The organism is Actinoplanes rectilineatus (assembly GCF_000962825.1).
GTDB classification, from domain to species: Bacteria; Actinomycetota; Actinomycetes; order Mycobacteriales; family Micromonosporaceae; genus Actinoplanes; species Actinoplanes rectilineatus.
The window spans coordinates 1-227365 of sequence record NZ_JZKF01000005.1; the positions used below are offsets into that span (position 1 = coordinate 1).

A 227365-nucleotide genomic window follows, 5' to 3' on the forward strand; every position below is an offset into this window, starting at 1 on the left:
CGGGTGGCCCGCGAGGTGGGCTCGGAGGGCAAGCTCGGCGGTCAGGCCCAGGTCAAAGGCGTTTCGGGTACGTGGCGCGACCTCACCGACAACGTCAACCAGCTGGCCTCGACGCTCACCATCCAGCTGCGTGCCATCGCCGAGGTGTCGACCGCGGTGACCCGTGGTGACCTGACCCAGAGCGTCGCGGTCGAGGCGCAGGGCGAGGTGGCCGAGCTCAAGGACAACATCAACCAGATGATCGTGACGCTCCGCGACACCACCAAGACCAACGCGGAGCAGGGCTGGCTCGACTCCAACCTCGCCCGGATAGGAGGTCTGCTCCAGGGGCAGCGGGACGTCGACGAGGTCTGCCGCATGATCATGACCGAGGTGACGCCGCTCGTCGACGCCCAGCTCGGCGCGTTCTTCCTGGTCGACAACGAGGAAGCGGTGATGCGGCTGCGCCTGGCCGCGGCGTACGGCTACGTCGCCCGCGACTACGAGGTGACCTTCGGGCCGGGCGAGGGACTGGTCGGCCAGGCCGCGGTGTCCCGCCGCACGATACGGGTCCGCGCGACCCACGACGGCATACTGACCATGCGTTCCGGGCTGCTCGCGATGCCGCCCAACGACCTGGTGGTGCTGCCGGTGCTGTTCGAGGGCGAGATGCTCGGCGTGATCGAGTTCGCGTCGGTGGCGGCCTTCTCCGGACTGCACCTGACGTTCCTGGAGCGGCTGGTCGCGACGATCGGAGTCGCGCTCAACACCATCCAGGCCAACCGGCGCACCGAGGAGTTGCTGGCACAGTCGCAGCGCCTGGCCCGGGAGATGCAGGACCAGTCGGCGGAGTTGCAGCGCACCAACGCCGAACTGGAGGACAAGGCCAAGCTGCTCAGCGACCAGAAGGCCAACATCGAGCTGAAGAACCGCGAGATCGAGCTGGCCCGGCTCGGCCTGGAGGAGAAGGCGCAGCAGCTGTCGCGGGCCAACACGTACAAGTCCGAGTTCCTGGCCAACATGAGCCACGAGCTGCGGACACCGCTGAACTCCCTGCTGCTGCTGGCCCGGCTGCTGGCCGACAACAGCGACCAGAACCTGACCGGCAAGCAGATCGAGTTCGCCCGGACGATCCACAGTGCGGGTTCCGACCTGCTGTCGTTGATCGACGACATCCTGGACCTGTCGAAGATCGAGGCCGGCCGGATGGACGTGGAGACCGACATCGTCGACTTCGACGGCATCCGCAGCTACGTCGAGCAGGCGTTCGTGCCGCAGGCCGAGGACAAGGGCCTGCGGTTCCGCGTGGACGTGGCGCCGGAGCTGCCCGACTCGATCGTCACCGACCCGCAGCGTCTCCAGCAGATCCTGCGCAACCTGCTCTCCAACGCGGTCAAGTTCACCGACTCCGGCTCGGTGACGCTGAGCATCTTCGCCGCCCGCGCGGACGCCGACCTGGACGTACCGTCGCTGTTGTCGGCCCGGCAGGTGGTCGGGTTCGCGGTCAGTGACACCGGCATCGGCATCTCCGACGAGAAACTGGCGATCATCTTCGAGCCGTTCCAGCAGGCCGACGGCACCACCACCCGCAAGTACGGCGGCACCGGGCTGGGCCTGTCGATCAGCCGGGAGTTCGCCGCGCTGCTCGGCGGCACGATCACGGTCGCCTCGGTCCCGGGGGAGGGCTCGACCTTCACGCTCTACATGCCCGAGGCGCTGGTGCCGGACGCCATTCCGATGCCGGTGCTGCCGCCGGTCCCGGCGAAGGCGATCTCGGTACGCCCGGCGGCCTCGCTGGACATGCCGCTGATGGAGATGCCGTCGCTTGTCACACCCCGGCAGGAGGAGAAACCGGTCTCCACCCCGGCCGGCCGCAAGCTGGACGGCGCCACCGTGCTGATCATCGACGACGACGTGCGTAACGTCTTCGCCCTGACCAGCGCGCTCGAGATGCACGGCCTGAACGTGCTCTACTCCGACAACGGCGTCGACGGGGTCCGCATCCTGGCCGAGCACCCGGAGATCGACATCGTGTTGATGGACGCGATGATGCCGGATCAGGACGGGTACGAGACGACCCGGGGAATCCGGCGCAATCAGCGCTTCCAGGACCTGCCGGTAGTCTTCCTGACGGCGAAGGCGATGCCGGGCGACCGGGAATCGGCCATCGCGGCCGGCGCGAGTGACTACATCACGAAACCCGTCGATCTCGACGAGTTGATCGAGCTGATGGCGCGCTGGGTGAACGCGGAGGGGAAGACGACGCCGGAACGAGGCTGACCCGTCGGAGGGAACCGAGCTGTGGGTGAGGTGAGCGGACGTGGGTGAGCGCGCCAAGGCGCTGCTGGTCGACGACCGGAAGGACAACCTGCTGGCCCTGGAGGCGATCCTCCAGGGGCTGCCGGTGACGGCGGTGGCGGTGGAGAGCGGCGAGGCCGCCCTCAAGCAGCTGCTCACCGACGACTTCGCGGTGATCCTGCTGGACGCGCACATGCCCAACATGGACGGTTTCGAGACCGCCAGCCACATCAAGCGGCGGGAACGGACCCGGCATGTGCCGATCCTGTTCCTGACCGCCGCCGACCGGGACGCACAGCTGGCCCTGCGGGGATACGCGGTCGGCGCCGTCGACTACCTCACCAAGCCGTTCGACCCGTGGGTGCTGCGCGCCAAGGTCTCCATCTTCGTCGAGCTGTGGACCAAGAGTCAGCAGCTCAAGGCGCAGGCCGAGGCGTCCAGGGAGCGTGAGGCGCAGTGGCAGCGGTTGACCGGGACGGTCGACGAGGCGGCCCGGGTGCTGCGGGCCGGTGGCGCGGACGCGGCCGGTGAGGCGCTGGAACTGCTGGAGAAGGAGCGCTGGGGCAGCTGATCCGGCTGTGACCTGGGTCACCGGGGACAACCTTGCCGGGTGAGGAAGCCACTACCGGGACGTGATCACCATGCGGCGGCCGCGATGACGCTCATCGAACCCGAGCTGCGCGCTGCGCTGCGTGCCGAAGCGGCGGCTCACCGGCCGGACCGCGAGGCGATGCTCAACCGGATCACCCGGCAGACCATGCGCACCGCCGCGGTACGGGACCGGCCGGCCCCGCGGCTGAAGATCGCCGGAGCGGCGGTGGCGGTCGCCGCGATCCTCGGCGGTGGCGGCATCGCCCAGTGGTCGCTGGCCGGCGACGGGGAACCCCGTCCGGCGCCCCGCCCGCCGAGCGTGGTCCTCCCGGTCACGCCGTCCCCGGACGTCACGGTGTCGTCCCCGGCGGTGCCGGACGGATCGCCGTCGGCGACATCCCGGCGCAGCAGGAGCCGTCCGCCGGCGTCCGCGGGGCCCACCTCGCCCAGTGCCGTGCCGGACGTGGCCACCACCGAGCGCGGGCCGGTCTGGTCGGACGGTTCGGTCGACGCCGGCGACTCGCAGGGCAGCAGCGTGGTCACCCTGAAGACGACCGAGCGACTCAGCACGCTGGAGGTCACCATCCGGGTGGCACGGACCCCCGAGCTGGTCTCCCGGGGCGGCAGCCGCCAGGTGCCCGGCGCGAGCGTGACCACCGCGGTCACCGAGGAACCGGACGCCCTGGTCTACCGGTTCGTGCTCTCCTCCGGCGACGTCCTGGAACCGGGGACGTACGTCTTCTACGCGCGGTACACGCATGCCGCCGGTGGACGTGACGCCGGTGCGGACGCCTACGCCGCGGTCGCCGGAACGGACGCCGACGGCACGGTCACCGTTGCCGGGGCTTTCGGTTAGAAGTACGTCTTTCCACAGCCGACGCTGCCCACAGGAAGCGGTCGCTGACGGTGTGGCAGCATCGCGCGTATGTTCGGGGCGGCGGAGTGCGGCGCCGGTCTAGGCGGTGCTGCTGATCATCAGGGCGCTGCGCAGACCGGTGATGTCCAGCACCCGCATCAGGAACTCGCCGACGTTCGCCAGGGAGAGCACCGCACCGGCGTGCTGCGCCTTGCGGCTGAGCACCACGAGCGTCCCCAGGCCCTGCGAGTCGCAGAAGGTCACGCCGGACATGTCGAGCACGATGCGCACCGGCGGATCGGGCAACAGATCGTTGACGATCGCGGCGAGCTCGGTGACCGTGAGCACGTCGACTTCCCCGGCGAGCTGGATCACCACCTCGTCCGGGACACGGTGCACCGTGATCGACAGCTCGGGTCGTTCCACACGGATGAGCCTATCCTCTTCAGGGCGAATCGGCCTGTCCGGCACGGTCAGAGCCACCGCGTCGGGGCACCATCCGATGACGTGAACAACCCTCTCGAGACACCTGCCGTACGCCGCTGACAGAATGGGAACCGCTGTGACCACGACATATCCCGCCGCGGATCTTCCGTATCCGGAGGACGCCCCGGTTTCCCAGTCCCTGTTCGACCGCGCCCGGACCATCGTGCCCGGCGGGGTCAATTCACCTGTGCGGGCGTTCCACGCGGTCGGTGGCACCCCCCGATTCATGGTCTCCGGCAGTGGACCGTGGATGACCGACGCGGACGGGCGGCGCTACGTCGACCTGGTCTGCTCCTGGGGCCCGCTGATCCACGGCCACGCCCATCCGGAGATCGTCGGGGCGGTGCAGCGGGCCGCGGCGCTCGGCACCAGCTTCGGCACCCCGACCCAGGGCGAGGTCGACCTGGCCGAGGAGATCGTCCGGCGGACGGCGGTGGACGAGGTCCGGCTGGTCAACTCGGGCACCGAGGCGACGATGACCGCGATCCGCCTGGCCCGCGGCTTCACCGGCCGGTCCAAGATCGTGAAGTTCGCCGGGTGCTACCACGGGCACGTGGACGCCCTGCTCGCCGCGGCCGGTTCCGGCGTGGCGACGCTCGGCCTGCCGGACTCGCCCGGTGTCACCGGCGCGGCCGCCTCCGAGACCATCGTGCTGCCCTACAACGACGCGGCCGCGGTCGAGGCGGCCTTCGCCGCCGAGGGCGACCAGATCGCCGCGATCATCACCGAGGCGGCGCCGGGCAACATGGGCGTGGTCGCGCCCCGCGACGACTTCAACGGCAGCCTCGCCGAGATCGCGCACCGGCACGGTGCCCTGCTGATCGTCGACGAGGTGATGACCGGCTTCCGCGTCTCGGCCGGCGGCTGGGCCGGTCTGCACCCGGTCGACGCCGACCTCTACACCTTCGGCAAGGTGATGGGCGGTGGTCTGCCCGCCGCGGCCTTCGGCGGCCGTCGCGAGATCATGTCGCGGCTGGCGCCGGCCGGACCGGTCTACCAGGCGGGCACGCTCTCCGGGAACCCGCTGGCCTGCGCGGCCGGCCTGGCCTCGCTGCGGCTGGCCGACGAGGGCGTCTACAAGCGGCTGGACGAGCTCTCCGGCACGGTCGGCACGATCGTCGCGGACGCTCTCACCGCCGCCGGGGTGCCGCACCGCCTGTCGTACGCGGGCAACATGTTCTCGGTCTTCTTCACCGAGAACGAGGTCGTCGACTACGAGTCGGCGAAGACCCAGAACGCCGCGGCGTTCAAGGGTTTCTTCCACGCCATGCTGGCCCGCGGTGTCTACCTGCCGCCGAGCGCCTTCGAGTCGTGGTTCGTGTCGACCGCGTTGGATGACGCGGCACTGGAGCAGATCGCCGCAGCCGCACCGCACGCGGCTCGGGCGGCCGCGGAGGAGACGCAGCGGTGAGCGAGCCGACCAAGACCACGGTGCACGTGTTCCGGCACGGTGAGGTGTTCAACCCCACCAAGATCCTTTATGGCCGGTTGCCCGACTTCCACCTCTCCGAGTTGGGCCACCAGATGGCCAAGGCGGCCGCCGGGACGCTCGCCGGCCGGGACGTCACCCACCTGGTGTCGAGCCCGCTCGAGCGCGCCCAGGAGACCGCCGCGCCGTTCGCCGCCGAGCTCAAGCTGGACATCGCGACCGACGTCCGGCTGATCGAGAGCGCGAACTACTTCGAGGGCAAGAAGGTGTCGGCCGGCGACGGCGCGTTCGGCAACCCGCGGCACTGGTGGGTGCTGCGCGACCCGATCACCCCGTCCTGGGGCGAGGCCTACCTGGTGATCGCCCAACGGATGTTCGAGGCGCTCCAGGCCGCCCGGGTCGCCGCCGAGGGCCACGAGGCGGTCTGCGTCTCGCACCAGCTGCCGATCTGGACCCTGCGCCGCTACATCGAGGGCAAGCGCCTCTGGCACGACCCGCGTAAGCGCGAATGCGGCCTGGCCAGCCTCACCTCGTTCCGTTTCGAGGGCTCGAAGGTGGTCGGCATCGACTACTCCGAGCCCGCGGCGCACCTGGTCGCCCTCTCGGCGACCGCCAAGACCGCCAAGGGGGCGTGACATGCGCCGTCTCGTCGCTCTTCCGGTCGCTGTTCTCGTCACCGCCGGCGCCCTGGCCGGCTGCGGCACGGAGAACTGGACGCAGAACTGCACCACCACCAACGGTGTGATCGAGTGCGACGAGGCGGACCGCCCCCAGGTCGACGGTGTCTCCGGCGAACTGCTCGGCGGCGGGACGTACGACGTCGCGTCCGACCGCGGCAAGGTCGTCGTGGTCAACTTCTGGGGTTCGTGGTGCGCGCCGTGCCGCGCCGAGGCGGACGACCTGGAGAAGACGTACCAGGCGACCAAGGAGAAGGGCGTCACGTTCGTCGGGGTGAACACCCGCGACGACCGGGACTCCGCCACGAACTTCGAGCGGGGCCGGGTCACCTACGGCAGCCTGTTCGACCCGGACGGCGCGGTCGCCATCAAGATCGACGCGACCAACAACGCCACGCCGGCCACGCTGGTCCTGGACCGGGAGGGCCGGATCGCGGTCGCGCTGCGCCGGGCCACCACCAACGGTGAGCTCCAGCCCCTCGTGGAACGGGTGGCGGCGGAAGGAAACGGCTGATGGGCGACGCGTTCTACAGCACCGCGCTCAACGGGCCGATGCTGCTCGCGATCGGCGCGGCCGTCGTCGCCGGGCTGGTCAGCATCCTCTCGCCCTGCGTCCTGCCACTGGTCCCGGGCTATCTCTCCTACGTGACCGGCCTGGCCGGCTCCGACCTGGAGACGATGACCGGCACCGGCACCGGCGACGGGAGCCGCCGGCTGGCGGTCAAGGGCCGGGTCCTGCTCGGCAGCAGCCTGTTCGTGCTCGGCTTCGCGGTCGTCTTCACGCTGCTCACCTCGCTGGTGGCGAACATCGGTTTCACCCTGCTGACCCACCGGGACGTCCTGAACACCGTGCTCGGCGTGCTGGTCATCATCCTGGGACTGGGTTACCTGGGCTGGATCCCGGGCTTCCAGCGGGAGGCCCGGTTCAGCAAACTGCCGGCCGCCGGGCTGCTCGGCGCCCCGGTCTTCGGCGCGATCTTCGCGGTCTCCTGGATCCCCTGCGTCGGACCGACCCTGGGCGCGGTCGCCGCCCTGGCCACCACGAGCGGGCAGACCGACCGGGCCGTGATCCTCGCGCTGGCCTTCAGCCTCGGACTGGGCGTGCCGTTCATCCTGTTCGGCCTCTTCTTCCGCCGGCTGCTCGGCGTGTTCACGGCGATCCGCCGCAACAGCCGCTGGGTCACCCGGGTCGGTGGTGCGCTGCTGATCATCATCGGGCTGACCCTGGTCACCGGCCAGTGGAACTACTTCCTGGCCTGGCTGATGACCACCTTCAACTTCGGCGGTGATCTGCTGCTGTGACCGTCGTCGAGGACCGGCCCGCCACCGCCGACGCGCCACCGCCGCGCCGGGTCAACCCCGTCTGGGCACTGCTGCGCAACTCCTGGCGACAGCTCACCAGCATGCGTACGGCCCTGGTACTGCTCTTCCTGCTCGCGGTGGCGGCGGTTCCGGGTTCGATCTTCCCGCAGCGGTCGGTGAACCGGGAGAACGTCTCGGAGTACTTCACCGCGCACCCGAAACTCGCGCCGGTGATCGACCGGCTGGGCGCCTTCGACGTCTACGCGTCACCGTGGTTCGCCGCGATCTACCTGTTGCTGTTCACCTCGCTCATCGGGTGTGTGCTGCCCCGGCTGCGGGATCACGCGCGAGCGCTGCGCAGCGTACCCCCGCAGGCACCGAAGCGGATGGACCGCCTGCCGCACCATGTGGCAGCGAGCCCGCGCCCGGAGGCCCCTGACGCCGCGGCACAGGCCATCGCCCGTGGCCTGCGCCGCAAGATGTTCCGCACCCGGGTCCGCGAGGAGGGCGACGGCAGCTGGACGGTCTCCGCCGAGAAGGGCTACCTCAAGGAGACCGGCAACCTGCTGTTCCACCTCGCCCTGCTGTCCGTGCTGATCGGGGTCGGGTTCGGCCACTGGTACGGCTGGCACGGCAACCGCATCCTGGTGCAGGGCCAGGACCAGGGATTCTGCTCGGCGCTCCCGCAGTTCGACGAGGCGACGCTGGGCCCGCGGCTGACCGCGAGTGATCTGCCGAAGTTCTGTCTCGAGCTGACCGACTTCCAGTCGACGTTCCAGGACAACGGGCAGCCCAAGTCGTTCGGCGCCACCGTCGAGGTGACCGAGGACGGCGGGCCGGCGACCACCCGGACCTTCACGGTCAACGATCCGCTGCGACTCGACGGCGCGAACATCAACCTGATCGGCCAGGGCTACGCGCCGGTGCTGCGCTACACCGACAAGTACGGCGTCGCCCAGACCAAGGTCGTCCCGTTCCTGCCCACCGACCTGATGATGACCAGCGAGGGCGTCGCCCAGTTCCCGGACGCCAACGTGGACCCGGCGACCAACAACCGCGACGACAAGCAGCAGGTCGGCTTCGAGGGCGTGTTCCTGCCGACCGCCGGCACCGACGGCAGTGCGGCGTCGCGGTTCCCGGCCCTCGACGATCCGGTCCTCTACCTCAGCGCCTACCGCGGCGACCTGGGCCTGGACGTCGGCATCCCCGGCTCGGTCTACTCGCTGGACCGCGACCAGATCGACAGCGGCAGACTCCAGAAGATCAGCGGCGACCGTCCCCAGGTGCTGCGACCGGGCCAGAGCTGGACCCTCGACGACGGCGGCAGACTGGAGTTCGTCGAGGTCCGGCGGCTCGCCACGATCTCCCTGCGGCACGACCCGGCGCAGGTGACCATGCTGATCGGTTCGGTGCTGGGGCTGATGGGCCTGATGCTGTCGCTCTCCGTGCACCGGCGCCGGATCTGGTTCCGGGTGCTCCCGGCGGACGACACCGACACCGGCACCGGCGGTAGCGTGGTCGAAGCCGGTGGTCTGCCCCGCACCGACCACGCCGGATTCGGCGACGAATTCGCGGCGCTCACCGAGACGGCGCTCGCCCGCGATCACGATTCTGAGGAAGGGAAGAGCTGATGGCGGAGTGGTCCGACCAGTTGATGGCGCTGACCGTGCTGGCCTACCTGGCGGCCATGGTCTGTTACGCCGGTGAGTACGCGTTCGGTCAGCGCAGCCGGATCGGCAAGGCCGCGGCCCGCCAGCTGGTGGGCGCGGGTGCTCCCGCGGCGCCGGCCGCCGAGGAGAACACCCCCGCCAAACCGTCGAAGGGCGAGTGGGCCGGCCGGGTCGCCGTGGCCCTCAACGTCGTCGGCCTGGCGCTGCACCTGGGCACCGCGGCCACCCGTGGCATCGCCGCCGAGCGGATGCCCTGGGGCAACATGTACGAGTACATCGTCTCCACGACCCTGGTCGGTTCCGCGGTCTGGGTGGGTGTGCTGCTGCGCAAGCCGGTCCTGCGGCACCTCGGGCTGTTCGCGTCGCTGAGCCTGGTCGTGCTGCTCGGTGCGGCCAGCCTGATCGCGTACACCCCGGTCGGCCCGCTGGTCCCGGCGCTCAACTCGTACTGGTTCGTCTTCCACGTGTCGACGGTCATCATCTCGTCGGGCATCTTCCTGATCGGCGCGGTCCCGGCCGCGATGTTCCTGATCAAGAACGGTTACGACGAGGGCAAGCGGTCGTTCCCGTACACGCTGGGCAAGCGGGTGCCGGACGCCGGGATGCTGGAGCGTCTCACCTTCCGCCTGCACGCCTTCGCGTTCCCGCTGTTCACCTTCGGCGCGCTGATCGCCGGGCCGCTGTGGGCCGAGGCGTCCTGGGGGCGGTACTGGGGCTGGGACCCCAAGGAGGTCTGGGCGTTCATCTCCTGGGTCGTCTACGCCGCCTATCTGCATGCCCGGGCGACGCCGAGCGTCAAGCGGACGGTCGCGACGTGGATCGCGCTGCTCGGGTTCGTGACGATGCTGATGAACCTGTTCGGCGTGAACCTGTTCTTCGAGGGGCTGCACTCGTACGCGAACGCGGGCTGAATCGCGTCTCGCGTCTCGCATCCCGTGTCTTGCACTCGCGTCTCGTGACTCGTGACTCGTGGCGAGCGCGAGCCACGGGACACGGGTCAGCAGTCGCCCGCGGCCCAGGTGTCGTACCGGGTCACCCAGTCCAGGCAGAAGCCGCCCTGGACCTGCCGTAGACCCGGTTCGACACCGGTCACCGTGGGCACGTCCTCCCGCCAGAAGCGGGACGCGCCACCACCGGCCGGCCTCAGCTGCACGTTGTCCACGGTCACCCTGGGCAGGTCCAGCCGGGCCGGCTTCTTCGGATCCCCGTGCACCTCGACGTACTGCTCGATGTAGGCGGTCTCGCCGACCGGCAGTTTCTGGCTCGTCAGCAGGTTCCAGCGGTTGTTCCACCAGAGCCAGGCGCTCCACACCCCGCCGCCGTCGGTGTGCACGTCCAGCCAGACCCGGTCGCCGGTCTTCACCGCGTACTGGTCGTAGAACTGCCAGGCGTTGGTGTTGGTGTTGAACGTGTAGACCCGTGGCCGGCCGCCCCCGGACCAGCCGGTTCTCGCCCAGCCCGCCTCCAGCCAGGCGATCCGGCCGCGTTCGATCTCCCGTTTGGCCATGAACCGGGCGGCCACGAAGTCGTAGGTGCCGGTGCGGACGGTGCTGTCCACCACCGAGTACCGCCCGGACACCCCGCCCCACTCGCCGCTGGTGCCCGCGCCGAGGTGGTGGTAGCCGCTGGTGGCGGGTTTGGCCCGGTCGGGCGGTCCGGCCTTCTCCAGGATCGGGCCGGCGGCCCGGCAGGCACCCGGGGTTCCCGGACCGGCCGGACCGGTCGGTGGGCGGGACGACTGGGGTCCGGGGGAGCAGGCCGGCAGTCCCCGGCCGGCGACGGCCGCCGGAACGGCCACGGTCAGGGCGGCTCCCAGACCGGCCAGTGCGAACCACCGAGCCACACGCACGGAGCACCCCTTGTCGATCGGGAGGGCAGTGTCGTCCCTCTCAACGCGAATACCCGATCACCAGTGACGGGACCTGCCAGGGAGGCGGCGGTGGGGCGGTGCCAGACTGGGGTGCATGGCGTCCCGTGGATTCCCCTATGCCGATCTGCAGAGCTTCCTGGCAGCCCTCGAGGAGGCCGGTGAGCTGCGTCGCATCACCGTTCCGGTGGATCCGACGCTGGAGATCAGCGAGGTGGTGACCCGGACCGTGCGGGCCGGCGGGCCGGCGCTGCTCTTCGAGCGCCCGACCCGCGGCGAGATGCCGCTGGTGATCAACCTGTTCGGCACCGAGAAGCGGATGGCGATGGCCCTCGGCGTCGACCGGCTGGACGAGGTCGGCGAGCGGATCGGCGCGCTGGCCAAGCCGGAGCTGCCGGTGGGCTGGTCCGGCATCCGTGAGGGCCTGGCCAAGGTGCTGCAGCTCAAGTCGGTGCCGCCGAAGAAGGTGAAGAGCGCCCCCTGCCAGGAGGTCGTGCTCAAGGGCGACGACGTGGATCTCGGTCTGCTGCCCGGCCTGCAGGTCTGGCCCGGTGACGGCGGCATCTTCCACAACTTCGGTCTGACGCACACCAAGCACCCGGAGACCGGCAAGCGGAACCTGGGCCTCTACCGGCTGCAGCAGCACTCCAAGAACTCCATCGGCATGCACTGGCAGATCCACAAGGACTCCACCGCCCACCACGCGGTGGCCGAACGCCTCGGGCAGCGTCTCCCGGTCGCCATCGCGATCGGCGCCGACCCGGTGGTCACCTACGCCGCGAGCGCCCCGCTGCCGTCCGACATCGACGAATACCTGTTCGCCGGCTTCCTGCGCGGTGAGCGGGTCGAGATGGTGGACTGCCTGACCGTGCCGCTGCAGGTGCCGGCCGAGGCGCAGATCGTGCTGGAGGGCTACATCGAGCCGGGTGAGCGGATGCCGGAGGGCCCGTTCGGGGACCACACCGGTTACTACACGCCGGTCGAGCCGTTCCCGGTGATGCACATCGAGACGATGACGATGCGCAAGAAGCCGATCTACCACTCGATCGTCACGTCGCAGCCGCCGCAGGAGGACCACGGCCTGGGCAAGGCCACCGAGCGGATCTTCCTGCCGCTGGCCAAGATCCTGATCCCGGACATCGTCGACTACGACATGCCGGCCGCCGGCGTCTTCCACAACTGCCTGATCGTCTCCATCCGCAAGCGCTACCCGAAGCACGCGCAGAAAGTGATGAACGCCATCTGGGGCGCCCACCTGATGTCGCTCACCAAGCTGATCGTCGTGGTGGACGAGGACTGCGACGTCCACGACTACAACGAGGTGGCGTTCCGCGCCTTCGGCAACGTCGACTACTCCCGCGACCTGCTGCTGACCGAGGGGCCGGTGGACCACCTGGACCACTCGTCCTACCAGCAGTTCTGGGGCGGGAAAGCGGGTGTCGACGCGACACGCAAGCTGCCGGCCGAGGGCTACACCCGCGGCTGGCCGGAGGAGATGGTGATGTCCCCGGAGGTCAAGAGCCTCGTGGACAAGCGGTGGAAGGAATACGGCATATGACGGCGGTCGTCGAGAAACCCGGCAAGGTCAAGGCGTTCCTGCGGCTGGTGATGATCGAGCACTCGATCTTCGCGTTGCCGTTCGCCTACCTGTCCGCGCTGGTCGCCATCGAACGGGACGGAACCGGACGGCACTGGCTCGACCTGGTGCTGGTCACGATCGCGATGGTGTCCGGGCGGACGTTCGCGATGGCGGCCAACCGGATCCTGGACCGCCGGATCGACGCGCTGAATCCGCGTACCAGGAACCGGGAGCTCGTCACCGGCGCGGTGAGTGTCCGGACGGCCTGGACCGGCGCGATCGTCTCGCTGGTCGTCATGATCCTGGCGGCAGGCCTGCTCAACCCGCTCTGCCTGCTGCTCTCGCCGCTCGCGGTGATCCCGCTGGTGGTCTACCCGTACGCCAAGCGGTTCACGAACTTCCCGCACTACGTGCTGGCGGTGGCGCAGGCGGTCGCCCCGGTGGGCGCCTGGCTGGCGATCACCGGCACCTTCGAGGGCTCCTGGCCCGCCTGGGTGCTCGGCGTCGCCGTGGGCCTGTGGATCGGTGGGTTCGACATCATCTACGCCTGCCAGGACGTGGAGGTGGACCGCGAGATCGGCGTGCATTCCACGCCGGCCCGGTTCGGGGTGGCGACCGCCCTGCACATCTCGACCGGCACGCACGTGCTGGCGTTCGCGCTGTTCGTCTGGTTCGGGCAGCTCGTCGGCCTGGGCTGGCTGTGGTGGATCGGCCTGGCGGTGACCGGCGCCGGCCTGGTCTACCAGCACGTGGTGGTGACCCCCACCGACCTGTCCAAGGTCAACCGGGCGTTCTTCACCGCGAACGGGTTCATCGCCATCGCGCTGTTCGCCTTCGCCCTACTGGATCTGATCCTGCTGTAACCGAATCCACGGCGATCTCCGTCCTATGGCCGTGAGCGAGAGAGAAGCCGAGTTCCGGGAGTTCGCCGGCGCGCGCATGGAAGCCTTGCGCGGGCTGGCGTACCTCACGTGCGGCGACTGGCAGACAGCCGAGGACGCGGTGATGTCCGCCCTGTCGAAGCTGTACGTCAAGTGGAACCGCATCGACAACCATGACGCGTACGCGCGTACCGCCGTGGTCCGGGCGGCCATCGACGAGACCCGCCGCCCGTGGTGGCGGCGGGAACGTGTGCACAGCCACGCGATGCCCGACCAGGTCGTGCCGGACGGCACCGGCCGGGTCGACGATCGTCTGCGCCTGCGGGAGGCGCTGCGCCACCTGCCCGCCCGGCAACGGGCCGTGCTGGTGTTGCGCTTCCTCGAGGGCCTCAGCGTGCAGCAGACCGCCGCCGCGCTGAAATGTCCCGAGGGCACGGTCAAGGTGTACACCTCGCGGGGACTCGCGGCGCTCCGGCAGATGTTCGGTACGGATCTGGAGGCGCGGCATGAAGCGGCTGTCTGACCTGATGGACGACGCGCGGACGGAGGCCCCGCCGATGGGGTTCGACGTGAACGACCTGGTCACGGCCGGCAAACGCCGGCAGATGCGGCGGACCACCGGGTGGGCGCTCGCGGCCGTGGTGGCGGTCGCCACCGCGATCGGGGTTCCGCAGATCGCCACCCGGGCGTCCACCGAGCCGGCGCTCCCGGCGGCGAAACCGAGTCCGACGGCGACGCCCAGTCCCTCGGTGACGCCCGCCACGGCGAAGGTCTTTCCGTCGGCGTTCGTCTTCCGCGGCTACCAGACCGCTGACTTCACCGTCACCGATCCGGACGGGATGGGGCTGTCCGGGTCCGGGGCGTCGATCACCCGGCTCGGCACGACGAAGGCGGAGGCCAGTCTGGAGGTGTACGTTCCCGGCGCCGTGCCGGTCCGGACCGGCACGGCGAAGGTCGTCAAGGCGGCGCCGGTCGGCGGCCGGGAGGCGTACTACCTGCGGGAGGGCGACCGGGAGAGCCTGTACTGGGAGTACGCCGACAACGCCCTCGCCGTGATCAGCGGGTTGGGGGCGGCCGACATGCCGAAGATGACCCGGGCCGAGCAGATGCAGGTGGCGAAGGGGTTCGCGCTCGGCGGCGGGAAGAACCTGCGGGTGCCGTTCCGGGTCGGCTCGGTGCCGCAGGGCTACCAGCTGCAGGCCGTGGGCACCACCAGCGCCTACCTGATGGCGTCGGGGCAGATCCGGGAGATCCTCGACCGTGGCGACCGCAGCCCCGGGATGGGCCCGGTCCGGGAACAGATCCAGCTGAACATCACGGAGTCCAACCCCTACAACGAGCAGTTCCGCGAATGCGACATCGAGGCGCTGACCTGCCGCAAGATGATGGCCGACGACCGGTACATCATCGAGTTCAACGCGGTCGACGTCAGCGTCGAGGAGTTCCGCGCGTTCATCGAGGCGGTCGAGCCCGCCGACCCGGACGACCCGTCCACCTGGACGGATGTGACCGAGGCCTTCCCCGCGTCGGTACAGGTCAGCCTGGAATAGCGGCACACTGGAAGGCATGCGCGAACCCTGGATCGTCGGCGTCTCCGGAGCGTCCGGCACCCCCTATGCCAAGGCGGTGCTGGCCGCTCTGCTGGACGCCGGCGAGTCCGTCGACCTGGTGGTCTCCCGGGCTGCCCGGCTCACCCTGCTGGACGAGACCGGCGCGACGATCCGGGACGCGCACTGGAAGGACGACGTGGCGGCCTGGATCGGCCGGGATCTCGGCGACCTGGCCTACTGGCCGGCCGGGGACCTGGCCGCCGGGCCGTCCAGTGGGTCGTACCCGGCGAAGGGCATGGCGGTCGTTCCGGCGAGCACGGCGTCGTGTGCCGGCATCGCCATCGGCCTGTCCAAGGATCTTCTTCAACGGGCGGCCGAGGTCAACCTCAAGGAGCGGCGGCGTACTGTCGTCGTCCCCCGGGAGACCCCGGTGACCCGTAGTCATCTGGAGCACCTGATCGCGCTTCACGACGCGGGTGCGGTGGTTCTCCCGGCCAGCCCCGGATTCTATGGATCCGGGGCTGACGCTACGGCGCAACAACTAGTCGATTTCGTGGCGGGAAAGGTGATGGACGCTTTGGGCGTACCACACACGCTTTTCCGAAGATGGACCGGTGATCTGGGTGAGGGACGCGGTCAGCGCAATCCGTTGGGCGGGCCGTAGCCCGCACCGGGATTGCTGGGACCGTTGTTGCGCGGCTTGTTGGCCGCGTCGTCCTCGCGCATTTCTTCGATCACGCCGTCGCCCTCGAGGAGGGCACGGACCTCTGACTCACGGAATCGGCGGTGTCCACCGGGAGTCCGGATGCTGCCGATGCGGCCGGCGGCGGCCCATCGCGTGACCGTCTTGGGGTCGACGCGGAATAGGGCAGCCACCTCGCCCGGTGTCAGCAGACGATCTCCAGTGTCCACAACCCCCTCCTCGGTTCGGTTTCTGGAGCGGCCGTGGTCACGGTGAGTGTCGGCTTGCTCGATCGGGACGTAAAGCCATTAGAGCACCGCCCCTGAAGCAAGTCCGTGAAATGCGGAAAAAGCCCCGATTGCGACAGTGGTCATTATCCTGCCCCCCATTCGCCGCTACCGGGCGTGAGTGCAGAGGTGCCACCCGATTAGGGTTTCAACCATGGACTCCATCGACCTCCGGCTGATCGACCTGCTACGGGAGAACGCCCGCTCGTCGTACGCCGAGCTCGCCCGCAAGGTCGGGCTCTCCGCCCCCGCGGTGCACGAGCGAGTGGGTAAGCTCGAAGCCGCCGGGACCGTTCGTGGCTACCGGGCCGACATCGACCATGAGGCGATCGGGCTCGGGGTCACCGCGCTGATCGGCATCATCGAGGACTCCGGCGCCGACACCGACGACGTGCTCGCCGCCTTCCGCGCGATGCCCGAGGTGGAGAGCTGCTACTTCATGGCCGGAGTGGAGTCTTACCAGCTCACCGTGCGGGTGGGCACCATCGCGGAGCTGGAGCAGCTGATCGTGCGGATCAACCGGACGGCCGGTGTCGCATCGACCCGGACCGCGATCGCGCTGTCCACCAAGTGGGAGAACCGCCCACAGCCGGGTCGTGGCTGAGATGACCGACTTCGCCCTGGACCGCTGTGACGAGACCGCCCGCGACTGGGCCCGCGACGCGATCGCCCTGGTCGAAGCGGACGCCAACCGCTCCGCCGACACGCATCTGCTGCCGTTCCCCCTCCCGGTCTCCTGGGGGATCGACCTCTATCTCAAGGACGAGTCCTCACACCCCACCGGTTCACTCAAGCACCGCCTGGCACGATCGCTATTCCTGTACGCACTGTGCAATGGCTGGATCGGGCCACACACGACGATCGTGGAAGCCTCGTCCGGATCGACAGCGGTGAGCGAAGCGTATTTCGCCCGAATGCTGGGATTGTCGTTCACCGCGGTGATGCCCGCCAGTACCTCCCCGGAGAAGATCTCGCTGATCGAGTTCCAGGGTGGCCGGTGCCATCTGGTCGACGATCCGACCATGGTGGTCAGCGAGGCCCGCCGTCTCGCCGCCGACCGGGACGGGCACTTCATGGACCAGTTCACGCACGCCGAACGGGCCACCGACTGGCGGGGCAACAACAACATCGCGGAGTCGATCTTCAGTCAGATGACGTTGGAGCGGCACCCCGTACCCTCGTGGGTCGTCGTCGGCGCCGGAACCGGCGGCACCAGCGCGACCATCGGCCGGTACGCCCGCTACCGCCGGTTCCCCACCAAGCTCTGCGTTGTCGACCCCGAGGGATCGGCCTTCTGGCAGGCTTATGTCGCCGGTGACTGGTCCGTGGTGACCGGCAAGGGCTCCCGCATCGAGGGGATCGGCCGGCCCCGCGTCGAAGCGTCCTTCCAGCCCGCCGTGGTGGACCGGATGATCCACGTACCGGACGCCGCGTCCCTGGCCGCCATGCGCGCCGGCACCGCCGTGCTGGGCCGCCGGCTGGGCGGGTCCACCGGCACCAACCTGTGGGGCGCGTTCGGCCTGATCGCCGAGATGCGCAACGCCGGGCGGACCGGATCGGTGGTGACGCTGATCTGCGACGGCGGCGAGAGGTACGCGGACACCTACTACTCCGACGAGTGGGTGGCCGCGCAGGGCCTGGACCTGACCGCACCCTCCACTGTGATCGACAGGTTCCTCAAGGAAGGCACCTGGGCCGTCTGAACGGGCGCATGATTAGATCCACGATCATGAAAAAGGCTGGGAAGTGGATCGCCGGGCTGAGCGCCACGGCCGTGCTCGTCGCGGGCGCGGCCGTCGCCGCGATCACCTTCTGGCCGGCGGCCGAGAAACCCGCCGAGGCCGTCCCGACCGTGGCGCCGCCCCGGGCACTGACCCCGTTCGAAGAGGCGAAAGCCCTGCTCGAGGCCCAGGCCGCCGGGCTGGAACAGGGCGACGAGAAGACCTGGCTGTCGGCGGTCGACCCCGAACAGCCCAAACTCGTCGCCCGGTACCGCACCCTCTTCCGCAACCTGCAAGGCCTCGGCGTCGGGCACGTGGAGTACCACGCCAGCCCGGAGCCGGAGAGCACCAAAGCCGAACCCGTGGTCTTCGCCCAGCTCGGCTACTGCTTCACCGACGGCCCCTGCCCGGCCTGGCGGGTGACCTTCGACGAGGGGCCGCCCAAGCTCAACCAGACCGTCACGTTCACCCTGCGCAGCGGCCGCTACGTGATCACCGGTCTGGACGAGCCCGACGACCACGTCCTGCCCTGGGAGAGCCGGCAGCTCAGCTTCGCCACCGGCAAACGGGTCGTGGTCGCCGCCGCGAGCAGCCAGAAGAAACACCTGAAGAAGGTGCTGAAAGCCGCCGAGAAGGCCGCCGTGGTCACCGACCGCTACGCGAAGATGATCGGCGGCGTGCCGGCCGGGCGCTACCGGATCTACCTGGCCGACGACGAGGCGTGGAAGACCTGGTACGGCGGCGGCAAGGCGAAATGGGTCGTCGGCTACGCCCGCCCGCTCAACGCGATCGGCCATGACGTGGTCCTGCACACCAGGAAGGTGCTCGACGACGACGTCGACGTGATCGTCCAGCACGAATTGGCCCACGTCGTCACCCTGGGCGGCGTCGGCACCTGGGACACCGCCGACGACCAGTGGCTGCTCGAAGGCATCGCCGAATACATCGGGATGCTGCCGAAGAAGGCGCCGGACACGTACAACCGCTACCGGCTCCAGGCGACGGCGGCGCGCAAGGGACTGCCGAAGTCGATCGCAGTGCCGACCCTCGACGCCGACGCCGACGACCTCACCGTCGACACCCTCTACGCCATGGGGCACTACGCCGCGGCGTGCATGGCGACGAAATACGGCGAAGCGAAACTGATGGACTTCACCGACCAGGTGCTGCGCCAAGGCAGGAAACCCGACGAGGCGTCCCGGTCCGCCTTCGGCAAGCCGTTCGCGGCAGTCGACAAAACCTGCATGAGCTGGATCAGGCAGCGGGTGTGACCCGCCGGCCCAGACCTGGATAGTCCACGACGAAACCCTCGTCGTCGCAGGTCAGGTCGGCGCTGAAAGTCTCACTCGCATACCGCACCCGATTGCCGCCCAGCGGCGTGTAGATCTGGTCGGCCTGCACGACCTCCAGGCTCGGCACGCGGACCCACGCCACACTGAGCCGGTGCGAGACGCCCGGCTCGGCAGTCAGCAGCCCCAGCCGCCGGATCGGCAGACTGTTGGTGACCAGGGAACATCCGAGGTCGGCGTCGAAAGCACCGTAGAGCAGGTCGGGATCCTCGCTGCCGGGCGACGCCGCCCGGGCGTGCCCCGCGGCGACCAGCGCCGCATCCAGGTCACCCTGCTCGGAACCGGTGATCCGCCAACGCCCGGCCGCCAACTCCAGACGCACACCCCGGGCCCAGCCCGCCCCCTCGGTGCGCACATCCAGCCGGGCCGTCGTCCCGTCCCCATCGGTCTGCAACTCGTAATGGCAGGCGTAGGCGACCGGTGCGGCAGCCAGAGCAGTGCCCCGGGCGTACCACCCGGCCCGGGTCTCCAACAGGGCGTGCTCGGCACCGGACACGTCCCGGCGCTCCCAGAACAGCGCGATGGGCAGCGGCATGGGAGTGAAGGTACCCGCCCCACGCGTCTCTCTACCGCGCTTCGCGCACCCGTCCCCCTCCCGGCGATCCCGTCACCCTCTTTCTCTCGTACGCGCAAGGTGGCGCAGCCAAGCGAAAAAGGCGGTCGGCCCGGAAAAAAGCGAGGAGCCCCCGGGTACACACGAGGTGTATCCGAGGGCTCCCTGCACGGTAGGCCGCCCGATCAGCGGCCTGCCGGTCGTTCAGTCAGCACGGCCGCTCAGTCGGCGGCCGGCCGGTTGATCAGTCCGTATGGCCGTCCAGTCGGCGGCCGGCCGGTTGATCAGTAGCTGCGCGCCGGGCGGGACGTGCCGAAACGGCCCTGGGCCGGGCCGTCACGCCGATCGGTGCGAGGACCATCGGTACGACGCTGCCCGGTCGGACGGTCACCGGTCCGCGGCTGACGGTCGCCGAAGGAACGGTCACCGGCCGGACGCTCGGAGCGCCCCCGGTCACCGTAGCCACCGCGGTCGCCACTCGGACGGTCGCCGTAACCGCCACGGTCGCCGCCACTCGGACGGTCACCGTAGCTGCGGCCGCCGCTGGGACGGTCGCCGTAACCACCGCGGTCGCCACTGGGGCGGTCGCTGTAGCCACCACGGTCGCCGCCGGCCGGACGGTCACCGTAGGAACGCTGCGGGCGGTCACCGAAACCACGGTCACCACGGTCGTTGCGGTCACGGTCACCGAACGAACGCTGCGGGCGGTCACCGAACCGGCGCTCGCCACCACCACTGCGCGGACGGTCACCGAACCGGCGCGAACCACCGGAACGCTCCCGGCGCGGCTCCGGCTCCTCGACCACCGGGATGCCACTGGGCTCACGAGCCCCGGTGATCTCGGCCAGACGCTCGTCGCCCAGACGCACCCGAACCTCGTCCGGGGAGACGCCGGCCTTGGTCATCATGGCCTGCGTGGTGCGCCGCTGCTTCGGCAGAACCAGCGTCACCACGGCACCCGACTCACCAGCCCGAGCCGTACGGCCCGCGCGGTGCAGGTAGTCCTTCGGGTCCTTCGGCGGGTCCACGTGCATGACCAGCGAGATGCCGTCGACGTGGATGCCACGGGCGGCCACGTCGGTGGCGACCAGGACGTTCGTCCGGCCTTCCTTGAACTCCGCAAGCGTGCGGGTGCGAACCCGCTGGGTCTTGCCGCCGTGCAGCGCGCCGGCGCGGACGCCGACCGCCGCCAGCTGCTCGACCAGCCGGTCCACGCCCATCTGGGTGCGGGCGAAGACGATCGTCTTGCCGGCCCGGTTCGCGATCCACGAGGTGATCGGGAACTTGTCGGACGGCGGGATCAGCAGCAGGTGGTGATCCATGGTGGACACGCTCGCCTCGGCCGGAGCCGTCGAGTGCGTGACCGGGTCGTGCATGAAACGCTTGACCAGGGTGTCGACGTCACCGTCCAGAGTGGCCGAGAACAGCAGGCGCTGCGCATTCTCCGGCGTCTTGGACAGCAGGTCGGTCACCTCGGGCAGGAAGCCCATGTCGGCCATCTGGTCGGCCTCGTCGAGAACGGTCACCTCGACGTCGTCCAGACGGCAGGCACCGCGCTCGATCAGGTCGGCGAGCCGGCCCGGGGTCGCGACGATGACCTCGACGCCGCGGCGCAGCGCGTCCATCTGACGGTCGTAGGGAACGCCGCCGACAGCGGTCTTCAGGAAGACACCGACGGAACGACCGATCGGCATCAGCGAGTCGGCGACCTGCATCGCCAGCTCACGGGTCGGAACCAGGATCAGAGCCTTGGGGTAGTGCGGGCGAGCCTTGCCACTCAGCGCCGTGCGGGCGAGCACCGGCAGGCCGAAAGCGAGCGTCTTGCCGGAACCGGTCTGGCCACGGCCGAGCACATCGCGCCCCGCGAGGGCGTCGGGCACGGTGGCGGCCTGGATCTCGAACGGGGTGGTGATGCCCTCACGGTTGAGAACGCGCACGATCTCGGAGGGAAGGCCCAGGTCGGCGAAACCGCGAACCGGAGCAGCGGCGGGAGCGTCGGTGCTCTCCGGCGCGGGCAGCTCGGCCTCGCTGGTCTCGTGAACGGACGGGAACGTGCTGGGGTCAGCGAAAGTCGTCAAGAGAACCTCTCTACGGGGGCGCACGCTCGCGAATGACCCGCTGCAGCCCGCTGAGACCGCTCGCTGAAATGCCCGCAAGAACGCCCGTGGCGCGCACCGGATGGGCGCGCCGCATCAATAACTACCATCAGTGTACGGGTGAACGTCTGCGACCCCGACCGCATTCCCGGTGCGTAGTGGGCAGGCTCACCTCGATGCAAAACCTCGCCAGCTTAGATGCTGCCAACCGCGAGGGCAAACATCAGGCATTTCCATGCTGGTGGCGGGGCGTGATGTCGGAAAACCGACGGATCTTGAAAAGGATTCGACGGCGGGCCGGACCGCACCCGCCGTGCTGGCGACTGGACGTCAGTTCGTGAGGTTCTTGACCATCTCGGAGACGGCGTCACCCGCAGTGAACGCGAAGATCAGACTCACCGTGACGAGCAGACCCAGCACCACGAGCATCGCCACGACGACCTTGACGTTGCTGCGGCGCTCCTCGACGGGGGCGGTGTACCAGCCCTGCGCGAGGATGTGCCCGGTCAGCGAACCGGAATTCTCCACCGGGTCCATGGAGACCGGCATCGTGGTGTCGATCGACGGGTAGCCGCCGGTGCCGTAGACCGTGCCACCCAGCTGATGCGCCTGCTGGGACTGCTGGCCGCGCTGCTGCGGAACCATCTGCGTGGGCGGTTCGCCGTTACCGTACGCGGCGGGGCTGGGCATGCCGGAGATCCGAACCGGCTGCGTCAGATCGCCCGCGTTGACGGCCTGCGTCAGATCGCCCGCGTTGACGGCCTGCGTGAGGTCGCCCGCGTTGACGGCCTGCGTGAGGTCGCCCGCGTTGACGGCCTGGGTCAGGTCACCGGCGTGGACGGCCTGGGTCAGGTCACCGATGTTGACCGGCTGGGTCAGGTCGGCGACCGCGTTCGACAGGCCGGCGAGAGAGACCGGCTGTGTCAGATCGGCGTTGTCCGGCGAGACCGGATAACCCGGGTGCGACGTCACGGGGGGTGCTCCGAACGACGTGGGTGGCAGGCCGGAAGACCCGGCACTGGGCGGAAGGGTATAGCTGGGAAGTCCGTTACCCATCATCGGGGGCGACGGAACCGGCGGCGTCGGACCTGGTCCGGGCGGACCGGGGAACGGGCTGGGCACAGGGCCGGGCGGGTACGGCCCAGGGCTGGGCGGCACAGGACTGGGCCCGGGGCCGGGTGGCACAGGGCTCGGCCCGGGACCCGGCGGCACAGGGCTCGGCCCGGGGCCGGGTGGCACCGGGTTCGGTCCCGGTTCGGGTGGCGTGGGGCTGGGCCCGGGGCCGGGCGGAACCGGACTCGGTCCTGGAGCCGGCGGAACCGGGTTCGGACCCGGGCCCGGCGGAACCGGCGACGGGGCCGGCTCCGGTGCGGGAGTCGGGAACGGCGCGGGCGGCTCCGTGAACGGCGCGGGCGGCGGCTTGATCGGCTCAGGGCGGCCGGGTTCCGCCGGCTCAGGGCGGCTGGGCTCTGCCGGCTCAGCGGTCGTGCTCGGCGTAGTCAGCTCGGTGGACTCGGACTCGGACTCCGACTCGTCGATCGGCGAGCGCGCAGAACCGTAGAGAGTCGGCGCGACCGTCAGGCTGCTCGACGCAGGAGCCGTGTTCGGAGTGCTCGGCGTGGCCGATGTGTTCGGAGTGGCCGGGATGCCCGGTTCAGCCGTCGTGTTCGGCGCGGAGGGCTTGCCCGTTCCAGCCGTGGAGCTCAGCGTGGTCGGCCTGTCCGTTCCAGCCGTGGAGCTCAGCGTGGTCGGCCTGTCCTGTGCAACCGTGGAGCTCGGCGTGGTCGGCTCGGGCTTGTCGATCGGCGTGCGCGCGGAACCGTAGACAGTCGGCGTGCTCGGCGCGGCCCCCGACGTCGGCGCCGCACTTCCCGCCCCGTGGAGGGAGCCGGGCACCGAGGCACGGGCAGCACCACTAGTCGGAACAGCGGAGATCGGTCGCGCCGACCCACCAGAGGCGTTCTTGCCCGAACCCGAGAACCAGCTCTCCTGCGCCTTGCCCGCCCCCGAAACCGGCGCAGCCCCACTGACAGGCGCGGCAGAGACAGGAGAAGCAGAGACAGGAGACGCAGAGACCGGCGCGGCCGACACGGGCGCGGCAGAGACCGGTGCTGAGCCCGACACGGCGGAGACAGGTGCGGCGGAGACGGGTGCGGCGGAGACGGGAGCGGCCGGCACGGGAGCGGCGGAAACTGGCGCAGCTGAGACCGGGGCAGCTGAGACCGGCGCCGAGCCCGAAACAGGTGCGGCGGACACGGGCACCGCGGACACCGGCGCTGAGCCGGACGCCGGTACTGCGGAAACCGGGGCGGATCCCGAAACCCTTGCGGGCGGTGCCGAGACCGAAGCCGAGCCGATCACCGGAGGCCCGGAGACGGACGCCGTGCCCGCTGCTGGAGGCCCGGAGACGGACGCCGCGCCCGCTGCCGGGGGGCCGGAGGCGGGGGTTGCACCCGCGGGCGGGCTGGAGACCGGCGCGGAACCGGTGGCTGGTCGGGCCGCGGCCGACCACAGGGCGCCCGGTGCCGGTGGTGGCGGCGGGGAGTAGCCCTCCGCATCGGACACGGGCTGCTGCGCGCCGGACGGCATGCCGGTCTTGCCGTCCCGGCGCGACTGCTGCTCGTCCATGGGTCCTCCCGAACCACCGCCGCCGAAGGTTTCGGACGTCGGGCGTTGTCTTAACCGTGCCACATCAGCCGGCGTCAGCACACCCGGCGTAGGCCCACGAAGGCACCTCCGGGCGTCCTATGGACGGCTTACCGGTTCGGACGGAATTCCCCGACGTCGTACCACTTGATAACGGGATTAATTGTCGTCGGTCTTGTCAACGGACGAAGCGGACGCCTAGGACGCCTTCGCCGCAGCGGACGAAGCCGCAGCTGAGGCGGCTGCCGAGGAGGCCGCAGCCGACGAAGCGGCGGCCGACGATGCCGCAGCCGCCGACGCCGCGGCCGAGGACGCCGCCGCCGAGGACGCCGACGCGGACGGGTTGGCCGCCGCGGACGACTCGCTGGGCTCCGCCGTCGGCTTCGGTTCGGACGACGACTCGCTGGGCTCCGGCGTGGGCGACGAGGACGACGGCGGTGGGTTGGTCGTCTTCGACGGGCTGGGCGACGACGGCGGGTTGGTCGTCTTCGACGGGCTGGGCGAGGCCGGCGGGTTGGTGGTCTTCGACGGGCTCGGCGAGGCCGGCGGCGACGTCGTCTTGGAGGAGGACGGGGACGGCTTCGCCGTGGTCGGCGAGGTGGCCGGTTCGTCCGGGTCGGGCGAGCCGAGCACCGGGTTGTCCGCGACGCCCTCGACCGAGCCGAACACCCGGGTCGCCTGGAAGAGACGGGACCAGCGGACCGGCGTGAGCCGGACGTTGAGGCCGGTGCGCGGGGCCTCGACCATCATGCCGTCACCCGCGTACATCGCGACGTGGTGGATGCCCGTCCAACTGCTGGAGGAGCTGAAGAAGAGAAGGTCACCGGGGAGCAGCGAGTAACGGTCGACCACCTTGTTGCGGGTCTGGTAGTACTGGTCGCGGGAGACGCGGACCAGTGGGAACCCGACGCCGCGATACGCCGCGTACATCAGCCCGGAGCAGTCGAACTCGTCCGGGCCCTCCTCGGACCAGACATACGGGTCGCCGCGCTGGGCCAACGCGTACTGAAGAGCCTGGAGTGCCCGCGGGTCGGCGCTGCGCCCGGCCGTCTCGCCGGCGAGGTATCCGGTGCTGAGCTGCTGGTCGGCCGCGCTGGCACTGGTCTCGGCGGCGGTCAGCTCACCGGCGTGGGTGGTCTCGTATTTCTGGAGATCGGCCTGCTTGGTGGTGATCTGGGTGTTGAGCGTCGTCCACTGCGCGGACAGGTCGGCGTGCAGGCCGGTGGCGGTGACCTGGTCGGCGAGCGCCACCTGGAGGGTGTCCCGGGCGGCCGAGAGATGGCGGGCGGCCGCCTCGTCGGAGAGGCCGTCACCGCGCTGGACGCGGGCCAGGGTGTCCAGGTCGAGCAGGCCGGAGTCGAGGGCGCCGGGCGGCAGCGCGGCGGCGGCCTGGACGGCGGCCGAGGCGGCTGCCGCGGCGTCGGCCTGAGCCTGCCGCAGCGCCTCCTGCGCCTGGGTGACCTTCTGACTGGCGGTGGTCACCTGGGTCTGGGCCAGGTCGCGGTCCTGTCCGATGCGGATGAGCTGGTCACCGAGGACGCTGATCTCGGCGCGGCGTTTCTCGGCCTCCTGGACGACCGGGTTGGTCGACGTGCTGACGGGGCTGACCGTGCTGGTCGTGCTGCTGGACTGGCCGGGAAGCGTGAGCGTGCCGAGCGGTAGCGGGCGGGAGCCGACGTTGGGCACCGAGGTGATGGTGCCGTTGTTGTCCGGGGCGCTGGGGGCGGCCATCGCGGGGATGGGCTGGAACATGGTGGCGATGGCCGCGGCGACCGCCGCCGAGTACGCGATCGGCCGAAGCCATGGGTGTGCAAAGCTCGTCGGCTTGGTCGACCTGGTCGATCTGTGCCGGTATGCCTTGGACATGAGCTCCCCGTCCGCGAGGGCTGTGACCGTCGCTAGTAGTCCCTAAAGGTTCATACCGCAAGAGACGCACCGGTGTCGATCGAAAGAAGTTGAAAGCACGCTGAGAATCTTTCGGCTTCCTGGTGCCGCGGGTTACCCCGGCGCACGTCGCGTGCTGGTTGTCGGAGGGTGCACGTACTCTCGACGGCGAGGTGACGGAAGGGGCGACGGCGAACATGGATGCCGGATTGAAGCGTGAGCTCGAGGCCAAGGTCTATGCGGGCGAGCGACTGACCCGTGAGGACGGCATCGCGCTCTACGCGTCGGACGATCTCGCCTGGCTCGGCCGGCTGGCGCACCACAAGCGCACCGAGATGAACGGTGAGCGGGTGATGTTCAACGTCAACCGCCATCTGAACCTGACGAACGTCTGCTCCGCCAGTTGTGCGTACTGCTCCTTCCAGCGCAAGCCGGGGGAGAAGGACGCCTACACGATGCGCATCGACGAGGCCGTCGCCAAGGCCAAGGAGATGGAGGACGAGCAGCTCACCGAGCTCCACATCGTCAACGGCCTGCACCCGGCGCTGCCCTGGCGTTACTACCCCAAGGTGCTGCGCGAGCTGAAAGCCGCTCTGCCGAACGTGAAGCTGAAGTGCTTCACCGCCACCGAGGTGCAGTGGTTCGAGAAGATCAGCGGCCTGTCGGCGAGCGAGATCCTCGACGAGCTGATGGACGCCGGCCTGGAGTCGCTGACCGGCGGCGGCGCTGAGATCTTCGACTGGGAGGTCCGGCAGCACATCGTCGACCACGCCTGCCACTGGGAGGACTGGTCGCGGATCCACCGGCTGGCCCACGAGAAGGGCATGCGGACCCCGGCGACGATGCTCTACGGCCACATCGAGGAGCCGCGGCACCGGGTCGACCACGTGCTGCGCCTGCGCGAGCTGCAGGACGAGACCGGTGGCTTCGCCGTCTTCATCCCGCTGCGTTACCAGCACGACTTCCACGACTCGGCGGACGGCAAGATCCGCAACCGGATCCAGGAACGCACCACGATGGCCGCTCCGGCCGAGTCGCTCAAGACGTTCGCCGTCTCCCGGCTGCTCTTCGACAACGTGCCGCACGTGAAGTGCTTCTGGGTCATGCACGGCCTGTCGGTCGCCCAGCTCTCGCTGAACTTCGGCGCCGACGACCTGGACGGCTCGGTGGTGGAATACAAGATCACCCACGACGCCGACTCCTACGGCACCCCCGGCACCATGCACCGCGACGACCTGCTGCACCTGATCTGGGACGCGGGCTTCCAGCCGGTCGAGCGCAACACGCGCTACGAGGTCGTCAAGGAGTATGAGGCGGCGCCGAGCCTGGCCGACCGGCGCAGCGAGCCGCAGAAGGTCTGGGCCTGACGGTGACCCGGACGAGCCCACAGAGGAGCGTGCGCGGCCTCCGGCGGGACTCCGGTGGCCGTCTGGCGACCATCGGCGATCTGCTGGGTTCCGCCATGGCCGGGTTCGTGGTCGGTCTCGTCGTGCTGCTGATCTTCGAGGGGATCATGGCGCTGACCGGCTTCGGTCAGTTCGGCGAGTCGAACGGCTGGCTGGCGGTGATCCTCCCGGTCTGGCTGTTCACCGAGGAGTTCCGGGCGGAGGGCTTCGGCGCGCACCGGGTGCTGGTCGCCGGTCTCGCCGGCGGGTTCGGTGTCGCGGCCGGGATGAGCCTGGCCGGTCTGGTCACCATGCTGGCGCCGCCCTTGGTCAGCGGCGCTGTCGGCGCCGTCACCGGTACGGTCGTGTACTGCTTGATCTGGTTCTACGGCCTCCGATGGCTCAGCCATCGGTCCGGCTGAGGGAGAGAAGACGATGAGCCCCGCCTTCAAATACACGCTCGGCCGTTTCGGACTGTTCCTGGCCGCTTTCGTTCTGCTCTGGCCGGTTCCGCTGAACCCCCTGGTCAAGGTCATGGTGGCGTTCGTGGCGTCGGCCGCCCTGTCCTTCCTGCTGCTGCGCCGTTGGCGTGACGAGATGGCCGAGCAGCTCGGTTCGGTCGCGGCCAAGCGCACCGCGGAGAAGCAGCGCCTGCGGTCGGCCCTGGCCGGCGACGAGGACGCGGCCGCCGCCGGTGACCGGGTGGCCGCCGCCGACGCCGTGAAGACCACGGACGCCGTGAAGACCGCCGACCCGGTGAAGAGCCCAGAGCCGGTGCAGGAAACGGAGACGGTGCAGAAGCCCGAGCCCGACGCCAAGGCCGAAACCGAGCCCGACGCCAAGGCCGAGCCCGAGACCGATGCCAAGACTGAGGCCAAGACCGAGATCGAAGCCGAGGCCGAAACCGAGATCGAGGCGGAACCGGTCAAGGTGGAGGCGGAGAAGGGCCGCTCGTAAGGGCGGCACATGACGTACGGGCACTGCCGACGCCCCGGAATTGGGCTAGCGTTCCCCTGACCGCGCCGCAGCGAATTCCGGTGTGAATCCGGAGCTGTCCCGCAACTGTGATCCCTCCGTTCCGTGAGGTCCTAGCCAGGTCGCCTGGGCGCCGGTCGCGATTCAGCGCTCTCGGGGAGGGGCGCCTCGCGGACGGGCGGTTCGTGTCTTCCTCCTGTCGGCGAAGCACCACGTCGCCCGGCCGACAGGAGGATTCGTGAAACGTCTGCTGACTTCGGTGGTCACGGCCGCCGCACTGCTGCTCACCGGTTGTGGCGGGGATGGAGGAGGCGGCACCCCGGCCGCGGACCGGTCGGGCGCCGCGGCGGCGTACCCGGTGACGGTGGGGGGTGTGACCCTCACCGCCCAGCCGGAGAAGGTGGTCTCGCTCAGTCCGACCGCCACCGAGATGCTCTTCGCGATCGGTGCCGGACCGCAGGTGACGGCGGTCGACGATCAGTCGAACTTCCCGGCGGAGGCGCCGCGGTCCGATCTGTCCGGTTACAAGCCGAACGCCGAGGCGATCGCGGCGACGGACCCGGACCTGGTCGTGATCGCCAACGACAGCGACAACATCGTCGCGCAGCTGGGCAGGCTGGCGATCCCGGTGCATCTGGTTCCGGCGGCTGCGTCGCTCGACGACACCTACCATGAGATCCGGGAGTTGGGTGCGCTGACCGGCCACACCGCGGACGCGGAGAAGGTGACCGGGGAGATGGCCACCCGGATCGACGAGATCGTGGCGTCGGTGCCGGCCCGGAGCACGCCGTTGAGCTACTACTACGAGATCAGCGCCGATTTCTACTCGGCGACGTCGAAGACCTTCATCGGCTCGGTGTTCAGCCGGTTCGGGATGACCAATGTGGCCGATGCCGCCGATCCGGACGGCACCAGCGGCGGCTATCCGCAGCTGTCGCAGGAGGCCCTGGTGAAGGCGAACCCGGACACCGTCTTCCTGGCCGACACCAAGTGCTGTCAGCAGTCCGCCGCGACGGTGGCGGCCCGGCCCGGCTGGTCGTCGATCGCCGCGGTCAGGAACGGTCAGATCCACGCCCTCGACGACGACATCGCCTCGCGGTGGGGGCCCCGCACGGTCGATCTGGTCCAGGCGGTCGCCGACGCGGTGCGCAAGGCCCCCGCGTGATCTCGCCGGCCGGTCGTGGCCCGGCCGGCCGTAAACCGGGCAGTCGCCAACCGGCCGACCGTGATCCGGGCAGCCGTAAACCGGCCGGCCTGCGACCGGTCTGGCTCGCCGCCGCCGTGCTGTCCCTGCTGGCAGCGGTGATCGCGGGACTAGCCCTGGGCTCGGTCCGGCTGCCGCCCGCCGGCGTCGCCGTGGAACTGCTGGACCTGCTTCCCGGCGTACACCTGAACAGTGGTCTCAGTGAGCGTGAGGCGGCGATCCTGACCGAGCTCCGCCTGCCGCGCGTGGTGCTGGGGCTGCTGGTCGGCGCGATGCTGGCGCTGGCCGGTGCGGCCTACCAGGGCGCTTTTCGCAATCCGCTCGCCGATCCGCACCTGCTCGGAGTGGCCGCGGGCGCCGGCCTCGGGGTGACCGCGATGATCGTGCTGGGTGCGGAGGTGACGGCGCAGGGCGCGGTGCCGGCGGCGGCCTTCGCCGGTGCACTGTGCGCGGTGGCGCTGACCTGGCTGCTCGGTGCGGCCGGGGGACGGGACCGGTCACCGGCCGCGTTGATCCTGGCCGGGGTGGCGGTGTCGTCGTTCCTGTCCGCGGTGCAGACCTACCTGCTGCAGCGGCACGTCGACTCGCTGCAGCAGGTGTACTCGTGGCTGCTCGGCCGGCTCGGCACCGCGGGCTGGCGGGACGTGCTCGTGGTGCTGCCCTACGCGCTGGTCACCGCGGTGATCGTGCTGTCCCGCCGCCGTGAGCTGGACGTGCTGACCGTCGGCGACGCGGAGGCGCGGAGTCTGGGACTGCACCCGCAGCGCAGCCGCTATCTGCTGATCATCGCGGCGTCACTGGGCACCGCGGCGGCCGTCTCGGTGTCCGGTCTGATCGGCTTCGTCGGGATCATCGTGCCGCACACCATCCGGCTGCTGACCGGTCCCAGTTACCGCTCGCTGCTGCCGCTGTCGTTGCTGTTCGGGGCGGCGTTCCTGGTCCTGACCGACCTGCTGGCCCGGACCGCGGGCGGGGCGGCGGAGATCCCGATCGGGGTGGTGACCGCGTTTCTGGGTGCGCCGTTCTTCATCCTGGTGCTGCGCACCAGCAGAGCGGTGCAGACATGATCAAAACCGAGGCGCTGACGGTACGCCTGGACGGCACCCCCGTGGTCCAGGACGTGGATCTCGACGTCGCCGAGGGCGAATGGGTGACCGTGATCGGACCGAACGGCGCGGGCAAGTCCACGGCGTTGCGGGCGATCGGCGGGCTCCTGCCCTTCTCCGGCACGGTCCGGCTGAACGGCGTGCCGGTGGACCGGATGCACCGGCGGGACCGGGCCCGCGCCGTCGCCACGGTCGTCCAGTCGCCGGTGGTGCCGCCCGGGATGCTGGTCTTCGACTATGTGCTGCTGGGGCGTACCCCCTATATCGCCCCGCTGGGCCGTGAGTCGGAGGCCGACCTGGCCGTCGCCGACGAGGTCCTCGCCGCGCTCGACCTGGCACCGTTCGCCGGGCGGCGGCTGGAGACCCTGTCCGGCGGGGAACGCCAGCGCGTCTTCCTGGCCCGTGCCCTGGCCCAGGGTGCCGGGATCCTGCTGCTGGACGAGCCGACCAGTGCCCTGGACATCGGCCACCAGCAGGAGGTTCTGGAACTCGTCGACCGGCTGCGCACCGAGCGGGGCCTGACCGTGCTGGCGACCATGCACGACCTGACCACCGCCGGCGAGTACGCCGACCGCATGCTCCTGCTGGCAGCCGGCCGTGTGGTGGCCGCGGGCCGTCCCGCCCAGGTGCTGACCGAGGAGATCCTGGCCGAGCACTATCGGGTCAAGGTTCGGGTGATCGCCGGCGACCACGGCCCGCTGGTACTCCCGATTCGCACCTGATCGGCAACCGTTTCGCACTTGTCCCGGGCGGAAACCGCCCGACTCGGAGGGTATGACCGACGAGATGGTGGTCCAGCTCGCGCTCCAGTCCATGAACATCGCGGCGAAGATGGCGGCGCCCGTCCTGCTGACCGCCCTCGGCGTGGGCTTCGTGATCTCGCTGTTCCAGTCGGTCACGCAGATCCAGGAGGCGACCCTCTCGTTCGTCCCCAAGGCGATCGCGATCGGCGCGGTGCTGCTGTTCGCCGGCAACTGGATGCTGCACGAGATGATGACCTTCACCGAGCAGATGTTCGACAAGATCCCGTCGCTGCTGAGCTGACGTCCTACTTGGCCAGTATGGCGAAGGTGCCGCCCTGCGGGTCCTCGATCACCGCGTACCGGCCGACCGCGATCGTGGTCGGCGGGTGGAGCACGTGGCCGCCGAGGGCGGAGGCGTGTTCGGCCGCCGCGTCGCAGTCGCCGACCGCGAAGTAGACCAGCCAGTGCGGTGGCATGTCGTCCGGCCAGGCACTGCCGATCATCAGCTGCATGCCGGCCACCTGGATGTGGTTGCGTTCGCAGATCACGTAGGGCAGGCCGCCGACGTGGGTGTCCTGGAACGTCCAGCCGAACACCGCGCCGTAGAACGCCTTCGCGCCCTCCAGGTCCCGGGTGTTCAGCTCGTTCCAGGTCAGCGCGCCGGGCAGGTCGAACACCTCGGCCCCGCGCATCATCCCGGCCTCCCAGACGCTGAACGGCGCGCCGGCCGGGTCCAGGAACGCGCCCATGCGTCCCTGATCCACCACGTCGAACGGGGCGACCAGCACCTTGCCGGTGCTGGCCTCGACCCGGGCGGCGACCGTGTCGGCGTCGGCCGCCGCGAAATAGGTGCTCCAGGCGGTCTGCTGGCCCTCGCCGAAGAGTGGCCCGGCCCCGGCCACCGGCAGCCCGTTGAGCAGGAAGGTGGTGTAACCCCCGAACTCGTCGCCGGACACGTCGGCGGTCCAGCCGAACAACGCGGTGTAGAAACGGGCCGCGTCACCGAGGTCGGCGGTGGCCAGATCCACCCAGTTGGGAACTCCAGGCGTCGGATGGGTCATGCGTGGCATCGTCGCATTTACATGCCACCACCCGGATAAAAGTGTCAGAGTTCTAGCCGAACCGGCGACCTTCGTCACGGCGGTACGCCCAGAGGGCGATCAGACCGAACAGGACCGTCCAGCCGACCAGGCTCAGCGCGGAATCCAGGTCCGGGCGGTACTCGCCGACCGTCGCCCACATCAGCCGCACCGCGCCGCCGGTCGGCAGGTAGGGGGCGATGACCTCGACGAACTTCGGCGCGCCGCCGGGCGGGGCCATCAGACCGCCGCCGAACGCCAACGGCAGGAACAGCACCTGGGCCACCACGATCGCGGCCTTCTGCGGCAGCCAGTAGCCGATCGCCAGCCCCATCAGGATGAACGGCACCGAGATGACCGCGGTGACCAGGATCGCGAGCAGGAACGTCAGCGGGGCGATGGAGGCCTCGGTGAAGAGCGCGGCGATCAGCACCACCGGTGCCAGCGCGATCGCCATCATCACCAGGCCGGACAGCAGGCGGCCGGTGAACCGGGGTGCGGCGCCGGCGGGCAGGGTCCGCACGTAGGGGTCCCACGGCTGGGCGCGGTCCTCGGAGACACCGATGCCGTACTGGAAGAGGTTGGTGCTCATCACCGCGAAGGTGATCATCGATGCGGTTGCGTAGGTGGCGGCCACCGGGTCGTGCCGGGTGAACGGGACGACGAAGGCCAGCATCGACGCGGCCGGCCAGAACGCGCTGCCGATCACCGCGATCGGGATCCGGAACACTTCGAGGAGCTGGAAACGGGCGTGGGTCAGGGCGAGCATCAGTCTCTCCCGGCGGTCAGGGCCAGGAAGGCCTCTTCCAGCGAGGTCGGACGGACCTCCAGGTCGTGGAATGTGACGTCCTTCGCCACCAGGTCCCGGACCAGTTGGTCGGCATCCGGGGTGTAGAGGTGCCGACGATTCCCGGCAAGCTCCGTGCGCACCAGATTTTCAAGATCCGGCAGGGGTACGTCCGAAGTCAGGCTGACCCGGCGCATCCCGACCAGTCCGCGAACCGACTCGACGCTGTCGTCCGCGAGGACGCGGCCCTGGGCGAGCACCACCACCCGCCGGGCCAGCGCCTCGATCTCCTCCAGGTAGTGGCTGGTCAGCACGACCGTGCCACCCTCGGCGTGGAACTCGCGGACGCCCGCCCAGAGTGAGCGCCGCGCCTCCACGTCCAGACCGGTCGTCGGCTCGTCCAGGAAGACGATCTCCGGTCGCCCGGCGAACGCGAGCGCCACCGCGAGGCGGCGTTTCTGCCCGCCGGAGAGCCCGCCGGTCTGCCGCCGGATCAGGTCGGTCAGCCCGAAGCGGTCCAGCAGCACGTTGCGGGGGAGGGGGTCGGGGAAGTGGGCGCGTACAAAATCGACCACCTCACCCACCCGCAGCCCCGCCGGAAGCCCGGTCTCCTGCGGGGTGACGCCGAGCCGGCGACGACTGGCCGGGTCGCGCGGGTCCCCACCGCACAGCAGGGCCCGCCCGGAGGTCGGCCGCCGGGTGCCGGTCAGCAGGCTGACCAGGGTGCTCTTGCCGGCGCCGTTCGGGCCGAGCAGCCCGACCAGCTCGCCGGCCCGTACCTCGAGGTCGACCTCGTCGAGGGCGAGGGTGTCGCCGTAGCGCCGGGTCAGGCGCTCGGCGCTTGCATGGATCATGGCTCCTCCGGAGGGGTGATCAGCGTGCGCAGGGCGGTGACGTAGTCCTCGAAGGCGCGGCGTCCGCGCCGGGTGAGATGGATCAGGGTGGCCGGGGTGCGCCCGTGATGCGTCTTGGTGACCTCCACGTATCCGGCCTCCTCGAGTTTTCGCAGGTGAACCGAGAGGTTTCCGGCCGTCATCCGGAGGATCTCCTGCAGCCGGGGGAAGGCGATCCGGTCCTCGGTGTTGAGTTTGGAGAGTGCCGAGATCACCCGGAGCCGGGCCTGTGCGTGGATGACGGGGTCGAGATCGGGAAGGGTTTCGTCGCTCATCGCAGCCGGAGCCACCCGATCAGCCCGGCGACCAGCAGGCCGCCGCCACCGGCGATCGAGATGATCAGTGCGTGCCATCCGGGTCCGGCCAGGACGCCGATCACGTTGACGCCGCTGATCCACGCGCCGAGCGTGAACATGTTGGTGTCGTTGAAGATCGCGGCGCCGGCCATGAAGATCGCGCCGACCAGCGCGACCATGCCGCCGCCCCAGAGGATGCCGATGTAGAGCTCGGGCACCACGGCGCTGAGACGGGCGAAGACGATGGACATCCCGGCGAAGCCGGCGGACCACGCGAAGCCGTACATCGTGCCCTGCCGTGCGGTGGGCCCGGAGACCTGCCGCGACGACCGGGTGCCGACCACGGCGCTGGTGGCGCCGGCCGCCGCGATCAGCGTGACGAACACGGCGGACGGCAGCCAGCCGGGCATGTCGACGAGGATCCGGCCGTCCGGCCCGAAGCGCAGGAAGAACAGCATCGAACCGATCAGCCAGGTCACGCCCCACGGCCAGAACATCAGGCGCGGGTCGGGGGTGAGCTCGCGCTCGAGATTGGCCTGCTCCGCCTCGATCAGGCGCAGCGCCTCGGCGGGGTCCTCGAAGGACTGGTCGTCCTCGGTCGATGTCATGCCAACTACTTTACGGCACAAAGTCAAAGAAGTTTGTATCGCAAACCTGACTAGTCTGAGCCGCATGATGATCTTGCGTGCCGCGCGGGCCGCCGAACTCCCCGCGACTCTGGCGTTCTGGCAGGTGGCGGCCGAGAACGACAGCCGGCCGGCGGACACCTCCGCCGCGATCGAGGCCCTGCACCGCCGCGACCCCGGCGCGCTGATCGTCGCGGTCGACGGCGACGAGATCATCGGCACGGTCATCGCCGGATGGGACGGTTGGCGCTGCCACCTCTACCGCCTGGCGGTCGCCCCCTCACGGCGCCGCGAGGGCATCGGCGGCAGGCTGATTGCCGCGGCCGAAGACCGATTCAGATCCTTCGGGGGTACGCGCAGCGACGCCATGGTCCTGGACGCCAACCAGCGCGCCCACGGGATCTGGGCGGCGCACGGCTACAGCCCACAGCCTGAATGGTCCCGCTGGGTGAAGGCGCTCCCCGCGCCGGAAACGCCCCGCTGACCGTGGTTATCCACAGCCTGCGGGACAGGCTGTGGATAACCCGGATGAGCGGTGGTGGCCTAGCTCTCCAGCGCGGCGATCGCGGTCCGCACCTGGGCGATCGGATCCGGGCCCAGCGGCCGCAGCACGATCGTGCTGACGTGCGCATCGGCGAGCTGTCGCACCTTCGCCGGCAGCTCGCCGGCCGCCCCGATCAGCGAGAACAACTCCTCCGGCTGCTTGCCCAGCCACGCCGCCTGACCGGCGACCAGCTCACCGGTGTACTTCTCGATCCGCGACGCGTCGTCGTCCACATAGAGGTACGTGAACACGATCAGCTGGTGGTCGTCGCCGGCGCCACCCCGGCGGATGTGCTCCAGGGACGCGGCCAGCTCGGCCGGCCCGTTGCCCTCGGCGATGATCGTGCCGTCGGCGATCCGTCCGGAGAGCTCCAGCGAACGCGGCTTCACCACACCGGTCACGATGGGCGGCTGCACGGTCGGCGGATGCACCAGGCGTACCCCGTCGATGTGCACCTCGCGGCCGTCGAGAATGACCTCGTCCCCGCGGAGCAGGCCGCGGACCGCCAGGACCGTCTCCTCCAGCATCGCCAGCTTCGATTTCGCCTCGACACCGACCTGACGCATCCACTCCGGCACACCATGACCGATCCCGGCCACGATCCGGCCGGGGTGGACCCGGGCCAGATTGGCGATCTCCATGGCGAACAGGGCCGGATTGCGCAGCGGCGCCGGGGCGATACCGATGCCGACAGTGATCCGGCTGGTGGCGGCCAGGGCCAGGGCGGCCGAGCTGATACCGCCGGTCCAGCCCAGATCCTCCACCAGCCACAACTCGTCGGCGCCGGCCTCCTCCACGGCGGCGGCGAAGGCGGGCAGGTCCTCGGGGGCACGGTCGCGGTCGAAAATCACTCCGATACGGGGCATCATGCGAGCCTAAGCGGATCCGGCAAAGGCTTCGAGTGCATGACCGAAAGCCGCGTCACCGCACGGGTGAGGACGACGTACAGCCGGTGCAGGCCCTTCGGCTCGGCGGCCACGATGTCCGCGGGCTCGTGGACGACGACATGGTCGTACTCCAGACCCTTGACCATGGTCGCGGGCACCACCATGACGCGCGCCGCGGTCTCGACCTCATCGGGCGTCGCGTGCTCGATCCCGGCGGCGGTGAGCTTCGCGCGCAGACGGTCGACCGCGTCGTCCGCGGCGATCACCGCCACCGAACCCTCGTGCCCCAGCGCGGCGGTCACCTCGTCGATCGTCCGGGCGTCCAGATCGGCGGGATCCGGCACCTCGACCACGTCGAGATCACCGTCGCGGCGCAGCGAGACGGCCTCCGGAACGTTCACCCCGAGTGCCGGCAACAGGCGATTGGCGAGAGCGACGACCTTCTCGGGTACGCGGAAACCGACGGTCAACGGCACCACCGGCGCATCCGGCTTACCCAGGTGGACCAGGATGTCCCGCCAGTCGGTGGCGGCCCACGGGGCGGTGCCCTGCGCCAGGTCCCCGAGCAGCGTGATCGACCCGTGCTCGCTGCGCCGGGCGATCACCCGGGCCTGCATGGGCGACAGGTCCTGCGCCTCGTCGACGACCACGTGACCGAAACTGTTCTCCCGCTCGAGCAGCCCGGCGGCCTCGTCGACGAGCAGCAGGTCACCGGTGCTGAACTTCGCCGACTTGACCGTCCTGGGCGGCTTGACCCAGCGGATCGTCTCCTGCTCCTCCGCGGTCAGCAGGTCACCGGCGATCGACGGATCGGTGAGCAGCGACACCACCAGCGACTCCGGGGTGACGGCCGGCCAGCTGGCCTCGAGGAACTCCGCCACCGGCTTGATCCTGCTCATCCTGCGCAGCCACGGTTCGCCGGGCGAGTTGCCGGTGCGGTACTCCGACTGGCGCTGCAACAGGCCCACCACACGGGCGCGGACCCGCTCGCGGCCGACGGCGTAGGGCAGGCCTTCCCGGCGGGCCTCGTCGACGATCCGCCGTAGCGGCTCCACGTCGATCCGCCACCGGTACGAACCGTCGGACACCATGATCGGCTCGACGGGTCTGGCCAGCCGCCCCCACAGTGCCTGGTGGAGCACCTGCGCCATGCGTACGTCATGTTTGAGGGCAGCGACCTCGGGCGGGTCGACCACCTTGACCGGCGCCCGGCCGATCAGATCCTCCAGCGTGGACTGCTGCACCTCGACCTCGCCGAGGGTCGGCAGGACCGCGGAGATGTAGGAGAGGAACGCGCCGTTCGGCCCGACGATCAGCACCCCGGACCGTCGCAGCCGTTCCCGGTGCAGGTAGAGCAGGAAGGCGGCCCGGTGCAGGCCGACCGCGGTCTTGCCGGTGCCGGGGGCGCCCTGGACGCAGATCGAGTCGCCCAGCTCGGCCCGGACCAGCTCGTCCTGTTCCGGCTGGATGGTGGCGACGATGTCGCGCATCGGTCCGACACGCGGCCGTTCGATCTCGGCGGTCAGGATGCGGCTGCTGGTGCCGAGTTCCTCACCCCGGTCCAGGTGCTCGTCCTCGAAGCTGGTCAGTTCCCCTTTGACGAACCCGAACCGGCGCCGCGTGCTCACCCCCTGCGGGTCACGGACGCTGGCCCGGTAGAACGACCGCGACAGCGGCGCCCGCCAGTCCAGCACCATCGGTTCCCCGGCGTCGTCGGTGACGTGCCGGCGCCCCACGTGGTACGCGCTCTCGTCGATGTCGAGCCGTCCGAAGAACAGTGGCGTGTCCGGGTCGTCGGCGAGTTCCTTGACCCGGCGGGCCATGTGCCGGCCGAGCTGTTCGGCGGTGTACGCGTCCCCGGCCACCTTGTCACCGGTGGAGAAGAGTGACTGTGCGCGGTCCCGCATCCGCCGCAGCGCGTCCCGCGACTCGGTCAGGTGGGTGCGTTCGGTGCTGAGTTCGAGGTCCAGGTCAGAATCGGGCACAAAGCACCCCAGAAGTATCAGATCCGGAGCTTCCGCGTTTCCCCAAGGCGTGTCGGCCGCCGAGTGGCGCGGAGACGCCCGCTGCGGTGCATGCTCACCACGGCCGTCAAGCGACCAGTCAGCCTAGTCACCTCTCATCCCTCCTTCCACCGTTTTTCAGTCCACAGGATGGCGTTCCCCGTCTAGCCATCGACACCTGCGAGTGCTTTTCCTTGCCTGCGGACTGTCTGCTCTGCGTTGAATGGCGCGCACAGAAGCGGATGAGCTGCCGCTTCCGGGTGACGTCGTATCTCGACGTTAATAATTTTGTTAACCTGAGCGGAGCATGGCGAGTTGGGCTGCTGGGAGATCTTCCTGACCGACGAGGTCACGGAGTTCTTAGACGGACTGAACGATCACGACGAGGCCAGTCACTGGCTCGTCAACCAGGCGATCCTGGTTCTCGAACGAAACGGTCCCGGTCAGGGGCGTCCATTGGTGGACAGACTCACGGGTTCCAACATTTCCAATCTGAAAGAGTTGAGGCCGCCGTCGGCGGGGCGGACGGAGGTCAGGATCCTGTTCGTCTTCGACCCGTGGAGGTCTGCGGTGTTGTTGGTGGCAGGGGACAAATCCGGGCAATGGAGCCGGTGGTACCGCAACGCGATACCGGAGGCGGAACGGCGGTACGCCGTCTACCTGGAAGAGCGGCGGAAGGAGATGCGTGATGGGTTTTAAGCGGTGGCGGGATACCGATCACCTGGCTCGGGCGATCGAGGGTGCCGGCGGGCCGGAGGCCTTCGAGCAGGGCGTCAAGCAGATGCTCGACGAAGCGCGCGGATGGCGGCTGGCGGAGATGCGTAAGCGGCGTGGGATGACGCAGGAGCAGGTGGCGGCCCAGATGGGTGTCTCGGTGGCACGGGTCTCGCAGATCGAGTCCGGCTCGGTCTCCACTCAGGATGTGCTGGCGCGTTACGTCGCCGCGCTCGGCGGGACGCTGGTGCTGGTGGCGGATTTCGGGGACGAGCAGCTCAAGGTGGCCTGAGCGGTCGGCTCGCCGGCACCTGACCGAGAATGGGGGCATGGCTGAGCAGGGGAGTGGGCGGTCAAATGTCTGGGTCACCGATGCGCGGACCATGCGAGCCCTCGCGCACCCCGTCCGGGTCGAGATCGTCGATCACCTGATCGCCTCGGGGGCGACGATGTCCGCGACCGAGTGCGCCGAGCTTGTCGGGCTGTCGCCGAGTGCGGCCAGCTACCACCTTCGTGAGCTGGCCAAGTATGGGCTGGTCGAGCACGCGCCGGGGCGCGGGGACGGGCGCGAGCGGCTGTGGCGCGGTGTCGGCAACAGTCTGTACATCGCCGGCGACACCGATCAGCCGGAGTCGGTCGCGGCGGAGCGGGCGCTGATCGACCTCAACCTGTCGCGGAACAACGCGCGGATCACCGCCTACGTGGAGCAGCAGTCGGAGGAACCGAAGGAGTGGCGGGACGCCGCCGGCATCCAGGCCCACCAGCTGCTGCTCACTGCCGAGGAGCTTCAGGAGATCACCGAGCAGGTGCGGGCGGTGCTCGAGCCCTATCGGGTACGCGAACGGCAGGCCGAGGCGCCGGAGGGGGCGCGGGCGGTCTTCGCGTACTTCGCGGCGGTCCCCAAGGTGTAGCCGGGCCTTGCGTTCCGCAGATGTGAAGGATTATTTTCGAAGTATGTCCTTCATATCTGCGGATCCCGCGTGCACGGAAACCCCGCAGACCTCCCGCTGGCCGGACGTCTACCTGGTTGCGGGCGGCCGGGCGATCACGGTCTGCGGCGACTTCCTGGCGGCGACCACCCTCGCCCTCGTGCTGCAGGAGTCCGGGCACGGCGGCCTGGCCGTCTCCGGCCTGATGCTCGCGGCCGGCCTTCCGCTGGCCGTGCTCGCGCCGCTGGCCGGACGGCTGGTGGACCGGGCGGACAGCCGTACCCTGCTGATCCTGATGGGTCTCGCCCAGGCCGCGGTGAGCCTGGTCCTGGCCTTCACCACCCACCCGGTCCTGATCATCGTGCTGGTGGCGCTGCTGGCCTGCGGGCTGACCGTCACCCAGCCGACGCTGCAGGCGCTGGTGCCGCGCATGGTCACCCCGGACGACCTGGCCCGGGCCAGCGGCATCATCCAGACGTCCGGCCAGGTCGGCATGCTGATCGCCCCGGCGCTGGCCGGGATCCTGGTCGGCCTGACCGGTCCGCGGGTGCCGCTGCTGATCGACGCGGCCAGCTACCTCGCACTGATCGCCATCGGTCTGCTGCTGCGCACCCGGCGGAGCCGTCCGGAGCGGGCGGCGACCGGTGGTGTCGTCGCCTTCCGCCTCTGGGACGATCGGGTGCTCACCGCGATCACCGTCGCCGTCGCGGCCGTCGTCGCCGGGGTGGGCGCGATCAACGTGTTCGACGTGTTCTTCATCCGCGAGACGCTCGGCGCGTCGAGCATCGTCTACGGGTTCGTCGCCGCCTCCTGGACGGTCGGCATGGTGGCCGGCAGCCTGGCCGTGGGCCGTTTCGCGCCGCACCGGTTCACCGGCCGGATGGTGCTCGCCATGCTCGCGCTCTGCTGCGTGGCTGTCGTCGCCGGTTCGGCGGTCGGCAGCGCGGGCTGGCTGATCCCGCTGTGGGTGCTCGGCGGCTTCGGCAACGGCATCGTCAATGTCTGCTGCTCGATGCTGATCGCGGCCCGGGTGCCGTCCGCCGCCCACGGCCGGGCCTTCTCGGTCTTCAGCGCGACGATCCAGACGGCGGGCATGGCCGGCCTGTTCGCGGCGGGCCCCCTGGTCGAGGCCTTCGACCCCCGCCTGCTGGTCGCCGCAGCCGGCCTTGCGGGCCTCGTCGCGGCCGCAGCCTGCCTGCCCCTGGTGCGACATTCACCACCCCCCAACGCTCCCCACGCGCGCTCCTGATCGAGGCGGGGATAGCGTCGGGGGATGAGCGACAGCGTTCGTCGGCCGCGGGTCGGGCACATCCAGTTTCTCAACTGTCTTCCGATCTACTGGGGTTTGATGCGCTCGGGCGCTCTGCTCGACGTCGACCTGCACAAGGACACGCCGGACCGGCTCAGTGCGGCCCTGGTCGCCGGGGATCTGGACATCGGGCCGATCACGCTCGTCGAATATCTGCGGCATGCCGACGAGTTGTTGCTGCTGCCGGATCTGGCGGTGGGCAGTGACGGTCCGGTGCTGTCGGTCAACCTGGTGTCGACGCGGCCGCCGGAGGAGCTGGACGGGCGCCCGGTGGCGCTCGGTTCCACGTCGCGGACCGGGGTGCTGCTGGCGCAGCTGCTGCTGGCCGAGCGGTACGGGGTCGAGCCGGAGTACTTCCGGTGCCCGCCGGATCTGACCGCGATGCTGCTGGAGGCGGACGCCGGTGTGCTGATCGGCGACCCGGCTCTGCGGGCCATGTACGAGGCCCCCGAGCAGGGGTTGCAGGTGATCGACCTGGCGGAGGCGTGGAAGGAGTGGACCGGCCTGCCAATGGTGTTCGCGGTGTGGGCGGTCCGTAAGGACTTCGCGGCTGCGCATCCGGGCCGGGTCAAGGACGTGCACGAGGCGTTCCAGCGGTCGAAGGAGTTGTGTCTCGGCGAGCTGGACGAGGTCGCCGAGGCGGCGGCCCGCTGGGAGCCGTTCGACGCGGCGACGCTGGCGAACTATTTCCGGGTGCTCGACTTCTCGCTCGGGGAGCGGCAGGTCGCCGGGGTCCGGGAGTTCGCCCGTCGTGCGGCGCTTCGCGGCGAAGTGCCGGCTCTGTCCGCTGATGGTCCCGCATTTGCCGATGTGTAAAACCGCAGGTTGATCTCTTCCTGTGAGGGAGCTTAATATCCTCGGACTTCCCGGTCGTCAATACGCGACCGTATCGTCCGAAAAACGGGGATCATGCGACTGCGCGCTCTGTTCAGCCGTCTCGCTCTGCCTGTCGTGGCATCCGGTCTGGCCGTCACCGGCCTGACCCTGCCCGCGCAGGCAGAGGAACCGTCCGAGCTGGAACTTCCCTACGCCGCCCTGCTCACGCCGGAAACGGTCACCGTGATCAACGGGCAGTCCAAGACCGTCAAGGTCGAGGTGTACAACGTCAGCTCGGTGGCCGCGAAGAACGTCGTCGTGACGTTCGGCGCCGCGGGCAAACCGGTGGACGCGGACCTCGGGTTCACGCCGCCGGAGGGCTGCTCGGCCACCTCCTGCACGATCGACAACCTGAAGGTGAACGGCCGCCGCACCCTCAGCTTCACGCTGAAGCCGTCCGGCGCCGAGGGCGCTCCGGTGGCCGCGTTGCCGATCGCGGTCTCGGTCGGTGGCAACCTGACCGACGAGGTCGAGATGGGTGTCGTGCGGACCGCCAAGGGCGGCGTGGACATCGAGGTCGACGCGATCAAGGACATCACCCTCGGACGCGGTAGGACCGCCGACGTTCCGGTGATCGTCCGCAACACCGGTGACAAGCCGGTCAAGGCCCTCGGCCTGGTCGTCTACTCGGTGGAGGGTGTGGAACCGGTCCTCAAGTACCGCAACTGCATGCGGGACGAGGAGTTCGGCGCGTACGTCTGTGTCGTCAACGAGCCGCTGGAGGCGGGCGGCGTCTTCACCCTGCCGTCGGCGACGCCGCTGAGGGTCGCGGTCGGCAAGGACACCCCGGGACCGTTCGAGTACCCGGTGTACGTCGCCGCGGTCGGTCTCACCGACGAGTTCGTCTTCGACTTCGCGAAGGACACCGCGAACGCGGCCGGTGCGGAGCTGAAGCTGGAGGCGGCCGCCTCGTCCTTCGATGACCTGGATGATCTTCCGGCCGACGTCGAGGACCTGAACCCGGACGACAACACGGCCTTCTTCGCGGTGTCGGTGCCGAAGTCGTCGGCGGACAGCGCGGCGATCGGCGGCGTCTTCGCGGGCGCGCCGGGCGAGAGCCGGAAGGTCAAGGTGGGCGTGGTCAACAACGGGCCGACCGCGACCCTGCCACTGTCCATGGACATGCTGCAGTACGTGCGGGTCACGGTGCCGGACGGGGTGGACCTGACGGCTGTCGACGAGCGGTGCCTGCCGGGTACGTCACCGGAGAACATCGACGTGGACGTGGACCTGACGACCGGCGTGATCGAGGCGCGGGACTTCGTCTGCCTGGTCCTGGATTCGCTCACCCCGGACAAGAAGGTGCTGTTCACCTTCGAGGGCGACCTGAACGAGGAGGGCACCACCGCGGGCTTCGTCAAGGTCAACGGTGGTCCGCAGGACTCGAAGCACGGCAACGACAAGGCCGCGCTGACCGTGAAGCTGAACGCGGGCGGCAGCGGCGGCGGTGGCCTCCCGGTCACCGGTGCGAACGCCGGCGCGGTCGCCGGCGGTGGCGCGCTGCTGCTGGTGGCGGGCTTCCTCGCGTACCGGATGGCACGCCGCCGCAAATTCGTCACAGTGGCCGAATAACAAACGAACACAGAGAGTGCCCGGCAGCAGAGCTGCCGGGCACTCTCTGTGAAGGGATCACGTCCGCTGATCTTGGGACGCCACGCTCTTCGGCGTCCCAAGATCAGCTCCCGGGCGTGATCCCCGCCGAGCGAAGCGAGGTAAAGCCAGCACAGCTCAGCTCAGGATCTGATCGAGTGCGGCCAGGTCGGCCACGGTGAGCTGCCACGAACCGGCCGCTGCGTTGGCCTGGACCTGCTCGGCTGTGGTCGCCCCGGCGATCACGCTGGTCACCGCCGGGCGGGCGGCCAGCCCGGCGATCGCCACGTCGAGCAGGCTGTGCCCGCGGTCCCGGCCGAACGCGGTGAGCGCCTCGATGGTGTCCCAGTCGGCGCCGTCGAGCCAGCGCTGGTAGCGGTCCAGCGAGAGCCGGGTGCCGGCCGCCGGGCGTTCGCCCCGGCGGTACTTTCCGGTGAGCAGCCCGGAGTCGAGCGGGAAGAACGGCAGCAGGCCCAGGCCGAACTGCTCGCAGGCCGGCACCACCTCGGTCTCCGCCCCGCGCTGCAGCAGGCTGTACTGGTTCTGCGCGCTGACGAAACGGGTGAGGCTGCCGGTGCGGGCGGTCCAGTCGGCGTCGGCGATCTGCCAGCCGGAGAAGTTCGAGTTGCCGAGGTACCGCACCTTGCCGGAGCGGACCAGGTCGTCGAGGGCGGCGAGCGTCTCCTCGATCGGGGTGGCCGGGTCGGGCTCGTGCATCTGGTAGAGGTCGATGTGATCGGTCTCCAGGCGGCGCAGCGACGCCTCGACCGCCCGCACGATGTACCTCCGGGAGCCGCGGGCGCCGAAGTCCCGCCCGTTCAGGCCCTCCATGTCCATGCCGAACTTGGTGGCCAGCACGACCTCGTCCCGGCGGCCCTTCAGGGCGTGACCGAGCAGTGCTTCGGAGCTGCCGTGCGGGGTGCCGTAGATGTCGGCGGTGTCGAACAGTGTGATGCCGGCGTCGAATGCGGCGTCGACCACCTCCCGGGTGCCGTCCTCGTCGAGTTTGCGGCCGAAGTTGTTGCAGCCGATCCCGACCACCGACACCACCAGGCCGGAGTCGCCCAGGCGGCGGTAGCTCATCTCACTCATGTGCCGACCCTATGCCGGGCCGGCCGGGCATCCGCCGCCGAATCCGAATATCACTCGATGCGATATGAGGGGCACTCTCCGGAGGAATCTTCGGGTACGCTCACTCACCGCCGCGTCCATCGTGGACTCGCCCACGATCGGTTCACGATGGACGCGGCCCACCGAGTTCGCGATAGGCCGACCGCAACGCGTCGACCAGCGGGATGTGCCGGACCCGGATCGGCGGCGGCTCCAGTGCCCGCAGCAGCAGTTCCGGCGGCGTCGATCCGCGGGCCGGGCGTTCCCGCAGCCGGCCCAGGCTGATCCCGGGGGCGTAGAAGTCGGCCAGCCGGGCGTCCAGCGGCTGCTCCTCGACGGCCAGCGGATCCGGTGTCTCGTCCGGCTCGGCGGTGCCGCGCAGGATGTCGAGCAGTTCCGCACGGTCGCGCCCGCGCCAGGCCAGCACCAGGAACGGGTCGTCGTCGAACGCCTCGGCCAGCACGTACAACGCGGCCGACCCGTGTTTGCACGGCACGCCCCAGTCCGGGCAGGAACAGTCGATGTCCAGCCGTGCGGGGAACAGCGGCAGGCCAAGGTCGGCGCAGAGTTCGACGATCTCCCGGGGCATCTCGCCGGCCAGCAGCGCCGCGCGGTACAACGCCCGGGCGGCCAGCGCCTCGGTCAGCTCGTCCCACTGCCCGTCGTCGTACGCGGTGACCCGGATCGTCACCCGGTACGGCTGGGGGCGCGACCCCTGCACCCGGGCGGTCACCTCGCCCGGCCGCAGCGCGAAGTCCATCACCTGGCCCTTGCGGGCGTACGCCCGTCCGCGGCTCAGCCGTCCCGGGTCGCAGATCTCCTCGAGCACGTCGACGAACCGCCGTGACCACCACTGCTCGCCGATCTTGCCGCGCTTGGAACGGACCGCGAGGCCGCCGTTCACCTCGATCGGGCGCCCGTATTCGTGGAAGGCCATCAGCGCACCGCCGCCGGGTCGAGGGAGAACAGTTCGCGCAGTTGGTCGGTGTTCAGGTCGGTGATCCAGTCCTCGCCGGTGCCGACCACCGACGAGGCGAGCGCCTTCTTCCGCTCGATCATCTGGTCGATCTTCTCCTCCAGCGTGCCGGTGCAGATGAACTTGCGGACCTGCACGTTGCGGGACTGCCCGATCCGGAACGCCCGGTCGGTCGCCTGGTCCTCGACCGCCGGGTTCCACCAGCGGTCGAAGTGCACCACGTGGTTGGCCGCGGTCAGGTTGAGGCCGGTGCCGGCCGCCTTGAGCGAGAGCAGGAACAGCATCGGTTCGTCGTCGTTCTGGAAGCGTTCGACCAGGGCGTCGCGGCGGTCCTTGCTCAGGCCGCCGTGCAGCCAGAGCACCGGCCGGTCGGTGTGCGCGGCGAGGTAGGGCTGCAGCAGCGAGCCCCACTCGGCGTACTGGGTGAAGATCAGCGCCTTGTCCCCGTCGTCGATGATCTCGTCGGCCAGTTCCTCCAGCCGGGCCAGCTTGCCGGACCGCCCGGGCAGCCGGGAACCGTCCTTGAGCAGGTGTGCCGGGTGGTTGCAGGCCTGTTTGAGCTTCATCATCGCGGCCAGCACGGTGCCGCGCCGCTGGATGCCCTCGGTGCTCTCGATCTCGGCCATCATGTCCTCGACCACGGCCTGATAGAGGGTGGCCTGCTCGGGGGTGAGCGAGCACCACACCTTCATCTCGTTCTTCTCCGGCAGGTCCGAGATGATGCTCTTGTCGGTCTTGAGACGGCGCAGCACGAACGGACCGGTCGCCCGCTTGAGCGCCGCGGTCGCGTCGGCATCCTGGTTGACCTCGATCGGCTCCTGGAACCGCCGCCGGAACCGCTTCGCCGGACCGAGCAGCCCGGGATTGCAGAAATCCATGATGGACCAGAGTTCGGCCAGGTGGTTCTCCACCGGAGTGCCGGTCAGGGCCAGACGCGTGCCGGCCGGGATGGCGCGGACCGCCTGGGACTGCCGGGTGCCGCTGTTCTTGATCGCCTGCGCCTCGTCGCAGACCAGCCGGCTCCAGGTGACCGTCCGGAGCGCGGCGAGGTCACGCAGCGCCGTGCCGTAGGTGGTCAGCACCAGGTCGGCCTCGGCCACCGCAGCGTCGAACTCACTCCCGCGCAGCCGGGTGCCGCCGTGATGCACGTAGACGCGCAGTCCCGGCGCGAACCGGGCGGCCTCCTTCTGCCAGTTGCTGACCAGCGACATCGGGCAGACCAGCAGCGTCCGGCGTCCCTCGGCGCGCTCGGTGAGCAGCAGCGACAGTGTCTGCGCGGTCTTGCCCAGGCCCATGTCGTCGGCGAGGATCCCGCCCAGTCCCAGCCTGCTCAGGAAGGAGAGCCAGGACAGACCCCTCTCCTGGTACGGCCGGAGCACGCCCTGGAATCCGTCGGGGGTGGGCATCGGGGTGAGCCGCTCCGCGGCCTGCCCGGAGATCAGATCACCGAGCGCGCCGTCCGCGTCCACCTCGACGAGCGGCAGGTCCTCGTCACCGCCGTCGACGACCTGTTGCAGCACCTCGGCGGCGGTCAGTTCGCCCTCGCGGCGCCGGCTGACCGCTTTCAGCGCCGCCTTGAGCTGACGGTCGTCCAACTCCACCCACTGGCCCCGGACCCGGACCAGTGGCACCTTGAGCCGGGCCAGTTCGGCCAGTTCCTCGGCGTTCACCACGCCGTCGCCGATCACCAGGTCGAGCCGGAACTCGACGAGCTGCTGCAGGCCGAAACCGGATTCGGCGGCCGCCCGCGACGACGAGGTCTTCGTCTTGGTCCGGGTGGTGAGCTTCAGCCCGACACCCTTGCGCCCGGCCCAGGACGGCAGTTGCACCCCGAAACCGGCGGCCTGCAGCAGCGGCGCGACCTGCCGCAAGAAGTCGTACGCCTCGCCGGTCGTCAGCGTCATCCCGTCGGGGCGCTGTTCCAGCAGGGCGGTGTGCAGCACCGGGAACAGCCGGTTGGCGCGGCCCAGACCGGCCAGCAGAACCTCGTCGGCGCGCCGGGGCAGGCCGGGGAAGCCCTCGCCGGCCCAGAGGTCGGCGGCGGGCAGGTAGAGACTCGGGTCGTCGGCGGACTGGAGGGCGAACTCGAGGAGCCAGTCGTCCTCGCCCGGCTCCGGCTCGATCAGCCGGAAACTGACCCGGATCGGGCCGTTGGCCTCGTTCGCCGAGCGCATCCAGCCGTCCAGGGCCTGGCGCAGCTCGCGGACCTCGGGCTCGGACGCACCGGGCAGGGCCGGGTCCTCGGCGGTCAGCGCGGACACCCAGCGGTCGTTGAGCCGGCCTTTCGGCCCGGGGCGGGGACCGGCCAGCAGCCGTTCCGGCAGGAGACTCCGGGCCGCACCGTCGAGCAGCGCGTCCAGGGCGTCGCGGGTGGTCCGTCCGGCCGGGTGGCCCTCGGCGGAGTCCACCGCCCGGGTCACCGGCGGCATGCCGGTCGCGAAGTCCCGGAAGGTCACCGCGTCCGCGCCGGTGAGCACCGGACGCCACCGCCCGGCCGGGATCCGGTCCTCGACGACCAGCTGGGGGAGCATCCGGCCGCGGCGGGCCAGGTCGTACGCGTATCCGGCGAGCAGGGTCAAATAGCGCAGCGAGGCGCCGGCGGTCCACGGGCCGTCCGGTTCGGGGTCGGCGAGCCGGGTGAGGGCGTCCATGGCGGCGGGCCCGGCCAGCGACAGCGACGGCACGGTCCAGTCGGTCAGCTTGATCGACCGGGTGGCCTGTTCGATTCCGGTCTCCGGCGACGGCTGGGGGCCACGGGACGTGCCGGGTACCCGTACCACCGAGGATCCTGCCGTGAAGCCGGCGGCGGCCGCACCCAGCGCGCCCACCAGCGCGGTCGCCTCCGCCGCGAACGGGTGCGGCCGGGTTCTGGCCCGGGAGGACGTGGTCGGTGGTTGCGAGGAGTCCTCGGCCCAGAGAACCAGCCGGCCCGGACGTCCCGCGCCCGGCACCCAGCCGCCGTTGACGACGAACACGCGCACCCCCTCGTGAATTCGCGTCGACACTAACCGCGTGTCCACGTGTGACCGGTGACGCTCGCCGCTGACGTGTCCGTGGGGGTGGACGTACGCTTCGGTGGTGACCGCGAACCCGGAGATCGACAGCATCCTGCAGCGCGGCGCCGACGGCGGACGGATCACCGCCGAGGAGGCGCTGCTGCTCTACACGCAGGCACCGTTCCACGCGCTGGGCGAGGCAGCCGACGCGGTCCGCCGACGACGTCATCCGGACGGCATCGTCACGTACCTGATCGACCGGAACATCAACTACACCAACGTCTGCGTCACGGCGTGCAAGTTCTGCGCCTTCTTCCGGGCGCCCAAGCACAAAGAGGGCTGGGTTCACCCGACCGAGGAGATCCTGCGCCGGGCCGGCGAGGCGGTCGAGCTGAACGCGACCCAGGTGATGCTGCAGGGCGGGCACCACCCGGAGTTCGGGGTGGAGTACTACGAGGAGCTGTTCTCCTCGGTCAAGCAGGCCTACCCGCAGCTGGCGATCCACTCGATCGGGCCCAGCGAGATCCTGCACATGGCGAAGGTGTCCCAGGTCTCCATCGAGGAGGCGGTGATCCGGATCAAGGCGGCCGGGCTGGACTCGATCGCCGGCGCCGGCGCCGAGATGCTCCCCGAGCGCCCGCGCAAGGCCATCGCCCCGCTCAAGGAGAGCGGCGAGCGGTGGCTCGAGGTGATGGCGATCGCGCACCGCAACGGCCTCTCGTCGACCGCGACGATGATGATGGGTACGGGTGAGACGAACGCGGAGCGTATCGAGCACATCCGCATGATCCGTGACGTGCAGGACCTCGCGGTTGCGAACGGTTACCGGGACGACGCCGTGGAGCAGTCGCACGACGTCGGTGGTTTCCGGGCCTTCATCCCGTGGACGTACCAGCCGGAGAACAACCACCTGAAGGGCCGCACCCAGGCGACCACGATGGAGTACCTCCGGTTCATCGCGGTCTCCCGGCTGTTCTTCGACAACGTCGCGCACCTGCAGGCGTCCTGGCTGACCACCGGCAAGGACATCGGTCAGCTCGCGCTGCACATGGGTGTCGACGACCTGGGCTCGATCATGCTGGAGGAGAACGTGATCTCCTCGGCCGGCGCCCGGCACCGGTCGAACCTGCAGGAGCTGATCTCGATGATCCGCACCGCGGACCGGATCCCCGCCTGGCGCGACACGTGGTACCGCCACCTGGCCGTCCACCACACCGCGGCGGACGACCCGACGGACGACCGGGTCGTCTCGCACTTCTCGTCCATCGCGCTCCCCGGCGGCGGCGCGGGGCGGACCCGGCTACCTCTGGTCGAGGCGTCCTAGACCCCCGGTTGGGGGGTGTTGGTCGACCGTTCGGCCAGGTTCGGGTCAACGGATTGTTGAGGGTGGGTTGCTCCTTCGTAACGAGCCGGTCTGTTGGCTGTACCGAGCCGTTGGCGCTGGTTACGTTGCCTGCGTAAGGAAGTGGAAACACTCTCATGCGTCGCCAGCCGCTAATCGCGTCGGTGACGGGCAGTCGGACCCGACCGATGGCGGTCGTATATATAACGCACAAGGAACGGGCGGGATGGGCGACCATCCCGCCCGTTCTGTTATCCGGGCCTGGCATTCTTGCGGGCGTGACACGCGCAGATCTGGACAAGCAGCCGCACGAGGTCGCCGAGATGTTCGACGGCGTGGCGAAGCGCTACGACCTCACCAACACCGTTCTCTCCTTCGGTCAGGACCGCGGCTGGCGCCGGGCCACCCGTGCCGCGCTCGGCCTGCGGCCGGGGGAGCGGGTTCTGGACGTCGGCGCGGGCACCGGCGTCTCCACCGAGGAGCTGGGCCGTTCCGGGGCGTTCGCGGTCGGCGCCGACCTGTCGGTCGGGATGCTGCAGGCGGGCCGGCACACCCGCCCCGAGGTGCCGCTCCTGGCCGGTGACGCTCTGCGTCTGCCGTTCGCCGACGCGACCTTCGACGCGGTGACGATCTCCTTCGCTCTGCGTAATGTCGTGGACACGACGGCTGCGTTGCGTGAGCTCGGCCGCGTCACCCGGCCGGGTGGCCGTCTGGTGGTCTGCGAGTTCAGCCACCCGACGAACACGCCGTTCCGGACCGTCTATCTGCAATACCTGATGCGTTCGCTGCCGGCCGTCGCGCGCAGCGTCTCCAGCAATCCGGATGCGTACGTCTACCTGGCGGAATCCATCCGGGCCTGGCCGGACCAGCAGGGCCTGTCCTCGAAGATCATGGATTCCGGGCCGTGGGACCGGGTCGGCTGGCGCAACCTGACCGGGGGAATCGTCGCGTTGCATCGGGCCACTAGGGTATAAATCCGGCATTCGGCGTACGCGGTGTCGAACCTGTTGTTAGCTCGATGTCATGACGAAAATCGGGCAGATCTCCGACACCGGGTTCGACGCCGACATCGACATCGCGATCGACGACGACGAGGGTGAGCGCCACGCGACCGAGCTCACCACCCGCCTGCGGATGGTCGCGGCGCAGGATCCGACGCTGGCCCAGGACCTCGTCGAGGAGCTGATCGTGGCACTCGATCGGGCGATGGGGGGCACCATCCGGGACCACCTGGAAGGGCCCGCACTCGGCGTGGCGGAGAGGGTTTTGCGCGGCTGTGACCAGCCATCTTAGTGACGGAGAAACATTTAGGGGAACCTGAACGCAAAGATCGTCGATTGTCGGCCTACACTCCGATCGAGGCATGCTTGTGAACTAATTCACGAGCCTCGCGCGAGTGGGAGGTTGGACCGTGAGCGACCACGGCGGAGTTTCGATCATCGCCGACGAGGCGGATGTGATCGTGGTCGGAGCGGGCCCCGGCGGCTCGGCCGCGGCCTACCACCTCGCCCGGCACGGCGTGCGCGTTCTGCTTCTCGAGAAGACCGAGTTCCCGCGCGAGAAGGTGTGCGGTGACGGCCTCACGCCCCGCGCGGTGCGCCAGCTCATCCGGATGGGTGTCGACACCTCCGAGAAGGCCGGCTGGCTGCACAACCGTGGTCTGCGCGTGATCGGTGGCGGCGTCCGCCTCGAGCTGGACTGGCCCGATCTGGCCAGCTTCCCCAACTACGGCCTGGTCCGCACCAGGATGGACTTCGACGACATGCTGGCCCGCCGCGCGGTCGAGGCCGGTGCCCTGCTGCGCACCGGGATCACCGTGACCGGCCCGGTCCTCGACGCCGACGACCGGGTGATCGGCGTGCAGGCCAAGGGGCCGGACCGTGAGCCGGTCGAGTTCCGCGCGCCCCTGGTGATCGCCGCCGACGGCGTGTCCGGCAAGTTCCCGCTCGCCCTCGGCCTGGCCAAACGCGACGACCGTCCACTCGGCGTGGCGGTCCGGCGCTACTACCGCTCGACGGTCCGCGCCGAGGACCCGTACATGGAGTCCTGGCTGGAGCTGCGCAGCGCGCAGGACCCGGAGCGTCTCCTTCCGGGTTACGGCTGGATCTTCGCCCTGGGCGACGGCCGGGTGAACGTCGGCCTCGGCATCCTGAACTCGTCCGACGCGTTCGGCAAGACCAACTACCGCAACCTGCTGACCGACTGGCTGGCCGGCACGCCGGACGACTGGGGCCTGAACGACGAGGCGAACGCGGAGGGCCCGACGCTGGGGGCCGCGCTGCCGATGGGCTTCAACCGGGTGCCGCACTACACCCGTGGTGTGCTGCTGGTCGGCGACTCCGGTGGCATGGTCAACCCGATGAACGGCGAGGGCATCGCGTACGCGATGGAGTCCGGCGAGCTGGCCGCCGAGGTGGCGGTGCAGGCGCTGGCCCGGCCCGAGGGGCCCGAGCGGGAGCGTGCGCTGCACGCCTACCCGGCGGAGCTCAAGCAGCGCTTCGGTGGTTACTACCGGATCGGCGGGGTCTTCGTGAAGTTGATCGGCAACCCGCAGATCATGCGGATGGCCACGAAGTACGGCCTGCCGCAGCCGCTGCTCATGAAGTTCGTCCTCAAACTCCTGGCCAACCTGACCGACCCCCGGGACGGCGACGCCATGGATCGCATCATCAACAGCCTCGTCCGAGTGGCCCCCTCGGTATAGCGACAAAACGGGCACCCCGAGCAAAGGACTGCAAAAGCGTAGAAACTAGTGTGAAACGACTAACGTCGTACGGGAGTGAACATGACGATCAACCCTTATGTCCCGATCGTCGGGTTGCTGATCCTCGGCGCGCTCTTCGCGTTGTTCTCGGTGTCGATCGCGCCCGTCGTGGGTCCCAAGCGGTTCAACCGAGCCAAGCTGGACGCGTACGAGTGCGGCATCGAGCCCGCCCCCCAGCCGATCGGCGGGGGCCGGTTTCCGGTGAAGTTCTACCTGACCGCGATGCTCTTCATCATCTTCGACATCGAGACGATCTTCCTCTATCCGTGGGCCGTCCACTTCAGCGCGCTCGGCCTGTTCGGGTTCGTGGAGATGGTCCTCTTCATCGTCACCGTCTTCATCGCCTACGCGTACGTGTGGCGGCGCGGCGGCCTCAACTGGGACTGATAACCATGGGAATCGAAGAGAAGCTGCCGAGCGGCATCCTCCTCACCTCGGTGGAGAAGCTGTCCAACTGGGCCCGCAAGTCGTCGTTCTGGGGCGCCACCTTCGGCCTCGCCTGTTGCGCCATCGAGATGATGGCGGCCGGCGGCCCTCACTACGACCTGGGGCGCTGGGGGATGGAGGTGTTCCGGGCCTCACCCCGCCAGGCGGATCTGATGATCGTGGCGGGACGGGTCAGTCAGAAGATGGCCCCGGTCGTCCGGCAGATCTACGACCAGATGCCGGAACCCCGCTCGGTGATCTCGATGGGGGTCTGCGCCTCGTCCGGCGGCATGTTCAACAACTACGCGATCGTCCAGGGCGTCGACCACATCGTCCCGGTCGACGTCTATCTGCCGGGCTGTCCACCTCGACCCGAGATGCTCATCGACGCGATCCTCAAGATGCGCGAGAAGGTGATGGCGCAACCACTCGGGCCCAACGGCCGCAAGATGCTGGAGGCCAGGGTCGCCGCGGGTGATGTTCCCGTCGTCGCGCCCGGAGCCATGCCCTCGTCCTACCGCGTCGACAAGGTGCGTCGTGCGGAATGGACACAGGCCGTCAAGGAGGGCCGTGAGGAGCAATTGCGGATCGAGAACTGGATGAAGTTGCAGCCACATTTGCGGGAGGGGGGCAGATGAGCATTCAATCCGGCACCGAGAGTGGCGTTCCCGTCACCGCATCGGCGGGTGCGAATATCGGCGCGCCCGCACAGACACCACCCAGCCCCGAGAAGGGCATGTTCGGCGTCAAGGGCACCGGCGACGTCTCCGGTTTCGGTCGCCTCGTCCGCCCCCGACCTGCTGTTTTTGACAGCCCGCGGCCTTACGGCGGATATTTCGACGACGTCTATGACGCGTTGGAGGAAGCATATCCGGCCCTCTCCGAATCCATCGAGAAAGTGGTCGTGGATAGGGCGGAACTCACACTCCACCTCAGGCCCGAAACAATCACGGATGTCTGTCAGGTAATGCGCGACGACGAGTCGTTGCGGTTCGAGCTCTGCTCGTCGGTCGACGCGGTGGACTACCTGGGAACCGACGAGCGCAGATTCCACGTGTCCTATCAATTGACTTCGATGACGTACCGCCGGCGGGTGCGTCTCGAGGTGGCCGTCGCGGACGGCGTCGCGATCCCCAGCGTCACCGGCGTCTACCCCACGTCGGACTGGCAGGAGCGCGAGATCTACGACATGTTCGGCGTCGTCTTCGCCGGGCACCCCAATCTCACCCGGATCCTGATGCCGGACGACTGGGAGGGCCACCCCCAGCGCAAGGACTACCCACTCGGCGGCGTTCCCGTGGAATACAAGGGTGCCGAGATCCCGCCGCCCGACCAGCGGAGGGTCTACCAGTGACGACATCGGAATACGCCAGCACGCGCGAGACGACCGAGGGGCGGGTCTTCACCGTCACCGGCGGGGACTGGGACGACCTCACGGCGAGCGTCGACCCGCTGAGCAACGAGAAGATCGTCGTGAACATGGGGCCGCAGCACCCGTCCACCCACGGAGTGCTCCGGCTGGTCCTGGAACTCGAGGGCGAGACGGTCACCGAGGTCCGCCCGGTGATCGGTTACCTGCACACCGGCATCGAGAAGAACCTCGAATACCGCAACTGGACGCAGGGCGTCACCTTCGTGACCCGGATGGACTACCTCTCCAACATGTTCAACGAGGTGGGCTACTGCCTCGCGGTGGAGAAGCTGCTCGGCATCACCGACCAGATCACCGACCGGGCCACCACGATCCGGGTCATGTTCATGGAGCTGCAGCGGATCGCCTCGCACCTGGTCTGGCTGGCCACCACCGGCATGGAGCTCGGCGCGATCTCGATGATGCTGTACGGCTTCCGCGAGCGCGAGTACATCCTCGACATCTTCGAGGAGACCTCCGGCCTGCGGATGAACAACGGCTACATCCGTCCCGGCGGCCTCTCGCAGGACGTGCCGGAGTCCGCGATCCGCAAGATCCGGGACTTCCTCGCGTACATGCCGAAGAAGCTCAAGGAATACGAGGCGATGCTCTCCGGCCAGATCATCTGGCAGCAGCGCACCCAGGGCGTCGCCGTCCTGGACGTCACCGGTTGCCTGTCGCTGGGCATCACCGGCCCGGTGCTGCGCTCGGCCGGCCTGCCCTGGGACCTGCGCAAGACGATGCCGTACTGCGGTTACGAGAACTACGAGTTCGACGTGCCGACGGCGACCACCGCCGACGTGTGGGGGCGGTACCTGGTCCGGATCGCCGAGATCCGCGAGTCGCTCAAGATCGTTGAGCAGGCACTCGACCGTCTCCAGCCGGGACCGATCTGGATCGCCGACAAGAAGATCGCCTGGCCGTCGCAGCTCGCGCTCGGCTTGGACGGACTCGGCAACTCCCTCGAACACGTCGCCAAGATCATGGGGCAGTCGATGGAGTCGCTCATCCACCACTTCAAGCTCGTGACCGAGGGCTTCCGAGTTCCGCCTGGTCAAGTCTATGTCGGGATCGAGCATCCGCGTGGCGAACTCGGCGTACACGCGGTCTCGGACGGCGGCACCCACCCGTACCGGGTGCACTACCGCGACCCGAGCTTCGTCAACCTTCAGGCCATCCCCGCGATGGCCGAGGGGGCGCTGCTCGCCGACGTGATCGCCGGCGGCGCCTCCCTGGACCCCGTGATGGGTGGGTGTGACCGCTGATGACGACGGTGGAATTCTCTCCGGCGGCCGCGCCGCTCGCCGAGCGGCTGCTCGAGCCGGCGACCGAGATCCTGGCCCGCTACCCGGCCGGCCGGGAACGTTCGGCCCTGCTCCCGCTGCTGCACCTGGTGCAGACCGAGGAGGGCTACGTCACCCCGGCCGGTGTGGCATTCTGCGCCGACATCCTGGGCGTCAACAAGGCCCAGGTCGGCGCGGTGGCGACCTTCTACACCATGTACAAGCGCAAGCCGACCGGCGAATACCTGGTCAGCGTCTGCACCAACACCCTGTGCAACGTGATGGGCGGTCAGGAGGTCTACGACGGCCTGGCCGAGCACCTCGGCATCGGCAACAACGAGACCACGGCCGACGGCCGGATCACGCTGGAGCACGCCGAATGCCTGGCGGCCTGCGACTACGCCCCGGTGGTGACGGTCAACTACGACTTCACCGTCGACCAGGCCACGCCCGCCTCGGCGGTCGAACTGGTCGACAGCCTGACCCGAGGGGAACGTCCGGTGCCGGCCCGGGGCGCCCGGATCTGCTCGCTGCGCGACATGGCGTTCCAGCTGGCCGGCTTCGCCGATCCGCGGGAGGGCGCGGTCGGCGACGGGGTGGCCGGCGCTCCGACGCTGCGCGGCGTGACGCTGGCCCAGCAGCACGGCATCGCGGTGGCGGACTTCGACCCGGAGACCCCGATCACCAGGACCAAACCGGCCCGCGAGGGCGCGCCGGACGCGGTCGTCACGCCTGCGGAGAAGGCCGGTGTGGCCACCAACGAGCCGGCCGGCGACGGCAAACCGGCCGGTGACAGCACCCGCGGCGAACGGATCGTCAGCCAGCGCACCGCCGAGCACAAGCAGATCGTCCCCGGCAGCACCACTCCCGGTGGCAAGAAGAAGGAGGAGGAGAAATGACCCAGCCACGGCCGGAAGTCCTCCAGAAGCTCACCCCGGTCCTGACCAAGCGCTGGCTCTCGCCGGACGCCTGGCAGATCGGCGTCTACGAACGACTCGACGGTTACCAGGCGCTGCGCAAGGCACTGGACGTGCACCCGGACGACCTGATTCAACTGATCAAGGACTCCGGCCTGCGCGGCCGCGGTGGCGCGGGCTTCCCGACCGGCCTGAAGTGGGGCTTCATCCCGCAGGGCGACGGCAAGCCGCACTACCTGGTGATCAATGCGGACGAGGGCGAGCCGGGAACCTGCAAGGACCTGCCGCTGATGACGTACGACCCGCACTCGCTGGTGGAGGGCGCGATCATCGCCTCCTACGCGATCCGGGCGAGCCGGGCGTTCATCTACATCCGCGGTGAGGCGGTGCACGCCGCACGCCGGCTGCGCAACGCGGTCAAGGAGGCGTACGCGGCGGGCTACCTCGGCGAGAACATCCTCGGCACCGGGTTCGACCTGGAACTCGTCGTGCACAGCGGCGCCGGGGCGTACATCTGCGGTGAGGAGACCGCGCTGCTCGACTCGCTGGAGGGTTACCGCGGCCAGCCTCGGCTGCGCCCGCCCTTCCCGGCCATCGCCGGCCTGTACGCGAGCCCGACCGTGGTCAACAACGTCGGGACCATCGCCAGCGTGCCGTACATCGTGCTGGGTGGTGCGGACTGGTGGAAGAGCATGGGCACCGAGAAATCGGCCGGCCCGATGATCTACTCGCTCTCCGGCCGGGTCGTGAACCCGGGTCAATACGAATGCGGCCTCGGCATCACCCTGCGGGAACTGCTCGAACTGGCCGGTGGCATGCAACCGGGCCACCAGCTGAAGTTCTGGACACCGGGCGGCTCGTCGACGCCGATGCTGACCGCCGAGCACATCGACACCGCGATGGACTTCGAGGGCGTCGCGGCGGCCGGATCGATCCTCGGCACCACGGCCATGCAGATCTTCTCGGACCAGGACTGCCCGGTCTACAACACGTGGCGGTGGCTGGAGTTCTACCACCACGAGTCGTGCGGCAAGTGCACCCCGTGCCGGGAGGGCAACTACTGGATGGTCCGCACCTACCGGCGGATCCTCGCCGGCCAGGGCACCTACGCCGACCTGGACACCCTGCAGGACACCGCGGACAACATCTTCGGGCGCGCGTTCTGCGGTCTCGGCGACGGCGCGGCCACCCCGGTGGTCTCCACGCTCAAGTGGTTCCGGCAGGACTACCTCGGCTACATCGAGGGCAGGACCGCCCCGCGGCTGTCCGAGAAGAGCCTGGTGGGGGCCCACTGATGACAGATGTAGCCAAGAAGGCCGACACCGTCACGCTCACCATCGACGGCGTCGAGGTGCAGGCCGCGAAGGGTGAGCTGGTCATCCGGGTCGCCGAGCGGATGGGCATCGCCATCCCGCGGTTCTGCGACCACCCGCTGCTCGCCCCGGCCGGCGCCTGCCGCCAGTGCCTCGTCGAGGTGGAGGGCCAGCGCAAACCGATCGCCTCCTGCACCCAGACGGTGGCCGAGGGCATGGTGGTCAAGACCCAGCGCAGTTCGGCGGTGGCCGAGAAGGCCCAGGCCGGCATCATGGAACTGCTGCTGATCAACCACCCGCTGGACTGCCCGACCTGCGACAAGGGCGGCGAGTGCCCGTTGCAGAACCAGGCGATGAGCAGCGGACGCGCCGAGTCCCGCTTCCAGGAGAAGAAGCGGGAATACGAGAAGCCGATCCACATCTCCAGCCAGGTGCTGCTGGACCGCGAACGCTGCGTGCTCTGCCAGCGCTGCACCCGGTTCTCCGAGGAGATCGCCGGCGACAAGTTCATCGACCTGATGGACCGTTCCTCCGGCGAGCAGATCAACGTCTATCGGGACGACTTCTTCGGCGGCGACGGCACCGGCGACGGCCAGGTCGGCGAGGGCGAGGGGGACGTCCCGTTCAACTCGTACTTCTCCGGCAACACCATCCAGATCTGCCCGGTGGGCGCGCTCACCGGCGAGCAGTACCGGTTCCGGGCCCGCCCGTTCGACCTGGTCTCCACGCCGAGCGCCTGCGAGCACTGCGCGGCCGGCTGCTCGCAGCGCACCGACCACCGCCGCGGCAAGGTGCTGCGCCGGCTGGCCGGTGACGACCCGGCCGTCAACGAGGAGTGGAACTGCGACAAGGGCCGGTGGGGATTCCGGTACGCCACCGCCACCGACCGGATCATGACACCGCTGATCCGGGTGAAGGGCGAACTGCGCGAGGCGTCCTGGAGTGAGGCCCTGCTCGCGGCGGCCGAGGGCCTGCGGGCCGCACGGTCGCGCGGCGTGGGCGTGCTGCCCGGTGGGCGGCTCACCGTCGAGGACGCGTACGCGTACGCGAAGTTCACCCGGATCGTGCTCGGCTCCAACGACGTCGACTTCCGGTCCCGCCCGATCCGGGCCACCGGCTCGACGCTGACCAGCACCGAGGAGGCCGACTTCCTGGCCGCCATGGTCGCCGGGTCGACCGGCGTGACGTACGACGACGTGGAGAACGCGCCGTCCACGGTGATCGTCGGACTGGAACCGGAGGAGGAGTGCCCGATCCTCTTCCTGCGACTGCGTAAGGGGCACCGCCGCGGGTCGCTCCGGGTCACGGCGCTCACGGCGTACGCATCGAGGGGCTGGGAGAAACTCGGCGCGAGTGTCGTCGCGGCCGTGCCCGGCAGTGAGGCCCGGCTCCTGAACACCGATCCGGCGGTCGCCGGCGCGCTGAGCACGCCCGGCGCCCTGCTGATCGTCGGCGAACGCCTGGCCACCGTGCCGGGTGGTCTCTCCGCGGCGGCCGCGCTGGCCACCCGCACCGGCGCCCGGCTGGTGTGGGTGCCGCGCCGGGCCGGTGACCGCGGCGCACTCGAGACCGGTTGCCTGCCCAACCTGCTGCCCGGCGGCCGTCCGGTGACCGACACCGCGGCCCGCGCCGAGTTGTCGCTGGCCTGGCGGCTCGACCCGGGTGTGCTGAGCGGTACGCCCGGCCGGGACACCGACGCGATCCTGACGGCGGCGGCCGACGGCACGCTCGGCGGCCTGCTGGTCGGCGGCGTGGATCCGGCGGACCTGTCCGATCCTGCGCTGGCCGAGGCCGCGCTGGACGCGGCGCCGTTCGTGGTCAGCCTGGAGATGCGGCAGAGCGCGGTGACCCGGCGGGCCGACGTGGTCCTGCCGGTGGCGCCGTCCGTCGAGAAGGCCGGCGCCTACATGGACTGGGAGGGGCGGCTGCGCTCCTTCGGCGCGGTCCTGAAGAGCACGGCGATGACCGACGGCCGGGTGCTGGAGGCCATCGCGGCGCTGCTCGACGTCACCCTGAACACCGGTGACGTGCAGGCGATCCGGCGGGAGCTGGGCGGCGTGCCGTCCGGTGGCGCGGGACGCCCGGCGCACCCCGAGGTGCATCCGGTCGAGGCGCCGGAACCGGGTGACCGGGAGGCGGTCCTCGCCACCTGGCACCAGCTGATCGATCTGGGTTCGCTGCTCGACGGCGACGAGATCCTGGGCGGTACCGCCCGCCCGCCGGTCGCCCGGATCGGCAAGGAGCTGGCCGAGGAGCTGGGCCTGAGCGACGGCGACCTGGTCACGGTGAGCACCGACCGGGGTGGCGTCACGCTGCCGGCCGCGATCGGCGACCTGCCGCCGCGGGTGGTCTGGCTGCCGACGAACTCGCCGGGCTCGACGGTCCGGCGCAGTCTCGGCGTCACCGCCGGGAGCGTGGTCCGCCTGACGGCCGGGGTTCCGGGTCCGATCCTCGCCGAGGGGGTGCTCTGATGACCGATGGTGTGATTCTGGCGGCGCATGCGGTCGATCCGTCGCTGGAGACGTTCGAGAACGACCTCTGGTGGATCTCGCTGATCAAGCTGCTCGGCCTGTTCGTGCTGCTTCTGCTCCTGACGCTGTTCACGATCAACTACGAGCGCAAGGTCGTGGCCCGGATGGCGGTCCGGCCGGGCCCCAACCAGGTCGGCCCCAAGGGCTGGTTGCAGAGCCTCACCGACGGCCTCAAGCTGCCGTTCAAGGAGGAGATCATCCCGAAGACCGCCGACAAGGTGGTCTACTTCATCGCTCCGGTGATCTCGGCGACCGTGGCGTTCACCGCGTTCGCGGTGATCCCGTTCGGCGGCGTGGTGAACATGTTCGGTCACCAGACCGCGCTGCAGCTCACCGACGTGCCGGTCTCGGTGCTGGTGCTGCTCGCCTGCTCGTCGATGGCGGTGTACGGCGTGGTGCTTGCCGGCTGGGCCAGCGGCTCGACGTATCCGCTGCTCGGTGGTCTGCGGTCGAGTGCGCAGATGATCTCGTACGAGGTCGCGATGGGTCTGTCCATCGTGGCGGTGTTCATGACCGCGGGCACGATGAGCACCTCGCAGATCGTCAAGGCGCAGGCGCACGGCGAGCCGGTGGAGATGTTCGGGGTGACGGTGACGACCCCCGGCTGGTACGCCGTGCAGCTCCTGCCGAGTTTCCTGATCTACCTGATCGCGGCGGTCGGCGAGACCAACCGGGCGCCGTTCGACCTGCCGGAGGCGGAGTCGGAGCTGGTCGGCGGCTTCCACACGGAGTACTCGTCGTTCAAGTTCGCGCTCTTCTTCCTGGCCGAGTACATCAACATGATCACCGTCTCGGCGTTCTGCACGACGCTGTTCCTGGGCGGCTGGCGGGCCCCGTGGCCGATCACCGCGGTCTGGGAGGGTGCCAACTCCGGGTACTGGGCGCTGCTCTGGTTCTTCGGCAAGGTGCTGATCCTGCTCTTCGGCTTCATCTGGCTGCGGGCCACGCTGCCCCGGATGCGCTACGACCAGTTCATGCGCTTCGGCTGGAAGGTGCTGATCCCGATCAACCTGATCTGGATCCTCGCCCTGGCCTTCATCAAGGTGGTCCGTAGCGGTGCCCTCTCCGACGAGGCCCGGTGGATCACGACCGGGGTCATCTCGGTGACCGTCCTGGCGTTGGCCTGGGGCTGGCCGGCCAAGAAGAAACCACGGCAGCTGTCGATCGAGGAACAGCTGGCCCACCGTCCGCCGGGCAGTTTCCCGGTTCCCCCGATGGACCTCCAGGTCCCGCCGAGCCCACGTGCCCGCCGAGCCGTGGCCGAACGGGCCCCGGCGACCGTCGGCGGCGACTCCGAATCGAAGGAGGTGTGACGTGGGCACCGTGACCGGCTCCTTCAAGGGCTTCGGCGTGACCTTCGCGCACATGTTCCGCAAGGTGATCACGACCGACTATCCGTTCTCCCCACCCAAGCCGGCGCCGCGCTACCACGGGCGGCACATCCTGAACCGGCATCCGGACGGTCTGGAGAAGTGCATCGGCTGCGAGCTGTGCGCCTGGGCCTGCCCGGCCGACGCGATCTACGTCGAGGGTGGCGACAACACCGACGAGCAGCGGTTCTCGCCCGGTGAGCGGTACGCGAAGATCTACCAGATCAACTACGCCCGGTGCATCTTCTGCGGGCTCTGCATCGAGGCCTGTCCGACCCGCTCGCTCACCATGAGCAACGAGTACGAGCTGGCCCGGGACAACCGCCAGGATCTGATCTTCACGAAGAACGAGCTGCTGGCGCCGCTGCTGCCGGGCATGGAGCAGCCGCCCCACCCGATGCGCCTCGGTGAGACCGACAAGGACTACTACGTCGGTGCGCTCACCAACCCGGGCACCTCGATCGGCGCCGAACGGGCGCCCCTCGTCCAGGAGGGCCCGGAATGAGCGATGTGTCCACCGGTGAACAGGTCGCGTTCTGGATCCTCGGTTCGCTCGCGGTGATCGGGGCGCTCGGCATGGTGCTGGCCCGCAACGCGGTGCACTCCGCACTCTGGCTGGTCCTCACCATGCTCAATCTGGGCTTCCTCTATGTGATCAACGCGGCGCCGTTCCTCGGGTTCGTGCAGATCATCGTCTACACCGGCGCGATCATGATGCTTTTCCTGTTCGTGCTGATGCTCGTCGGCCGGGACGCCTCGGACTCGCTGATCGAGACGTTGCGCGGCCAGCGGCTCGCCGCGGTGGTGCTCGGCATCGCCTTCGCCGGGCTGGTCGCCACCGGTCTGGCCCGCTCGCTGGGCGGGGTACCGTCGGCCGGCCTGGACGCGGCGAACGCGAACGGCAACGTCCAGGGCCTGGCCTCGCTGCTGTTCACCCGGTACGTCTTCGCCTTCGAGGTGACCTCCGCGCTGCTCATCACGGCCGCCGTCGGCGCGATGATCCTGGCGCACGTGGAGCGGCCCCAGGAGGAGAAGCTCGATCAGGTCACGCTGATGCGCCGGCGGTTCCGCCCGGGCAACCACCCGGCGCCGAAGGCCGGCCCCGGCGTGTACGCCAACACCATGTCGGTGGCCGCGCCCGCCCGCCTACCGGACGGCAACGGCGCCGAGCGCAGCCTCTCGCCGATCCTGCCGGTACGCGAGCTGACGGCCTCCGAGGCGGCGCCGAAGGGAACCGAGAAGTGACTCCCTACTACTACCTGGTGCTGGCGGCCGTCCTGTTCACCATCGGCGCCGCCGGGGTGCTGGTCCGCCGCAACGCCATCGTGCTGTTCATGTGCATCGAGCTGATGCTCAACGCCGCGAACCTGTCGCTGGTCACCTTCAGCCGGATCAACGGCGGCCTGGACGGCCAGATCATCTCGTTCTTCGTGATGGTCGTCGCGGCCGCCGAGGTCGTGGTCGGCCTGGCCATCATCATGTCGATCTTCCGTACGCGGCGCTCGGCGAGCGTCGACGACGCCAACCTCCTCAAGTACTGAAGGGGCCTCCTGTGGAACAGACAGTGGAGTACGCCCCGGCGACGGGGGTGTTGAGCGGGATCTGGCTGCTGGTCGCGATTCCGCTGGCCAGCGCCGCGATCCTGCTGCTGCTCGGCAAGCGGGCCGACCGGTGGGGACACTGGCTCGGCGTGGTCGCGGTGGCGAGTTCGTTCGTCATCGGGCTGGTCTCCTTCTCGGCTCTGGCCGGCCTGGAGGACGGTGCGCGCTCGGCCGAGCTGAGTCTCTGGGACTTCATCGTGGTCGGCGGTTTGAACGTCGACTTCGGACTGCTCCTGGACCCGCTCTCCGGTGTTTTCGTCCTGCTGATCACGGGCGTCGGCTCGTTGATCCACCTGTACGCCGTCGGTTACATGGCGCACGACCCGGGGCGCCGGAAGTTCTTCGCCTACTTCAACCTCTTCGTCGCGGCGATGTTGCTGCTGGTGCTGGGCAACAACTACGTGATGCTGTACTTCGGCTGGGAGGGCGTCGGTCTGGCGTCGTACCTGCTGATCTCGTTCTGGTACACCAAGCCGTCGGCGGCCACCGCCGGTAAGAAGGCGTTCCTGATGAACCGGGTCGGCGACGCCGGCCTGGCCATCGGCATCTTCCTGATGTTCACCGAGTTGGGCAGCACGCAGTACGCCGACGTCTTCAACGGGGTCTCCTCGCTGGCCGCCGGCACGATCTTGGTCATGGGGCTGCTGCTTCTGCTCGGCGCATGCGGCAAGTCCGGCCAGTTCCCGCTGCAGGCGTGGCTGCCGGACGCGATGGAGGGCCCGACCCCGGTCTCCGCCCTGATCCACGCGGCGACCATGGTCACCGCCGGCGTCTACCTGGTGGCCCGGTCCAACCCGATCTTCTCGGCGAACACCACGCTGCAGCTGGTCGTGGTGAGTGTCGGCGCGCTGACCCTGCTGATCGGCTGTGTCATCGGCTCCGCCAAGGACGACATCAAGCGGATCCTCGCCTGGTCGACGGTGAGTCAGATCGGCTACATGTTCCTCGGTGTCGGGCTCGGTGGGGCGGCGTACGCGCTGGCTATCGTGCACCTGCTGGCGCACGGCTTCTTCAAGGCCAACATGTTCCTCGGCGCCGGCTCGGTCATGCACGGGATGCGCGACCAGGTCGACATCCGGCGGTTCGGTGCGCTGTCGAAGCACATGCGGATCACTTGGATCACGTTCGCCACCGGCTGGCTGGCGATCATCGGCATCCCGCCGCTGTCCGGCTTCTTCTCCAAGGAGCCGATCATCGCGGCCGCGTTCGAGCGCGAGGTGACCTGGGAGGCCTGGACGTTCGGGCTGGCCGCGCTGATCGGTGCCGGCCTGACCGCGTTCTACATGACCCGGCTCTTCGTGCTGACGTTCCACGGCCCGGCCCGCTGGACCGACGACATCGAGCATCCGCACGAGTCGCCGGCGATCATGACGATTCCGCTGATCCTGCTGGCGGCCGGCTCGATCGGTGCCGGCTGGCTGATGAGCACCTCGGTGCCGGACTGGCTCAACCCGGTCTTCGGCGAGACCGCCGAGGAGGCCGCGCACGGCGTGCTCTCGCACACCGTGATCACCATCCTGTCCCTGCTGGTGACGGTGCTCGGCGCGGGCCTGGCCTGGGCACTCTTCCGCAACGGCACGGCCACCGAGCCGCAGCCGGCCGGGGCGCTGGTCACCGCGGCACGGAAGAACCTGTACACCGACGCCTTCAACGAGGCGGTCTTCGAGAAGCCCGGCATCTACCTGACACGGGCACTGGTGTTCCTGGACAACCGTGGCATCGACGGAGTGGTCAACGGCCTGGCGGCCGCCGTCGGTGGTGGGTCCGGCAGGCTGCGCCGGCTCCAGACCGGTTTCGTCCGCTCGTACGCGACGTCGATGCTCACCGGGGCCGTCCTGGTGGTCGGCGCCTTCCTCGCGATCCAGTTGGGGTGGCTCGCATGAGCGACTTTCCGTTCCTGAGCGTTCTGACGCTGCTGCCCTTGGTCGGGGCGCTGGCGGTGGCCTTCATCCCGCGGGCCAGAGCCGAACTGGCCAAGCTGGTGGCCCTCGGCTGGTCGCTGGTCGTGCTGGTGCTCAGCGTCTTCATGTGGGTCGCGTTCAGCATCGACGGCGACCGCTTCCAGTTCCACGAGTCGTACCCGTGGATCCCGGCGTGGGGTGTCAGCTTCACCTTCGCCGCGGACGGCATCGCGCTCGTCATGCTGATGCTGATCGCGATCCTGTTCCCGGTCGTCATCCTGGCGTCCTGGCACGACGTCGACCAGAGCACCCGGTCGGCACCGGCCTACTTCGCGCTGCTGCTGTCCTTCGAGTTCACGATGATCGGGGTCTTCGCCGCGGCGGACGTCTTCCTGTTCTACGTGTTCTTCGAGATCATGCTGATCCCGATGTACTTCATCATCGGATCGTTCGGCTCCGGCCAGAAGCAGTACGCCGCGGTGAAGTTCTTCCTCTACAGCCTGGTCGGCGGCCTGTTCATGCTGGCGTCGGTGATCGGTCTGTGGGTGGTCGCCGGTCACACCTTCGACTTCGCCGAGCTGGCCGGGGCCGCCGCGACGCTGGACACCGAGACGGCCCGCTGGCTGTTCCTCGGCTTCTTCGTCGCGTTCGCCATCAAGGCGCCGTTCTTCCCGTTCCACACCTGGCTGCCGGACTCCGGTGGCGCCGCTCCGGCGGGGGCCGCCGCGCTGCTCGTCGGTGTGATGGACAAGGTCGGCACCTTCGGCATCCTGCGGTACTGCCTCTCGCTCTTCCCGGAGGCGTCCCGCTGGTTCGCGCCGGCCGCGCTGGTGCTGGCGGTCATCGGCATCATCTACGCGGCCCTGCTCGCGATCGGCCAGAACGACCTGAAGCGCCTGGTGTCGTACACGTCGATCGCGCACTTCGGTTTCATCGGTATCGGTATCTTCGCCTTCACCACGCAGGCCGGTACCGGTGCGGTGCTCTACATGGTCAACCACGGGCTGGCCACCGGGCTGCTCTTCATCGTGGTCGGCATGCTCGTCGCGCGCCGGGGATCGTCGCTGGTCAGCGACTTCGGTGGGGCGGGCAGGCTGGTGCCGGTGCTGGCCGGGGTGCTGTTCTTCGCCGGCCTGGCCTCCCTCGCGCTGCCCGGGACCGCGCCGTTCGTCAGCGAGTTCCTGGTGCTGATCGGCACGTTCAGCACCCACAAGGGGTACGCCGTGGTGGCCACCCTGGGCATCGTCCTGGCCGCCGCGTACGTGCTGTGGATGATCCAGCGGACCACGCAGGGCACCCTCAACCCGGCGCTGACCGAGGTCCCGGCGATGAGCAAGGACCTCACGCTGCGCGAGAAGGCTGTGGTGGCCCCGCTGATCGCCCTGCTCCTGGTGCTCGGCTTCTATCCGAAACCGGTCACCGACGTGATCAACCCGGCGGTCCAGGCGACTCTGCAGGACGTCGGCACGACCGACCCGGTCCCGACCGTGGCAGATGGAAAGGCGGGTCGCTGACCATGGGAGAAGTACAACTGCCCCCGATCGACTACGGCGCACTCTCGCCCATGTTGATCCTCTTTGCGGCGGCGTGTCTCGGGATCCTGACCGAGGTGGTCGTCCCACGCCGGCTGCGCAACGGCGTCCAGCTCGGCCTGGCCATGATCGCCGTGGTGGCCGCGCTGGTGATGGTGGTGATCGAGCGGAACACCCGGACGATCACCATCGGCGGTGCGGTCGCGGTGGACGGGCCGACCCTGTTCCTGCAGGGCGCGATCCTGGTGCTCGGCGCGGTGTCACTGATGCTGATCGGTGAACGCTCGATCGAGAAGGGCGGCGCGTTCGTGGCCCAGGCCGCGGTCACCGTCGGTTCCCAGCAGGACCAGCAGCAGGCCGCCGGCCGTCCGGGCGCCACCGAGGTGTACCCGCTGAGCGTCTTCGCGCTCGGCGGGATGCTCCTCTTCGTCGCCGCGAACGACCTGCTCACCATGTTCGTCGCGCTCGAGGTCTTCTCGCTGCCGCTCTACCTGCTCTGTGCGCTGGCCCGGCGCCGCCGGCTGCTCAGCCAGGAGGCCGCCCTCAAGTACTTCCTGCTCGGCTCGTACGCCTCGGCGTTCTTCCTGTTCGGGGTGGCCTTCGTCTACGGCTTCGCGGGCGGGATCCAGCTGGACGTGGTGCACGAGGCGGTCGCCGACCCGCAGCGCCCGCAGATCCTGCTCTACGCCGGCCTGGCCCTGGTCGCGATCGGCCTGCTGTTCAAGGCGGCGCTGGCGCCCTTCCACGTGTGGACGCCGGACGTCTACCAGGGCGCCCCGACGCCGATCACCGCGTTCATGGCGGCCTGCACCAAGGTCGCCGCGTTCGGGGCGCTGCTGCGCATCCTGTACGTCGCCTTCGACGGGGTGCGCTGGGACTTCCAGCCGGTCCTCGGGGTGATCGCGGTGCTCACCATGTTCGTCGGCGCGGTGCTGGCGGTCACCCAGACCGACCTGAAGCGGCTGCTGGCGTACTCGTCGATCGCGAACGCCGGGTATCTGATGGTCGGTGTGCTGGCGCTCAACGAGGAGGGCCTGAGCGGGACGATGTTCTACCTCGTCGCGTACGGGTTCTCGGTGCTCGCCGCGTTCGCGATCATCAGCCTGGTGCGGGACGCCGACGGTGAGGCCACCCACCTGTCCCGGTGGGCCGGGATCGGCCGGAAGAGTCCACTGCTCGCCGGCGTCTTCACCTTCATCCTGCTGACCTTCGCCGGTATCCCGATGACCAGCGGGTTCACCAGCAAGTTCGCGGTGTTCGGCGCGGCGGTCGAGGGCGGGCAGACCTGGCTGGTCATCTTCGGCGTGATCTCCAGCATGTTGCTGGCGTTCCCGTACCTGCGGGTGGTCGTGCTGATGTGGCTGTCCGAGCCGGGCGAGTCCACGCCGGCCGTCTCGATCCCGGGTTTCCTCACCTCGGCGGTGCTGGGTCTGGGCGTGCTCGTGACGGTGGCGCTGGGTGTGGTCCCGTCGCCGCTGATCGACCTCACGCGAGAAGCGTCACAGTTCGTGCGCTGACCGTAACGGATCATCGACGGGCCCCGGTGTCACACCGGGGCCCGTCGCTGTCATGGAACGTCGATCGCCCGTCCATCGTCCGTCGATCGGCCTGCACTCTGATGACGTGCATGTCCGATCTGATCCTTCGCCTGTCCGTCGGTGAGGTCCTCGACTCCTACCGCACCTGTGAGTTCGCCACCCTGACGAGGAGCGGCGCGCCGGTCGCCTGGCCGACCACCGGCATCGTGGCCGAGGACGGCACCTTCCTGCTGACCACCTCGATCGGCCTGCCGCAGAAGGCGTTCAACGTGCGCCGCGATCCCCGGGTGGCGCTGCTCTTCTCCGACCCGCTGGGCAGCGGCCTGGCGAACCCCGAGCAGATCCTGGTCCGCGGCGAGGCGAGCTGCCCGGACGAGATCCGGGCCGCGCCGTCCGGCGACCTGGCCCGGCTCTGGGCCCGGCTGATGGAACGCCAGCCCAGTTCGCAGGCGTACCTGGACTGGCCGGCGACGAAGTTCACCGACTTCTACTTCATGCGCCTGGTGATCACGGTGACGCCGACCGAGATAGTCAACCGGCCGTTGCCCGAGTTTGATCACTCGGCCCCGCGGCCGCACCTGCTGGGCGCCGACGTGCTGGCGGGCTATCCGAGCGTGGTGCTGACCGCTGTGGACGAATCCGGGGCGCCGGTGCTGCACCGGACCACGGTGACCGCTGAGGACGGTGGATTCCGGGTCGTCGTGCCGGCGAACCTGCCGGTGGCCGCGGGCCCGGCCGGTCTGCTGGTGCACACCCACGACGAGAAACTCGCCAAGCTGCACAGCGCGAGCGTGCGGGGCACGTTGACCGCCGACGAGCGGGGCTGGCTGCTGGTCCCGGAGCGCCTGGTCGAGCCGGGTGGGCGGCGGGGCGCCGGTGCCCTGGAGACCGTCCGGACGCTCCGGGGCTTCCGCGCCGCCACCCGGCGCTACCTCGACAAGCGCGGCTGGGACCGGCCGGAGATTCCGTGGCGGGACTACCGCGCGATCCGGGCCACGGTCCGCAAAAGCTGACCTTGTCCCCCGCCACCCTGGGACTGAAACGGTGAGAGCGGTATGGCATCGTGAGAAGCGTGGTGAGCACCGGTGATCTGACGCTGTCGTCGCTGGGCCTCGACGTCGATCCCGTGATGGACGCGTCGGTGTCGGCGACGCTGGTCGCCGTCGAGGAGGCGCTGAGGGGCTACGTGTCCAGCGCCGACCCGTTGGTGGCCGAGGCCGCACGCCATCTCGCGGACGCCGGGGGCAAACGTTTCCGCCCGCTGCTGGTCGCACTCGGTGCGCAGTTCGGTGACCCCGGGTCGCCGAACATCGTGGCCGCGGCCAACGTGGTGGAGCTGACCCACCTGGCGACGCTCTACCACGACGACGTCATGGACGAGGCGGCCGTGCGGCGGGGCGCGCCCAGCGCCAACTCCCGCTGGGGCAACTCGGTGGCGATCCTGGTCGGTGACTACCTCTTCGCGCAGGCCGCGAGCCTGGCGGCCACCCTGGGCACCGAGGCGGTGCACCTGCAGGCGCAGACCTTCGCGCGCCTGGTGCACGGCCAGATCGCCGAGACGGTCGGCCCGCGTGACGCCGATCCGATCGAGCACCACCTGCACGTCATCGCGGAGAAGACCGCGTCGCTGATCGCGACCGCGGCCCGGTTCGGCGGCCTGTTCTCCGGTGCGAGCCGGGAGCACGTCGAGGCCCTGGCGGGTTACGGCGAGACGATCGGCATCGCGTTCCAGCTCTCCGACGATCTGCTGGACATCGCCTCCGAGTCGGTCCAGTCGGGCAAGACACCCGGCACCGACCTGCGTGAGGGCGTGCCCACCCTGCCGGTGCTCTACGCGCTGGCCGGCGACGACACCGACGCCTCCGCGGTCCGGCTGCGCGAGCTGCTGTCGGCCGGCCCGATCACCGACGACGCCCTGCACGCCGAGGCGCTGACGCTGCTGCGCGAGTCGGCGGCGATGAAGAAGGCGCGGGAGACCGTCCGGGGTTACGCCGAGGAGGCCCGGGCGCGGCTCGAGCCGCTCCCCGAGGGCGAGCCGAAACGTGCGATGCGGGCGCTCTGCGACTTCATCGCCGACCGGACCAGCTGATCAATTCGGGACGTGCCGGCTGAGTAATCTGCTGCCGGCCAGCATCAGCGCGGCTGCGGTCACCATCGCGCCCGCAGCGGTCACCCACATCGCGGGATAACCGGCGGTCTCGGCGACCGCGCCCAGGCTGAGCGGACCGATGCAGCCTCCGGCGTACACCCCGGTCTGGGTTATCGAGGTGGCGGCGGCCGGCGCCCGGGGATGCAGCCGGACCACCGCGAAGTTCATCAGGCCCGGCCAGGACCAGCCGAAACCGAAGCCGAGGGCGACGCCGAGCAGCAGGCTTGTCTCGCCGGGTACGGCGAGCAGGAGCAGTCCGGCGGCTCCGGTCGCGAGCAGTCCGGCGATCACTCCGACCTGCCGTCCGGGCCGAAGGTCGGCCTGCCAGCCGCCGGCGATGCGGGCCAGCCCGCAGATCGCGCCGCCCAGGGTGAGTGCCAGGCCGGCCGGCCCGGGTGCGATGCCACGCTCCACTGCGGACGAGACGACGAACGTGCCCAGGGCGTTGGCGGAGGCGGCTGCGAGGGTGGCGGCGATGCCGAGGACCACCAGGGCACCGGTGGCCTGACCCGCCTCCCGGGCCTTGCGGGGCAACCGTGGTTCGCGGGGGACCAGCGGCACGGCTGCGGCGGCCAGCACACCGGCCAGGACGAAGGCCCAGCGCCATCCGACGGTCAGGCCCAGCACGGGTACGGCCGCGCCGGCCAACAGCGTGCAGATCGGGATGGCGGCCTGTTTGATGCCGAAGGTCAGCCCCTGGCGGCGAACCGGGACGTGACGGGACAGGCTGGTGTTGCTGGCGAGTTGTCCCATCGCGTTGGCGCCGGCGCCCAGCGCCAGGATCGCCAGCAGGCTCCAGAACGACTGCGCCACCGCGGCGACCGTGATCAGCGCTCCGGCGGCGAGACCGACCCCCAGTCGAGAGACACGTGTCGATCCGTAACGTTCGACGAGGGCGCCGGCGGGCACCGAAGCCAGGGCGCTGACTCCGAAGTAGGCGGAAACGATGAGTCCGAGCCCGGCGGGGGAGAAATCGAGTTCGTCGCCGATCTGTACGGCGAGCCCGCCGACAAGGAAGACGGGTATCGAAACAGCGGTGGTGGTGGTAAGTGCGCCGATCGTGGCGCGAACCGCATTCGTGCTGGTGGAAGCGGTTCCGTTCGGCGATGTTCCGAGGTCTTGCATCCCACGCAGACTAAGTCATCGTTCCGGTGTCCGGCTGCGGACAGTTCCAATGATCACACCGCGTGTAGAAATCGATCGTGATCCACATGCTTTTGGCATTCCGTCGACGAACGTTTCTTCATATGGTGTAAGTCCCTGGCCACGGAGGTAGCTGTGCGTGACCCCCTAGCGGAGCCGTCAGATCTCATCCGGAGCGTGTCGCGTGCCCTGCGCGTGCTGGAATCGGTCGGCCGGGCTCCGCGTGGACTCACCGTGAAACAGATCGCCCGCCGGTGCGAGTTGACCGTCGCGACGACCTATCACCTCGTGCGAACACTCGCCTACGAGGGATACGTGATCCGTCGTGAGGACGGCACGTACATCGTCGGATTGGAGATCGCCGATCGATATCGGGAGCTGGTCTCGGCGTTCCGCGGGCCGCCCGCCGTCGGTGAGGCGCTGCGCCGGGCCGCGCTGGACAGCGGATACAGCCACTACCTGGGGCGATTCGTGGGTGGGCGGATCGCTGTCACGGCCTCGGCCGAGGGTGCCCGCTCGCCGTTCCTGGACGACGTGGCCCCCGGCTTCGACGAGGGCGGCCACGCCACCGCGCTCGGCAAGGCGCTGCTGGCCACCCTCACCCCCGACCAGCGCTCGCGCTACCTGCGCGACTATGGAATGCGGGCGTTCACCCCGGCGACCCTGACCACGCCCGAGGCGCTGGAGGCCGACCTGGCCGCCGGTGAACGCCGCGGGATGCAGATCGAGATGGGGCAGTTCCGGCAGGGACTCGCCTCCGCCTCGGTGGTCGTGGTGGCCGATCGCGACATGGAACGCCGCCTCGTGATGGCCTGTTCGATGCCGGCCGCCGAGATGCTGACCTCGGCCCGCGTGGTCCGCGCCAAGCTCACCGCCGCCGCACGGAACGTGGCCGAGGCGCTGTCCGGAGGGGAGTCCGCAACCGCCTGAACGGGTGGTAGCGCTCCGGATTGAGGCCGCCACGTTTCGACGTGGAGGTTTAAGAGTTCGTTGAACCTTCGTGTCTGTCGCCGCGTACCAGAGACCGGGAAGCGTGAGCCGGCGGGAGGCGGATCTGATGCGATGCGAGGACGGGCACGATGACGCCGCCTACGTCCTCGGCGCGCTGTCGCCGGCGGAGCGTGCCGCGTACGAACGTCACCTGGCCACCTGCTCGTTCTGCCGGGAGGCGGTCGCCGATCTGTCCCGGGTTCCGGACATGCTCGACCGGCTCGAGGCCGACGAGTTCGCCCGGTGGCTCGACCCCGATCATGCGGTCGAGCCGGAGCGGCCCCGTAAGCCGCAGGGCCGGGTCAAGACCTTCTCGGTCCGGCTGCTGAGCACCGCGGCCTCCATCGTGCTGATCCTCGTCCTCGGCGGCGGGGTGTTCGCGTGGTGGTGGATGGGGCAGCAGGCGCCGGCCGAGCCGGTGTTCGGCCCGGCCGTCGCGATGTCCTCGATCGAGTCGACGTCGCCGATCGCGGCCACCATCCAGCTCGCCGGCAGCGAGTCGGGCACCAAGGTGCGGATGCAGTGCGAGTACAGCGTCACCGCCGAGCCCTACAACTTCAAGCTGATCGCGTACGGGCCGGACGGCGAGAAGGAGCAGCTCGGCTCGTGGCTGGCCCGTCCGGGCGCCGAGTTCAGCATGGACGGTGGCACCCGGTTCACGCAGGGCGCGCTGGCCCGGTTCGAGCTGGTCCGGCTGGACAACACGAAGATGCTCGTCCTCGACGTGAAGTGATTTCTCCCGCGGGGTGAGGCCTCAGTTCAGCTGAGGCCTCAGCTCACTGGGAGCGAAGGGCGGCGGCGGCCGACCCGTCGGCGGTGGCGGCCGTCGCGGCGGCCGCCGCACGATCCCTCGCCCCGGACCGGGCACGTCGGATGCCGTCCACGGTGAAGACGATCAGAGCCACCCAGACCAGGCTGAAACCGGCGATGCGGGCCGGCGGCATCGGCTCGTGGTAGACCAGCACACCGACGGCGAGCTGGAGGATCGGCGCCACGTACTGCAGGATGCCGAGACCGGCCAGCGGCACCCGGTTGGCCGCCGAGGCGAACAGCAGCAACGGGATCGCGGTGAGCACGCCGCTGACCACCATCAGCGCGGTGTGCGTCGCGGACACGTGCCCGACGGAGGCGCCACCGGACAGGTTCAGCCAGGTCAGGTACGCCAGGGCCGGCACCGCCAGCACGGCGGACTCGACGAACAGCCCCTCGCTCGGCGGCAGCGACAGTCGCTTCTTGATCAGTCCGTAGCAGCCGAACGACGCGGCAAGCGTGAGGGCGATGTACGGCAGGCGCCCGTAGTCGACGGCCAGGACCGCCACCGCCAGAGCACCGGTGCCGACCGCGGTCCACTGCAGTGCGGTCAGGCGTTCCCGCATCACGAAGACGCCGAGCAGGACCACGAACAGCGGCGTGATGAAGTAGCCCAGGGCCGCCTCGACGACCCGTGACGAGTTGACGCCGTAGATGTAGGTGCCCCAGTTCACCGCGATCAACACCGCGGCCAGGGTGACCCCGCCCAGCAGGCGTGGGGTGCGCACGATGCGGCGCAGGAAACGCCAGTTGCGCATCGCGGTGAGCAGCACCGCCACGAAGAGCACCGACCAGAGGACCCGGTGCGCGAGGATCTCCAGCGCGGGCGACGGTCGGAGCAGCTTGAAGTAGATCGGGAAGAAGCCCCAGATCAGGTACGCGGTGAGGCCGTACAGATATCCACGACGCTCGTCACTCATGCCCCCACCGTAAGGGGCGGAGGGCGGTTCGGGGCTTGCTCTTATGGGTTACGTCACGAGGCCAATCGCCGTCAGGTGGCACCATCGGCGGCGCCACCTGACGGTCCGGTGCCGGATCAGTCGTCGCCGTCCGGGACCAGCGCGTTGAGGATCCAGCTCACGACACCGACGATCAGCGCGCCGAGGATCGCCTCGGGCCAGAACCCGTCGACGTGGAAGCCGAGGTCGAACTGGCCGGCGATCCAGCTGGTCAGCTGGAAGAGCAGGCCGTTGACGACGAGCGCGATCAGGCCGAGGGTGAGAACGTAGAGGCCGCAGCCGAGGGTCTTGATGATCGGTCGCAGAACCGCGTTGACCACCCCGAAGATCACGGCGACGCCGAGAAGCGTGCCGACCTTACCGGCGGTCGAGTCGCCGGTGAGCCGGATGCCGTCGATCAGCAGGGTGGTGATCCACAGTGAGACGGCGGTGATCACCAGCCGGATGAGGATGCCCATGGCGTGCGATGGTGTCACGGTAGTGCCACCTGCGGCGACAACACTCCGCGATCTTCATATGACTGTCGTGAAACAATCCGGAGGATCTGCACTAACGGTGCATATCGCAGGTATGCAGTTATCGGGCAGCCGGCCGGTCCACCGGACCGATCAGGACTTTCTCGACAGAGGTCGGGCTGAGGGCCACCCAGCGCACCGAACGCCGCCCGATCACCGCGACCATCCCGGACGTGATGCGGGTCAGGAGCGATGCCGTCCCACCCAGGCGGAGCCGGTCGCCGAGCAGGACCGCCTCGTTCTCCCGTAACGGCTGCAGAAGAAGGAGGTCGGACTCCGCCGCGGCGTGGAGATCCGCGGCGCCGACCGCCTCCCGGACGGTCAGGACGGTCTGCCAACCGGTGATCGGTGGCGCCGCCCGGCCGGTGTCCTGAACGATCAGAATCGGTCGCAGGGCGGAACCGGGGGTGATCGTGAACGCGCGCTCCGGCGGCGACAGGACGAGGGAGCCCGGAGTGGTCGCCGTGCCCAGGACGAACGGCTCCCACCGAGCCGGCCGGTCGGTCCGGACCAGGACCCGGGCACCGACCGCCAGCGCGCGGAACACCAGCAGCTGCGCGCAGGCGATCCCGCCCACCAGCAGCACCCGGGTCGGCACCGGCCGGAAGACCTCGGCGAGCGCGGGCCGCCCGTGCCGGTTGCGCCCCACCACCAGCCCGGCGTCCGGTCTGGACACTTCGGCGACGCCGATCCGCGAGCCGGCCCCGGCGACGACCCGGAACCGTGCTCCGGCGCCGTCCGCTCCGGGGCTGAACCCGAGCGGCAGGGTGGCGGCGAACCCCTGCCGGTGCGAGCCGTCCCAGCGCACCGTCTCGACCCGTTCGGCGAGCCGCTGAGCTGCGGATTCGAGCATCCCGACGGTCGGCGCCGCGATCCGGACGAGAGCCTCGGCGCCGGTGGTGAGCGAGACCGTCGTCGTGACCGACGGCAGACTCAGCGCCTGAGCTTGCACCTCGGCGTCGGCGGCCCGGCACCGGAACGTCGCGTGCACCGATTTGCCCAGATGGAGATGCGTCCAGGTCTCCCGCCCGGCCGCGGGGAAATCGTCGACCCGGGCCAGCTCGGCGAGTGTCCGGAGCAGCCCGGCCTCGTCCAGCGGCCGGGCGCCTGCGTGCCGGGACAGGCGGCGCAGCAGGCCGAGCAGGAAACGATGCGCCTCCTGCTCGGAACGATCGTTCGTCCGGACGACCCGGATCGCCAGCACCGCGCGGTGGTGGAACGGCACCCCGCCGCCGGTCAGCCGCCGATAGGAGTCACCGGCGGGACCACGTCCGGACAGCGGCGACGGGCCCGGCACGCCGGTCAGCACCAGTTGCGTCGTGACCAGCGGCCGCTCGCCGGGCGGTGCCAGCGCGTCGAGTCCGGGACAAGGGCCGTCCAACTCCACCAGCGCGGTCAGGCCCTCCGGTCCGGCCAGCAATGCGACCGTGCCGGCCGGCAGCTCCGCGGTGATCACGGTGGTGCCGGGCGCCACCAGCCGCAGCAGACCGGCCGGCTCCCGGATCATGGTCCGGCGCCGCCGGAGCAGGAACGACACCAGGCCGGTGAGGCGCGGACCGCCCGGAGCGAGGGCCAGGCCCGCCATGGACACCCCCACCATGAGGGCCAGAACCACGCGACCGGGTGGGAGGCCGACGAGCAGCAGCGCGACAACCGCCTCCAGGGTCACCAGCTGTTTTACGCGTACGCCGAAAAGCACTCCCGCCCCGGCCCGTGCCGCGCGGGTCCCCGCCATGGTCATCGCCACCGCCGTCCGGAAGTCGCCGTCGCCATTCACGGTGCGGCGCTCCACGGCTGTCCACAATGGCGGCAGAACGCGGGAAGTTATCCACAGAAGCGAAATCGGGCCGTCCGTCCGGCCGTCCGCGCCACTACCGTTGGTTCCGCAATAGTGATCGATCGCTTACGCAGAGTTCTCCGCGGGTGGAGATTTCTCGGCGTAATGGCCATCGTCGATACCGTTGATGGCCGCCGTGTGGAGGGGAAGGGCCGGGATGGCGCAGACACAGGCCGAGGCCGCGGTGATGGCGAGCACCGCGGCGAGATTCGATCAGGTCAACACCTCGCTGCAGGGCATGCTCACCACCCTGATGGCCGAGTTGTCGGTGCTGAACGGCGCCTGGCGAGGTCTCGGCGCGGCCGCGTTCGAGCAGGTCAAGACGGACTACGCGGCCGACCTGCGGAGTCTGGGCAACGCGCTGGCCGAGACCGCCGAGGCGATCCGCGCGTCCGGTGCGGGCTACGCGATGTCCGATTCCGAGGCGGCGGCCCGGCTGACGCGGTCCGGCGACGTCCGCCGGCTCCCGCTCTGAGCCCGGCCGGATCGACGGGAGGGTTCGTGATGAACGACGGGCTTCTGCGGGTCGACTTCGGTGCGCTGCACCAGGCCGGCGCCGACATCGAGAAGGCACTCACCGTCCTGCGGTCCCAGCTCGACCAGCTGGAGCGGGACGCTGCGCCGCTGGTGGCGACCTGGTCGGGGGAGGCGCGGGAGGCGTTCACGCGCCGCCAGGAGCGGTGGCGGGTGGCGTCCGCGGACTTGCAGACGATCCTCCGACGTATCAAGATCGCGGTGGACGAGTCGGCCGCGGATTACCTGCAAACCGAACGGACGGCTACGCAACGGTTCCAATGATGATGGCCTACGACTTGACGGACACATGGTTCGACCTGTTTTGTGGGGCCATGGGTCGCCCGATCGCGTAATGGCCCGGCCACTTTGTGCGGCTACTATCGGTTGTTGTTCGATCGCGCCGGGCAATCGCCGGGTGTCTGCGACGTCTGTTCCGAACCGGCCCGACAGGGTTGTTTGTCCGGCTCTGCTGTTAGCATGCCGCCGCCCATTGTGATTGCGGCCTGACCTTGTAGGTTATACGCGTTGACTTGGCTCGTTCGCACGCGTGGGGAGAGGTGACCGTGTCCGAGTGGGAACCGGCTACGGACGCCGAGGTCGCGATGCGCGATGCGTTGCGCACGGACGACCAGGAGTCCTACTTCCGCATTCTCGCCGGTGTCGATCTCCTGCTACCGGTGTCGGAGGACGCGCTCGCGGGTCTGGCGCCACTGGGCTGGGGGACGTGGAGCACCGGCGGTCGCACGCACGTGCTGGCGTTCACGTCACAGGCGGCACTGCGTTCCTGCCTCTCCGACTACAGCGGCACCGCTCGTCGTGTGCCCTACTCGGAGCTCGCCACCACCTGGCCCAACCTCGAGTGGTGGCTGGCGGTGAACCCCGGTCTGCCCGTCGAGGGCTACCTTCCGGCGTGGTTCGTCGCCCAGCTGGCCCGCGGTGACCTGCGTATGCCGACCCGTGGCCCGGGACGTGAGGCCCAGGGCGGCTCCAAGATCCAAGAGCTGGGCGCGGCCGCTCTCGCCGCGAGCCGGCATCCCGACCAGGCCGTGGCCGGTGGCCCGACCTACGACCCGGCGATCACCGGCACCGGCATCCAGGTTCCGGCCGGGGTGGCACCGCAGTCTGCTTCGATGGGCGCGTCGGCCGCTCCCACAGCGCCACCGGTTTCCGCGGCGCCACCGGTTCCCGCAGCGTCGTCAGGTCCCGCAGTGCCGGCCGGTTTCCCGGCGCCGTCCGGTTTCGCCGGCGCCGCCGCCAACGGCTACCCGGGCGGTGCCGCTCCGCAGGGCTTCCCGCCGAACGGTCCCGGCAGCCCGGCTCCGAACGGTCGTGCGCAGAGCCCGGCGCCCAGCCCGGCTCCGAACGGCTTCTCGTCCAGCGCTCCGGCCAGCCCGGTTCCAGGCGGTTTCCCGCAAAGTGTCCCCGCCGGCCCGGTTCCAGGCGGGTTCCCGCAGAGTGCCCCCGCCGGCCCGGTTCCAGGTGGTTTCCCACAGGGTTCGCCCGGCAGCCCGGCTCCGGGTGGGTTCTCGCAGAGCGCGCCCAGCAGCCCGGTCCCGGGTGGTCCGTCGGCGCTGGCCGCGAACGCTCCGGCACCGGTGGCTCCGGCCTACGGCTCCGGTTATGCCCCTGGTCAGCAGCTCCCCACCGGGCCCGGCGGCCTGCCGATGCGGACACCCTCGGGCACGTCGCAGAGTGACGCGCCGGCCCGTTCCCACCCGGGTGACGTGACCACGGCGCTTCCGATCCGTCCCCCGGCGGGCGACGCGGCCGCTTCGCCGACGCTTCCCCGCGACTTCCCGGCCGGTCCGGCTGCCGCTCCCGGTTTCCCGGGTTCCGGTCCGGCCGCTCCGGGCTTCCCCGGATCCGCTCCGGGCTTCCCCGGGGCTGCTCCTACGACTCCCGGGTTCCCGGGTTCCGACCCGGCTTCGGCTGCTCCGGCTTCGAGTGTTCCGGCGTCTGCGGCGCCCGCCTCCGGCACGCCGGGTGCGCCCCGGCCCGGAGCCGGCATGGCCACCCCCGGGTGGGAGAAGCCGGGCATGCCGTTCAGCCCCGAGCAGGATCCGCGCGGTCCACTGCAGGATCTGAACGCGCCGCTGCCGGTCCGCACCCCGATGGCGAACACCCCGCCGCGCCCGGAACACGTCGCGCCCTACGACCCGACCGAGGCCCAGGTCGACCCGCGCTGGGCCGCGCACACCGGTGGTGCTCCCGCCTCTGCTCCCGGCGTCGGCGCAGGTCAGGGCCTCGCGGCTCCCTCTGCTCCGCCACTGGCCGCTCAGCAGTCCGCGCAGCCTCTGGCCGCTCAGCAGACTCCGGCGGGTGCGCCGTCCGGTTTCGGCGGTTCCGGTTTCCAGGCTCAGCCGCCCGGTCACGGGGCTCAGCCTCCGGCGTTCGGTTCTCCGGCGCCCGGGTTCGATCGTCAGGCCGCGACTCCCTCGCCCGGATTCGATCGTCAGGCCGCGCCTGCCGCTTCTTCCGGCGCTGCTCCGGCCGGACAGTCCTCCGGTGGTGGTCTCGGCGCCGCGCTGCCGCGTCGCCAGCCGGGTCAGAACGCCTCGTCCGGACAGTTCTCCAGCATGGCCGGCTTCGTCGTGCCGGGCAGTGCCGGCAACGCCGCCCCTCCCGCACCCGCGTTCCCGCAGGGCCCGGCCTCACCGCAGGCCCTGGCAGCGCAGAGTTCGCCGGCTCCCGGCGGCGGTTCCCCGGGCTTCGGTGGCGATGCCGGCAACGGTCTTCCGCGCCGGCAGGTGACGTCGCCGTCCGAGCAGCCCGGTTCGATGGCCGCGGCCGCCCAGGCGTTGAACAGCCGTCCGCCCGCGATCGACTCCGGCCTGCCCCAGCGCGAGTCCGGTCAGGGGTTCGGCCCGTCGGGCCCGGCGCCCTCGCTCCAGGCCCACGCCGGCGAGCAGGCTCTGGCCACCCGGCCCGGTCTGGTCCCGCCGGTCATCCCCGGCTCACCGTCGGCCGGTGACTTCGGGACTCCGGGGATGTCGAACACCCCCGGATACGCCCCGGTCACCTCGGCGCCCGGCTACGGTCCGGCCAGCTCGTACGGTTCGCCCGCCCCCGCGGCGCCGGCGGCCTTCGCGCCTCCGGCCCCGATCGCGCCGCCGGTTCCGCCGGTGGCCGTGCCGGGACCCGCGGTCGGCATGCCACCCCAGGGCAGTCCGGCTGCTGCGTACGCGGCTCCGGCGGCCAACGCCTTCGCCACGCAGGTGCTGCCGATCGCGTCCAGCGGCTACGGCGCTCCGTCCGCCGCGTCCAACCTCGGCATCGCCGGGTCGGCGACCGGCGGGCCGCAGCAGCAGGGCGGCCCGGTGGAGGAGTTCGCCCCGGCCAATGACGTCGAGCGGGACCTGCAGGATGCCGCGGACACCGGCAACACCGACCTGTTCCTCTCCACGCTGCTGCTGGCGAACGTTCTCGTCCCGGTCGCGAGCCACTCCCGCCCGGGCAGCGCGCCGGGCGAGTCGGGCTTCGCGTTCCAGCCCGAGGAGGTCGGCGGCGAGCGGTACCTCATCGTCTTCACCAGCAAGGACCGGCTCTCCGAGCACTACAACGAGCCGACCCGCACGGTGGGTGTCCGGTTCTACGAGCTGATCCGCAACTGGCCGGATCCGGCCTGGTCGTTCGCGGTGAACCCGGGCACCCGGGTCGGTGCGAAGTACCCCGGGGCCCAGATAATCGCTCTGGCGAACTGGGCCACCGAGGCCGGTCTGGGTGCGGAGCCGTCCGACGCTCCGATCGCCGACGACCTGACCGCGCCGGTTCCGGTGCCGCAGCCGGCCAGCGACGAGGCCCAGCAGGCCACCGTGATGCAGAAGACCATCGCCGCCGAGCAGGTCGATTACTACCTCGAGCGGGGGTACGACCGGGTGGCCGGTTTCGTGCACCGCGCCTCCGAGGTGGAGCACCTGCGGACCCCGGCGGAGTTGTTCGCGGCGCTCGGCCTGCACTACGAGACGTCGCCGTTCCAGGCGGACGCCAAGGAGGCGTTCGTGCTGCGCTGGCCGGCGTACCGGCCGAGCCTGTACCGCATTCCCTACGGTGGCCAGAACGAGCAGGCGCTGCGGGCGATGGACGGCTGGGTCATCGAGCGCGCCCCGTTCCGGGGCAACGGCTTCGCGTCCGGTGACGGCCGGGACGTGATCGCCGAGTTCAAGGTGGACAGTGTCCGCCTGCCGCACGGCGCCCAGCTGTGGCGTATCGACGCGGCCGGCGACGAGCGCATGCTGGCGATCTTCGACGCCGACGGTCCGAAGTGGCGCCGGGTCGGTGAGCAGTGATGCGTGCCGGCCGTGCGGTGTCCGGCCCGATCCGTGGTCAGCGGCGGCGGCAGGTGTGGGCGGCGATGCGTGACGGCGGTTCGTGGTCCGAGGCGGCAGTGGTGCGTGACGGTGGTTTCCTGGCCGGTCCGCGGTCTGACGAGTGGTGCCGGGTGGGTGGGCAGTGATGCGTGACGGTTATGTGGTGACCTGGCAGGGCCGTGACTACGACGCCGCGCCCGACGGCGACAAGGTCCGGATCTTCTCGGCCACGGCCGAGGAGGGCTTCCAGGAGGTCAAGCCGGGGCGTTACGTCCGGGTGCTGTCTCCTGAGGAGTATGACGAGGTCGCCTACATCCGGACTCTGTGCACCTGGCGGGGGGAGCCGTTCGTGGTGCTCGCCGAGGCGGACAGCTGGCTGCGTCTGGAGTACACCGGTGGCCGTGCCCCGGTCGCCCAGCGTCTCGGTCTGGAGGAGTTCGACTACGGCGTCTACCAGGGATGGGCCCCGGCGCACGAGGTCCGCGACCTGTACGAGCACCGCGTCTGACGTACGGCTGAAGGCCATGCGGCCGGAGAGGCTCGGCCGCATGAGGCGAGGTGTCCGGCAGACGCCTGAAGTAAGACGTGCAGCGAGAACACGTAGTAAGACGTGCAGTGTGTGAAGGGCTCCCCGCCACCGGCGGGGAGCCCTTCGACCGTTCTGCGATGTTTCCGGCGACCGAGGAGGAGAGAGAAAGGGGTTTGGTCGCCGGGCGTGCGCGGGACGGCCGACGAGCGCCGTCCTCCCGGTGAGGTAGGGGTCACGCCGGGTGGGACGACGGTCGTTCCGGTGTCGCGGCCGGCGCAGGTGGGGACGCGTCGCCGGCCGGTGACCGGTGCCCGGCGGTTCGGACGCGGGCGTCCGGCCGGGCGGGGGAGTGGTCGGGTCATCTCTTCCGAAGTGATTACGGTAAGTGATGAATGGGAGCGTTACCATCGCACCCGTCGGGAAGAATAGGCCGGTGGTCGCCGGTTGGCTAGATCAATTAAAGATCACTTAAGGTAGTCGAGACCTAAGTGGGGGTCTTGAGCCACCGCAGGATCTCGCCGGTCACCACATCGGGCGCCTCCTGATGCAGGAAGTGACCGGTGTCCGGGATCAGCCGCCACTCGTACGGCGCGGTGACGTAACGCCCGGAGCCCTGCGCGGTCCGCGGCAGCACCGCGGTGTCCAACGCGCCGTGCAACTGCAGCGTCGGTGTGCTCAGTGGTTTCTGCATCAGCTTGACGAACCGGTATCCCTGCAGGCGGAGCGCGCTGCGGGCCACCCACCGGTACGCCTCCAGGGCGCAGAACGACGCCTGCGGGATCTGCATCGCCTGCCGGCAGCGCATCGAGTAGTCCGCGAACTCCTCGGTCGCCGCCCAGCGCGGGCTGCTCCAGTGTGTCATCAGCTCGCCGACCATGGCGGCGTCGTCGCGGGTCAGCACGTGCTCGAAGCGCGGCACCTGGAAGCGGAGGATGGCCGACGAGGCGGCGAACTGGCCGCGCGGGTCGGCGAACAGGGCGGCGCGCAGGCGCAGCGGGTGGGCGGCGCCGAGCACCACGAGCCGGTTGACCAGCTTGGGGTGGAACGAGGCGGCCGCCCAACCGATCATGCCGCCGGCCCCGGCACCGACCACGGTCGCCGATCGTTCGCCGAGAGCGCGGATCAGTCCGGTGACATCAGCGGCCATCGTGTATCCGTCGTACCCCCGAGGAGGTTTGTCGCTCGCGCCGTAACCGCGCAGATCGATGGCCGCCGCCCGGAAGCCCGCGTCCGCAACGCGGACCATGATGTCGTGCCAGGCCCACCAGAATTCCGGGAAGCCGTGCAGGAAGAGCACCAGCGGCCCGGTGCCGACCTCCGCGACGTGGAACCGGCTGCCGTTGGCGCCGACGAAGCGGTGACTCCACGGCCCTTCCGTGAGTACGACCGATTCGTCCATGCGATCAGCCTAGGCGCAGCAGTCTCGGGTGAGGACGCGCAGTGGCGAAGAGGAACCTGGTCGTGATCATTGGATCGTCGCGGAGTCCGTCATCGCCATCAGGATGCCCGGACCGCAGTAGATCCGGATCATCGTGGTCGCGAGCTGAACGCGGACCCGGTCGCCCTTGACCAGTTCGGTGCCGTCGGTGGCGTAGAGCGCGTACCGGGTGCCGTCGTCGGCGATCAGGCCGTAGCACGGACCTTTACCCCCCTGGGTGACCATGCCGGCCACCCAGCCGGTCGTGGGGAGGTTGTCGGTGGGTTCCCGGGGCGGCTTCGCGGTCCCGGCGCCGGAGGGCTGGATCGTCGACGGGGACGGCTCCGAAGGCAGGACCGTCGAAGGGGACGGAGGGGACGCCGGGGAGAGGCCGGACGATGACGGGGCGACGGCGGACGGCGCTGGAGAGGCCGACGAGCCGGGACCGGTCGTGGCACATCCCGCGACGATCGCTCCGGCCGCCATGGCGACACCGATCCGAACCGTGACTTGCTCGCGCATCAGCCAATCCTTCCCTCGAAATCCCTTGAGAGTGGGACGAATCGCGACGTTCATCGGTTCCCGTCATGAGGAAACAGAGGCGGAGACAGCACGACGCCCGGGGAGTAGGGCCCCGGGCGTCGCACCATCAACAATGGATCAGAGACGGCGACGGTGGATCAGGAGACCGCCACCGTCATCGCCGTGCCGAGCTGGCTCAGCACCGCGATCTTGACGCCGACCGCCGGCAGCTTGACGCCGTGGTTCGGCAGCTCGTCGTAGAAGTACTTGTCCTTGTCGTTGAAGACCGGGTCACCGAGCTGCGGCTTGATGACCGACTTCGCCCCGTTCAGGTGCAGCGTCATCCCGTCGGTCGGGTAGAGGCTGAACGGCGCGTCGTAGACCTGGACACGAGAACGCCACGGAACGCCGGTCGGGTTGATCAGCGGCTTCGGGTGCGCGTCGATGTAGAGGTTGCGTCCCGAACCCGGGTGCTCGTTCGTGTTGTTGTCGACCTGCGAGGTGTCCCAGTACGAGATCAGCAGCCCCGTCTGGTAGTTGTAGTGCTCCACCCAGTCCGGCTTGGTGGCGACCCACCCGAAGTTGTACGGGCCGGTCTGCAGGTACTTGTCGTACGAGGTGTAGCTCCGGTAACCCGCGATGTAGTAGTGCGGGTAGGTGTCGGTCGCGGTCGCGCCGACGATCGAGAACCCGTCGGCGGTCCAGGTCGAGGTGCCCTCGGCACCGTCGGTCGTGGCGACACCGTCGGCGGTAACGGTCAGCTCGTCACCGAAGAAGCCGCCCTCGGAGACACCACCGTCGGTCACGTAGTGCAGGCGGAAGTCGATGTCCTGACCCGCGTACGCGTCCAGCGGCACCTCGATGTCGACCCAGGCACCGTCGCTGGAGCCGCTGATCGCCGGGCTGCCGCTGCCGTCCTTGATGAACGGCTGACCGGCGGCCGTGCCGTCCAGTCGGGTCCAGCTCGTGCCACCGTCGGTGGACGCCTCGAAGTACAGGTAGTCGTAGTCGATCTCGATGCCGTACCGGCCCTTGAGCGTGACGCCCGCGGTGGACTTGCCGGTCAGGTCGATCGACGTGGACAGCGAGACGTTCAGGTCGTCGGCGTTGCCGGAGTAGAACTGCTTGCTGCCGGCGTACGGCGCACCCAGGTCGCGGGTGACCTGCTTGTCCGGCAGGTTCACCACCAGGGCCTGCTGCTTCTTGGTGTTGTACTCCTCCGGACCGAGGTTGACGACCTTCTTGGCGCCCGCCTTGACGGATTCGTAGTTCAGCCAGCCGAGCTGCAGCTTGTTCCAGGCGCCCAGGTCGCCCGGCCGGGTGCCGATGCCCTGGTCCTTCGCCGCGCTGAGCCGGCTCTGCGCCATCAGCGTCCAGTGTTCGCTGTTGTTGTCGCCGAGGCCGCTGGTGTCGTAGTCGTCGGGCAGGCCGAGGTCGTGGCCGTACTCGTGGACGAAGACGCTCAGGCCGCCGTTCTCCGGCTGGATGGTGTAGTCACCGATCCAGATGCCGGTGCCGCCGATCTGGGTGCCGCCGAGCAGGTTGCCCGTCGGGCCGGTGCGGCCGTTGTCGGTGGCGTACGCGTACCACCGGTGGCTCCAGATCGCGTCCTCACCCTGGTTCGGGTCGCCGTCGGCCTGGTCGCCACCGGCGTGCACGATCTGGAAGTGGTCGATGTAGCCGTCCGGCTCGTTGAAGTCGCCGTCACCGTCGAAGTCGTACCGGTCGTACTGGTCGAACGACTTCATGTCGGCCGCGATCTCGGCGTCGGTCAGGCCGCGCGCCTTCTGGTCGGCGACCCACTGGTTGGCGGCGTCGCGGACCAGCGCCCAGGTGTTCTGGCAGGTGCTGCTCGCGCAGACGGCCGGGTCGTCGCCGTTGGCGTCGGTCGCGACGTCGTTGGAGCGCCCGTAGCGGGCCTCGTTGTACTGGACCTTGACCCAGTCGGTGACCTCGCCGTCGACGCTGTAACGCCCGGAGGACTGCGTCTCGTAGTAGGTCTTGACCGACTCGGTGTCCTTGCCGGTGCCGAAGTACAGCTTCCGGAAGTAGTCCGCGTTGTAGTCCTTCTGCCAGATGGTCGAGTTGTCGACCTTCCGGTCCGGCTCCGGGATCGCGTTGACCGCGGGGCCCTCGAACGTGGACGGTCCCGCAATGGTCGGGTTGGTGTCCTTGTCCGGGAAGTCCGGGTGCCGTTCGTTGCCGAACTCGGTCAGGATCACGAAGATCCGGTCGGTGCTCTGCCGTTCGAGCTCGACGTACTGGTTCTTTCCGGGGTGGCCGAAACCGCCCTTGCCGTAGGTCTTGCCGAGGTTGACGACCTTGCTGCCGTTCCTCGTCTCGACCTTGGACTTGCCGCTGACAACCTCGGCAACGGCCTGCTCGCGCAGGGCGCGGCGCTTGTCCTCGAGGGGGTTCGGCAGGTCATCGACCGGTGCTTGTTCCGCGGCCTGCCCGGCCGGAGAAGGGTCCACCGGCGGCGCGGCCTGGGCCACTGCCGGAACCATGGCTCCGACACTGGTCACGACCGCGGCGCCGAGTAGTCCCACGACCACCTTGCGCACTACGTTTACCTCCGTTTTTTCGGCCGGGCGCTGGGTGGCAGCGGTCCGGCGTCAAACGGCCCCGTGGTTCGGGACTGAAGGTGAACGTATGCAAACGCCTTGATGTGCGCGAGGGTGGATCAAGATTGATGAACAACAGTTACCTGATATGGACGAAGCATAATGCAAGAACTGGCATTTAGGACTAAAGCCCGGCGACACATGGGCGTCGCCAGGCTTTATATACCGACGTCAGTCTTCGGACTTGGTGGATTTCATACCGGTGGAGATCAGGTCCATCACGGCCGAGTCCTGTAGCGTCGTCACGTCGCCGAGTGAACGGTTCTCCGCGACGTCCCGCAGCAACCGGCGCATGATCTTGCCGGACCGGGTCTTCGGCAGCTCCGGCACCAGCATGATCTGCCGCGGCTTCGCGATCGGTCCGAGCGTCTTCGCCACGTGGTTGCGCAGATCCTTGATCAGCGCCTCGCCCGCGTCGCCCGCGGTGTCCACGTTGCCGCGCGGGATGGTGAACGCGACGATCGCCTGACCGGTCGTCGGGTCGGTCGCGCCGACCACCGCCGCCTCGGCCACCGACGGGTGGGACACCAGCGCCGACTCCACCTCGGTGGTGGAGATGTTGTGCCCGGAGATCAGCATGACGTCGTCGACCCGGCCGAGCAGCCAGAGCGCGCCGTCCTCGTCCTTCTTCGCGCCGTCCCCGGCAAAGTAGATCCACTCGTCTCCCTGGCCGGCCCCGGCGCCGAACCGCGACCAGTAGGTGTCCAGGAAGCGCTGGTCGTCACCCCAGATGGTGCGCAGCATCGACGGCCACGGGTCGCGCAGCACCAGGAAGCCGCCACCGCCGTCCGGCACCGACTGCGCCTGGTCGTCGACCACGTCGGCGCTGATGCCGGGCAGCGGGGTCATCGCCGAGCCGGGCTTGGTGGCGGTCACCCCGGGCAGCGGCGAGATCATGATCGAACCGGTCTCGGTCTGCCACCAGGTGTCCACGATCGGCGCGCGTTCCCGGCCGATGTTCTCCCGGTACCACATCCAGGCCTCGGGGTTGATCGGCTCGCCGACGCTGCCCAGGATCCGCAGTGAGGACAGGTCGTACCCGGCCGGGATGTCGTCGCCCCACTTCATCATGGTGCGGATCAGCGTCGGGGCGGTGTACAGGATGGACACCTTGTACTTGTCGACCAGCTGCCAGAACCGCCCGCGATCCGGGGTGTCCGGCGTTCCCTCGTACATCACCTGGGTGGCGCCGTTGGAGAGCGGCCCGTAGACGATGTAGGAATGGCCGGTCACCCAGCCGATGTCGGCGGTGCACCAGTAGACGTCGGTCGCAGGCTTCAGGTCGAAGACCGCGTGGTGCGTGTAGGAGGTCTGCGTCAGGTATCCGCCGGTGGTGTGCAGGATGCCCTTGGGCTTACCGGTGGTGCCCGAGGTGTAGAGGATGAACAGCGGGTGCTCGGCGTCGAACGGCTGCGCCTTGTGCTCCGGGCTCGCCTGCTCGACGGTCTCGTGCCACCACTTGTCCTTCCCGGTCCACGCGACCTCCTGGCCGGTGCGGCGGACCACCAGCACGTGCTCGATGCTGGCGCAGCGGGCCACCGCCTCGTCCACGGTCGGCTTGAGCGCCGACGGCTTGCCGCGCCGGTAACCACCGTCCGCGGTGATCACCACCTTGGCGTCGGCGTCCTGGATCCGGGTGGACAGTGCCTCCACCGAGAAACCGCCGAACACCACGCTGTGCGTGGCGCCGATCCGGGCGCAGGCGAGCATCGCCACCGCCGCCTCCGGGATCATCGGCAGGTAGATCGCGACCCGGTCGCCCGCGACGACACCGAGGTCGGTCAGGGTGTTGGCGGCCTGCGAGACCAGCTTCAACAATTCGGTGTACGTGACCGCGCGGGTGTCCCCGGGCTCGCCCTCCCAGTGGATCGCCACCTTGTCGCCGTGTCCCGCCTCGACGTGCCGGTCGACGCAGTTGTACGCGACGTTGAGCTCGCCGCCGACGAACCACTTGGCGAACGGGGGGTGGGACCAGTCGAGGACCTGGTCCCAGGGCTTCGACCAGCTGAGGCGCTCGGCCTGGCGCGCCCAGTAGCCGAGCCGGTCGGATGTGGCCTCGTCGTATGCCTCGGCCGTGACGTTGGCGTCCGCCGCGATGTTCGCGGGCGGCGGGAACTGCCGCGTCTCCGAGGACAGATTCGCCAGGGTCTCGCTCATGAGGGCGGCTCCTTGCCGTGAACCGGGAATGCCTGTGACCGGGGTCTCTCTTGATTGCACACTAGTTGCGCCGGGCGATTCGGCGAAGGGTTGCGCACCAGGCCGCGCCCGATGGCCCCGTTCGCGCGCCAACCGGCGGCAAACTGCTCACTACTGCGCGAATCTTGCCAGTTGCGATCTCATTTGTGCACCCCGTGTTTCCTGCGCTTTACCGGATACGGTGTGCACGTGGATCCCCTAGCTCCCCTGCTCGCCCTGGCCGACGTCGCGCCCGCCCTCACCGGCGCCCGGGAATCGGTGGACGCGGCGATGCGGCACCGCGCGCTGCGCCGCAACGGCGGCCAGGTCGCGGCCGAAGCGAGCCTGCGCGCCGCGGTCGCCAGCGCCGCCCTGGAGGGCAGCCGTTACGACCTCGACGAGGTGCGCTCCGGCACGGTCACCGACCCGGTCGTGCAGGGCTCGCTGCGCGTCGCCGAGGCGCTCGGCGGGCTGGTCGACCTCTGGCCCCGCGCGCCCCGGCAGGTCCTCGCGAAACTGCACGTCCTCGCCGCCCGCGGGGTGGTGCACGACCACGACCTGGGCCGGCTGATCTCCGGCGCGGACCGGGTGGACGCCCTGACCCGCATCGTCGCCGGCAACGACACCACCCCGCCGCTGCTGCTCGCCGCCGTCGTGCACGCCGAACTGCTGACGCTGCGGCCGTTCGCGGGGCCGTCCGGCGTGGTGGCCCGGGCCGCGGCCCGGCTCACCCTGATCAACCGGGGACTCGATCCGCGCGGTCTGATCGCGGCCGAGGTGGGCCACCTCGAGCGCGAGCCGGAGTACGTGGGAGCGTCCGGCGCGTACGCCACCGGGACACCCGACGGGGTCCGTTCGTGGCTGCGGCACTACGCCTCGGCGGTGACCGCGGCCGCCGGTGACGCAGTGGTCATCAGCGATGGAGTATTGGCCGCGACCTGAGACGGAGCATACTTTCCGGGTGGGTGGAGACTGGATTCGTCCGTACGCGCCCGGCACCGGGCGGTGGATCGTCATCATCTGGGAGGCGGCCGCGCTCGGCCTGCTGACCTGGGCCACCATCCGGCAGTTCGACCTGGCCGGCCATGCGGTCCGGGCGGTCGCCGGGATGCTCGCCGCGGTCTGGGTGGTCGGCGCCTGGCGGATCGTCGAGCACGGGGTCTACCTCAGCTCGCACGGCGTCCTCATCCGCGGGCTGGTGCGCTCCCGGACCATGCGATGGCCCGAGGTGGCCGGCGTCCACCTGCACGAGGCCACCCACCGGGTCGGCCCGTGGACGATCCAGAGTGGCCTGACGGTGCTGCTCGAACGGGTCGGCGGCGGGACGGTGAACACCGAGCTGTGGGCGCAGGGGATCGATTTCCACTCCCGGCCCACGGTGTTCCGGGCGGTGTACCACGAGATCCGCAACCGTCATCTGGCCGCGCGGCACCGGTAGCACCGAGAGAGTTAAGAGCCGGCGTCCCCGCAGGGGCGCCGGCTGTGCGCGTCCGGACCGGGTTATCAGGCGTGCACCTGAGTCGTCGTCGACAGTCCCGTGCCTCTCGGCAGAGGTCCCGCCGCGACGTGCCTGCCGTGGCTGATCGCGCGTGGGTTCCCGGTGGCCGTGCACGGAGCCCGATTCGCGTCGAGCTTCCGTGTCTCCTTTCTACGCCCGTTCGCCCGTGATCGCCAGGTCCCAGCGGGGCAAATCTGGCGTACCCCTATTACTCAGACCAATGCCATTCGTCCTGGTCGAAGCCTTACAGCAGGGCGGCCGGACGAGGGCGGGACCGCCGGTGCCGCCCGTACAGCGCGAAGCCGATCGCGACACCCACACCCACGCCGAGCGCCGCGGCGACCGGAACCGCGGGCCGATCCCGCAGACGCCGGCCGAGCGGCACCGGATGCCGGAACTCGAGAACCGGCCAGGACCGCTCCTGCGCGACCCGGCGCAGCGTCCGGTCCGGGTTCACCGCGCTGGGATGGCCGACCGCCTCCAGCAACGGCAGGTCACTGCTGGAATCCGAGTAGGCGAAGCATGTACTGAGGTCGTAGTCGCGGGACTCGGCCAGCTCACGCACCCCGACCACCTTCGCCGGACCGGCCGCGTAGAACTCGACCGCGCCGCTGTAACGGCCGTCGACGATCGACATCCGGGTGGCGATCACGTCGGTGATGCCGAGCAGCGCGCCGATCGGACGGACCATCTCGTCCCCCGACGCCGAGACGAGCACGACATCGCGGCCGGCCGCCTGGTGCTCGGCGATCAGTGCGGCGGCTTCCGCGTACACATAAGGGTTGATCAGGTCGTTGAGGGTCTCGGCGACGATCTGCTGCACCTGCTCGACACGCCAGCCCTTGCAGAGGGCCGCGAGATAGTCGCGCGTGCGTGCCATCGCCTGCTCGTCGGTGCCACCGCCCAGCCGGAACATCAATTGGGCATAAGCGGACTTGACCACGTCCCGGCGGCTGATCAGGCCATCACGGTAGAACGGCCGTCCGAAGGCCAGAGCACTGGACTTGGCGATGACGGTCTTGTCTAGGTCGAAAAAGGCGGCGCTGAGGCCCACGGGCCGAAAGTGTAGCCGCAAGTGGCGCAGAACGGTCGTCCCGGCTGTCCGGCGTGGCCGATGATGACGCGCTGTGAAAGCGGTCAGACGGGCGAAGAACGACGTCGCAGGCTACATTCGGTACTCGACGACGAGGCGGGCTCTGAGGCAAACTTGTGTTTGCGGCGGGAATGTCGCCGCCTCTCGTGACCCGATCCACCGTTTCATCGGTGATGAGCGCTCGGTGATCGCGCCCCCCGCGATGACCGGGTTGATTCGGCTCGACCCCCCCGGAGCCGAATCCCAGGACGGCCCCCGTCTCCCCCGACGGGGGTCGTTCCCTCTCAGGAACCGGTGGCCTGCTGCGACGGCTCCGCCTCGCGCGCCGGTGCATCGGCGTCGATCAGGCCGAAGAAATCGGACAGGCCGGTCACGGCAAGCACCCGCCGGAACGTTTCGCTCGGATTGAGCACCACGAACGGGATTCCCTTGTCGGTCGCCGCGCGATAGCCCTCGAGCAGGGCACCGAGACCCGTCGAATCGATGAAGGACGCATCGCGCAGGTCGACCTGGACGCGCGACGGCGACCATTCGTCGACCGCGTCCTGAATGCCCAGCGCCACCTCGTCGGTGTTCGAGTAATCGATCTCCCCGAGCACGGTGACGGTGACCGCGCCGTTGTCGGCAAGCGAGGTCTGGATCGAGTAATCCATGCCAACTCCATCGGTCCGTGTCCGGACCAACATACCCAACGCGACATGTCTCATACGCGTCGGCCGGAGACCGGCCGTTAACAGATTCCCGCGATGTCCGGCGGTTTTCCACAGGTGACGGCGTTGTCCACAGGCAGAGGCGACGACGATTGCCGGCCGGTGCCGGGTCCGGCGAGGGTGACTGGCGAAACCGCCCGTCCTCGCTGGAGGCCAGTGATGCCCACCCCGCGCCGCGCCCTCGTCCTGACCGCCGACCCCGACCTGCTCGACGACCTGCTCCGGCTCGCCGCGGCGGGCGGCACCGAGGTCGACGTCGCCCCGGATCCGCTGGCGGCGCTCGGCCACTACGCGAAGGCGACCCTGGTGGTGATCGGCGCCGACCAGGCCGCGGCCTGCCTGCGCACCCGGCTGCCACGCCGCGAGGGAGTGATCATGATCGGTCACGAGCACATGATGAACGAGTCCTCGTGGGAGCTCGCCGCGCTGATCGGCGCGGAACGCGTGGCGGTGCTGCCGACCGCCGAGCCGTGGGTGGTCGACCAGTTCGCGAAACGGCCCGACACCGCCACCGTCTCCCGAACCTGCGCGGTCGTCGGCGGCCGTGGCGGAGCCGGCGCCAGCATCCTCGCCGCCGGCCTGGCCACCACCGCGGTACGCGCCGGCCACCGGACCCTCCTGGTCGACGGCGACCCGCTCGGCGGCGGCCTCGACCTGCTCCTCGGCTGGGAGAAGACCGCCGGGCTGCGCTGGCCGGCCCTGGTCGGCTCGGACGGCCGGATCGACCCGCCCGACCTGCTCGGCGCCCTGCCCCGGCAGGGCGACCTGGTGCTCCTCTCGTTCGACCGGGGCGAACTGCCGGGGGTGCCGGTCGAGGCGATGGCGGCCAGCCTCGACGCCGCCCGCCGCGGACGCGACGTGATCGTCGCCGACCTGCCCCGGCGGCTCGACGACGCGGCGGTGCTCGCCCTGCAGACGGCCGACCGCGCGCTGCTGGTCGTCCCGGCGGAGCTGCGGGCCGCGGCGGCCGCGGCCCGGACCGCGTCGGCCCTCGCACTGCACTGCGCGAACGTGGCCGTCGTGGTCCGTGGCCCGGCCCCGGGCAAGCTGCGGCCGCGCGAGATCGCCCAGTCACTCGGGCTGCCCCTGGCCGGGACGTTGCGCCCCGACCCGGCGCTCTGCGTGGGGATCGAGAGCGGCGCCCCACCGGCGGCCGGAGGACGCGGACCGCTCGCCGAACTGTGCCGTCATCTGATCGACGATCTGATGCGGACCGGCGCGGAGGTGCCCGCGTGAGCACCCCGCCGATCGTGCACCGGGTGCGCCGGCAGTTCGCGGAGGACGGCTCGGCGGCCACCCCGGCCGCGGTGGTCAGCGCGGTCCGGCGGCAAACCGGGGTGCTCGGCGACACGGCCGTGCTGCGGCTCGCCGACCAGGTCCGCGACGAACTCATCGGCGCCGGTCCGCTGGCGCCGCTGCTGTGCGATCCGTCCGTCACCGACGTACTGGTCAACGGGGTGCAGGTCTGGGTGGACCGGGGTGCGGGACTGCAACGGGCGGCGGTACGCCTGGGCGGCCCCGACGACGTACGCCGCCTCGCCCAGCGCCTCGTCGCCGCGTGCGGCCGGCGTCTCGACGACGGCCAACCCTTCGCCGACGCGCGCCTGCCGGACGGCACCCGCCTGCACGCGGTGCTCCCACCGGTGGCGACCCACGGGCCCTACCTGTCGCTGCGGACGTTCCGGCAGCGCCCGTTCAGCCTCGGTGACCTGGTCGAGAACGGCGCGGTGCCGCCGACCGCCGGCCCGGTGCTGGCCGCGGTGGTGGCGGCGCGTCTGGCGTACCTGGTGGTGGGCGGGACCGGCAGCGGCAAGACGACACTGCTGTCGACACTGCTCGGCCTGGTCCCGTCGACCGAGCGGATCGTGCTGGTGGAGGACGCGGCCGAGCTGCGGCCGGTGCACCCGCACGTGGTGACGTTGCAGGCACGGACGGCCAATGTGGAGGGTGCGGGCGCGATCGGGCTGACCGGCCTGGTCCGGCAGGCGCTGCGGATGCGACCGGACCGGCTGGTGATCGGGGAGTGCCGCGGCGGGGAGATCTCCGACCTGCTGGGCGCCCTGAACACCGGTCACGAGGGCGGTGCGGGCACCCTGCACGCCAACACGCCCGAGGACGTCCCGGCCCGGCTGGAGGCGCTCGGGCTGCTCGGCGGGCTGCCCCGGGCCGCGTTGCACGCCCAGGTGCTGGCCGCGCTGCAGGTGGTGCTGCACGTCCGCCGGACCGGGCACGGCCGGGTGCTGGAGTCGATCGGCGTGTTCCGGCCGTCGGGCGAGGAACGGCTGATGGCGGTCGTGCCGGCCTGGCAGCGGGAGTACGGGGCCGGCCCGGCGGCGTCCGCGCTGGCCCGGTTGCTGCTGTCCCGCGGTGTCGCGGTGCCGGCCGTCCTGAAACCGCCGCCGGGTGCCGGGCGGCCGGCATGACCTGGCTGGTGGTGGCGGCGTTGCTGCTCGTCGTGGTGGTGCTGGCCGTCCCGTCGCGCCGGGCGCGGGAACGCCTGGCCGGCCGGCGACCGGCGATCCGGTTCGACGTGCCGCGGATACGAGCCGGCTGGATCGTCGCCGGACCGCCCTGGCGTGCGGCGCTGGGGACGGCCGGTGTCGCGGCGGGACCGGCACTGCTGGCGGGCGGGCCGGTCGGCGCGCTGGTCGCGGCCACCTATGCGGCGCTGGCCGGCCGGGCGTGGGCGCGCCGGGCCGAGCACCGTCGCCGGGCGGCGCAGCGGGCCGGATCGCTCGACGCGTTGTGTGCCCTGGTGGCCGATCTGCGAGCCGGCATACCCCCGTCCGTGGTCGCGGACGGGGGCGGGATCCACCGGGACGCCCGGCTGAACCGGCTGACCACGGCGGTGTGGAGGCTCGCCGATCAGACCGGCGCGCCCGCCGCGGATCTGCTGGAACGGATCGAGGCGGATGCCCGGGCCGAGGACCGGGCGGCGGCGAGCGCCGCTGCTCAGGCGGCCGGGACGCAGGCGACCGCGGCGATGCTCGCGGTGCTGCCGGTGGGCGGGATCGGACTGGGATATCTGATCGGGGCGGATCCGGTGCACGTTCTGCTGCGGACGCCGCTCGGGGCGGGCTGCACGGTGCTGGCCGTGCTGCTGCAGTGCTGCGGCCTCGGCTGGTCGGAGTGGATCGCGCAGGGGGCGGGCCGGTGAGCGCCGGTTGCGACGCGGCCGCCCTGTTGCGGGAGGGCGGCCCGGTGCGGGTTCCGATGCGGGAGTGCTGCGTGGCGGCGCTGCTCGGCGTGACGGCTGTGGTGGGCGGCTGCCCGGCGATGCGATCCGAGGCGGCGCTGCCGGGATCCGAACGGCCGCCGGCGTCCGGGGAGCGGCGCGAGCTCGAGGTGCCCACGTGAGCGCGGCGCTGCTGGTGGTGGCCGCGTTCGTGCTGGCCGTGCCGTGGGCGGGACATCGGGTGGGCGGCGGCGCGGTCCGGCGGCTCCGGCTGATCCGCCCGGAGCCGGCGTCGACGGCCGGGACCGGGCGCCGGACCCGGGTGCTGCTGTCGGTGCTGATCGGGCTCTCGATCGCGGGTGTGGTGGGGAGCCTGTGGGGCGTACCCCTGGGAGTCCTGGCTGGTGTCGGGGCGGAACGTCTGCTCCGGGGCCGGGAGACCGCCCCGGGCCGGCAGGAACGCCGGCAGGCGCTCGCCGATCTCCCGCTCGGCGCCGATCTGCTGGCCGCGGCCCTGCGCTCCGGCACCCCGGTGGACCGGGCGACGGACGCGGTGGCCGAGGCGCTGGACGGGCCGCTCGGTGATCGCCTGCACCGGACCGCGCGGTCGCTGCGGCTCGGCGCCGAACCGGACGAGGCCTGGGCGCACCTGACCGGTGTGCCGGGTACGGACCGGCTGATCACGGCGGCGGTCCGGTCCAGCAGCAGCGGCGGTGCACTGGCCGGTGCGCTGGAACGTCTGGCCGGTGACCTGCGCGCCGACCGGGTCGCCGCGACGGAGGCCGCGGCGCAGCGGGCCGGTGTGCTGATCGTGTTGCCGCTCGGACTGTGTTTCCTGCCGGCCTTCATGCTCGCCGGCCTGGTCCCGGTCCTGATCTCGGTGCTCGCCGGCGTCTTCTGACGCCGGGACCCGCTCGAACTCCGGTGCGGCATCCACGCGCGCACCGACCATGGAGGAGGTTCATGTGTACACACTCATCGCCAACTACCGGCGGCTGCGGACCGAGGCGTCCGACACGGGGATGAGCACCGTCGAGTACGCGCTCGGCACCGTGGCCGCTGGCGCCCTGGCCACCGTCCTGTTCCGGGTGGTGACCGGTGGCGACGTGACGGCGGCCATCACCGCGATCGTCCTGCGGGCGCTGAAGTGATCGGGCGCCGGCGGCCCGGCCGGGACCGGGGTGCGTTCACCGTCGAGCTCGCGGCCGGGCTGCCGGCGCTCCTGCTGCTGATGCTGGCCGGCATGACGGCGATGTCCGCGATGAGCACCCGGATGCAGTGTCTCGACGCGGCCCGGGAGGTGGCGCTGGCCGTCGCCCGGGGTGAGCCGTCGTCGACCGCGGCCCGGTTCGCGCCGCCGGGTGCGGACGTCCGGACCGACGTCGGCCGGGACACGGTGACGGTCGAGGTGACCGCCCGGGTCCGGCTGGTGGGCGCCGAACTCCCCACCGTCACGGTACGCGGCAGCGCGGTCGCCGCCCGGGAACCGGACGAGGTGGCGGCGTGAGCGGGACTGTGACCGCCGACCGCGGGGCCGCGTCGGTCCTGGTGCTGGCCGTCGGGCTCACCGTGCTGCTGCTCGGGGTGGCGGGCGCGACCGTCGGATCCGCGCGGACCGCCCGGCACCAGGCCCGTAACGCCGCCGATCTGGGTGCCCTGGCCGGTGCCGTGCACGCCGTCGAGGGCGAGGCCGTGGCCTGCGCGGTCGCCGGCCGTTACGTCCGGGCGAACGGCGCGCGGATGACCTCGTGCACGGTCGGCGGACTGGAGATCGTGGTGCGGGCCGAGGTGCCGGTGGCCGGCCGCTGGCTCGCCACCGCGGCGGCCCGTGCCGGGCCGGTCAGCGCTCCGATCCGGACGTGACGGCGGCGGCTACTTCTGGGACGGGATCGCGGGCTGGTCCGCGAGGGCGGCGAGCACCACGTCGAGCACCCGGACCGCGCCCGCCTTGTCCAGCGGGTTGTTCCCGTTGCCGCACTTCGGCGACTGCACGCACGACGGGCATCCCGTCTCGCACCCGCACGACGAGATCGCCTCCCGGGTGGCCCGCAGCCATTCCGCGGCCACCCCGTAGGCGCGCTCGGCGAACCCGGCACCACCCGGATGCCCGTCGTAGACGAACACGGTCGGCGCCTCGGTGTCCGGGTGGTTCGCCGTGGACAGCCCGCCGATGTCCCACCGGTCGCAGGTCGCCATCAGCGGCAGCAGACCGATCCCGGCGTGCTCGGCGGCGTGCAGGGCGCCCGGGAGGTCGGCCGGTTCGACACCCGCCGCGACCAGGGCGTCCGGTGACACGGTGAACCACACCGCGACCGTGCGCAGCTCGCGGACCGGCAGATCCAGCGGACGGGTGTCGATGATCTCGCCGGAGCCGATCCGGCGGCGCTGATAGGACACGACCTGGCCGGTCACGTCGACCTCGCCGAGGAACAGGCCGACCGGGCCGGCGTCCACGTACGAGCGGACGTCCACCACCGACACGTTGGTGACGTCGCGGGCGTGCGTGGTCCAGTCCGGCTCCTCCGGGTGGACCAGCGCGATGCCGTCCTCCAGGTCGAGGTCGTCCACCACGTACGAGACGCCCTGGTGCAGGTAGACCGCCCCGGAGTGCAACATCATGTGCGACGAGCCGGGGTCGACCGTGCCGAGCAGGCGACCGGTCGCCTGCTCCACCACGGCCACCGGGCTGCCGCCGGTGCCGCGCAGGTCCACGTCGGGACGGCCGCGGTGCGTCCAGTAGAACCCGGACGGCCGGCGTCGCAGCACCCCCTGCTCGACCAGTCCGAGTGCCGCGGCGACGGCCGTCTCGCCGCCGAAGAGTTCCAGATCGGCCGGGGTCAGGGGTGCCTCCGACGCGGCGCAGCACAGTTGCGGGCCGAGCACGTACGGGTTCTGCGGATCCAGCACGGTCGCCTCGACCGGGTGGCCGAAGACCGCCTCCGGATGGTGCACGAGGTACGTGTCCAGCGGGTCGTCCCGGGCGATCAGGACCGCAAGCGCCTCGCCGCCGGCCCGCCCGGCCCGGCCCGCCTGCTGCCACAGTGACGCCCGGGTCCCCGGGTAGCCGCAGATCAGTACCGCGTCCAGGCCGACCAGGTCGACGCCGAGTTCGAGGGCGTTCGTCGACGCCAGCCCGAGCAGTTCCCCGGAGAGCAGGGACCGTTCGATCTTGCGCCGGTCCTCCCGCAGGTAGCCGGCCCGGTAGGCCGCCACCCGGTCGCCGAGTCCGGGCACCGCCTCGTCCAGGGCGCGGCGGGTCAGCGTGGCGACCACCTCGGCGCCGCGCCGGGACCGGATGAACGCCAGGGTGCGGGTGCCGGCCACCACCGCGTCGGCGAGCAGGTCGGACGTCTCGCGTAGCGCGGAGCGCCGGATCGGCGGGAGTTCGACCTCGAAGTCGGTGTCCGGGTCGGTGGACGACGCGGGTGGCAGCAGCGGCGGCTCCCACAGGGCGAACGTCACCGGCCCGCGCGGCGATGTGTCCTCTGTCACTGCCCGGACGGGCAGGCCGGTCAGCCGGGCGGCGGTGCCGGCCGGGTCGCCCGAGGTGGCCGAGGCCAGCACGAAGGTGGGCGAACTGCCGTACCGGCTGGCGACCCGGCGCAACCGGCGCAGGACGTGCGCCACGTGCGAGCCGAACACGCCCCGGTAGGTGTGGCACTCGTCGATCACCACGTAGCTGAGCCGCCGCAGGAAGACACCCCAGCGCGCGTGGCCCGGCAGCAGCGCGTGGTGCAGCATGTCCGGGTTGGTGAGCAGGAACCGCGAATGCTGGCGGATCCAGTCGCGTTCCTCCCGCGGGGTGTCCCCGTCGTAGGTGGCGGGCCGCACGTCGTCGAGCCCGAGGCGGGCGATGCCGCGCAACTGGTCGGCTGCCAGAGCTTTGGTAGGTGACAGATACAGCACCGTCGCCTTAGGGTCCCTGGCGAGCGCGCTGAGAGCGGGCAACTGGTATCCGAGGGATTTGCCCGACGCGGTGCCGGTGGCCAGCACGACGTGTGTGCCCTCCCAGGCGAGGGAGGCGGCGGCCGCCTGATGCTGCCATGGTTCGGCGATGCCCTGTGTGACGAATGCGTCGCGGACGGTGGGTTCGGTCCATGTCGGCCACGACGCCGTCCGCCCGGCCCGGGCGGGGATCCGTTCGACATGCGTGATGGGCGACACCGCCGCAGCGGTTCCGCGGGCCTGCAGCCGATGCAGCAGCTCAGCAGGACCGAAGGCGGTGGAGGTCACGCCTTGCACTGTGACACCGGTATGCCCTGAACCTCAAACGGGTAGGACGGTGGGTGCCATGCGTCGCGCGGTCGCGGTCGGTGGTTAGATTTCGCGGGGGAGATCAGGGAGGAGGACCGATGGAGCTGTCGCTGGCGACGCGGACCGTCGCGGAGCACACTGTGCTCGAGGTCGGTGGCGAGGTGGATGTTTACACCGCTCCCCGGTTGCGTGAGCGGTTGATCGAGCTGGTCGATGCCGGTGCCCGCGATGTGGTCGTCGATCTGGAGCGGGTCGAGTTCCTCGACTCGACCGGGCTCGGCGTGCTGGTCGGCGCCCTGAAGCGGCTGCGGACCGCGCACGGCACCTTCGGTCTGGTGTGCGCCAAGGAGCCGTTGTTGAAGATCTTCCGGATCACCGCGCTGGACCAGGTCTTCCCGATCTTCCCGACGGTCGAGGCTGCCACCGAACGCGACGGCAGCGGTCCCGCTTCGTGATGGCCACGGTTCGGCTCTCCTTCTCGCCGGCACCGGTGCATGTGCGCACCGCCCGGCTGGTCGGCGTCGCCGTGGCCCGCCGGGCCGGGGTCGCCGAGGAGCTGCTCGACGAGGTCCGGCTCGCGATCGGCGAGGCGTGCACGCGTGCGGTCACCCTGCACCGGCAGTACCACCTGTCCGAGCTGGTCACGGTGGAGATGTCCGACTCGGACTCGTACACCGTCCGGGTCATCGACCACGCCCCGATCGAGGCGAGCGTGGGTCTGACCAAGCTGCCGCCGGACGAACTGGCCGACGAGTCGCTGACCGACGACGCGCTCACCACCGGCGTGGGTTTCGCCCTGCTCGCCGGGTTCGTCGACGACCTGCAGGTGCGCCCGGTGGAGGACGGCCCGGGCACCGAGGTCCGGATGGTCTGGCCGGTCGGCCGCCGCTGATCTCCCGATCCCCGATGCGGTGATCCGCCGGGGATTCACCCTGTCACCACCACGCCCGACGAACAGGATGGACTCGTCGGGCGATCAACTGTGGGCTATGCCCGTCTGCCGTCGGTCTCTAACACAACGGCAAACATCACCGCGACACGGCTGGTGGCACGTGTGACGATCACCACGTGGGGCCGCTACAGTACGCGAGTCATCAGCTACTGCTGGTTCCCCGCTCCTCGGGGAACGCGCCCGGGGTCTCGTCCACCGTCCGGGCGCCATCGGTGTACAGGAGGCATGGATGCCCGGAAACGCGACAACCCTGGCCGCTGAAGGCGGTGGAGCGTCCCTGAGCGGGGACAACATCTCATTCGTGATCATCGCGATCGTCTTCGCCCTGGTCGCTCTCGGCTTCGCCGCGATGTTCGTCCAATCCGTGCTGCGCACCGAGCGCGGCACGCAGAAGATGCAGGAGATCGCGGGCGCCGTGCAGGAGGGCGCCTCGGCCTACCTGTTCCGGCAGTTCAAAACGTTGGCCGTCTTCGTGGTCATCGCGGTGGTGCTGCTGTTCCTGCTTCCCGTGCACGCGACCGAGAACGAGGTCTGGGTACGGATCGGGCGCTCGCTGTTCTTCATCGTCGGTGCGATCTTCAGTTCGTTCATCGGCGGCGCGGGCATGGCGCTGGCCACCCGGGCCAACGTGCGGGTCGCCGCGGCGGCCGGCACGGACGGCGGCCGCGAGAAGGCGATGGGCATCGCGTTCCGCACCGGCGGCGTCGTCGGTTTCCTCACCGTCGGCCTCGGCCTGTTCGGTGGCGCGCTGGTCGTGCTGATCTTCAGCAGCGACGCGCCGACCGTCCTGGAGGGCTTCGGCTTCGGCGCCGCCCTGCTGGCCATGTTCATGCGGGTCGGCGGCGGCATCTTCACCAAGGCCGCGGACGTCGGCGCCGACCTGGTCGGCAAGGTCGAGCAGGGCATCCCGGAGGACGACCCGCGCAACGCCGCGACCATCGCCGACAACGTGGGCGACAACGTCGGCGACTGTGCCGGCATGGCCGCCGACCTGTTCGAGTCGTACGCGGTCACCCTGGTCGCCGCCCTGATCCTGGGGCACGCCGCGTTCGGCCAGGACGGCCTGGTCTTCCCGCTGATCATCTCGACGGTCGGTGTGCTGATCGCGATCGTCGGCGTCTTCATCACCCGGCTGCGGTCCACCGACCGCAACGGCCTGACCGCGATCAACCGGGCGTTCTACATCTCGGCCGCGCTCTCCGCGATCATCGTGGCGGTGGTCAGCTTCCTGTACCTGCCGTCCACGTTCAACGGATTCAACGACGACCGGATCGAGCAGCAGGTCATCGACAGCGGCCAGGACCCGCGCTGGGTCGCGGTCGGCGCCGTGGTGATCGGCATCGTGCTGGCCGCCGCGATCCAGGCGCTGACCGGCTACTTCACCGAGACCGAGAAGCGTCCGGTGCAGGACATCGGCAAGTCGTCGCAGACCGGCGCGGCCACCGTGGTGCTGGCCGGCATCAGCGTCGGCCTCGAGTCCGCGGTCTACTCGGCGCTGCTGATCGGCGCCGGCGTCTACGGCGCGTTCCTGCTCGGCGGCACGTCACTGACCCTGTCGCTGTTCGCGGTGGCGCTGGCCGGCACCGGCCTGCTCACCACGGTCGGCGTGATCGTGGCGATGGACACGTTCGGACCGATCTCGGACAACGCGCAGGGCATCGCGGAGATGTCCGGCGACGTGGACGAGCGCGGCGCGCAGATCCTGACCGAATTGGATGCGGTCGGCAACACCACCAAGGCGATCACCAAGGGCATCGCGATCGCGACGGCCGTGCTGGCGGCGACGGCGCTGTTCGGGTCGTACACCAACAGCCTGGCCAGCGCGCTCGCCGACGCCGACGTCCCGGACGTGGGCGGCGAGATCCTCGCCCAGCTCAACATCTCCAACCCGCGCAGCCTGGTCGGCCTGCTGATCGGCGCGGCGGTGGTGTTCCTCTTCTCCGGTCTGGCGATCAACGCGGTGTCCCGTTCGGCGGGCGCGGTGGTGATGGAGGTCCGGCGTCAGTTCCGCGAGTTCCCGGGGATCATGGACGGCACCCAGCGTCCGGAGTACGGCCGCGTGGTCGACATCTGCACCCGGGACGCGCAGCGTGAGCTGCTCACCCCCGGTCTGCTGGCGATCACCGCCCCGATCGCTGTCGGTTTCGGTCTCGGCCCGGGGGCGCTCGCGGCCTACCTGGCCGGTGCGATCGGTGCCGGCACGCTGATGGCGGTGTTCCTGGCCAACTCCGGTGGCGCCTGGGACAACGCCAAGAAGCTGGTGGAGGACGGGGCGTACGGCGGCAAGGGTTCCGAGGCGCACGCCGCCACGGTGATCGGCGACACGGTCGGCGACCCGTTCAAGGACACCGCCGGCCCGGCCATCAACCCGCTGCTCAAGGTGATGAACCTGGTCTCGCTGCTGATCGCCCCGGCGGTGGTCGCCTGGAGTTACGGCCCGGACGCGAACACCGGCCTGCGGATCGGCGTCGCCGTCCTGGCGGTGGCGATCGTCTCCGCCGCGGTGATCTGGAGCAAGCGCAAGCCGGTCGCCCTGGGCGAGGACCCGTCGGCGGCCACCGCGGCCGGTGCCGCGGACACCGCCAAGGCGGCGCAGGACGCCCGTGAGACGAAGGCCTCCCGGGTGAAGGACAACGTCGGTTAAAACGCCCGGCGTGACGAAGGGCACCCGGCGAAATACCGGGTGCCCTTCCGGTATGACTCGATCGAGGCGTGTGGAGTTCACGACCATCGTCGTACGCTGCTCCCATGCGCGCGGTCCGACCGATCTCCCTGGCACTCGCCCTCGTGCTCGTGATGCCGCTGGCGGCTTGTTCCGGCCAGCACGGACCCCAGGCGTGGGCCGCGTTGGTCTGCACCGCGCTGAGTCCGTGGCGGAGCGAGATCGACAGCCTGTCAAGCCGAACCCAGCAGCAGATGACCGCGGAGACCTCGCCCAGTCAGGCGAAGGAGAACCTGTCCCGGCTCTTCGGGGGCGCCGCGACCGCGAGCGAGAAGGCACGGTCCGACGTGCAGCGTGCCGGTGTCCCGGATGTGGACGACGGACCGGCCATCGCGGAGGGTTTCCTCGGCTCGCTGGCCGGCATCCGGGACGCCTACGACCACGCCAGGACCGGCATCGAGTCGCTCGCGACGCGCCCGACCGCGACCTTCTACGACCAGGTCGGCAAGGTCGTCGACCAGCTCACCGCGGACTACGAGAAGAGCAGCCTGGACATCGCCGGCCTGGAGTCGGTGGAGCTCCGGGAGGCCTTCGACGAGCTGCCCGAGTGTCAGTGATCGTTGCACTGTCATGAGCGAGACCGGCTGGCCGCTGATACCGCGGGAGGTGCTGCCACCCGCGGTGGAGCCGCCGTCGGCCGAGCCGGCGCGGCGCAGCGCTCCCCGGGAGCCGGGCGGGCACCAACTGCCGATGTTCGGTGCGGACAGTTCCGAGCCGTCGCCCGCTGATCTGGCCGGTCTGCTGGCCGGTCCCGGCCGTCTGGACCGGATGGGCGGGACCGCGCGGGTCACGGTCCGCGTCGATGCCGCCTGGCGGGTGCACGCGGTGGTCGCCGAACTGGTCATGCGCGGCCTCACCGCCACCTGGGCTCCGGTTTCCGGGGTACGCGACGACGGGCCCCCCGTCGGGGCAGAGGTGATCGGCGAGTCGATCAACCAGGAGGGCGAGGGGGAACCCGGTGGCACGGGCGCCGGAACGGTTCCCGAGGAGCCGCCGCGCCCGCTGTTCGACGTGCGTACGGCGTACTCCAGGAGGTTGAACGGTCTTGCCCGGGCCTGGCCCGCGGCGGCCGCCCAGCTCTTCCTCAGTGGCCCGCGTCTGCGGCTCTGGGCGGCGGCCGCGGGTGGTCCCCGGGCCGGCGGCTGGTCCCTGGGCCTGGACCCGGAACAGGATCCGCGGCCGGTGGACGCCGCGCTGGTCCGGGCCGGTCTCGCCGGGCGGGTGTCGGACGACGGCCGCTGGTATCTGATCAACGGCCGGCGACGGGTGCGACGGCTCGCTGAGCTGGTCGGAGACCGGCCCTCGACGGCGCCCGAGGAGTTCTGGCCGGGCAGCGCACCTGCGTGATCTTCCGGGATTGTGTCCGACACGACACTGTCTTCCCGGTGTACGGTGGCGCGGTTGGACGCAAGCGGTGGCCGGGCCGTTACCATCCGACTGCGGGGTTACCCGGGAATGTGGGCTCGTCCGGCGCGTTACGTTGAACGTCCGTGCTCAGCCGGGCGAGTCGGAGAAGCGCCTGTGGATCTCGAAAAAAGTGGGAGTGCCGTGCCGAGTGACACCAGGACGACGCGTCTGGTCATCGTCGAATCTCCGTCGAAGGCCAAGACGATCGCCGGTTACCTGGGCCCCGACTATCTGGTCGAGGCCTCCATCGGCCATGTCCGTGACCTGCCGAGAAACGCCGACGAGGTCCCCGAGAAATACAAGGGTGAGCCGTGGGCGCGTCTCGGTGTGGACGTCGACAACGGCTTCCACGCCCTCTACGTGGTCTCCGAGCAGCGCAAGCAGCAGGTCGCCCGGCTGAAGAAACTGGCCCGCGAGGTCGACGAGATCCTGCTCGCCACCGATGAGGACCGTGAGGGCGAGGCCATCGCCTGGCACCTCGTCGAGACGATCCGGCCCAAGGTCCCGGTCAAGCGGATGGTCTTCCACGAGATCACCAAGCCGGCGATCCAGGCCGCGGTGGCGAACCCGCGTGAGATCGACCGTTCCCTGGTGGACGCCCAGGAGGCCCGCCGCATCCTCGACCGGCTGTACGGCTACGAGGTCAGCCCGGTCCTGTGGAAGAAGGTGATGCCCCGGCTCTCCGCGGGCCGGGTCCAGTCCGTCGCCACCCGGATCGTGGTCGAGCGTGAGCGTCAGCGGATGGCGTTCCGCACCGCTGAGTACTGGGACATCCTGGCCCACCTGTCCGTGCAGGGACAGTCCGAGGGCGCCCGCGCCTTCGCGGCGACCCTGATCGCGTTGAACGGTGACCGGATCGCCACCGGTAAGGACTTCGAGCCGACGACCGGGCAGCTCAAGCCGGGTTCCGGCGCGGTGCAGCTGGACGGCGACGGTGCCCGGGGCCTGGCCGCCCGGCTGGAGAACCAGTCGTTCACGGTCACCCGGGTCGAGGAGAAGCCCTACCGCCGCCGGCCGTACCCGCCGTTCATCACCTCGACGCTGCAGCAGGAAGCAGCGCGCAAGATGCGGTTCTCCTCGAAGCAGACGATGAGCGTGGCCCAGAGTCTGTACGAGAAGGGCTTCATCACCTACATGCGTACGGACTCGGTGAACCTCTCCGAGACCGCGCTGGCCGCCGCCCGCCGTCAGATCGCCGAGCTGTACGGCCCGGGCAGCGTTCCGCCGCAGCCGCGCCGTTACACCACCAAGGCGAAGAACGCGCAGGAGGCCCACGAGGCGATCCGGCCTGCCGGTGACAACTTCCGGACCCCGGGTGAGGTCGCCAACGAGCTGCGCGGCGACGAGTTCAAGCTCTACGAGCTGATCTGGCGCCGGACCGTGGCGTCGCAGATGACCGACGCGGTCGGCAACTCGATCAGTGTCCGGATCCGGGCCGTCTCCACCGCGGGCGAGGAGGCCGACTTCGGCGCCTCCGGCAAGACCATCACCGACCCCGGCTTCCTGCGCGCCTACGTGGAGTCCTCGGACGACGAGAACGCCGAGGCCGAGGACGCCGAGCGCCGGCTGCCCAACCTGGTCAAGGACCAGCCGCTGACCGCGGACGACCTGGCCGCCAACGAGCACCACACCTCGCCGCCGGCCCGCTACACCGAGGCCTCACTGGTCAAGGCGCTGGAGGAGCTGGGCATCGGCCGGCCCTCCACCTACTCCTCGATCATGCAGACCATCCAGGACCGGGGCTATGTGGAGAAGCGCGGTCAGGCGCTGATCCCCTCGTTCCTGGCGTTCGCGGTGATCGGCCTGCTGGAGGGGCACTACCCCCGGCTCGTCGACTACAACTTCACCGCGTCGATGGAGGGCCAGCTCGACGACATCGCCGCCGGCGACCACACCCAGCTGGACTTCCTGACCTCCTTCTACTTCGGCAGCCGGACGCCGGGCGCGGACGACGCCATCACCCGGGCCGGCGGCCTGAAGAAGATGGTCACCGAGAACCTCAGCGAGATCGACGCCCGCTCGGTCAACTCGATCCCGCTCTTCGCCGACGAGCAGGGCCGCCGGATCGTGGTCCGGGTCGGCAAGTACGGGCCGTACCTGCAGCGTGAGGTGCCGGACGCCGACGAGGACACGCCCGGCGACCGTGCCTCCATCCCGGAGGGTGTCGCGCCGGACGAGCTGACCCCGGAGAAGGTCGACGAGCTGTTCCTCGGCGGTGGCGGCGAGCGCAGCCTGGGCGACGACCCGGCGACCGGCGAGCCGGTGCAGCTCAAGTCCGGCCGTTTCGGGCCGTATGTGCAGAGTGGTGAGCGCAAGGCGTCGCTGCTCAAGAATCAGAAGCCGGACGACGTGACCCTGGAGGAGGCGCTGCGCCTGCTCCTGCTGCCGCGGACGATCGGCAAGGACGCCGACGGCAACGAGATCGTGGCGAACAACGGTCGCTTCGGGCCGTACGTGAAGCGGGGTTCCGACTTCCGGTCGCTGGCCGGTGAGGAGCAGCTCTTCACGGTGACGCTCGAGGAGGCGCTGGCGCTGCTGGCCGCGCCGAAGACCCGGCAGGCGCGCGCTGCCAAGCCGCCGCTGCGGGAGCTCGGCAACGACCCGGTCACCGAGAGGCCGCTGGTCATCAAGGACGGCCGGTTCGGGTCGTATGTGACCGACGGGGAGTACAACGCGACCCTGCGCAGCGGGATGACCCCGGAGGACCTGACGCTCGAGCAGGCCTCCGAGATGATCGCCGACAAGCGGGCCAAGGGCCCGGCGCCGAAGAAGCGGGTGGCCAAGAAGGCGGCGCCCAAGGCCGCGGCGGACGGTGCGGCCCCGGCCAAGAAGACGGCCGCCAAGCGGACCACGGCGGCGAAGAAGACCACGGCGGCCAAGACGACGACCGCGGCGAAGAAGACGACGGCCGCCAAGAAGGCCGCCCCGGCCAAGCGGGCGGCCCCCCGCAAGGCCGCCGCGGCGACCGAGTGACGGGCTATTCGCCGAGCACGCGGTTCAGGTAGGCATTGGCGAAGATCCGGGACGGGTCGAACCTGTCCCGGATCGCCAGGAAATCGTCGAACCTCGGATACACCGGGCGCAGCGACGCGGCGTTGCGGTAGTGCAGCTTGCCCCAGTGCGGACGTCCGCCCTGCGCCGCGCACAGTTCCTCGACGGCCCGGAAGTACGGCTCGTACTCGGTGCCGAGGTACTGGTGCACGGCGATGTAGGCGGACTCGCGGTCGTACCCGTGCGACATCCACAGGTCGTCCGGGCCGGTGAACCGCACCTCGACCGGGAACTGCACCCGGAACGGCAGACGGTCGAACAGGGCCGGGAACGCGCCGAGCACCTCGGGCAGGGCGGCGCGCGGGATCTCGTACTCCATCTCGGTGAAACGCACCCGGCGGGACGTGCAGAAGACCCCGGCCGACGGCCCGGTGTACGCCCGCGCGCTCAGCGCCCGGGCCGCGATGCCGTTGAGCGCCGGAACCGTGCGGGGCATCCGCTGGCCCACCTTGCAGACGCCCTGCCAGACGGTGTTGGACAGGAACTCGTCGTCCAGCCAGCCGCGGAACCTCGAGAGCGGCCGGTCGTCGACGTCCACCCGGTTGTTGCGTTTGAGCTGCCCGCGGTCGGTGTACGGGTACCAGAAGAACTCGATGTGGTCGTTGCCCGGGATCCACTCGTCGAGCCCGGCCAGCATCTCGGTGAGCAGCATCGGCCGTTCGTCGGCGTGCAGGGTGAACGCCGGCACACACCGCAGGGTGACCTCGGTGATGATGCCGAGCGCCCCGAGGCCGACGCCGATCGCCTTCAGTTCGGGGGCGTCGGCCGTGAACCGTTCGATCTTGCCGAGGCCGGTGACCAGGGTGACGGCCTCGACGCAGGAGGCGATCGTGCCGTGGCCGAGGCCGGTGCCGTGGGTGCCGGTGGCGATCGCCCCGGCGACGGTCTGCGCGTCGATGTCGCCCAGGTTCGGCATCGCCAGGCCGTGTCCGTGCAGCACGGTGTTGAGTGTTCGCAGCGTCATCCCGGCCTGGACGGTCACCAGTGGGCCGTCGATCGACACGAACCGGTTCATCCGGTGCAGCACCATGCGCTGGTCGTCGGCGACCGCGATGTCGGTGAAGGAGTGCCCGCTGCCGACCACCTTGACCCGCCGGCCGGCCGCCGCGGTCTCGGTGACCGTGGCGGCGATCTCGTCGGCGGAGGCGGGAGTGAGTACGTCGGCGACCGATTCCTGGTTGGTTCCCCAGTTGGTCCAGTGGCGGGCGTAGACAGGGTTAGTCATTCTGGCCTTTGTCCTCCGTCCGAGCGGACAGACGCCCACGGCGTCCCGTCGATGCGCCTCGCTCGTTGATCCGAGTAACGTTCGATTTATCACTGCTGAGAGGGAGTGGCGACGCGTGTCGACACCAACCGTCAGCACCGGACCGCTGAGGCGGGTGCCGGTGCAGGGCAGAAGCGTTGCCCGGGTTCAACGCATGCTCGACGCCTGCGCCGAGCTGGTGGACGAGGTCGGTTATGAGGGCCTGACCACTACTTTGCTGGCTGAGCGGGCCGAGGTCGCCATCGGCTCGGTCTATCAGTTCTTCCCCGACAAGAGGGCCATCGTGCAGGCCCTCGCGCTGCGCAACATGGATGCGTACCTGCAGAGCCTCTCCGACCGGTTCGCGAACGAGACGTTCGCCCATTGGTGGGACGCGGTGGACGCGGCGATCGACGGTTACATCCACATGCACCGCAGCGTGCCGGGTTTCCGGACGCTGCACTTCGGTGACGTGGTGGACCTGCACCTGCTCGACTCCGACCGGGACAACAACGCGGTCATCGCCGAGCGTCTGGCGGAGCTGCTGATCGAGCAGTTCCAGTTGATGGACCGGACCCGGCTGCGGTTCGCGCTGCAGATCTCGGTCGAGGCGGCGGACGCGCTGATCAAGCTGGCGTTCCGGCGTGACTCCAGTGGCGACGAGGCGGTGCTGACCGAGGCCAAGGCGCTCATAAGGGAATACCTGCACCGGCATGTGAACGCCTGAGCGGTCACCCCAGGAACGCACGGCCTTCTCCTCGGTACGTGGGGGCCGGCGTCGCTGTCTCGCCGTCGACGAGTTGGACCTCGTTGACGTGCTCGCACAGCTCGCCGGCCTTGGCGTGGCGGAACCACACCCGGTCGCCGGGGACGAGCTGGTCGGCGACCGCGCCGACCAGGGGGGTCTGCACCTCGCCGGGGCCTTCGTCGGGTTTGTAGCGGAGCCCGTCCGGAAGGTAGGGCACCGGGTGCCGGTCCGGGGCGGCGGGTCCGGAGGCGATCCAGCCGCCGCCCAGTACCGTGGCGATCCGCGGGCCGGGCCGGCGGACCACGGACAGGGCGAAGAAGGCCGCCGGGGTGGGACGCCAGCTCCGGTACGCGTCGAAGATCGCCGGCCCGTACAGGCCGGATCCGGCGGTGACCTCGGTGACGGACGGGTCGGCGCTGGTCGCCGCGATGCTGCCGGTGCCGCCGCCGTTCACGTACTCCAGGTCGGCGTGTTCCCGGACGGCGCGGACCGCCGCGGCACGCCGCTGGAGCAGTTCGGGCATCGCGCGGCTCTGCATCACGCGGATGGCGCGGGCCCGCAGGGCACGTCCGGGCGGATCGTCGCCCACTCCGGCGATGTGGGCCTCGTAGGACATCAGGCCGACCAGGGCGAATCCGTCGCGGCCGGCCAGTTCGCGGGCCAGCGTGCCGGCCTGCGCTGCCGAGTGGACGGGCGAGCGCCGGACGCCGATGTGCAGCCCGGCGGGTCGCCAGGAGGCGTCGAGGTCCATGCAGAGGCGGATGGTGGCACGGTCGTGCGGTGGCACGATCCGGTCCACCAGGTCGAGGTGCCCGGGGTGGTCCACCATGATCGAGATGGCGGCGGCCAGGTCCGGGTCGCCGGCCAGTTCGCGCAGGGCGGCCCGGTCGGCTGTCGGGTAGGCGACCAGCACGTCGTCGGTGACGCCGGTGCGGACCAGCCAGATCGCCTCCGGCAGCGTGTACGCCATCACGCCGTGCCAGCCGGGGCGGGCCAGGACGCGTTCCAGCAGGGCGCGGCAGCGGACGGATTTGCTGGCCACCCGGATCGGTTTGCCGGCGGCGCGTTCCGCCAGCCGGTCGGCGTTGTCGTCGAAGGCGGCCAGGTCGACCACGGCGACGGGGGTCTCGAGGTGGTCGGTGGCCGTACCGAGTCGCCGGCGCAGAGCGGTGCGGTCAGTGAGCACACGCGCACCGTAACGTTTCTCCGGATTATGCGAAAGACATTCATCTCTGTGCCACTCGAACGTGGTCGGGCCGTGCCGGACGGTGCGGCCGGTTACAGTGCTCCGAGCAGTGACCACGGGAGGTAAGGGCCATCAACACGGAAACGCGCCAGGAACCCGGGCCCGTCGACCTCTCCGGTGCGGCGGCGCTGCGCTCCGTGCTGCGCCGACGCGGCTTCCGCCGACTCTGGCTGGTGCTCGCCGCCGCGTCCTTCGGCGACTGGATCGGCATCCTCGCCACCGGCCTGTTCGCCTCGGCCCAGTTCGACAACCCGGCCGCCCAGGGCGCCGCGTTCGGCGGCACGATCGTCGTGCGCCTGCTGCCCGCGCTGCTGCTCGGGCCGATCGCCGGCGTCTTCGCCGACCGGTTCGACCGCCGCTACACGATGGTCATCGTCGACCTGCTGCGGTTCGTCATCTACGGCTCTATCCCGCTGGTCCCGCTCCTCGGCGGCAGCCCCGGCCTGACCGTGGCCTGGGCGACCATCGCCACCTTCATCGGCGAGGCGATCACGCTGATCTGGATCCCGGCCAAGGAGGCCGCGGTCCCCAACCTCATCCCGAAATCGCAGATCGAGGTCTCCAACCAGCTCACCCTGGTCACCACGTACGGAATCACGCCGATCCTGGCCGCCCTGCTGCTCTCCGCCCTGACCGCCGGCATCCAGCAGTCCGGTGCGTCCCTGCCGGACTGGGCACAGCCGGTGCAGATCGCCCTCTACATCAACGCGCTCTCCCGGCTGGCCACCGCCATCGTGGTGTTCTTCGGCATCAAGGAGATCAGCGGCCGCAGCGCCGACCGGGAGAAGGCCGCCGAACAGTCGATGTCCTCCCAGTTCATGGAGGGCTGGAAGTACATCGGCAGCACCCCGCTGGTCCGCGGCCTGGTGCTGGGCATCTTCGGCGCGTTCGCGGCCGGCGGCGTGGTGATCGGCGCGGCCCGCACCTACGCGGTCTCGCTCGGCGCCGGTGAAGCCGCCTTCTACCTGCTCTTCGGCACCATCTTCATGGGCCTGGCCCTCGGCATCGGCCTCGGCCCGATGATCGTCAAGGAACTCTCCCGGCGACGCTGGTTCGGCATGAGCATCGTGCTGGCCAGCGGCGCGGTGATGTTCATGGGACTCGCCTTCCACCTGTCGATGGCCCTGGTCGGCGCGCTGCTGGTCGGCGCGGGCGCGGGCATGGCGTTCCTCGGCGGCACCACCCTGCTCTACGGCGAGATCGACGACGCGCTGCGCGGCCGCACCTTCGCCGTGGTGCAGATCGGCGTCCGGATGGTCCTGATGCTGGCCATCACCCTGGCCGGCTTCCTGGTCGGCCTGGGCAGCTCACGCCGGGTGCAGCTCGGGCCGGTCGGCTTCGACGTCTCCTCCACCCGCGTCCTGCTGCTGGTCGCCGGCGCGATCGGCATCTGGGTCGGGATCAGCTCCTTCCGCCAGATGGACGACAAGCGGGGCGTCCCCGTGCTGGCCGACCTGTGGGGATCGCTGCGCGGCCGCCCGCTCGCACCGGCCGAGTCGTTCGTCCGCTCCGGGGTCTTCGTGGTCTTCGAGGGCGGCGAGGGGGCCGGCAAATCGACCCAGGTGACCCGGCTCGCCGCGACGCTTCGCGAATCCGGGCACAACGTGGTGGTCACCCGCGAGCCCGGGGCCACCGATCTGGGGGTACGCATCCGCGAGCTGGTCCTGGACAAGGCGGAGTCGCCGTCCCCGCGGGCCGAGGCGTTGCTGTACGCCGCCGACCGCGCCCACCACGTCGCCACCGTCGTGCGCCCGGCCCTGTCCGACGGCGCGGTCGTGATCAGCGACCGGTATGTGGACTCGTCGTTGGCGTACCAGGGGGCCGGCCGGACCCTGCCGGTTCAGGAGATCTCCTGGCTCTCCTCGTGGGCCACCGGCGGCCTCAAACCCGACCTGGTCGTGCTGCTCGACGTCGACCCGGGGGTGGGACTGGGCCGGGTCGACGCCCGCGGTGAGGAGGCCGACCGGCTGGAGAGCGAGGCCCGCACCTTCCACGAGCGGGTGCGATACGCGTTCCTCGACCTGGCCGCCGCCGACCCGAAGCGGTACCTCGTGCTGGACGCCGCCCGCCCGGTCGAGGAGATCTCCACCGCCGTCACCGAGCGGCTGTCCGAGTTGCTGGCACCGGTGCCGGCCTCGTGAAACGTGTCTAGCGAAACAGTCGTAGCGGGACGGCGGCTGCCATCGCCGCCATCCCGGCGTCGTTCGGGTGCAGGTGGTCGCCGCTGTCGTACGCCGCCCGCAACCGGAGCGGATCGGACGGGTCACGGACCGCCGCGTCGAAGTCGATCACCCCGTCGTAGGTTCCGGAGCTGCGGATCCACCGGTTGAGCGTGGACCGTTTCCGCTCATTCTCCGGGGAGTGGAAGCCGAGTGTGTCGTCCTTGAACGGCAGGACGGTCGCGCCGTACGCCCGGATCCCGGCCTGGTGCGCCCGCTCGACGAGCTGCTGGTGCCCACCGATCAGATCGTCGGCGGAGACCACCTCGTCCGGCGGGGCCGACGTCCCCGGATGACCGAGATCGTTCACTCCGAGCAGCACCACGAGATGCTCCGCCCCGGGCTGGGCCAGCACGTCCCGGTCGAAGCGGCGCAGCGCGCTCTGCCCGAAGTAGGCGGCGTACGCCTCGGCGCCGCTCCCGGCCGGCGGGTTCGGGTCGTGCAGCAGCCGGTTGCCGGACACCCCGACGTTGGCGATGCCGAACCGGCCCACGAGCCGGGCGCTGAGCAGGTCCGGCCAGCGATGATCGGCGTTGACCTCGGTGTCCGCCCCGTTGGTGATCGAGTCGCCGAGGGTCACGATCGCGCTCCCGGCGGCGTGCACGCTGACGCCGGACAGGAAGAGGTACTGGCCGATCGTGCTCACCGGGGTGATCCGGCGGTCCGCGGTGACGTTGCCGGCCGCGATCATGTTGTCCCGGAAGGCGAACGCGGCCAAGGTGGTGACCGGTGTCCGTTCCGGCAGGTAGACGCTGATCACCAGGTCGGCGTGCGCCTCGGTCGGGAGCGGGACCGGATCGCTGACCAGGGGCGCCCCGGCCGGGATGGTGACGGAGGACCGGCCGCCGAACGTGACCCGGTGATCGGTTCCGGGCACCGTGTCGGTGCTCGCTCCGCCTCCGGACCGCAGTGCCACGTGCACCTCGCCGACGCGCAGCGGCATGACACCGAACTCGTTGGTCAGCCGGATCCGCAGCCGGTCGCCGCCGATGCTGGTGTGCGTCACCTGCCGGACGGTGCGGTCGGTCAGCACCAGCGGCTCGCCGGGTGGGACGGTGGTCGGCACGGCGGCCCAGGTGGCCACCCATCCGGCGGGTTTCGCCCCGGTCGTCGGGAAGGCGGCCGCGGCGGTCGCGCCCGCGGTCAGGGCCAGGATGTCACGACGGGTCGGCACGGTCGCAACATAGATCGCCGTCCATCAATGCGTCAAGGCGGGTCAGCCCTTCCAGAGCGACAGCATCATCGCCTCGACGGCGATCCGCGGCTTCACGTTCTGCTCGATCGCCTGCCGGCAGGCGACGATCGCCTCGAGGCGGCGCAGGGTGCTCTCCGGCGTCCACTTGCGGGCCGCGGCCGCCGACTGGTCGGCCACGTCCTGATGCACCACCGCCACCGGCGCACCCATCGTGGTGACCAGCGTGTCGCGATAGAAACCGGCCAGGTCGACGAGCGCCCGGTCGAGGGCGTCCCGCTGGGCACGGGTGGTCCGCGACTTCTGCCGTTTCTCCAGCTCCTTGATCTGCCCGGCGGCACCGCGCATCGCACCCGCGGCGCCCCGGCCGGTGCCGCCCGCACCGAGCGCCTGCTCCAGGGCGGCCCGCTCGGAGGCGTCGTTCTCGGCGAAGGTGGTCGCCGCCTCCGCCTCGGCCGCCTCGATCAGCGCGGCGGCGGCGTCGAAGCAGGCACCCACCCCGGTCAGCCGGCGCGGCACCGACAGCACCGCCTCCCGCCGGGTCCGGGCCGTCGGGTCGGCGGCCAGCAGGCGGGCCTGCGCCACGTTGCCCTGCGACGCCGCGGCCGCCCACGAGGCGGTCTCCGGCTCGATCCCGTCCCGGCCGGTCAGCGCGCGGGCGACCGCCTCGGCCGGCGCCTGGCGCAGCGCCACGACCCGGCACCGGGAGCGGATGGTGACCGAGATGTCATCCGGATGGGTGGACGGCGTGCAGAGCAGGAACACCGTCCGCGGCGGCGGCTCCTCGATCGCCTTCAGCAGGGCGTTGCCGGCCGCCTCGGTGAGCCGGTCGGCGTCCTCGATCACCACCACCTGCCAGCGCCCGCCGGACGGCGCGGTCGCCGCCCGCAGCACCAGCGCCCGCATCTCGTGCACGCTGATCGACAGGCCCTCGGGTGCGACGAACCGGACGTCCGCGTGGGTCTTGCCCATGGTCGTGTGGCATCCGTGGCACTCGCCGCACCCGGTGCCGTCCCGCTCGCACTCCAGTGCGGCCGCGAACGCCCGCGCCGTCTCGGAACGCCCGGAGCCCGGCGGCCCGGTGAAGATCCAGGCATGCGTCATCCCGCCGGCGCCCGGATCGCCGCCCACCACCCGGGCCGCCGCGGCGGCGGCCCGCCGCAGGATCCCGACCGGCTCGTCCTGACCCACCAGCTCTGCGAAGACGCCTTGCCCAGCCACGTCACGATGGTATTGCCCCGGGCCGCGTGATGCCTCGCCCCGGTTGGCCCGTTACGCAAAGTGACTTATGGTAGTTGCTCATTTGACAGTGAGTGATTACTGCCGAAGTTATCCACAAGGGATTTCTGGCTGTAGCGAGACCGTCACCCGAACCGGTACGGTCTGAACCCCGGAATGCGATGACGGCATGACGCCTGGTGATGTGGTGACGTGGTGAGGAGCCATGGATGGGCCGCGAGATCGACGAGGCCTGGATCGACGAGGCGATCGACCGCTATCGGCGCATCGAGGGTCTGCGCGCCGAGTTCGACCACGCCGTCGCCGCCCACTCCGTGTCGGTGCACTCGCCGGACCGTTCGATCGAGGTCGTCGTCACCGCTGCGGGAGACATTGTGGACGTGAGACTGCACGGTGAGCTGCGCGACCGCGACCCGGCGCGATTCGCGGGCGAGATCCGTGCCGCGGTCGCCGCCGCCTCCGAGGCGGCCCGCTGGGCACGCGAGAAATTGCACGGTGAGGTTTTCGGATCGTTCCGTTCCCTGGAGGGGCACTGAGGTGGATCGACTCGCCGATCAGATCGATCATGCCGCGAACACACTGGCCATCATGGACCGCAAGGTGCCCAACCTCGGCCCCGGTGCCGCCGCCTTCGCCGCCGACGACGCCGGCCGTCCCGGACGGATCGGCCGCGCCCTCTACGCCGGCTGGACCGCCGTGCTCGCCGCCCGCGCCCGGGAGGCCGCCGACGCCTCCGAACGGCTGAGCGAGATGGCCCGATCCGTCCGCTCCGGCGCCCGGCACTACGCGGACACCGACGAGACGGTACGCCGACGGTTCCAGCGAGGGCTGTGATGGACCGGCTGGACCACCTGCTGGACGCGGCCGGCCCGCTCCTCGGCCGGGTCGACGGGGTGCTGTCCACGATCGGCGCCCCGGAGGGCCACGACGTGTGGGCCCAGCTGCGCCGGGTCCGCCTGCTGCCGGGGGACGCGGTCCGCGCGGTGGGCGCGCTGAGCCCCGACCCGATCCTGGACTCGGTGGCCGAACTCCGCGCGGACGCCCGGGCCTACGCGGACCTCGCCGACACGCTGCCGCAGGCGGGCGCGTGGACGGGTGAGGCCGCGGAGGCCTACGAGAAAGCCCGCCGGGCCACGGCCGGGCACCTCAACGGCGGCCCGGACAGTCTCGGCCGGCGCATGGAGGCGACGGCCGACCTCGCCGACGCACTGATCGCCTGGATGGTGCGGGCCCGTGCCGCGGTGGCCGCTGCCCTGGCCGGAGCGCTGGTCTCCACCGAGGCGCTGACCCTCACCGCGACGGGTGAATCCGTGCCGGCGGACGAGGCGCGGGCGGCGGCGGCGATCGGCGCGGTGTTGCTGCGGACGGTCGCCGACAGTTACGACCGGGCGGAGGGCCTCCTGGACGACACGGTGCCGCTGCAGACGCCGAACCTGGTGTGAGGGCCCGCTCCGGGTGCTGGGTTCATCTGTCGTTCCGGACACCGGATCTGGTGTGAGGCGTCAGCTCCGGGGTGAGGTGCCCGACCCACGACTCACCGCGGGCGGCGGGCTGGTCGCACTGCGGCACGTCACAGGTCACTGTCCTCTCCCGAGAGTCCGGAGCCGGTAATACCCCTTGATCCGGTCGGCGGTCACGGCCGTCCCGGGCAGGTGGCGAAGCTGGGCGGGGTGCTGCGCGTCGCCGATCTCGATCACCTCGTAGTACGGCGGGCCGTCGAAGTCCGCGACGACATCGCCCAGCTCGTTGACGACGTAGTCGAGCCGCAGACCGGCGGCCGGTCCGTCGACGCACACCGCGCCGGACGGGCTGAGGTCGAGCCGGGGCGTGTGGACGAGTCGATCCAGGCTGAACTCGGCCGTGATCTCGTCGTCGGTGGCGCTGTCCGGCACGGTCGCCGTCACGCCGTCGGGAAGGAGCAACAACCGGCGGCCCGAGCTGCCGGGCTGCCCCACCACACCACGGCGTTCCGTCATCGGAACAGCCTTTCAACTCCGGCCGCGTCTGTCATCACCGTTCGACCCGTCCCGACCGCATCGGATCGGCGGGGAGACGGCGGTCGGCCGGGACCGAGCGAAATGCCGGGTGGGGTGGCCCCCGCCACCCCACCCGGCTGCCTCACGGGCCGGAGGCGCCTGTTCGCCGGAGTCGGCTTCCGGTCCTGGTGGAGGACGGGGTCAGGGCTCGGTGCGGCGGCGACGGGTGCCGGCCAGCAGGGCCACGACACCGCCCACGATCAGGCCCGCCCCGGTCAGGAACAGGGGAGCGGTGCCGGGGCCGGTGACCGGGAGTCCGGCGGCCGGCGCGCCGGTTCCGGTTCCGGATCCGGAACCGGCGCCTGCGTCGGAGCCGGTGGCGGGGGCGCCGGTCAGGCCGGGTGCGGCGTTCGTCTCGGGGGCCACCGCGGCTGCTTCGAGGACCCCGATGCCCAGGTCGGCCACCACAGTGGACGACTGTCCGGTGCCGCGTGCCACCGAGAGGTGGATCGCGGTGGCCTTGGCCGCTGCCGCCTTGCCCTTGGTCGCCTGGCGGACGTCACCCAGCGCGATGCGCAGAACGGCTCCCTCCACACCGGACCCATCGGGAGTGCTGGATCGGTTGGGGGTGCTCTCCGGGCCGGCCAGGCGGGGGAGACTCTCCAGGGTCGGCACCGGCAGCGGGGCAGCCGGCGACACCTCGCCCTCGTCGCCGGAGGGCGCGGCCGACTCGGTGAGGGGCGAAAGATCATTACTCAGGGGTACGTCTACGTGATCACCGGCAGTGGTGAGACGCGCCGGACGACCCTCCCGGGTGGTCACCTCCAGCGTGGCAGGCTGGTAGGCGACCCGTGTCCCCGCGGTGGTGGACATCGTCACGCGCAGGACGGGCGGTTTCAGGAGGCGGAGGCGTACCGCACCGTCGACCAGGGTGATCCGGCCGCCGGTGACCGTCGCGGTGGCCTCCGAGGACAGGTCACCGCCGGAGGCGCGCAGGGCGGTCCCGCTGATCGCGGCCAGTTTCTCCGGGGCGCGGACCAGGGAGGCGCTGCCGCCGCCGGCCAGGGTCACCCGGCTCAGCGCGGCCTGCGCGCTGGACACCTCGCCGGTGCTCGTGCCGCAGGCCAGGCCGTCGCGCCAGCGGGCGTGGGCGCCGATCGTGCCGGCGCCGACGCGGAGGGGGCCGAAGCGGCGTTCACCGGTACGGCGTTCGGTCGCCTTCCGGTGGCTGGGCGGGGCCTGTTGCGTGACGGTCTCGCCGTTCGCCGAACGCCCGTCGGCCTTGCCGTTGAGGACCCGGGCGGCGCCGGCCGAGGCGACTGGATTGTCGGCGATCATGACGCTCCGGACGTCGCCCAGCCCGATGTCCCCGAGCGGCTCGGCTGATCCGGCGGATCCGCCGGCTGGCGTCCGCTCGCCGGCTGGCGTCCGCTCGCCGGCGGGGGAACGCTTGTCGGATGGCGAACGGTCGGCGGGGCCGCCGGCTTCGGGGGAGGGGCTCGACCGGCTGGCCGAGGGCTCGACGCTGTCGTCCGGGCCCGCGCTCTCCGCCACCGGATCGGGCCGCTCCGCGCCATCATCCGAGAGCACGTCGGGACCTTCCGACGGAACCAGGGTCATGGGTGGCTCGTACGATGAATCAGTTTTCGGATCTTTCAAGATCTCGCCGCTCTCTTCCGGGCCGGGAGACGCCCGGGTCCCGGCCGGAGACGCTGTGGCGCGACCGGCGTCGAGTTTGTTGATGCGGAGCACCTCGGCGCCCGACTGTGCGGCGTAATGCAGGGCCCGCCCGCACGGCAGGGGCGCGGCGGCGGCGGGCAGCGGCGTGGTGAGCGTGCTCGCGAAGCCCAGCGCGACGAGACTGGCGGCCACCGACCTGGCGGGTGTCATGGCGGTTCCCTTCGACAGGAGTGCCGCTTGCGACGGCGACATGTATCGCCGCCGACGGCGACATGAGTGCCGCCGATGGCGACGGGACGTGCCGCAGAGGGCGACGGGATCGCCGGTTGCGACGGCGACGGAAGTGCGTCTTCGGACCTGCCAACGAGGGTCGATAGGGCCGGTTGCGCGACATCAATGCGACAACCCGCGCGGGTAGTTCAAAACCGGCATTTGGTGCGGCTTGTCGGCCGTCGTAGGGTTGATCGCATGGGCATGCTGTGCGCGGTCAGCTTCAACCGGTACGGCCGCCTCTACTACCTCGATCCGAACGGGTTCACGCCGGCGGTGGGCGACCGCGTGCTGGTGCCGACCGACGACGGTCCGGAGGTGGCGGAGTGCGTCTGGGCGCCGCAATGGGTCGACGAGGAGACCTCCGGGTTTCCCAAGGTCGCCGGTCTGGCGGACGACAAGGATGTGCGCCGCGACGAGGTGCTGCGCAAACGTAAAGCCGAGGCGAAGGTCGCCGCCAAGAAACTGATCAAGGCCCACGAGCTGCCGATGAAGGTCGTCGCCGTCGACCACGTGCTGGACCAGACCGGCGGCGGTGGTTCACGGACGACGATCTACTTCACCGCGCCGCACCGGGTCGACTTCCGGTCCCTGGTGCGTGACCTGGGGGCGACCCTGCACTGCCGGGTCGAGCTGCGCCAGCTCTCGGCCCGGGACTCGGCCCGGGTGCAGGGCGGCATCGGCTCCTGCGGGCGCGACCTGTGCTGCGCCACGTTCCTCACCGACTTCGAGCCGGTCACCATCCGGATGGCCAAGGACCAGGATCTGCCGCTCAACCCGCTGCGGATCTCCGGCGCGTGCGGGCGGTTGATGTGCTGCCTCAAGTACGAGCACCCGCTGTACCAGTCGTTCCAGGCGTCGGCGCCGGCCGTCGGCAGCCGGGTCACGACGCCCGAGGGTGACGGCCGCGTCGTCGCGCACAGCGTGCCGAAGGACTCGGTCGTGGTCCGCCTGGACGCGGACGGCTCCCGCTGCTCGTGCAGCCGTGCCTCGGTCTGCGGTCCGCGGCAGGCCCACGACGCCCGCTACCCCGACCCGGCCCAGGAGCAGGCCTAGGAAACCGTGATCGGATCCTCGATCCGGTGAACGGTCAGTGGTGTCTCCGGGCGCAGCCACGGCGTGTGCGGCTCGCCGTCCGGGTCGGCCGACCACTTCTTGCACACCCGTTCGACGCCGACCGGGTGGATGGTGAGCGTGCCGTCGGCGGTGATGTGCATCCGCAGGAAGCTCTTGCCGTCCTCGATGCCCTGACCGGCGAACAGCTCGTTGTGGTTGACGTCGAACCGGCTCGCCACCAGCAGGTAGAGCGCCAGCAGCTGGGTCGACAGCACCGCGATCACCGGGCCGTAGACGACGGCCGCCACGACCAGCGGGCCGGGCCACTCCCAGTCCTTGAACGGCAGCTGCAGCCACACCCAGGCGCCGGCACCCGCCAGGGCGAGCTGCAGCAGGCCGTGGGCGATTCCCAGCAGCCAGTGCCGGGCGTGTTTCGCCGACGCGGCCCCCGGCGGCTTCGCGAACAGCACCGTGCCGGCCATCACCACCCCGACCATGATCAGCAGCGGGATGCTGAAGAGCCGCTGGATGTTGATCGACGGGCTGTCGGCCTGCGCGCCGAGCGTCTGCACCTGCTCCATGACGACGGTTGCGCCGGCCATCGCCAGCATCGTCAGCGTCTGGATGATGCCGAGCATGGTGGCGAACCCGGCGTTGCGCCGCGGCAGCCGGTGGAACACGCCCCAGCTCCAGCGCCGTGACGTGCGGGCGTCCGGGAACCGTGCCTGCAACTGGTAGTCGCGGCTGCGGCTCCGGCTGCGGGTGAGCGTCTCCTTCGGCGGCACGGTCAGCTTCCCCGGCAGGGTCTCGGTGCCCAGCAGGTAGGCCCCGCCGCCACCGCAGGTGATCAACTCCCGGTCGGGTCCGGAGTAGCGCGCGTAGTGGTGCAGGTCGCCGGAGACCAGCACCCGCACCTCGGCCCGGGTCGGCGCCAGAATGGTCCGGATGAAGTAGTCGACCGCGTCGTACGCCTCCGGCTTGTCGACCGCCTTCACCCAGGTCGGCGACGGTGTCATCAGCATGATCCGGTCGTCCGGGCCGACCTCCCGCGCCGCCCTCTCGAAATACAGCAGCTGCGGGTCGTCGATGTACGCGCCGAACTGCTCGTCGACCGCGAACAGCCACCAGTTCCCCGGCAGCTTCACCGCGAAGTACGAGCGCCGCTGTTCGGTCCGCCATCCACCGATGTGACCGTCCTTGCGACGGGCGAACAGGCGCAGGAACGCGGTCAGACCGTCGTACCAGTCGTGGTTTCCGGGCAGGGCGAACAGCGTAGGCCGCGGCACCCCGGCCGGCGCCTCGGGCAGGGCCGCCCGGTACGGCCCCTTCATCCGGTTCTCGTAGCCGTCACCGTTCGCCAGCGGATAGACCTGATCGCCACCCATCAGCAGCAGCCGGCCACGCGGCAGCCGCTCGCCGTCGACGTCCAGCTCGGGCTGGGCCAGCAGGTAGGCGATCGAATAGGTGGCGTCGAACCCGTCACCCAGGTCCGCCACGTAGTCCAGCCAGAGATCGCCGTCCGCCGTGGTGGAGTGATCGAAGAAGTCGCCGTCCAAAGCGTGCTGAAGTTCCCGTTTATCCAGGTACGCCCCGAAGAAGATCGCCAGAAGCGCGCGGAGGCCGGTGCTGAGCAGCAGCAGCGGCGCCAGCCAGCCGACCCGCTCCTTCGGCGTGAACCCCAGCTCCTGGGGATCCATGCTCCGCGGCCGATCCGGAACGGTCTGCTCCGCCGGCCGTGACTGCCGGGGAACGATCGGCTTCGTTTGATCCTGGTTCACCTGAGCCACAGTAGCCACGAGGTATGACTGCTGCCGTACCCGCGTGAGAGCTTCGGGGTCTATGCCGTAGGATGAGTCCTCGTTGCCGCCTTAGCTCAGTCGGCTAGAGCGACGCACTCGTAATGCGTAGGTCGACGGTTCGATTCCGTCAGGCGGCTCAGCGAGAAACCCCAGGTCACATGGCCTGGGGTTTTTTCATGGGGAGGTCGGCATGGGTGTGCTGTACGACTATTTCCGGGCGCCCGCCCTCGACGAGGTGCGCCGCCTCCTGGACGACACCGAGGGCGAGTCGCCGCTGGGGACCTTCGACGGTCTCGATCTGAAGTCCCTCGAGCCCAGCGTGGTCGTCGGGCAGTTGATCGCCGCCGTGCTCGACCAGGAGTGGACCATGAGCCTGGTCGCCGACCGGCTGATCTGGCCGATGAGCGCCGAGACCGACCCGGAGTATGACGGCCCCTGGGTGACCGTTCTCGGCGACCACGCCCGCGACGTCCTGGCCGGCATCCCCGCCGACCGGGTGCCGGCCCTGGCCACCCAGTGGGCCACTGCCGAGGAGTTCCACGGCCATGGGGACCCGTCGTTCCTGGCGACGGTGATCCCCGAGCTGTCCGCGCTGGCTTCGCGGGCCCGCGAAGCCGGCGAATCCCTCTACTGCTGGTCCTCCCTCTGACTCCTCAGCGGGCGACCAGCACCGCCCCGGGCAGGACACCATCGCTGCCGGGCAGGTCCATCCGGGCCTCCACGGTGAAACCGGCCTCCACCAGCCAACCGGCCACCCGCTCCGGTGGTCGGTGGAAGACGTGCAGGTTCATCGGGTGGCCGCCGTAGCCCTCCGACTTGAAGCGCACCTGGTCGCCGACGAAGAAGCCGACCATCAGCGGCGCGCCGGCCCGCAGCACCCGCCGGAACTCGCCGAGCGCCACCCGGGCCGCGTCGTCGGGCACGTGGATCAGGGACCACCAGGCCAGCAGGCCGCCCACCGCGTCGTCCGGCAGATCCAGATCGGTCATCGACCCGACTGAGAACCGCAGCCCGGGATGGTCGCGCCGGGCTGCGGCGAGCATGCCGGGGGAGAGGTCGATGCCGAAGACGTCCAGGCCCAGCCCGGCCAGGAATCCGGTGATCCGCCCGGTGCCGCAGCCGACGTCCGCCACCGGGCCGTCGCCGGAGCGCCGGACGAGGTCGGCGAAGAGGTTCAGCAGGGCCTGGTCGTACGGCGAGTCCTCGAGGTGGCCCCGCAGCATGTCGGCGTAGCTGTCCGCCACCGTGTCGTAAGAGGTCCGTGTGTCCTGCAGCCAACCGTCCACAGTCATGACTCGGAACACTAGACATGTTTCGTGGTCAGGGTGCGAAGCCCGTCCGCGTGGTGATTTCGGGCGCGCTGGACGCCCCAATTCACCACACCCGTGGTGGTGTGGTGATTACGGGCGCGCTGGACGCCCCAAGTCACCACACCCCTGGTGGTGTGGTGATTATGGGCGCGCTGGACGCCCGAAGTCACCACACCCGTGGTGGTGTGGTGATTACGGGCGCGCTGGACGCCCGAAGTCACCACGCTGTTGTGGGTGTGGTGAATTCGGGCGTGCTGAGCACCCGAAATCACCACGGAGGCAGACCCTGACTGCGAAAGGTGACTAGCGAGGCTCGCGGATCACCGTGCTGATCGACGTGGACAGGATCAGCAGGACGGCCACGGCGAGGAGGCCTTTCAGCACGGTCACGTGGTCGCCGAGCAGGCCGATCAGGGGCGGCCCGCCGAGGAACGCCAGATATCCGATAGAGGCCACCACGCTCACCCGGGCCGGGGCGCGGGACGGCTCGTCCGCCGCGGCGCTCATCCCGACCGGGAAGCCGAGGGAGGCACCCAGACCCCAGAGCAGCACCCCGGCGTACGCCACCGCGACGTGCGTGCCGAACACGAAGAGCAGCAGCCCGGCGAGACCGCTCACCGCGAGTGCCCGCAGCACCGGCACCCGGCCGTAGCGGTCCAGCAGCGCCGGACCCCACCAGCGGCCGACGGTCATCGCCGCCAGGAACGTCGCGAACGCGAGGGTGCCCACCGCGGCCGGCGCATCGTAGTCGTCGATCAGCGCCACGCTGATCCAGTCGATGCCCGCGCCCTCGGTGAACGCGAACGCCAGCACGAACACCCCGATGAGCAGGGTGCGGGGTTCCGTCCAGGCGGCCATCGGTGACGATCCGGCCGACGACGATGACGGGGAGTCGTCCGGCAGGTAGTCACGGACCGCGACCAGCACGGCGATCACCGCGACCGCCACGCAGACGCTCACGTGCACCCCGATGGAGATCCCGGCGGCGACGGCGCCCGCCCCGATCAGCGCACCGGCCACGGTGCCGATGCTGTACCCGGCGTGGAACCTCGGCATGATCGCCCGGCCGATGCGCCTCTCCACGATGGTGCCCTGGACGTTCATCGCGACGTCCCAGGCACCGGTCGCGAACCCGTACACATAGAGGGAGACGACCACCGGGACGACGCCGGACCGGTAGCCGAGCGCGACGCCGCCCAGACCGAGGCCGAGCACCACGGCGGTCACCATGACCGTGCGGCGGGATCCGAACCGGCCCACGATCGGCCCGGCCAGCGGCAGCGAGGTGACCGAGCCGGCGGCGCTGGCCAGCAGTACCAGCCCCAGCTGGGAGGGGGTGAGGCCGAGGGCGTCACGGATCTGCGGGATGCGCGCGGCGAAGCTCGCCATCGCGACGCCGAGGAAGATGAAGGTCAGATAGACCGCTCGGGTGGGTACCCGCAGAGCGGTCGCCGTCGCGCTGTTCAATGCGTCAGCCCCGTGGAGATGGATACGATTCGCGTTCAACCTAACTAAACTTCAGACATGCGGCACGCGCCGGAATGGGATGTGGCGGTGGTCGGTGCCGGGCCCGCCGGCCTGTCGGCGGCGCACGCTGCGGCGTCGGCGGGCGCCCGGGTGATCGTGCTGGAGCGCGCCGAGCATCCGCGTTACAAGACCTGCGGCGGCGGGCTGCTCGGCGTCTCGCTGCGGATGAGTGCCGCGACTCTCGCCGTGCCGGCCCGGGACGTGATCACCGCGGTCACCTTCACCCACGACGGGCGCCGGGCGTTCACCCGCCGCTCACCGGGCGATCCGGTGGTGACCATGGTCCGGCGGGACGACTTCGATCACGCCTGGATGCGGTCGGTGGTCGAGGTGGGTGCGACCGTCCGGCAGAACGCGGTGGTCCGGGCCGTTTCGCAGGATGGGGGTACGCCTACCGTCAGCCTGGCCACCGGTGAGGCGGTGACGGCCTCCGTGGTGATCGGCGCGGACGGTTCGGCCGGGGTGACCGCCCGGCACGTCGGTGTCGCCTTCGAGCAGCAGGATCTCGGGCTGGAGGTGGAGCTTGCGGCGTCCCCGGGTGACCGGTCCCGCTGGCGTGGCCGCCTGTTGCTGGACTGGGGGCCGGTTCCCGGCTCGTACGGCTGGGTGTTCCCCAAGGACGACCAGCTCACCGTCGGCGTGATCATGGAGCGTGGCCGTGGTGACCAGACCAAGCGTTACCTGCGGGAGTTCCTCGCCCGGCTGGGTCTCGACGACCGTCCGGTGCTGCGGGACTCGGGGCACCTGACCCGTTGCCGCCGACCGGATTCGCCGGTGCGCCGGGGCCGGGTTCTGGTGGCCGGCGACGCGGCCGGTCTGCTCGAGCCGTGGACCAGGGAGGGCATCAGTTTCGCCCTGCGCTCCGGGACGTGGGCCGGAACGGTCGCGGCCGGCGGTGGTGACCTCAGCGAGTACGACCGTCTGGTCGCGGACGGCCTGGCTCCGGAGATGGCGGCCGGCCGTCGCCTGCTGGGGCTCTTCCACCGGTATCCGGGGCTGGTGCACGCGGCGTTCGCGAGCCCGCCGGGCTGGCGGGCGTTCACCGGGTTCTGCCGTGGTGACCTGACCATGGCCCGGGTGACGGGTCACCGGGTCGCCGGCCGGGTGGTGGGCCTGCTCGGCGGCCGGACGCAGGCGGGGTTGCGGCCGGCCGCCGGCTGAGGGGCCCGATCACGACGGGGTGGCCGGCGGTGCTGACGTGCCGGCCGGTGGTGGAGTTCAGGAGCGGACCTGCCAGGGCGCCCACTGCATCGGGGAGGCGAACCCGCCGCGGCGGGCATCGCGGGCGTCGGCGGCGGGAAGGAGGCCTTCCCGGCTCGACTTCACCCCGGCGCCGATCAGTTTCGTCTCGAACCAGGAGCCGCCGACGCCGCGGCGGACGCGTTCCCAGAGACCACCCTCGACCACCGCGGCGCTGTGCGCGTGCAGCCTCTCCACCAGCCGGGCGGGCTGCTCGTCACAGTCGTCGCAGGCGCAGGCAGGAAGGGGTTCCTCCCACCACCGCCCGAGTCGCAGGACCAGGCCGGGGTCGGTGAAGTGGATCGCCACCGGCGCTGCCGTGGGTGTACGAGGAATGAGCCGGACCGTTCGCACGAGCGCGTCATCGAGCCCGAGCGCCTCTTTCGTCTCCCGCCGTTCCACCAGGTAACGGGAGGTCAGGTCGTCCAGCAGGGTTTCGGCTGCCTCGTGCAGTGAGCCGAAGCAACCGGTGTCGGTGGCGTGTGTGTACCCGTCCACCTCTGCAGTATGCCGCGCTCGGCCCGCGACACCCACACGCTCTGGGATAAGCGGTGTCATTCGAAACCGAAATCCCCGGCCTTGACCCCCGCGACGAACGCCTCCCACTCGGCCCGGCTGAACGCCAGTGGTGCGCCGCCGACGTTCTTGGAATCCCGGATCAGGAATTGATCCCCGATTCGTGCAACTTCCACGCATGTGCCATTGGCACAGTGTCTGCTCCGGCGCCAGCGGACTCTCTCCGTCGATCCGATCATGTGTGAATGCACCTCCGTGACGGTTCGAATCCACGGTAAATGACCGGACTGATCGTGGGCATGAATGAAAAAGAAAGGACGCCGCTTATAACCTCATATGTGAGGTATGCGACGTCTGTTCGGTGGTAAATGTATTTAATTGTGAGTGTTGTGTACCAACCCGCTCCGCGCATACGGCCGAAAGCGCGGAGCGGGTGGTCGACGACTCAGAAGCGGAACTCGCCCGCCGTCACGCCCTCGACGAACGCCTCCCACTCATCCCGGGTGAAGGAGAGTGCCGCGACCTCGGGGTTCTTGCTGTCGCGGACCAGGTAACGGTCGTCGACCCGGGCGACCTCTACACAGGTCGACGTACCGCAGCGGCTGCTCTTGCGCCACGCGGGCACGTTCATCTCTTCCATGGTGGACCTTCCACGGTTCTTGCCGTGTCGCCCGTGACAGGGCTCGCGGCCTTGGGTTATGTGTTTTCTCGAGGGGATCCCTCGAGTATTGCTATCTGTCGCCGGATGAATTCGATCGTGTCTTTTTCATCCGAGACCTCGTGCCAGACCTTGTCGTAGCGAGCGCGGTGTTTCGCGGTCGTCTCGCGGTCTTCGATCATTTCGTCACCCAGCCCGGTTTCCCGGTAAAGCACCTCGCCCTCGCTCATGACGAGCAGGTCGAAGCTGGCATTGTTGGTCACCGGAGCGTCGATCGAGAACGGCACCATCCGGACCTTGATGAGTCCGTCCTCGACATTCTTCTTCAGGTCGTGCAGCTGCTCGGCGAAGATCTCCGGGCCGCCGATCGTGCGGCGGAGCACCGATTCGTCGAGCAGCAGCATGATCTGCGCCCGATCGGTCCGGGTCAGCAGCGCCTCGCGCCGGCGTGCGCGGGCCTCGACTCGTCGCTGCCGGGTCTCGACGCTGAGCTCGTCCTCGTAGCGCTGCATCAGTGCGGTGGCGTAGCCGGGCGTCTGCAGCGGCCCGGGAACGTAGTAGATCGAGTAGGACCGGATCTCGCGGGCCTCGTGCTCGTACTCGATCAGTTTGCGGAGCGGGTCGGAGAGGGTCTCCCGTGATTCGGGCGTCTGGTACCACGCCTGACGCTGGCGGGTGCGGGCGATCCGGGCGTCCGCGATCAGGGCGGTCACCACCGCCCGGTCCTTGATCCCGAGGTACGTCAGCAGCGGCTTGAGATCGTTCGGCGAGATGCTGACGTCGCCGTTCTCGATCCTGATCACCTTGCTGAGCGACCACTCCATCTCCTCGGCGACCTGGTTCTGAGTCAGCGATGCCTGCTCCCGCGCTTCACGCAGCGCGAGGCGCACGCGTCGGCGCGCGATCGTAGGCGAGTCACCCTCAGCCATGAGTCCTTCATCGTCGAAGTGGGTGGCGACGTTCCGTACCGTCCAGCTCTCCCGCTGCCACCTCGCTGCATGCCACTTGGCAGTCAGCGAGGTCGCGGAAAATGCTAGTACTGTCCTATCAGAACGAAGCGTGCCGTGCGGGGTTTTGATCGAATTCGGATGTCACCCGAGAGAGTCGGCAAAGTCGCAGGTCAAGCTGCTGCGAGTCCATAGCCCCACGGAGAGCGTCCGGTGTCCTCCATCGCGCGGCGCAGAGCCCGGCTCACCTGATTGAAGACCCGCGCGTCGGCGGAGGAATACAGCACCACCGCCGTGTTGCGGTACTGCGCGTGGAGCTCCCAGTGGCGTGGCTCGCGCCAGACGGCGACCACCACCGGCGCGGTCACGGCGAGGAAGCCGGCCACGTACATCGTGGGGTCGGGGATCAGGGTCCAGCCGGCGATGGCGGCGAAGACGGTGAGGACGACGAGAGCCGGCGCGAACGGGCGGACCCGCGGTGGCGCCTGGACCAGACCGACATGACGGAGATCGGGAACGAGGAAAGTGATCGACGTCGAACTCGTGCGCCAGATGAATTGATCATCGACGACGGTGGCATCGGGCCCGCGATAGTAGGTTCGTGTGCGCATGGCGAACTCCTCTTCGCTGTGCCTTGCGAGGAGGAGAGAAGCGGGCCATCATTGGCGCGGGAGACGCATCTCCGCCTCGCTGTGCAACAAGATTGCAGAGCTGTCGAGATGACAATGGCCGCAGAGATGACAACGGCACCCGTTTGCCGCCGGGTGCCGTTGTTTGACTCTCCCTCCAACTCCGCCCTTTTGTTGCTCTACTGGTAGTAGAGCACGCCATCCCGCAGTCCGCCACCACTCAGAATGCCATGTTGCAGATTGCGTACAAGCTGCTCAGGGGCTCTGTGGTTGGCCATCGGACGGGGCCGCGGAGTTTCAGTGTCTCCGGGGCCGGGTAGGCCACAACCGTCGATGTCGGAGGGAACCTGCATAGCAGCAGGTGGGAAGGGCGGCAGCTGGATGGAGAGCCGATTGAACATCGCGGGTCAGGCGGTGCAACCGATTCTGGTGATGTTCCCCTTGGGCCTCTTCGCGATGGCCGCAATGTTCGATATAGCCGACTTGATGGGGGGTCCTAGCATCCTTGGCGCACTGGCCTACTGGAATGTGATCGCGGGCCTCTTCATCGGGGTGATGGCGATACTCGCCGGAGCCGTCGACGTGATGTTCATGCGAATGCCCGAACAGCGCCGGCTCGGCGTTCTTCGTGGATTGCTGAGCATGGGCGTATTGGTGATCTTCGCGGTGATCGCGATGCTGCGGGTGCACACGCCCGAGCGGGTGGTCGGCGGGGGCCTGCTCATGGTCGAACTGCTCGCGCTGACCATGGCCGGTTTCGGTGCCTGGTTCATCGGGCGGCTGGCAGTCGGTCGCGCCCCGGCGTTTGCGCGGGCCGCCACCGGGAACCGGACGTACTGACGGCGCAAGCCGCGGCGATCCGGAGGGGGCACGGGCGATGACCGTATCGATCAAGGGGAAGCGTGTGGCTTTCCTGGCGACCGACGGGGTGGAAGAGGTCGAGTACATCGAGCCGCGTAAGGCCGTGGAGAAGGCGGGCGGCACCGCGGAACTCGTCTCGATCAAGGACGGCGAGATCCAGGCGATGAACCACATGGACCCCGGGAACGCGTACCGGGTGGAACGGTCGGTGCGGGAGGCGGATCCGGCGGACTACGACGCGCTGGTGCTGCCGGGCGGCGTCGCGAACCCGGACTTCCTGCGGATGGACGCGGACGCGGTCCGGTTCGTACGGGCCTTCGTCAGCGCCGGCAAGCCGGTGGCCGCGATCTGTCACGCGCCCTGGACGCTCGTCGAGGCGGGCGTGGTCGACGGCCGGACGCTCACCAGCTGGCCGAGTCTGCGGACCGACCTGGTGAACGCGGGAGCGACCTGGGTCGACGAGGAGGTCTTCGTCGACGGCACGTTGATCACGAGTCGGAAACCTGACGATGTGCCGGCGTTCTGCGCGGCGCTGATCGATTCCGTCGCAGGTCAGCAAACGGCCTGAGTGAGCCAGCGGCGATTCGGTCCATTTCGGTTGACCGATCGGCCATGCTCTTCGTCCGCGGGGCTGATACTCTGCCCCGGGACTGGCGAGCGACGAGTGATCGCGTGAAGACTTTCCGAAGCGGCTCGACGCCGCGCCAGACGTACTGAGCTTGAAAAGACACGACCGCCCGGGTTGCCGATCGACCCGGGCGGTCGTCTTTTTCGCTTCTGTGAAGGTCAGGATCGCTGGGCGGCGTCGGCGGCCCACTTCTCGTCGGCGGCCTTCTTCAAGGCCATGCCGTCCTTGCCGTCGTATCGGACCAGACTGGGCAGCGCCGCAGCCAGCGCCACCGCACCGGCCACGCAGAGCACGCCGCCCACCCAGATCGAGCCGCCGATGCCCAGGCTCGTCCGGGCCATCGCGCCGGACCGCAACTGCCCCAGCAGCGGCCCCGTCGTGTACGAGAGCATCTCGATGCCGGCCAGCCGCCCGCGCAGATGATCGGGAATGGTCTGATTCCAGATGATCATGCGGAAGATGCCGGAGATCATGTCGGCGGCGCCCGCGAACGCCAGGCAGAGCAGGGTCAGCCAGAGAGTGCCGGAGAGGCCGACACCGATGATCCCGACACCCCAGAACGCCGACGCGATCAGCACCATCAGGCCGTGCCGGTGCACCCGGGACGTCCAGCCGGAACCGAACGTGGCCAGCAGCGAACCGACCGCGGGCGCGGCGTACAACAGGCCGAGCACCTGCGGACCGCCGAGCTTGGTGGCCAGGAACGGGTAGAGCGCGGACGGCATGCCGAAGAACATCGCGTTGATGTCGACCAGGTAGGTGCCGAGCAACTCGGGACGGGACCGCGCGTACCTCAGGCCGGTGACCACACTGCTCAACGACGGGCGGTCGGCGGCCGGCGGCGGCGGGACCGCCTTCACCAGGGTCAGGCAGATCAGCGAGACGGCGTACGTGCACAGGTCGAACGCGTACACCCAGGCCAGGTCGAAGCTGGCCACCAGGACACCGGCCAGCGGCATGCCCAGGAGCTGGGCGAACTGCATGCCCAACGACTGAAGGGCCATGGTGGCCGGCAACTCCTCCGGCTTCACCAGCCGCGGGACCATCGCCTCCAGCGCCGGCCGTTGCAGACCGGCGACCGCGGCGGTCAGGAACGCGGCGACGTAGAGCAGCCACAGATGGGGGGTGTCCGACAGCGAGTTGAACAACAGCAGCCCGGCGATGGCGGCGAGAGCGGCCTCCGAACCGCGGACCAGCAGCCGGCGGTCGATGTAGTCGGCCAGCGCCCCACCGACGAACGCCATGATCAGCAGCGGCGCCAGTTCGCAGACCCCGATCAGGCCCACCATCAGCGGGTCGTCGGTCAGCTGCGCCACCTGGAAGGGGATGGTGACGTAACTGATGAACGAGCCGAACGCCGTCACCACGCCGCCGGTGAAGACGAGCCGGAAGTCCCGGGAGGTGCGGAGCGGAGTCAGATCCAGGCCGAGACGGCGCTTGCCAGATGTCACGTGGTGACATCCTGCCTGAGCTTCTTACTTCAGGATCAACTGCCCGTGCTCCCGGAACGCCGCCAGGTCGGCCAGTGCCTCCTCGATGATCAGCGAGTGTCCCGAGGGCAGGGCGTCAGGCGCGAAGAAGCCGGCGTCGACACTCTCGTCGGTCACCCGGACCAGCTCACCCTCCCAGCTGTGCACCACGAAGGTCATCAGGATCTGCTGGTACGTGTGGCCGTACTCGTTGGTGTAGGTGTGCGCGGTGTGGAACACGTACGGCGTCAGGGACGTGGCCCGCAGACCGGTCTCCTCCCAGAGCTCGCGGACCGCGCACTGCTCGAGACTCTCCCCGAGCTCCATCGCCCCGGCCGGGATCGCCCAGCGGTGATTGTCCGACCGCTGGATCAGCAGCAGGCGACCCTGCTCGTCGAGGACCACCGTCCGGGCCCCGACGAAGAAGATCGTGTCGGTGTCGCCGACGCTCGCCCGCACCCGCCCGAGGTAAGACTCCGCCCACGTCAGTGCCACCCTGCCACCCGCTTCCAAGAAACGATTCCGTACGGGGCGAGCCTAGTCACGCCGACTTCTTGGCGGCCTTCGCGGCGGGTGTGGTCTTCTTGGCAGTCGTCTTCTTGGCGGCTGTCTTCTTGGCGGTCGTCGTCGTCTTCTTCGCCGCGGCCGTGGTGCTCTTGGCGGCGGTCGTGGTGCTCGTCGTGGCCTCGGCGGCGGGAGCGGCCTTCTTCCGTGCCGCCGAAGGCGCGGCCGCGGATGCCTTTTTCGCGGGTGGGGGCGCGTCACGCGTACCCGATGAGGGGTCTTCGCCACGCGCCTGGCGTGCGCGTTCGACGGAGGCCTTGAGCGCCGCCATGAGGTCGATCGCCGCGGGCGCGGCCTCCTCGGTCTCCTCCGGTTGGACCACCTCGCGGCCCTCGACCTTGGCGTCGATGACCTCCTGGAGCGCGGCCCGGTAGTCGTCGGTGAAGTCCTCGGGCTTGAAGGTGCCGGCCATCGAGTCGATCAGTGAGCTGGCCATCGCGAGTTCGGCCGGGCGGGTCTCGATGTCGTCGTCGAGGAAGCCGAACTCCGGGGCGCGCACCTCGTCGGGCCACATCATCGTGTTGAGGACCAGTACGTCGTCGCGGACCCGCAGGCTGGCGAGCTGCTCTCGCTGCCGGATCGCGATCTTGACGATGGCCACCCGGTCGGCGTCGCGCAGCGCGTCGCGGAGCAGGACGTAGGGCTTCGCGGCCTGGCCCTCGGGCTCGAGGTAGTAGGACTTGGCGAACAGGATCGGGTCGATCTGTTCGGCCGGAACGAATTCCAGAACGTCGATGGCGCGGGAGGTGCTCAACGGCAGGTCGGCGAAGTCGTCGTCCGTTAAAATCACCATTTCTCCACCGCCGATGTCATATCCCTTGGCGATATCGTCATAACTGACCACGGCCCCGTCCACCGAGCAGGTCCGCTGGTATTTGATCCGGCCGCCGTCGGTGCGATGCACCTGGTGGAAGCGGATGTCCTTTTCCTCCGTCGCTGAATACAACTTGACGGCGATCGATACGAGACCGAAGGATACGGCACCCTTCCAGATTGCGCGCATGATCGACTCCTCACGGTGTCCGGACCCCTGATCAGGATGGCATCACTGAGACAGCTGCGTAAGGTGAATGGATCTGCTTATGGTGATCGGGTGACGGGACCACCCCTCTCCCCGATGCTCGCCACCGCGGGCCCGCTGCCGGGCGGGTCCGACTGGAGCTACGAGTTCAAGTGGGACGGGGTCCGAGTCCTCGCGCTGTTCGGCGGCGGACCGCCCGACCTGTTCGCCCGCTCCGGCGCCACGGTCACCGCCGCCTACCCGGAGATCATCGGCCTGCACCTGCCGGAGGGCACCCTGCTCGACGGCGAGATGGTGGTCTTCGATGAGAACGGGCGCCCCTCGTTCCCCCTGCTGGCCGAGCGGATGCACGTCCGGGACCGCACCCGGGCGAGCCGGCTGGCAGCCACCGTGCCGGCCACCTACCTGGCCTTCGACCTGCTGTATCTCGACGGCATCGACTACACCGGCCTGCCCTACCTGGCCCGGCGCGAGCGCCTCGAGGAACTCGGCATGGCCGGCCCGAACTGGATGGTGCCGCCGTCGTTCGGCGACGGCGTGGCCACCGCGACCGCCGCCCGGGAGAACCAGCTCGAAGGCGTGATGGCCAAGCGGTCCGACTCGGTCTACCTGCCCGGACGCCGGTCCGCCGACTGGATCAAGGTGAAGTTCGAGCACACCGGCGACTACGTGATCGGCGGCTGGCGACCCGGCGCGCGCAAACTCGGCGGCCTGCTGGTCGGCGTGCCCACCCCGGCCGGCCTGGCCTTCCGGGGACGGGTCGGCGGCGGCATCGGCGCGGCCGCGGAACGCGACCTGCTGGCCCGGCTGGCACCGCTCGCCGCGGGCGAGTCGCCGTTCGTGCCGGGCGCGGTGCCCCGCGACGACTCCCGCGGGGTGCACTGGGTCCGCCCGGAACTGGTCGCCGAGATCCGCTACGGCAACGAGACCCCCGACCACCGCCTGCGGTTCCCCCGCTTCCTGCGGCTCCGCGACGACAAACCGGCCCGGGAGTGTGGCGATGGCCCCCCATGACCGCATGCTGGTGACGATCGAGGACCACGACGTCGAGCTCTCCAACCTCGACAAGATCATGTTCCCGGCGACCGGATTCACCAAGGGCGAGGTGATCGACTACTACACGCGGGTCGCCCCGGTCATGCTGCCGCACCTGCGCGGCCGGCCCGCCACCCGGATCCGCTTCCCGCACGGTGTCGAGGGCGCACACTTCTTCGAGAAGAACAGGCCGGGGGGTACGCCTGGATGGGTGCACCTGGCGACCCTGCCGGTGCCCGGCTCCACCCGGCGACGCGAGACGATCGACTTCGTGGTCGTCGACGACCTGCCCACCCTGGTCTGGCTGGCCAACCTGGCGGCGATCGAACTGCACACTCCGCAGTGGCGTCTCGGCGCCGACCCGGACCTGATGGTCGTCGACCTCGACCCGGGTGAACCGGCCGGCCTGCGGGAATGCTGCGCGGTGGCGGTCCTGATGCGCGACCGCCTGGACGTGGACGGGATAGCCGCCTTCCCGAAGACCTCCGGCCGCAAGGGCATGCAACTGTGCTGCCCGATCTCCGGCACCCAGGACTCGGTGGTGGTGTCCGGATACGCCCGCCGGGTCGCCGAGGAACTGTCCCGGATGGTCCCCGGCTCGATCACCGCGAACATGGCCCGCCGGCTGCGCCCCGGAAAGATCTTCATCGACTGGAGTCAGAACGCGGCGGCGAAGACGACGGTCACGCCGTACTCGCTGCGCGCGGGCGCGACACCCACCGCGTCGACCCCGATGACCTGGGACGAGGTGGCCGCGATGGCCACCGGCGACGCCGAGGCCCGCCAGTTCGGCGCGGGCGAGGTCCTGGAGCGGGTCGGGGGACACGGCGATCTGCTCTCCGAGTTGTTCCGCCCCGGGCCGGCCGTCCCGCATTGACATCGGCCGTCGACAGCGTCGATCCGGTGTCGTATCGTTCCCCGGCAGCCACATTCACGGGGAGCCACATTGGACATTCTGCGTACCGTTGCCACCGCGACCCTCGCCACCGCATTGCTCTTCGGTGCCGGCTCGCCCGCCTTCGCCGCTGACGAGGACACGTCCGGGCCGTACGTCTCGATCGAGCTGGAACCGCTGATCCCCGGCGGGGCCTACGACTTCTCCGCATGGGTGACCGACGAGTCCGCCGTCGACCGGGTCGAGTGGTGGATCGACGGCAAGCTGCGGTCGACGGCCGCATCCTTCCGGTACACCTTCACCGGGGCCAGCCGGACCGTCGACGTGCTCTTCAACGCCTGGGACAGCGTCGGCAACCTGACCACGTACACCGGCGAGATGGAGCTGGACACTCAGGCGCCCGAGGTCGAATGGGTCACGCCGCGCAACGGCGCGATCATCCCCGGCGGCAACCTGACCAGCACGATCATCGCCGTGGACGACGTCAGCGGCGAGGTCGGCGCCGGCATGAAGGGCGGCAGCCGGGTCGAGCCGGGCACCGAGTTCACGTCCCGCACCGCGGCCGGCCCGGAAGGCAAGCGGCAGGTGGTCTGGACGGTCTGGGACGAGGTCGGCAACACCACCGTCGCCCGGCGCACGGTGACCGTGGACCGGACCGCCCCCAAGGTGGCGTTCAGCAAGGCGCCGAAGAACAAGGCGAAGGTCAAGGGCAAGGTGGCGATCACCGCCTCGGCGAGCGACAAGAACGGCGTTGCGAAGGTGCAGCTGCTGGTCAACGGCAAGGCGGTCGCGACCGACACCAAGGCGGCGTACAAGTTCACTCTGAACACCGCCAAGTACGGCAAGACGATCAAGGTGCAGCTGCGGGCGTACGACAAGGCCGGCAACCTGCGGAAGACGACCACCCGGACCTGGACGAAGAAGAAGTAGCCCATGATGGCCGCCCGGACCTCCGGGCGGCCATCGGTGACCGGCGATCGACAGCGTCGATCCGGTGGCGTATCGTTTGCGGGGCCCGCAGGGGCCATTCACGGGGAGTACCTCTTGCGCATGCTTCGCAGCGCCGTGGTCACGGCGCTCTCCACCTCTCTGATCCTCACCGCGGGCACACCCGCCCTCGCCGACGACACCTCGGCTCCGGTCGTCACCTCCACCGGCTTGACCGAGGGCCAGTGGGTCGGGCAGGCCCGCAGGATCTACCCGATCTATCACGACGATGTGGCCGTCGAGAAGGTCAACGTCCTGCTCGACGGGACGCTGTGGCGCTCATACACCGGAAATGCCGGCCGGGCCGGCATCAGCTTCACCCCGCCGGACTCCTACAACGACCATGCGGTGGAGGTGACCGTCCAAGCCGTCGACGCCGCGGGGAATAAGGGGCAGGCCACCACCCTGGTGAACGTCGACACCGAGAGGCCGGCGGCGACACTCCCGGCCCAGGACAGCGTCCTGCACGGCCCCGTCGAGCTCACCCCGGTCGACGTCTCCAGCGACACCGCCGAGCTTCAGCTCAGCGTCGACGGGCAGGTGGTCGCCACAGCGGTCGCCGCACCCTGGACCCTCGCCTGGGACACCAGCGTCATCACCCGGCCGGGCGCCACGGTGAACCTGCGCGTCAAGGACCGGGCCGGTAACCTCACCGCCACGAGCCGGTTCTACACGTTCGACAACGTCGGCCCGCGGATCACCACGAGCATCCCCTCCGTCGTCACCGCCGAGGGGATCGAGCTCACCGCCGCCCTGCAGGACACCGACGGGTCGGGGCGCATCGAATGGTGGGTGGACGGGGTGCTGCGCTCGACCGCGTACACCTACTACCACCCGGGCTGGGGCAGGAAGAACCGGACCGCCACCGTGGAGATCCGGGCCTGGGACCGCCTCGGCAACCGGTCGACGCTCACCGCGAAGGTCCGCGTCGACGTCAGCGGTCCCGTCGTCACCTGGGTGTCGCCGGCGAACAACGCTCTGATCCGCGGCCGCAAGGTCACCAGCACGGTCCGGGTGTCCGACCCGACTGCGATGACCACCGCCACCCTGGTGCCGGGTAACACCCGCCTCGTCTGCACGACGTGCACCCTGACGACGGACACGCTGCAGGAGGGCCGCAACGAGCTGACCTGGTACACCTGGGACGGCCTGATCAACTCGACCATGGTCACCCGGACCGTGATCGTGGACAACACGAAGGCGAAGCTGGCGTTCGCCAAGGCCCCCAAGAACAAGGCGAAAATCAAGGGCAAGGTCGCGATCACCGCGTCGGCCAGTGACAAGAACGGCATCGCCAAGGTCCAGCTGCTGGTCAACGGCAAGGTCGTCGCGACCGACACCAAGGCGGCGTACAAGTTCACGCTGAACACCGCCAAATACGGCAAGACGATCAAGGTCCAACTGCGGGCGTACGACAAAGCAGGCAACGTGACCACGACGACCACCCGGACCTGGAGGCGCTGACCATGCCCGCACTCCTGATCGACTTCCGGCACGCACCGGGCGCCTGGGCGTTCAAGATGACCGCGCCGCGCCTGCTCGTCGACGGCGTGGAACACCCGGTGAGCGGCTGGGGACCGCGCAACGTCAACCTGGGCCCGGGAACGCACCGCGTCGAGGTCTTCGTGCCGTACGTGCTGCCGCGTAAGGCGGGCCGGGTCACCCGTGACGTGGTGCTCCCCGACGAGGGCCTGCAACTGGAGTACATGGCGCCGACGATCACCTTCGCGAAGGGGAAACTCGGCCCGCGCGGCGAGCAGGTCTCGACCGGCTACCGTCCCCTCCAGATCTTCAACGTCATCTTCCTGGTCTTCGCCGTGATCTACCTGGCCGCAAGGTACGCGAGCTGACCGTGCCGATCATCGTCGTCGAGCGGGTCAGGCCCGGGCGGCCAGGAAAGTATCGATGGCGGCCTGCTCGTCCGGGGTGAAAGCGGCCCGGGGGAGCAGGTTGCGGACGGGACCGTGCCGCAGCACCCACACGCTGCGGCGCGCGGTGATCGAGGTGAGGGCGGTCCAGCCGAGGTGGGTGTCGCTGCCGGCCGCGGTGATACGGATGCCCAGGTCGGTCAGTGTGAAACTGACCGGGCCGGTGTTGAGCGAGCGCTGGCCCTGCCAGCCGAGCAGGGCGTAGATCTCCGGTATGGCGAGGATCGCGGCGCAGGCCAGCAGCACTTTGACGATTCGCGAGTCGAAGTCGGATGCCAGGCCGAGCAGGACGACCAGCGGCACCAGGATGCCGACGGCGATCCGGCCCGCGATGACCCGGCGGCCGAGCGCCTGCACCGCCATCCGCCGGAACGAACGGTAGTCGAATCGATACTCCCCCATGATGTTCACGCCCGGGAGTATGGCACCGGCCGCACTGCAGTTGATCATCTACAGTGCAGCCGATGGCAGAGGTCTCAGTCGATCTGGGGGAGGGGCGGACCGAGGACGTCGTCGGCGTCGACGATCGTGTAGGCGTAGCCCTGCTCGGCCAGGAAACGCTGACGGTGCGCGGCGTACTCGGTGTCGATCGTGTCGCGGGAGACCACCGAGTAGAAGTGCGCCTGCCGCCCGTCGCCCTTGGGGCGCAGCACCCGGCCGAGACGCTGGGCCTCCTCCTGCCGGGAACCGAACGTGCCGGACACCTGGATCGCCACCGCCGCCTCCGGCAGGTCGATGGAGAAGTTGCCGACCTTCGACAGGACCAGGGTGCGCAGCGAACCGTCCCGGAACGCGTCGAACAGGCGCTCGCGTTCCTTGTTCGTGGTGGAACCCTGCACGATCGGGGCGTCCAGGAACTCGCCCAGTTCGTGCAGCTGGTCGAGGAAACCGCCGATGACCAGCACCTGCTCGTTCGGGTGCTTGTCGACGAGGGCCTTGACCACCGGGAGTTTGGTGCGGGCGGTGGCCGCGGCCCGGTAGCGTTCCTCGGCTTCGGTCACCGCGTACGCCATCCGCTCCGCCTCGGTGAGGGTGACCCGCACCTCGACGCACTCGGCCGGGGCGATCCAGCCCTGGGACTCGATGTCCTTCCACGGGGCGTCGTAGCGTTTCGGGCCGATCAGCGAGAACACGTCGCCTTCGCGGCCGTCCTCGCGGACCAGGGTGGCGGTGAGGCCGAGCCGGCGGCGGGCCTGCAGGTCGGCGGTGAACCGGAAGATCGGGGCCGGCAGCAGGTGCACCTCGTCGTAGACGACCAGGCCCCAGTCGCGGGCACCGAACAGGTCCAGGTGGGTGAAGGCGCCGCCGCGGCGGGACGTGAGCACCTGGTACGTCGCGATGGTGACCGGCCGGATCTCCTTGCGCTCACCGCTGTACTCGCCGATCTCCTCCTCGGTGAGGGTGGTGCGGGCCAGCAGTTCGCGTTTCCACTGCCGGCCGGCGACCGTGTTGGTCACCAGGATCAGGGTGGTCGCCGAGGCCTGGGCCATCGCGGCCGCGCCGACGAGCGTCTTGCCCGCGCCGCACGGCAGCACCACGACACCGGAACCGCCCGCCCAGAAACCGTCGACCGCCTCCTGCTGGTAGGACCGCAGGGTCCAGCCGTCCTCCTTCAACGCGATGGCGTGCGCTTCGCCGTCGACGTACCCCGCGAGGTCCTCGGCCGGCCAGCCGAGCTTGAGCAGGGCCTGCTTGAGGCGCCCGCGTTCGGAGGCGTGCACCGCGATGGTCTCGTCGTCGAGGCGGGCGCCGAGCATGCCGGCCATCTTCTTCGACTTGGCCACCTCGATCAGCACGATCTTGTCGAGCCCGCGCAGGACCAGGCCGTGCACCGGGTCGTTCAGCAGCTGCAGCCGGCCGTAGCGGTCCATCGTCTCGGCCACGTCGACCAGCAGCGCGTGCGGGACCGGATAACGCGAGAACTTGATCAGCGCGTCGACCACGCTCTCGGCGTCGTGGCCGGCCGCCCGGCTGTTCCAGAGCCCCAGCGGGGTCAGCCGATAGGTGTGCACGTGCTCGGGGGACCGCTCCAGCTCCGCGAACGGGGCGATCGCCATCCGGCACGCCTGCGCGTCCGGGTGGTCGACCTCGAGGAGAAGGGTCTTGTCCGACTGCACGATCAGTGGTCCGCCGCTCACCCGTGAAACCTTCCGCAGAGCCGAAAACCGACCCTCCAGTCTGACACGAAAATCAGGGTGCAACATTCCGGTGGACTCACACGTGTAACTCATGCGGGGGCGGTGCCGGGTCGTGGCTCAGCGGGGGTGCACGACCCGGCACCCCGCGTTCACTTTCCTAGCTCGGCGAGCAGGTCGTGCGTCAGGAGCGACGTCGACAGGGCGACCGTCGGAGGCTCCCCGAGACCCTCCTCGGCGCGGCCGGCCATGACGGGGATCATCGCCTCCGGCCCGGAAGCCGCCAATTCCCTCATCTCGTCGAGCGCGTGATCGGTGACGGAGGCACTGACCGGGTCGTCGAGCAGACGGCGGAATCCGTCCACCAGCAGGGCCGTCTCGATGGCGATGAGGATCCGGTACAGGTCGTGGGCGTCCTTGTCGTTGAGACGATGCGGCGTTCCGAGGCGTTCGGTGATCTTGTGGATCTTGGAGACCAGAAGTGCGGCCGGTCCCGCGACTCTGGCCTCGTAGACGCGGGGATCCGTGCGATCGAGTGCACTGATGCATTCGGTCGTGTTGTCGACGACAGCCGCTTCGAGGCCGCGAGCGCGCCGCATGGCCCGGCGATCGTGCGGAGGGAGACGGGCACCTCGGGCCGACGGGCCTCCGGGGCCGGCGAGCGCGTCGGGAACCATCAGATCCACGGGGATGCCTGCGGCGTTGACCCAGGAACCGGGTTGTCCGTGCCGGGGATCGGGCAGGAAGCCACCCGCTCGCATGGCCGCATCCACGCGGGGATCCTCGCTCAGGAGGCGGGGATCTATCGCCAGGTCGCTGTCCTTGGTCGCTTCGGCGAGTGCGACCCGCGCGCTGCCGGTCCTGAGGTACACGGCCTGGGCCCCGATGACGATGACAGCGCTGCGGTGCTCGTTCAGAGCCTCCAACGCATCCAGCATCGCGCCGCGTGCCTGGACGAGCAGATCCTGCGGCTGGTGTCGCTCAGATACGCCAGGATCGTTCATTGGCTGTCATCCAATCCAGGAGTTGTTCTGCCTCTTGGGGGTTGCGTCCCGGACCTGTCATGAGATCGGCGGTCACCTGTGCGGGCGCAGCGATGCGGAGCCGGCTGGTGCTGGTGAGGCTGCGCAGGAACGGGACGTCCGTGTCGGGTTCGGCGAGCATCACGTTGGCGCCGGCGTCCGCCGGCCGGAGCCCCCATCGGGCGGCGGCCGTTCCGGCGTCAGCGGTGTGGATCATGGCGGCCCGGGCGGGGGCGTAGGACGCCCACTCGGCGGCCGCGATCGTCCCGCTCATCGCGTAGGTCTCCACGCTGTTCTCGGCGACACGTGCCAGCAGGTCGTCCAGACCGCGGGGCGCTATCCAGCGTGTGACCCGTCCGGAGCGGGTGAAGCCGTAGTCCTCACTCCATCGGCGCAGGACCGCGTCCCATCGCGGAATGACGACCTTCCCCTGGCCGGTGCGCTCGGCCAGTCCCTCCCTCTCCAGGAAGTCGACGACCCGGTAGACCGAGCCGGTGGAGACCTGAGCCGTCTGGATCAGATCGCGGATGGACCAGTCCCTCGCGAAGTCGGTGATGGCGCGGACCACTCGTGCGGCAGGCGCGCCTTTGAGGGTGCCGCGGGGCCGGCCGGGTCCCCGCCACGGGTCCCCGTCGGCCCCGCGATCGGCGATGAACAGGCCGGGTGAGGCGGTTTCGAGGCGGAGGTTCCCGGTGGTGTCGACGAAGGAGATGCCGTTCTCGATGAGGCGTCTGCGGACCTGCGGGGACAGGTATCGGGCGGCCAGCACACCATGCGCCCTGCTCATCGAGCCGGCATGTGCGTCGAGCTGCGCAGCGACATGGGTGACGTCCCGGCCCTCGACGGTGGTCCTGGCTTCGATGACCAGGGTGACGGCGTTGCCGTCCGGTGCGGTGACCGTGAGAAGCAGGTCCGGCCCCGAACCGGATGTCGTCGTCTGCAGGGACCACGTCGCGGGGAGTCGCTCGGTGAGGATGGCTGAGGCTCGGCGGAGGACTTCGGTCTCGTTGCGGGGTGGTTCGGTGGCTGGGTCCATGCCGGGCCGTCCTGGAGATGAGACAGGCTTGCAAAACGCGCGGTGTCTCGATTATTCCTCTGTTCCGCTGACGACGGAAACCCTTATTAACCCGAACGGGGTACCCGTCGTCAGCGGCAGAGCTACTCCTCGGTGACGGCTGCGGTGATGCGGTGCAGGGCGAAAGTGTGCAGGCTCTCGCCGCGTTCGTCCTCGGCCCGCAGGTAGCCCGCGCTCAGCGAGACCGGCCGGACCAGCCGGGACAGGGTGGCGCCGTGCGAATCCACGTACCCCACCCAGACCCGGACCTTGTCACGCACCGCCTGCTGGAGCACCGCCATAGCCTGCGAATGCTGCTGCACCGCGGTGAGACCGGGTACCGCCTGGCCCTGGGCGGCGCGCACGGTGACCGGGGCCCGCCGCGCGGCGCGGGTGGCGACGTCGCCGCGGCGCAACTGTTCGACCACCCCGGCCAGGCGGGGTCCGGCCAGCGTCGGGGGGCCTCCGGGGTCGGCGATTCTGGGTGTACGCGCCGGAGCACGTCGCGCCTTGGGCCGGGTCAGGACGGTCGCCCCGCCGGCGTCCTCGGCGACCGGGGCGTAACCGGCCTCCCGGAGCGCGCCCAGCAGGCGGGCCACCGGCCGGGGGCTGACCAGCACGGTCGGCGCGATCCGGTGCAGGTCGACGGTGAGCAGGCGTTTGTCGCCGAGCACCTCGGCGAGCAGCGCCTCGTCGTCGCTGCGCAGGTAGGAGCCGGCCGATCCGCTGCGCAGGCCACCGTGTTTGCGGGCGGTGTCGTCGATCAGGTAGGTCAGGGTCTGCGGCACCGGGGTGCGGGACCGCCGCCGGAACAGGGTGTGCAGGTCGTCGGCGCGGTAGCCGACGTCCAGGGCCCGGCGCAGGCTGGCCGGGGTGACCCGGAAGACGCTGGCGCCGCCGGCCGACTCGGGTTCGGCGATCACGTCCAGTTCGGCCCCGAGTTCCGGTTCCGGCGGACCGGGCACGACCACGCTCAGGTCGGCCTGGACCAGGACGTGGTCGACTGGTTCGGGCAGCAGGGCGTCCAGGGCACGGACCGCGTCGGCGGGCGCGTCCTGCGGGTGCACCCCCAACGGGTCACCCTCGTCCGGTTCCGGATCGGCCAGGAGCAGCCGGGCGTACGACGTGAGCGCCCCCAACCCGGTGATCCCGAGCAGGGCCGCGCCGGTCAGCGCGTCCCGGTGGGCGCCTTCGCGTCCGCGGGCCCGGCGCGGCGCCTGCCAGTTGAGCAGGGCGAGCAGGTCCTCGGCGGTCGGGGCGGCGCCCGGTGCCAGGTCGGCGAGGGCGGTCAGCGCCTCCCGCCGGGCCTGGGGTGCCCCGGCCCGTTCGGCGTCCGGGGCGAGCGCGTTGATCGGCCGGTCCCGTTCGTCGCGCCGCCCGATCAGGCCGGTCTGCCGGGTCATCATCAGCCACGTCCGGGCCAGGCTGGTCCAGCGGTGCGCCGCGCCGGCCGCCCGCCACATGTCGTACGCGCTGGTGGGCAGGAACACCTCCTGCGCGGTGCCGGTCCGTCCGTTGGAGGGCACCTCGGATTCGCCGAGCATGCCGGTCGCGTACGCCACCTCGACCAGCAGGGCGGTGCCGGACTCGTCCAGGCCGGTGGCCCGGGTCAGCCGTTTCAGGTCGCGGACACCGAGGCCGCCGGTTCGCAGCACCGGGCCGGGTTCGGCGGCCAGGGCCTCCAGCAGGGCTTCGGTGGCGCGTACCGCCTCCATGGTCTGTCCGGCGCCGGCCGAGTCGGCGGCCTTGGTGTCGCGCATCGGGGCGTCCGGCATCGGCGCGTACGGGCGCAGCACGCCGATCGGCCCGGTGTCGCGGCGCAGCAGCATCCCGATCTCGCGGGGCAGTTCGACCAGTTCGCCGTCCGGCCGGGGTGCCCGGCCGGCCTCGGTGACCGGGACCAGGATGTGCTGGTCGACGAGCCAGCGGACCGGTTCGGCCATCGCCTCCCGGTTGAGTGCCCCGATCGGGGGACCGGCGGCGAGCCGGTCCAGGACGGCCCGGGCGCCGGGCGGGGCGGACAGCACCGTGCGGCGCAGTTTGGCCCGGTCGGCGCAGAGGGCCGCGGTCCGGGCGTCCAGGAAGTCCGCGGGACGCCCGAGGCCGGCCGGGTACGGCGAGGTGACCTCGTCGACCGTGCCGACCACGTGCAGGCCCTCGGGTGCGCCGTAGAGCAGGAACCGGCTGCGCAGCCGGTCGATCGCCGCGCGGACGTCGTCGCCGGCCACGCCGGTGGCCAGTTCGAGGATCGCGTCGACGGAGGTGAGCGCGGTGTCGGCGGCCCGGCTGAGGCGGGCCGCGTCCAGGATCAGGAGGGTGAACTCGTCCAGCGCGTCCAGGCAGCGGGAGACCGAGTTGCGGGACTGTGCGCGTACCGCGAGCGCCGAGATGTCAGCGGGTACCGGAACGACCAGGTCCGGGCGCAACTGGATGAGCGCGCCCAGCGCCTCGTCGGGGAGCGACCGTAGTTGATCGGCGAATGTGGTGGCCATCGTCTTCAACGCTAACGTTCATGGGACGATGGTGGTGGGTCCGGGCGTGGCCGGACCTCGATCAGAGGAGGACCGAACGTGGCGTCGAAGGCCCAGAAGACTCAGCCGGCCAAGGGCGGGCAGCCCGCAGCCCCGGCTCACACGGTTTCCGAGCTGGTGTCCGACCGTGCCGCCGCCCCGTCGCCCTTCGGTGACGACCAGACCTTCCCCCTGCCGGTGGACTCGCTGCGGTACCGGGCGACGATGGCTCAGGGCGACTGAATCGCCGCGATGCCGGGTGCGGTCGGTTTCGACCTGGACATGACCCTCATCGACTCCCGGCCGGGGATCCGTGAGGCGTATCGCGCGTTGACCGCGCGGACCGGTGTGCACGTCGACGCCGACCTCGCCGTGTCCCGGCTCGGTCCGCCGTTGCGGACCGAGCTGGGGTACTGGTTCCCCGCCGAGGAGATCGAACAGACGGTCGTCACCTATCGCGCGCTCTACGAGGTGCACGCGATCACCCCGTCCGTGCCGACCGCCGGCGCCGTGGAGGCGCTCGCGGCGGTGCGTGCAGCCGGTCTGCGGACCGTGGTGGTGACCTCGAAACTGGGCCGTCTGGCCCGCCTGCACCTCGACCACCTGGGCATGCCCGTGGATGAGCTGGCCGGTGACCTGTTCGCTGAGGGCAAGGCGTCCGCGCTGGTGGAGCACGGTGTGCGCTGGTACGTGGGTGATCACGTGGCGGACATGGTGGCGGCCCGGACGGCCGGGATCCCGGGCATCGGGGTGGCTACCGGACCGTGTTCCGAGGCGGATCTCCGCGCTGCCGGTGCCGCTCACGTGCTCGAAGATCTCAGCGTGTTCCCAGCACTACTGGCTGAGATAACAGTTGGGTCCTGACGCCTCTCTGGATAGCCTTGCCGTGAGCAGTTGTGTCCATTGAGTGAAGTTGAGGTCAGCGGTGCCCACGGGTCGAGTGAAGTGGTACGACGCTACGAAGGGGTTCGGATTCGTCACCAGTGATGAGGGTGGCGATGTCTTCCTGCCCAAGGGTGCGCTGCCCGCGGGGGTCACTGAGCTGAAAACGGGACAGCGGATCGAGTTCGGCGTCGTGGACAGTCGCAAGGGCGCGCAGGCGCTCGGCGTCAAGCTTCTGGACGCCCCGCCGTCACTGGCCGAGCTGCGCCGGCGTCCGGCCGACGAGCTCGCCAGCATGATCGAAGACATGATCAAGGTGTTGGAGAGTCAGGTGCAGCCCTCGTTGCAGCGGGGCCGGCACCCGGACAAGAAGACCGCACAGAAGATCGCTCAGCTGGTGCACGCCGTCGCCCGGGAGTTCGAGGTCTAGAGGAACGGCTTCACCGCTGGTGTCAGGCCCGCCGCTGCCGCACGCCCGAGCAGGGCGTCGGCGGCGGCGAGTCCGTCTCTGCCCAGGTCGAGGGTGAACTCGTTGACGTAGAGCTCGATGTGCTGCTTCACCACGGTGGGCTCCATCTCCTGCGCGTTGGCGAGGATGAAGTCCTGGCTGGCGGCCGGGTCGAGCCAGCCCTGGCGCAGCGACTCGCGGATCCACTCGGTGGCCTGCGCCGGGTCGACGACGCCCTTGCGGGCGAGGATCGCACCGAGCGGGATCGGCAGGCCGGTGTCGTGCTCCCACCACTCGCCCAGGTCGGCCAGGGCGTGCAGGCCATGACGCTGGTACGTGAAACGGGCCTCGTGGATGACCAGGCCGGCGTCGAACGTCCCGTCGGCGACACCCGGCATGATCTGGTGGAACGGAACCACCTCGATGCGGGCCGGCGGCTGGTCCGAGGCCCAGAGACGGAACAGCAGGTAGGCGGTCGTGCGGTCGCCGGGCACGGCCACCGTCGCGCCGGTCAGGTCGCGTTGTTCCCGGGCAAGCACCAGCGGGCCACAGCCGCGGCCCAGTGCGCCGCCGCAGGGCAGCAGGTCGTAGTCGCCGAGTAGCCAGGGCAGTGCCGCGTAACTCACCTTGACCAGGTCGAACGCGCCACTCTCGGCGGCCGTGTTGGTGACGTCGACGTCGGCGAACGTGAGGTCGACCGGCGGCGCGCCGGGCACCAGCCCGTGGATCAGGGCGTGGAAAACGAAGGTGTCGTTGGGGCACGGCGAGACCGCCAGGGAGAGCGTCACACCCGTCACGCTAGTCCCGCGAACGCGGGAACGCTCGCGGCAGCGGATGTCTGGCTCCCCACATTGGCATCATTCCAGTTCAAAAATATTTACGGATCCCTCTGGCTTGCGCGGGTCCGATGTTCCTACACTCCGTTTTGTTGGATCATGTGATCGACCAAGGGGGTGTTGCCGTGGCACGTTCGCTGGTCGCGGGCGTCCTGGTGCTCGGCCTCGTCGGAGGGCTACCCACGCCCGCCGAGGCCGCGGTGACCTGGACGCCGGCCTACGCACTGGAGGGTTCCTGCGTCACGCTGCAGACCTCCACCGGGTACGTCGTGAAGGACAGCGTCGGATACGGGTTCTCGAGCAGCGCGACGAGCGCCGAGAAGTTCCGGTTCGAGGCCACCCAGCTCGGCCGATACCAGATCCGGGACTCGACCGGAGCGCCGATCTATCAGAGCGTGCTCGGCTGGATCTGGGCCGGTGCGGACTACGGCGACCGCGCCGACTGGACGGTCAGCACCGCCGACGGCGGTTACAAGCTGGTATCCACCGCGACCGGCCAGCAGATGGGCACCTACCTGGGCGGGCTCGGCGCCGGCAGCTCCACCTTCACGCTGGGCGCGACGACCGGCTGCGCCGCGATCCCGGACATCACCACCGGCGTCAGCGGCACCCCCGCCGCCGGGGTGGACGCCGACGGCGAACTGGTCGGATGGATCGACGCCCACGCGCACGTCACCGCCGCGGAGGCGTTCGGCGGATCACTGCACTGCGGTGACGCGTACGCGCCCGGCGGCGCACCGGTCGCGCTCAAGGGCTGCGCCTCGCACGGCACCCTCGGCTGGGGTGCCCTGCTCGAGGCGATCATCGCCGGCACCGACCCGATCGCCTCGGCCGAGGACGGCTGGCCCACCTTCGGCGACTGGCCGCAGAACGACACGCTGCTGCACGAGGCGTCCTACTTCCGCAGCCTGGAGCGGGCCTGGCAGTCCGGCCAGCGGGTGCTCAACGTGCTGCTGGTGGCGAACCGGGTGATCTGCGAGCTCACCCCGGAGCACACCTCCTGCGACGAGATGGACCAGATCCGGGCGCAGGCCACCTACCTGGCGAAGATGCAGGACTACGTCGACGCCCGCAGTGGCGGACCGGGCAAGGGCTGGTTCCGGCTGGCCACCACGCCCGAGCAGGTCCGGCAGATCGCCGCGCAGGGCAAACTTGCGGTCACCATCGGGGTGGAGAACTCCGAGATCTTCGGCTGCCGCGAGATCAACGACGTGCCGCAGTGCACCACCGCGGACATCGACGCCGGACTCGACGAGCTGGAGAGCCTCGGCGTCAGCGGGTTGTACCCGGTGCACAAGTTCGACAACGCGCTCGGCGGCACCCGCTTCGACGAGGGCGTCACCGGCGCCGCGATCAACGTCGGGCAGCTGCTGTCCAGCGGCCACTGGTGGCAGGCGACCAGCTGCACCGGACCGTCCGACAACGAACAGCCACTGGTCAGCGACGACCTCGCGCGTCTGCTGGAGCTGGGCGTCGCGCTGCCGGCCGGCACCATCCTGCCGGTCTACCCGAGCGGCCCGATCTGCAACGTCCGCGGGCTGACGGCGCTCGGTACGTACCTCATCGAAGAAATGATCGAGCGCGGCATGATCATCCACATCGACCACATGGGGGTGAAGACCGCGACCGCGGTCCTCGACCTCGCCGAGCGGGCCGGATATCCCGGCGTCACCTCGGTGCACAGCTGGTCCGATCCGACGATCGTGAACCGCGTCCTCGGCCTCGGTGGTTTCGTCGCGAGCTACGCGTTCGCGGCGACCGACGACGGCCAGGAGACGCCGACCTTCCTGGACGAGTGGCGGGCGCACCAGGCGCTCACCAACGCCTCGAAGATCACCGGGTACGGGGTCGGCACCGACGTGAACGGGCTGGGCCCCCAGGCCGCCCCCCGCCTGAATGCCGGGTCCAGCCCGCTCACCTATCCGTTCACCGCCACCAACGGCACCACCGTCGCCAAGCAGGTCTACGGCACCCGCACCTTCGACCTGAACACCGACGGGGTCGCCCAGTACGGCCTCTACGCCGACTGGATCACCGACCTGATCGGCCAGTCCGGCTCCGACGCCACCGTGCTCCGCAAACAGCTGCTCAGCGGCGCTGAGGCCTACACGGTGATGTGGGAGCGGGCCAGGGCATGACCGCCCGCACCGAGCGGCGACCGGCATGACCACGGTCGCCGCCACGCCGGTCCGCCGCCGTTGGATGACCGCCTACGGCCTGGCCATGGTCGGGGTGGCGGCGGGCTGGTTCGGGCCGATCCAGATCCTGCTCCCGGAACAGGCGGCCCGGCTGGCCGGCGACGGCGGCAAGGAGGCGCTGCTCGCCCTGGTCACGGCGTGGGGCGCGGCGGCCTCGATGGTCGCGAACCCGCTGTGGGGCGTGCTCTCCGACCGGATCCGGTCCCGCCGGCTGCCGATCTTCGTGGCCGGAACCGTGGTCGGGGTGTCCGGCCTGCTGGTCCTGGCGTCCGCCGGGTCCACCGCGACGATGGTGACCGGCTGGATCCTGGTGCAGGCCGGGCTGAACGGTCCGATGGCCGCGCTCGCCGCGATGATCGGCGACGTGGTGCCGGAGCGGCAGCGCGGCACGGTGGGCTCGCTGTTCGGGGTCGCCCAGATCGTCGGTGTGGTGCTCGGCACCGCGGTGGCCGTGGCGGTCGGCCAGGGCACGATCGGCTACATCGCGGTGGCGATCGCGGTCCCGGCACTGGGCGCGGCCTTGCTGGTCATCCACCGAGACGTACCGATGAAAGCGGACAGAGTCTCATGGAAATGGACGCGGCCGAGCGCGCCGTTCGCCTGGGCCTGGCTGATCCGGTTCCTGCTCAACCTGGTCAACGCGCTGGTCCTGGTCTACCTCTTCTACTACCTGTCGGACCGGGTCGGCGTGACCGACGCCGCGCTCTGGGTGCTGATCCTGACCGTCGTCAACGTGCTCTTCGCCGGGATCGTCGGCGCGATCGGCGGCGTCCTCTCGGACCGCTGGGAACGCCGGCGGATCTTCGTGGCGGTGGCCGCCGTGACCCTGGCCGCCGGGACCGCGATGCTGGCCCTGGTCCCGGTCGTCTGGGTGGCGATCGGCGCATCGGCGCTGGTCGGTGCGGGGTGGGGCGCGTACATCGCGGTCGACATGGCGGTGATCACCCAGGTGCTGCCGGACGCCGAGACCCGGGCCACCATGCTCGGCGTCGCCAACATCGCCGGCACCCTGCCGCAGCTGCTCGCCCCGGTGCTGGCCGCGCCGATCGTCACCGGTCCCGGCGACTACCGCACCCTCTACCTCGTCACCGCGGCCATCGCCCTGCTGGCCCTGGCCGTGCTTCCCCGACTGAGAGCTCTGCGCTGAAAGGAACCACCGTGTATCCCCAGTTCCCCCCGGGTTTCCGGTTCGGCATGTCGACCTCGGCGTTCCAGATCGAGGGTGCGGCCGACGTCAACGGGAAGGGCCCGAGCATCTGGGACACCTTCACCGCGCGGCCCGGCGTGGTGCGGCACGGCCAGGACGCCCGGGTCGCCACCGACCACTATCACCGGTACGCCGACGACGTCGCCCTGATCGCCGCCGCCGGTGTGCACGACTACCGGTTCTCGTTCTCCTGGACCCGGGTGCTCGCCGACCCGGGCTTCTACGACCGGCTCGTCGACGCGATCCTCGGTGCCGGACTACGGCCGGTGCCCACGATCTACCACTGGGACCTGCCGCAGGAACTGGAGGACGCGGGCGGCTGGATGAACCGGGACACCGCGTACCGGCTGGCCGACTACGCCGGCACGCTCGTGCTGCGCCTCGGCGACCGGGTCCGCGACTGGATCACCATGAACGAGATGAACGTGCACACCCTCTACGGGTACGCGCTCACCGACCACGCCCCGGCCCGCGGCCTCGGGCTGGGCGCGCTGCCGTCCGCCCACCACCAGCTGCTCGCCCACGGGCTGGCGGTGCAGGTGCTGCGGACGCACGGCGCGGGGACGGTCGGAGTGGCGAGCCAGCACTTCCCGGTGTCGGCGGCGACCGAGGACCCGGCCGACGTCGCGGCGGCCGCGATCTTCTCGGACCTGACCAACTGGACGTTCTCCGATCCGATCCTGCTCGGCGCGTACCCCAACGAGATGATCGAAGCGGGCGTGGGGACGTCCGGGGCGCAACTCGACCGGGACCTGGACCTGATCAAGGCGCGGCTGGACTTCTACGGGGTCAACTTCTACGAGCCGACGATGATCGAGGCGCCCCGGGCCGGCAAGGACTACAGCGGCGTGCTCGAGGTGGACATCCCGGACGGGCTGCCGTTCTCACCGGTGCCGGTGGAGAGCGCGGAGCGTACCGACTTCGGCTGGGCGATCGTACCGACGGCGCTGACCGAGATCCTGATGACGCTCAAGGACCGTTATCCCGCACTGCCGCCCGTGATCGTCACCGAGAACGGCGCCTCGTTCCGCGACGACCAGCGCCGCATCTCCTATCTGGACTCCCATCTGCGGGCGGTGGCCGACGCCGTCGAGCAGGGCGTCCGGGTGGACGGCTACTACGTCTGGTCGGCGCTCGACAACTTCGAGTGGGCCGCCGGTTACGACGAGCGGTTCGGGCTGATCCACGTCGACTACGCGACGCTGGAGCGCACCCCGAAGGAGTCCTACCACTGGTACCGCGACTTGATCGCGGCTCAGCGGCGCAGCTGATCGACGAACTGGCCGGCGAGGCGGGACAGCCGCTCGGCGCGTCCCTCCTCCGCCCAGCCGTCCACCAGGCTGAGCAGGGAACTGCCCTCGACCAGGATGATGAAGTCGTCGATCACCGCGTCGTCGTCCACCCCGGCCCGCAGTTCACCGAGCTCCCGCGCCTCGTGCAGGCAGGTGATCAGGTGGACTCTTATCGCCCGGTGCGAGTCCCGGCGTGACTCGGCCAGCCGCGGATGCGACAGGGCCGCCCCGGCGAACGCGACGTTGACGTGGGCGTCGGCGGCCCGCTCGGCGTCGAGCGGCAGCACCGAATCGAGGGCGGCGCGCAACGCCTCCAACCCGAACAGGTCACCGCCCAGCTGGAAGGCCCGCTCGACGATCCGGTCGTAGACCGCCTTCTGCGCGGCGACCAGTATGTCGTCCTTGCCGCCCAGGAAATGCGCCAGCACACTCAGCGAACAGCCGGCCTCGTCGGCGATGGCGCGGGTGGTGGTGCCCTCCACGCCCCGGGCCCGGACCACCCGCCAGGCGGCTGCGAGAAGCTCCGCCCGTCGCAGCTCGTGGTCCACCAGTCTGGGCACTCCGTCAGCTTAGACAGCACGACCGGACACTCTCGGCGACGCCGGTCGTACCGGTCGTGGATCACACCGCGGGGCGTACCCCGGCGGGGGTCACCGACAGATCCCGCAGGCGACGGGCCAGCGGCAGGGTCAGCACCACCGCGACCACCGGGATCAGGAACGCGATCTGCAGCCCGACCGGCTCGGACAGCGCCCCCAGCAGGACCGCGCCCATCAGTGCGCCGCCGTAGTTGAAGAGGTTCACCTTGGCGATCACCTCGTCGCTGCTCTGCGCCGCGGCCTCGCCGGCCACGCTGAACGCCAGCGGCACCAGCACACCCACGCCGATGCCGGCGATGGCGAAACCGGTGATGGCCGCGCCGACCGACGGCAGCGCGGTCACCACGGCACAGCCGACCCCGGAGACGATCAGCGAGCCGACGGCCACCGCCACCCGTCCGGTCCGCGGCATCACGTGGTCGGCGACCAGGCGGCTGGCCAGCACGGTCGCCTGGTAGGCGGCGTAACCGAGCGGCGCCACCGAGGCCGCCGCGGCGAGCGAGTCGTGCAGATACACCGAACTCCAGGCGCTCACCGCGGAATCCACCAGGAACGCCGTGAAGATCAGCATGCCGCAGACCAGCACCACCGGCCGGACCGCGCGACCGCCGCCGGCGTGCACCACACTCGAACGTTCGGTGCGTCCCGGCTCGAAGAAACGGCCCCCGGCCAGACCCACCAGCAGCGCGAACACCGCCGCCGTGCCGACCGCGACGCTCGCCCCGGCGCCGCTGGCCAGCACACCGGACATCAGCAGCGCGGCGGCGATGGCGGCGGCGGTGTAGGCGGCGAACAGGCGGCTCATCACGCTGCGCCCGAGGTGGGCCTGGACCAGCACACCCTGCATGCTCAGCGAGGCGTCGACCGCGCCCAGGCCGACACCGTAGACCAGCATGATCGTGATGAAGACGGCGTTCGGGGAGCCGACCGTGGTGCCGGCCAGACTGACCGCGACCAGGATCAGGCCGGTGACCAGCGCATACCTGCTGCCGTGCCGGGCGGCGATCCGGTCGGCGAGCACCGAGCCGCCCGCCGCGGCGACACAGACCAGCAGCAGGATCGCCGAGACGATCGCGTCGGTCAGGCCCTGACGGTCCTTGAACGCGGGCAGGGCGGTGACGACGGCCGCGTAGCCGAGGCCCTGTGCCGCGTATCCGGCGCCGATCAGGCGGGCCCGTGCGGCGGCCGTCATGGCGGTCCCGCTCACGTCTGGCATCGGGCCTCGCTTCGGTGTCGGTGGCGTTGACACTGGCCGATGTACGACCTGTCAGCGCAGCATGCCGCCCTCGATCGACAACAGCAATGCCCTCCCTGTTACCGAATGGAATTTCTGAGGTCCCGCAGGGCGGGGACGGTCGCCCGCAGGGCCGCGAAGGCGTCGGCGAGGCGCCAGGCGGCACGGTCGCGCGGGCCGATCGGGTTGGAGATCGTGCGCAGCTCGGCGAACGGGACACCGAACGCGGCGGCGGCGGTGGCCACCCCGTAACCCTCCATCGCCTCGGCCACCGCGTCCGGGAAACGCGACTCCAGGGCGGTGGTCGTCGCGGCGGTGCCGGTGACCGTGCTCAGGGTCAGGATCTCGCCGGCGCGGGCGGCGGGCAGGGCCTCCCGCAGCGACTCGACCAGGAGCGGGTCGCACTCCAGGACGCTGCTGCCGAAGCCCAGATCCTCGACCGGCAGGAAACCGTCGGGTGTCTCCGCGCCCAGGTCGGCGGCGATGCTGCGGGTGGCGAGCACGGTCGCGCCGACCGGTGCGCGGCCGGTGAAGCCACCGGCGATGCCCGCGCTGATCACCGCGGCGTAGCGGCCCTGCGCCAGCAACCGGGCGGTGCCGGCGGCCGCGGCGGCCGGTCCGACGCCGACGGCCTCGACGACCAGGTGCGGGTCACCGCGCAGGGCGTCGGCCTCGGCGGTCACCGCGGTCACGACCAAGATCTCGTACGCGTTCACGGGTCCTCGTTCTTCGCAGGATCGCCGTTTCGCGCCCCGGAACTCGCGGAGGACGGCCGATAGACGTGGTATCCGGGCGGTGCGACCGGCGGCTCGGGCTGTTTCGGCTGCTCGTCGGCGATGAGGGTCTCCGCGGGCTCCGGCCGTTTTGTCGGAAGTTCTGTGGATGGCCGGTCCTTGCGGCGCCCCTGCCACCACTTCGACTTCGGCGCCTCGACCGCCCGCTCCGGGGAAGGCGCCTCGACCTTTCGCTCGGGGGAAGGCGCCTCGATCTTTCGCTCCGGGGAAGGAGCCCGTCGCTGCGACGGGGGAGCGGGAGCGTCCGGCCGCGGATCGCCCGGCACGCCTGCGCCGGCCGTCGCGCCCGTGCCGGACCCCTCCGGGCCCGAGGTGAGAGCAGGCGGATCGCCTCTTTCGGCCGGCGGCTTTTCGGCAGCGCGTACCTCGGAAAGGTCTTCGAAGATCGCCCGGCCGGCCAGACGCTCGTTGCGCAACCGGGTCGCCGACCACCCGGCGCGCGCCGCGGCAAGCACCGCGAGCAGCGCGCCGAGCGCGAGCCCCCAGCGTCCGGCGAGCGGGATCAGACCGAGGCCGCCGCCGGCCACCCAGGCCAGCATGAGAGCCGTCTCGGAGTGGGCGAAAGCGGTCGCACGCTGCGTCTCGGGCACCCGCTCCTGGATGCTCGCGTCGACTGCCAGCTTGGCGATGCCGCTGAAGATCGCGGTGAACAGCGCCAGCACCGTGACGGTCACCAGGTTCAGGAAGACGGTGGTGAGCACGGCCAGCCCAGCGGTGATCACCAGGCCGCTGAACTGCAGTGCCAGCGGTCGCCGGATGCGCAGGCCGGTGCCGGCGGCGGTGGACAGGAAGGTGCCGATCGCCAGGGCCGCACCGACCACCCCGACCGCGACGCTGGGGCTGACCTCGGCGCCCAGGATTGTCGTGTCGAGTTGCCCGCCCATGATCGAAAAAGTCAGGAAGAGCAGCAGGAATCCGTAGAGCAGACGCAGGCTGCTGCTGCCGATCAGGGTGGCCATCACCAGTGGCCGGGCGAGAGGCCGCTCGGCGGCCTGACCGGTTCGGAACACCGCGCGCCAGAGCCGTGGCATCTCCTCCGGTGGATCGGAGTCGGCCCGCGGCGGCAGGCGCAGCGACACCACCACCCCGACCATGAAGATCACCGTGGCGACGCGCAGCGGCCACTGTGGCCCGAACTTGAACGCGAGCAGCCCGATCGGTGCCACCAGGATGCCGGCGAACGTGCCGTAGACGCTGGCCCGGGCGCCCACCTGGGACAGTCCGACGCCCTCGGGCAACAGCCGGGGCACCGCCGCCGAACGGGCCACCCCGTAGGCCCGGGAGAGCGCCAGCACGCCGAACGCCGCCGGATATAGCCCCCATCCGAGCAGGTTGTCGGCCATCACGTAGGCCAGGAAGGCCCGGCCCAGCATGGTGGTGGCCAGCGCGTAGCGGCGGCCGTGCCGGAAGTGGTCGAGCAGCGGGCCGACCACCGGCGCCAGGAGCGCGAACGGCACCATCGTGATGAGCAGGTAGAGCGCCACCTTGCTGCGCGCCTCACCCAGCGGGACGCTGAAGATCGTCCCGGCCAGACCGATGGCGATCAGTGCGTCACCGGCGCACGAGACGGCGTGCAGATCGAAGAGCCGGATCATCCCGACCTCGTTGGCGGCACCCCGGGCCCGGGCCGAGCCGACCTGGCGGGTGGCCCACGCGCTGCCGCGCACCGAACCACGCACCAGCAGGCGAACGGCCTTCACGCCGGTGCCGACGGTGCGTCCGAGTGTGGGGAGCAGCGGCATGGGAACCATCCTGACTGATGCGGGCACCCCGCGTCGCGTTCCGCGCCCGTCCATGTGTGCCTCGATCGCCCGCTCGATGCGGTATATGGGGAGTCGTTGCGGCTCACCCGGCCCGGTAGGCAACAATGGGCGGGTGACCTCCAGGACCACTACCCGCGCCGTCCGACTCGACCAGGTCTGTGCCGATGCCGTCGGAGTGGCCCGGGGTGCCATCACCGAAGTGGACCCGGCTGACGTCGGTGACCACCTGGAAGCGGTTCCCGAGGGGGATCGCACCGTTACGCATTTCTTCGAGAGCTTCCTCGCCGGATACCAGGGCTGGCGCTGGGCGGTGACGGTGACGCGGGTGCCCCGCAGCCGGCACGTCACCGTCTGCGAGACCGTCCTGCTGCCCGGACCGGACGCACTGCTCGCCCCCGGCTGGGTGCCGTGGAACGAGCGGGTGCAGCCCGGTGACCTGGGCGTCGGCGACCTCATGCCGACCGCGCCCGACGACGACCGTCTGACGCCGGGCTACGTGCTCAGCGACGACGCCGCCGTCGAGGAGGTCTCCTGGGAGCTCGGCCTCGGCCGGTCCCGGGTGATGTCCCAGGAGGGCCGGATGGAGACCGCCCAGCGGTGGTATGACGGCGAGGCCGGCCCGGAGGCGGCGATCTCCACCGCCGCGCCGCGCAACGCCCGCTGCGGCACCTGTGGCTTCTACCTTCCGCTGGCCGGGGCGATGCGCCCGATGTTCGGTGTCTGCGGCAACCTCTACGCGCCCGACGACGGCCGCGCGGTCAGCGCCGACCACGGTTGCGGAGCGCACTCCGAGGCGCTGCTGAGCACACCGGAACCGCAGCCCGTCGACGAGCTCCCCACGGTGTACGACGACAGCGAGGTCGAGTCGGTGGCGGTCAGCCGCGGACACGGCTCGGTGGAGTCGGGCGAGCCGGCCGAGGATTACGGCCACAGCTAAGGGTTGTCGACGCGGAACTCCGGGTGCGAGAGCGCCCGGCGCTGCTTGCGGTTCCGGTCGTGCAGCACCATGCTCAGCGTGCCCGGGATGCCCCACACCAGGCCCGCGAACGCGACCTCCACCCACTGCTGCGGCGCACCGGTCAGCAGCAGGACGGCGAGCGCGACGGCGAACGCGGCGTCGCCGGCCAGCGCGAACGGGACCATCGGCGGGTCCAGTGGTTCGGGGCGTGGTTTCGTCCCGGTCACCACGGCAAGCGCCGGCAACGGGGCACCGGTTTTCGTGGCGGGAGACAGGTCACTCACTCCGCCAGAGTACGGCCCTCACGGAAGGTATAGCCGGAGCAGGTGAGAGTTGTAACATCGCAGCGCTTTGCTGTGGTCAAGTGCGTCTGAAAACATGCGCGCGTGTCAACTTCCACCACTTCGGCGAAGAACGGCTTCGACCGATATTTCGAGATAACCGCACGAGGGTCCACCCTCAGCCGTGAGATTCGCGGCGGATTCGTCACCTTCTTCACGATGGCCTACATCGTGGTTCTCAACCCGCTGATCCTGTCCGGTGGCGCGGACGAGACCGGCGCCCACCTGCCGATCGCCGCCCTGGCCGCCGGAACGGCGCTGGTCGCCGGCGTGATGACCATCCTGATGGGCGTGGTCGCCCGCTTCCCCCTCGCCCTGGCCGCGGGCCTGGGTGTGAACGCGCTGGTGGCGTACGAGATCGCCCCGCAGATGACCTGGGCCGACGCGATGGGCCTGGTCGTCATCGAGGGTGTGCTGATCGCCATCCTGGTGCTCACCGGTCTGCGGACCGCGGTCTTCAAGGCCGTCCCGACCCAGCTGAAGACCGCGATCGGCGTCGGCATCGGCCTGTTCCTGATGATCATCGGGCTGGTGGACGCCGGGTTCGTGCACCGGATCCCGGACGCCGCGAACACCACCGTGCCGGTCGAGCTGGGCCTCGGCGGCAAGCTGGTGAGCTGGCCGGCCCTGGTCTTCGTGATCGGCCTGATCCTCACGCTGGTGCTCTTCGTCCGCAAGGTCAGGGGCGCCATCCTGATCGGCATCCTCGGCACGACCGTGCTGGCCATCGTGGTGGAGGCGATCGCCGGCGCCGGTTCGGTGGTGACCAACCCGCACGGCTGGTCGCTGAACGTGCCGACGCTGCCCGAGCAGATCATCGACACCCCGGACCTGTCCCTGCTCGGTCAGTTCAATGTGCTCGACTCGTGGTCGCGGGCCGGCTGGCTGGTCGTCCTGATGTTCGTCTTCACCCTGCTGGTGGCGGACTTCTTCGACACCATGGGCACGATGGTCGCGGTCGGGCAGGAGGGCGAACTGCTCGACGAGGAGGGCATGCCGCCGAAGACCAAGGAGATCCTCCTGGTCGACTCGATCGCGGCGGCCGCCGGCGGTGCGGCGAGCGTGTCGAGCAACACGGCGTACGTGGAGAGCGCGTCGGGTGTGGGCGAGGGTGCGCGTACCGGCGTGGCCAACCTGGTGACCGGTGCCCTGTTCCTGCTGGCGATGTTCTTCGCCCCGCTGGTCAAGGTGGTGCCGTTCGAGGCGGCGTCGACCGCACTGGTGGTCGTCGGCTTCCTGATGATGACCGCGGTCCGGCAGATCGACTGGTCGGACTACACCATCGCGGTGCCGGCCTTCCTGACCGTGACGCTGATGCCGTTCACGTACTCGATCTCCAACGGGATCGGGGCGGGGATCATCTCGTACGTGATCCTCAAGGCCGCCACCGGCAAGGCCCGTGAGGTGCACCCCATCCTGTACGGGGTCGCCGTCCTGTTCGTCCTCTACTTCGCCAGGGGTCCGCTGGAGACCTGGATTCTCTGAGGTCGTGGCTGATGGTCACCGTCGCCGGCACGGACTACCGTGCCCGGTGACGGTGGTCATACGTCGAAAACGAGTCGTTAGCCATGCTCATTAGCTAGGCTAACGAGAGTGATGGAGCGGGTGATGACGACGGAGCGGGAGACAGCGGAACAACCGCTGGCCAAGTCGCTGCGGGATGCGATCACCCGGCTCAACCGGCGAGTCCGCCAAGCCCGCCCGGTCGGCGACCTGACGTTCAGTCAACTCTCCGCGCTCACCAGCCTCCAGCTGGCGGGCGCGCTGACTCCGCGTGAGCTCGCCGACGTGGAACGGGTCCAGCCGCCGACGATGACCAAAATCGTCGGCAAACTGGAGGAACGCGGGCTGGTGGCGCGTACGCCGCACCCCACCGACGGCCGCCAGGTGATCCTGGCCGCCACCGATGAGGGCCGCGCGGTCTACGCCCAATATGAGCAGGCGCGCAATCACTGGCTGTCGCAACAGCTGGAGCGCCTGACCCCCGAAGAACGGGAGACCCTGGCGCACGCCGCGGAGATTCTGCAGCGCGTCGCCCGCGGCTGAGAGTTCGCAGCCCGGTCGCACCGCTTCGTCACACGACGATGACGCGTACGACCACAAGGGGGCGCAAACCGCGTGCGGGCAGTCCTGAACAGCACACTGATCTCACTCCGCGTACCGAACTACCGGCTCTTCACCGTCGGCCAGCTGGTCAAGCTGGTCGGTGTCTGGATGATGTTCACCGCCCAGGACTGGCTGGTGCTGGAACTCTCCGGCGACTCCCCGGCCGCCCTCGGCGCGGTGACCGCGTTCCAGTTCGTCCCGGTCATGGCCCTCACCCTGTGGAGCGGGCGCCTCGCCGACCGGTACGACAAGCGCAAACTGCTGATCGGGGCCAACGCCGTCTTCGCGGTCACCGCGGTCGTCTTCGCCCTCCTGGTGGCGTCCGGCGTGGTCGTACTCTGGCACGTCTTCCTGTTCGCGTTGCTGTTCGGCATCGCGAACGCGGTGGAGACGCCGGTCCGCCAGTCGTTCGTCTCCGAACTGGTGGAGATGCGCCTGCTGCCCAACGCGCTCGCCCTCTCCGCGGCCACCTTCAACATGGCCCGGATCGGCGGGCCCGCCCTGGCCGGCGTGCTGCTGTCGCTGATCTCGACACCGGGCGTCTTCCTGCTCTCCACGGCACTGGCGATCGCCCCGGTGTTCACCTACATCCGGATGCGCCCCGCCGACCTCTACCGCACCGAACGCAAGAACCGCGGCGACGCCCGGGTGATCGACGGCCTGCGCTACGTCGGCAAACGCCAGGACCTGCTCCTGCCGATCGGCCTGATGGCCGTGGTCGGCATGATCGGCTTCAACTTCCCGGTCACCCTGGCCGCCCTTGCGAAGATCAACTTCAACGCCGGACCGTCCTCGTTCGGCCTGCTCACCACCGCCCTCGCCATCGGCGCCCTCGGCGGAGCCCTGGCCGGCAGCGGGCGTCGCGCACGGCCCAGCGCGTACCCGGTGATCGGCGCGGCTCTGCTCTTCGGCCTCTTCGAGGTGGCCGTCGGCTTCGCCCCGAACTTCATCGTCGCCGCGATACTGCTGGTCCCCACCGGCTTCTTCTCGATCTACCTGGCCCAAGGCGCCAACCACCGGGTGCAGATGGGGGTCTCCGCGGAGTTCCGCGGACGGGTGATGGCCCTCTACGTCCTGGTCTTCCTCGGCACCACCCCGATCGGCGCATCCCTCGCCGGCTGGTGGGGCGAACGGTTCGGCGTGCCGTCGAGCATCTGGGCGGCCGGCCTGGTCAGTTTCGCCGCCGCGGTGGGTGCCCTGATCTGGCAGCTCAAGGCCAGCGGCGACCGGTTGGAGATCCGGGTGCGTCCGCGCCCGGCAGTGCGTCTGATTCAGGTGTACGCGGAAAGCACCCCGCCCGCGGCCCCCCAGGATTCCGCGGCTCCCACTGGCTCGCCCCTGTCCGCTGTGGCCGCCCCGGCTGCTTCGGTCGTTCCGGCCGATTCCGGCGCTGTCCCGTCCCTCGCCCCCGCGGCCGGCCCCATTCCGGCGCCGTCCCCCGGCCCGGATCGTGGGGTGCGCCGGGGACACGCGGAGGCACTCGCGCGCCCTGAGAGCGCCGCCAGAGTCTGATCTCCGACGTTGGCAGGTTTCGTCAACCAAACGGGTATTCCGGCCTGCCCGCTGAGGGCCTAGCGTCAGAACGTGGCGATCGCGCACATTGCTGTGCTCTCGGCGGCGCTCTCAGCGCTGCTCGTATTGCCGTGCGCCGCAGCGGTCCTCAGCGGCGACTCCCGCGACCTACGCAGGTTCCTGAGTCGCCGCGCCGCTGCCCGCGCCGCCGCGGCCCGTGACTCGGCTGCTCGTCCGCTCCATCCCGGCTCTTCCGCTTCCCGTGCTCTCCCGCAGGCGTCAAGGCCGCCGTCGGCATCACCGCCGCCGGTTCCTGATGTGGTGTCCCCGTCGCGCGACCCCGGCTCGGCGTCTCCACAATCCGGTCCCGGCTCGGCGTCTCCCCAGTCCGGTCCCGGCTCGGCGTGTCCACAGCCAGGCTCTTGTCCGGCGTGTCATCAGGCCGGCTCCGGCCCGGCGTCTTCGCCGTCCGGCCGCTCGGCCGGTTCGATGTCCGGTCGTCTGCGCCCGCTGCGGTCCGCCGGCCATTCCCGTGCCTCGGAGCACACGGCCCACCCTCATCACAGCAGCGGCGAACCGCATCACAGCGGCGGGAGTCCTCACGGCGGCAGTAGCACCAGCGGCGGCAGCGGTGGCCGCAACAACGACGACGAGGGCAGCGGCGATAATGGAACGGGAAGCGCGGGTGGTGTCGATGGTGTCGGCGCTCCCATTCCCCGGGGCCCCGTGGGCAGCCGGCCCGGCGACCATCACAGCCGCCGGGAGTGCCGCGACCTGCGCCGCCTGGACCGCGCCTTCCGCGGCCCGGAGATGACCCAGCGTCTGAACGCGTTGGGTGCCCCTTCGATCGAACAGTTGGCCTTCGACCTGCGCCGCCTGGACCGCGAGCGACGAAAGGGCCCGGCCCGCTACTCGGAGGTGTGGCTGGCGGCGGTTCTGAGCGCCTACGACATCCGCCTGCAACTGGCATGCCGCCGTCTGGGAGTCCCCGAGAAGCTGCAGCCCCTCCAGGGCGCCGACCGCGAACAGGAACGCGACCGCATAGAGATCTGCCTGGCAGAGGCCGGCCTGATCCTGCGCTCCCCGCGAACCCCCTGACCCCGGCCGTCGTTCACGGCTGTTCGGGAAGCGAAATTCAGCCGCTGGCGACGGCTCGGGTCATCCGGCCGTCGCTCGCGGTTGTTTTCGGCTCGCAGACGAACCACAGCCGACGGCCGGGGCGGCCGGAGTGCCACCGAACCCGTTCCGATCTCGGCGGCGGCCCCGGGAGGCCGCGAGTGACTCGACGGCGCCGACGCACGAGATGACTCGGCTGCTGCGGCGACGGGGACTCGCGTGACGTGGTGCGGCGGTGACTCGCGCTAAGCGGTGACCGGGCCGTATCCGGCTATCGGGACGTGAACGCCGGCCTCGCTGTGGAGCAGGGTGAAGGACGTTACCGGCCACGACGGGCCCGTGTAGCCCTGCAAGCTGCGCAACAGCGGGCGGCTGAAACGGTACGAAACCGTCAGGTGTGGGGTGAACGGGCGTTCGTCCAGGGGGAAGCCCGCCTCGCTCAGGGCCGTGTGAATCCCGGTTCGGAAGGTTGCCAGGGCTGGGACGTCGCCGGCCACGCCCGCCCACACGGCGTCGCGGAAGTTGCCGCCTTCGGCCAGGTGCAGGGTCAGGTCGGCCGGTGGGGGCACCTCGTCCAGGGCCCGCGTCACCTCGCCGAACCGGTCGGCCGGGACGTCACCGAGGAAGGCCAGGGTGATGTGCCACTTCTCCGGCGCGGTGTACCGGACGCCGGAGGGCAGCCGTTTGCGCAGGTGGGAGCGGGCTTCCTCACAGGGGAGGACGGCCACGAAGAGGCTGCTCAGCGGGGTTCCACGAAGTGATGAGGCCGGTGGAACCAGGTCAGGACGACTCGCGGGCGGCCGGGCCGCCCCCGAAGAGCACGTCGTCCCAGCTGGGGAGGCGCTTGCGCGGCTTGCCCTCGTCGCCGCCCTCGGTGGTTGCCGTGGCCGCGTTGGACTGGCCGACCGTGCGCCGGGGGCGCAGCACCGCGAGCGACGGCACGGCCGGGACCTCTTTGGGGAGGTCGGCGTCGTCGTCGAACGCGGAGCCGGAGCCGCCGCCGAGTAGGGCCGCGGCGCCGCCGGCGACCGGGCGGCGGGTGGCCGGCTCGAGGCCGCGGCCGCCGCCGTTGTTCTCGAGGGGGCGGTCCAGGGAGGCGAGCAGGGCGTCGCGGCCGGCGCGGATCGGGTCGCGGCCGAGGCCCGGGCGGGACGGGGCCGCCGGGTCGGCGGTGGGCAGGCCGTGGCCGCCGCGGCTGGGTTCGGCGCTGCGGGCCGGACCGGGCAGGCCGTGGCCGCCGCGTTCCGGGGCCGGGTCCTGGCCGAGGATCTGGGTGGGGCGTTCGGCGCACAGGTATTGCGCCATGTCGTCGTGCGGTGACACGGCCTGGCGGCTCTTGTCGAGGTCCCAGATGGCCTGGGCGGTGGCTTTGCCGGACGGCCAGGTGGCGACGATGCGCCAGGTGCCGTCCTCGCGCCGGAACGCGTCCCAGGAGATCTTCTCGGTGTCGATGCCGTGCTGGGCGAGGCGGCTGTCGACCACCTCGGCGAGCGGCTGACCGGAGTCGGAACTCTTCAGCCGGGTGCGGCGGGCGTGCTGGGCCAGCATGGCGCGTTCCTGCAGCACCGGGCCGGCGTAGCGGAGCACCCGGTCGACCGGCACACCCGCGACGCGGGCGACGTCCTCGGCGGACTCGCCGGAGCGGATGCGGGCCTGGATGTCGCGCGGGGAGAGGGCAGGCGCATGATCGGGGGCGATGACGGCGAGTGCCGTGCCGGCCGGGGCGGGACCCTCGTGGAGGGCTCCGGAGATCCGGTCGTCGATGGGGAGCGCCAGTAGTCGGCCGACCTCGTCGGCGAGCACCAGAGCCTGACCGTCCTCGGAGAGGGCGACGAAGCGTACCGGCCGCATGCGTTGCCTCCGTCCCGTCGCGTTGGCCTGTGCTCCCGAGAGTCAGTCACCCGGGCGCGTTTCGGAACACGGTACGCGCCTTGGTCACCCGATGGGGGTAAGCCACGCCGCCGAACTCCCTGACCAGCGACGATGATCTTCAGGTTCTAGTTCCGTGACCGCAGACCATTTAAACCCAACAACCCTGTTCAGGGGTACGGGTAAACGTCGGCGTTCCGCAATGACCCGGGTCACTCGACCGTTGCGCTGGGTGGGCGAACCGACCGTAAGGGCAGGTGGGGACGGGCGTCACCGCGTACACCGGAGAAAGCCGGAAGAGGGCCGCGAAGAGCGGCCCCCACCGGTTCTCAGAGACGCTCGGCGACGTGATCGATGCAGGCGGTGAGCGCCGCGACGTCGGACGGCTCGATCGTGGGGTAGAGCGCGATCCGCAACTGGTTGCGGCCGAGTTTGCGGTAGGGCTCGGTGTCGACGATGTCGTTGGCCCGCAGGATCCGGGCGATCCGGGCCGCGTCCAGGCGGTCGTCGAAGTCGATGGTGGCGACCGCCGACGAGCGCAGCGCCGGGTCGGTGACGAACGGTGTGGCGAACGTGGACCGGTCGGCCCAGCCGTAGATCGCGGCGGCGCTCTCCGAGCTGCGCTTGACGGCCCAGGCGAGACCACCCTGCGAGTTCATCCAGTCCACCTGCTCGGCGGCGAGGAAGACCGTGGCCAGGGCGGGCGTGTTGTACGTCTGGTCGAGCCGGGACTGTTCGATCGCGGTCACCAGATCGAGGAACTGCGGGATGTACCGCCCGGTGGCCTTGACCGCGAAGGCCCGCTCGATCGCGGCCGGCGACATCACGGCCAGCCAGAGACCGCCGTCGGAGCCGAGCGCCTTCTGCGGGGCCAGGTAGTAGACGTCGGTCTGGGAGACGTCCACGTCGAGGCTGCCGCCGCCGGAGGTGGCGTCGGTGAGCAGCAGCGCACCCTCGTCGGCGCCCTTGACCCGGCGGACCGGGACGGCCACGCCGGTGGACGTCTCGCTCTGCACGGTGGCGTAGACGTCCACGCCGGCCTCGGCCCGCAGGTAGGACGCCTGGCCGCCGGGGGCCTGGTGCACGGTGGGCCGGTCGAGGAACGGCGCGTCGGTGACCGCCTTGACGAACTTGGCGCCGAACTCGCCGAACTCGGCGAACTGCGCCTTGTTGCGGATCAGGCCGAAGGTGGCGACCTCCCAGAACGCGCTGGTGCCGCCGTTGGCCAGGACGACCTCGTAGCCGTCCGGGACGGCGAAGAACTCGGCGAGGCCGCGCCGCAGACGGGCGACCTGCTCCTTCACCGTGGCCTGGCGGTGTGAGGTGCCCATGAACGTGCGGGACACCGCGGAGAGCGCTTCGACGCCTTCCGGCCGGACCTTGCTCGGGCCGGAGCCGAACCGGCCGTCCACTGGTTTGATCGCGTCGGGGATCCGGATGTCGTCCACGGTCACACATTATGCGTGAGCTGAACCCAGCCTTCGACCTCCTGCGGCTTGCGCGGTTCCGGTCCCACATAGTGGAGTCCGGGGCGCAGGATCCGGCCGAGGCGTTTCTGTTCGAGGACGTGCGCGCTCCAGCCGGCCACCCGGGCACAGCTGAACATCGAGGTGAACATGTGCGACGGCACCTCGGCGAAGTCGAGCACCACCGCGGACCAGAACTCCACGTTCGTGAACAGGTCCTGGTCGGGCCGGCGTTCCCGCAGCTCGGCGAGTGCGGCTGCCTCCAGTGCCTCGGCCACCTCGAACCGCGGCGCGCCCAGGTCCTTGGCGATCCGGCGCAGCACGCGGGCCCGCGGGTCCTCGGCCCGGTAGACCCGGTGACCGAAACCCATCAGCCGCTCGCCGCGGTCCAGCACGTCACGGACGTAACCGGTGGCGTCGCCGCTGCGCTCCACCGCCTCGATCATCTGCAGCACCCGGGTGGGGGCGCCGCCGTGCAGCGGGCCGGAGAGCGCGCCGATGCCGGCCGCGATGCAGGCAGCCGCGTCGGCGCCGGTGGAGGCGACCAGCCGGGTGGTGAAGGTGGAGGCGTTCAGGCCGTGTTCGGCGGCCGCGATGAAGTAGGCGTCGACCGCCTTGACGTGCCGCGGGTCCGGTTCGCCACGCCAGCGGCGCATGAACCGTTCCACGATGGTCTCGGCCTTGTCGATGTCCTTCTGCGGCACGGCCGGCAGGCCCAGCCCGCGGGCCGCCTGCGCGACGAAGGAGAGCGCGGTGACCGACACCCGGGCCAGGTCGGAGCGGGCCTGCTCGTCGTTGATGTCGAGCAGCTGGGACAGCCCCCAGTAGGGCGCCAGCATGGTGACCGCGGACTGCACGTCGACCCGGATGTCACCGGAGTGCACCGGCACCGGGAACGGCTCGGCCGGCGGCAGACCGGGGCCGAACCGGCCGTCGACCAGCAGGCCCCAGACGTTGCCGAAGGAGACCTGTCCGATCAGGTCCTCGATGTCGACGCCGCGGTAGCGCAGCGAGGTGCCGGACTCGTCGAGCTCGGCGATCTCGGTCTCGAACGCGACGACGCCGTCCAGGCCGGGCTTGAAGTCGGACACGGCGCTCCCTGGGATACCGAACTGCGGTGAGTGATTCATCTTGCCCGGCGGGTGACGGCATGGTCGACCCGTGGCGATTGTGCTCTCGGTGACACCCATCCTGGTTCACCGACGAGATCCTGTCGGGCGACTTACCGTCGTCGCAGCCGAAAGATTGGGAGTCCCGTGGAACCTCCGTCACCCGCCGGCATGCGGCGCGACTATGCCGAGTGGCCGCCGCTGCTGGAATCCGGGCTGGCCGCGGACTGGACCAGCCAGTTCGCCGCGTGGTTCGCCGACGCGTCGGCCTTCGGCCTGCCGGAGCCCAACGCGATGATCGTGGCGACCGCGGACGCGGGGGCGCGTCCCTCCGCGCGGACGGTCCTCCTCAAGGGGTACGACGTACGCGGTTTCGTCTTTTTCACGAACTACGAGTCCCGCAAGGGCGGCGAGCTGGCCGCGAACCCGTACGCGAGCCTGGTCTTCCCGTGGTTTCCGATGCAGCGCCAGGTGATCGTGGCCGGCCGGGTCGAGCGGGTCGCCCGCACCGAGACCGAGGAGTACTTCGCGTCCCGTCCGCACGGCTCGCAGCTCGGCGCCTGGGCCAGTCCGCAGTCGCGGGTGCTGCCCGGACCGGAGGCGCTGGAGGGCGGGCTGACGGCGGCCGCCGAGCGGTTCGCCGCCGGCCCGGTCCCGGCGCCGCCGCACTGGGGTGGGTTCCGGGTGGTCCCGGAGACGGTGGAGTTCTGGCAGGGCCGCAGTAGCCGCCTGCACGACCGGCTGAGGTTCCGCCGTCTTCACCCGGACGCCGAGCGATGGCTCGTGGAGAGGCTCGCTCCGTGAGCTTCCGCTCTCCCGGCTGGATGATCGACGTCCGGCCGCTGCGGGTGCCGACGTTCCGGCGTACCTGGGTCGGCAACGCGGCGTCCTACTTCGGTTTCCAATTCACCGCGGTCGCCGTGCCGGTGCAGATGTACGCCGTCACCGGTTCCACCACCTGGGTCGGCCTGCTGGGCGTGGCGGGCCTGGTCCCGCTGCTCGTCTTCGGGCTGTGGGGCGGTGCGATCGCCGACGTGGTGGACCGCCGCAGGCTGCTGCTCGCCGGTTCGCTGCTGACCTGGGTGATCACCGTCGGACTGCTGGTCCAGGCGCTGCTCGGGGTCCGCAGCGGGCACCTGCTGTTGGCGCTGACCGCCGTGCAGGCGGCCGGTTTCGCGATCAGTTCCCCGGCCCGGCAGGCGATCGTCCCGCGGATCGTGCCGGCCGAGCAGGTCCCGGCGGCCAACACGCTGAACTTCACCGCGAGTACGGCCGGCGGTGTGCTCGGACCGCTCGCGGCCGGCGTGATCATGGGGATCTGGAGCACGGACACCGGCGTGGACGTGGCGTACGCCGTCGACGCGCTGCTGTTCACGGTCACCTTCTGGGCGACGTGGCGGCTGCCGGCCCTTCCACCGGCCGAGCACGCCGAGGGCGAGGAACGTCCGACGGCCGGGCTGCGCGGCATCGCCGAGGGTCTGCGGTTCCTGGTCACCCAGCCGGTGCTGCTGCTCTCCTTCGCGATCGACCTGATCGCGATGATCTTCGCGATGCCGCGGGCCCTGTTCCCGGCGGTGGCCGAGCAGCAGTTCGGTGACGGCGCGGCGGTCGGCTGGCTGTACAGCGCCATCGCGATCGGCTCGATGCTCGGCGGCCTGACCTCGGGCTGGATCGGCCGGGTCCGGCGGCAGGGCGTGGCGCTGATCGTGGCGGTGGTCGGCTGGGGCGTGGCGATCGGGCTTGCCGGCCTGGCCACCCACCTGTGGCTGATGGTGCTGCTGCTCGCGGTGGCCGGCGCCGCCGACCTGGTCAGCTCGGTCTACCGGCAGTCGATCATGCAGACGTTCGCGCCGGACCGGCTCCGCGGCCGGCTGCAGGGTGTGTTCACCGTGGTGGTGGCCGGTGGGCCACGGCTGGGTGACCTGCGGGCCGGCGCCACCGCCGACCTGACCGGGGTGACCGGGTCCTGGGCGGGCGGCGGGTTCGTCGCGGCGGGTCTCGCGGTGGTGCTGGCCGCGAGTTCGCCGGCGCTGATCCGATACCGGCCCGTCCAGGAGGCCGCCGCGGACCGATAGTGTCGCGGTATGAGCGCAGAGGAAGTCGCGAAGTCCGGGGCCCAGTGGACCATCGAGGCGGACGGGCACCGTGCCGTCCTCGCCGAGGTCGGCGGCACGCTTCGCGCCTATTCGGTGAACGGGGTCGACCTGGTCGACGGCTTCTCCACGGACGAGATCTCGCCGGGATCGGCCGGCCAGATCCTCGCGCCCTGGCCGAACCGCATCCGGGACGGGCAGTACACGTTCGAGGAGAAGGCGTACCAGCTCGCCCTGACCGAGCCGGCCCGGCACAACGCCATCCACGGCCTGGTCAACTGGGCACGGTGGCACGCGGTGGAGCAGAGCGCCGACGCCGTCACCCTGGAGTTCCAGCTGCCCGCGCAGATCGGCTACCCGTGGTCGCTGACCCTGCGGACCCGCTGGTCGGTGTCGGCCGACGGCCTGCGCAGCGAGCAGGAGGTCGTCAACACCTCGGAGACGAACGCGCCGTGGGGTTTCTCGGTGCACCCGTACCTCCAGCTGCCCGGCGTCTCGGTGGACGACACCGTGCTGCACGTGCCGGCGAAGACCCGGATCCAGGCCGACAGTCGGCTGCTGCCGATCGGGGCCGTCAAGGTGACCGGCACCGAGTTCGACTTCTCCGAGGCGCGCCGGATCGGTGACCTGGTCCTGGACACCACGTTCGGCGACATCGACTTCGACGCGGACGGGATCACCTCGGTGACCCTGGCCGATCCGTCGTCGGACACCAGGCTGGTGCTCTGGGCCGACGACAAGTTCAAGTACTGGCAGGTCTTCTCCGGTGACACCCTGCACGGCGACCGGTTCCGCCGGTCCGTCGCGGTCGAGCCGATGACCTGCCCGCCGGACGCGTACCGCACCGGCCGCGACCTGATCGTGCTGGAGCCCGGCCGGCCCTGGACGACCGCGTGGGGGATCCGCTCCTGATGGAGTTCGACGAGGTGATCCGCCGGCGGCGGATGGTCCGTGGGTACGACCCGGACCGTCCGGTGCCGGCGGAGCTGGTCGACAAGATCGTCCGGCACGGTCTGCGGGCCCCGTCCGCGGGTTTCTCGCAGGGCTGGAGTTTCCTGGTGCTCACCGAGCCCGCCGACCGGGACCTGTTCTGGTCCGTCACGGCGGCCGAGGACGGTGCTGCGGGCGGCTGGCTCCGGCGGATGCGGACCGCGCCGCTGATCATCGTGGCCTTCTCGAACAAATCGGTCTATCTGGACCGTTACGCCGAGTCTGATAAAGGCTGGACGGATCGGGACGAGTCACGCTGGCCCGTGCCGTACTGGGACATCGACGCCGGTTTCGCCTCGTTGCTCATGCACCTGACCGCGGTCAACGAGGGCCTCGGATCCTGCTTCTTCGGGCTGCCGGCCGACCGTCTCGACGCCGTCGAGCAGGCATTCGGCGTCCCGGCGGAGTTCACGCCGATCGGTGTTCTGACGGTCGGCTACCGCGGTGACGACAAGAGGTCACCATCACTCAAGCGTGGCCACCGGCCGGTCGAGGATGTGGTGCATCATGGCCGATGGACTTCGGTCGGCGAGGTCTGAGCGGTGCGCGGCTACGCTGGCATGCGACACCTGACTAGGGAGAGGGGCAGCCGCCGTGATCTTCAAAGCGGTCCGGGACGGAGCCCCGTACCCCGCCCACAACACGACGCTGAAATCCTGGGCGGAGATTCCACCCCGGCCGATCAGGCTCGCTGACCTGATCACCACCAAGCGTGAGCTGGCGCTGGACAAGCTGCTCGCCGAGGACTCGACGTTCTACGGCGACCTGTTCCCGCACGTCGTGGAGTACCGCGGGGCGCTCTACCTGGAGGACGGTCTGCACCGCGCGCTCCGTGCCGCGTTGCAGCAGCGGAACCAGATTCACGCTCGTGTACTCATCGTGGATGACTGATTACCCATTAGCCTGCATGGATGGGTGTCCGACCGCTTGACCTGCTGGATCTTGACGGACTGTTGAGTGACGAGGAGCGCGAGGTTCGCGCTCTGGCCCGCCGGGTGGCCGACGAGCACGTCCGCCCGGGCGTCGCCGAATGGTACGAGAACGGCTCCGCCCCGATCCGCGACCTGGCCGCCGCGTTCGGCAAGGCCGGACTGTTCGGCATGCATCTGACCGGCCACGGCCTCGCCGGATCCTCGTCGGTCGCACTGGGGCTGGCCTGCATGGAACTGGAGGCGGCGGACTCCGGCGTCCGCTCGCTGGTCTCCGTCCAGGGTTCCCTGGTGATGTACGCGATCTGGCGCTACGGCTCCGAGGAGCAGAAGGACCGCTGGCTCCCCGAACTGGCGGCCGGCCGGGAGATCGGCTGCTTCGGCCTGGCCGAGCCGGATCACGGCTCCGACCCGACGGGCATGTCCACCCGGGCCCGCCAGGAGGGCGGCGACTGGATCCTGGACGGCGTCAAGACCTGGATCCTCAACGCGGCGATCGCCGACGTGTCGATCGTCTGGGCCAAGGCGGAGAAGGGCGTGACCGGTTTTGTGGTCCCGGCCGGCACTCCCGGCCTGCGGACCCGGGACATGGGATCCAAGATGTCGCTGCGGGCCTCCAGCACCGGCGAGATCCTTCTCGACGGGGTACGCCTGCCGGAGAGTGCCCGGCTGCCCGGCGCCCGCAGCCTGATGGCGCCGCTGTCGTGTCTCACCGAGGCCCGGCTGAGCATCATCTGGGGTGTGCTCGGCGCGGCCCGGGACTGCCTGGACGCCACGCTCGACTATGCGGCGTCGCGCGAGCAGTTCGGCCGGCCGATCTCCGGTTTCCAGCTCACCCAGGCCAAACTCGCCGACATGGCGGTCGAGCTGCAGAAGGGCTTCCTGCTGGCGCTGCACCTGGGCCGGTTGCGGGACGGTCAGGACCGGCCGCTGCGCCCGGAGCAGATCAGCGTCGGCAAGCTGAACAACGTGCGGGAGGCGCTGAGGATCGCCCGCCAGTGCCGGACGATCCTCGGCGGCAACGGCATCCTGCGCGACTATCCGGTGATGCGGCACGCCGGCAATCTGGAGAGCGTGCTGACGTACGAGGGGACGTCCGAGATCCACCAGTTGTCGATCGGGCAGAAATTGACCGGACTGAACGCATTCGCGCGGTAGCGGATGCGGACTGTCGTACCCACTCCTTACCGTATGGGCATGGCCAACTCACCGGACGGCGAGGACGAACCGACGCGGGCGTTCCCGCCGGCGCCTCCTGAGGACACTGTCGTTCCCGTGGAGGAACGACCCGAGCACAAGCCGAGCGGCTTCGCCCGGGTGCTCATCTTCATCGGCTTCGTCTTCGCACTGATCGTGCTCTCCTGCTTCGGCCTGCGGGCGATCAACGTGCTGCCCACCTTCGACAACCCGTTCGAGGACCAGACCACCGACCGCAGCCAGCCGGTGCTCCTGCAGTCCATGCGGGACCTGCACCGGTACGTCGCGGCCGACGGCACGTTCCAGGTCATCGTCGACCTCCAGGAGAACAAGGAGAACATCCCCGACTTCCTGGTCAATCGGCGCACGCTGTTCGTCGGATCGGGCACGGTGGAGACGTATGTCGACTTCAGCTCGCTCGCGGACGAGGCGATGGTGATCGACGAGGAGAAGAAGACGATCACGCTGACCCTGCCGGCGCCGGAGCAGTCCGCCGCCGCGCTGGACATGGAACGCAGCTATGTGGTCGCTGAGGAACGCGGTCTGTTCAACCGGATCGGCGACGCGTTCCGCAACGACGCGGGCAAGCAGCAGCAGGTCTATCAGCAGGCCCAGCAGCGGATCACCGAGGCGGCCCGGGCCAGTGGGCTGGACGAGCGGGCCAGGGAGAACACCCAGCGGATGCTGGAGAGCCTCTTCGCCCGTCTCGGCTACACCACGGTCACGGTGTCGTTCGCCAGTCCCTGACCGGCCCCGACGTCCACGCGCCTGAACTCATCTCCGAGTTCAGGCGCGTGCCGTCTCCGCTCCACCCAGAGCAGTGCCGCTCGCGGTTGGGGGTGTGGTGTTTTCGGGCGCTGTGGGCGTCCGAAGTCTCCACGCGGTTGGGGGTGTGGTGATTTCGGGCGCTGTGGGCGCCCAAAGTCTCCACGCGGTTGGGGGTGTGGTGTTTTCGGGCGCTGTGGGCGCCCAAAGTCTCCACGCGGTTGGGGGTGTGGGGATTTCGGGCGCTGTGGGCGCCCGAAGTCTCCACGCTGCTGGGGGTGTGGTGATTTCGGGCGGCTGGTGCGCCTGAAATCACCACGGGAGGGGCGGGTCACTCGTTGGGCATCAGGGCCCAGAGGACCAGGTAGGCGATGAACTGCGGGCCCGGCAGCAGGCAGGACAGGACGAAGAGGATCCGGACGACTCCGGCCGAGAGTCCGAAGCGCCGCGCCAGGCCGGCGCAGACGCCGGCGATCATGCGGTTGTCGCGGGGGCGGGTGAGGGTGCTGCTCGTGATGGTGCGGGACACGATCATCCACTCCTTCAGCTGTGGCTGCGGCTCTCTGCCGCGGCCACTTCGACGGTATGTCCCGGGTACCTGTCCCGCCCTCGGTCCCCAGGTGGATACCGGCGGTCAAGCTCCCGTAAGGGTGACCCGTACCCGCTTGACGCCCGCTGTTAACCTGGACCCGATTTCGGGCCGGTGAGCAGTCCCCGGGTGGGTGACGAGGAGAAAATCCGTGACGTTGGCCCTCCTCTACGCCCCCGGCGGCGCCGCCTCGGGTGGCACCCTCGGTCTCGCCGACGACCTGACCGCCGCGCTGCGGTCGGCCGGCGCCGTGGAGATCGACCGGGTGGCCGCCGGCGGCGACCTGACCGGACACCTGCGTGAGCTCGCGCGGCGGGCCCGGGACACCGGCCGGCCGCTGCTGATCTGCCCGGACAATCTGGTGGCGCACGCCAGCCTGCTGTGGACGCTCGCCACCGATCCGGCCGGGCGCAGCAGCGTCCTGGTCGCGCCGGACACCACCGGCGACCTCAAGGAGGACCGTGGCCGGGTGGTGGCCGCGGAGCCGGGCACCGGCACGGTCCGGTTCCTCGGCGCCATGTGCATCGCCCCCGCCGACCTGCCGCTGCTGGAGAAGGTCGCGGACCGGCCCGACCTGTTGCCCGCCCTGATCGACGCCGGCCTGGTCCCGGTGGCCACCCGGATTCGGCTGCTGCACGCCGAGCAGGTCGGCACCGAGGCCGAGCTGGCCGCCGCCCGTGCTGCGGTGGACGCGGTCGACGAGGACAAGGCCCTGCTGCGGCTGGCCGTCAAGGAACAGGACGACTTCTTCACGACGTACGCGGTGAGCAGCTGGTCGCCGATCGTCACCAAGGCGGCCGCCCGGTTGCGTCTGAGCCCGACCGGGGTGACCGCGCTGTCGGTGCTGTTCGCCGTCGCCGCGGCGCTGTCGTTCTGGCAGGCGTCGCGGGTCGCGATGATCGCCGGCGGGATCCTGCTCTACCTGGGTTTCGTGCTCGACTGTGTGGACGGGCAGCTGGCCCGGTACACCCGGCGGTTCGACGCGTTCGGCGGCTGGCTGGACACGATGGCCGACCGTGCGAAGGAGTACGCGGTCTACGCGGGCCTGGCGGCCGGTGCCGAGCGGATCGGCCTGCCCTACGCGTGGCCGCTGGCGATCGCCGCGATCACTCTGCAGACCGCCCGGCATATGACCGACACGTGGTACGGCGCGCTGCACGACGAGGCCGCCGCCCGCCCGTCGGCGCAGCCGGCCGGTGGCGGGGTGGGCGCCCGTCTCACCGCCGCCTCGGTGAAGGCGCAGAGCCAGCGCGGCTCGCTGATCTACTGGGCGAAGCGGATCGTGGTCTTCCCGATCGGTGAGCGCTGGGCGCTGATCTCGGTGCTTGCGGCGGTCTCCAACGGCCGGGTGGTGCTCGGCGCGGTCGTCGGGATCGGGCTGTTCGCGGCGGCGTACACGCTGGGTCTGCGCTCGTTGCGGGCGCTCTCCATGCGGGTCGGCGTGCTGAACACGGTCGACACCATGCGGCACCGTGACGACGGCCCGCTGGCCCGGTCGGTGCTGAGCCGGATCGGTCTGCGCGCCCCGGTGGTGTGGGCAGCCCTGTTCGCGGTCTTCGCGGTGGCGACCGTGGCCCTGATGCTGGTCGGCGACGCAGCGGCTCAGTGGCCGGTGCTCGCGCTGACCGTGGTTCCGGTGGTGCTGGCCGCCGCGGCGGCCCGTCAGCGGCACGACGGCCCGCTGGACTGGCTGGTGCCGTCCGCGCTGCGGGCCGCCGAATACCTGACGGTGGTCGCGGTGGGCGTCTACGGTTCGGTGCCGACGGCCGTCACCTTCCTGCTGCTGTTCACGCTGACCCTGCGGCACTACGACCTGACGGCCCGGATGGAGAAGGGCGCTCCGGTCGGGGCCGGCGGTGCCGTGATGGGCTGGGAGGGGCGCGTTCTGGTCCTTCTGGTGGCGGCCCTCTGTGGGTACGCGACGGTGGGCGTGCTGGGAATCGTGGCGCTGGTCGGTGGCGTTTTCGCGTATGAGACGGTCGCCGATTGGCGGGCTTCCCGGGCGCGGTGACCGGCGGCTGTTCCGGTCTGCGGCACATGCCGCGAATTGGCGCGTCCCGTGTCGGGAAAATGACAATCGTGCCTTCCGTGTGGTGGGCGGTCGCGAGCTTGGCAGCGGTACCTCGGCCGGAAACGCGCGAAGGCGACACAATCGATTTGTCAGCCTCGACGGGCACGTCCACTTTTATCGTGTCAGAACCCCTCGGGTGCTGGGTCGATCCGGGACGAGCGAACGTGAAAGCGGACGAAACGGCACGGGGTCTTTACGCGTACCCCTGATGGGAATGGCTCTTTTGTGCCTGCACCGGGAAAACCGTCATGACAGCATCCGAGCCCATAAAGGGTTTATTTCGGAAAAGTGCCTTCCGGCTGTGAACGTGCACACCCGACCACCCGAAACCATCCGTCAGTGATTGATTGATCACAATGCGCGATTGGACCTTTCGGGTGATGGCTAAAGCATCGACGGCTCTCGCAGAGTTATGACCCGATCGCGGCCCGTCGCGGGAGTGGTCGGATTCCGAGCACACCAGGAGAACGCCCAGGATTCGCCGCGGGAGGTTGACGGTGTCCACCGTCGCGCTCAAGGACGTCACGAAGATCTGGCCGGACGGGACCTACGCCGTCGACCACCTCACGCTCGACGTGCAGGACGGCGAGTTCATGGTGCTCCTCGGCCCGTCCGGCTGCGGCAAGTCGACGGTGCTGCGCATGATCGCCGGGCTGGAGGACCCGACCGAGGGCGATATCCTGCTCAACGGCGATCCGGTCCTCGACCTGGCGCCCCGCGACCGCAGCATCGCCATGGTGTTTCAGGACTTCGCGCTCTATCCGCACATGACCGTGGCGGAGAACATCGGCTTCCCGCTCAAGCTCACCGGCGTCGACCCCGGCCCCCGCCAGGACCGGGTCGGCTCGGTCGCCGGCGCCCTCGGCATCGGCGAGGTGCTGGGCCGCAAACCCGCCCAACTCTCCGGCGGGCAGCGCCAGCGGGTCGCCATGGGCCGCGCGATAGTGCGCCGGCCGGGTATCTTCCTGATGGACGAGCCGCTCTCCAACCTGGACAGCGGTCTGCGCGCCGAGCTGCGGGCCGAGATCACCGGCATGACCCGTGAGCTGGGCGTCACCACCATGTATGTCACCCACGACCAGGCCGAGGCGCTCACCATGGCGGACCGAGTGGCGATCATGCGCAGAGGCGTGCTGCAGGACGTCGGCACGCCCACCGAGGTCTACCGCGCGCCGGCCACGCTCTACGTCGCGGCGTTCCTCGGCTCGCCCCGGATGAACCTGCTCGAGGCGTCCGTCTACGTCCACCTGGATCAGTACATCGCGCTGGCCTTCGGCGAGCAGGCGCTCTATCTGCCGTGGAACGATCCGCGGGCCCGGGCGGTGGCGCGCTACCACGGTGAGCGGATCGTCGTCGGCATCCGGGCCGAGGCGCTGGTCCCGGTGACCCCGGAGACGCCCGGACACGTCCTCCGCGGCCACATCAGGTACCTCGAGCACCACGGGCACGAATCGCTGGCGTACCTGGACGTCGGCGCCACCGCGATCGTGGTGGACGAGATGAGCGCACCGGCGCCGGCCACGGCCGCCGGCGGGGCGCTCAGGCGGCTCGGCGGGCGGCTGCAACGGCTGACCCGCCCGGGGCCGGACGAACAACCGGGCACGGAGGCCCGCGCGACCCGCGCGAGCATCCTCAACGACCTGGGACGGCACCATCGCAGACCGGCGGAGTTGGCGGTGCGGCTCGCGCCGTACCCGGCCGTCTCCCCGGGGCATCCGCTCGCCGTCGCGGTGCGGATGGACGCGATCCACTTCTTCGACGAGACGGGTGATCGAATCGATGTCGGCCGGCGATGAGAACAGTGCGGCGCGCCACTTCCGGGCGGGATCACCGATGGCTTCTGCCACCGGCCGGCCACAGCGCGTAGGCTGCACGACGGTGGAGGAGAGGATCAGCCCGCGGGTGCGTTCGGCTGCCGATGGGCAGTCGCGGTCCGACGGTGCCTCCCTCCGGGTGGGATCGGTGCTTCTGGACCGGCCGTTCGGGCAGACCGACATCACGGTGCTCCGGCACGCGGTGACCCGGGCGCTCACCCACGTGGCACTCGACAGCGACCGGGTGCACGGCTACGTCCTGTCGATCAACGAGATCATCACGAACGTGGTGCTGCACGCCGGCGGCACCGGCCGTCTGGTGCTGCGGGTCGAGGACGACTCGGTGTGGTGTGTGGTGACCGACTCCGGCGCGGGCATCCCCGGCGACCGTCTCGAGGAGCCGCAGGCCCCCGATGGACTGGACATCGGTGGTCGCGGACTGTGGTTGACGCACCAACTGTGCGACGAGGTGACGACCGCGACAGGGCCCATCGGTACCTCGATCGGATTGCGGATGGCTCTTGAAGCCGTGCCTGATTCCTCGAGAAACAGCAGGTCGGCCGACCGGTAAACAGTCGGGAAAATGTGAACCCGCCCTTCCGCACTCACCGGTCTTGGGGTCCGGCTACATTGGGCGCGTGCTCGGACTTCCATCTCAGGTGACCGCGTGTCTCTTCGATCTCGACGGCGTGCTGACGCAGACCGCGCTGGTGCACGGTGCCGCGTGGAAACAAACGTTCGACTCGTTCCTGGAATCGTGGTCGGAACGTCATGACCAGCCGTTCGTCCCCTTCGATGCGGGCGTCGACTATCACCGATACGTCGACGGCCGGCAGCGGGCCGACGGTGTCCGCAGCTTCCTCGCCTCACGGGACATCACCCTGCCCGAGGGCGATCCGGACGACGGCCCCGACCAGGAGACCGTCAACGGCGTGGGCAACCGTAAGAACCTGCTCGTGCTGCAGAAGATCAAAGAAGGCGCCGTCGAGGTCTACCCCGGATCGGTGGAGTACCTGAAGGCCGCCAAGGCCGCCGGTCTCCGCCGCGCGGTGGTCTCCGCGAGCGCCAACTGCAAGGACGTCCTGGAGGCCGCCGGCATCGCCGACCTCCTGGAGGTCCGCGTGGACGGTGTCGTCGCCCGCGAGCTCGGCCTCCCCGGCAAGCCCGCCCCCGACACCTTCCTGCTCGCCGCGAAGCAACTCGGCATTCCTCCGGAGAACTGCGCGGTGTATGAGGATGCCCAGGCCGGAGTCGCCGCCGGGAAGGCGGGCGGGTTCGGCATCGTGATCGGGGTGGACCGGGTGGGCCAGGCCGAGGCGCTGCGTGAGCACGGCGCCGACGTGGTCGTCACCGACCTCTCCGAGCTTTCGTAATCTTTCTCAAGACCTCCTCTTTCAGTAACGAGAGGCACGATCGTGATCCGTGAACGGGCCTACCCCGTCGACCCATGGCACATCCGGGAAACCCGGCTCGACCTGGACCTGTTGGCCCAGTCGGAGTCGGTGTTCGCTCTCTCGAACGGCCATATCGGGATACGCGGGAACCTGGACGAGGGCGAGCCGCACGGCCTCCCCGGCAGCTACCTGAACTCGTTCTACGAGCTTCGCCCGCTGCCGCACGCCGAAGCCGGGTACGGCTTCCCGGAGTCCGGCCAGACGATGGTGAACGTCACCAACGCCAAGCTGATGCGGCTGCTCGTCAACGACGAGCCGTTCGACGTCCGCTACGGCGAGCTGCGCTCCCACGAGCGCTGCCTGGACATGCGGGCCGGCACCCTGGAACGGGTCGTCGAGTGGGTGTCCCCGTCGGGTCAGGGCGTGCGGGTGCGTACCGTGCGCCTGGTCTCGTTCACCCAGCGCGCGGTCGTCGCCTTCCTCTACGAGGTCGAGCCGCTGGACACCTCCGCCCGGCTGATCCTGCAGTCCGAGCTGGTGGCGAACGAGCAGCTGCCGCCGATGAGCAAGGATCCGCGGGTGGCCGCGGTGCTGGACCGCCCGCTGCAGGCCGAGGAGATGCTCGAGCAGCCGACCGGTGGCATCCTGCTGCACCGGACCAAGGCCAGCGACCTGCGGATGGCCGCGGCCATGGAGCACTCGGTGGAGACGCCGGGCCGGCACGCCATCACCACCGAGGGGCACCCGGACTGGCTGCGCACCACGGTGGCCTGCCGCCTGGAGCCCGGCCAGAAACTGCGCGTCGTCAAGATCGCGGCGTACGGCTGGTCCAGCATGCGCTCCCTGCCCGCCCTGCGTGACCAGGTGGGTGCGGCCCTGGCCAGCGCCCGGCTGGACGGCTGGGACGGTCTGGTGCAGCAGCAGCGCGAATACCTGGACGCGTTCTGGGACCACTCGGACGTCAAGGTCGAGGGTGACCCCGAGGTGCAGCAGGCGGTCCGCTTCGGCCTGTTCCACACGCTGCAGGCCGGTGCCCGGGCGGAGAAGCGCCCGATCGGCTCCAAGGGACTGACCGGCCCCGGGTACGACGGCCACACCTTCTGGGACGCCGAGACGTTCGTCCTGCCGGCCCTGACCTACACCCAGCCCGCCGCGGCGGCGGACGTGCTGCGCTGGCGGCACTCGACGCTGGACCTGGCCCGGGAGCGGGCGCAGACCCTGGGTCTGCAGGGCGCCGCCTTCCCGTGGCGGACCATCCGCGGCCAGGAGTGCTCCGGGTACTGGCCGGCCGGCACCGCCGGTTTCCACATCGGCGCCGACATCGCCGACGCGGTCCGCCGGTACGTGCAGGCCACCGGCGACTACGACTTCGAGCGTGAGGTCGGCCTGGAACTGCTGGTGGAGACCGCCCGGCTGTGGCGCTCGCTGGGTCACCACGACCGGCACGGGCGGTTCCACATCGACGGTGTCACCGGGCCGGACGAGTACACGGCCGTGGTGAACGACAACATCTACACCAACCTGATGGCGCAGCAGAACCTGATGACCGCGGTCGAGGCCTGCAAGCGGCACCCGGACCTGGCGCGCAAGCTGGGTGTGGACGACGAGGAGACGGCGTCGTGGCGGGACGCGGCGGCGGCCGTGCACATCCCGTACGACAAGGAACTCGGCGTCCACCAGCAGTGCGAGGGCTTCACCCGGCTCTCGGAGTGGGACTTCGACGGCACCCCGCCGGAGGCGTACCCGCTGCTGCTGAACTTCCCGTACTTCGACCTGTACCGCAAGCAGGTGATCAAGCAGGCCGACCTGGTCATGGCGATGTACATCCGCGGTGACGCGTTCACGCCGGAGGAGAAGGCGCGCAACTTCGCCTACTACGACGCGCGGACCGTCCGGGACTCGTCGCTGTCGGCCTGCGTGCAGGCGGTGCTGGCGGCCGAGACCGGGCACCTGGAGCTGGCGCACGACTATCTGGGCGAGGCCGCCCTGATGGACCTGCACGACCTGCACCAGAACGCCCGGGACGGCGTGCACGTGGCGTCGCTGGCCGGGTCGTGGATCGCGCTGGTCGCCGGTCTCGGCGGCATGCGTGACTTCAACGGTCAGCTGTCGTTCGCGCCGCGCCTGCCCAGCCGGATCAACAACCTGGAGTTCTCGCTGCTCTGGCACGGTCTGCGGCTGCGGGTGAACGTCACCGCGGAGGAGGTCACCTACTCCCTGCGCAACGGCGGCGGCTCGGCTCGGCTGACGCTGCACCACCACGGCAAGGAGATCGAGGTCACCCAGGTCCGCCCGGTGACGATGGCGATCCCGCCGGCCCTGCCGGTCGGCCCCGCGCCGGTTCAGCCGGCCGGACGGGCCCCGGTGCGCCGCGCGGTGCACTGACCCCGTACCACGAGAAAGCCCCCGTTCCTCGCCGGCAGCGAGGGACGGGGGCTTTTCGGTGGGTCTGTCAGAGCATCGAGACGTGCACGTGGTCGGTGTGGTCGCTGACCCCGTGGTACTGCTTCCAGCCGCTGGCCGGGAACCAGATCTGCTTGTACCAGATCACGTAGTAGATGCCGAGTGCGTCGGCGTTGCGGACCAGGAAGGCCGTCAGGTCGTTGCCGTACTTCATCATCTTGTCGTTGTGCGCCGACGAGAATCCGCTCTTCTGCAGCGACCAGTCGCAGGCCCGGCCCTTCGGGTGCTCGAACGGGCCACCGGTGCGGTGACATCCGACGAACAGGTCGAAGCCGGCCTTCTTGGTCTCCTTGTACATGTTGAGCGTGCGTTTCGTGATGCAGCCGCTCGTGGTCGGGTCGTCCTGGTTGCAGCTCTCCGCGGAGAAGCCGCCCTGGGCGTTGCGGGGTGCCGCCTTGGCCGTCGCCGATTTCGCGGCGACGAAGCCGTCGGTGATGGTGCTGTTGATCCCGGTGCCACCGCCGAGGAGCGTCAGCTGCTTCTCGGCCGCTTCCTTCTGCTTCTTCTGAACGGCGAGCTGTTCCTGCTCGTTCTTGAGCTCGGCGTCCAGCGCGGTCTTCTTCGCGGTGATCTCTTCGAGGGCGTCGTTGAGCTCACTCAGCTTGCTGTCGTGCAGCCGGTTGATCTCCTCCAGGGAGACCGCCTTGCTCAGGAAATCGTTCGACGTGTCCGCGCTGAGCAGGAAGCCCAGGGCGCTCACGTCGCCGGTCATGTACTGCTGTTTCGCGATCGAGTTGACCTCGGGAATGAGGACGTCCCGGCGTGCCTCGGCGGCTTTGATGCCGGAGGCGAGTTCCTTCTGGTTCTTGACGGACTTGGCCACGGCTGCCTTGGCGGAGACGTAACGCCGGTTCGTCGACTCCAGCACGGTCGACAGGTTGGCGTCCTCGTCCTCCTCTTCGGCCGTGGTGCTGCCGCCGGGTGCCGCGGAAGCCGGGGCCACGGGGCCCACGAACATCGCGGTCGCCATCAGCGGCGCCAGGGCGAGTGTCAGCCACCGGCGGGGACGTGCGGTCATCAACATTCCTTCCTTGTCACCGCCGACCGGGTTAGCTGACGGGTTCGGGACGGAAGCGATCCCTACCGCCGTTGTCAGGCGGATTCACCCCAGTGACCTGGGTCCCCGGCTCGCCTGGGAGGCGATTGGGCGGCGGCCTGCCGGCAACTCGGGGGCGGTGCCGTCCTGGCAGGACCGGCGCCGAGTTTACCTGAGATATCGCCGTGGATCAGGCTCTGAGAACGGCGAAATGCGTTACCTCACAATGACTTTCGGTAATCGAATCACCTCATGTCGTCACCCCATTGCGGTGCGTACGAGATCTGTCGATCCTTGGCCCGAGTGGGTATGGTCGGACGCGGTTCCCGTATGGGAGCCGCCGCCTAATCGCCACCCCCCGGCGAACCGGGGAACCATTTTCCTCGGGGTGAATCCGCGCCAGCGGTAGGGATTTCCTTCGTCCCGAACCCGTCAGCTAACCCGGTCGGCGGCCGACGGAAGGAATTACCTGTGCAGCAACCGACTGCGCGGCGATTCGCCCCGATCACGGCGTTACTGGTCGCCGTGTGCGGGCTGGTGTTCGCCGCGTCCCCGGCCTCTGCGGCCCCGGGCGACTCCGGCGACGACGGCGAGGGCGGATCCAAGTCGCTGATCGAGCAACTGGAGGACGCCTCCAGCGGCTACGTCAAGGCCAAGGCCGACCTGAAGAAGTCCAAGGAACAGCAGGTCAAGCTGACCGCCGAGGTCAAGCGCCTGGACACCGAACTCGGTCCGAAGCAGGCGGTGCTCGACGAGATCGCCCGGCAGGCCTACACGAACGGCCGGCTCGGACCGCTGACCGCCCTGATCGGTGCCAGCTCGACCGGCGGATTCGTCGACCGGGCGGAATCGCTCGCCACCGTGGCCTCGAAGCAGAACCAGGCGATCGAGGACCTCAAGACGACCCGCGACACCCAGGCCAAGGCCAAGACCGCGATCGACGCCGCCGTGCGTGACCAGGCGAAGCAGGTCAACGTCATGGCCAAGAAGAAGGTCCAGGCGGAGACCGCGCTGAAGAAGGCCAACCAGGGCGCCGACGCCTCGTCGAGCAGCGACGGCGGCAGCGGTGACAGTGCCACGGCGGATCCGGCGCCCAGCGGATCCGGCAGTGGGTGCACCGAGGACGACCCGACCACCGGTGGTTGCCTCACCCCGCGCACCCTGCACGCTCTGAAGCAGGCGAAGAGCGACGGTTTCACCAGGTACACCAAGTGCTTCCGCGAGCAGAACAGCGGTGAGCACCCCAAGGGCCGGGCCTGTGACTTCTCCGCCGAGAAGGGCACCTTCGGCGGCGACGCCACCGGTGCCGACAAGACCTACGGCAACAACCTGGCGAACTACTTCATCAAGAACGCCGAGGCCCTCGACGTGCTCTACGTCATCTGGTACCGGCGGATCTGGCTGCCGAGCAGCGGCTGGAAGTCGTACAGCGGGGCCGGTGGCGATCCCTCGAGCGACCACACGAACCACGTGCATCTCTCGGTGAACTGACCGACCGGCCCCACGGCGAGGCCTTCGTGCGCTACTTGCGCATGAAGGCCTCGTACTCTTTCATCACGTCGTCGGTGGCGCCGTCCGCCCGGATCTGGCCGGACTCGAGCCAGATGCACCGGTCGCAGGTGTCCCGGATCGACTGCTCGCTGTGGCTGACCAGGAAGACCGTGCCGGCCTCGGCGCGCAGCTCACGGACCCGCTGCTCGCTGCGGCGGCGGAACTTCGCGTCACCGGTGGCCAGCGCCTCGTCGATGAGCAGCACGTCGTGCTGCTTCGCCGCGGCGATCGAGAACCGCAGCCGGGCGCCCATGCCGGAGGAGTACGTCCGCATCGGCAGCGAGGCGAAGTCGCCGCGCTCGTTGATGCCGGAGAACTCGATGATGCCGTCCTTCTTGGCCTTCACCTCGGCGGGTGACATGCCCATGGCCAGGCAACCCAGTTCGACGTTGCGCTCGCCGGGCAGCTCGTTCATCAGGGCGGCGTTCACACCGAGCAGCGACGGCTGGCCGGAGGCGTAGATCGAGCCGCGGGCCACCGGCAGCAGGCCGGCCACCGCGCGCAGCAGGGTCGACTTGCCCGAGCCGTTGCTGCCGATCAGGCCGATCGCCTCACCCCGGTACGCCACGAAGGTCACCCCCTTGACGGCGTGCACCTCCCGGACGTTGGCGGGGGAGGAGCCGGTCACCAGTCGCTTGAAGCTGGCCAGCGGGCTGCCGCTGCCCGCGGCGGCGGAGCTGTTGACCTTGTAGATGACGTGTGCGTCGTCAGCGACGACGGTGGGGATCCGATTGTCAGCCACGGCCGTAGCCCTTCTCTCCGCGCCAGAAGTACACGTAACCGCCGAGCCCGACGACGACGCTCCAGATGGTCGCGCCGATCCAGAGGCTGGTGGGGGTGCCGGCCAGCGGCACGTCCTCCATCAGCGAGTGACGCATCAGCTCGATGAAGATCAGCATCGGGTTCGACTCGATCAGGGTGAGCATCCAGCCGTCGATCTTGTCGTTCTCGGTGAACATGGTCACCGGGTAGAGCACGGCCGAGCCGTACATCCAGAAGCGCATGATGAACGGGATCAGCTGCTTGACGTCGCGAAGCTTCGAGCCGAAGCGCGCGCCGGCCAGGGCCAGGCCGGTGTTGAACACCGACTGCAGGAGCAGCAGCGGCACCACCAGCAGCCACTGCCACGTGATCGGCTCACCGGTCAGCAGCACGATGGCCATCAGCACGCCCAGTGCCACGATGAAGTTGCGGATCTCGACCAGGGCCACCGACAGCGGCAGGCTGGCCCGGGGGAAGTGCAGCGCCCGGATCATGCCCAGGTTGCCGGTGATCGCGTTGATCCCGGACTGCACGATCGACTGGGTGAACTGGAAGACGAAGACCCCGATGCACAGGTACGCGGGGAAGTTGTCGACATTCTTGCTGGTGCCGATGATCACGCCGAAGATCACGTAGTAGACCGCGGCGTTGAAGATCGGTGTGAGGACCTGCCACACGGCGCCGAGCTTGGTGCTGCCCAGTGATGAGGTCATCTTGGCGCTGGCGTGCGCCCCGATGAAGTGCCGGTAGGACCACAGCTGGCGCGTGTACTCCGGGAGGCTGGGGAGCCGTCCCGACGCGGTGAGGCCGTTGCGCCGGGCGAGCTCCTTGAGGGAGATCCCAGCGCCGGCCTCGGCGACCGCCGTCTCTGGCATGGAGTGGTGCTCCGATCTCGTCGGCTCCGTTGACTTGCGCGAGAACACAGCAAGCAGCATGGCAGGATCCCGCAGGCGTCGATGGAACGGGTTCGTATCGACGTGCAGTGACGTTAGCCGACCGAACGGCGGAACGCAACCGTTACGTCGTAGCGGTATAGTCGACGGGTGGCGACAGTCAAACGCGCACCAGCCGGAGCCGCGGTGCTCCGAGGCGACATCACCGTCGCGATCCGCAACGCGGTCATGAACGAGCTCGCGGAGGTCGGCTACGGTCGATTGTCCATCGAGGCCGTGGCTCGCCGCGCGGGGGTCGGCAAAACCGCTATCTACCGGCGCTGGAGCAACAAGCTCGAGATGGTCATGGAGATCATCTCGGACGTTGCCGAGCGCAAGGTGCCGCTACCGGACACCGGGAGCTTCGCGGGTGATCTGGAGTTGCTCATGATGATCGTGAGCAAGGCGCTCCAGCACCGGATCGCGTCGCAGATCATCCCGGACCTGATGGCCGAGGCGGCACGCAATCCGCAGATCTCCGAAACCCTGCAGCGGGCCTTGCGCACCCACCAGCAGGCGGTCGGGGAGAAGCTGGTCGGCCAGGCGATCCACCGGGGTGAGCTGCCCGAGGGGACCGACGCCGACCTCGCCGTGGACCTGATCCTCGGCCCGCTGTACTGGCGTCTCGCGGTGGCCCGGGAGCCGTTGAGTGACGACCATCTCGAAAAGCTCACCGCGGCCGTCACGGCGGCTCTGAGGGCGTCGTAGCGGCACCCGGATCGCACCGGGGGAAACCGTGGCGGCCGGCGTCCGCCCGCCGAAGGAGAAGTCCGACACCGTCCCACCACGGAGCCGGAGCAGATGACTTCTCCTTGTGACCACCGCGTCGACGCCACCGTCCTGGACGCCTCCTCGATCCTGGCCATCGTCCTGGGCCGCTCGGCCGGCGCCATGGCGGTGCCGCTGGACGGGCGTCCCCGGGTGTCGGCCGGGGCGCCCCTGGTCGGTGCCTGGCGCAGCCCGGACGGCACGGTCCGCCTGGAACTGCGCACCGACGGCACGTACGCCGGCGGGGTGGCCGGACGCCGTCAGCCGGCCCGGGGGACCTACCAGCTGGACGGCGGCTCGGTGGTGCTCCGCGACGGCGCCTCCGGGCTGCAGACCGCGGTGATCGTGCACGACGGCGAACTGGAGATGGCCGGCCACCGGTTGCTGCCGGTCTGAGAAACCGGCTTCCACCACCGGCCCGCGGCCGGGATGCTGTTCATCGTGATCGATTGGTTGAACAGCCCGGCCGTGGTGGCGTTCGGAGTGCCGACCTCCTGGGCCGAGGTGCTCGGCTTCGCCACCGGCCTGCTCACCGTCGGCCTGCTGGTGCGGCAGCACATCCTCAACTGGCCGCTCGGCGTCCTCAACGTCCTGCTGCTGATGGTCGTCTTCTGGACCGCCGGCCTCTACGCCGACGCCGGCCTGCAGATCGTCTACATCGTCCTCGGCCTGTACGGCTGGTGGGCCTGGCTGTTCGGCGGGCAGGACCGCACCCGCCTGGTGGTCCGCGTCACCAGCCGGGCCGAGTGGCTCGGCCTGGCGGTGGCCGGAGCGGTGCTGACCGGCGGCCTCTGCCTCTTCCTCGACCGGCTGACCGGCTCCACGGTCCCGTTCGCCGACGCGCTCACCACCGCGTTGTCACTGCTCGCCACCTACGGACAGACCCGCAAGCTGCTGGAGAACTGGTGGATCTGGATCACCGCGGATCTGATCTACATCCCGCTCTACGGTTACAAGGGCCTGTGGCTGACCGCGATCCTCTACGTCGCGTTCCTGGTCCTGTGCATGCTGGGCCTGCGGTCCTGGCGGAGGGCGCTGCGATGAGATTCGGTCACGGACTGGTCATCGGCAAGTTCTACCCGCCGCACGCCGGGCACCACGCGCTGATCGAGGCCGCGGCGGCCGCCTGCGAGCGGGTCACCGTGGTGGTCGCCCCGGCCTCCACCGAGAGCATCCCGCTCGGCCTGCGGCTGAGCTGGCTGCGCGAGGCGCACGGGCCGTCGGTCCGGTTCGTCGGCGTGCACGACGACCACCCGATCGACTACGCCGACCCGGCCGTCTGGGATCTGCACGTGGCGGTGTTCCGGCGGGCGGCCGGCACCGACCGCTTCGACGCGGTGTTCTCCTCCGAGGAGTACGGCGCCGAACTGGCCCGCCGTTTCCACGCCGAGCCGGTCCTGGTCGACCAGGACCGGCTGCGGATGCCGGTCTCCGGAACGGCGGTCCGGGCCGACCCGGTCGCGCACTGGCACCTGCTCGGTCCCGGCCCGCGCGCCTGGTTCACCCGCCGGGTGATCGTGGTGGGCGCCGAGTCGACCGGCACCACCACCATGGCCCGGGCGCTGGCCCGGCACTACCGGCTGCGCGGCGGGATCTGGGCGGGCACCCGCTGGGTGCCCGAGTTCGGCCGTGAGCTGACCGAACGCAAACTGGCCGCGCTGCGCCGGGACCGGCCGGCGGCCACCGCCTTCGACGTGACCTGGGACCGGGACGACTTCGTGACGGTCGCGACGCGGCAGTGCGCGGCCGAGGACGCCGCGGCCCGGGACGGCTCACCGGTGCTGTTCGGCGACACCGACGCGTTCGCCACCACGGTCTGGGAGGAGCGCTACCTGGGCGACACGTCGCCGGCGGTCGCGGCGCTGGCCCGCCCGGCCGACCTGCGCCTGCTCACCGACGTCGCCGGGGTGCCCTTCGTCGACGACGGCCTGCGCGACGGTGAGCACCTGCGGGAGTGGATGACCGGACGCTTCCGCGACCTGCTGACGGCCGGTTCCGGGCCGTTCGTCGAGCTCACCGGTGGGTACGCGGACCGCCTGCGTACCGCGATCGCGGCGGTGGACCGGATGCTCGCCGCGGGCTGGGACCTGACGCCGCCGAAGCTCCCTAAGGAACGGCCGGCCCCGGCCGATCGGTAGGACGTATCGAGGGGGTGACCATGCGGCTCACGACGGCCGGCACGGCTCTGGCGGTGATCTCGCTCACCCTCGGCGGCTGTGGTGCGCTGGGGCTCGACACGCACGACCCCGGTACGGCCACCGGCACACCACGACCCGGCGGTCAGTGGATCGACGTGCGGAACGGGACCGCGCCGCTGGCGAGCGCGACTCCGATGACCGGGCCCAGCTGGCGGGAGTCGCCGTATCCCACGCTCAGCCTCCCGGCGCCGTCACCGGGCTGTACCAAGACGTTCACGCGTACCGAGGAGGTGCTCATCCCGATCGAGGTGACGCCGGGTGCGGGTTCGCTGAAGGTCGAGTGGCCGCGGCAGTACGACTCGGCGTACCGGGTGGTCGCGGTGCCGCAGCAGCTGGTCTCCGGTGCGCAACCGGTGCCGCCCTGGCAGAGCGTCCCGGCCACGACGGCGTGCACGGTCAGCACCACCATCACCGGGCTGGTGCCGGGCGCGCCGTACATCGTCTGGCTGGACGCCCCGGGCACCGGGTACGAAGTGGACGGAACCCGCCACCTCTACACCGGACGCTCCGGGATCGTCACGCCCAGCTGACTCCGGCCTTCTCCACGGTCAGCACCTCGAGTCCGTCCGGCCCGATCCGGTACTTGGTCATGCTGGTCAGGGCCGGTCCGTAGACGTGCACGCTGACCGCCGGCCGGATCGAGTTGTTGATGATCCGGTGGATGTGGTGCCCGCCGAACCGTCGTCCGGCGCCCTCGCCGAGTTCCCGCGAGACGATCCGGGGCGTGCCGCCGGCGGTGGAGACGGTGTCCTCGGTCAGCGTGCCGCCGAAGATGTGGAACGCGCCGGCGGAGCCGCCGTGGTCGTGGATCTCGGTGCCCTGGCCGGGCAGCCAGGTGAGCAGCCAGACCTCGTGGTCGTCGGCGGCGGCGAGGCGGTGGTACCAGCGGTCCACCGGATTGAACCGGGGTGCCACCGGCCACTCGTGGGCGGCGTCCGCGTACTCCCGGGCGATGGCGAGGTGGTCGAGTCGGACTCCGGTGGCGGACATGCGAACCTCCAGCTGTGCATATAAAACCTATAGACCCGATAGGTTTTACCACACGAACGGCCGCCGTGGGCCGCGAATCGCGGAGACGGGATGGTCGTCACCGACTACCCTGAAAGAGGCTTGTCGAGCTTTGCCTCTTTCGGGAACTGGTGCGAAAAACTGCGATCCGCAACCGCTATGCCACGCTCTGTGGTCGAAAGCGGCCGATGTGTCACCGGATCGGCCGACCCCTTCCGCCCATACGGCGAAAATTGCAGCTCAGACGGTCCCTGCCTAATCCAGGACGCTATATGGTGAGCGTCGCCGCCGGATACGGCAGCGCGACGGCCGTGGAACTCCCGGCCGGTGCTTCCGAACCGGTCGGCGCCACCGACAGTCGATCAACGAGGACGGACACGTGTCGAAATCGCATCGCGGTCTGCTCGCCGCCGGCCTCGCCGCCGTCATGATCGGCGCGATCGGTGTGGCGTCCTCGACCCTCAACGCGGTCGCCGACCAGATCCCCGGTCTCACCGGCGAGACGACCGCCACCCCGGTCGCCGCGGCACCGGTGCTCAAGCCGCCGACCAACCTGCCGTGGGGCGAGCGCCCCGCACGTCTGCGCACCGGGCAGGACGGCGCCAGCAGCAAGTCGCTCAAGGCCGCCGGGTTCAGCGCCGCCGCCCCGGACGACGTCGACGTCCCCGCCGACGGTGACGAGGCGCCCAAGGGCCGGACCTCCCGGACGACGTACCTCAAGTCGGAGGAGACCGACGTCGTGCCGCCGGAGCCGGCGCCGACCGGCACGTCCAGCGGCACGAGCAGCCGTCCGACGGTGAACTTCCTGTACAACGTCGGGTCTCAGGCCGCCGAGGCCGACGGCGTCTACGCGAACCTGACGATCAGCAAGCCCGACCTGGCCCGCACCGACTACCACACCCTCGCCGAGGTGGCCGTGCAGTCCGCCGACGGTGCCCAGATCGTCGAGGTCGGCTGGAACGTGGACCGGGTCGTCAACGGCGACGCCGACCCGCACCTGTTCGTCTACCACTGGATCGACCGGCAGACCACCTGCTACAACGGCTGCGGCTTCGTGCAGTACAGCAAGAACGTCACGCCCGGCGACACCCTCGTGCAGGACACCACCAAGCGCTTCGGCATCCAGTACTTCGGCGGTGCCTGGTGGATCGCGTACGACACCGAGTGGGTGGGGTACTTCCCGGGCAAGCTGTGGAACAACACCTTCACCAAGAGCGGCCTGGTCCAGGTCTTCGGAGAGGTCGCCGCGTCCACGCCCCGCCCGTGCACCGAGATGGGCAACGGCAAGGCGGCCGACGACACCACCTCCGCCAAGGTCGGCAGTGTGGCCTATCTGAACGGCCCGCCCGTGGAGCTCAGCGTCCGCACCACCAGCGACTGGTACGAGGTCTCGAAACTGAGCAGCCGCACGTTCCGCTACGGCGGGCCCGGAGCCTGCTGAAACAAGCGTTCCCCGGACGCCCGGTCACCCTTCGGTGGTGCCGGGCGTCCGTCTTTCCGTGAATCTCCGGGACACCGGTGAACCGATCCTCATGCCAGGATGTACATCCGGGTGGCCGGGCGGAACCCGAGAGGAGCCGGCGCCGATGAAGCGACGGGTCAATCCCGACGAGCAACTGATGACCGCGCTCTACACAGAGCACTACGCCGTTCTGATCAACTTCGTCTCGCGGTACGTCTCCGACCGGCACAAGGCGGAGGACCTCGTCCAGGAGACGTTGTTGCGCGCCTGGAAGCACATCGACCATCTGGATCCCGAGCCGGGCCGGACCAGGTCGTACCTGCTCACCATCGCCCGCAACGTGACGACCAACGCCTGGCGGGCGGAACAACGCCGTCCACGCCTGGTCGCCGATGAGAACGCGGTCAATTCAGCGCCGTCGGCAGACAATGTGGATCAGATGGTGGAAGGCTGGCTGGTGGCGGAGGCGATGGAGCGCCTCTCCCCGGAACACAAGGCCGTCATCCAGGCGATGTACTACGAGGGGCAGAGCGTGGCCGACGCGGCGCGGAAACTGTCGGTGCCCGAGGGCACGGTGAAGTCCCGTGCCTACTACGCGGTTCGTGCCCTGCGCACCGTCTTCGAGGAGATGGGGATGCTGCGATGAGCGACCTCGACGAGCACGGCGCGCTGCATCGCCTGCTCGGTGGCTATCTGCTCGGCGGCCTGGACGAGAGCGACACCGACCGGCTCGACGAGCACCTGCGGGACTGCGCCGACTGCCGGGCCGAACTCGACCGGCTCGCGCCCGTACCCGAAATGCTGCAGAGCCTGCCGGACGCGCGGCACCTGGCCGGCGGCGCACCGCTCGCGGTCGCGCCGACCGCCCGCCCCAGCCCGCAGAACATCGAGACCCTGCTGAGCCGGATGCGGGCGGAGAAGACCAGGGAGACCCGGGTGAGCCGGGTCCGGTGGCTGGCCGCCGCCGCGGTCGTCCTGATCGCGGCCGCCGCGGTCGGCTTCGGGATCTTCACCAACCGGGGCACACCGACCGAACCGGTGGCCGGGCCCAGCGGCAACCCGATCTCGGCGACCTTCGAGGCCGGACCGGGCAGCCAGCTCACCGGCGACGCGGTCCTCACCGCGAAGGGCTGGGGCGTCGCGGTCGCCCTGGAGGTCGACCACATGAGCGGCGACGGACCGTTCCTCTGCCTGGTCAAGGGCAAGGACGGCAAGACCGAGCAGGCGGCCGTCTGGGGTGACACCCCGAACGGCAGCGCCGAGGTCACCGGCGCCAGCTCGCTGCAGGCCGGCGACGTGGCCGAGATCGTGATAACCGACAGTGGCGGCGCGGTGCTCGGCACCGCCCGCGTCACCTGACGGTCGATTCCACTTGCGGGGGTGGGTTGAATGAGGGGCATGCGTCCTGATCTCAGCCTGCCCCCGAAGCTTCGTTCCGGCGACCGCGTCGCGGTCCTCTCACCCGCTTTCGCCGCGCCGGTGCTCTTTCCCGAGGTGTACGAACTGGGCCTGCGCCGGATCCGCGACGAACTCGGCCTGATCCCGGTGGAGTACCCCACCACCCGCAAGCACTCCTCCCCACAGGACCGGGCCGCCGACCTGACCGCGGCCTACGCCGACCCGGACATCCGGGCGGTGTTCGCCACCATCGGTGGCGCCGACCAGATCACCGTGTTGCCGCACCTCGACCCCGAGCCGTTCCAGGCCGACCCCAAGCCGTTCTTCGGGTACTCCGACAACACCAACCTGCTCAACTGGCTCTGGAACCACGGCGTTGCGGGCTACCACGGCGGTTCGACCATGGTGCACCTCGGCCGGGGCGCCGGGATCACCCCGGAACATCTGACCTCGCTGCGGGCCGCGCTCTTCGACGGCGGTGACCTGGAGATCACCCCGGTGGCCGAGTTCGGCGACGAGGAGCTGAGCTGGGAGGACCCCCGGTCGCTGACCGAGTCCGCGCCGATGCACCCGAGCCCCGGCTGGGAGTGGCACGGGCCGCAACGGGTGGTCACCGCGCCGACCTGGGGCGGCAGCCTGGAGATCACCCACTGGAACCTGGCGGCGAACCGGTGGATCCGGCCGTCCGCCGACTACGCCGGTTGTGTGCTGCTGCTGGAGACGTCGGAGGAGATGCCGTCCGCGTCCCAGGTGCACCGGATGCTGGTGGCCTTCGGCGAGCGCGGTCTGCTGGAGCAGTTCCCGGTGGTGCTTGTCGGTGCCGCCAAGGGCAGCCACTTCGCCGACTCGAAGTCGCAGGAGGAGCGGGCGAAGTACCGCTCGGACCAGCGGGACGCGGTGCTGCGGGCGCTGGCCGTCTACAACCCGGAGGCGACGGTGGTCTTCGGGGTGGACTTCGGGCACACCGACCCGCAGTGGGTGCTGCCGTACGGCGGCCGGGTCACCGTCGACGCCGTTGCGAAACGGATCGTGGCGCACTTCTGAGCTCCTGGGCGTGCACGTACGTGCACGCCATTCGTAGTGGGAACGTACGTGCACATTCGACGTGATGTGCACGTACGTGCGCATGCGCGACGATGTGCACGAACGTGCACAAGGAGGTGGCGATGCGGATCTCGAACGCCCACGACCTCGGTCTCCACATCCGGGAGCGTCGCCGGCTCGCCGGCCTCAGCCAGGAGCGGCTGGCGACCCGGGCCGGAGTGAGCCGGCGCTGGCTCGCCGCCTTCGAGGCCGGCAAACCCACCGCCGAGGCCGGCCTGATGTTCCGCGTCACCGCCGCCCTGGACCTGTACGTCGACGTCCAGCCCGAGCCGCCCCGCGACCTCGACCTCGACGAATACCTGAAGCGATTCGACGGTCCTCGATGACCACCGAGCTGACGGTGCTGATCACCGGGAGGGTCGCCGGCGTGCTCACCCGGGGGCGGCAGGGCCGGTTGTCATTCACGTACGACGAGGGATATCGCACCTCACCGGCCGCGTTGCCGCTCTCCCTGTCGATGCCACTCGCGGTGGCCGGTCACGAGGGCGCGGTCGTCCGTGCCTTTCGGCGACCTGGCCCGGCGGCTGCCGGACGCGTTCCGGACCGTCGCGCGGGATCCCACGGTCGCCGTGCTCGGGTCGCCGTTGCCGGAGCGACTCGCCGACCGGGTGGCGGTGCACGCCGCGCGCTGTCGTGAGGTTCTGGAGGAGACATGATCAGAGCGGCTCGGGCCGACGACCTCGTGGTGCTGCAGGAGATCGAGGTGGCGGCGGGACGGGCGTTCGCCGCGATCGGGATGGACGCGGTGGCCCGTGACGAGCCGCTCTCCCTCGACGAACTGTCGGAGTACCAGCGGGACGGGCGGGCCTGGGTGGCCGTGGACGCGGCGGATCGGCCGGTGGCGTACGCGATCGCGAAGTGGGTCGACGGCCTGGTGCATGTCGAGCAGGTCTCCACCCACCCGGATCATGCCGGTCACCGGATCGGCGCCGCCCTGATCGATCGGATCGCCGGCTGGGCACGGGAGCACGGTTCGGCGGCGCTGACGCTGACCACGTTCGCCGATGTCGCCTGGAACGCGCCCTACTACGAGCGGCTGGGTTTCCGGCGGCTGGCCGACGACGAGTCGACCCCTGGTCTGCGGGCGATCAGGGCCGAGGAGAACGCGCACGGGCTGGACCGATGGCCCCGTCTGGTGATGCGACGTGAGATCTAGACCGGTGGCTGTTCGCCTAAGGTGAGAGGCATGCGCGCTGCCGTTTTCAACGAGCCGGGTCCCGCTTCCACCGTCTTCCAGATCGTCGATCGTGACCTGCCGTTGACCGGCGCCGGGGAGGTGCGGGTCCGCATCGTGCTCTCCGCGGTGAACCCGACCGACACCGGGACGAGGGCCGGGCGGGGCGTGCCAGACGGGGTGGCGCCACCGCGCGTGCCGAACCAGGACGGTGTCGGCGTGGTGGACGCGATCGGTGAGGGCGTGACGGATCTGGAGCCGGGCGACCGGGTCTGGGTGTGGGACGCCGGGTTCGGCCGGGCGGACGGCACCGCCCAGGAATACGTCGTGCTGCCCCGCCGCCAGGTGGTGTGGATGCCGGACGACGTCGACCTGACCGTCGGCGCCGGGCTGGGGATCCCCGCGTTGACCGCGCACCGCTGCCTGACCGTGGCCGCCGACGGTCCGCAGCGGCTCGGGCCGGGCGCGCTCGACGGCCGGACGGTGCTGGTCGCCGGCGGTGCGGGTGCGGTCGGCAACGCCGCGATCCAGCTGGCCAAGTGGTCCGGGGCGACGGTGCTCGCCACGGTCTCGTCGAAGGAGAAGGCCGATCTGGCGCTGTCGGCCGGCGCCGACGCGGTGATCAATTATCGGGACGAGGACGTGGCCGCCCGGATCCGCGAGCTCAGCGAGACCGGGCCGCACCTGGTCGTCGAGGTGGACACCGCCAATCTGGATCTCGACCTGGACGTGATCGCGCCGGGCGGGCACATCGCGATCTACGTGGCCGGCCGGTTCAGCGTGCCCAGTTTCAAGGCGATGATGAAGAACGCCACCCTGAATTTCGTGCTGACCTACACCACCACACGGCAGGAGAAGGCCAACGCGGTGGCGGCGGTCGCCGAGGCGGTCAACGCGGGTGCTTTCCGGGTGGGGGAGGAGGCCGGCCTGCCGATCATCCGGTTCCCGCTGGACCGGATCGCCGAGGCGCACGAGGCGGTGGAGAACCACGCGGTCGGCAAGGTCGTCGTCGAGGTGACCGCGGCCTGAGTCCTGCTCCGGGCCGGAGCGGGTCAGCGTGCCGGCGGGGTCATTCCGGGTCGGAGCGGTTCAGCAGGTGGATACCGGTGGCGTACCGGAGCAGGTCGGCGTCGGTGATCGGGAACGCCGCGTCGACGGTCACCTCGAGCGTGGCCTGCCAGTCGGTGACGTCGATCGCGAGGGTCACGCCGGCGGCGTCGCGGGTGAGGGCGGCGTCGTACCCGTTGACCTTCTGGTCGACGCCGGTGAGGGTCTGCCGTTTCCGCAGGATCGTGCGCAGGACCGTGGTCCCGGACGCTGTCCGGAACGTCATCCGGGAGGCGGTGACGGTGTCGGTCTGGAGTCCGGCGGGGGTGAGGTCGAGCCGGAACGGCGGTTGCACCGCGATCGACGCCGCGGTCATCGCGTCGGCGAGCGCCACCACGTCCTTCGGTTTGTACGTGTCGTCGGTCTCCAGCAGGATCCAGGTGCCCGCCGACTCCTGCCAGGTGAGCGTGAGCCGTTTCGCCGGTTTGGTGTTGACAGTCCGCAACGTCCCTTTGTGCCCGCGAACGGTCATGTCCCGTGTGGTCGCCTCCCCGGTGAACACCGGCGCCGAGTCCGCGACGGTGATCGTCACGTCCGCCTCGTCGTAGTCGGTGGTCTCGAAGAACCCGATCAGGTCGCCGTCGACCATGGTGGCGACCGGGGTCTTGCGATCGGCGGTCTGCGGCAGCGTGAAGGGGAAGACCGGCGCCGTCCAGCCCGCGACGAGGGTGTCGGCGGCCGGGACCGGGGCCGGGGTGTCGGTGTTCGTCACCGCGAACGGAACGCCGATGGCCAGCGCCGCCACGGCGGCGGCCGCCCACCCGGTGACCACCCGGCGCCGGTGGTAGCGGTGCGACCGGTCGTGTACCGATCCGAGCAGGCCGGATTCGGAGGGCGCCCGGTCGGCGGCGGTGTGCATCGACTCTGCGAGCAACCGGTCCAGGTCATCCATCGCGGCGCACCCCTCCCTCACTCATCATGGTCCGCATCTTGGCGAGCGCCCGCGCCGCCTGGGAGCGGACCGTGGATTCGCCGCAGCCCAGCAGTGTCGCGATCTGGTCGTCCGGCAGGTCGCAGTAGAACCGCAGGACGAGTACGGCCCGCTGGGACCGGGGCAGGCCGGTCAGGAGCTGCCACATCTGGTCGCGGGCCAGTACGCGCTGCTGCGGCTCGTCGTATCCGGGCGGCTCGGGCACCTCGGCGAGGATCGCCTCGCGGGAGGCCCGCCGCCGGCGCCAGGACAGGAACTGACGGACGATCGCGGTGCGGACGTACGCCTCCGGACTGTCCATCTTGGTGATCTTGTCCCAGCGCCGGTGCATCCGGGCGAGGACCTCCTGAACGAGGTCCTCGGCGAGGTACGCGTCGCCGGACAGCACGTACGCGAACCGCAGCAACGCCCGCCCGCGGCCGTGCACGAAGTCGTCAAAATCGGTCATGAAGGGGGGAGCGAAACCTCAGCAGGTCTGGAAGACGTACGAACCGGAGCCCTTGGTGCTGACGTCGACGTCGCGCAGGACGATCGAGAGCGTGCTGCCGTGTGCCTTGCACGCCTTGGTGAAGCCCTCCTGAGAGTACTCGATCACCAGCACCTTGTTACCGTACGTAGCGGTATAGGCGTCGCATTCGTCCCAGGCGCCGCACTCCTCGGCGACCGCGAAGTCGAAGCCGATCTTCTTGGCGTTCGCGGTGGTCAGTTCGGCCAGGTTCTTCTGCCCCGAGGCGAGACCCTTGGTGTGGGCACGATCGGACAGCAACGTGGCGAATTCGATGGCCTGCGCCTGGGTCAGCAGGTTCTGCGACCGGGTGTACGAGTCCAGGTTGTCGAACTCGACGGCCTGGAAACCGCTGGTCTTGCAGCCGTCGATCCACGGTCCGACGACCGTCATCAGTGCGGTGCGCTTCGCGGCGGTCGAGATGTCGAACATCAGCTCGTTCCAGTCCTCGTCGATCACGAGGGCGCCGTTCTTGTCGCGCAGCAGCAGGTCGGCGTGGTTGGTCTTCCACCACGACTCGTCGCCGGGCTGGGCCTGGAAGGCGTTGACGTAGCAGACGTTGTAGAGGCCGGCGGCCGGCGAGGCCTCGCGGTCGCGGCTGACCACGGTCACGCCGCTGGGCGGGGTGTAGGCGCCGCCGATCTGGTAGTCGAAGCCGGCGTTGCCGGTCGGAGCCGTCCAGGTGCCGGTGGCGCTGGTGGGTGTGGTCGCCGCCGGCGAAGCGGTGGTCTTCGTGGGCGTGGCGGACTTCGACGCCGACGGTGTGGCCGACGCGCTCTTGGTCGCGGTCGGCTTGGCCGTCGTGGGCTTGACCGTGGTGGGCTTGGCGGTGCTGGGCTTGACCGTCGCCGACTTGGACGGCTTCGGGGAGGCCGCCGGCCTGGTGTAGGCCGAAGCGGTGCCGATCCCGGCGGCGAGAGCGACGGCGGTGGCGGCCGCCACCGCCGCACCTATCAACATCTTCTTGCGCTTCGACGCCATGACTGCAGCTCCTCGGGGGTGCGGGACAACTCCACCCGATGAACGCGGTGAGCCGCTGCGTCTGCTGCCGCCGATCAGTGATTATTTTCGGTCACTGGCCGAGAGCAGAGCGTCAGCGACCCGTTCGACCCCACGGCCGTCGACCGCTGCCCATCCACGCCCGGCGAGATCGGTCCGAGCCGCCGGGTCGGTGAGGAGTTCCCGCAGCACGTCAGCCGCTCGGGGATCGAAGTCACCGAGACGGCCGATCCCCGCGGCGAAGCCGCGCGCGACCGTCCGTTCGTACCCCGGAATCTGGTTGTCGACCACCCAGAGCAACGCCGCCGCCCGGCCCAGGCACAGCAGTTCCCAGGTCGACGTGCCGCTCGCACTGATCACCAGATCGGCGTCGACGAGCAGTTCGGGCAGGTGGTCGGTGGGGTCGATGATCTCGAAGCGCTGACCCGGACCGGCCCGGACCGCGAGCAGTTCGGCGCGCAGGCTCTCGTCAGCGGCGATCACGGTCGCGTGGAACGGTGCCGCGACCTCGGTGAGCAGCCGCGCCACCTGCGGCGCGGCCCGGAAGGCGTCGGTTCCGCCGAAGAAAGCGACAATCCTGGGGGTACGCGTCGCGGCATGCACCGGCTGCCTCCGAGGCCGGAGGTGGCGCACCGATGAACGTAACAGTGCGTAGTCGAGACCGGCGAGTCGGACGTCACCGTGGTCGAGCACCGCGTCGAGGTTCTGATCGACGTAGATGTCCGCGCTCTGCCCCCGCGGGTCACCGTCCACGATGGCCAGCGTCGGCAGCCCGGCCGCCCGGACCGCCACGCTCTGCTCCGGCGACAGCGTGTACGAGTCGATCACCAGGGCGTCCAGTCCGAGACGCCGGGTCGCCGCTACCAGGCCGACCGCGTCGAAGGGCGCCGGATGCCAGGCCAGTCCCCGCTGCCGCAACTGTGCCTCGGCCCAGGCGAGCCCGCCCAGGTCGGCGAGGAAGTGCACGTCCGCACCGCGGGCGGTCAGCTCCTCGGCCAGTGCCACACAGCGGATCAGGTGCCCGACTCCGGTCCTCGTCCCGGCGTCACACCGGATCCCGATGACCGTCATGCCTGCTCGAGTTCCTTCTGCCGGACGTGCGAGTTGACCGAGACCAGCTCGGGCCGGCCGTCGAGCCATCCGGCCATCGTGGTGATCGCGACCGGCGCGTCCCCGAAGTGGCCGACGACTGCCTCGATCAGCTTCCAGTCGTCCTCGGTGTCCAGCGTGAGCCGCAGGTGGGACAGGTCCGGCTGCGCGGTCAGGCCGATCACGTCGAAGTCCGCCGGGTGCGAGTAGACGTACGACGTCACATGCGTGCGGTGGTGGTCGTACGCCAGCTTGTCGATCTCCTTGAGCACCGACGCCCGGACCACCTCGACGTCCAGCCCGCGCGGCAGGGTCCGGGTGATCGAGGTGGTCAGGTAGTCCACCCCGGCCGCCTCGAAGACCCGGGTGGCCCGTTCGACCAGTCGCGGGTCGAGCAGCGGGCAGTCCGCGGTGAACCGCAGCACGGTGTCCGCCTGGTGCGTCTCGAGCACCCCGAGGAACCGGGTCAGCACGTCGTCGACCGGTCCGCGGTGGCAGGTCACGCCGATCCGCGCGCACTCGGCGACCACGGCGTCGTCATCGGGTTCGGTGGTGGTCGCGACGACCAGGTCGTCGAGGACGCCACTGTCCCGGGCGGCGCGGACCACCCGGTCGAGAACGGTCCGTCCGGCGAGGTGGCGCAGCACCTTGCCGGGCAGCCGGGAGGAGCCCATCCGGGCCTGAACGATGCCGAGGGTGGTCATGGCGACTGTCCTTTGTCGGTGGAACCGGAGGTGGAGTTCCGGAGGCGGTTGCGGGCCTTGCGGGCGATGACCAGCCCGGCTTTGGCCGCGCGATAGCCGAGGGATCCGCTGAACGCGGCGATCTGGGTCTTGGCGCGGCCGAGTTCGGCATCGCGCTTCTCCAGTTCGGTCTCGAAGAAGAGGTTGCGGGCCTCCGCGTCGGCGAGACGCCGGCGCAGGGCGGCCAGTTGTTCCGCATGGTCGCGCCGGACGTCCGGGCCGGGTGCGGCCGGCGTCTCCGGCGGGGTCTCCGCCAGGCCGGCGGCACCGGCCAGGACGGCGATCATCCGGGACACGTCGGTGACACCGGGCCAGGGATGCGTGTATCCGCCGGTCAGCAGGGTGTGGGCGAACCGGGTCAGGGCGTCCGGCCGGTCCGGCGCGGACGGGTCCAGCGGGGCGAACGTGTCGCCGTCGACCACCACGTTCTCCGCGATGGCCTGCGGCAGGACGGTCATCCACCGGGCCAGCAGCCGGCGCAGGCCGGGCAGGTCGTGGTCGACCGCGGCGCCGAGCAGCAACTCCTCGAGCAGGCGGCCGGTGGGCAGCGGGCCGTTCAGGGACGCGTCGCCGCGGATCACCCGGCGCAGCCAGACACCGTCCGGACTGCCCGCGACCTCGGTGATCGTTTCCGGACCGGGCGCGGCGAGCACCGGCGGCAGGACGAGCGCCTGCGCCGGGCGCGGCGCGAGGTGGGCCACGGCCAGCCAGGCGGGGGCGAACTCGGCGCCGACCCCCCGGCGCACGGCCGCGGCGGTCAACCGGCGGGGGTCGCTCAGGACCTCTCTCGCGGTGTACGCCGTGGCGACCGCCGACGCTGCCGAGGCGGCCAGCGCGTCCAGCGGTCCGTAGCGCAGCGTCTCCGGGGTGACCAGCAGCGTCGGCTGTCCGGGCAGTGGCCAGACGGCGGCCAGGCCGGCGACCGGCAGGCCCTCCGCACCGAGGGCGGCGGCGAGACGGTCCGGCCGTCCGGGCGCGGTGGCGAACTCGCCGAGCGGGCGCCACTCGCCGTCCCGGGCCACGGTCGGGCTGCCGGGGTCGACGAGACGGTGCACGCCCAGTTCGTTCTCCACGGTCAGCAGCAGGGTGCCGCCGGGGCGCAGGGTGCGTTTGAGGGCGCGTACCGACTCGGGCCAGTCGAGTTGCGGGCCCTCCGGGGTGCAGAGCCGTCCGGTGCCGTCGAACGCGATCACGGTGTCGAACCGCTCGGTCTCGGTCAGCTTGGCGAGGCTGCCGCAGAGCACGCGAACACCGCGTGCGGCGAGCGCCTCGGCGTCCGGCTGCGAGCGCAGCAGGCAGGTGACCTCACGGTTCTCGGCGAGGGCGTCGACCAGTGCGTCGTCGTGCGGCCCGGCGACCAGGATCCGGGTGTGTGCCGGGAGCCGCCCGGCGAGGTGCCGGTGGACGGGTCCGCCGGCGGGCGGGCGCTGCTCGGTGAACTCCGGCATCTCCCCGCCGATCATCTGGATCATGCGGCGGCCCGCTCCTCGGTCGTGACGTTCTTCCAGCCCAGGACCGCGCGCAGTTCGGCGGGCGAGGCGAGACGCCCGGCGCCCAGTTCGTCCATGGCGGTGGCCCGGGCATGTTCCGGGTCGGGCGCGACGCCGTGCAGCTCCGGCCACTCCCGGCGGATCCGGGCCGCGGTCGGCTCGTTCTCGCCGTGCAGGTACATCGGGTCGCCGTACACGGCCGGTTTGCACCCGGCCGCCACCCCGTAGAAGACCGCGCTGCTCAGCCGGTTGGACGCCACCCGCTTGTGGCGGCGCAGCTCGGCCAGCTGCTTGTGCAGGAACCGCTCGTCGGTCCGCTCCCGCATGTACCCGCGGTAGCCGTGGCAGATCACCCGGCCGGCCCGCTCGTACGCGGCCCTGATCCTGGCGTTCTGGAACTCCTGCCAGTACAGGCAGAAGGTGATCGGCCCCGGCTCGGTCGCGGTGATCTCGTCGATCAGCCGCTGGTGATCGCCGGTGACGTGCTGCCCCTCCCAGCCGTGGAAGGGGTACCAGAGGGTGCCGTCGCGGACCTCGGTGAGACCGGCGGTGCCCGGGATGGACTCCACCAGGTACAGGAACGGTGCCCCGATCACGGTGGCTTCCGGGCGTCCCATCGACCAGGCCCGGCGGCGGGTCCGCTCGGACCAGACGAAGATCGGCAGGCCGGGCGCGTACGGGGTCCCCGCGCCCAGCCCGTCCACCACGTTCCAGCCGTGCTGCAGGTATCCGTCGATCCGCGGTGGGCGCGACGGGTCGAGCCCGCAGTACTCGGCGAGGACGTGGGCGTGGCCGTAGAAGTGGTTCCCGTGGTGCACTCTGGTTCAGCTCCCGAGAATGCCGCGCAGTGTCTCCACCACACGGTTCTGGTCGGTGTCGCTGAGGTCGGCGAAGAGCGGGAGGGACAGCTGCTCGGCGTAGAAGGACTCGGCCACCGGACACATGCCCCGCCGGTAACCCAGATCCTCGAAGACCGGGTGCCAGTACACCGGGATGTAGTTGATCTGCACCCCGATCCCGGCGGCCCGCAGCCGGTCGTACACCTCGCGGCGGCGACCGTCGAGGATGCGTACCGGATAGAGGTGCCGCATCGGGTCGGCCTCCGCCCGCTGCGCCGGCAGGCGCAGGCCGGGCACGCCGGCCAGCAGCTCGTCGTAACGCGCCGACAGGTACGCGCGGCGCGCCTTGAACCGGCCCAGCCGGCGCAGCTGCGCGCTGCCCAGGGCGGCGAGCACGTCCGGCAGCCGGTAGTTGAGACCGAACTCGTGCACCTCGTAGAACCAGCCGCCCTCGTCGGTGCGGCGCAGCTTCGCCGGGTCGCGGGTCACGCCCACGGTCCGGAACGTGCGCAGGCGCTCGACGAGTTCCGGCCGGGTCGACGCGACCGCGCCGCCCTCGCCGGTGGTGAGGTTCTTGGTCGGGAAGAACGAGAACGTGGTCAGGTCGGCGAGGGTGCCGACCGGGCGACCGCGCCAGGTCGAGCCGATCGAGTGTGCGGCGTCGCCGAGCAGCAGCGCGCCGGCGCTCTCGGAGATCTTGCGCAGCCGGTCGTAGTCGGCCGGGACACCGGCGTAGTCGACCGCGGCCACGACCCTGGTCCGGCTGGTCACGGCCGCCTCGGCGGCGGCCGGGTCCAGGTTGGCGGTGTCCTGCTCGACGTCGGCGAACACCACCTTCGCGCCCAGCATGGCGGCGCTGGAGGCGGTGGCCACGAACGTCATCGGGGTGGTGACGACCTCGTCGCCGGTGGTGACGCCGGCTGCGGCGTACGCCGCGTGCAGCGCCGTGGTGCCGTTGGTGACCGTCACGCACGGCGCGCCGGCCACCTGCTCCAGGTCCGCCTCGAAGTCGGCGACCCGCGGACCGGTGGTCAGCCAGTCGCTGCCCAGGGCGGCGACGACCGCCTCCACGTCCGAGCCGTCGATGGACTGACGTCCGTAGGGCAGCATCACTTCTCCGCGAGGAGGGCGCGCATGTCGTCGACCGAGAGCCACAGGTCGTTGTTGTCCGAGCGGTAGTTGAAGCCGTCGGCGACCGGTTCGCCACCCGCGGGCGACTCGTAACCCCAGCTCGCGGCGACCGGCTGGACCACGTAGCGGTCCGGGAAGCGCAGCGTGCGGCGGCTGTCGTCAGCGGCGATCATCTCTTCGTGCAGCTTCTCGCCCGGGCGCATGCCGATCTCGTGCGTGGCGGCGTCCGGTGCGACGGCCTCGACCAGGTCGGTGACCCGCATGCTGGGGATCCGCGGCACGTAGAGCTCGCCGCCGCGCATCGCGTCGAACGAGTCGACGACGAACTCGACCGCCTGGTCCAGCGTGATCCAGAAGCGGGTCATCCGCTTGTCGGTGATCGGAAGGCTCTTGCCCTCGGCGGCCAGCTTGCGGAAGAACGGGACGACCGAGCCGCGGCTGCCCATCACGTTGCCGTAGCGGACCACCGCGAGGCGGGTGGGGTGCGTGGCGGCGTAGTGGTTGCCGGCGATCACGATCTTGTCGGCGGCGAGCTTGGTGGCGCCGTACAGGTTGATCGGGCTGGACGCCTTGTCGGTGGAGAGGGCGACGACCTTCTTCACCTCGGCCGTGATGGCGGCGTCGATGACGTTCTGGGTGCCGTTGATGTTGGTGGCGACGAACTCCGAGGGGTTGTACTCGGCGGTGTCGACCTGCTTGAGGGCGGCGGCGTGGACGACGTGGTCGATGCCGTGCATGGCGCGGGCCAGGCGGTCGCGGTCGCGGATGTCGCCGATGAAGAACCGCAGGCGCGGGTCGTCGCCGAACATCTGCCGAACCTCGTACTGCTTCAGCTCGTCACGCGAGAACACGACGATGCGCTGCGGGTCCAGGTTGTCGAGGGCGTACCTCAGGAAGGCCTTGCCGAAGGAACCGGTGGAGCCGGTGACAAGGATCGAGGAGCCGGCGATTTCAGACACGTGTTTTCTCCGGGGGATCAGCGATAGGCCGGTACGAGCCGGAAGCATAACCACCGGAACAGCAATTTCCGGAAGAGCGGAGAAACGCCAATGTCAGTTCATTTTCAGTTCAGCCGCTCTTGGTCGTGACGACCGGGGAGCTGCGGGAAAGTAGACTCCTCTTGCTACCCCCCGACTGGAGTTACCCTGTGTCTGAGCTGCAGAAACTGCGTGACGCGTTCCGTTCCGCACTCGATCTTCCGGCGGACGCTCCCGTGGACGACCTGCGCTACCAGGACAACGAGAAGTGGGATTCCCTCGCTCACATGTCGTTGGTCGCGGCTATCGAAGATGAATTCTCGGTAATGATCGATACCGACGATGTCATCAATATGTCCAGTTTCACCGAGGCCGTGCGAATCCTCGGTAAATACGGGGTGGACGTCAAGTGAGTGTCGCGCTGGTGACCGGGGCGTCGCGCGGCATCGGCCTGGCCACCGCGCACCGCCTCGCCGAGCAGGGCCACGACCTGGTCCTGCACGGTCACGGCGAGACCGGCGTGGCCGAGGCCGCGTCGACCCTGGCCGGCAAGTTCGGTGTCAGCGTCCACCACGCGGCCGGGGACATCGCCGACCCGGCGACCAGCAAGGCACTGGTCCGGCTGGCGTTCGAGAACTTCAAACGGCTGGACGCCCTGGTGGTCAACGCCGGGACACACGCCGCCGGGATGCTCGGGATGACCGCCGACGCGACCGTCGACCGGTTGTTCGCGGTCAACGCGGCCGGCGCCGCGCACACCCTGCAGAACGCGGTCCGGCTGCTGGCCCGCGCCGAGAACCCGGCGGTCGTGCTGACCGCCTCGATCACCGGCACGCACGGCGTCGCCGGCCAGGCCGTCTACGCCGCGTCCAAGGCCGCGGTGATCGGGCTGACCAAGGCCGCGGCCAAGGAACTCGGCCCGCGCGGGATCCGGGTGAACGCCGTGGCACCCGGGTTCATCGCCACCGACATGCTGGACACCCTGGACGAGGCCGGCCGGCAGGAGCGGATCGCGGATACCGCGCTCGGCCGGCTCGGCACCGCCGGGGACGTCGCCGACGTGATCGCCTTCCTGCTTTCCGACCAGGCCCGTTTCGTCACCGGACAGGTGATCGGGGTCGACGGGGGACTCGTACTGTGAATCTGCTCCACCCGGATGCCCGCGTCGTGGACGCGGAGACCGGCGAGGAACTGACGCCCGCGTTGATCGACTCGGTGGTTCTGGGCGATCGACCGGTGGTCTTCCTGCCGATGCACACCACGGTGCGGTCGGTCGCCACCTACCTGGCGGCGCTGCGGGCCGGCAAGCCGGTCGTGCTGCTCGACCCGGACACCGGCCACACCGACCTGATCCACCGGTACACCACCGACGAGGTGCACCCCGACCTGGCGCTGCTGCTCACCACGAGCGGCTCCACCGGCAACCCCAAACTGGTCCGGCTGTCCCGTTCGGCGGTGCTGGCCAACGCCGAACAGGTCGCGGAGAGCCTCGGCGTCACCGCCGACGACGTGGCGATCACCACGCTGCCGCTCTTCTACTCGTACGGGCTGTCGGTGCTGCACTCGCACCTGCTGCGCGGCGCGACGGTGGTGCTGGAACGCACCGGGATCATGCAGCGGGACTTCTGGACCGCGGTGAACGAGCACGGCGTCACCTCGATGGCGTTCGTCCCGTACCAGTACGAGATGCTGCGCCGCCTGCGCTTCGACCCGGCGAAGTACCCGACGGTCCGCAACCTCACCCAGGCCGGCGGCCGGCTGCGCGCCGAGCGGGTCACCGAGTTCGCCGAGAAGATGGCGGCCGCCGGTGGCCGGTTCTTCGTGATGTACGGCCAGACCGAGGCCGCGCCCCGGATGGCCACCGTGCCGCCGGAGCGCCTCGCCGAGAAGTCCGGCTCGGTCGGCCTGCCGATGCCCGGTGCGACCTTCACCATCGAGGACGACGAGGTCGTCTATCGCGGGCCCAACGTCATGATGGGGTACGCGGAGACCGGCGCCGATCTGGCCCGCGGCGACGAGCAGGGCGGCGTCCTGCACACCGGTGACCTGGGACGGCTCGACGACGAGGGTTACCTGTTCATCACCGGCCGGCTCAAGCGGATGGGCAAGGTGTTCGGCGTCCGGATCAACCTGGACGACGTGGAGAAGCACTTCCCGGTCGCGGCCGTGGCCGGCGACGACAAGCTGCACGTCTTCGCCGAGGGCATCGACCCGGACGAGGCCCGCGCGCTCCGCACCAAGATCGCCGAGTGGCTGGGCAGCCACTACACCGGCGTGGACGTGCGCAGCATCGAGGCCCTGCCGCTGCTGCCCAACGGCAAGACGGACTATCGGGCGCTGGAGGCGTCGTTGTGAGTGTCTTCACCCTGTCCCAGGCCGCGAAGGAAGAGGTCCTGCTCAAGGAACTCGCCGGCCTGACCGCGCACCACCGGGCGAACTGCGAGCCGTACGACCGGATCCTGTCCGCGTCCGGTTTCACCGAGGCCGCCTCGATCGCGGATCTGCCGTGGCTGCCGGTCCGGCTGTTCAAGACCCTGGAACTCAAGAGCATCCCGGACGACGAGGTCTTCAAGACCCTGACGTCCAGCGGCACCACCGGGGACGTCAGCAGGATCTACCTGGACAAGGCGGCCGCGGCCGAGCAGCAGCGGCGGCTCGCCGCCACGGTGCAGACCGTGCTCGGCCCGAAGCGCCTGCCGATGATCCTGGTCGACACCAGGGCGATGCTGAAGGACCGCACGTCGTTCAGCGCCCGCGGTGCCGGCGTGCTCGGCATGTCCACCTTCGGCCGCGACCACGTGTGGGCGCTCGACATGGAGGGCGAGGTCGACCTGACCGCCCTGCGCGGCTTCCTGGAGAAGCACGGCGACCGGCCGTTCCTGATCTTCGGCTTCACCTTCCTGGTCTGGCTGCACCTCTACGAGGTGGCACTCCGGCACGGGCTGGACCTGAGCAACGGCATCCTGATCCACTCCGGCGGCTGGAAGAAGCTGATCGACCAGGCGGTGTCGCCGGACGAGTTCCGCGCCCGGCTGGCCAGTGTCGGCCTGACGAAGGTGCACAACTACTACGGCATGGTCGAGCAGATCGGCACGATCTTCCTGGAGGGACCGTCCGGCGGCTCGCTGTACTGCCCGGACTTCGCGGACGTGGTGGTTCGCGATCCGCAGACCTGGGCGGAGCTTCCGCCCGGCAAGCCGGGTCTCCTGGAGGTGATCAGCACGCTGCCCACGTCGTACCCGGGGCATGTGCTGCTCACCGAGGACCTGGGCGTGGTGCACGGGATCGACGACGGCGACTGGCCCGGCAAGCGGTTCTCGGTGCTCGGCCGGCTGCCCCGCGCCGAGGCCCGGGGCTGCTCCGACACGTACCGGGAGGCGGCGTGATCTTCCGATTCGGTGCCGACGGAGATCTGACGGCACCCTCCGATGACCGGCTGAGCGTCGGCGACCCGCGGGTGGTCGACTTCCTGGCCGCACTGGCCCGCAAGCTGCTCGCCCCGGCGGTCGCCCGGCGGCACCCGGAGCTGGGCTCGCTCGGGTACTTCCTGCGTCCCGCCGAACTGAACCGGGCCGTGGAGAAGATGCGGCGCGACGACGCGCTGGTCTTCCCCCGGGGCAACGTGTTCCACCTGCCACCGGCCAACGTGGACACCATCTTCGTCTACTCCTGGGCGATCTCCGCGCTGGCCGGCAACCACAACGTGGTCCGGATCTCGTCCCGGTCGGCCGGTGCCGCCGAGGTCATCCTGGACGCGATGAACGCGGTGAAGGCCGACCCGGTGATCGGGCGGACCCAGCGCATGGTCACGTACGGGCGGGACGACGCCGTCACCGCGAGTCTCAGCAAGTGGTGCGACCTGCGGGTCGTCTGGGGTGGCGACGCCGCCGTGGACGCGATCCGCAAGCACCCGCTGCGGCCCTCGGCCCGTGACCTGACCTTCCCGGACCGGACCTCCTGGGCGGTGCTCTCGGTGCCCGGCTGGCGGGCAGCCGACCCGGCCGCACGGCGCACCGCGGTGGTCGGGTTCGCGAACGACGCGTACTGGTTCGACCAGGCCGCCTGCTCCTCGCCGCGGACCGTGTTCCTGGTCGGCGGTCGGGCGGGCGACGCCGACGGGGTCCGCACCGAGTTCCTGGACCTGCTGCTCGACGTGGTCGACCAGCGGGGCTGGACGGTGGACGCGGCGATGGCGGTGGAGAAGCGGGTCAACGCGTACGGGCTGGCCGCCACGGGGGCGGCCCGCACGCTGGACTTCCCGGACAACCGGATCACCGCGGTCACCCTGGCCGGCCCGGGCACCGCACCGCGGCGCTGGATCGGCGCGGGCGCGTTCCCGTTCGCCGAGGTCCCGTCGCTGCGCGACCTGGTCCCGGCGATGAACCGGCAGGACCAGACGGTGAGCCACTTCGGCTTCACCCCGGCCGAACTGCGGGACTTCGCCACCGAGCTGGGCGGGCGTGGCGTCGACCGGATCGTGCCGTTCGGTTCCGCGCTGACCTTCGGCGCGCTCTGGGACGGGTACGACCTGCCCGCCGAGTTCACCCGGCTCACCACGCTGCAGATGTGATGACGGCCGCCGGCCCGGCGACGTACCGGCTCAACGAGTGGGCCTTCGCGCCGGGCGAGGCGTCCGGGGCGGCCCGGTGACCATCCACCGGATCCGATGATGGTCGGGTTAACCCTACTGCCGTTCGGGCGGCTCGCGGGATCACGGAAGGGGCCCCGATTGCCTAGCGTCGACGACATGACGACGACCTTCGCCGGTGGCACGGTGAGCACCCGCCCGATCGGCCGCTACCTGCGCCAACTGGGTATCGACACCCAGTACTCGCTGCTGGGCCTGCCCCTTGCCGTTCTCACGCTGCCGTTGTGCATCGCCGGCTTCGCCGTCGGCGTCAGCACCACGATCATCTGGATCGGCCTGCCGATCCTCGTCGGAACCCTCTTCATGGCCCGGGGCTTCGCGCTCCTGGAGCGTTACCGGATCGGCGCGGTGCTGCGGCGGCCGATCCCGCACCCCGCCTACCGGTCCACGGCCGGCAAGAGTTTCATGGGCAAGCTCGTGTCGCCGCTCGCCGACGGTCAGGCCTGGCTGGACCTGCTGCACGGCCTGATCCGGCTGGTGCCCAGCCTGTTCGCCTTCGTGGTCACGGTGGTCTGGTGGGCGGTCGCCCTCGCCGGACTGGCGACCCCGTTCTACGACTGGGCGCTGCCGCACCCGCCGGAGAACGTGGAGTTGGCCGAGCTGCTCGGTTTCGGGGACACCACGTTCGCCCGGATCACGCTCAACGTGCTGGTCGGCCTGATCTTCGCGGCGACGCTCTGCCCGGTGGTCCGGGGCGCCGCCCTGGTCGAGGCGTTGTTCGCCCGGGCACTGCTCAGCGGCGTCGGCGAACTCCGGCAGCAGGTCGCCGACGCGAACGCGGCCCGCACCGTCGCCCAGGAGCAGCGGACCGCCGCGGTCAGCGCCGAGGCGGTCGCCCTGCGCAAACTGGAACGCGACATCCACGACGGTCCGCAGCAGCGCCTGGTCCGGCTCGCCATGGACCTGGGCCGTGCCGAGCAGCAGTTCGGCACCGACCCGGACGCGGCCCGGGCGACCGTGGCCGAGGCGATCGCCCAGACCCGGGAGACCCTCGACGAACTGCGCGCCCTGTCCCGTGGCATCGCCCCGCCGATCCTGGTCGACCGCGGCCTGCAGGCGGCACTGACCGCACTGGCCGGGCGCTGCACGGTCCCGGTCGATCTGGACGCGCCGCTGGGCGAGCGGCTCGACCCGGCCGTCGAGTCGGCCGCCTACTTCGTGGTGGCCGAGGCGCTGACCAACGTGGCGAAGCACAGCCGGGCCAGTGAGGTCCAGGTCAGCGTGCAGCGGATCGAGACCGGCCTGGTGGTGACCGTCGCCGACGACGGTGTCGGCGGGGCGAGCCTGGCCAAGGGGCACGGGCTGGCCGGCCTGGACGACCGGGTCCGCGCCACCGGCGGTGTGCTCGCGGTCGACAGTCCGGAAGGTGACGGAACCCGTCTCACCGCGGCACTGCCCCTGTGACGGTGCAGCAGGTCTGACAGCATGACCGCATGCGTGTGGTGATTGCCGACGATGCGGTGTTGTTGCGAGAGGGCCTTGTCCGGCTCGTCGAGGAGAACGGCCACACCGTGGTGGCGGCCGTCGGCGACGGGCCGTCCCTCGTCGCGGCGATCAAGGAACACCGTCCGGACGTCTCGATCGTGGACGTCCGGATGCCGCCGTCCCACACCGACGAGGGCCTGCGCGCCTCGGTCGAGGCCCGGGCGGCGGTGCCGGGCACCCCGATCCTGGTCCTCTCCCAGTACGTCGAGGTCTCCTACGCCGCCGACCTGCTGGCAGACCGCCGGGGCGCGATCGGCTACCTGCTGAAGGACCGGGTCGCGATGGTCGCCGACTTCCTGGACGGCCTGCACCGGGTCGCCGAGGGCGGCACGGTTCTCGATCCCGAGGTGGTCGGCCAGTTGCTGGTCCGGCGGCGCCGCGACGACCCGCTGCGCGGCCTGACCCCGCGCGAGCGTGAGGTGCTCGAACTGATGGCCGAGGGCATGTCGAACGGCGCGATCGCCCGCAAGATGGTGGTCACCGACGGCGCCGTGGAGAAGCACGTCCGCAACATCTTCACCAAGCTCGGACTGCACCAGGACGAGGAGCAGCACCGCCGGGTGCTGGCCGTCCTGGCCTACCTCCAGTCCTGAGATCGCCGCGGCGGCGTACCCGCTAAGCGGCGAGAGCTTGCGACAGGGAGTGACCCAGGGCGGCGGCGCCCAGGCCGGCCAGCACGCTCAGGAGGACGTAGGCGGTCGCGGCCGCCGGCGCACCCCGACGGGCCAGGGTGAGGGTGTCCCAACCGAACGTGGAATACGTGGTGAGGGCGCCGCAGAAACCGGTGCCGAGCAGTGCGACCAGCGTAGGCGGCAGATGCAGGCCGAGGACCAGGCCGAGGATGAACGAGCCGGCCACGTTGACGGTGAGGGTGGCCCACGGGAAATCCGGGCCGAAGCGTTTCCGCATGGCCTGGTCGGTGAGGTAGCGGACCGGTGCGCCGATCGCCGCCCCGACGATCACCATGAGAGGGGTCATGGGGTGCCGATCCGGGCGACGGCGCTGCCGGCGGCGACCGCGAGGATCGCGCCCACCAGCGTCGCCGCCAGATAGAGCAGGGCGGTCCGCGGTGAAGCCTGGTAGACCTCGACGGTCGCGGTGGAGAACGTGGTGTAACCGCCCAGGACACCGGTGCCGAGCAGCGGGCGCAACAGGCGGTCCTGCGGGCGCAGACGCGGCAGCAGGGTGTAGAGCACGCCGATCAGGAAACAGCCGGAGACGTTGATCAGCCACGTCGTCCAGACCGAACCGGGCCCGGCGGACGCGATCGCGTAGCGGGCCAGGGCGCCGAGCGCGCCACCGGCGGCGACGGCCACCAGAACGGGCCGGTCCACGTCGAGTCTCATCACCGAAGACGGTAACCGGCGATCGGGGGGACGTGGCGGCGTCCCCCCGATCGGCTCGGGGGCACACTCCTCGCGGAGATGCTCACCGTCCACTGTAGGCGAAGATCTTGATCGGCCCTCAGGGGCCCCCGGGGCCGAGTTCACAGCACTTCCCGGGCCCTTCGGTGGCGGCTTCGATGCCCCGCAACGCCACGCCGGGAGCGCGTTCGACCAGGACCGGGGACCACGACTCCTGGGTCCCGGCGCCGATCAGACGGCAGTCCCGGATCACCGCGTTCCGGTAGGTGAGCACGCTGACCAGGCCGTCCACCTCGCTGCGACCCCACCCGGCGACACGGACCGCGTAGCGGGGGCCGGACCAGCGGACGCAGACGTCGCTGATCTCGATGTTCGCGCCGACCAGGCCGGCCGACGACGAGACGAACCGGTCGGTGTTGTCGCCGGGCAGCAGGCGGAAGCCCATCTCGACGTCGCGCAGGCAACCGCCGGAGACCCGGACGTCGTGCACCGAGCTGAGGTAGAACCCCTCGACCGCGTCGCGGACCCGCAGGCCGGAGATGGTCAGGTCGTGCGGGTGGTACGTCTGGCCGGTGATCGACGAGACGTCCGCCCCGGCCGCGCCCCAGTGCACCGCGACACCGGTGTAGCCGCCGGTCACCGATACGTCGTGCAGGGCCGTCCCGCGGACCGCGCCCATCACGCCGATCGCGTTGGCGGTCCGCAGCTCGCCGTGGTCGACGTGCACCCGGCGGATGTCCACGTCACTGATCCAGGTGACCGGGCCGGCGTAGAGGTACTCGCCGACGGTCAGGCCGGTGCCGCGGTCGCCGCCGTGCTCGCCCGGGTCGGACGGTGCCGGCCGCAGTCCGAGATCGCTGATCGAGACGCCGGAGCCGAGAACGTGCAGCACCGGATGACCGGTCCGCCCCCGGGCCACCAGCCAGGTCTCCCCGGCAGAGGCGCCCCGGACGGTCCAGCCGCCCGGCACTCGCAGACCGTCCGCGAGCTCGTGCCGGCCCGGCGCCAACTCCAGCTTGCCGGGTGGCACGGTGTCGAACAGGTCCTGCAGGATCCGGTGGTTCGCCACCGGGTCGGTCCCGAGTGCCGGGCGGTGATTCATGGATTCCCTTACGTCAGGCGCCAGGACAGGGTGGGCTGCGGCTCCGCCGAGCCGAGGAGCACCGGGCCGGCCGCCGGTTCGGCGAGCCGGACGGCGAGACCGTCCGCCTCCCGGTCGACCGTCACGGCCACCGGTTCACCGGTGACCAGGTCGGCGGCGAGCACGCCGACGACCTCACCGGCTCGCTGTGGCATGGCGCGAACCGCCACCCGGCGGGCCGCCCGGGTCATCTTGAAGACCGCCCGGGCCGGTTTCTGCCGGGTCAGCCGGTTGCGCGGGGTGATCGGCAGCGGGGGAGCGGCCGGCACGCCGACCGTGACCAGCCGGTGCGTGCCGGAGCTGCCCGGCTGGACGACGGTGAAGTCGCAGCCGGAGTAGCCGTCCGGTCCGGCCGCGGCGGCGGGTTCGGTCCGGTCCCGTACGGTGATGCCGTTGAACCGCAGGCCGATCGGCGCGCGGGCGGAGAGCCGGCCGCTCGCCCAGTCCGGGACCGGGGTCTCGGCGATCTCCACGATCAGCATGCCGTCGGCGTCCAGTTCGCCGGCCTCCAGGTCGAACGAGACCGTGGCGTTCGCGCTCGCCGCACCTCGCCAGCCCTGCCGGCGGGCGAGCACCGCACCACCGCGGATCCTGCCCTGGGCCCGGACGGCGACCGCCCGGGGCAGCTCGGGCGCGAACCGGGACGGCCGCAGCCGGTCCGCCCACCAGCGGGTGGCCAGCTCGTCCAGTCCGATCGCGACGGAGACCCGGGCCGGGGCGCCGGTGCCGTGCACCTTGACCGCGACCGCGCCGTAGTCGCCGGTGACCCGCCCGACGATCCCGTTGCCCCGGACCACCTGGTCGAGGATCGTGATCGCCGGGTTGGACCCGCTGGTCAGGTTCAGCGGGAGGGCGGCCGGTACGGACGGCTCGTCGAAGTCGGTCCGGAACCAGGAGCCGACGCTCATGAGAGGTCGGACCGGGTCAGCAGCGGCTCACGGCGGGTCCACATCCGCTCGACCGTGTCGAACAGCGGGTCGGCGTCGCTCTCGATGTGCCGGAACGTCGCCCGCATCGTCTTGAGCAGGGTGTTCACCGGCCACACCTCCCACTGCGGGATCTGCGGGGTGACCACGTCCGAGCCACTGCGGTACAGCCACAGCCAGAGCCGGGCGCGCTGCACCTGCTCCTCGGTGACCAGCGTGGCACCCTCACGGATCGCCTTGATGCTCTCGTCGAGGGTCTTGAAGTAGCCCTCGGTCGAGTCCACCACGGTCGACAGCCCGCACGAACTCCACTCCGACCAGCCGGCCTGGATCACCGGGATGCCGTACGCCGGGAGCTCGTTGCTGACGCTGCCGCGGACGGTGACGCCCAGGTCGGTCAGGCTCCACAGCGCGTTCTTGCTGATCGCGGCGCTCGGCTTGAACTGCACGTGCTTGAGGCCGCGGTGCTGCTTGGCCAGGCCGTCGAAGAAGCCGGTCGAGTCGTACAGCGACTGGCTCGGGTGGTCCAGGAACAGCCACTGCGCCTCGTCGTGCCCGGCGGCGAAGGCGGCGGTCTCGGTGAACCAGTCGGCCAGGGTGGGGAAGAGTTCCCGGTTGGTGCCGAGGGCGTCCGAGACGGCGTGGTTGAACACCGCCACGATCGGCCGGTCCGCATCGAAGCCGAACCGGGCCGCGGCGTGCCCGCGCAGCACGGCCCGCTCGGCCGCGTTGCTCAGGTCGACCGAGGCCGAGGTGCCACCGCGCCACCAGCTGGGCCGGCCCAGGTTGACCTTGGCCCGCCAGGCGATCAGTTCGGTCACCGGGCGCAGCTTCTCCCGTCGCGGCCAGACCTGCTCCTCGAAGACCTGCCCGATCTGCCGGGTCAGCTCCTCACGGAAGGTGCCGGCGCCGCTGTCGTGTTCGGGGAAGAGCCCGTACGCCTTGAGGCAGCCGGTCTGCTGGGTGTGGATCACCGGCACGGAGCTGCGCCGGGCCACGTCCACCGCGAGACCCCACTGGTCGTAGTCGACGTGGCTGGTGACCAGCGCGACCACGTTCTGCCGGAACTGCTCCTCGTAGAACGCGGCGAGGGCGTTGCCGTAGCGCAGCCGGGTCTCCGACGGCCGGGCCGGGAGGCGGGGCACCTTGTCGAGCCGGGCCTGGGTCGCGGCCACGTTCGCCGAGACGTCGAAGGTCGGGGTCCTGTCCGACTTACGGACGATGTCCCAGACGTCGATGGTCTCCGACGCGCCGTACGCCGTGGCCAGCTCGCGGACCAGGGAGACGTCGAAGTCCTTCCAGAGGGTGGTCGCCCACGCCTCCTCGACGCCGGTGAGGACCACCAGCCGCGCCGGCTGGATCTTCCGGATCGCGTTGGCCACGGCCAGGTTCCGCAGGGTGACGCGGATGTCCTGGTGGAAGGCCTCGACCAGGATCACCCCGTCGTCGGTGACCGGCGGCAGGTTCTTCTGCCAGAAGACCTCGGCGGCGGTGAGGAAGTGCTTCCACTCCTGCTTGTTCGCATTCAGAAACACGTCAGATCAGGTCCCAGGTGAGTGGTGTCCCCTTGGCCGCATCGGTGCGGAACACGCGGCCCATGACGGCGCCGATCGTGTCCGGCTCCAGGCCGCCGGTCGGTCGGATGGAACGAACGTTCGCCGCGGTCACCGGATCGCCGGCCGCCACGTCCTCGACGACGTAGAGCGAGCGCCGGAATCGCAGGCCTTCCCTCTCCGCCTCGGTGGGACCGATACGGGTGGTCCCCAGCGACTGCCAGGCCCGTTCCGATTCCACCACGAGGGCGGCGAGTTCGCCCGGCTCGAGCGAGAAGGCCGAATCGACGCCACCGTCGGTGCGGCTGAGGGTGACGTGCTTCTCGATCAGCACGGCGCCGAAGGCGACCGCGGCGATCGGTACGCCGATGCCGAGCGAGTGGTCGCTGAGGCCGATCGGCAGGCGCAGCGCCTCGGCGAGCACCGGGATGCGGCGCAGGTTGGTGAACTCCGGCGGCGTCGGGTACGACGCGGTGCAGCTCAGCACCGTGATGTCGGTGGCACCGGCGCCCTGGGCCGCCTCGACGGCCGCGGTGATCTCGTGCAGCGACGCCATGCCGGTGGAGATGATGATCGGCTTGCCGGTGGCGGCGCAGAGCCGGATCAGCGGCAGGTCGGTGATCTCCGACGATGCGATCTTGTACATCGGCGCGTCCAGCTTCTCCAGCAGCTCGACCGCGGTCCGGTCGAACGGGCTGGAGAACGCGGTGATGCCCCGTTCCCGGGCCCGGTCGAAGATCGGCGCGTGCCAGTCCCACGGCGTGTGTGCACGCTCGTAGAGGTCGTAGAGGTGGTCACCGCCCCACAGTTCGTGACCGCTGGAGATCCGGAAACGCGGGTGATCGACGTTCACGGTCATGGTGTCCGCGGTGTACGTCTGGATCTTGATGGCGTCCGCGCCGGCGTCCGCAGCGGCATCCACCAGCTGCAACGCCCGGTCGAGCGAACCGTTGTGGTTGCCCGACATCTCCGCAACGATGTACGGCTTCTTCTCGCTCATGGTGTTCTCTCTGTCCAGACGACCGTCTTCGGCACACCGTCGACCAGTCGTTCGTATCTGCGTGTCTCCCGGAACCCGAATCGCCGGTGCAACGCGAGGACCTGCTTGTTGTCGGCGAGGGTCTCGCCGCCCAGGCTCGGAAGGCCCAGGGTGCCGAAGGCGTACTCGACGGCCTCCTTCTCCAGCCGCATCCAGGCCGGCAACAGCCGCTTCCCGAGACCGTCCACGTCGAGGTAGAAGGACCAGGTGGTGCCGTTGAAGATGACCACCCCGGCGGGGATGCCGTCCTCCTCGTAGATGAGGACCTCGGCGGTGCGCGCCGCCCACCAGGCGGCGTGCTCGTCCGGGCGGATCTCGTGCGTGGTCAGACTGACCGCGCGCACCTCAGGATGGTTGCGCCAGGTCAGGACCACGTCACGGTCGTTGTCGTCAGCGGGTCGAAGCACGCCGTCAACGTAGGGATGTGGTTTGGACTGCCTGTGGCGCACAGGGGTGGTCAGGGGAAACCGGAGGTGTCCTTTCGGTGGACCGGCGCCGGATGCCCGCCACCCGGTACCCCGCGCGGAGGGTCGCGTAGAGCGAATAGCTGTTCGTGGCGACCAGCCGGTGCTTGATGCCGCGCGAGCCGTCCGGCGGCAGATAGCCGTCCGGGCGGTGCCGCCGGTAGAGCGAGGCGACCTTGCGGAAGTACGGACGGCGACGGCTCGGGTGCACCCGGTTCTCGTTGCCGGCCACCACCAGCAGGTGGTTGATCATCAAGGTGAACATCCGGGTCCGCAGCCAGGGCTCGGCGTTCATCGCGGTCAGCCAGGCGTGTAGGCGGTCGTACTGTTCGAAGGCCTCGAAGTGCCGGTCGCTGCGAGTGGCGGTGATCGCGCCGTCCCGGCCGACCCGGTAGTGGTAGCAGACCCGGTTCAGCACGTCGATGCGTTCCGCGGCGATCAGGACCGGGTTGCTGAACGGGACGTCCTCGTACCAGCCGGCGGGGAAACGCAGATCGTTCTTGGCCAGGAACTCGCGGCTCATGATCCGGTTCCAGGCGGTGTGCTGCACCCCGAGCACGTTCTCCAGGGTGGGCGGCCCGGCCAGCAGCGGTGAGCTGGCGTCCGGCTGCAGGCGGCCGTTCTCGTGCACCCGCAGGTGGTCGACGAGCAGGACGTCCGGCTCGTTCGCGCGGAGGCGGTCCAGCACGGCCCGCATCGAGCCGACGGGCAGCCAGTCGTCGCTGTCGACGAACCAGACGTACCGGCCGCGGGCCTCGGCGAGACCCGCGTTGCGGGCCGGCCCCAGGCCGACGTTCTCGTCCATGTGCAGAACCCGCAGGTCGCCGTGGCGGGCCGCGTAGCCGTCGAGCATCAGGCCGCAGCCGTCCGGGGAGGCGTCGTCGACCGCGATCACCTCGACCTGAGCGTTCTCCTCAGCGGTCAACCCGGCACGAAGCGATTCGAGGCACTGGTAGAGATAGCCCTCGACCGCGTAGACGGGCACTACGACGGTGAGTAGAACATCCATGCCGCAACCGTCGGCCCCGATGGTGAAGCGCAGGGTAACCGGATGTGTCGGGGATCTACGTCACAGACAAATCTGACCGACCAATCGACGAACATCCTCGTCGCGAACCGGCCCGGGAACGTTCGTCCCCGGGCCGCCGTCGACCTTTCGTTCTCGTGGTCCCGTCGCCGTTCCGGGAGGGACGCGGCTCAGTCCTCGGACCCCTGCTTCTGCTCCGCCACCGGGAACAGCAGCTGCTGCATCGCGTCGGTGGTCAGCGGCTCGGCGAAGTAGTACCCCTGGCCCAGTTCGCAGTTGCCGTCGGTCAGCTCACTGAGCTGACCGATGTGTTCGATGCCCTCGGCGATGGTGGACAACTGCAGTGCCTGGCCGAGCTGGATGATGCCGTGGGTCAGCGCCGCGGCGGCCGGCACGTCCCCGACGTCGTCGACGAACGACTTGTCGATCTTGATGATGTCCACCGGGAAACGCCGCAGGTACGCCAGCGACGAATAGCCGGTGCCGAAGTCATCGATCGCCAGCCGGACCCCCAGCTCCTTGATCGCCTCCAACCGTTCCAGCGTCTCCGCCCGGTGGTCCACGATCAGCGACTCGGTCAGCTCGATGACCAGGCACCGGGCCGGCAGACCGCTGTCGGTCAACGCCGAGCGGACCACGTCCGGCAGGTCCGGGCGTTCCAGCTGCACCGCCGAGAGGTTCACGCTGACCGTCAGCATCTGGTCCGGCGGGCGCTGCTGGTTCCAGCCGGCCGCCTGCCGGCACGCCTCACGCAGCACCCACTCGCCGATCGGCACGATCATGCCGGTCTCCTCGGCGAGCGGGATGAAGTCGAGCGGCGGGACCATGCCGCGTTCCGGGTGCTTCCACCGGACCAGCGCCTCCAGCCCGGAGATCTCCCCGGTGCGGAGCCGGACGATCGGCTGGAACCGCAGCTGGAACTCGTGCCGCAGGACCGCGCGGCGCAGGTCGGCCTCCATCTCCAGGTGCCGTTGGAAGGACTCGCGCATCGCCGGCTGGAAGATGGCGTACTGGTCCTTGCCCTTCTTCTTCGCCTCGAACATCGCCAGGTCGGCGCGGACCAGCAGCTCCTGGGCGTCGGCCTCGCCGGTCGCGCCGTACGCGATCCCGACGCTGCAGGTCACGAAGGTCTCCCGGCCGTCGAGGTCGAACGGCTCGCGCATGGCCGCGAGGATGCGCCGCACCACCGGCAGTGCGGCCTCCTCGTCCGCGGTGTCCGGCAGCAGCACGGCGAACTCGTCGCTGCCCAGCCGGGCCGCGGTGTCGTCGGTCCGCAGGCAGTCGCGGAGCCGGTCGGCCGCCGCCACCAGCAGCTGGTCGCCGTGTTTGTGGCCGAGCGCGTCGTTGACGACCTTGAACCGGTCGAGGTCGACGAGCAGCGTCGTCACCCCGCCGGAGCGGGACGTGGCGAAGGCGTTCTCCATCCGGGTCATGAACAGCGACCGGCTGGCCAGCCCGGTCAGCGAGTCGTGGAACGACTGGCTCATGTCGCGCAGCGTGCGGGCGTCGGTGATCGCCAGGCTCGCGTGCTCGGCGAAGGCGGTCAGTGCGTCGCGCAGCGACTTGTCCCACTCCCGGGCCTCGGTGTGCGAGGCGACGAACATCGACCCGATCACCGCCCCGTTCTCGTGCACCGGGACCGCCATGACGCTCTTGATCTGGGCGGTGGTCACCTCGGGCACGGCGATCGGCGAGTTGGCGTAGTCGTCGACGGCGATCAGCTCGTTCCCCATGATCGCCAGGCCGACGGCGCCGAGGGTGGCGATCGGCACCTGCTTCATCTTGGCCGCGGACACGTCCGGGATGCCGGCGCCGGCGACCAGACTGATCCGGTTCGGCTCGTCGAGCAGGGTCAGGCCGGCCAGGTCGACGTCGAGCAGGACGACGAGACCGTTGGTGAGGGCTTCGAGGATCTTGCGCAGCGGCTCGCGCCGGGCGATCGACCGCTGGACCGTCGTCAGCTCGTCGAAGAGGCGCTGCCGCCGCTGCAGGGAGTCGATCAGCCGGGTGTTCTCCTCGGACTGCACGCGTTCCGACTCGATCAGCTGAAGGGCCTGCAGGCTGAGCTCGAGCACCCGGGCCAGCCCGCGGAGCAGGCAGATCTCCTCGATGCTGAAGGTGCCCCCGAGCCGGCACAGGGCCAGCACCCCGGACGGTTCGCCCTCGAGCGAGGCCACCGTCACCGCGTACTCCGCGCCACCGATCTCCAGCGAGGTGTGCCGCCCCTCGGCGATCTCGGTCAGAGCGTGCACGGGGACACGTTCGGCCGGCAGCCCGACGGACGCGGCGACGCTACCGTCGACCAGGAGCACCGCGAAGTCGGCGCCGATGGCACGGATGGCGCACTCGACGGCCGCATGCTGAGCGGCGGCCTCGTCGGGGCGGTCGGCTACGACGGCGAGAAAGTCCGTCAGTTGCTGGGTGGCGAGCACGTGGTTGCAGTCGGCGGCGGTGCCCGTCAGTTGAGGAAAACCTGGCATCGTGCCAATCTGGTCACGAACGGTCAGTTGACCATTACCCATGGTTGTCAAATTCGGCGTCATGCGCGTGAATGGACTCGTGGGTATGCCCGAAGAGCTCGCCCCCGGCCGCCTCGGCGCGGCCTCCGTCGCCTTCCTCGGACTGGCCGCCGCCGCCCCGATCGTCACGCTGGTCACCCTGGTCCCACCCGCGCTGGCCACCGGTGCGGGACCCCTCCTTCCTCTCGGTTTCGCCGGGCTCGCCCTGACCCTTCTGCTCTTCTCCTGCGGGTACGCGGCGATGGGCCGCCGTTCGCCGCGCGCCGGTGCGGCGTACCCCCAGATCGCCCGTGGCCTGGGACGCCCCGCCGGAGTGACCGCCGCCTGGCTGGCGATCTCCGGGTATCAGGCGATCCAGTTCGGCCTCTACGCCCTTGCCGGCGTGGCCGCCCAGCCGCTGCTGAGCGTGCCCTGGTGGATGGTGGCCGCCGCCTGCTGGGCCCTGGTGGCGCTCTGCGGGCCGATGCGGGTCGAGATCGCGGCCGGTGTGGTCGCCCTGCTCGCGGTCGGCCAGGTCGTGGTGCTCGCCGGGCTGGCCGCCTCGAACGTGCTCCGGCCCTTCGGCGGGCGCGTCACCGAGGCGTCGATCGTCCTCGGCGAGCCGGGCCGGATCGACCGGCCGCTGCTCGGCCTGCTGCTCGCCGCCGGGGTGCTGGCCTTCGCCGGTTTCGAGAGCGCCGCCGCTTACGCCGAGGAGTCCCGTCTGCCGCGTCGCACCGCGGGCCTGGGCGGATTCGGATCGGTCGCGCTGCTCGGGCTGCTGCTCGGCGGGGTGAGCTGGAGCCTGATCGTCGCCGCCGGGCCGGGACGGATCGCCGGCGTGGCCCGCGATCGTGGCACCGAGCTGCTCTTCGCGATGGGGGAGGAGCGCCTTCTTCCCTGGGCGGTCACCCTCAGCCGGGTGGCCTTCCTGACCGGCGTCCTGGTCGGTGCGCTCGCGCTGCATCACACGATCAACCGTCTGGTGTACGCCCTGGGCCGTGAGCACGTGCTCCCCGCGGTGCTGGGGCACACCGGCCGGCGTACCGGTGCTCCCCGGGCGGCGTCGGTCACCCAGTCCCTGGTCGCGGGCGCGGCGATGACCGGTGCCTACCTGGCCGGTGCGGACCCGGGACTCCGCACCGCGCGCTGGTTGATCGTGGGCGGCGCGCTCAGCGTCCTGCTGGTGCTCCTGATGGCGTCGCTGGCCGCCCTGGTGCACCTCAACCGGGTGCCGGCGGACGAGGGGGCCTTCGTCCGGTTCGCCGCGCCCTTTCTGTCCACTGTGTCCCTCGGGGTGCTGACCTGGCTGGCGGTCCGGGACCTGCCGGCGCTGCTCGCCATGCCGCCGGGATATCCGCTGGTCCGGGCGGTGGCCGGGGCGATCGTGGCCGGGGTGGTGCTGGGGACGGCGCACGCGCTGCTGCTGCGTCTGACCCGTCCCGTCGTCTACGCCGGGATCGGGCTGGGCGGGTCGGCCGTGGTGGTGACGCCGCAGTCGCCGGCCGCACCGGCCGCACCGGTGGCGGCCATCGGGGCGCCGCCGCGGATTCCCCGGCAGCGGGTGCCCGGCGCGCACCGCCCCGAGCGGGTGGAGCGGGAGGCTAGCTGAAGAACTCCTGGACCTGGGTCAGCGTCAGGTAGCCCTGGGGTTTCAGCTCGTGCGGCACGGCCGGCAGATCCTTCGCGGTCACCGGCAGCACGTCGCTCGGCGGCACCGAGGTCTGCGGCGCGGGCGGCAGGTCCGGCAGGGCCATCGCCTCCCGGATCACCTCGAACATGGTCCGCACCTCGCTGGCGGCCTGTTGGGCCAGCTCGTCCGGATCCGAGCAGGCCCGGGGCAGCGCGCAGGTGAAGTTGGCGCGCAGCTGGTCGTCGACGCCGTGGATGTCGGCGCTGGGCCGCAGGTGGTCCTGGCCTTCGGTGACGATGCCCAGCTCGCAGCAGCCGGAGAAGCCGGACACGTCCCACCACCGCTGCCAGTGCGGGTCGGCGTCGAGGGTCTGCACCGCCTGTTGCAGTGCGACGAGGTAGTGACGTGGCGCCCGACCGTCCCGAGTCGCCGCCCCCAGTCGCGGATGGAGCCATCGCGCGGGAAACCGGAACTCGTTCATGGTTCGCATGGTGGCAGGAACGAAGCAGACATTGCCTCAAATCCCACACCCACGTTCGGGTGTCCTATTGCGAAATTCCCGAAAAACCACCTTATGAGGTGGCGAGCGGCGTGGAAGGGTGAAAAGTGTCCGCGAGCCCCAGAGCATATGGGGTGAAACGGACACAAGGGGCTGATAATGAAGAGATTCTGGGCGGCCGCCTCCACGGTCGCGCTCTGCGCGGCCGGTGCCACGGTGGCCACCGGGGCGCAGGCCGAGACGCTGCGCGCCGCGTCGGACGATGTTCCGGCAGCGGTCACCTGGGGACCCTGCACCGAACCGTCGCTGCGGGCACAGGACGCCGAATGCGGTTACGTGTCGGTGCCGATGGACTACACGAGGCCCAAGGGAACACAGATCCAGCTGGCCGTGTCGCGGATCAAGCACACCTCGCCGGAGAGCCAGTACCAGGGCGTGATCCTGGTGAACCCGGGCGGACCGGGTGGCGCCGGCCGGGCGATGGCCTCGCTCGGTTCGCACGTGCCGAAGCAGGCCGGCACGCAGTACGACTGGATCGGGTTCGACCCGCGCGGTGTCGGCGCCAGCAAGCCGAAACTGACATGCGACGCGAAGTACCCCGGGTACGGCCGTCCGGCGTACGTGCCGGGCACCCCGGAGCTCGAGAAGGAGTGGCACGCGCGGACCACCGCGTACGCGGCCGCCTGCGCCAAGTCGGGCGGCGTGTTCCTGGACCACCTGCGCACCACGGACACGGTCAAGGACATCGAGAACATCCGGCAGGCGCTGTCCGCGGAGAAGATCAGCTTCTACGGATTCTCGTACGGCACCTACCTGGGCCAGGTCTACGCCACCAAGTACCCGAAGCGGGTGCACCGGATGGTCCTGGACGGCGTCGTCGACCCGACCCGGGTCTGGTACGACTCGAACCTCGACCAGGACCTGGCCTTCGACAAGGCGATCCGGGTCTACTTCACCTGGCTCGCCAAGTACGACGCCGTCTACCACCTCGGCAAGACCGCCGACGAGGTGGAGAAGCTCTACTACCGGCAGCTCGCCGTACTCGCCGAGAAGCCGGCCGGTGGGGAGATCGGCCCGGCCGACCTGACCGACGTCTTCCTGCAGCCCGGCTACTACATCTTCGGCTGGGAGGCGACCGCGAACGCCTTCTCCGCCTGGATCACCAAGAAGGACCCGTCTCTGCTGAAGAAGCTCTACGACGAGAACCACCCGCAGACCGAGGGCTCGGACAACGGCTACGCGATCTACCTGGCCGTGCAGTGCACCGACGCGAAGTGGCCGTCGTCCTGGAAGCGCTGGCGCAAGGACAACTGGCGGGTGCACCACACGGCGCCCTTCGAGACCTGGGGCAACGCCTGGTACAACGCGCCCTGCCGGCACTGGCCCGCCTCCCCCGGTACGCCGGTGAAGGTGGACGGCACCGAGGTCCCGCCGGTGCTGCTGATCAGCGAGACGCTCGACGCGGCCACGCCGTTCTCCGGCGCCCTGCGGGTCCGCGACCTGTTCCCGAAGTCCGCGCTGCTGGAGGGGGTGGGCGGAACCACCCACGCCGGTTCGCTGTTCGGCAACGAGTGTGTCGACGACACGATCGCCGACTACCTGATGTCCGGCACGCTGCCGAAGCGGGAGAAGCCGCAGGGCTCCGACAAGCAGTGCACCCCGATCGCGCAGCCCGTGCCGATCGGCGTCACCCCGGACGCCAAGGCCACCGAGAGCGGCACGGTGAACGACCGCCTGCGTCTGCAGCGCCTGGTGGTCCGCCCCTGACCCAGGTGTGACCAGGGCCTCGGCGGCTCGCCCGCTGCCGGGGCCCTGCCCGGTGGGCTATGCTCGTCCCCGCGAAGGGGAGTAGCTCCCAATGTCGCGGTCGACATACTGACACCGTTCCGGTGTCCGGCCGCGCGGCCTCTCATCAAGGCGAGCGAGACCTTCGACCAGGCTGTTGTCAACGACGGCCGGGTCGAGGTCGCCCTGCGTCTGAAACCCGGTCCTTGAATCACCGGGAGACATCTGTGGAAGCCTTTCTGGTCGCGCTGGGCGTGAGCTTCGCGGTCATCTTCGTCGCCGAACTCGGCGACAAGTCGCAGCTCATGGCCATGACATTCGCGACCCGCTTCAAAACCGTGCCGGTCCTGATCGGCATCACCGTGGCCACCGCCCTGGTCCACCTGGTGTCGGTCGGCATCGGCTACGGACTCGGCGCCGCCATCCCGACCGGCTGGATCTCGCTGGTCGCCGGCATCGCGTTCCTCGGATTCGGTGCCTGGACGCTGCGCGGCGACTCGCTCACCGACGACGAGAAGACCAAGGCCGAGCGCTCCACCGGATCGGCGATCTGGGCCGTGGGCGGCGCGTTCTTCCTGGCCGAGCTGGGTGACAAGACCATGCTCGCGACCATCACCCTGGCCACCCAGCACGGCTGGTTCGGCGTCTGGGTGGGTTCCACGGTCGGCATGGTGGCCGCCGATGCCCTGGCCATCGTGGTCGGCCGTTACCTCGGCCGGCACCTGCCGGAGAAGGTCATCAAGTACGGTGCTGCAGCGCTCTTCGCTATCTTCGGCATCTGGCTGATCACCGAGGGTGTGATCGAAGTTCGATAGGGAGTCGGCGTGTGACCCGGCAACTCGACATGGCCCGGATTCAGCTCCAGCGCGGGGAGCCCCAAGCCGCCGCGGAACTGCTCGGTCCGGTGCTGGTCGCCGAGCCGGACGACGTCACCGCGCTGGTCCTGATGACGCATGCCCAGTTGGCGCTGAAACGTCCCGAACTGGCGGAGGAGACGGCCCGGCGCGCGGTCGAGCACGCGCCGGAATGGCCGGACGCTCTCGGCGCGCTGAGCCGGGTGCAGACCGCCCTGGACCGGCACGACGAGGCCATCGCCACGGCCCGGGAGGCGGTCCTGCGCCAGCCGGACAACCCGTACCGGCACAACCGGCTGGCGTGGGCGCTGCTCGAACACGGCCGCAGCGCGGTCGAGGCCGAGCACGCGGCCCGGGAGGCGGTCCGTCTCGATCCGAGCGAGGCGGACTTCCGTCTCACGTACGCGATGGTGATGAAGCAGCTCAACCTGCTGGACCGGGCCCGGCAGGCACTGCGCGACGCGCTCGCGCTGGAGCCGGACAACGCGGTGGCCCGGCACGAACTGGCCGCGCTGGACGTGGTGCACCACAACCCGTTCGCCCTGGGCCGGCTGGCCCGGGGCGCGTCCGGGCTGGTCGGCGCGCTGCGGGCGGACCCGGGACAGGAGGCCAGCCGGTTCCTGCTGGACGTGGCGCTGCGCCAGTTCCTGGTCTACACCGCGATCATCCAGGTGCTGCTGGCGTACGTGGGCTGGCGGCTGGCCGGTTCGGTGCCGGACGCGGCCCGCGCGCTGGCCGCCGCGGCGGTGCTGGCCCCGGGCGCGTACGCCGGGTACTTCCTCGCCCGGCTCGATCCGGGACTCCGCTCCTACCTGCGGAACCTGCTCACCGAGGGCCGGCAGCGGATCGCCGCGGCGGCGGCCGTCGTCGCCATGGCGCTGCTGCTGGTCGCGATCGTGGCCCCGGTCGGGT

General features: G+C 70.2%; 222 protein-coding genes, 1 tRNA gene, 1 pseudogene and 3 riboswitches (1 of these 227 cut by a window edge). Of the genes and pseudogenes, 140 read left to right on the forward strand and 84 right to left on the reverse strand.

Translation table 11 applies throughout. The features are described 5' to 3' along the window. The 3 genes from WH85_RS04715 to WH85_RS04725 all read left to right on the forward strand — a co-directional run. A partial coding sequence (locus WH85_RS04715; RefSeq protein WP_045740444.1) for an ATP-binding protein occupies nt 1-2259 on the forward strand: 2259 nt, incomplete at its 5' end. A gap of 40 nt (nt 2260-2299) precedes the next feature. Continuing rightward, nucleotides 2300-2848 (forward strand): response regulator, encoded by a 549-nt coding sequence (locus WH85_RS04720; protein WP_045740445.1) that lies wholly within the window; start codon nt 2300-2302, stop codon nt 2846-2848. Nucleotides 2849-2932: 84 nt separating this feature from the next. Then, on the forward strand, nt 2933-3724 hold the full coding sequence (locus tag WH85_RS04725; RefSeq protein ID WP_045740446.1) for a hypothetical protein: 792 nt from the start codon (nt 2933-2935) through the stop codon (nt 3722-3724). 99 nt (nt 3725-3823) lie between these two features. On the opposite strand, the gene WH85_RS04730 is transcribed toward WH85_RS04725, so the two are convergent. After that, the gene (locus WH85_RS04730) at nt 3824-4150 is read right to left on the reverse strand and encodes an STAS domain-containing protein (RefSeq protein ID WP_045740447.1); all 327 of its coding nucleotides are present in this window, start codon (nt 4148-4150) and stop codon (nt 3824-3826) included. Nucleotides 4151-4274: 124 nt separating this feature from the next. Between WH85_RS04730 and hemL the strand changes: the two genes are divergently transcribed. From hemL to ccsB, 6 genes are read left to right on the forward strand one after another with little or no spacing between them, the layout of a single operon-like run. Then, complete coding sequence (gene hemL / locus WH85_RS04735; RefSeq protein ID WP_157410779.1) at nt 4275-5621, forward strand: glutamate-1-semialdehyde 2,1-aminomutase; 1347 nt, start codon at nt 4275-4277, stop codon at nt 5619-5621. Beyond that, entirely contained in the window at nt 5618-6274 is a 657-nt protein-coding gene (locus WH85_RS04740; protein WP_045740449.1) for a histidine phosphatase family protein, read from the forward strand. The genes hemL and WH85_RS04740 overlap by 4 nt, the downstream gene beginning before the upstream one ends. Before the next feature lies 1 nt (nt 6275). After that, nucleotides 6276-6830: a TlpA family protein disulfide reductase gene (locus WH85_RS04745; RefSeq protein ID WP_045740450.1), complete on the forward strand. Its 555-nt coding sequence runs from the start codon at nt 6276-6278 to the stop codon at nt 6828-6830. Next, the gene (locus WH85_RS04750; protein WP_045740451.1) at nt 6830-7618 is read left to right on the forward strand and encodes a cytochrome c biogenesis CcdA family protein; all 789 of its coding nucleotides are present in this window, start codon (nt 6830-6832) and stop codon (nt 7616-7618) included. The genes WH85_RS04745 and WH85_RS04750 overlap by 1 nt, the downstream gene beginning before the upstream one ends. Further along, nucleotides 7615-9249, forward strand: coding sequence for a cytochrome c biogenesis protein ResB (resB, locus tag WH85_RS04755; protein WP_045740452.1), 1635 nt, complete (start codon nt 7615-7617; stop codon nt 9247-9249). Before WH85_RS04750 ends, resB begins: the two co-directional genes overlap by 4 nt. Then, complete coding sequence (ccsB, locus tag WH85_RS04760) at nt 9249-10199, forward strand: c-type cytochrome biogenesis protein CcsB (protein ID WP_045740453.1); 951 nt, start codon at nt 9249-9251, stop codon at nt 10197-10199. The genes resB and ccsB overlap by 1 nt, the downstream gene beginning before the upstream one ends. A gap of 86 nt (nt 10200-10285) precedes the next feature. On the opposite strand, the gene WH85_RS04765 is transcribed toward ccsB, so the two are convergent. Further along, nucleotides 10286-11137, reverse strand: a complete 852-nt coding sequence (locus WH85_RS04765) for a hypothetical protein (protein WP_245673821.1) — start codon at nt 11135-11137, stop codon at nt 10286-10288. A gap of 115 nt (nt 11138-11252) precedes the next feature. On the opposite strand from WH85_RS04765, the gene WH85_RS04770 reads away from it, so the two are divergent. Genes WH85_RS04770 through WH85_RS04790 form a run of 5 tightly spaced genes read left to right on the forward strand, consistent with a single transcriptional unit; the run spans nt 11253 to nt 15829 of the window. Further along, nucleotides 11253-12713 carry a menaquinone biosynthesis decarboxylase gene (locus WH85_RS04770; RefSeq protein WP_045740454.1) on the forward strand — a complete coding sequence of 487 codons (1461 nt, stop codon included), beginning with the start codon at nt 11253-11255 and terminating at the stop codon, nt 12711-12713. After that, nucleotides 12710-13597 carry a menaquinone biosynthesis prenyltransferase MqnP gene (mqnP, locus tag WH85_RS04775; protein WP_045740455.1) on the forward strand — a complete coding sequence of 296 codons (888 nt, stop codon included), beginning with the start codon at nt 12710-12712 and terminating at the stop codon, nt 13595-13597. Before WH85_RS04770 ends, mqnP begins: the two co-directional genes overlap by 4 nt. Before the next feature lie 31 nt (nt 13598-13628). Continuing rightward, nucleotides 13629-14138, forward strand: a complete 510-nt coding sequence (locus WH85_RS04780; protein WP_083448812.1) for a SigE family RNA polymerase sigma factor — start codon at nt 13629-13631, stop codon at nt 14136-14138. Further along, the gene (locus WH85_RS04785; RefSeq protein WP_045740457.1) at nt 14122-15165 is read left to right on the forward strand and encodes a hypothetical protein; all 1044 of its coding nucleotides are present in this window, start codon (nt 14122-14124) and stop codon (nt 15163-15165) included. The genes WH85_RS04780 and WH85_RS04785 overlap by 17 nt, the downstream gene beginning before the upstream one ends. A 16-nt stretch (nt 15166-15181) precedes the next feature. Beyond that, nucleotides 15182-15829 carry a UbiX family flavin prenyltransferase gene (locus tag WH85_RS04790; protein ID WP_045740458.1) on the forward strand — a complete coding sequence of 216 codons (648 nt, stop codon included), beginning with the start codon at nt 15182-15184 and terminating at the stop codon, nt 15827-15829. Here the strand turns inward: WH85_RS04790 and WH85_RS04795 are convergent. After that, complete coding sequence (locus WH85_RS04795) at nt 15802-16077, reverse strand: BldC family transcriptional regulator (protein WP_045740459.1); 276 nt, start codon at nt 16075-16077, stop codon at nt 15802-15804. The two genes, WH85_RS04790 and WH85_RS04795, sit on opposite strands and share 28 nt — an antisense overlap. Nucleotides 16078-16288: 211 nt before the next feature. On the opposite strand from WH85_RS04795, the gene WH85_RS04800 reads away from it, so the two are divergent. From WH85_RS04800 to WH85_RS04810, 3 genes are read left to right on the forward strand one after another with little or no spacing between them, the layout of a single operon-like run. Next, nucleotides 16289-16738 (forward strand): Lrp/AsnC family transcriptional regulator, encoded by a 450-nt coding sequence (locus WH85_RS04800; RefSeq protein ID WP_045740460.1) that lies wholly within the window; start codon nt 16289-16291, stop codon nt 16736-16738. Nucleotide 16739: 1 nt separating this feature from the next. After that, complete coding sequence (cds1, locus tag WH85_RS04805) at nt 16740-17837, forward strand: L-cysteine desulfhydrase Cds1 (RefSeq protein WP_045740461.1); 1098 nt, start codon at nt 16740-16742, stop codon at nt 17835-17837. A 26-nt stretch (nt 17838-17863) separates the two neighbouring features. Further along, nucleotides 17864-19126, forward strand: a complete 1263-nt coding sequence (locus WH85_RS04810) for a hypothetical protein (protein WP_045740462.1) — start codon at nt 17864-17866, stop codon at nt 19124-19126. Here WH85_RS04810 and WH85_RS04815 read toward each other — a convergent pair. From WH85_RS04815 to WH85_RS48470, 3 genes are all read right to left on the reverse strand, one after another. Then, nucleotides 19110-19739: a putative glycolipid-binding domain-containing protein gene (locus tag WH85_RS04815; RefSeq protein ID WP_083448797.1), complete on the reverse strand. Its 630-nt coding sequence runs from the start codon at nt 19737-19739 to the stop codon at nt 19110-19112. The genes WH85_RS04810 and WH85_RS04815 overlap by 17 nt on opposite strands. A 302-nt stretch (nt 19740-20041) precedes the next feature. After that, nucleotides 20042-21835, reverse strand: coding sequence for a DEAD/DEAH box helicase (locus WH85_RS04820; protein ID WP_045740463.1), 1794 nt, complete (start codon nt 21833-21835; stop codon nt 20042-20044). A gap of 348 nt (nt 21836-22183) precedes the next feature. Next, nucleotides 22184-22825: a hypothetical protein gene (locus WH85_RS48470; RefSeq protein WP_052720161.1), complete on the reverse strand. Its 642-nt coding sequence runs from the start codon at nt 22823-22825 to the stop codon at nt 22184-22186. 628 nt (nt 22826-23453) lie between these two features. Here WH85_RS48470 and WH85_RS46705 point away from each other — a divergent pair. After that, the gene (locus WH85_RS46705) at nt 23454-23678 is read left to right on the forward strand and encodes a hypothetical protein (RefSeq protein ID WP_157410780.1); all 225 of its coding nucleotides are present in this window, start codon (nt 23454-23456) and stop codon (nt 23676-23678) included. A gap of 1019 nt (nt 23679-24697) precedes the next feature. On the opposite strand, the gene WH85_RS04840 is transcribed toward WH85_RS46705, so the two are convergent. Beyond that, complete coding sequence (locus WH85_RS04840) at nt 24698-26251, reverse strand: C40 family peptidase (protein WP_245673822.1); 1554 nt, start codon at nt 26249-26251, stop codon at nt 24698-24700. A 329-nt stretch (nt 26252-26580) separates the two neighbouring features. Here WH85_RS04840 and mqnE point away from each other — a divergent pair, with 329 nt between their 5' ends. The 7 genes from mqnE to fliQ all read left to right on the forward strand — a co-directional run bounded on the left by mqnE (nt 26581) and on the right by fliQ (nt 32097). After that, complete coding sequence (gene mqnE / locus WH85_RS04845) at nt 26581-27750, forward strand: aminofutalosine synthase MqnE (RefSeq protein WP_045740466.1); 1170 nt, start codon at nt 26581-26583, stop codon at nt 27748-27750. Between the two features lie 95 nt (nt 27751-27845). After that, entirely contained in the window at nt 27846-28190 is a 345-nt protein-coding gene (locus WH85_RS04850) for a hypothetical protein (protein ID WP_425394615.1), read from the forward strand. Between the two features lie 13 nt (nt 28191-28203). Continuing rightward, nucleotides 28204-28725, forward strand: coding sequence for a DUF4229 domain-containing protein (locus WH85_RS53970; protein ID WP_083448798.1), 522 nt, complete (start codon nt 28204-28206; stop codon nt 28723-28725). Between the two features lie 76 nt (nt 28726-28801). After that, nucleotides 28802-28865: riboswitch (cobalamin riboswitch) on the forward strand. Between the two features lie 116 nt (nt 28866-28981). After that, the gene (locus WH85_RS04860) at nt 28982-29908 is read left to right on the forward strand and encodes an ABC transporter substrate-binding protein (RefSeq protein ID WP_045740468.1); all 927 of its coding nucleotides are present in this window, start codon (nt 28982-28984) and stop codon (nt 29906-29908) included. Between the two features lie 89 nt (nt 29909-29997). After that, entirely contained in the window at nt 29998-31014 is a 1017-nt protein-coding gene (locus tag WH85_RS04865; protein WP_245673837.1) for a FecCD family ABC transporter permease, read from the forward strand. After that, nucleotides 31011-31775 carry an ABC transporter ATP-binding protein gene (locus tag WH85_RS04870; RefSeq protein WP_045740469.1) on the forward strand — a complete coding sequence of 255 codons (765 nt, stop codon included), beginning with the start codon at nt 31011-31013 and terminating at the stop codon, nt 31773-31775. The genes WH85_RS04865 and WH85_RS04870 overlap by 4 nt, the downstream gene beginning before the upstream one ends. A gap of 52 nt (nt 31776-31827) precedes the next feature. Next, on the forward strand, nt 31828-32097 hold the full coding sequence (gene fliQ, locus WH85_RS04875; protein WP_045740470.1) for a flagellar biosynthesis protein FliQ: 270 nt from the start codon (nt 31828-31830) through the stop codon (nt 32095-32097). Nucleotides 32098-32101: 4 nt separating this feature from the next. On the opposite strand, the gene WH85_RS04880 is transcribed toward fliQ, so the two are convergent. From WH85_RS04880 to WH85_RS04900, 5 genes are read right to left on the reverse strand one after another with little or no spacing between them, the layout of a single operon-like run. Then, nucleotides 32102-32857, reverse strand: coding sequence for a VOC family protein (locus tag WH85_RS04880; protein WP_045740471.1), 756 nt, complete (start codon nt 32855-32857; stop codon nt 32102-32104). A 52-nt stretch (nt 32858-32909) separates the two neighbouring features. Continuing rightward, entirely contained in the window at nt 32910-33644 is a 735-nt protein-coding gene (locus tag WH85_RS04885; RefSeq protein ID WP_245673824.1) for an ABC transporter permease, read from the reverse strand. Further along, on the reverse strand, nt 33644-34516 hold the full coding sequence (locus tag WH85_RS04890; protein ID WP_045740473.1) for an ABC transporter ATP-binding protein: 873 nt from the start codon (nt 34514-34516) through the stop codon (nt 33644-33646). The genes WH85_RS04885 and WH85_RS04890 overlap by 1 nt, the downstream gene beginning before the upstream one ends. Further along, complete coding sequence (locus WH85_RS04895; RefSeq protein ID WP_045740474.1) at nt 34513-34830, reverse strand: winged helix-turn-helix domain-containing protein; 318 nt, start codon at nt 34828-34830, stop codon at nt 34513-34515. The genes WH85_RS04890 and WH85_RS04895 overlap by 4 nt, the downstream gene beginning before the upstream one ends. Beyond that, nucleotides 34827-35459, reverse strand: coding sequence for a hypothetical protein (locus WH85_RS04900; protein WP_045740475.1), 633 nt, complete (start codon nt 35457-35459; stop codon nt 34827-34829). Before WH85_RS04900 ends, WH85_RS04895 begins: the two co-directional genes overlap by 4 nt. Before the next feature lie 64 nt (nt 35460-35523). On the opposite strand from WH85_RS04900, the gene WH85_RS04905 reads away from it, so the two are divergent. Further along, nucleotides 35524-35961 carry a GNAT family N-acetyltransferase gene (locus tag WH85_RS04905; protein WP_045740476.1) on the forward strand — a complete coding sequence of 146 codons (438 nt, stop codon included), beginning with the start codon at nt 35524-35526 and terminating at the stop codon, nt 35959-35961. 59 nt (nt 35962-36020) lie between these two features. Here the strand turns inward: WH85_RS04905 and WH85_RS04910 are convergent, their stop codons facing one another. Then, nucleotides 36021-36887, reverse strand: coding sequence for an LLM class flavin-dependent oxidoreductase (locus WH85_RS04910; RefSeq protein ID WP_045740637.1), 867 nt, complete (start codon nt 36885-36887; stop codon nt 36021-36023). Further along, nucleotides 36887-38893 (reverse strand): HelD family protein, encoded by a 2007-nt coding sequence (locus tag WH85_RS04915; RefSeq protein ID WP_045740477.1) that lies wholly within the window; start codon nt 38891-38893, stop codon nt 36887-36889. Before WH85_RS04915 ends, WH85_RS04910 begins: the two co-directional genes overlap by 1 nt. Nucleotides 38894-39226: 333 nt before the next feature. On the opposite strand from WH85_RS04915, the gene WH85_RS04920 reads away from it, so the two are divergent. The 6 genes from WH85_RS04920 to WH85_RS04945 all read left to right on the forward strand — a co-directional run bounded on the left by WH85_RS04920 (nt 39227) and on the right by WH85_RS04945 (nt 44311). Continuing rightward, nucleotides 39227-39610: a type II toxin-antitoxin system RelE/ParE family toxin gene (locus WH85_RS04920; RefSeq protein WP_045740478.1), complete on the forward strand. Its 384-nt coding sequence runs from the start codon at nt 39227-39229 to the stop codon at nt 39608-39610. Continuing rightward, nucleotides 39600-39917, forward strand: a complete 318-nt coding sequence (locus WH85_RS04925; RefSeq protein ID WP_045740638.1) for a transcriptional regulator — start codon at nt 39600-39602, stop codon at nt 39915-39917. The genes WH85_RS04920 and WH85_RS04925 overlap by 11 nt, the downstream gene beginning before the upstream one ends. A gap of 37 nt (nt 39918-39954) precedes the next feature. Then, nucleotides 39955-40536 (forward strand): ArsR/SmtB family transcription factor, encoded by a 582-nt coding sequence (locus WH85_RS04930; RefSeq protein ID WP_045740479.1) that lies wholly within the window; start codon nt 39955-39957, stop codon nt 40534-40536. A gap of 43 nt (nt 40537-40579) precedes the next feature. Next, nucleotides 40580-41803, forward strand: coding sequence for an MFS transporter (locus tag WH85_RS04935; RefSeq protein ID WP_045740480.1), 1224 nt, complete (start codon nt 40580-40582; stop codon nt 41801-41803). A gap of 24 nt (nt 41804-41827) precedes the next feature. Next, nucleotides 41828-42679 carry a menaquinone biosynthetic enzyme MqnA/MqnD family protein gene (locus WH85_RS04940; RefSeq protein WP_045740481.1) on the forward strand — a complete coding sequence of 284 codons (852 nt, stop codon included), beginning with the start codon at nt 41828-41830 and terminating at the stop codon, nt 42677-42679. Between the two features lie 93 nt (nt 42680-42772). Then, nucleotides 42773-44311, forward strand: coding sequence for a COG1361 family protein (locus WH85_RS04945; protein WP_157410782.1), 1539 nt, complete (start codon nt 42773-42775; stop codon nt 44309-44311). 156 nt (nt 44312-44467) lie between these two features. On the opposite strand, the gene WH85_RS04950 is transcribed toward WH85_RS04945, so the two are convergent. The 3 genes from WH85_RS04950 to WH85_RS04960 all read right to left on the reverse strand — a co-directional run bounded on the left by WH85_RS04950 (nt 44468) and on the right by WH85_RS04960 (nt 49390). Then, entirely contained in the window at nt 44468-45421 is a 954-nt protein-coding gene (locus WH85_RS04950; protein ID WP_245673825.1) for an aldo/keto reductase, read from the reverse strand. Nucleotides 45422-45563: 142 nt separating this feature from the next. Further along, complete coding sequence (locus WH85_RS04955; protein WP_045740483.1) at nt 45564-46376, reverse strand: SWIM zinc finger family protein; 813 nt, start codon at nt 46374-46376, stop codon at nt 45564-45566. Next, nucleotides 46376-49390 (reverse strand): DEAD/DEAH box helicase, encoded by a 3015-nt coding sequence (locus tag WH85_RS04960; protein WP_045740640.1) that lies wholly within the window; start codon nt 49388-49390, stop codon nt 46376-46378. The genes WH85_RS04955 and WH85_RS04960 overlap by 1 nt, the downstream gene beginning before the upstream one ends. Before the next feature lie 103 nt (nt 49391-49493). Here WH85_RS04960 and mqnC point away from each other — a divergent pair, with 103 nt between their 5' ends. The 20 genes from mqnC (at nt 49494) to WH85_RS05060 (ending at nt 71429) form a co-directional block, all read left to right on the forward strand. Then, the gene (mqnC, locus tag WH85_RS04965) at nt 49494-50735 is read left to right on the forward strand and encodes a cyclic dehypoxanthinyl futalosine synthase (protein WP_045740641.1); all 1242 of its coding nucleotides are present in this window, start codon (nt 49494-49496) and stop codon (nt 50733-50735) included. 296 nt (nt 50736-51031) lie between these two features. Further along, entirely contained in the window at nt 51032-51727 is a 696-nt protein-coding gene (locus WH85_RS04970) for a demethylmenaquinone methyltransferase (protein ID WP_045740484.1), read from the forward strand. Between the two features lie 49 nt (nt 51728-51776). Beyond that, nucleotides 51777-52046: a hypothetical protein gene (locus tag WH85_RS04975; RefSeq protein WP_045740485.1), complete on the forward strand. Its 270-nt coding sequence runs from the start codon at nt 51777-51779 to the stop codon at nt 52044-52046. Between the two features lie 118 nt (nt 52047-52164). After that, complete coding sequence (locus tag WH85_RS04980) at nt 52165-53457, forward strand: geranylgeranyl reductase family protein (protein ID WP_045740642.1); 1293 nt, start codon at nt 52165-52167, stop codon at nt 53455-53457. Between the two features lie 81 nt (nt 53458-53538). Next, complete coding sequence (locus WH85_RS04985) at nt 53539-53904, forward strand: NADH-quinone oxidoreductase subunit A (protein ID WP_157410783.1); 366 nt, start codon at nt 53539-53541, stop codon at nt 53902-53904. Nucleotides 53905-53909: 5 nt separating this feature from the next. Beyond that, nucleotides 53910-54581, forward strand: a complete 672-nt coding sequence (locus WH85_RS04990; RefSeq protein ID WP_045740486.1) for a NuoB/complex I 20 kDa subunit family protein — start codon at nt 53910-53912, stop codon at nt 54579-54581. Continuing rightward, nucleotides 54578-55297 (forward strand): NADH-quinone oxidoreductase subunit C, encoded by a 720-nt coding sequence (locus tag WH85_RS04995; RefSeq protein ID WP_045740487.1) that lies wholly within the window; start codon nt 54578-54580, stop codon nt 55295-55297. The genes WH85_RS04990 and WH85_RS04995 overlap by 4 nt, the downstream gene beginning before the upstream one ends. Continuing rightward, entirely contained in the window at nt 55294-56619 is a 1326-nt protein-coding gene (locus WH85_RS05000) for an NADH-quinone oxidoreductase subunit D (RefSeq protein ID WP_045740488.1), read from the forward strand. The genes WH85_RS04995 and WH85_RS05000 overlap by 4 nt, the downstream gene beginning before the upstream one ends. Next, nucleotides 56619-57536, forward strand: coding sequence for an NADH-quinone oxidoreductase subunit NuoE (gene nuoE / locus WH85_RS05005; protein WP_045740489.1), 918 nt, complete (start codon nt 56619-56621; stop codon nt 57534-57536). The genes WH85_RS05000 and nuoE overlap by 1 nt, the downstream gene beginning before the upstream one ends. Continuing rightward, entirely contained in the window at nt 57533-58849 is a 1317-nt protein-coding gene (gene nuoF, locus WH85_RS05010) for an NADH-quinone oxidoreductase subunit NuoF (RefSeq protein WP_045740490.1), read from the forward strand. The genes nuoE and nuoF overlap by 4 nt, the downstream gene beginning before the upstream one ends. Next, entirely contained in the window at nt 58849-61338 is a 2490-nt protein-coding gene (locus tag WH85_RS05015) for an NADH-quinone oxidoreductase subunit G (RefSeq protein ID WP_045740491.1), read from the forward strand. Before nuoF ends, WH85_RS05015 begins: the two co-directional genes overlap by 1 nt. Then, nucleotides 61338-62711 (forward strand): NADH-quinone oxidoreductase subunit NuoH, encoded by a 1374-nt coding sequence (gene nuoH, locus WH85_RS05020; RefSeq protein WP_045740492.1) that lies wholly within the window; start codon nt 61338-61340, stop codon nt 62709-62711. Before WH85_RS05015 ends, nuoH begins: the two co-directional genes overlap by 1 nt. Before the next feature lies 1 nt (nt 62712). Continuing rightward, nucleotides 62713-63273 (forward strand): NADH-quinone oxidoreductase subunit NuoI, encoded by a 561-nt coding sequence (gene nuoI / locus WH85_RS05025; RefSeq protein ID WP_045740493.1) that lies wholly within the window; start codon nt 62713-62715, stop codon nt 63271-63273. Then, nucleotides 63270-64013, forward strand: coding sequence for an NADH-quinone oxidoreductase subunit J (locus WH85_RS05030; protein WP_045740494.1), 744 nt, complete (start codon nt 63270-63272; stop codon nt 64011-64013). The genes nuoI and WH85_RS05030 overlap by 4 nt, the downstream gene beginning before the upstream one ends. Next, a complete protein-coding gene (gene nuoK, locus WH85_RS05035; RefSeq protein WP_045740495.1) occupies nt 64010-64309 on the forward strand; it encodes an NADH-quinone oxidoreductase subunit NuoK in 300 nt (99 codons plus the stop codon). The genes WH85_RS05030 and nuoK overlap by 4 nt, the downstream gene beginning before the upstream one ends. Before the next feature lie 11 nt (nt 64310-64320). Next, nucleotides 64321-66252, forward strand: coding sequence for an NADH-quinone oxidoreductase subunit L (gene nuoL, locus WH85_RS05040; RefSeq protein ID WP_083448801.1), 1932 nt, complete (start codon nt 64321-64323; stop codon nt 66250-66252). Continuing rightward, nucleotides 66249-67784: an NADH-quinone oxidoreductase subunit M gene (locus WH85_RS05045; RefSeq protein ID WP_045740496.1), complete on the forward strand. Its 1536-nt coding sequence runs from the start codon at nt 66249-66251 to the stop codon at nt 67782-67784. Before nuoL ends, WH85_RS05045 begins: the two co-directional genes overlap by 4 nt. Nucleotides 67785-67786: 2 nt before the next feature. Beyond that, on the forward strand, nt 67787-69319 hold the full coding sequence (gene nuoN / locus WH85_RS05050) for an NADH-quinone oxidoreductase subunit NuoN (RefSeq protein ID WP_045740497.1): 1533 nt from the start codon (nt 67787-67789) through the stop codon (nt 69317-69319). Between the two features lie 110 nt (nt 69320-69429). Further along, nucleotides 69430-70353, forward strand: coding sequence for a pyridoxamine 5'-phosphate oxidase family protein (locus tag WH85_RS05055; protein ID WP_157410784.1), 924 nt, complete (start codon nt 69430-69432; stop codon nt 70351-70353). Between the two features lie 116 nt (nt 70354-70469). After that, nucleotides 70470-71429 carry a polyprenyl synthetase family protein gene (locus WH85_RS05060; protein WP_211275287.1) on the forward strand — a complete coding sequence of 320 codons (960 nt, stop codon included), beginning with the start codon at nt 70470-70472 and terminating at the stop codon, nt 71427-71429. On the opposite strand, the gene WH85_RS05065 is transcribed toward WH85_RS05060, so the two are convergent. Further along, a complete protein-coding gene (locus tag WH85_RS05065; RefSeq protein WP_045740500.1) occupies nt 71430-72614 on the reverse strand; it encodes an MFS transporter in 1185 nt (394 codons plus the stop codon). A gap of 153 nt (nt 72615-72767) precedes the next feature. Here WH85_RS05065 and WH85_RS05070 point away from each other — a divergent pair, with 153 nt between their 5' ends. Both WH85_RS05070 and WH85_RS05075 read left to right on the forward strand, forming a co-directional pair. After that, on the forward strand, nt 72768-73562 hold the full coding sequence (locus tag WH85_RS05070) for an IclR family transcriptional regulator (protein WP_045740501.1): 795 nt from the start codon (nt 72768-72770) through the stop codon (nt 73560-73562). A 127-nt stretch (nt 73563-73689) separates the two neighbouring features. Next, complete coding sequence (locus WH85_RS05075) at nt 73690-74355, forward strand: anti-sigma factor (protein WP_052720165.1); 666 nt, start codon at nt 73690-73692, stop codon at nt 74353-74355. Nucleotides 74356-74398: 43 nt separating this feature from the next. Here the strand turns inward: WH85_RS05075 and rarD are convergent, their stop codons facing one another. From rarD to WH85_RS05090, 3 genes are all read right to left on the reverse strand, one after another. Next, nucleotides 74399-75352: an EamA family transporter RarD gene (rarD, locus tag WH85_RS05080; RefSeq protein WP_045740502.1), complete on the reverse strand. Its 954-nt coding sequence runs from the start codon at nt 75350-75352 to the stop codon at nt 74399-74401. Between the two features lie 116 nt (nt 75353-75468). Next, nucleotides 75469-75849 (reverse strand): phage holin family protein, encoded by a 381-nt coding sequence (locus tag WH85_RS05085; RefSeq protein ID WP_045740503.1) that lies wholly within the window; start codon nt 75847-75849, stop codon nt 75469-75471. 118 nt (nt 75850-75967) lie between these two features. Beyond that, nucleotides 75968-77698, reverse strand: a complete 1731-nt coding sequence (locus WH85_RS05090; RefSeq protein WP_052720166.1) for a hypothetical protein — start codon at nt 77696-77698, stop codon at nt 75968-75970. 202 nt (nt 77699-77900) lie between these two features. Here WH85_RS05090 and WH85_RS05095 point away from each other — a divergent pair, with 202 nt between their 5' ends. The 5 genes from WH85_RS05095 (at nt 77901) to WH85_RS05115 (ending at nt 83074) form a co-directional block, all read left to right on the forward strand. Beyond that, a complete protein-coding gene (locus tag WH85_RS05095; RefSeq protein WP_045740504.1) occupies nt 77901-78218 on the forward strand; it encodes a WXG100 family type VII secretion target in 318 nt (105 codons plus the stop codon). Nucleotides 78219-78247: 29 nt separating this feature from the next. Next, on the forward strand, nt 78248-78541 hold the full coding sequence (locus tag WH85_RS05100; protein ID WP_045740505.1) for a WXG100 family type VII secretion target: 294 nt from the start codon (nt 78248-78250) through the stop codon (nt 78539-78541). Nucleotides 78542-78822: 281 nt separating this feature from the next. Then, a complete protein-coding gene (locus WH85_RS52775) occupies nt 78823-82545 on the forward strand; it encodes an SseB family protein (protein ID WP_245673826.1) in 3723 nt (1240 codons plus the stop codon). Next, nucleotides 82545-82712: a hypothetical protein gene (locus tag WH85_RS50020; protein ID WP_157410785.1), complete on the forward strand. Its 168-nt coding sequence runs from the start codon at nt 82545-82547 to the stop codon at nt 82710-82712. Before WH85_RS52775 ends, WH85_RS50020 begins: the two co-directional genes overlap by 1 nt. Beyond that, nucleotides 82709-83074 carry a hypothetical protein gene (locus WH85_RS05115; protein ID WP_045740506.1) on the forward strand — a complete coding sequence of 122 codons (366 nt, stop codon included), beginning with the start codon at nt 82709-82711 and terminating at the stop codon, nt 83072-83074. The genes WH85_RS50020 and WH85_RS05115 overlap by 4 nt, the downstream gene beginning before the upstream one ends. A gap of 505 nt (nt 83075-83579) precedes the next feature. Here WH85_RS05115 and WH85_RS05120 read toward each other — a convergent pair. The 4 genes from WH85_RS05120 to acs form a co-directional block, all read right to left on the reverse strand. Then, entirely contained in the window at nt 83580-84494 is a 915-nt protein-coding gene (locus WH85_RS05120; protein WP_045740507.1) for an alpha/beta fold hydrolase, read from the reverse strand. 66 nt (nt 84495-84560) lie between these two features. Next, nucleotides 84561-85034, reverse strand: a complete 474-nt coding sequence (locus tag WH85_RS05125) for a hypothetical protein (protein ID WP_045740508.1) — start codon at nt 85032-85034, stop codon at nt 84561-84563. Between the two features lie 158 nt (nt 85035-85192). Further along, nucleotides 85193-87583 carry an immune inhibitor A domain-containing protein gene (locus WH85_RS05130; protein WP_045740648.1) on the reverse strand — a complete coding sequence of 797 codons (2391 nt, stop codon included), beginning with the start codon at nt 87581-87583 and terminating at the stop codon, nt 85193-85195. A 246-nt stretch (nt 87584-87829) separates the two neighbouring features. Continuing rightward, on the reverse strand, nt 87830-89815 hold the full coding sequence (acs, locus tag WH85_RS05135; RefSeq protein WP_045740509.1) for an acetate--CoA ligase: 1986 nt from the start codon (nt 89813-89815) through the stop codon (nt 87830-87832). A 222-nt stretch (nt 89816-90037) separates the two neighbouring features. On the opposite strand from acs, the gene WH85_RS05140 reads away from it, so the two are divergent. Together WH85_RS05140 and WH85_RS05145 are read left to right on the forward strand one after the other, a co-directional pair. Next, nucleotides 90038-90775 carry a Fic family protein gene (locus tag WH85_RS05140; protein WP_045740510.1) on the forward strand — a complete coding sequence of 246 codons (738 nt, stop codon included), beginning with the start codon at nt 90038-90040 and terminating at the stop codon, nt 90773-90775. Between the two features lie 19 nt (nt 90776-90794). Beyond that, nucleotides 90795-91271: a PH domain-containing protein gene (locus WH85_RS05145; RefSeq protein ID WP_157410786.1), complete on the forward strand. Its 477-nt coding sequence runs from the start codon at nt 90795-90797 to the stop codon at nt 91269-91271. Between the two features lie 304 nt (nt 91272-91575). Here the strand turns inward: WH85_RS05145 and WH85_RS05150 are convergent, their stop codons facing one another. Then, the gene (locus WH85_RS05150; RefSeq protein ID WP_045740512.1) at nt 91576-92385 is read right to left on the reverse strand and encodes an HAD family hydrolase; all 810 of its coding nucleotides are present in this window, start codon (nt 92383-92385) and stop codon (nt 91576-91578) included. 323 nt (nt 92386-92708) lie between these two features. After that, nucleotides 92709-93077 carry an STAS domain-containing protein gene (locus tag WH85_RS05155; RefSeq protein WP_045740513.1) on the reverse strand — a complete coding sequence of 123 codons (369 nt, stop codon included), beginning with the start codon at nt 93075-93077 and terminating at the stop codon, nt 92709-92711. 243 nt (nt 93078-93320) lie between these two features. On the opposite strand from WH85_RS05155, the gene ssd reads away from it, so the two are divergent. The 8 genes from ssd (at nt 93321) to WH85_RS05195 (ending at nt 98172) form a co-directional block, all read left to right on the forward strand. Next, complete coding sequence (gene ssd / locus WH85_RS05160) at nt 93321-94370, forward strand: septum site-determining protein Ssd (RefSeq protein ID WP_045740649.1); 1050 nt, start codon at nt 93321-93323, stop codon at nt 94368-94370. Next, nucleotides 94367-95557, forward strand: a complete 1191-nt coding sequence (locus WH85_RS05165; protein WP_045740514.1) for a TadA family conjugal transfer-associated ATPase — start codon at nt 94367-94369, stop codon at nt 95555-95557. Before ssd ends, WH85_RS05165 begins: the two co-directional genes overlap by 4 nt. After that, nucleotides 95554-96291, forward strand: a complete 738-nt coding sequence (locus WH85_RS05170) for a hypothetical protein (protein ID WP_052720168.1) — start codon at nt 95554-95556, stop codon at nt 96289-96291. Before WH85_RS05165 ends, WH85_RS05170 begins: the two co-directional genes overlap by 4 nt. Further along, nucleotides 96288-96491, forward strand: coding sequence for a hypothetical protein (locus WH85_RS50025; protein ID WP_045740515.1), 204 nt, complete (start codon nt 96288-96290; stop codon nt 96489-96491). Before WH85_RS05170 ends, WH85_RS50025 begins: the two co-directional genes overlap by 4 nt. Beyond that, complete coding sequence (locus WH85_RS05180) at nt 96488-97210, forward strand: type II secretion system F family protein (protein WP_045740516.1); 723 nt, start codon at nt 96488-96490, stop codon at nt 97208-97210. Before WH85_RS50025 ends, WH85_RS05180 begins: the two co-directional genes overlap by 4 nt. 64 nt (nt 97211-97274) lie before the next feature. Next, nucleotides 97275-97460, forward strand: coding sequence for a DUF4244 domain-containing protein (locus WH85_RS05185; protein ID WP_211275283.1), 186 nt, complete (start codon nt 97275-97277; stop codon nt 97458-97460). After that, nucleotides 97457-97816: a TadE family type IV pilus minor pilin gene (locus WH85_RS05190; protein WP_045740518.1), complete on the forward strand. Its 360-nt coding sequence runs from the start codon at nt 97457-97459 to the stop codon at nt 97814-97816. The genes WH85_RS05185 and WH85_RS05190 overlap by 4 nt, the downstream gene beginning before the upstream one ends. Further along, on the forward strand, nt 97813-98172 hold the full coding sequence (locus tag WH85_RS05195; protein ID WP_245673827.1) for an Rv3654c family TadE-like protein: 360 nt from the start codon (nt 97813-97815) through the stop codon (nt 98170-98172). The genes WH85_RS05190 and WH85_RS05195 overlap by 4 nt, the downstream gene beginning before the upstream one ends. A gap of 9 nt (nt 98173-98181) precedes the next feature. Here WH85_RS05195 and WH85_RS05200 read toward each other — a convergent pair whose 3' ends face one another. Next, on the reverse strand, nt 98182-100551 hold the full coding sequence (locus WH85_RS05200) for a DEAD/DEAH box helicase (protein ID WP_157410787.1): 2370 nt from the start codon (nt 100549-100551) through the stop codon (nt 98182-98184). A gap of 110 nt (nt 100552-100661) precedes the next feature. On the opposite strand from WH85_RS05200, the gene WH85_RS05205 reads away from it, so the two are divergent. The 6 genes from WH85_RS05205 (at nt 100662) to topA (ending at nt 108617) form a co-directional block, all read left to right on the forward strand. Then, nucleotides 100662-101018, forward strand: a complete 357-nt coding sequence (locus tag WH85_RS05205) for an STAS domain-containing protein (RefSeq protein WP_045740520.1) — start codon at nt 100662-100664, stop codon at nt 101016-101018. Next, nucleotides 101015-101455, forward strand: a complete 441-nt coding sequence (locus tag WH85_RS05210; RefSeq protein WP_045740521.1) for an ATP-binding protein — start codon at nt 101015-101017, stop codon at nt 101453-101455. The genes WH85_RS05205 and WH85_RS05210 overlap by 4 nt, the downstream gene beginning before the upstream one ends. 289 nt (nt 101456-101744) lie before the next feature. Further along, the gene (locus WH85_RS05215; RefSeq protein ID WP_045740522.1) at nt 101745-104159 is read left to right on the forward strand and encodes a sodium-translocating pyrophosphatase; all 2415 of its coding nucleotides are present in this window, start codon (nt 101745-101747) and stop codon (nt 104157-104159) included. 104 nt (nt 104160-104263) lie between these two features. Further along, nucleotides 104264-104794: a hypothetical protein gene (locus WH85_RS05220; RefSeq protein WP_045740523.1), complete on the forward strand. Its 531-nt coding sequence runs from the start codon at nt 104264-104266 to the stop codon at nt 104792-104794. 13 nt (nt 104795-104807) lie between these two features. Then, nucleotides 104808-105584: a hypothetical protein gene (locus WH85_RS05225; protein ID WP_045740524.1), complete on the forward strand. Its 777-nt coding sequence runs from the start codon at nt 104808-104810 to the stop codon at nt 105582-105584. 201 nt (nt 105585-105785) lie between these two features. Next, nucleotides 105786-108617 (forward strand): type I DNA topoisomerase, encoded by a 2832-nt coding sequence (gene topA / locus WH85_RS05230; RefSeq protein WP_045740525.1) that lies wholly within the window; start codon nt 105786-105788, stop codon nt 108615-108617. 4 nt (nt 108618-108621) lie between these two features. On the opposite strand, the gene WH85_RS05235 is transcribed toward topA, so the two are convergent. Further along, nucleotides 108622-109920 carry a D-arabinono-1,4-lactone oxidase gene (locus WH85_RS05235; protein WP_045740526.1) on the reverse strand — a complete coding sequence of 433 codons (1299 nt, stop codon included), beginning with the start codon at nt 109918-109920 and terminating at the stop codon, nt 108622-108624. 115 nt (nt 109921-110035) lie between these two features. On the opposite strand from WH85_RS05235, the gene WH85_RS05240 reads away from it, so the two are divergent. Continuing rightward, entirely contained in the window at nt 110036-110665 is a 630-nt protein-coding gene (locus WH85_RS05240; protein WP_045740527.1) for a TetR/AcrR family transcriptional regulator, read from the forward strand. A gap of 4 nt (nt 110666-110669) precedes the next feature. On the opposite strand, the gene WH85_RS05245 is transcribed toward WH85_RS05240, so the two are convergent. After that, nucleotides 110670-111872: an amino acid deaminase/aldolase gene (locus WH85_RS05245; RefSeq protein ID WP_045740528.1), complete on the reverse strand. Its 1203-nt coding sequence runs from the start codon at nt 111870-111872 to the stop codon at nt 110670-110672. A gap of 197 nt (nt 111873-112069) precedes the next feature. Here WH85_RS05245 and tmk point away from each other — a divergent pair, with 197 nt between their 5' ends. Further along, nucleotides 112070-114073, forward strand: a complete 2004-nt coding sequence (tmk, locus tag WH85_RS05250) for a dTMP kinase (RefSeq protein ID WP_045740529.1) — start codon at nt 112070-112072, stop codon at nt 114071-114073. Between the two features lie 7 nt (nt 114074-114080). Here the strand turns inward: tmk and WH85_RS05255 are convergent, their stop codons facing one another. Both WH85_RS05255 and WH85_RS05260 read right to left on the reverse strand, forming a co-directional pair. Beyond that, nucleotides 114081-115325, reverse strand: a complete 1245-nt coding sequence (locus tag WH85_RS05255) for an SGNH/GDSL hydrolase family protein (RefSeq protein ID WP_052720169.1) — start codon at nt 115323-115325, stop codon at nt 114081-114083. Nucleotides 115326-115367: 42 nt separating this feature from the next. Continuing rightward, nucleotides 115368-116564, reverse strand: a complete 1197-nt coding sequence (locus WH85_RS05260; protein WP_045740530.1) for a DNA polymerase III subunit delta' — start codon at nt 116562-116564, stop codon at nt 115368-115370. A gap of 227 nt (nt 116565-116791) precedes the next feature. Between WH85_RS05260 and WH85_RS05265 the strand changes: the two genes are divergently transcribed. From WH85_RS05265 to WH85_RS05275, 3 genes are read left to right on the forward strand one after another with little or no spacing between them, the layout of a single operon-like run. Then, nucleotides 116792-117118 (forward strand): YbaB/EbfC family nucleoid-associated protein, encoded by a 327-nt coding sequence (locus tag WH85_RS05265; protein ID WP_045740531.1) that lies wholly within the window; start codon nt 116792-116794, stop codon nt 117116-117118. A gap of 52 nt (nt 117119-117170) precedes the next feature. Then, nucleotides 117171-117416 carry a hypothetical protein gene (locus WH85_RS05270; protein WP_045740653.1) on the forward strand — a complete coding sequence of 82 codons (246 nt, stop codon included), beginning with the start codon at nt 117171-117173 and terminating at the stop codon, nt 117414-117416. Continuing rightward, nucleotides 117416-118024, forward strand: coding sequence for a hypothetical protein (locus tag WH85_RS05275; protein WP_045740532.1), 609 nt, complete (start codon nt 117416-117418; stop codon nt 118022-118024). Before WH85_RS05270 ends, WH85_RS05275 begins: the two co-directional genes overlap by 1 nt. Nucleotides 118025-118159: 135 nt before the next feature. Here the strand turns inward: WH85_RS05275 and WH85_RS05280 are convergent, their stop codons facing one another. Together WH85_RS05280 and WH85_RS05285 are read right to left on the reverse strand one after the other, a co-directional pair. Beyond that, entirely contained in the window at nt 118160-118558 is a 399-nt protein-coding gene (locus WH85_RS05280; RefSeq protein WP_045740533.1) for a hypothetical protein, read from the reverse strand. 201 nt (nt 118559-118759) lie between these two features. Then, entirely contained in the window at nt 118760-120448 is a 1689-nt protein-coding gene (locus WH85_RS05285; RefSeq protein ID WP_157410788.1) for a hypothetical protein, read from the reverse strand. A gap of 258 nt (nt 120449-120706) precedes the next feature. On the opposite strand from WH85_RS05285, the gene WH85_RS05290 reads away from it, so the two are divergent. After that, nucleotides 120707-121564: a PSP1 domain-containing protein gene (locus WH85_RS05290; protein ID WP_045740535.1), complete on the forward strand. Its 858-nt coding sequence runs from the start codon at nt 120707-120709 to the stop codon at nt 121562-121564. On the opposite strand, the gene WH85_RS05295 is transcribed toward WH85_RS05290, so the two are convergent. Next, the gene (locus WH85_RS05295; RefSeq protein WP_211275284.1) at nt 121561-123261 is read right to left on the reverse strand and encodes a metallophosphoesterase; all 1701 of its coding nucleotides are present in this window, start codon (nt 123259-123261) and stop codon (nt 121561-121563) included. The genes WH85_RS05290 and WH85_RS05295 overlap by 4 nt on opposite strands. 165 nt (nt 123262-123426) lie before the next feature. On the opposite strand from WH85_RS05295, the gene WH85_RS05300 reads away from it, so the two are divergent. Beyond that, nucleotides 123427-123500, forward strand: a tRNA-Thr gene (locus WH85_RS05300). A 53-nt stretch (nt 123501-123553) separates the two neighbouring features. After that, the gene (locus tag WH85_RS05305) at nt 123554-124012 is read left to right on the forward strand and encodes a hypothetical protein (protein WP_045740536.1); all 459 of its coding nucleotides are present in this window, start codon (nt 123554-123556) and stop codon (nt 124010-124012) included. 4 nt (nt 124013-124016) lie between these two features. Here WH85_RS05305 and WH85_RS05310 read toward each other — a convergent pair whose 3' ends face one another. Together WH85_RS05310 and WH85_RS05315 are read right to left on the reverse strand one after the other, a co-directional pair. Next, nucleotides 124017-124655 carry a class I SAM-dependent DNA methyltransferase gene (locus WH85_RS05310; protein ID WP_045740537.1) on the reverse strand — a complete coding sequence of 213 codons (639 nt, stop codon included), beginning with the start codon at nt 124653-124655 and terminating at the stop codon, nt 124017-124019. A gap of 321 nt (nt 124656-124976) precedes the next feature. Beyond that, the gene (locus WH85_RS05315) at nt 124977-126140 is read right to left on the reverse strand and encodes an MFS transporter (protein ID WP_045740538.1); all 1164 of its coding nucleotides are present in this window, start codon (nt 126138-126140) and stop codon (nt 124977-124979) included. Nucleotides 126141-126197: 57 nt separating this feature from the next. Here WH85_RS05315 and WH85_RS05320 point away from each other — a divergent pair, with 57 nt between their 5' ends. After that, nucleotides 126198-127361, forward strand: a complete 1164-nt coding sequence (locus tag WH85_RS05320; protein WP_045740539.1) for a geranylgeranyl reductase family protein — start codon at nt 126198-126200, stop codon at nt 127359-127361. A 57-nt stretch (nt 127362-127418) separates the two neighbouring features. On the opposite strand, the gene WH85_RS05325 is transcribed toward WH85_RS05320, so the two are convergent. From WH85_RS05325 to WH85_RS05345, 5 genes are all read right to left on the reverse strand, one after another. Continuing rightward, nucleotides 127419-127937 carry a DUF6226 family protein gene (locus tag WH85_RS05325; RefSeq protein ID WP_045740540.1) on the reverse strand — a complete coding sequence of 173 codons (519 nt, stop codon included), beginning with the start codon at nt 127935-127937 and terminating at the stop codon, nt 127419-127421. Between the two features lie 56 nt (nt 127938-127993). Continuing rightward, nucleotides 127994-128194 carry a DUF397 domain-containing protein gene (locus WH85_RS05330; RefSeq protein WP_045740541.1) on the reverse strand — a complete coding sequence of 67 codons (201 nt, stop codon included), beginning with the start codon at nt 128192-128194 and terminating at the stop codon, nt 127994-127996. Between the two features lie 206 nt (nt 128195-128400). After that, complete coding sequence (locus WH85_RS05335) at nt 128401-128595, reverse strand: DUF397 domain-containing protein (RefSeq protein WP_045740542.1); 195 nt, start codon at nt 128593-128595, stop codon at nt 128401-128403. Nucleotides 128596-128651: 56 nt separating this feature from the next. Next, nucleotides 128652-129503: a helix-turn-helix domain-containing protein gene (locus WH85_RS05340; protein WP_245673828.1), complete on the reverse strand. Its 852-nt coding sequence runs from the start codon at nt 129501-129503 to the stop codon at nt 128652-128654. Between the two features lie 230 nt (nt 129504-129733). Beyond that, complete coding sequence (locus tag WH85_RS05345; RefSeq protein ID WP_045740544.1) at nt 129734-130171, reverse strand: DUF6232 family protein; 438 nt, start codon at nt 130169-130171, stop codon at nt 129734-129736. A 399-nt stretch (nt 130172-130570) separates the two neighbouring features. Here WH85_RS05345 and WH85_RS05350 point away from each other — a divergent pair, with 399 nt between their 5' ends. After that, entirely contained in the window at nt 130571-131029 is a 459-nt protein-coding gene (locus WH85_RS05350) for a DUF2231 domain-containing protein (protein ID WP_045740545.1), read from the forward strand. A gap of 37 nt (nt 131030-131066) precedes the next feature. Then, a complete protein-coding gene (locus WH85_RS05355) occupies nt 131067-131618 on the forward strand; it encodes a type 1 glutamine amidotransferase domain-containing protein (RefSeq protein ID WP_045740546.1) in 552 nt (183 codons plus the stop codon). 218 nt (nt 131619-131836) lie between these two features. On the opposite strand, the gene WH85_RS05360 is transcribed toward WH85_RS05355, so the two are convergent. From WH85_RS05360 to ku, 3 genes are read right to left on the reverse strand one after another with little or no spacing between them, the layout of a single operon-like run. Then, on the reverse strand, nt 131837-133129 hold the full coding sequence (locus tag WH85_RS05360) for an MFS transporter (RefSeq protein ID WP_045740547.1): 1293 nt from the start codon (nt 133127-133129) through the stop codon (nt 131837-131839). A gap of 24 nt (nt 133130-133153) precedes the next feature. Next, the gene (locus WH85_RS05365) at nt 133154-133642 is read right to left on the reverse strand and encodes an NUDIX domain-containing protein (RefSeq protein WP_045740548.1); all 489 of its coding nucleotides are present in this window, start codon (nt 133640-133642) and stop codon (nt 133154-133156) included. 46 nt (nt 133643-133688) lie between these two features. Further along, on the reverse strand, nt 133689-134714 hold the full coding sequence (gene ku, locus WH85_RS05370; protein WP_045740549.1) for a non-homologous end joining protein Ku: 1026 nt from the start codon (nt 134712-134714) through the stop codon (nt 133689-133691). A gap of 90 nt (nt 134715-134804) precedes the next feature. On the opposite strand from ku, the gene ligD (WH85_RS05375) reads away from it, so the two are divergent. The 5 genes from ligD (WH85_RS05375) to WH85_RS05395 all read left to right on the forward strand — a co-directional run bounded on the left by ligD (WH85_RS05375) (nt 134805) and on the right by WH85_RS05395 (nt 139499). Further along, nucleotides 134805-135746 (forward strand): non-homologous end-joining DNA ligase, encoded by a 942-nt coding sequence (ligD, locus tag WH85_RS05375; protein ID WP_045740550.1) that lies wholly within the window; start codon nt 134805-134807, stop codon nt 135744-135746. Beyond that, nucleotides 135733-136644, forward strand: coding sequence for a non-homologous end-joining DNA ligase (ligD, locus tag WH85_RS05380; protein WP_045740655.1), 912 nt, complete (start codon nt 135733-135735; stop codon nt 136642-136644). The genes ligD (WH85_RS05375) and ligD (WH85_RS05380) overlap by 14 nt, the downstream gene beginning before the upstream one ends. Nucleotides 136645-136713: 69 nt before the next feature. Then, a complete protein-coding gene (locus WH85_RS05385) occupies nt 136714-137592 on the forward strand; it encodes an Ig-like domain-containing protein (RefSeq protein WP_045740551.1) in 879 nt (292 codons plus the stop codon). 120 nt (nt 137593-137712) lie between these two features. Then, nucleotides 137713-139113 carry an Ig-like domain-containing protein gene (locus WH85_RS05390; RefSeq protein WP_045740552.1) on the forward strand — a complete coding sequence of 467 codons (1401 nt, stop codon included), beginning with the start codon at nt 137713-137715 and terminating at the stop codon, nt 139111-139113. Nucleotides 139114-139115: 2 nt separating this feature from the next. Continuing rightward, complete coding sequence (locus tag WH85_RS05395; RefSeq protein ID WP_157410789.1) at nt 139116-139499, forward strand: hypothetical protein; 384 nt, start codon at nt 139116-139118, stop codon at nt 139497-139499. A gap of 27 nt (nt 139500-139526) precedes the next feature. Here the strand turns inward: WH85_RS05395 and WH85_RS05400 are convergent, their stop codons facing one another. The 5 genes from WH85_RS05400 to WH85_RS05420 all read right to left on the reverse strand — a co-directional run bounded on the left by WH85_RS05400 (nt 139527) and on the right by WH85_RS05420 (nt 146280). Continuing rightward, entirely contained in the window at nt 139527-139979 is a 453-nt protein-coding gene (locus WH85_RS05400; RefSeq protein WP_245673840.1) for a YcxB family protein, read from the reverse strand. Nucleotides 139980-140053: 74 nt separating this feature from the next. Then, nucleotides 140054-141715: a DNA repair helicase XPB gene (locus WH85_RS05405; RefSeq protein WP_045740554.1), complete on the reverse strand. Its 1662-nt coding sequence runs from the start codon at nt 141713-141715 to the stop codon at nt 140054-140056. A gap of 149 nt (nt 141716-141864) precedes the next feature. Beyond that, entirely contained in the window at nt 141865-142716 is an 852-nt protein-coding gene (locus tag WH85_RS05410) for a hypothetical protein (RefSeq protein ID WP_045740555.1), read from the reverse strand. After that, nucleotides 142694-143770 carry a type IV toxin-antitoxin system AbiEi family antitoxin gene (locus WH85_RS05415; protein WP_045740556.1) on the reverse strand — a complete coding sequence of 359 codons (1077 nt, stop codon included), beginning with the start codon at nt 143768-143770 and terminating at the stop codon, nt 142694-142696. Before WH85_RS05415 ends, WH85_RS05410 begins: the two co-directional genes overlap by 23 nt. Before the next feature lie 122 nt (nt 143771-143892). Then, nucleotides 143893-146280 carry a helicase-associated domain-containing protein gene (locus WH85_RS05420; protein ID WP_045740557.1) on the reverse strand — a complete coding sequence of 796 codons (2388 nt, stop codon included), beginning with the start codon at nt 146278-146280 and terminating at the stop codon, nt 143893-143895. A gap of 78 nt (nt 146281-146358) precedes the next feature. Between WH85_RS05420 and WH85_RS05425 the strand changes: the two genes are divergently transcribed. The 3 genes from WH85_RS05425 (at nt 146359) to WH85_RS05435 (ending at nt 147610) form a co-directional block, all read left to right on the forward strand. Next, nucleotides 146359-146541 carry a hypothetical protein gene (locus WH85_RS05425; RefSeq protein ID WP_045740558.1) on the forward strand — a complete coding sequence of 61 codons (183 nt, stop codon included), beginning with the start codon at nt 146359-146361 and terminating at the stop codon, nt 146539-146541. 9 nt (nt 146542-146550) lie between these two features. Next, nucleotides 146551-147162, forward strand: coding sequence for an HAD family hydrolase (locus tag WH85_RS05430; RefSeq protein WP_045740559.1), 612 nt, complete (start codon nt 146551-146553; stop codon nt 147160-147162). A gap of 61 nt (nt 147163-147223) precedes the next feature. Beyond that, nucleotides 147224-147610: a cold-shock protein gene (locus WH85_RS05435; protein ID WP_045740560.1), complete on the forward strand. Its 387-nt coding sequence runs from the start codon at nt 147224-147226 to the stop codon at nt 147608-147610. Here WH85_RS05435 and WH85_RS05440 read toward each other — a convergent pair. Further along, nucleotides 147607-148416 carry a 1,4-dihydroxy-6-naphtoate synthase gene (locus WH85_RS05440; protein ID WP_045740561.1) on the reverse strand — a complete coding sequence of 270 codons (810 nt, stop codon included), beginning with the start codon at nt 148414-148416 and terminating at the stop codon, nt 147607-147609. The two genes, WH85_RS05435 and WH85_RS05440, sit on opposite strands and share 4 nt — an antisense overlap. A 173-nt stretch (nt 148417-148589) precedes the next feature. Here WH85_RS05440 and WH85_RS05445 point away from each other — a divergent pair, with 173 nt between their 5' ends. Genes WH85_RS05445 through WH85_RS05455 form a run of 3 tightly spaced genes read left to right on the forward strand, consistent with a single transcriptional unit; the run spans nt 148590 to nt 153140 of the window. Further along, on the forward strand, nt 148590-150602 hold the full coding sequence (locus WH85_RS05445; protein ID WP_052720171.1) for an amidohydrolase family protein: 2013 nt from the start codon (nt 148590-148592) through the stop codon (nt 150600-150602). A gap of 25 nt (nt 150603-150627) precedes the next feature. Continuing rightward, the gene (locus tag WH85_RS05450) at nt 150628-151809 is read left to right on the forward strand and encodes an MFS transporter (protein ID WP_045740563.1); all 1182 of its coding nucleotides are present in this window, start codon (nt 150628-150630) and stop codon (nt 151807-151809) included. 11 nt (nt 151810-151820) lie between these two features. After that, nucleotides 151821-153140, forward strand: coding sequence for a glycoside hydrolase family 1 protein (locus tag WH85_RS05455; RefSeq protein WP_083448805.1), 1320 nt, complete (start codon nt 151821-151823; stop codon nt 153138-153140). Here WH85_RS05455 and WH85_RS05460 read toward each other — a convergent pair. The 4 genes from WH85_RS05460 to WH85_RS05475 all read right to left on the reverse strand — a co-directional run bounded on the left by WH85_RS05460 (nt 153125) and on the right by WH85_RS05475 (nt 157530). Further along, nucleotides 153125-153721: a TetR/AcrR family transcriptional regulator gene (locus WH85_RS05460; RefSeq protein ID WP_045740564.1), complete on the reverse strand. Its 597-nt coding sequence runs from the start codon at nt 153719-153721 to the stop codon at nt 153125-153127. The genes WH85_RS05455 and WH85_RS05460 overlap by 16 nt on opposite strands. 61 nt (nt 153722-153782) lie before the next feature. Next, nucleotides 153783-154976, reverse strand: coding sequence for an MFS transporter (locus WH85_RS05465; protein ID WP_052720172.1), 1194 nt, complete (start codon nt 154974-154976; stop codon nt 153783-153785). 98 nt (nt 154977-155074) lie between these two features. After that, entirely contained in the window at nt 155075-155710 is a 636-nt protein-coding gene (locus WH85_RS05470) for a futalosine hydrolase (RefSeq protein ID WP_157410792.1), read from the reverse strand. Next, nucleotides 155707-157530: an MFS transporter gene (locus WH85_RS05475; RefSeq protein ID WP_052720173.1), complete on the reverse strand. Its 1824-nt coding sequence runs from the start codon at nt 157528-157530 to the stop codon at nt 155707-155709. Before WH85_RS05475 ends, WH85_RS05470 begins: the two co-directional genes overlap by 4 nt. A gap of 85 nt (nt 157531-157615) precedes the next feature. On the opposite strand from WH85_RS05475, the gene WH85_RS05480 reads away from it, so the two are divergent. Continuing rightward, entirely contained in the window at nt 157616-158488 is an 873-nt protein-coding gene (locus WH85_RS05480) for a DUF3027 domain-containing protein (RefSeq protein ID WP_045740567.1), read from the forward strand. Here WH85_RS05480 and WH85_RS05485 read toward each other — a convergent pair. Further along, on the reverse strand, nt 158485-158694 hold the full coding sequence (locus WH85_RS05485) for a DUF2530 domain-containing protein (protein ID WP_045740659.1): 210 nt from the start codon (nt 158692-158694) through the stop codon (nt 158485-158487). The genes WH85_RS05480 and WH85_RS05485 overlap by 4 nt on opposite strands. Before the next feature lie 201 nt (nt 158695-158895). Between WH85_RS05485 and WH85_RS05490 the strand changes: the two genes are divergently transcribed. The 4 genes from WH85_RS05490 to WH85_RS50030 all read left to right on the forward strand — a co-directional run bounded on the left by WH85_RS05490 (nt 158896) and on the right by WH85_RS50030 (nt 163566). Beyond that, nucleotides 158896-160335 (forward strand): NCS2 family permease, encoded by a 1440-nt coding sequence (locus WH85_RS05490; protein WP_045740568.1) that lies wholly within the window; start codon nt 158896-158898, stop codon nt 160333-160335. Between the two features lie 123 nt (nt 160336-160458). Beyond that, the gene (locus WH85_RS05495; RefSeq protein ID WP_045740660.1) at nt 160459-160896 is read left to right on the forward strand and encodes a MarR family winged helix-turn-helix transcriptional regulator; all 438 of its coding nucleotides are present in this window, start codon (nt 160459-160461) and stop codon (nt 160894-160896) included. A 72-nt stretch (nt 160897-160968) separates the two neighbouring features. After that, nucleotides 160969-162468, forward strand: a complete 1500-nt coding sequence (locus WH85_RS05500) for an MFS transporter (RefSeq protein WP_083448807.1) — start codon at nt 160969-160971, stop codon at nt 162466-162468. 726 nt (nt 162469-163194) lie between these two features. Beyond that, complete coding sequence (locus WH85_RS50030; RefSeq protein WP_052720174.1) at nt 163195-163566, forward strand: hypothetical protein; 372 nt, start codon at nt 163195-163197, stop codon at nt 163564-163566. A 263-nt stretch (nt 163567-163829) separates the two neighbouring features. Here the strand turns inward: WH85_RS50030 and thpR are convergent, their stop codons facing one another. The 4 genes from thpR to WH85_RS05525 form a co-directional block, all read right to left on the reverse strand. Continuing rightward, a complete protein-coding gene (gene thpR, locus WH85_RS05510; RefSeq protein WP_052720175.1) occupies nt 163830-164312 on the reverse strand; it encodes an RNA 2',3'-cyclic phosphodiesterase in 483 nt (160 codons plus the stop codon). A gap of 52 nt (nt 164313-164364) precedes the next feature. Continuing rightward, nucleotides 164365-165435: a septation protein SepH gene (gene sepH / locus WH85_RS05515; RefSeq protein ID WP_045740569.1), complete on the reverse strand. Its 1071-nt coding sequence runs from the start codon at nt 165433-165435 to the stop codon at nt 164365-164367. 347 nt (nt 165436-165782) lie between these two features. Continuing rightward, the gene (gene serC, locus WH85_RS05520) at nt 165783-166907 is read right to left on the reverse strand and encodes a phosphoserine transaminase (protein WP_045740570.1); all 1125 of its coding nucleotides are present in this window, start codon (nt 166905-166907) and stop codon (nt 165783-165785) included. Then, nucleotides 166904-168010, reverse strand: a complete 1107-nt coding sequence (locus WH85_RS05525) for a citrate synthase 2 (RefSeq protein WP_045740571.1) — start codon at nt 168008-168010, stop codon at nt 166904-166906. The genes serC and WH85_RS05525 overlap by 4 nt, the downstream gene beginning before the upstream one ends. 189 nt (nt 168011-168199) lie before the next feature. Here WH85_RS05525 and pdxH point away from each other — a divergent pair, with 189 nt between their 5' ends. The 7 genes from pdxH to WH85_RS05560 are packed head-to-tail and all read left to right on the forward strand — an operon-like array spanning nt 168200 to nt 173984. Next, nucleotides 168200-168832, forward strand: coding sequence for a pyridoxamine 5'-phosphate oxidase (pdxH, locus tag WH85_RS05530; RefSeq protein WP_045740572.1), 633 nt, complete (start codon nt 168200-168202; stop codon nt 168830-168832). Further along, nucleotides 168805-170103 (forward strand): MFS transporter, encoded by a 1299-nt coding sequence (locus tag WH85_RS05535; RefSeq protein WP_045740573.1) that lies wholly within the window; start codon nt 168805-168807, stop codon nt 170101-170103. The genes pdxH and WH85_RS05535 overlap by 28 nt, the downstream gene beginning before the upstream one ends. Before the next feature lie 9 nt (nt 170104-170112). Beyond that, nucleotides 170113-171033, forward strand: coding sequence for an aldose 1-epimerase family protein (locus WH85_RS05540; protein ID WP_045740574.1), 921 nt, complete (start codon nt 170113-170115; stop codon nt 171031-171033). Further along, the gene (locus tag WH85_RS05545; RefSeq protein ID WP_045740664.1) at nt 171033-171650 is read left to right on the forward strand and encodes a nitroreductase family protein; all 618 of its coding nucleotides are present in this window, start codon (nt 171033-171035) and stop codon (nt 171648-171650) included. Before WH85_RS05540 ends, WH85_RS05545 begins: the two co-directional genes overlap by 1 nt. 55 nt (nt 171651-171705) lie before the next feature. Beyond that, nucleotides 171706-172002, forward strand: a complete 297-nt coding sequence (locus tag WH85_RS05550) for a type II toxin-antitoxin system VapB family antitoxin (protein WP_045740575.1) — start codon at nt 171706-171708, stop codon at nt 172000-172002. Between the two features lie 20 nt (nt 172003-172022). After that, complete coding sequence (locus WH85_RS05555) at nt 172023-173198, forward strand: acyl-CoA dehydrogenase family protein (RefSeq protein ID WP_045740576.1); 1176 nt, start codon at nt 172023-172025, stop codon at nt 173196-173198. Between the two features lie 39 nt (nt 173199-173237). Then, nucleotides 173238-173984, forward strand: coding sequence for a DUF4230 domain-containing protein (locus WH85_RS05560; RefSeq protein WP_045740665.1), 747 nt, complete (start codon nt 173238-173240; stop codon nt 173982-173984). 349 nt (nt 173985-174333) lie between these two features. Here the strand turns inward: WH85_RS05560 and WH85_RS05565 are convergent, their stop codons facing one another. Continuing rightward, a complete protein-coding gene (locus WH85_RS05565) occupies nt 174334-174537 on the reverse strand; it encodes a PspC domain-containing protein (protein ID WP_045740577.1) in 204 nt (67 codons plus the stop codon). 205 nt (nt 174538-174742) lie between these two features. On the opposite strand from WH85_RS05565, the gene WH85_RS05570 reads away from it, so the two are divergent. The 5 genes from WH85_RS05570 (at nt 174743) to WH85_RS05590 (ending at nt 182255) form a co-directional block, all read left to right on the forward strand. Beyond that, nucleotides 174743-176602 (forward strand): DUF5941 domain-containing protein, encoded by a 1860-nt coding sequence (locus WH85_RS05570; RefSeq protein WP_045740578.1) that lies wholly within the window; start codon nt 174743-174745, stop codon nt 176600-176602. Between the two features lie 557 nt (nt 176603-177159). Next, complete coding sequence (locus tag WH85_RS05575) at nt 177160-178458, forward strand: ABC transporter ATP-binding protein (RefSeq protein WP_045740579.1); 1299 nt, start codon at nt 177160-177162, stop codon at nt 178456-178458. A gap of 157 nt (nt 178459-178615) precedes the next feature. After that, nucleotides 178616-179047 carry an ATP-binding protein gene (locus WH85_RS05580; RefSeq protein ID WP_245673830.1) on the forward strand — a complete coding sequence of 144 codons (432 nt, stop codon included), beginning with the start codon at nt 178616-178618 and terminating at the stop codon, nt 179045-179047. 67 nt (nt 179048-179114) lie between these two features. Then, nucleotides 179115-179849 carry a beta-phosphoglucomutase family hydrolase gene (locus tag WH85_RS05585; RefSeq protein WP_045740580.1) on the forward strand — a complete coding sequence of 245 codons (735 nt, stop codon included), beginning with the start codon at nt 179115-179117 and terminating at the stop codon, nt 179847-179849. Nucleotides 179850-179891: 42 nt separating this feature from the next. Further along, nucleotides 179892-182255, forward strand: coding sequence for a glycoside hydrolase family 65 protein (locus WH85_RS05590; RefSeq protein ID WP_045740581.1), 2364 nt, complete (start codon nt 179892-179894; stop codon nt 182253-182255). Nucleotides 182256-182322: 67 nt separating this feature from the next. Here the strand turns inward: WH85_RS05590 and WH85_RS05595 are convergent, their stop codons facing one another. Continuing rightward, nucleotides 182323-183351 carry a coiled-coil domain-containing protein gene (locus tag WH85_RS05595; RefSeq protein WP_045740582.1) on the reverse strand — a complete coding sequence of 343 codons (1029 nt, stop codon included), beginning with the start codon at nt 183349-183351 and terminating at the stop codon, nt 182323-182325. Between the two features lie 5 nt (nt 183352-183356). Then, a riboswitch (cyclic di-AMP (ydaO/yuaA leader) is annotated at nt 183357-183493 on the reverse strand. 207 nt (nt 183494-183700) lie between these two features. Further along, nucleotides 183701-183836, forward strand: a riboswitch (cyclic di-AMP (ydaO/yuaA leader). Between the two features lie 4 nt (nt 183837-183840). On the opposite strand from WH85_RS05595, the gene WH85_RS05600 reads away from it, so the two are divergent. Beyond that, nucleotides 183841-184860: a coiled-coil domain-containing protein gene (locus WH85_RS05600; RefSeq protein WP_045740583.1), complete on the forward strand. Its 1020-nt coding sequence runs from the start codon at nt 183841-183843 to the stop codon at nt 184858-184860. 31 nt (nt 184861-184891) lie between these two features. Here the strand turns inward: WH85_RS05600 and WH85_RS05605 are convergent, their stop codons facing one another. Beyond that, nucleotides 184892-185662, reverse strand: coding sequence for an ABC transporter ATP-binding protein (locus tag WH85_RS05605; protein WP_045740584.1), 771 nt, complete (start codon nt 185660-185662; stop codon nt 184892-184894). Beyond that, a complete protein-coding gene (locus tag WH85_RS05610) occupies nt 185655-186557 on the reverse strand; it encodes an ABC transporter permease (RefSeq protein ID WP_045740585.1) in 903 nt (300 codons plus the stop codon). The genes WH85_RS05605 and WH85_RS05610 overlap by 8 nt, the downstream gene beginning before the upstream one ends. A 168-nt stretch (nt 186558-186725) precedes the next feature. Here WH85_RS05610 and WH85_RS05615 point away from each other — a divergent pair, with 168 nt between their 5' ends. The 5 genes from WH85_RS05615 (at nt 186726) to WH85_RS05635 (ending at nt 190110) form a co-directional block, all read left to right on the forward strand. Then, nucleotides 186726-187322, forward strand: coding sequence for a TetR/AcrR family transcriptional regulator (locus WH85_RS05615; RefSeq protein ID WP_052720176.1), 597 nt, complete (start codon nt 186726-186728; stop codon nt 187320-187322). A 93-nt stretch (nt 187323-187415) separates the two neighbouring features. Continuing rightward, nucleotides 187416-187778, forward strand: coding sequence for an Atu4866 domain-containing protein (locus WH85_RS05620; RefSeq protein ID WP_045740587.1), 363 nt, complete (start codon nt 187416-187418; stop codon nt 187776-187778). Nucleotides 187779-187823: 45 nt separating this feature from the next. Beyond that, nucleotides 187824-188426 carry a nicotinamide riboside transporter PnuC gene (gene pnuC / locus WH85_RS05625; protein ID WP_211275285.1) on the forward strand — a complete coding sequence of 201 codons (603 nt, stop codon included), beginning with the start codon at nt 187824-187826 and terminating at the stop codon, nt 188424-188426. Next, on the forward strand, nt 188423-189520 hold the full coding sequence (locus tag WH85_RS05630) for an AAA family ATPase (protein ID WP_045740589.1): 1098 nt from the start codon (nt 188423-188425) through the stop codon (nt 189518-189520). Before pnuC ends, WH85_RS05630 begins: the two co-directional genes overlap by 4 nt. A gap of 20 nt (nt 189521-189540) precedes the next feature. Beyond that, nucleotides 189541-190110 carry a hypothetical protein gene (locus WH85_RS05635; protein WP_045740667.1) on the forward strand — a complete coding sequence of 190 codons (570 nt, stop codon included), beginning with the start codon at nt 189541-189543 and terminating at the stop codon, nt 190108-190110. On the opposite strand, the gene WH85_RS05640 is transcribed toward WH85_RS05635, so the two are convergent. Further along, a complete protein-coding gene (locus WH85_RS05640; protein WP_045740590.1) occupies nt 190097-190570 on the reverse strand; it encodes a cysteine dioxygenase in 474 nt (157 codons plus the stop codon). The two genes, WH85_RS05635 and WH85_RS05640, sit on opposite strands and share 14 nt — an antisense overlap. A gap of 397 nt (nt 190571-190967) precedes the next feature. Here WH85_RS05640 and WH85_RS05645 point away from each other — a divergent pair, with 397 nt between their 5' ends. From WH85_RS05645 to WH85_RS05675, 9 genes and pseudogenes are all read left to right on the forward strand, one after another. Beyond that, nucleotides 190968-192029 carry a neprosin family prolyl endopeptidase gene (locus WH85_RS05645; protein ID WP_245673831.1) on the forward strand — a complete coding sequence of 354 codons (1062 nt, stop codon included), beginning with the start codon at nt 190968-190970 and terminating at the stop codon, nt 192027-192029. A gap of 145 nt (nt 192030-192174) precedes the next feature. Next, a complete protein-coding gene (locus WH85_RS05650) occupies nt 192175-192696 on the forward strand; it encodes a sigma-70 family RNA polymerase sigma factor (protein WP_045740591.1) in 522 nt (173 codons plus the stop codon). Then, nucleotides 192693-193409, forward strand: a complete 717-nt coding sequence (locus WH85_RS05655) for a zf-HC2 domain-containing protein (protein ID WP_045740592.1) — start codon at nt 192693-192695, stop codon at nt 193407-193409. The genes WH85_RS05650 and WH85_RS05655 overlap by 4 nt, the downstream gene beginning before the upstream one ends. A 39-nt stretch (nt 193410-193448) precedes the next feature. Further along, a complete protein-coding gene (locus WH85_RS05660) occupies nt 193449-194492 on the forward strand; it encodes a S66 peptidase family protein (protein WP_045740593.1) in 1044 nt (347 codons plus the stop codon). A gap of 122 nt (nt 194493-194614) precedes the next feature. Continuing rightward, nucleotides 194615-194878 (forward strand): helix-turn-helix domain-containing protein, encoded by a 264-nt coding sequence (locus tag WH85_RS05665; RefSeq protein ID WP_045740669.1) that lies wholly within the window; start codon nt 194615-194617, stop codon nt 194876-194878. Further along, nucleotides 194875-194997 (forward strand): annotated as a pseudogene (locus WH85_RS54080) (hypothetical protein); the annotation flags it as partial. The gene WH85_RS05665 and the pseudogene WH85_RS54080, both read left to right, overlap by 4 nt. Before the next feature lie 52 nt (nt 194998-195049). Continuing rightward, on the forward strand, nt 195050-195208 hold the full coding sequence (locus WH85_RS52780; RefSeq protein WP_245673832.1) for a hypothetical protein: 159 nt from the start codon (nt 195050-195052) through the stop codon (nt 195206-195208). Next, entirely contained in the window at nt 195205-195708 is a 504-nt protein-coding gene (locus WH85_RS05670; RefSeq protein ID WP_045740594.1) for a GNAT family N-acetyltransferase, read from the forward strand. Before WH85_RS52780 ends, WH85_RS05670 begins: the two co-directional genes overlap by 4 nt. Before the next feature lie 30 nt (nt 195709-195738). Then, nucleotides 195739-196755 (forward strand): NADPH:quinone reductase, encoded by a 1017-nt coding sequence (locus WH85_RS05675; RefSeq protein ID WP_045740595.1) that lies wholly within the window; start codon nt 195739-195741, stop codon nt 196753-196755. Between the two features lie 40 nt (nt 196756-196795). On the opposite strand, the gene WH85_RS05680 is transcribed toward WH85_RS05675, so the two are convergent. The 9 genes from WH85_RS05680 to pseB form a co-directional block, all read right to left on the reverse strand. After that, a complete protein-coding gene (locus tag WH85_RS05680; protein ID WP_045740596.1) occupies nt 196796-197725 on the reverse strand; it encodes a hypothetical protein in 930 nt (309 codons plus the stop codon). Next, a complete protein-coding gene (locus WH85_RS05685) occupies nt 197718-198212 on the reverse strand; it encodes a SigE family RNA polymerase sigma factor (protein WP_045740597.1) in 495 nt (164 codons plus the stop codon). Before WH85_RS05685 ends, WH85_RS05680 begins: the two co-directional genes overlap by 8 nt. Nucleotides 198213-198230: 18 nt before the next feature. After that, entirely contained in the window at nt 198231-199250 is a 1020-nt protein-coding gene (locus tag WH85_RS05690) for an endo alpha-1,4 polygalactosaminidase (protein ID WP_045740598.1), read from the reverse strand. Nucleotides 199251-199331: 81 nt separating this feature from the next. Continuing rightward, nucleotides 199332-200339 carry a PseG/SpsG family protein gene (locus tag WH85_RS05695; protein WP_045740599.1) on the reverse strand — a complete coding sequence of 336 codons (1008 nt, stop codon included), beginning with the start codon at nt 200337-200339 and terminating at the stop codon, nt 199332-199334. After that, nucleotides 200336-201061, reverse strand: coding sequence for a cytidylyltransferase domain-containing protein (locus WH85_RS05700; protein ID WP_045740600.1), 726 nt, complete (start codon nt 201059-201061; stop codon nt 200336-200338). The genes WH85_RS05695 and WH85_RS05700 overlap by 4 nt, the downstream gene beginning before the upstream one ends. Next, nucleotides 201058-202572, reverse strand: coding sequence for a class I SAM-dependent methyltransferase (locus WH85_RS05705; RefSeq protein WP_045740601.1), 1515 nt, complete (start codon nt 202570-202572; stop codon nt 201058-201060). The genes WH85_RS05700 and WH85_RS05705 overlap by 4 nt, the downstream gene beginning before the upstream one ends. Then, entirely contained in the window at nt 202569-203408 is an 840-nt protein-coding gene (locus WH85_RS05710; protein ID WP_045740602.1) for a hypothetical protein, read from the reverse strand. Before WH85_RS05710 ends, WH85_RS05705 begins: the two co-directional genes overlap by 4 nt. 6 nt (nt 203409-203414) lie before the next feature. After that, the gene (locus WH85_RS05715) at nt 203415-204539 is read right to left on the reverse strand and encodes a DegT/DnrJ/EryC1/StrS family aminotransferase (RefSeq protein ID WP_045740603.1); all 1125 of its coding nucleotides are present in this window, start codon (nt 204537-204539) and stop codon (nt 203415-203417) included. Then, on the reverse strand, nt 204539-205519 hold the full coding sequence (gene pseB, locus WH85_RS05720) for a UDP-N-acetylglucosamine 4,6-dehydratase (inverting) (protein ID WP_045740604.1): 981 nt from the start codon (nt 205517-205519) through the stop codon (nt 204539-204541). Before pseB ends, WH85_RS05715 begins: the two co-directional genes overlap by 1 nt. A 188-nt stretch (nt 205520-205707) precedes the next feature. On the opposite strand from pseB, the gene WH85_RS05725 reads away from it, so the two are divergent. From WH85_RS05725 to WH85_RS05755, 7 genes are all read left to right on the forward strand, one after another. Next, on the forward strand, nt 205708-205950 hold the full coding sequence (locus WH85_RS05725) for an acyl carrier protein (RefSeq protein WP_045740670.1): 243 nt from the start codon (nt 205708-205710) through the stop codon (nt 205948-205950). Then, entirely contained in the window at nt 205947-206678 is a 732-nt protein-coding gene (locus tag WH85_RS05730; protein WP_045740605.1) for an SDR family NAD(P)-dependent oxidoreductase, read from the forward strand. The genes WH85_RS05725 and WH85_RS05730 overlap by 4 nt, the downstream gene beginning before the upstream one ends. Further along, the gene (locus WH85_RS05735) at nt 206675-207892 is read left to right on the forward strand and encodes an AMP-binding protein (RefSeq protein ID WP_045740606.1); all 1218 of its coding nucleotides are present in this window, start codon (nt 206675-206677) and stop codon (nt 207890-207892) included. Before WH85_RS05730 ends, WH85_RS05735 begins: the two co-directional genes overlap by 4 nt. Then, nucleotides 207889-208923 (forward strand): LuxE/PaaK family acyltransferase, encoded by a 1035-nt coding sequence (locus WH85_RS05740; protein ID WP_045740607.1) that lies wholly within the window; start codon nt 207889-207891, stop codon nt 208921-208923. The genes WH85_RS05735 and WH85_RS05740 overlap by 4 nt, the downstream gene beginning before the upstream one ends. Then, on the forward strand, nt 208920-210107 hold the full coding sequence (locus WH85_RS05745; RefSeq protein ID WP_045740608.1) for an acyl-CoA reductase: 1188 nt from the start codon (nt 208920-208922) through the stop codon (nt 210105-210107). The genes WH85_RS05740 and WH85_RS05745 overlap by 4 nt, the downstream gene beginning before the upstream one ends. Before the next feature lie 177 nt (nt 210108-210284). Continuing rightward, nucleotides 210285-211589, forward strand: coding sequence for a sensor histidine kinase (locus tag WH85_RS05750; RefSeq protein ID WP_045740609.1), 1305 nt, complete (start codon nt 210285-210287; stop codon nt 211587-211589). A gap of 29 nt (nt 211590-211618) precedes the next feature. After that, a complete protein-coding gene (locus WH85_RS05755; RefSeq protein WP_045740610.1) occupies nt 211619-212263 on the forward strand; it encodes a response regulator in 645 nt (214 codons plus the stop codon). A gap of 22 nt (nt 212264-212285) precedes the next feature. Here WH85_RS05755 and crcB read toward each other — a convergent pair whose 3' ends face one another. From crcB to WH85_RS05800, 9 genes are all read right to left on the reverse strand, one after another. Further along, the gene (crcB, locus tag WH85_RS05760) at nt 212286-212648 is read right to left on the reverse strand and encodes a fluoride efflux transporter CrcB (protein WP_045740611.1); all 363 of its coding nucleotides are present in this window, start codon (nt 212646-212648) and stop codon (nt 212286-212288) included. Then, nucleotides 212645-213016 (reverse strand): fluoride efflux transporter FluC, encoded by a 372-nt coding sequence (locus tag WH85_RS05765; protein WP_045740612.1) that lies wholly within the window; start codon nt 213014-213016, stop codon nt 212645-212647. Before WH85_RS05765 ends, crcB begins: the two co-directional genes overlap by 4 nt. Nucleotides 213017-213134: 118 nt before the next feature. Beyond that, nucleotides 213135-214136, reverse strand: coding sequence for a hypothetical protein (locus tag WH85_RS05770; protein ID WP_045740613.1), 1002 nt, complete (start codon nt 214134-214136; stop codon nt 213135-213137). 8 nt (nt 214137-214144) lie between these two features. Continuing rightward, nucleotides 214145-215083, reverse strand: a complete 939-nt coding sequence (locus WH85_RS05775) for a hypothetical protein (protein ID WP_045740614.1) — start codon at nt 215081-215083, stop codon at nt 214145-214147. Further along, nucleotides 215080-216636, reverse strand: coding sequence for a hypothetical protein (locus WH85_RS05780; RefSeq protein WP_045740615.1), 1557 nt, complete (start codon nt 216634-216636; stop codon nt 215080-215082). The genes WH85_RS05775 and WH85_RS05780 overlap by 4 nt, the downstream gene beginning before the upstream one ends. Nucleotide 216637: 1 nt before the next feature. Next, on the reverse strand, nt 216638-217654 hold the full coding sequence (gene pseI / locus WH85_RS05785; RefSeq protein WP_045740616.1) for a pseudaminic acid synthase: 1017 nt from the start codon (nt 217652-217654) through the stop codon (nt 216638-216640). Continuing rightward, on the reverse strand, nt 217651-218100 hold the full coding sequence (locus tag WH85_RS05790; protein WP_045740617.1) for a GNAT family N-acetyltransferase: 450 nt from the start codon (nt 218098-218100) through the stop codon (nt 217651-217653). Before WH85_RS05790 ends, pseI begins: the two co-directional genes overlap by 4 nt. 4 nt (nt 218101-218104) lie before the next feature. Then, entirely contained in the window at nt 218105-219166 is a 1062-nt protein-coding gene (locus WH85_RS05795; RefSeq protein ID WP_045740618.1) for a glycosyltransferase family 2 protein, read from the reverse strand. 188 nt (nt 219167-219354) lie between these two features. Beyond that, nucleotides 219355-221664 (reverse strand): putative bifunctional diguanylate cyclase/phosphodiesterase, encoded by a 2310-nt coding sequence (locus tag WH85_RS05800; protein WP_045740619.1) that lies wholly within the window; start codon nt 221662-221664, stop codon nt 219355-219357. Between the two features lie 85 nt (nt 221665-221749). On the opposite strand from WH85_RS05800, the gene WH85_RS05805 reads away from it, so the two are divergent. Beyond that, entirely contained in the window at nt 221750-223294 is a 1545-nt protein-coding gene (locus WH85_RS05805; RefSeq protein ID WP_245673833.1) for an APC family permease, read from the forward strand. Here WH85_RS05805 and WH85_RS05810 read toward each other — a convergent pair. Further along, nucleotides 223287-223796 (reverse strand): hypothetical protein, encoded by a 510-nt coding sequence (locus tag WH85_RS05810; RefSeq protein ID WP_245673834.1) that lies wholly within the window; start codon nt 223794-223796, stop codon nt 223287-223289. The two genes, WH85_RS05805 and WH85_RS05810, sit on opposite strands and share 8 nt — an antisense overlap. A 177-nt stretch (nt 223797-223973) precedes the next feature. On the opposite strand from WH85_RS05810, the gene WH85_RS05815 reads away from it, so the two are divergent. The 3 genes from WH85_RS05815 to WH85_RS05825 all read left to right on the forward strand — a co-directional run. Next, on the forward strand, nt 223974-225581 hold the full coding sequence (locus WH85_RS05815; protein ID WP_045740621.1) for an alpha/beta hydrolase: 1608 nt from the start codon (nt 223974-223976) through the stop codon (nt 225579-225581). Between the two features lie 245 nt (nt 225582-225826). Continuing rightward, nucleotides 225827-226414, forward strand: coding sequence for a TMEM165/GDT1 family protein (locus tag WH85_RS05820; RefSeq protein WP_045740622.1), 588 nt, complete (start codon nt 225827-225829; stop codon nt 226412-226414). An 11-nt stretch (nt 226415-226425) separates the two neighbouring features. After that, nucleotides 226426-227365 carry the 5' portion of a tetratricopeptide repeat protein gene (locus WH85_RS05825; protein ID WP_063775462.1) on the forward strand. The gene runs 263 nt beyond the window's last position, so the window shows 940 of its 1203 coding nt (coding positions 1-940); the start codon lies at nt 226426-226428; its stop codon lies beyond the right edge, outside the window.

What these genes read in the sequence shown, in the direction of transcription:
- WH85_RS04725 (WP_045740446.1), top strand. Translation starts at nt 2,933, where the DNA reads ATGACGCTCATCGAACCCGAGCTGCGCGCTGCGCTGCGTGCCGAAGCG.
- hemL (WP_157410779.1), top strand. Translation starts at nt 4,275, where the DNA reads ATGGGAACCGCTGTGACCACGACATATCCCGCCGCGGATCTTCCGTAT.
- WH85_RS04745 (WP_045740450.1), top strand. Translation starts at nt 6,276, where the DNA reads ATGCGCCGTCTCGTCGCTCTTCCGGTCGCTGTTCTCGTCACCGCCGGC.
- WH85_RS04750 (WP_045740451.1), top strand. Translation starts at nt 6,830, where the DNA reads ATGGGCGACGCGTTCTACAGCACCGCGCTCAACGGGCCGATGCTGCTC.
- ccsB (WP_045740453.1), top strand. Translation starts at nt 9,249, where the DNA reads ATGGCGGAGTGGTCCGACCAGTTGATGGCGCTGACCGTGCTGGCCTAC.
- WH85_RS04770 (WP_045740454.1), top strand. Translation starts at nt 11,253, where the DNA reads ATGGCGTCCCGTGGATTCCCCTATGCCGATCTGCAGAGCTTCCTGGCA.
- mqnP (WP_045740455.1), top strand. Translation starts at nt 12,710, where the DNA reads ATGACGGCGGTCGTCGAGAAACCCGGCAAGGTCAAGGCGTTCCTGCGG.
- WH85_RS04785 (WP_045740457.1), top strand. Translation starts at nt 14,122, where the DNA reads ATGAAGCGGCTGTCTGACCTGATGGACGACGCGCGGACGGAGGCCCCG.
- WH85_RS04790 (WP_045740458.1), top strand. Translation starts at nt 15,182, where the DNA reads ATGCGCGAACCCTGGATCGTCGGCGTCTCCGGAGCGTCCGGCACCCCC.
- WH85_RS04800 (WP_045740460.1), top strand. Translation starts at nt 16,289, where the DNA reads ATGGACTCCATCGACCTCCGGCTGATCGACCTGCTACGGGAGAACGCC.
- cds1 (WP_045740461.1), top strand. Translation starts at nt 16,740, where the DNA reads ATGACCGACTTCGCCCTGGACCGCTGTGACGAGACCGCCCGCGACTGG.
- WH85_RS04810 (WP_045740462.1), top strand. Translation starts at nt 17,864, where the DNA reads ATGAAAAAGGCTGGGAAGTGGATCGCCGGGCTGAGCGCCACGGCCGTG.
- WH85_RS04815 (WP_083448797.1), bottom strand. Translation starts at nt 19,739, where the DNA reads ATGCCGCTGCCCATCGCGCTGTTCTGGGAGCGCCGGGACGTGTCCGGT.
- WH85_RS04840 (WP_245673822.1), bottom strand. Translation starts at nt 26,251, where the DNA reads ATGTTCCAGCCCATCCCCGCGATGGCCGCCCCCAGCGCCCCGGACAAC.
- mqnE (WP_045740466.1), top strand. Translation starts at nt 26,581, where the DNA reads ATGGATGCCGGATTGAAGCGTGAGCTCGAGGCCAAGGTCTATGCGGGC.
- WH85_RS04850 (WP_425394615.1), top strand. Translation starts at nt 27,846, where the DNA reads ATGGCCGGGTTCGTGGTCGGTCTCGTCGTGCTGCTGATCTTCGAGGGG.
- WH85_RS53970 (WP_083448798.1), top strand. Translation starts at nt 28,204, where the DNA reads ATGAGCCCCGCCTTCAAATACACGCTCGGCCGTTTCGGACTGTTCCTG.
- WH85_RS04870 (WP_045740469.1), top strand. Translation starts at nt 31,011, where the DNA reads ATGATCAAAACCGAGGCGCTGACGGTACGCCTGGACGGCACCCCCGTG.
- fliQ (WP_045740470.1), top strand. Translation starts at nt 31,828, where the DNA reads ATGACCGACGAGATGGTGGTCCAGCTCGCGCTCCAGTCCATGAACATC.
- WH85_RS04880 (WP_045740471.1), bottom strand. Translation starts at nt 32,857, where the DNA reads ATGACCCATCCGACGCCTGGAGTTCCCAACTGGGTGGATCTGGCCACC.
- WH85_RS04885 (WP_245673824.1), bottom strand. Translation starts at nt 33,644, where the DNA reads ATGCTCGCCCTGACCCACGCCCGTTTCCAGCTCCTCGAAGTGTTCCGG.
- WH85_RS04890 (WP_045740473.1), bottom strand. Translation starts at nt 34,516, where the DNA reads ATGATCCATGCAAGCGCCGAGCGCCTGACCCGGCGCTACGGCGACACC.
- WH85_RS04895 (WP_045740474.1), bottom strand. Translation starts at nt 34,830, where the DNA reads ATGAGCGACGAAACCCTTCCCGATCTCGACCCCGTCATCCACGCACAG.
- WH85_RS04900 (WP_045740475.1), bottom strand. Translation starts at nt 35,459, where the DNA reads ATGACATCGACCGAGGACGACCAGTCCTTCGAGGACCCCGCCGAGGCG.
- WH85_RS04905 (WP_045740476.1), top strand. Translation starts at nt 35,524, where the DNA reads ATGATGATCTTGCGTGCCGCGCGGGCCGCCGAACTCCCCGCGACTCTG.
- WH85_RS04910 (WP_045740637.1), bottom strand. Translation starts at nt 36,887, where the DNA reads ATGCCCCGTATCGGAGTGATTTTCGACCGCGACCGTGCCCCCGAGGAC.
- WH85_RS04925 (WP_045740638.1), top strand. Translation starts at nt 39,600, where the DNA reads ATGGGTTTTAAGCGGTGGCGGGATACCGATCACCTGGCTCGGGCGATC.
- WH85_RS04930 (WP_045740479.1), top strand. Translation starts at nt 39,955, where the DNA reads ATGGCTGAGCAGGGGAGTGGGCGGTCAAATGTCTGGGTCACCGATGCG.
- WH85_RS04935 (WP_045740480.1), top strand. Translation starts at nt 40,580, where the DNA reads ATGTCCTTCATATCTGCGGATCCCGCGTGCACGGAAACCCCGCAGACC.
- WH85_RS04940 (WP_045740481.1), top strand. Translation starts at nt 41,828, where the DNA reads ATGAGCGACAGCGTTCGTCGGCCGCGGGTCGGGCACATCCAGTTTCTC.
- WH85_RS04945 (WP_157410782.1), top strand. Translation starts at nt 42,773, where the DNA reads ATGCGACTGCGCGCTCTGTTCAGCCGTCTCGCTCTGCCTGTCGTGGCA.
- WH85_RS04950 (WP_245673825.1), bottom strand. Translation starts at nt 45,421, where the DNA reads ATGAGTGAGATGAGCTACCGCCGCCTGGGCGACTCCGGCCTGGTGGTG.
- WH85_RS04955 (WP_045740483.1), bottom strand. Translation starts at nt 46,376, where the DNA reads ATGGCCTTCCACGAATACGGGCGCCCGATCGAGGTGAACGGCGGCCTC.
- WH85_RS04975 (WP_045740485.1), top strand. Translation starts at nt 51,777, where the DNA reads ATGACGAAAATCGGGCAGATCTCCGACACCGGGTTCGACGCCGACATC.
- WH85_RS04985 (WP_157410783.1), top strand. Translation starts at nt 53,539, where the DNA reads ATGACGATCAACCCTTATGTCCCGATCGTCGGGTTGCTGATCCTCGGC.
- WH85_RS04990 (WP_045740486.1), top strand. Translation starts at nt 53,910, where the DNA reads ATGGGAATCGAAGAGAAGCTGCCGAGCGGCATCCTCCTCACCTCGGTG.
- WH85_RS04995 (WP_045740487.1), top strand. Translation starts at nt 54,578, where the DNA reads ATGAGCATTCAATCCGGCACCGAGAGTGGCGTTCCCGTCACCGCATCG.
- nuoE (WP_045740489.1), top strand. Translation starts at nt 56,619, where the DNA reads ATGACGACGGTGGAATTCTCTCCGGCGGCCGCGCCGCTCGCCGAGCGG.
- nuoF (WP_045740490.1), top strand. Translation starts at nt 57,533, where the DNA reads ATGACCCAGCCACGGCCGGAAGTCCTCCAGAAGCTCACCCCGGTCCTG.
- WH85_RS05015 (WP_045740491.1), top strand. Translation starts at nt 58,849, where the DNA reads ATGACAGATGTAGCCAAGAAGGCCGACACCGTCACGCTCACCATCGAC.
- nuoH (WP_045740492.1), top strand. Translation starts at nt 61,338, where the DNA reads ATGACCGATGGTGTGATTCTGGCGGCGCATGCGGTCGATCCGTCGCTG.
- WH85_RS05030 (WP_045740494.1), top strand. Translation starts at nt 63,270, where the DNA reads ATGAGCGATGTGTCCACCGGTGAACAGGTCGCGTTCTGGATCCTCGGT.
- WH85_RS05045 (WP_045740496.1), top strand. Translation starts at nt 66,249, where the DNA reads ATGAGCGACTTTCCGTTCCTGAGCGTTCTGACGCTGCTGCCCTTGGTC.
- nuoN (WP_045740497.1), top strand. Translation starts at nt 67,787, where the DNA reads ATGGGAGAAGTACAACTGCCCCCGATCGACTACGGCGCACTCTCGCCC.
- WH85_RS05055 (WP_157410784.1), top strand. Translation starts at nt 69,430, where the DNA reads ATGTCCGATCTGATCCTTCGCCTGTCCGTCGGTGAGGTCCTCGACTCC.
- WH85_RS05060 (WP_211275287.1), top strand. Translation starts at nt 70,470, where the DNA reads ATGGACGCGTCGGTGTCGGCGACGCTGGTCGCCGTCGAGGAGGCGCTG.
- WH85_RS05065 (WP_045740500.1), bottom strand. Translation starts at nt 72,614, where the DNA reads ATGCAAGACCTCGGAACATCGCCGAACGGAACCGCTTCCACCAGCACG.
- WH85_RS05075 (WP_052720165.1), top strand. Translation starts at nt 73,690, where the DNA reads ATGCGATGCGAGGACGGGCACGATGACGCCGCCTACGTCCTCGGCGCG.
- rarD (WP_045740502.1), bottom strand. Translation starts at nt 75,352, where the DNA reads ATGAGTGACGAGCGTCGTGGATATCTGTACGGCCTCACCGCGTACCTG.
- WH85_RS05085 (WP_045740503.1), bottom strand. Translation starts at nt 75,849, where the DNA reads ATGGGCATCCTCATCCGGCTGGTGATCACCGCCGTCTCACTGTGGATC.
- WH85_RS05095 (WP_045740504.1), top strand. Translation starts at nt 77,901, where the DNA reads ATGGCGCAGACACAGGCCGAGGCCGCGGTGATGGCGAGCACCGCGGCG.
- WH85_RS05100 (WP_045740505.1), top strand. Translation starts at nt 78,248, where the DNA reads ATGAACGACGGGCTTCTGCGGGTCGACTTCGGTGCGCTGCACCAGGCC.
- WH85_RS50020 (WP_157410785.1), top strand. Translation starts at nt 82,545, where the DNA reads ATGCGTGCCGGCCGTGCGGTGTCCGGCCCGATCCGTGGTCAGCGGCGG.
- WH85_RS05120 (WP_045740507.1), bottom strand. Translation starts at nt 84,494, where the DNA reads ATGGACGAATCGGTCGTACTCACGGAAGGGCCGTGGAGTCACCGCTTC.
- WH85_RS05125 (WP_045740508.1), bottom strand. Translation starts at nt 85,034, where the DNA reads ATGCGCGAGCAAGTCACGGTTCGGATCGGTGTCGCCATGGCGGCCGGA.
- acs (WP_045740509.1), bottom strand. Translation starts at nt 89,815, where the DNA reads ATGAGCGAGACCCTGGCGAATCTGTCCTCGGAGACGCGGCAGTTCCCG.
- WH85_RS05155 (WP_045740513.1), bottom strand. Translation starts at nt 93,077, where the DNA reads ATGGATTACTCGATCCAGACCTCGCTTGCCGACAACGGCGCGGTCACC.
- WH85_RS05170 (WP_052720168.1), top strand. Translation starts at nt 95,554, where the DNA reads ATGACCTGGCTGGTGGTGGCGGCGTTGCTGCTCGTCGTGGTGGTGCTG.
- WH85_RS05205 (WP_045740520.1), top strand. Translation starts at nt 100,662, where the DNA reads ATGGAGCTGTCGCTGGCGACGCGGACCGTCGCGGAGCACACTGTGCTC.
- WH85_RS05215 (WP_045740522.1), top strand. Translation starts at nt 101,745, where the DNA reads ATGCCCGGAAACGCGACAACCCTGGCCGCTGAAGGCGGTGGAGCGTCC.
- WH85_RS05220 (WP_045740523.1), top strand. Translation starts at nt 104,264, where the DNA reads ATGCGCGCGGTCCGACCGATCTCCCTGGCACTCGCCCTCGTGCTCGTG.
- WH85_RS05225 (WP_045740524.1), top strand. Translation starts at nt 104,808, where the DNA reads ATGAGCGAGACCGGCTGGCCGCTGATACCGCGGGAGGTGCTGCCACCC.
- WH85_RS05235 (WP_045740526.1), bottom strand. Translation starts at nt 109,920, where the DNA reads ATGACTAACCCTGTCTACGCCCGCCACTGGACCAACTGGGGAACCAAC.
- WH85_RS05265 (WP_045740531.1), top strand. Translation starts at nt 116,792, where the DNA reads ATGGGCCGCGAGATCGACGAGGCCTGGATCGACGAGGCGATCGACCGC.
- WH85_RS05270 (WP_045740653.1), top strand. Translation starts at nt 117,171, where the DNA reads ATGGACCGCAAGGTGCCCAACCTCGGCCCCGGTGCCGCCGCCTTCGCC.
- WH85_RS05275 (WP_045740532.1), top strand. Translation starts at nt 117,416, where the DNA reads ATGGACCGGCTGGACCACCTGCTGGACGCGGCCGGCCCGCTCCTCGGC.
- WH85_RS05280 (WP_045740533.1), bottom strand. Translation starts at nt 118,558, where the DNA reads ATGACGGAACGCCGTGGTGTGGTGGGGCAGCCCGGCAGCTCGGGCCGC.
- WH85_RS05285 (WP_157410788.1), bottom strand. Translation starts at nt 120,448, where the DNA reads ATGACACCCGCCAGGTCGGTGGCCGCCAGTCTCGTCGCGCTGGGCTTC.
- WH85_RS05290 (WP_045740535.1), top strand. Translation starts at nt 120,707, where the DNA reads ATGGGCATGCTGTGCGCGGTCAGCTTCAACCGGTACGGCCGCCTCTAC.
- WH85_RS05295 (WP_211275284.1), bottom strand. Translation starts at nt 123,261, where the DNA reads ATGGATCCCCAGGAGCTGGGGTTCACGCCGAAGGAGCGGGTCGGCTGG.
- WH85_RS05305 (WP_045740536.1), top strand. Translation starts at nt 123,554, where the DNA reads ATGGGTGTGCTGTACGACTATTTCCGGGCGCCCGCCCTCGACGAGGTG.
- WH85_RS05310 (WP_045740537.1), bottom strand. Translation starts at nt 124,655, where the DNA reads ATGACTGTGGACGGTTGGCTGCAGGACACACGGACCTCTTACGACACG.
- WH85_RS05320 (WP_045740539.1), top strand. Translation starts at nt 126,198, where the DNA reads ATGCGGCACGCGCCGGAATGGGATGTGGCGGTGGTCGGTGCCGGGCCC.
- WH85_RS05330 (WP_045740541.1), bottom strand. Translation starts at nt 128,194, where the DNA reads ATGATCGGATCGACGGAGAGAGTCCGCTGGCGCCGGAGCAGACACTGT.
- WH85_RS05335 (WP_045740542.1), bottom strand. Translation starts at nt 128,595, where the DNA reads ATGGAAGAGATGAACGTGCCCGCGTGGCGCAAGAGCAGCCGCTGCGGT.
- WH85_RS05345 (WP_045740544.1), bottom strand. Translation starts at nt 130,171, where the DNA reads ATGCGCACACGAACCTACTATCGCGGGCCCGATGCCACCGTCGTCGAT.
- WH85_RS05350 (WP_045740545.1), top strand. Translation starts at nt 130,571, where the DNA reads ATGGAGAGCCGATTGAACATCGCGGGTCAGGCGGTGCAACCGATTCTG.
- WH85_RS05355 (WP_045740546.1), top strand. Translation starts at nt 131,067, where the DNA reads ATGACCGTATCGATCAAGGGGAAGCGTGTGGCTTTCCTGGCGACCGAC.
- ku (WP_045740549.1), bottom strand. Translation starts at nt 134,714, where the DNA reads ATGCGCGCAATCTGGAAGGGTGCCGTATCCTTCGGTCTCGTATCGATC.
- ligD (WP_045740655.1), top strand. Translation starts at nt 135,733, where the DNA reads ATGGCCCCCCATGACCGCATGCTGGTGACGATCGAGGACCACGACGTC.
- WH85_RS05390 (WP_045740552.1), top strand. Translation starts at nt 137,713, where the DNA reads ATGCTTCGCAGCGCCGTGGTCACGGCGCTCTCCACCTCTCTGATCCTC.
- WH85_RS05395 (WP_157410789.1), top strand. Translation starts at nt 139,116, where the DNA reads ATGCCCGCACTCCTGATCGACTTCCGGCACGCACCGGGCGCCTGGGCG.
- WH85_RS05400 (WP_245673840.1), bottom strand. Translation starts at nt 139,979, where the DNA reads ATGGGGGAGTATCGATTCGACTACCGTTCGTTCCGGCGGATGGCGGTG.
- WH85_RS05410 (WP_045740555.1), bottom strand. Translation starts at nt 142,716, where the DNA reads ATGAACGATCCTGGCGTATCTGAGCGACACCAGCCGCAGGATCTGCTC.
- WH85_RS05415 (WP_045740556.1), bottom strand. Translation starts at nt 143,770, where the DNA reads ATGGACCCAGCCACCGAACCACCCCGCAACGAGACCGAAGTCCTCCGC.
- WH85_RS05420 (WP_045740557.1), bottom strand. Translation starts at nt 146,280, where the DNA reads ATGGCCACCACATTCGCCGATCAACTACGGTCGCTCCCCGACGAGGCG.
- WH85_RS05430 (WP_045740559.1), top strand. Translation starts at nt 146,551, where the DNA reads ATGCCGGGTGCGGTCGGTTTCGACCTGGACATGACCCTCATCGACTCC.
- WH85_RS05450 (WP_045740563.1), top strand. Translation starts at nt 150,628, where the DNA reads ATGACCACGGTCGCCGCCACGCCGGTCCGCCGCCGTTGGATGACCGCC.
- WH85_RS05465 (WP_052720172.1), bottom strand. Translation starts at nt 154,976, where the DNA reads ATGCCAGACGTGAGCGGGACCGCCATGACGGCCGCCGCACGGGCCCGC.
- WH85_RS05475 (WP_052720173.1), bottom strand. Translation starts at nt 157,530, where the DNA reads ATGCCGCTGCTCCCCACACTCGGACGCACCGTCGGCACCGGCGTGAAG.
- WH85_RS05480 (WP_045740567.1), top strand. Translation starts at nt 157,616, where the DNA reads ATGGGGAGTCGTTGCGGCTCACCCGGCCCGGTAGGCAACAATGGGCGG.
- WH85_RS05485 (WP_045740659.1), bottom strand. Translation starts at nt 158,694, where the DNA reads ATGGTCCCGTTCGCGCTGGCCGGCGACGCCGCGTTCGCCGTCGCGCTC.
- WH85_RS05495 (WP_045740660.1), top strand. Translation starts at nt 160,459, where the DNA reads ATGACGACGGAGCGGGAGACAGCGGAACAACCGCTGGCCAAGTCGCTG.
- sepH (WP_045740569.1), bottom strand. Translation starts at nt 165,435, where the DNA reads ATGCGGCCGGTACGCTTCGTCGCCCTCTCCGAGGACGGTCAGGCTCTG.
- pdxH (WP_045740572.1), top strand. Translation starts at nt 168,200, where the DNA reads ATGCGGCGCGACTATGCCGAGTGGCCGCCGCTGCTGGAATCCGGGCTG.
- WH85_RS05535 (WP_045740573.1), top strand. Translation starts at nt 168,805, where the DNA reads ATGGCTCGTGGAGAGGCTCGCTCCGTGAGCTTCCGCTCTCCCGGCTGG.
- WH85_RS05540 (WP_045740574.1), top strand. Translation starts at nt 170,113, where the DNA reads ATGAGCGCAGAGGAAGTCGCGAAGTCCGGGGCCCAGTGGACCATCGAG.
- WH85_RS05545 (WP_045740664.1), top strand. Translation starts at nt 171,033, where the DNA reads ATGGAGTTCGACGAGGTGATCCGCCGGCGGCGGATGGTCCGTGGGTAC.
- WH85_RS05555 (WP_045740576.1), top strand. Translation starts at nt 172,023, where the DNA reads ATGGGTGTCCGACCGCTTGACCTGCTGGATCTTGACGGACTGTTGAGT.
- WH85_RS05560 (WP_045740665.1), top strand. Translation starts at nt 173,238, where the DNA reads ATGGCCAACTCACCGGACGGCGAGGACGAACCGACGCGGGCGTTCCCG.
- WH85_RS05565 (WP_045740577.1), bottom strand. Translation starts at nt 174,537, where the DNA reads ATGATCGTGTCCCGCACCATCACGAGCAGCACCCTCACCCGCCCCCGC.
- WH85_RS05595 (WP_045740582.1), bottom strand. Translation starts at nt 183,351, where the DNA reads ATGACCGCACGTCCCCGCCGGTGGCTGACACTCGCCCTGGCGCCGCTG.
- WH85_RS05610 (WP_045740585.1), bottom strand. Translation starts at nt 186,557, where the DNA reads ATGCCAGAGACGGCGGTCGCCGAGGCCGGCGCTGGGATCTCCCTCAAG.
- WH85_RS05620 (WP_045740587.1), top strand. Translation starts at nt 187,416, where the DNA reads ATGACTTCTCCTTGTGACCACCGCGTCGACGCCACCGTCCTGGACGCC.
- WH85_RS05630 (WP_045740589.1), top strand. Translation starts at nt 188,423, where the DNA reads ATGAGATTCGGTCACGGACTGGTCATCGGCAAGTTCTACCCGCCGCAC.
- WH85_RS05635 (WP_045740667.1), top strand. Translation starts at nt 189,541, where the DNA reads ATGCGGCTCACGACGGCCGGCACGGCTCTGGCGGTGATCTCGCTCACC.
- WH85_RS05640 (WP_045740590.1), bottom strand. Translation starts at nt 190,570, where the DNA reads ATGTCCGCCACCGGAGTCCGACTCGACCACCTCGCCATCGCCCGGGAG.
- WH85_RS05650 (WP_045740591.1), top strand. Translation starts at nt 192,175, where the DNA reads ATGAAGCGACGGGTCAATCCCGACGAGCAACTGATGACCGCGCTCTAC.
- WH85_RS05655 (WP_045740592.1), top strand. Translation starts at nt 192,693, where the DNA reads ATGAGCGACCTCGACGAGCACGGCGCGCTGCATCGCCTGCTCGGTGGC.
- WH85_RS05660 (WP_045740593.1), top strand. Translation starts at nt 193,449, where the DNA reads ATGCGTCCTGATCTCAGCCTGCCCCCGAAGCTTCGTTCCGGCGACCGC.
- WH85_RS05665 (WP_045740669.1), top strand. Translation starts at nt 194,615, where the DNA reads ATGCGGATCTCGAACGCCCACGACCTCGGTCTCCACATCCGGGAGCGT.
- WH85_RS05670 (WP_045740594.1), top strand. Translation starts at nt 195,205, where the DNA reads ATGATCAGAGCGGCTCGGGCCGACGACCTCGTGGTGCTGCAGGAGATC.
- WH85_RS05675 (WP_045740595.1), top strand. Translation starts at nt 195,739, where the DNA reads ATGCGCGCTGCCGTTTTCAACGAGCCGGGTCCCGCTTCCACCGTCTTC.
- WH85_RS05680 (WP_045740596.1), bottom strand. Translation starts at nt 197,725, where the DNA reads ATGGATGACCTGGACCGGTTGCTCGCAGAGTCGATGCACACCGCCGCC.
- WH85_RS05685 (WP_045740597.1), bottom strand. Translation starts at nt 198,212, where the DNA reads ATGACCGATTTTGACGACTTCGTGCACGGCCGCGGGCGGGCGTTGCTG.
- WH85_RS05690 (WP_045740598.1), bottom strand. Translation starts at nt 199,250, where the DNA reads ATGGCGTCGAAGCGCAAGAAGATGTTGATAGGTGCGGCGGTGGCGGCC.
- WH85_RS05695 (WP_045740599.1), bottom strand. Translation starts at nt 200,339, where the DNA reads ATGACGGTCATCGGGATCCGGTGTGACGCCGGGACGAGGACCGGAGTC.
- WH85_RS05700 (WP_045740600.1), bottom strand. Translation starts at nt 201,061, where the DNA reads ATGACCACCCTCGGCATCGTTCAGGCCCGGATGGGCTCCTCCCGGCTG.
- WH85_RS05705 (WP_045740601.1), bottom strand. Translation starts at nt 202,572, where the DNA reads ATGATCCAGATGATCGGCGGGGAGATGCCGGAGTTCACCGAGCAGCGC.
- WH85_RS05715 (WP_045740603.1), bottom strand. Translation starts at nt 204,539, where the DNA reads ATGCTGCCCTACGGACGTCAGTCCATCGACGGCTCGGACGTGGAGGCG.
- WH85_RS05750 (WP_045740609.1), top strand. Translation starts at nt 210,285, where the DNA reads ATGACGACGACCTTCGCCGGTGGCACGGTGAGCACCCGCCCGATCGGC.
- WH85_RS05755 (WP_045740610.1), top strand. Translation starts at nt 211,619, where the DNA reads ATGCGTGTGGTGATTGCCGACGATGCGGTGTTGTTGCGAGAGGGCCTT.
- crcB (WP_045740611.1), bottom strand. Translation starts at nt 212,648, where the DNA reads ATGACCCCTCTCATGGTGATCGTCGGGGCGGCGATCGGCGCACCGGTC.
- WH85_RS05765 (WP_045740612.1), bottom strand. Translation starts at nt 213,016, where the DNA reads ATGAGACTCGACGTGGACCGGCCCGTTCTGGTGGCCGTCGCCGCCGGT.
- WH85_RS05770 (WP_045740613.1), bottom strand. Translation starts at nt 214,136, where the DNA reads ATGAATCACCGCCCGGCACTCGGGACCGACCCGGTGGCGAACCACCGG.
- WH85_RS05775 (WP_045740614.1), bottom strand. Translation starts at nt 215,083, where the DNA reads ATGAGCGTCGGCTCCTGGTTCCGGACCGACTTCGACGAGCCGTCCGTA.
- pseI (WP_045740616.1), bottom strand. Translation starts at nt 217,654, where the DNA reads ATGAGCGAGAAGAAGCCGTACATCGTTGCGGAGATGTCGGGCAACCAC.
- WH85_RS05795 (WP_045740618.1), bottom strand. Translation starts at nt 219,166, where the DNA reads ATGGATGTTCTACTCACCGTCGTAGTGCCCGTCTACGCGGTCGAGGGC.
- WH85_RS05800 (WP_045740619.1), bottom strand. Translation starts at nt 221,664, where the DNA reads ATGCCAGGTTTTCCTCAACTGACGGGCACCGCCGCCGACTGCAACCAC.
- WH85_RS05805 (WP_245673833.1), top strand. Translation starts at nt 221,750, where the DNA reads ATGCCCGAAGAGCTCGCCCCCGGCCGCCTCGGCGCGGCCTCCGTCGCC.
- WH85_RS05810 (WP_245673834.1), bottom strand. Translation starts at nt 223,796, where the DNA reads ATGAACGAGTTCCGGTTTCCCGCGCGATGGCTCCATCCGCGACTGGGG.
- WH85_RS05815 (WP_045740621.1), top strand. Translation starts at nt 223,974, where the DNA reads ATGAAGAGATTCTGGGCGGCCGCCTCCACGGTCGCGCTCTGCGCGGCC.